Below are 230,686 nucleotides of genomic sequence, written 5' to 3'. Positions count from 1 at the left end.
AACGAATCTTCTGACGATATTTCCCCAAGTGATACAGTACCTGGGTATTTATTAAGTAATGCACGAATATCTTGCATAAACTCAATGTTTTCTGGCTGAGTATTGTTGTAATAATGGTACTGAAACGCATACGGATTATCTTCACTAAAACCACGGCCTTGACGCTTATCTTTTGGTTTAGCTGGATTATCGCGTAGTCGTGCATCGTGATAACAAAAATTAATAGCATCGAGTCTAAAACCATCAACGCCTTTTTTAAGCCAAAACTCTACATTATCAAGCACTGCTTTTCTTACATCTGGATTATGAAAGTTAAGATCCGGTTGTTCGGTTAAAAAATTATGCAAGTAGTATTGCCCGCGACGAGGTTCCCACTGCCAAGCCCCACCACCAAAAATAGAAAGCCAGTTATTTGGCGCTGTACCATCTTCTTTTGCATCGGCCCAAACATACCAGTCGGCTTTATCGTTTATTAAATTATCGCGGCTATCTAAAAACCACTGATGTTGATCAGAGGTGTGACTTAATACCTGATCAATAATTATTTTAATATCACGATCATGGGCTTGGCTTATTAGCTCATCAAAATCGTTTAAATCACCAAAAAGCGGGTCAATGTCGCGGTAGTCACTAATATCGTAGCCAAAGTCTTTCATTGGCGATTTGAAAAAAGGTGAAATCCAAATAGCATCAACGCCTAAGCTTTTAATGTAATCAATACGATTAATAATTCCTTTTAAATCACCAATACCATCGTTGTTGCTATCTTGAAAGCTACGCGGATAAACCTGATAAATAACCGCACCTTTATACCACTGCTTTTGGGTCATGCTTTTCTCCGTCATTCCACACAGTATTTAGACTATTCTTATTTGTGATTAAGATTAATCACGTTATTTGAAAAAGCATACGTGAAGCCTTGAACACTGTAAAAATCCTGCATACGTATGCACTAAAATTAATACAATTAAATTATTAAAAATAAGTACTTAGGCATCATTAAAAATGTTCGATTTGTGTGTTTTTTTGTTTACCAATTATATAATTTAGCTATTTTCTTACTCGAACTAAACCTAATAGCTTGTCCTATAAGGGAAATATATTTTATGTTTCACCTTTAATGGTCTGACCAATTCAACACTTGGTTGATGCTTAATAGTTCTTATTTTCCATAGCGGTACTAATTAGTTTCACTTTGTTTACATCAAGGTCAGTGAGCTATTAACTGTTAATAGAGTAAATTTAACGAGCAATGTTTTACAATTGAATTTATTTGTTTTTATATGTAATTAAATCAATTGGTTAGTCTTTGTTTTTTCAAGTTTATGTTAATGTTAAATCCTTCTGTAACGGTTGAATACGTATGCATAAAGTTGTTAATAAAATAAAGCTGGCGTTAATATTCATCCTGACAACAAAATTAGCTCGCCTGTTTGACTATCACTCAAACAATGAATGCGGGTATCACAATATGGGTAACGGGAAACATTATGTCTATGTTCAAACCAAGTATATTAACTTTGGCATTAACAGCTGCAGGCTTATCAAGCTTTGCAACACTAGCTGCTCAAGAAAATACAATAAAAAAAGATGACGTAGAGGTTATTGAGGTTAAAGGCTTTCGTGGCAGCTTAATTGAATCTATAAACACTAAACGCTTTTCTACACAGGTTGTAGAATCTATTTCTGCAGAAGATATAGGTAAGCTACCTGATTCGTCTATTGCTGAGTCTATTGCACGTTTACCAGGTTTAACTGCACAACGTTTAGATGGCCGAGCAAGTCGTGTGAGTGTTCGTGGTTTCAGTGAAGATGAAAGTGCGACCACTTTTAATGGCCGTGAGCAAGTGTCTATTGGTGACAACCGAGGCGTAGAGTTTGATCTTTACCCATCTGAAATAATGAGCGGTGTTACTGTTTATAAAACACCTAATGCCAGTATTGAAGCCGAAGGTATTGCTGGTGTCATTGACATGCAAACGGTTAAGCCTTTAAGTAAAGGTGAACGTGTTGTTATGTTTAATGGTCAGCTTGAAAAAACAAGCTTTGACAAGTTAAACCCAGATGGCGATAACCAAGGTTTCCGTGGCACTTTTTCGTATATTGACCAATTTGCAGATGACACTATTGGTGTGGCATTCGCGTATAACAAAATGAGTTCTCCAAACCAAGAAAAGCGTTGGAATTCATGGGGTTACCCTGACTACAGCGTTTCTGAAAATAAACTTAAAGACGATACAACGGTTGGTCCATATAGCTCAATACTAGGTGGCGCTAAACCTTATGTGCGTTCATCTACATTAGATCGTGACTCAGCAATGCTGGTTATAGAAGCATCTCCGAATGATCGCTTGAATATGACATTCGATGCATTATATGTTGATTTTTCTGACGAAAGAATTTTACGCGGTATTGAAATTCCATTTGCATGGGGTCAAAGCAAAATAGAACCAAACAGTGTTACTGTAGACGAAGAATCTGGTTTTATTACTAGCGCTAAGCTGCAACAAGGACAACGTGTTGTTGTTCGAAATGATTATGAAGAACGTAATGCTGAACTAAAGCAATTCGGTTTTAATACAAAATACGATATTAATGATGCATGGTCTGTAGAGTTTGATGCAAGTGTATCTGAAGTAGAACGTCAGCTTTGGAGTATAGAAAGCTACTCAGGAACTGGTCGCGGAGACAGTAATGGTGTTGCTGATAACTTAGGTTATACCTTTAATGGTGGCAACACGGGCGCGCAATTTACCCATGAACTTGATTACAGTGACTATAACTTAATTCAACTAGGTGGACCGTTATCTTGGGGCGCAAGCTCTGCGTTAAATGATAAATACGGCCTAAATGATACGCCTTACCAAAATACAGCACAAGATGGCTTCATCAACGCACCAGAAATTAATGATGAGCTTCAAACATTAAAGTTAGCTGCTAGCAAAGTGCTTGAAAATGACTACATAAGCGCTATTAAATTCGGTATTTCGTACCGTGACCGTGAAAAAACTAAAAAGTCAGAAGGTTATTTTATGACTTTGAAAGATTTTTCACTTGATAACCCAGGAATGGTCTCAGTACCTGAAAAATACCGTTTGGGCACTGCAAGTTTAGACTTTATTGGTATGGGTAATATGATTGCTTATGACACTAATGGTCTGGTTAATGACGGTTACTACAATCTCCTACAAGAGAGCTTAACAGATCAAAAACATAAAACGCAGTCTTGGACAGTACAAGAACAAGTTACAGCTTTATTTTTGCAAGCAGATATTAATACTGAACTAGGTTCAATTCCTGTTTCAGGTAACGTTGGTGTGCGTTATGTTAAAACGGAACAATCATCACAAGGTTCTGCTGCGACGACCGAAAACGGTTTAGTTGTTGTATCTCCAACAGACATTAGCCATGATTACTCGCATGTATTACCTAGCTTAAACTTATCATTTGCAATAGATGAAAAACAAACTGTTCGTTTTGGTGCCGCTAAAACTATTTCTCGTGCTCGTTTAGATGAAATGAATGCCTCTGTTAATGCAACATATAGCCCAACTCAAGACTCTAACGGTAATAACTGGAGTGTATCTGGTGGTAATCCGCAGCTTGAGCCTAAAGAAGCCACTGGTTTTGATTTAAGCTATGAAAACTATTTTCATGAAGAAGGTTATTTTGCAGCAGCGTATTTCTATAAAGATATTTCTACTTGGATTTTTGACGGTAAGTACGCAATAGATATGACTGGTGTCGCTAATCCATCAACAGGTGAAATACCAGAAAATAGCCAAGGTTCTGGCTCAGGCAAAGTAAATGGTGGCGGAGGTGACCTTTGGGGTTACGAGCTATCTCTTTCTTTACCATTGAGTATATTTAGTTCATCACTGGAAGGCTTTGGCTTAATTGCCAGCCATACTGGTGTAGAGCAAGATATTGAAGATCAAAATGGGAATGAATATGAACTGCCAGGTTTATCAGAGAAGATCGATAGCTTAACTTTTTATTACGAAAGAAATGGCTTTCAAGCGCGTACAAGTATGCGTAAACGCTCTGACTTTAAAGGTAATGTTAACGGCTTAGGACTTGCGGCTACGCAAGTAGATATTAAAGGCGAAACAATTTGGGATATTCAAACTGGATATGATTTTGCTGAATCTGGCTTACAAGGTCTGGAAGGGTTATCTGTTACATTCCAAATTCAAAACTTAACCGAAGAACCATTTACTTCGCTTTCGGGTGATAACAATTTACAAGTACGTGACTACCAAGATTACGGTCGCACTTACTTGTTAGGCTTTAGCTACAAGCTATAATAAAAATTGTGTGTAGAAGCCCTTGTGATTTATTTTACAAGGGCTTTTTTATAGCTACTTTACCTAACTTTTTAATCATACTTTGATTTAATAAAACGTGGATAATAAGATGAAATCAATAAAACACGTCGTGATCGCAGGCGGTGGTACTGCAGGTTGGATAACTGCAGCACTGCTTAATAAAGTGTTAGGTAAAGTAATTAATATCACATTAATAGAGTCATCATCTATTGGCACCGTGGGAGTTGGAGAAGCAACCATACCACCTATTATCCAACTTAATAACGCATTAGGCATTAACGAAAAAGAGTTTATAAACGAAACCAACGCAACAATTAAACTCGGTATTGAATTCGAAAACTGGAAAAAACCAACGCACAGTTATATGCATGCGTTTGGCCCGATTGGAAAAGACTTCCCGTTTTGCGACTTTTATAACTTTTGGTTAAAAGGTCGAATCACGGGTTACGAAGACGATTTATGGGATTTTTCGTTAAATTACCAAGCCGCTAAACAGCATAAATTTGCTCCCTTAAACACAATACCCAATACCCAATTACCTGGGCTAAGTTACGCTTATCATTTTGACGCCACACTTTACGCTGAATATTTAAAAAAGCTGGCAATATCGCGTGGTGTAAAACACATTGATGCCAAAATTAGTGAGGTTACACAATGTTTAGCAACGGGTAATGTAGAAACACTCATACTCGATGATAATAAGCAAATCAACGGTGATTTATTTATAGATTGCACAGGGTTGCGTGCGTTGCTTATTGAGAAAACACTCAATACCGGATTTGTAGATTGGTCTCATTATTTACCATGCGATAGTGCCATCGCAGTACAAACAAAATCAAACGATGAATTAAAACCTTATACGCAATCAATTGCGCACAGTGCCGGTTGGCAGTGGCAAATTCCGTTACAAAGCCGAATAGGCAATGGCTTGGTTTATTGTAGTCGTTATTTATCGGATGAAGACGCAAAGGCGTTGTTGCTTAATAACTTACCGGCAGATCCAATAACAGAACCTAGATTTATTAAATTCAAAACAGGTAGACGTGTAAAACAATGGCATAAAAATGTAGTCGCGGTTGGTTTATCAAGTGGCTTTTTAGAGCCATTGGAATCTACAAGCATTCACTTAATTCAAAGCGCAGTTACACGGCTGATTAAATTATTTCCACACCATGGTATCAGCGATGCGTTAGCAAGCGAGTTTAATAAACAAAGCGTGACAGAAATAGAGCACATGCGCGATTTTATTATTTTGCATTACAAACTTACAGAGCGGGGCGACTCTGCATTTTGGCGTCAGTGTAAGCAAATGGAAATTCCCGACTCATTGGCTCATAAACTCAGTTTATTTAAACACACAGGCAAGGTAGTCCGTGAAAACGACGAGTTATTTGCTGAAGTTGCTTGGCAGCAAGTGATGATTGGACAAGGCTTAATACCTGATGACTATTGCACTATTGCTAATTCGTTTACGGACGAGCAGTTAAGTGATTTGTTTATTAGTTTAAAAACATTAGTAAATTCGACAGTTGAAAAACTTCCTACCCACAAAGAATTTTTAGCCAGTATTAAAAGGGCGTCATAATGCGATTTATACAGCAAATACTCTTACTCTGTTTATATACTATACCAAGCATGTCTTATGCTCTTAGCGTTGAACCAGCTAATTGGTGGGTGGGCATGAAAAAAAATACAATTACGCTAATGTTGCATGAACAAAACATTGCAAACACCCAATTTAAGCTTTTACCTTATCAAGGAGTTGAGCTGGCCAATATTACGCGCACCGAAAACCCTAATTACGTATTTTTACATATAGCCATTAGCGATACAGCTCAAGCAGGCACATTAAAATTTAATAGCAATGGTAAGAATAATTTCATTTTCTCTTTACTTGAGAGAACAAAAAATAGTGCTGTGCGAGAAGGTTTTAGCAGTAAAGATACTGTGTATTTAATTAACCCTGACCGTTTTGTAAATGGCGATAAACAAAATGACACCGTGAGCGGTATGTTGGAGGAAGTAAATCCAACATTTAAAGGAGGGCGACACGGTGGTGATATACAAGGTGTTATTAATGCATTGCCATATTTAAAAGATTTAGGTGTAACGCAGTTATGGTTAACGCCGGTACTTGAAAACAACATGCCCGATTACTCTTATCACGGTTATGCTATTACTGATTTTTATAACGTAGACCCACGCATGGGTTCTAATTCACTTTATAAATCGCTCTCAGTAAAGGCCAAAGAGCAGGGTATAGGCTTGGTAATGGATATGGTGCTTAATCACTTTGGTGCTGAGCATACATGGATGAAGGATAAACCGAGCAAAGATTGGATCAACTTTAATGGCGAATTTGAAAATGGTAAAAATGCGACAAGCCATGCCCGCCAAACAATTCAAGACCCACACGCAAGCGATTACGATAAACGCCAGTTTAACGATGGCTGGTTTGTAGCCAGCATGCCGGACTTAAACCAGCGCCAACCACTCTTGAGCGAATATTTAACTCAAAATGCGATTTGGTGGATTGAATACGCAGATTTAAGTGGTATTCGCGTTGATACTTACTCTTACTCAGATAAAGCATTTTTGAGCGATTGGACAAAAGCAATTATGCAAGAGTATCCGGATTTTAATATTGTAGGAGAAGAGTGGACCTCTAACCCTGCTATTGCCTCTTACTGGCAACGTGGTAAGCATAACCAAGATGGCTATACGTCAAGCCTACCAAGCGTTATGGACTTTTCGTTGCAAGAGGTGGTAATTCAAGCGCTAAACGAAGATGAAAGTTGGAACACCGGTTGGGTTAAAGTATATGAATCGTTAGCTAATGATTTTTTATACCCTGATACCAATAACATTATGGTATTTGCAGATAATCACGATATGAGCCGCGTTTACACTGAACTTGGCCAAGACGAAGCCAAAACTAAAATGGCAATGACCTTGTTTTTAACCACACGAGGTATAGCCCAAATGTACTACGGTACGGAAGTGCTATTAGATAACACCCCAAGTAAAGACCATGGTGATATTAGAATAGACTTCCCAGGTGGATTTAAAGGCCAAACTCGTAACGCCTTTACGGGCGAGGGGCTAACAAAACAGCAAAAAGAGATGCATAAAACAATTAGCACCTTGCTTAACTTTAGAAAAAGTAGCCCAGCACTTGATAAAGGAAAGCTTGTACACTTTACGCCTCAACAAGGTGTGTATAGTTACGCGCGTATTAGCGACGAGCAAACTGTGTTGGTATTTATGAATAAAAACACAAAAGAGCTAACTAAGAATATTGAGTATATGCAGGAAGTAATACCAAAAAATACCAAAGCACTTAACTTATTCACCCACAAAACACAGGTGTTGGGTAATACAGTTGCTTTACCGGCAATGAGTGCAACGGTATTAATTATAAATACCTCTCAATAGTTTACCTGAATACGTATGCAGCAACTGTATGGTTGCTGCAGTAATCTTTAGTATAAAGTTAATAACAATACTGACAAAAAAGACACACAATGAAAAAATCAGTTTATGTACCCGCAGTACTTTGTAGTGCACTTATTGCTACAGGGTGTTCAGAAAACAACAAACCTGAACAACAACAAACACCCGCACACATGCAAAATGAGCTTACCAAGCCGGTTGTATATCAAGTATTTACCCGTTTGTTTGGTAATACTGAAACTGCCAATGTGCCATGGGGCACTAAAGAGCAAAATGGTGTAGGTAAATTTGCCGACTTTAACGATGCAGCCCTAAAAGGCATTAAAGAGCTAGGTACAACACACGTTTGGTATACCGGTGTGTTACACCACGCCTTAGTAGGCGATTACACCGACTATGGGATCTCACAAGATGACCCCGATGTAGTAAAGGGCCGTGCAGGTTCACCGTATGCAATTAAGGATTACTACGATGTTAACCCCGACTTAGCCGTTAATGTGACGAACCGTATGGGAGAGTTTAGCCAGCTCATTGAGCGTACACACAGCCATGGCATGAAAGTAGTTATTGATATAGTGCCTAACCATGTTGCCCGTAATTATCAATCGCTAGGCAAGCCTAAAGGCGTTAAAGACTTTGGCGAGCAAGATGACACGACTAAAGCGTACGATAAAAACAATAATTTTTACTACGTACCAGAGCAGTCTTTTCAGGTGCCAACATCGCCAGAGTATAAAGTGCTAGGCGGGAATGCTCATCCTCTTGTTGATGGTTTTTTTGATGAAACACCCGCCAAATGGACAGGTAATGGTGCTCGATCTCCAAAACCAGATATGAACGATTGGTACGAAACAGTAAAAGTGAATTACGGTGTAAAGCCTGATGGCAGCTACGACTTTGTAGAGTTACCAAATGAATACAAAAATAAAGATTACCGTGCTCACTACGCGTTTTGGCAAGATAAAGAGCTCCCTAACAGCTGGTACAAATTTAGAGACATTGCGCTTTTTTGGTTAGATAAAGGTGTTGATGGCTTTAGGTACGACATGGCCGAAATGGTGCCGGTTGAATTTTGGAGCTTTTTAAACTCATCAATAAAAATGCAAAAACCTGATGCATTTTTACTTGCCGAAGTTTACAACCCAAAAATGTACCGTGCTTATATCCATCAAGGTAAAATGGACTATTTATACGATAAGGTCGGTTTTTACGATACCTTAAAAGCAATTATGCAAAGCAAGCAAGCTGCTAATACTATTTTTGCAGCCCAAAGCCAAGTTACTGATATTGAAGCGCACATGCTGCATTTTTTAGAAAATCACGATGAACAGCGTATCGCAAGCCCAGACTTTGCAGGCAAAGCCGTGTGGGGTAAACCAGCCATGGTGGTTTCAAACCTGATTAGCCGTGCACCCACTTTATTATATTTTGGCCAAGATGTAGGGGAGGATGGATCTGAATATGCAGGCTTTGGCTTACCAACCCGCACCAGTATTTTTGATTACATTGGCGTACCAGCGCATCAAGCATGGATGAATAGCGGTAAGTTTGACGGCGCTAATTTAACAAAAGAGCAAGTAGCACTTCGTGATTACTATAAAGCCATTCTGTCACTTAATAGTTTACCTGCAGTGGTGGGCGGTGAAATGAGTGAGCTTAGCGTTACAGGAAGTGAGCGAGTTGTAGGCTTTACCCGCAAACTTGGCCAACAAATACTTTACGTATTAAGTAACTTTAGCGAACAATCTCAAACAATTACGGTTAATTTATCAAAAGTGCAATTAGCGGGACTCAGCGAATACACTCAATTGCATGACTTACTTGAGCAGCATAGCACCGAAATTACATCAGGGTCTCAAGGCGCAACCTTCACACTTACACTTGATGCATTTAGCAGCGCAGTATTAACAAATAAGGCTAATAATGAATAATCAAAATAATAGCGACAAGCCAACTCTAAGCTTTTGGCAAATATGGAACATGTGTTTTGGCTTTTTAGGCATACAGTTTGGTTTTGCCCTGCAAAACGGTAACGTGAGCCGAATATTTCAAACCCTTGGCGCACAAGTGGATGATATTCCTATTTTATGGGTAGCAGCACCGCTAACCGGTTTAATTGTGCAACCTATTATTGGTTATTGGAGTGATAAAACGTGGTGTCGTTTTGGTCGTCGTCGTCCATTTTTCTTTTTGGGTGCAATATTAACAACCATTGCATTGTTTATTATGCCGCATTCGCCAACATTGTGGATTGCTGCTGGTATGTTGTGGATTATGGATGCGTCAATTAACGTAACCATGGAACCATTTAGAGCGCTTGTAGGCGATAACTTGCCAGAAAAACAACGCGCTACCGGTTACGGGTTACAAAGTTTTTTTATTGGAATAGGTGCAGTTTTGGCATCAGCACTGCCATGGATGATGACAAATTGGTTTGATGTGAGTAACACGGCAGCTATTGGTGAAATACCAGACTCAGTTAAGTACTCATTTTACTGGGGTGGCGTTGTTTTACTAGCTGCTGTGTTGTGGACTGTTGCAAAAACAAAAGAATACACACCTGAGCAATTAGCTAAATTTGAGGCACAAAAAGGGCCAGTTGTAACGGCTGAAATTGCTGATATTAACTACAATAAAGGCGGCATTATATTTGTTGTATTAGGCCTTGCAACACTTGCCCTAGTGATGGGCTTAGCGCTTGAAAAAGAACTTTATTTATTAGCGGGTGGCTTACTTGCCTTTGGCATTGTGCAGTGGATAGCTGGTTTATTAAAAGCTAAAAATCACACTCAAGGGGGCTTTTATCAAGTAGTGCAAGATGTATTTACAATGCCAACTGCGATGAAGCAATTAGCTTGGGTGCAATTTTTTAGTTGGTTTACCTTATTTGCGATGTGGATTTATACCACGTCGGCAGTAACAAGCTTTCATTATGGGAGTAGCGATACAACATCAAAAGCGTTTAACGATGGCGCTGATTGGGTCGGTATTTTATTTGCGGCTTACAATGGATTCGCTGCTATTGCCGCAATGTGCATTCCATTCTTAGTTAAAAAAATGGGCTTAAAAGGCGCGCATTGTTTTAACTTATTACTAGGCGCATTAGGCCTTGCCAGCTTTATGTTTATAACAGACCCCAAAATGCTGCTTATTCCTATGATTGGTGTTGGTTTTGCGTGGGCTTCAATATTGTCACTGCCTTATGCAATGCTAAGTAACTCATTACCGAGTAATAAAATGGGTGTTTATATGGGAATATTTAACTTCTTTATTGTTATTCCACAGCTACTTGCAGCCAGTATTTTAGGGCTTATTTTGAGTCATGTGTTTTCTAATCAGCCCATTTACGCTTTGTTAATTGGTGCTGCGTCATTTGTATTAGCAGCCATTGCTGTTATGCGCGTTAAAAATTCTAATTAAGAGTAAAAAAATGAAAAACTATAACCTAATTACTATTTCATTATTAGCACTTGGATTAACTGCATGCGGTGCTCAAAATACGAATCAGTCACAAACAGCACAAACATCTAAAACAACTGCGCCTGGTGCTCCGGGCAACGACCCGTTTTGGTCATACGCAGGTAAAACAGGGATTGGCACATCGTACGAGCAATACCAAAATGGTCATTACACAAGTGATGCACCAACAGGGGTAGTATCAAAAGTCTGGTTTTCAATAGCTAAAGGCATGATCACCGAAACTATGTTTGGCCTTATTCATCAAGCACAAATAAAAGATATGCAATTTGTGGTAACAGGAAAAGACTTTACTGTTAGCGAAGCAGACGATCTTGATGTCACTATTGATTATCTATACAAAGACGAGCAAGGCCGTCCGTTATCACTTGCTTATAAAATAGTAAGTAAAGATAAACAAGGCAGATTCACTCTTGAAAAACACGTTTTTACCGATCCTGATGGGCAAAGTTTATTTGTTCGTAGCGTGTTTAATACCGACCTTAAAGACGTTAAAGCCTATGTTGTGGTAAATCCATATATTGATAATAACGGCCTTGATGATTTTGCAAAAACTACCGAGCAAGGTTTAGTTGCTTGGCAAGGTGACAACTACTTAACATTGCAAGCAAATACTGAATTTGGCGCAAAAACGGTTGGCTTTACGGGTGTAAGCGATGGTTTGGATGAGCTTAAAAAGTCACAAGCATTAAATACCAGCTATAGCAATACTGGTGAGCAGTCAGGTAATGTCAGTTTACTTGCTGAGCTTGGCAATATTGAAAGTAATACCACGTTTGATTTAGTACTGAGCTTTGCACATAACGAGCAACAAAGTGCAGAGCAGGGCGCCCAAACATTAGCAAAAGGTTATCAAAGTGTACTTGATAACTACAATGGTAAAGGTGCGGCATTTGGTTGGCAAGATTACCTACAAAGCCTTACACCTATTAATAAAATGACGGGGCAAACGGCCGATAACGGTAAGTTACTTTATACCAGCGCAATGGTATTAAAAGCACAAGAAGACAAAACGCACGCAGGTGCGCTTATTGCGTCGTTGTCTAATCCGTGGGGCGAAACCGTATCGGCTAAAACAGGCTCAACTGGTTATAAAGCCGTGTGGGTACGAGATTTCTACCAAGTAGCTATGGCATTTATGGCACTGGGTGATACAGCTACAGCAAAAATAGCATTCGAATACCTTGAAAAAGTTCAAGTTAATAGCAAAACGCCAGGTAACAATGGCGATACAGGCTGGTTTTTACAAAAAACACATGTCGATGGCGAACTAGAATGGGTGGGTGTACAGCTTGATCAAACTGCGATGCCAATTATGCTTGCGTGGAAATTACACCAAGCAAATGTACTTAGTGATGCCGAGCTTAAAGACTGGTACGCACGTATGTTAAAACCAGCGGCGGATTTTTTAGTCGAGGGCGGCCTTGCTAAAATTTTGTGGAACGACACGCAAATTACACCACCGGCAACACAACAAGAGCGCTGGGAAGAGCAAAGCGGTTATTCGCCTTCAACTACAGCCGCAATAGTAGCAGGCCTTGTTACAGCCAGTGATATAGCAGCGCTTAGTGGCGATGATAAAAACGCACAGCGCTACCTAGCTACGGCTAAAAAGTATAACAACGATATTGAATCGCAAATGTTTACCACCGAGGGTAACTTAAAAAGCGAGAATAGCGATGGCGAATACTTTATCCGTATAGGCCAAGATACCGATGCAAACTCAAACACTAAGATTAACGCAAACAACGGGCGAGAAGGCTTTAATAAAAAACAGATTTTAGATGGCGGCTTCTTAGAACTAGTACGCTATGGCGTACGTGGTGCTAACGACGAAAGCATTGTTAAAACATTGCCTGAGTACGATGACGAAACGCTTGAAGATAACCTACAAGTTAAATACAGCTTTAGCTTTGACGACGGCAGCGGCACATTTGCAGGCTACCGTCGCTACGGTAATGATGGCTACGGCGAAGATGAAGTAACCGGTACTAATTACGCAGAGGGTGGCAGTAATACACCAGGCCAACGTGGTCGTGTATGGCCGTTTTTCACCGGTGAGCGTGGTCACTATGAAATAGCTGCAGCTAATGCGAACAACGCTCTGGATGATGCTAAACAAGCGCAAATTAAAAACAGCTATGTTAAAGGCTTAGAGCAATTTGCCAATGAAGGCATGATGTTACCAGAGCAAGTATGGGACGGCGTTGGTGTAAACAAAGCAGGTTATACACTGGGCGAAGGGACTAATTCAGCAACACCTCTAGCTTGGACACACGCAGAATACATTAAGCTGGTACGCTCACTCAGTGATAAACAAGTATGGGATCACTACCCAGTTGTTAAAAAAGCACTAAAATAGTAATTTTTCATATTTTTAAATTTAAAAGCCATGGTTTATAACCATGGCTTTTTAGTATCTGTGACCTAAGAGTTGTTAAGCTGACCTCCTTGCTTTTAGTTCATCAAATCTGATTATCCATAAAGCGTATGTTCACCTCAATCAGAACACTTTTATTGTGGCTGGTTGATCTTTCAGGATTTAAATGTGTTTTATCTAAATGCGGCTTAACCGAATGGAGCTGGTAACGGCTCCTGCGCTAATATAATGACTTACATCGCCTATGGTGAATAACCTCGACCCATAAGCGCCAATTTGCCTAAAACCAGACATACTGCTGTAAATTTAACCTCGAAAGGTAAATAGGCTCTAGTTAATTTATATCTATTTAACCTGAATTCTGGTTAAGAGATTTATGAACATATTGAACCACAATGATAGTTAAACTTATTTATCTCAAGCAGTTATTATCCAAAGTTCAGGTTATTTAATAATGATAAATATGACAACTTAATTTTTATTTACGTGTAATTTACTCGGGTTGTATTGCCAGTGCTTCGCTTTACCGTATTAGGGTAGTCAATGGGTGTAACTAATTTGTAACCTGTTAACAGGTAGTAAATAAAGCTGTTTTACATGCCTCTGACAACCCATACAAATTGAAAGGTGATACCCGTGCAAAAAATAAACACAATAACTTTGGCAATCGCACTTGCTTGTTCGTTGCCTAGTATTGCTCAAGAGTCTTTAGCAGATCAAAGCAATAGTAACGAGGTTAAAAAAAATGACACTGCATTAGAAGTTATATCGGTAACGGCGACTAAGCGTAAAACAAGGTTAATGGAAACACCCGTCGCAATTACAGCGTTAACATCGGCACAATTAAAACAAAGTGGTGTTAATAATATAAGGGATATAGCAAATCTTGTACCTGGGCTTGATATATCAACGGCAACAGATCAATCAGCACCAGTTATATCTATGCGAGGCGTGCGCTCTACCAATATTACTGAACTTGGCGACCCTGCTGTTGGCGTGCATTTAGATGGAATTTATTCACCAAGAATGCAAGGTGCTTTAGCATTAATGTACGATGTTGAGCGTATTGAAGCACTACGTGGACCACAAGGTACGCTGTTTGGCAGAAATTCGACCGTTGGTAGCATTAATGTTATTTCTGCAAAACCTGATTTTACTGATGATTATGGTAGTGTAACGTTAGAAGCGGGCAAATATAATACACGCAGTGCGGAAGGTTTTTATAACTTTTCAGTTAGCGACGATTTTGCGGTCCGTATTGCAGCTAAAGGGTTAAAACGTGATTCTTATTTGGAAGGTTATTACGATCCTAACCAATACGATACTCGCAGATTAAGTGATGCAGTACTAAATACAGACGTTATTTCACAAGATTCATATCAAAACATTGGCAGTACACTTACTCAACGAGAGAATTGGTGGATAGATGCAGCTGGTACCAACCCAGAGTCGCAGCAAGTTCGCGCGTTAACAGAAGCTGACAAATCAGATTTTTATAATAGTGCTAATGAGTATTCATTTAGAGTAAGTACGTTATGGTCGCCTTTAGATGGTAATTTCACCAACCATACCGTATTTCAAAAATATGTTAACGACAGTGGTAATAATGTTGATTTGGTAAACTGCGATAAATTACGAGGTCGCCCAACAGAGTACGGTGGCGATTGTTCAAACTTTTTACCTTCAGATAATACATATCAAGCGGTTGTGAATGTACCCGGTGAACTTAAATTAGATATAACGTATTTACGTAACACTCTTAATTATGCATTAACAGACGATCTTGATTTAGTGTGGTTAGTGGGCTTTGAAGACATGGAGCGCTCCTCAAAGCAAGATAGCGAAGCGGGTTTAGATGTTTGGGATGGTGCAACTTATTTTTTAGACGGTACTGGCGCTAAATCTTATTCTACAGAGCTGCAACTACAATCATCAGATATGACTGACCTTACTTGGATTGTGGGCGTTAACTATTTTCACGAAAAAACCACAACGCTCGGGTATTACGATAATCCAATGGACGATAAAGTATTTTGGGATCAACCTGATAGATCAACCGATGCATTCGCATTTTTTGCACAAGCTACGTATAAAATAACCCCCAAACTGCACGCCACACTGGGATATCGCTTTAGTGATGAAACAAAAGAAGATAAAGGCGGGCGCTCTTATCGTTGCTCAAATGCAGATGGCTGCGCGCCGGGTTGGTTTAATCGTACTGATTTAAATAACTTGCCAGCAGATTACTTTGAAGATCCTACTATTTACGCATCATTTTTTGAAAATGACAACAAAGGCAGTTGGACGCACCATGACTTTAGAGTGGGTTTAGATTACGACTTGAGCCCCGATACAATGCTTTATACTTATTTAGCAAGCGGCTTTAAAGCCGGTGGTATTGGCGATGTGTTTGAAGTAGTAAACGATAGAACCTCTGAAGTAAATCGATTCGAAACGCAATTTGATCCAGAAGAAGTATTAACATGGGAAATAGGCGCTAAATCGAGTTTTTTTGATAACTCGTTAAATCTACAAGCTGCATTTTTCTACACAGATTACACAGACATGCAGTATGCATCTGTTGGTTCTATTGGTAACGTTGAGCGTCTTTCTGCTGTCGAGGATGATGATGGCAGGCCTATTTTGGATGGCTCAGGAAACCCTGTATTAGATTACATAAATCAGCCTGTTATAGCGTATTACACACAAAATGTACCTGGTTCTACTATTAAAGGAATTGAGCTCGAATTTGATTGGAAGCCATATCCAAATGGTCGAATTACGGGATATGTAACCTGGACAGAGGCTCAAGTAACAGACGACTGGTTTACAAAGTGGGATTACGATGCTGAGTATTTATTTGATATTTCTTATGAGGACTCACTCAATCCTGAAAATCCTTTGTTACAAACTAATTTAAAAGGCAATGACTTGGCGATGACGCCTAAATTTACCGCTAATTTAAGTTACACGCATAGTTTTGATTTTGGTGAATACGGGTTTATACACAGCTGGTTTAATGTAAGTTGGAAAGATAAATCATATTCAACAGTTTGGAACGTTGATAAACACCTCGATGATATGGAGTTTGCCATCTCTGATGAAGCCACGCGTTATATAGATGACTCCCGTGATAGCTTTGCAATGTTTAATGCCTCTTTAAAATATGAACCGCAAAGCCAAAAATGGTTTGCAGAAGCGTTCATTAGTAACGCCAGTGACGAAACTGTTCAGCATTGGAACAGTACCTCTAAAGGCTTTGCTAAAGGCAGTTTTGGTATGCCTAGGTACTATGGTGCAAAAGTAGGGTTTAACTTTTAACCTATAGTGTCAAATATAGTATTAAAACGTACGTCCTGTGCTTTAAGCTGTTGTGTAATTGCAGTATTTGACGTGCATTTAAATCTTAATAGAGATCATTAAATATGTATAAAAAAATAGTCGTATTCATTTTACTAAGTGCGTTGTTAGTACCTGATGTACTAGCTAATAGTTTTAAAGATAATTTTACATGGGGTTTTGATTCATCAATATGGACACCCAGATCAGGCGATAATGGCAGCCCATTTGGCTGTACATTTGAACCAGGTCTAATCTCACCAAGCTCACATGGCATAACACTGGTAGTTGATAACAACAAATGTGCTGAGCTACAAAGTACAAATACGATAACCTATGGCAAAGTACAAGGAGCATTAAAAACAGGGAATACCCCAGGGACTGTATCATCTATTTTTACCTATACCTCATGGTTTGATGAGCCAGGACGGGCTTGGCAAGAAATTGATATTGAATTTTTACCTTCACTTGGCAATGTCGTTCATACCAATATTATTTATCAGCCAAATGGCGGGGTATATCAAAGTTGGGAAGAAGATATTGATTTAGCACAGTTTGGAGTAAACATTCAAAATGAGTTAGTAGAAATAGGATTTGAGTGGAGTGTAAATCAAATACGCTGGTTTATTTATAATAGCCAAGGTACAGAGCAAACAATTCGCGTTATGTATAAAGACAATGGTGATGGCAATTTAACAAATAACGAAATTCCTGCTTATGCATGGCCGGTTGATAACACCAAGTTGATGATTAATCACTGGCATGGTGATAACTCAGAGCAAGCTTATTATTTTCCAGGTCAGTATTATCAAAGCTCTGCTTGGGCATACTATGACTTCATTCAGTACACGGCTAACTAATTAAGCTCACTTTGTCGTTCTACAGTACTTTGTTTAATAGATCACTACATTAAACGTTGTGTGGTTCGTTATTTTATTACGGCTAATTAACCTGAACTCTGGATAATAAACCTATCTCGAGCAGCTATTTTCAGTGCTAACTGCGTTAAATTTACTTGCAATAGGCCAGCTATTGACGTGTAAATTCGCCTTGTTTTAACTGAAAATCGCTGGTTAGAGAAAATAAATTTAAATATCACCCTAATTCAATATGTTAGTAAATCTCTTAACTAGGGTTCAGGTTAATTACATAAAATCGCAAGGAAGCGTTTTTCGTAATAATGTTAGCACGAATGGCTAACAGCATTAAAAATCAAGTTATAAAAACTCTAAGGATCCCTAAATGCTTACTATTAATCGTCGTTTTTGGCGAAATACTTTTCCTGCTTTGTTAAGCGTATGTACTTTAAGCGTTAGCGTAATGGCTACAGAATCAGTAGATTGGCCAATGGTTAATACGCAATTAAAGCCTAATCTATCGGTTGAGCACCAAATTGATGAGCTTATGGCGACAATGAGTATTGAGCAAAAAGTAGCACAATTAATTCAACCAGAAATAAGCTATCTCAGCGTTAAAAAAATGCGAAAGTATGGCTTTGGCTCATATTTAAATGGCGGTAATTCAGCACCATACGGCAATAAAACCGCAGATTCAAAAACGTGGTTACGCTTTGCTGATGAAATGTATTTAGCCTCAATTGATAGCTCGCAAGACCAAAGCACAATACCCACTATTTGGGGCACAGATGCTATGCATGGCCATAGTAATGTATATGGTGCAACGTTGTTTCCTCACAATATTGGTTTAGGTGCAGCTAACGATGCAGAATTAATAAAAAAAATTGGCAAAGCAACAGCAAAAGAAGTTTCAGTAACCGGTATTGAATGGAGTTTTGCACCCACAGTTGCTGTAGTAAGAGATGATAGGTGGGGACGTACTTACGAAAGTTATTCAGAAGACCCTGATATAGTTAAACGTTACGCAAGTGCTATGGTGTCAGGTTTACAAGGTGATATAAACGACGATTTTTTAAATGGTTATCATCGTATTGCTACGGCAAAACACTTTGTGGGTGATGGCGGCACCGAAAACGGTATAGATAGAGGAAATACTGTGATTGATGAAAAAACACTGAGAGATATTCACGCGGCGGGTTATTTTTCGGCGATTGAATCAGGTGTGCAATCAGTCATGGCCTCGTTTAATAGTTGGAATTCAAGACGAGTTCACGGCAGTAAATATTTATTAACGACTGTACTGAAGAAAAAAATGGGGTTTGATGGATTTGTTGTAAGTGATTGGAATGCGCATAAATTTGTAAAAGGATGCGATCTTGAACAATGTGCCGGTGCATTTAATGCAGGTGTCGATGTAATGATGGTGCCAGAACACTATGAGGCATTTTATCACAATACAGTTAAGCAAGTTAAGCAAGGCGATATAAAGCTTGAGCGAATAAATGACGCGGTTAGGCGTTTTCTTCGCGCAAAAGTGCGTTGGGGATTATTTATCAAGGATAAGCCATCGAGTCGTGCAGAATCTAAAAATACAGACTGGTTAAATGCCCCAGAGCATAAAGCTTTGGCACGTGAGGCGGTTAGAAAGTCTTTAGTATTATTGAAAAATAATACACTAAAAAATAATCAAAATGTGTTACCAATATCTCCGCGTAGCAAAATATTAGTGACAGGTAATGGCGCACATAATATTGCCAAACAAGCGGGTGGTTGGAGCGTATCATGGCAAGGAACGGATAATACCAATGCAGATTTTCCAAATGCAGTGTCTATTTTTGATGGTTTAAAAGAACAAGTACTTGCCGCTGGTGGTGAAATTGAATTATCGCAAAATGCACAATTTAAGCAAAAACCCGATATAGCAATAGTCGTGTTTGGCGAAGAGCCTTACGCCGAGTGGTTTGGCGACATACAAGGGCTTGAATATCAGCAAGATAATAAAAAAGATCTCGTTTTATTAAAATCGCTGCAAGCACAAAACATTCCGGTAGTGAGTGTATTTATAAGCGGTCGTCCGCTTTGGGTAAATAAAGAGATAAATGCGTCGGATGCGTTTGTAGCCGCATGGTTACCGGGCTCACAAGGGCAAGGTGTTGCTGACGTTTTACTTTTAGATAAAAACGATGCTGTTAAATACGACTTTACAGGTAAATTAAGTTTTTCGTGGCCAAAATTTGACGACCAATTTATTCTCAATAAAGGCGATAAAAACTACGATCCTTTATTTGCTTATGGTTATGGACTTAGTTATAAAGAACCTAAAAGTGTAAAAAAACTATCAGAAAAAACCAGTCCAAAAGCTAATGAAAGTGACAGCCAAGGCACCTCATTTTTTGTTAGAAACTTAGCACCTAACGTTCGCTGGGCGTTATCAGACCAAACTCAAACCAACATGATGACTAAAAGCTCATCAGCCATGAGCGCCGACGGCAAAAGTATTTCTATGCAATCGGTTAACTTAGCTTATCAAGAAGATGGCAGACAGTTTGTTTGGAATAATACACAAGAGATTGCCATAGTGAGTTTACGTTTTGAACAAGCAACGACAGAGTTTAAAGACGTTGATAAACAGTTCATACAATTTGATATACGCGTTGATGATGTGCAATCGGATGTTGTTGAGCTTCGCGCAATGTGTGGGGAACAAGTATGTTTGACTAAAATAAGTCTAATGACTCAACTTACCCAGTTAAAAAATAAAGGCTGGCAAACTGTCGCTATAAAGTTGGGATGTAGTGCAGCGCAAACAAAGATGAACGAAGTCACTGAAATACTTAGTATTAATGCTCAGCATCCACTCAATTTAGCAATTGCGAATGTTGCGTTAGTGAAAGCGACACAGAGTAATAGCCTTATTATAGGCTGTAATGATTTATAAACTTTAATCGGGTTTAATACCTGTTTTCATTTTATTAGGATAGATGTGAAATTAGAATCTCGGCGTTATTTATTTTGGGCTTTTCAGTTGAGTGGTTGGGGGATTTATGCGCTTTTAACTGAAATAATGATAAAGCTACCTAGTAACGAGCCTTGGCAAATTCATATTCCGCATTTGTTACTCGACACCTTATGCGGGCTTTTCATAACGCTTGGTTTAAGGAAGTGTTATTTGTTCGCAAGAACAAAATCGGCAAACATAAGTATTCCACTGCATGTTTCAGCGCTGTTGATTGCAAGTATAGTGTGGACCGCTTTTAAATGGGCTGCTTTGCAGTGGTTTTATGGCCATTGGTGGTCAGCGATGAGTTGGTTTGACTTTGGCACCTGGAGTACGGCGTCACTTACTATGTTAGCAACATGGACGGGGCTTATTTTGGTATTACATCTTACCTTGATAACCAAGCGCAAAAACAAAAAGCTGCTGTTGCTCTTAACTTAGCAAACGAAGCACAGCTTAAAATGCTGCGTTATCAGTTAAATCCTCATTTTATGTTTAATAGCATTAACGCAATTTGTACGTTAATACTAAAAAAAGATAATATGCATGCAGTTGATATGCTTGAAAAACTATGCGATTTATTACGGTATAGTTTGTACACCGATCCGCTTGCTAAAATAACAGTGCACGAAGAAGTACAAATATTAAATACCTATCTTGATATAGAGCAATGCCGTTTTGGTAATAAGCTGAATGTAAACATTATTACCGAATCTCACTGCGATGACTTTTTAATTCCTTCTATGCTTATTCAGCCTTTAGTTGAAAACGCTTTAAAGCATGGAATGGATCAAGCTCAAAACATAACAATAACGCTAAGAATAGAGCAAAAGAATAATACGTTGTCTATTTCTGTTTTAGATACAGGCAAAGGTTTTAACACAAATACTAATTCTCAAAGAGGAATAGGCTTAAAAAATTGTGAACAACGATTAAGCTTAATTTATCCTCAAAATAATAAATTTAAAACAGGTAACAACGAACTGGGCGGAGCGTGGGTTAATATGGCAATTCCACTTGAGCGTACACAGGAGAATATGCATGCAGCTAAAAACACTGATAGTTGATGATGAGTACAGTGCTATAGAAGGGTTGATGATAAGGCTTGAAAGCTTTCCTCAAATAGATGTTATTGGTCATGCTAATAGTGTAGATGACGCCGTAAGTATTATAAATAAAACCCAACCAAACCTTATTTTTTTAGATATAGAAATGCCTGAAAAATCAGGCTTTGAGTTAGTTAAATACTTTATTGGGAATTATTGCCCTGCTGTTATTTTTGTTACAGCTTTTCATCAGCATGCAGTGCAAGCTTTTGAAGTTAAGGCGGTAGATTATTTGCTCAAGCCGGTTAAATTGCAGCGCTTAGGTGAAGCTATTGAGCGCGCAAGTGAACGTTTAAGCAGTGTGGTTAACAAGCAGCAATTACTTGAAATGCGCGAAAGTTATTTGAACGCGCAGCAACCAAAACTCACCAACTCAACAAAAATTGAAACGTTAGTTGAGGCTAATAACTTAATTATACAAGATGGTCGAAACCCTATACAACTTGTACCTTACAACGATATTTTATGTATAGATGCAGCAGGTGATTATATGTGTGTACATACTCAACAAGAAACATTTGTGATGCGAGCTCGAATGAAAAGTCTCGAAAAAGATACACTCCCAGCTGATTTTGTACGCATACATAAATCAGCTATCGTAAATCTGAAGCATGTAAAGCGTTTAGAACCTCTGCGAAATAGTGAGTACAATGCTATTTTAAAAAATGATAAATCTATGAAAGTAAGCCGTACTTACAGCAAAGAACTAAAAAGTCGATTACTTAATAACTCTGGTTACTTATTATCACAGAGTTTGAATTAGAAATAATGGTTTCAGTGGCAATTATATTGCTCAATTATTTTATCTTCTTCATTCTCTGGTTCAAGAATGAAGCTAAACCAGTAGCAGATAGACGAAGTGATGAAAAAGCAGAACTGCACGTCCTGGTTATAAAAATAAAAGGGTTTAATGAATAAAGCCTCGCTACAAAGGTTTTATTGGATAGGTAAATAATTTAAAACTTGAATTCAAGAGTTCTAATGATTGGGAGTTAGTAATGAATATTGATGAAAATAAAATAGATGAAGCTGCATTAGCGTTGATGTATCTCACATTACATGAGCACAATCGAGCTTGGAAGCAAGTTGATTGGGAAGTAACCAACCGGTTGTTTGAAAAAGGTTTAATCTGTAACCCTATTGGTAAAGCTAAATCTATCGTATTAACGGATGATGGGCTTAAACAATGTGAAATGTTATTTAATAAGTTATTTGTAAAAAATGAGCCCTAAAGTTTACAATTAAATTAACTTGAGCCTCTGGCAATTAATAGCGGCGGTAATAAAGTGCTTTGCACTTCTTCCCCGCGTATGAGTTTTAATAAATTTTCAACTAGCATTTGTCCTGCAACCGTCGTATTTTGCTCTATGGTCGTAAGTGGTGGGTTTACATAGCTCGCAATAGCAATGTTATCAAAGCCGACAACAGCTACGTCTTTAGGTACCTTGATATTTGCTTCTTTAAGCGCTCGTATTGCGCCAATGGCGATTAAATCGCTTGCAGCGAATAAGGCGTTAAACTTTATATTATTAGCAATAAGGGAGCGGGTGGCGTGATATCCAGATTCTTCTGTAGATATAGCGTTGGCCATCTTTCTTTCGTTTATTGTTACTTTATTAGCAAGTAGCTCATCTTTGAAGCCTTGAAAGCGTGCAAAAAATTCTGGACTATGATCTGAAGCATCACCTATAAACGCACAATCGCTACGATTATGTGCAATAAAATGGGCTGCAGCTTGCTTACCTCCACCATAGTTATCACAGCATACGGTTAGATCAGGGCGGTTATCAACCGTTGCTCCCCAACATACAAATTTAGTATTTTGTTCAAGTAGGCTTTTAAACTTTGGTTGAAAGTCGATGTAATCACCATAACCTAATAAAATGATGCCATCAGCTCTGTGGCTATCTTCGTAGTCAGCTTGCCAATCAGCACTAGCAGATTGAAATGAAACTAATAAGTCATAGCCTTCTTTAGCGCACGCGCGAGTTATGCTACCTAGCATAGCCAAAAAAAATGGATTAATTTGTGAGTCATCTGAGGTTGGGTCTTCAAATAATAACAACGCGAGTGTACTACTTTGTTGCGTGCGAAGATTACTGGCATTTTTATCTACTTTGTAGTTAAGTTGTTTGGCTACATCGTGAACACGTTTGCGTGTTTCTTCATTAACCAGAGGGCTATTACGTAAAGCACGAGAAACGGTTGATTGAGACACTCCAGCATAGTGGGCAATGTCGAATGAAGTAGCTTTACCTTTCATTGTTACAACTTAATTAAAGTAATAAATAATTGTGCCATTCTCGTTTATTAATGGATTTTTTCAAGCTTTTTATGGTTAAAGGCATTTATTTATTGATTTGACCATGACACCGGTGTCATAATGTGGGCGTTTTATCATTTTGTTGTCAAAACGTATTGGCTGTCTATATTCTTATAGGCAGCATTTTTACTGTGATAGCTGCTTTAGGGTGATAGCCTAAAGTAAATAAATACCAATGGTTTACCGTTGTAGAATAATAAGCATTAATCGCTTAAACAAAAGAGATAACACCATGAGCTTACACGCTTCTACCAAATTTGATCCTATCCTAGTTGCTGATGTCGGCGGCACCAATGCTCGTTTTGCTCTAATTACAGCTTTTGACGAGGCAAAAAACCAATTTATTATAGAGCATAACAACACATTTCCCAGTGCTGATTTTGGTTCGCTTGAAAATGCATTAGAGCGTTACTTATCAACCATCTCTCATATTAAACCTAAACGCGCATGTTTAGCAGTTGCAGGCCCTATAAAAGCAGGGCAAGTGCATTTAACTAATTTAGGCTGGCATTTTAGTGTTAACGAATTTAAACAACATTTTAATTTAGAAAAATTAGATGTTATTAACGATTTTGCTGCTTTTGCGTATGCGTCGCCTTATTTAGATCCTCTGCAAAATGTGACTGTGAAATCAGGACAAGCTGATGAAAATGCAAATATTGGTGTAATGGGCCCCGGTACTGGCTTTGGTGCTGCGTGTTTGGTAAGAACAGCTCACTCTACGTCAGTATTAAGTTCTGAAGGTGGTCATATATCGCTTGCGGCGGTTAACGAATTAGATACCGCACTAATTACAGAACTCAGAAAAGAGCATCAGCATGTATCTGTAGAAACCGTATTTTCTGGTCCAGGCATTACACATTTATACAAAGCAATGGCTGCAGTTAAAGGTGTTACTGCAAAAAACCTTGATGCGGCGCAAATTAGTAGCTTAGCTAATAGTGGTGAGTGTGAAGTGTGCGATGCAACTCTCAATCAATTTTGTGATTGGATAGGCAGCGTGGCAGGTGATTTAGCATTGGCTTATGGCGCATTAGGTGGTTTGTTTATTGGTGGTGGTATTTTGCCTCGCATGCAATCTCGTTTACTTGAAAGTCGTTTTGTTGAACGTTTTTCGCAAAAGGGTATTATGTCGCAATATACAGGGCAAATTCCCGTAACGCTTGTAACGCAAGATAACATCCCGTTAATTGGTGCCGCAGCATGTTTGCACAACAGTAAATAAGGTCGTTTCCTTGTTTGCATTTGGAAAATAGAGTGATGAAAAAAGTAACAATCAACAGCGTAGCAAGCCATGCTGGTGTTTCTAAAAAAACGGTATCACGCGTTTTAAATAACGAACCTAATGTTAGTGTGGCTACGCGTGAAAAGGTGCTTGCAGTATTCAAAGAGCTTGATTATACCCCAAATCCAATAGCACGTGGGCTTGCTCAAAATCGCAGTTTTATCATCGGTTGCCTCTACGATAACCCAAGTAAAAGTTACATTACGCGAGTGCAAACAGGTGCGCTAGCTGCTTGCCAAGAGAATAATTACAACCTTTTAATTCACCCTTGTGAATTTAGAGGTGAAGCTCTTATCAACAATATTGAGCAATTATTACAAACATCACGGTTAGATGGAATTGTTCTGACGCCACCATTTGGTGATTTTGCTGAGTTGGTTAATTTTTTAAAATCAAAAAAAATTCCTTATGCCAGAGTGGCATCAGCAATATTAGAAGATGATTCAATCTCTGTGCGCAGTAATGATGAGCAAGGTGCATTTGAAGTAACAGAACATTTGATAAGCCTTGGTCATAAGTCAATTGCTTTTATCAAGGGGCATCCAGATCATAGTGCTACGCAACAACGATTTAAAGGTTACAGACGTTCGCTTGCCAGCCATGGTATAGAATTTAACGAACGCCTAGTAGAGGAGGGTAACTTTAGTTATCACTCTGGTGTGGATAGCGCGCGTAGCATTTTAGATTTGTCACCAAGGCCAACAGCTGTATTTGCTTCAAACGATTACATGGCTGCAGCAGTACTTAAATTAGCAACTCAGCGTCAATTAAGAGTGCCTGATGATATTTCAATAGCAGGGTTTGATAATGCACCGATTGCACGCCATATTTGGCCAGGATTAACAACAATTGCACAACCTGTTGAGGAAATGACTAAGCAGGCTGTTACTCAACTTATTTCTCATATAGCACAGCCTCAAGATGAGCCATTTCAGGTAATTCTTGAATCTCGTTTGATCACACGTGAATCAACAGCTCAAGTTAAAAAATAGTCTAAATTTTTTTCACAGTAGCCCGAATATGAGTGACGCATATTTGGGCTTTTTTATTTTTATAAACTTGCTAAAAAGCCGCTTATACCTAAAAATTATAATGTTCATTAATCGGTCATGTTAAAAAGTTAGTCTATTTTTATTACTCAGGGTTGACACCGGTGTCATGGTCATGCGTTAATACAGTGACACCGGTGTCAGGGTTGTTGTGAGAGGCTCCCTGGTAGCGTACCTTTGAACGGGTAAATCAAAGATGCTCAGTACAGTTATTTACGTGGAGTCTGTAATTGCTACTGAGCCTTTATCCTCTAACTAATAGAGATGAGTTAAATTATGTTGCACCCTCGTATTCAAGAAGTTACCCAGCGCGTTATCGAACGCAGTAAAAATACCCGTCAAGCCTATTTAGATCGTATTTCGCACGCAAAAAAACAAACAAGAGTTCGTGCTGGATTAGGTTGCGGTAATATTGCGCATGTTATGGCTGCATGTAGCAGTGATGACAAAGCCCGCTTAAAGGCTGACGAGCAGCCAAATCTTGCTATTATTAACTCATATAATGATATGTTATCGGCTCATGTGCCATACAAAGACTACCCAGATTTAATTAAAGACATAGCAACAAAATACGATGCTACAGCTCAAGTTGCTGGTGGCGTTCCTGCAATGTGTGATGGTGTTACGCAAGGGCGTGACGGCATGGAGCTTTCGTTATTTTCTCGTGACGTAATCGCTATGTCTACAGCAATATCGCTTTCGCACGATGTGTTTGATGGCGTTTTTTGTTTAGGCGTTTGTGACAAAATTGTTCCTGGTTTATTAATTGGTGCATTGTCGTTTGGTCATTTACCTGTGTTCTTTTTACCAGCAGGTCCAATGCAATCAGGTATTCCTAACAAAGAAAAAGCACGTATTCGTCAAAAATTTGCACAAGGTTTAGTGAGTCGCGAAGACTTACTCGAAGCTGAAAGTGCGTCTTATCACAGCGCAGGTACGTGTACGTTCTACGGTACTGCAAACTCAAACCAAATGTTAATGGAAATAATGGGCTTGCACCTTCCGGGTAGTTCGTTTATTAATCCTTACACTGAGCTTCGCGATGGTCTTACAGGTAATGCTGTAGAAACCATGCTTAAGCAGCTTACCGATGATAAAGAAAGTCCGTGTTTAGCCGATGTGATCAGTGAAAAAACGATTATAAACGGTTTAGTGGGCCTGCTTTCTACAGGAGGTTCTACTAACCATGCAATCCATATTGTTGCGATAGCAAAAGCTGCCGGCATTCAGGTTACGTGGAAAGATATGTCTGATTTATCAGAAGTTGTACCACTGCTTACACGTATTTATCCTAACGGCTCAGCTGATGTAAACCACTTCCAAGCAGCTGGCGGTATGGGTTTCTTAATGCGAGAGCTAGCAAGCGCTGGTTACTTACACACAGACGTTAAAACAATGCTAGGCGATGGTTTAGCACCTTACATGACAGAGCCTCGTTTAGATAAAGACGATAGCTTGATCATGAGTAACTCAACCGGCCCAACTAAAGTTAAATGGGTAGATTGTCCAGCAAACTCACACGATGAAGAAGTACTTCGCCCAGTGAGCAACCCATTTAGTAAGCAAGGTGGTCTGCAACTTCTAACGGGTAACTTAGGTAAAGCTGTTATCAAAGTGTCAGCGGTTGCTGAAGAACATCAGATTGTTACTGCTCCTGCGAAAGTATTTAGCTCACAAAGTGCTCTGCAAGATGCATACACGCGTGGCGAATTAAACCAAGACTTTATTGCTGTGCTAAAAGAGCAAGGCCCTAAAGCGAAAGGCATGCCAGAGCTACATAAGCTAACGCCAGTAATGGCAACGCTTCAAGATGAAGGCTTTAAAGTCGCCATTGTTACTGACGGCCGTATGTCGGGTGCATCAGGTAAAGTACCTGCAGCTATTCACTTAGCGCCAGAGGCTGTTGAGGGCGGTATTATAGCTAAAATTCGAGAAGGTGACTTAGTGACGCTTGATGCGCCAAACGGAATTTTGAAAGTACATGTTAGCGATGAAGAACTTGCAAAACGTGAACTAGAACTTAGCCAACCAAATGCAACATTTGGTACGGGTCGTGAATTATTTACAGGGTTTAGAAATATCGTAAGCAGTGCCGATTTAGGGGCGAGTGCTTTTGGACTTGAATAAAAATTAGCCATACTGGGTAATGAGGAACAAGTAATGAGTATTGAAAAAATCTTAGCATCGGCACCAGTGGTGCCAGTGGTTGTAATCGAAAAATTAGAAGATGCTGCACCACTTGCAAGAGCGTTATATAACGGCGGTTTAAAAGCCTTAGAAATTACACTACGTACACCAATTGCCGCAGAAGCTGTAAAGCTAATGAAAGCGGAAGTACCAGAAGCTTATGTCGGCACTGGAACAGTTGTAGATAAAGCAAGCTTTGATCTTTCAGTAGCTGCGGGTGCTGATTTTATGGTGAGCCCAGGTGTTAGCGATGAGCTGATTGCTTTAGCAAAAGAGTCAGATATACCATTTTTACCAGGCGCTGCAACGGCGAGTGAAGTTATGCAGCTTGCGTCGCATGGTTTTAAGTTTTTAAAATTCTTCCCTGCAGAAGCCGCGGGCGGAACAGCAATGCTTAAATCAATCGGTGGCCCATTACCACATATTACTTTTTGCCCAACTGGCGGCATTAGCCTAGCAACTGCACCTAATTATTTAGCGCTTAACAACGTTATTTGTGTTGGTGGTACTTGGATGCTAGATAAACAACTAATTGAAAATAAAGACTGGCAAGCAATTGAAGCGCTTGCTCGCCAAGCAAGTGAACTTAAATAGGAGTCTAAAATGATTAATGTAGCAATTAACGGTTATGGCCGTATCGGTCGCAATGTATTACGTGCACTTTACGAGTCAGCTCAAAACAACGAAATTAAAATTGTCGCAATTAACGATTTAGCACCAGCTAACGTAAATGCACATTTAACGCAGTATGACTCAGTTCATGGTATTTTTTCTAAAAAAGTAACACTTGAAAACAACACTATGCTAATTGGTGATGACGTAATTACGTTAACGCAAGAGCGTGATCCTGCAAACTTACCGTGGAAAGAGCTAAACGTAGATATCGTTTTAGAATGTACTGGTTTTTTCACTAAACGTGATGACGCTGCTAAGCACATTACTGCAGGCGCTAAAAAAGTAATCGTATCTGCTCCAGGTACTGGTTTAGATGCAACAGTAGTACATGGTGTAAACAGCGACGTAATTAATGCTGATAGCAATATCATTTCTAACGCTTCTTGTACTACTAACTGTTTAGCGCCAATTGCAAAGGCAATTAACGACACTGTAGGTATTGAACAAGGTAGCATGACAACTATTCACGCTTACACCAACGATCAAAACTTATCTGATGTTTACCACCCAGATTTATACCGTGCGCGTAGTGCAACTCAATCTATGATCCCAACTAAAACAGGTGCTGCGGCAGCTGTTGGTTTAGTATTACCAGAACTTGCTGGTAAATTAGATGGTATGTCGGTACGTGTACCTACAATCAATGTTTCTTTAGTTGATTTTACGTTTATCACTAAGCGTGATACGACTACAGAAGAAATCAATGCAATCATGAAAGAAGCATCAACGGGTTCAATGAAGAGTATTTTAGAATATAACGAGCTTCCGCTTGTTTCTATCGACTTTAACCATAACCCAGCGTCGTCTATCTTTGATGCAACGCAAACTAAAGCCAATGGCAAACTAGTTAAAGTAATGGCTTGGTACGACAACGAGTGGGGTTTCTCAAACCGCATGTTAGACCAAGTTAAAGCATTAGGTCAGTACTTATAATTGACCTTGTAAAAGTTTAGCTTTATCCAACCAAGCCACGCATTGCGTGGCTTTTTTGCGTTTGGTTTATCTGTATATTTGCAATTCAAAATTAGCAGGGAACTATTTGTATTTTTTATACCCTAAATTTTGTTAATATGTGGGTGTGTAAATCAATGGAATTTCGTTGTATTTAATCAACTCAACGACGCAAGGAATAATAAAAATGATCAGAGCTTTATCGCGAAAAGTATTTCGCACAAATCATCTTCAGATAGGTGAGGGCAACATAAGTGGCTACATAGCCTGCTTTTTAGCAATACTGAGTTGCTTAGGCGTATTAGCGTTTCACTTTCCTGAATATTTAACCACACCAGAGCTGAGAAAAAGCTACAGCGTCGACTTTTTACGTCAGCTTATGTTTGCATCATTATTAGTCTCGGGCAGTTTAGGATTACTTAACTTTGTACGTAATACCAATAAGCGTTTAGGGGCTACAGCGTGGTTTTTTATTTTACTCGCTATTATGTTTGGCGGACCAAACGTTGAAGTAAATGAATTTGCTTCTGATACACCTTATATAGGGCTTGATTGGTTTATTTTAGATTTACTCGGTTCAACACTTATATTTATTGTGATTGAAAAGTTATTACCTCATCGTAAAGATCAAAAAATATTACGTAGCGAATGGCGAGGCGATTTAAACCACTTTTTTGTAAATCATTTAATTATTGGTTTTGTATTACTCGTTACTAACCACTTTGTGCATTATGGCTTTGGCTGGGCTGTATCATCTACAGTACAAGGTTATATAGAGCAAACACCCTTTATAGTGCAGTTGTTTTTAATAATACTCGTGGCTGATTTAATGCAGTATTGGGTGCATCGTGCTTATCACGAAGTCCCTTTATTATGGCGCTTTCATGGCGTACATCACAGTGCTAAAGAAATGGATTGGTTAGCGGGCTCTCGCCAGCATATTCTTGAAATACTCGTAACACGCAGCTTAGTGCTCACGCCTATATTTGTGCTTGGTTTTTCACAGCAAATAATTAGTTTGTACGTAATAATTGTGGGTTTGCAGGCTGTGTTTAACCATGCAAATGTACGTGTGAAATTTGGTTGGCTAAAGTATTTTATGGTTACACCGCAGTTTCACCATTGGCATCATGCGTCAGATAAAGCCGCGATTGACCGAAATTACGCTGCACATTTTTCGTTTTTAGATTATGTGTTTGGTACTGCTGTTAAAGGCCAAAAAGAGTGGCCACAAGCCTATGGTGTAGTCGGGGATTACATGCCAGTAGGTATGCTTAAACAACAGATTTACCCGTTTAAGCGCACTAAATAAGTTCGGAAAATCCGAATAAACATAAAATAAAAGCGAGCAAGGTGTTACATTTTGCTCGCTTATATTATTAATATTAAATTTATTTTAGCTCTGCTAATAACTCAATAAATGTAGGTCTTTGATTTAATGTAGGTTGCATGGCACACTTTGCCATATCGGACATTTTAACAAAGAGCTCACTTTGTCTATCATCGCCAGTTACTGTGCCTAATAAGTCTTCAATTAAGCACCCTAATGTACGTACTTCAATTAACTCGATTTGCTTTTGTTGATAATCACTTAACATGGCTAAGTTTGTGGCTGCACCAAAATCACCAAATAATACATCAGCATCTTTGTTTATCATGGTGTTATGCGCATACACGTCGCCATGGCTTACTTTACGAACATGCAAGTGATGTAAGGTACTTACCATTTGCTGTGCAATTTTTAAAATAGCGTGAGTTGAGTAATGACAATCATCATTAAAGGTATCACGCGTACAGGTTTCAAGGCTTGGAGGCCGGCCTAAATTAGCAAAGCTTTTATCTATTAGCTCCATTACTAAACCTAGCTGATCACTTTGCTCAATGTAGGCAAGTACTTCAATTAAATTAGCGTGATCGCCTGCTTGTAAGCAGCAATTTACTTCATCAAGCGGGTAGCCGTCGCTGGTAATTGCGCCTTTAAATAATTTAATAGCTACAGCGCTATCAGCTGCTTGCGCTAAATGAATAACGCCCGATGCACCTTGGCCAATAACATGACTAAGTGTGTAATCGTTAAGAGGCTTATTTTCTAAGCAGCTTTTTGTAAGGCACTGAGCTTTATTAAAATCGTTACCGGCAAACGCAATCCAAGCAAGTTTAGGTAATTCAAACAGCCAGTCGTCTACGTGTGTTAAGTTATTAGCAGAGAGCCTAACAAGCTCAAGGTTTTTACACTGCGCCATGCTACTTGGCAGTTGCTTAAGTTGATTGCCTGCAAGCGCAAGCTTTTTAAGCTGGGTATAATTACCAAAATCTTCAGGCAATTCGTTTAACGTATTATCGGTGAGTATTAGCCACTCAATATTTTTTGGCAGGTTGTTTAAAGCAAATTCAGAAATTTGGTTACCTTTAAACGCGACCATAATTAAAGCAGGGCATTTAGCCAGCACAGCAGGAATATGCTTAAACTGATTAAACGATAAAAACACACGCTTCAGGTGTGTTAAACAGGCAAATTCATCAGGTAGTGTTGATAAGTTATTATTTGATAAATCGAGAACTTCAAGCGTGTCAGCTAAACTAAAGATTTCTTCAGGAAATGTCGTTAGCTCTTCTACCAATTGCAGGCGAGTAGCACCAACAAGTTTGCCACTTTTAAGCTCTTTAAGGGAGTTCATATTAATACCATGTTCTAAAAATGAAAAAGCCAACATAGCTGTTGGCTTAAAGTCGTTCTAACTTACTAAATTGCTCTTTAGAATTGCGCGTTATGGTAAACGTTTTGTACGTCGTCGCAATCTTCTAACATTGCTAAAAAGCGTTCCATAACTTCAACGTCTTCGCCTTCAATCGGCGTTTCAATTTGTGGCACAAAGCTAATTAGGTCTTCGTCAAATTCAGTCACGCCCATTTCTTCAAGCGCTGTACGTGTATTGTTGTATTCTGTGTGAGGAGCAAAAACAGTAACTTTACCGTCATCTACTTCTACGTCAGTTACATCAACATCAGCCATCATAAGAGCTTCAAGTACTGCTTCGTCGTCATCACCGTCAAATACAAAAATAGCAAGGTGATCAAATAAATGTGAAACAGAGTTTTGAGCGCCAATTTTAGCATTTGCTTTGGTAAAACAAACACGTACATCAGCAAAGGTACGCTTGTTGTTGTCTGTTAAACAGTCAACAATAATCATACAGTTACCAGGGCCGTAACCTTCGTAACGTGTTGCTGCGTAGTCTTCACCGCCGCCGCCTTTTGCTTTGTCTATTGCGCGGTCAATAACGTGTGCTGGTACTTGGTCTTTTTTAGCGCGTTCAATTAAACGGCGTAATGATAAGTTACCATCTGGATCTACACCGCCGTTTTTTGCACAAATATAAATTTCTTTGCCGTACTTAGAATAAACTTTAGTTTTAGCACCCGCAGTCTTAGCCATTGAATCTTTTTTGTTTTGGTAAGCTCTTCCCATCTGCGTTTCGCCTTAATATATGTAAATAATAGAATAAAATTATAATGCGTATTCTAAAGGTAAATGCATTCAAGGGCTAGTAAGTATTAAAACAGATTAAAACGGTAACGTTTAAAAGCCATGTAAACTGTATTTTATTAATGGGATCATCGAGGGTTCTAGACGTTGGAATTATATCTATTATGTGTAAATTTAATTCAATAAAAAAGCAACCTGTATAACAGGTTGCCTTACTAAGTAATAAAAAGTAAGTGTTACTTACCAAATACGTACACGCTCATCTTCAGGAAGGTATAACACATCGCTTGGTTTCACATTAAACGCTTTATACCATGCATCGTGGTTACGTGGCGCCTGTGCTCTAAAGCGACCTGGAGCATGTGTGCCACCACGAAGTTGGTTAAGCATACTTTGCTCAGTACGTTTTTCTTTCCATACTTGTGCCCACGCAAGGAAGAAGCGCTGATCGCCAGTAACGCCGTCAATAACAGGGGCTTCTTTACCATTTAAACTTAGTTTGTACGCGTGATAAGCCATTGATAAACCACCCACATCACCAATGTTTTCGCCAAGGCTATTTCGACCATTAACAAAATTACCTTCGATTGGCTCGTATTTACTGTACTGCGCAGCCAGTTGATCGGCTTTTTTGTCAAATGCAGCGCGGTCAGCATCAGTCCACCAGTTACGTTGCACACCGTTTTCGTCAGATTTTGAACCTTGATCGTCAAACCCATGACCCATTTCATGACCAATTACAGCGCCAATACCGCCATAGTTTACAGCCGGATCGGCATTTGGATCGAAAAACGGCGGTTGTAATATCGCAGCCGGAAATACAATTTCATTAAACGAGCTATTGTAGTAAGCGTTTACGCGTTGTGGCGTCATGCCCCAGCGGTTACGGTCTGTTTTTTGTAGCTCTTTTTCAACACTTTCTGCATGGAAAAATTCACGCATGTTTTTCACATTACCGATTAAATCGTTTTTAGTAATGCTTAAACCATCATAAGACTGCCAAACATCGGGATAACCAATTTTTGGTACAAATGCAGCAAGTTTAGCGCGCGCATTTACTTTAGTTTCATCGCCCATCCACTCTAGGTTATCAATACGTTCACCAAGGGCTGTTCGAAGGTTTTCAACCAGCTCTGACATTTGTTGTTTTGATGACTCAGGGAAGTAACGCGCTACGTATATTTTACCAATAGCAAAACCAAGCGAACTTGTGCCTGACATTTCACTGATTGCACGTTTCCAACGAGGGCGAGGCTCTTGCTGTCCGTTTAGTTCTTTACCAAAAAAAGCAAAGTTAGTATTAAATACGTCCTCTGATAGTAAACCTGCGTTACCGCTAATAGCGTGATACGTTAGGTAGTCTTTCCATACTGCAATATCTTCTTGATTGATTAGCTCAATCATCGCTTTTATTGGCTCAGGCTGAGATACATTTAACTGAGGTACTTTATAACCTGTTTGCGCAAAATATAAATCCCAGTTAAAGCCAGGATAAGCAGTGCTTAAATCGGCACGTTCAACTTGGTTTAGGGTTAAGTCGCGATTACGGCGCTTTTCACGAGGCCAATGACCTTGTGCAATTTTGGTTTCAAGATCAACAATTGCTTGAGCGCGCTCAGCGGTATTTTCTACTCCTGCAAACTCAAGCATATCAGCAATGTGAGCAACATAAGCTGTACGGGTTTTTACAAAGCGCTCAGCGTCTTCAAGGTAGTAAGAACGATCGGGTAGGCCTAACCCACCCGCACCTAGTGACATTTCATATTTATTAGGGTCTAGGCGATTAAACCACATGCCGCCGCCAAAAGGGACTTTATTACCGGTTAACCAAGACTTACCAAACATCTCAGCTAAATCGTCAGTTGACGATATATCATTAATTTCACTTAATAATGGCTTGATTGGCGCCACACCTCGTTTATTAAGTGTTTCGGTATCCATATAGGCATTGTAAAAATCAGCAACGAGTTTTTCTTCTGCGTTTAAATCTTTACGTGCTGCTATTTCTTCAATAATAGCTTTAACATCGTCTTCGCTTCGCTCAGCTAATCCTGAAAATGCACCATAGCGGGTTTTATCTGCAGGCATTTCGTAGTTGTCATACCACGTGCCGCTGGCATACATAAAAAAGTCATCGCCTGGTTTAACGGCTTCGTTACGGGCTGTTAAATCAACACCAAAACTACCCAACTCTGCTTTTTCTGTTACTGCTGTAGTGGCTACTTTAGGTTGTTGTTCGTTTGCTTTTGTTGTTTGCGGCTCTGAACAACCGGTAATAAATGTGGCAGTTAATGCTGCGGCAATTAAACTCTTTTTCATTACTTACTCCTGAGTATCACTGATTGAATTAAAGCAGCAGTGAATCATTTTTATTGTTACGAATATTTAACTTATCGATTGTTATTGATATTAATCATACAAACAAACCTTTTGAGGTGAATCACCACAGTGCTCGATAAAACTAATATAAGAGAAAACAGAAAGGCTAATAGGTTCTATAAACGCTTTATTTAGCTCGAATACTTAAAAGTATCCGAGCTAAGAGGGGTTACACTCTATTTATTTTTTATGCTGAAGCTCCCACATACGGGCATATTCTCCGGCGAGAGTAAGTAACTCATCGTGCTTACCTTGCTCAATAATTTGTCCGGCTTTGAGCACAATAATGGTGTCTGCATCGGTAATAGTAGAAAGGCGATGAGCAATAACAATACTCGTATGGTTACTGGCAACTTCACGCATTGCAGCAAGTATTGCTTGCTCAGAATGAGAGTCGAGTGCTGAAGTTGCTTCATCAAAAATTAAAATAGGGGATTTTTTCAAAATAGCGCGTGCAATGGCAATACGCTGTTTTTCGCCGCCGGATACTTTTAAACCACGCTCGCCAACCAGTGTTTTATCACCCTTATTAAGTGTCGCTATAAAGTCTTTTAAATGCGCCATTGCAATGGCTTCGTCAATTTCAGCATCGCTTGCTGATGGTCTACCGTAAGCGATATTTTCACGAATCGTGGTGTTAAACAACACGGTGTCTTGCGGCACGATAGCAATGGCTTTTCGTAAACTATTAAGTGTAACTGAGTTTATAGCTTGATTATCAATACTAATTTCACCGGCGCTTACATCATAAAAACGATAAAGCAGTCGGGCTAATGAGCTTTTACCAGCACCACTGGCACCAACAATGGCTACTTTGCTGCCTGCTTTAACATTAAAGCTAAGATTATTAAGAATAGGGCGATGCGCATCGTAACTAAAACTTACATTGTTAAATGTTATTTCACCTTGGCTAATATTGAGCTCTTTAGCATTAAGTGCATCGGTTATTTGTGGCTTTTTGTTAAGTAGCCCAAGCATATTTTCAAGGTCGGTTAGCGCGCGTCTTATTTCGCGGTACACAAAACCTAAAAAGTTAAGCGGTAAAAACAATTGAATCATATACGCGTTAATCATCACAAGTTCACCAATAGAGAGCGTGCCTGCAACTACCTCGGTTGAGCCCAACCACATTAACGCGGTAATAGCACAGGCAATAATAAGTGCTTGGCCTGAGTTGAGGGCGAGCAATGACATTCTATTTTTTAAACGGGCTTTTTCCCAGTTTGCTAAAAAGGTGTCGTACGTTTTTGCTTCAAACTGCTCGTTATTAAAATACTTTACAGTTTCATAATTAAGTAGGCTGTCTATAGCGCGGGTATTACTTTGGTTGTCGGCAGCGTTTGCTTCTCTAATAAAGCGGTTTCGCCACTGAGTAACCACCACAGTAAAGGTAATATAAATAGCAACTGCCAATAATGTAATAAGCGCAAACCAAACAGAAAACAACGTGCCAAAAATAATTGCAACGGTCAGTATTTCAAATAAAGTAGGTACAATATTAAACATTAAAAAACGCATTAAAAAGCTTAACCCGCTCGTACCGCGTTCTATATCGCGGCTAATGCCGCCGGTTTGCCTATCTAAATGAAAAGCCAGCTCAAGTGAGTGCAAATGCTTAAATACCTTTAAACCAATATCACGCATTGCGTGCTCGGTTACGCGAGAAAATACAGCATCTCTTATTTCACCTAAAAATACGCTAGCAAAACGCAGTGCACCGTACATCAATAACAATAAAGCGGGGATAACTAACAGTGGGTTAATCGACTTATCTACAGAGTCTATAATTTCTTTAAGCGCCCACGGCATCAACAAAGTGGCACCTTTTGCGCCTATAAGCGCCAAAAGTGCGATAAAAACACGGCCTTTAAATTTTGTAAGGTAGGGCCACAGTGTTTTTACACTTTGGCGTAAATTCATGGCGTCGGGGCGTTTTTCTGTGCTTTGTCTGGGGCGCATTAGTGATCTCTGTTAAAACTAAATACTTAATTAATAAGCATTGTATTTTAAATGCTTGCCCTTATATACTACGCATCCCTTATTTTAGTTTTAAAACGTGAATGTTTAAATTTAGAGTGTTTTTAACTGCCTTTTTGCTACTTGCTGCACTTTTTAGTGTGCAGAGCAATGCTATGGGCGCCTCACAAAATTTAAATATTACTGTTAGTACGCAGGTTTCGCTTACTGATATTGCCGATTTAACTAAAATACAGTCTATTAGTAAGTCTGTAGATACTTCGCAGCATAAAAAAACGCATCAAACCGATTTTGACGCGCACCAACCAAGGTTAACAGCCAATAATTCATCATTGTTTTTGCACACTGTTCAAAGTGAGCCAGAATACGATGTGGTTTTTGAATTTTTTGCTCAAAATCTTGTTAGGCATATATTCTTACCACCAAGAGCGATTAATCCTATACAGCCTTGGTATACGCTTGTAACTAATAGTAAAAAGTCGCGTTTGAGTGGCTGGAAAGACGTTAATTTACTCTACAAAGCTGTAACTACCTACCACGCTTAATTTTCCTTATTTAATTTTATTAGGTTTTAACTTTTAAAGTTTTAGCCTGCAGATTAATTGTGCTTTTAAAAAGTACGTTGCTAGCTTTGCTGGCAATAAGGATTCAACATGTTAAGTTTTAAAAAAGATAAAAAGCCGTCTACGGCTAAGTTCAAATTAAGCTATATAGCCATGCTAATTGTATTGGTTTTATTAGCTATCAGCGCATTACCAAACCTATATCCAAATAAATCGTGGTTGCACGTAAGTAGTACGCCGCACAGCGAAACGCAATCTTTACCGAGCACTAAAACGCTAGTTACTTTTTTAAATAAACAAGGGCTAGAGGTTGAGCAGGGTTTAGATAAGCAATCCACTATTAATATACTTTTAAACGAGCCAACTAAAAGCGCTCAGGCGCAAGCGGCTATAAAAGCGCAATATCCAAACACGCAAGTTAAAATTGTTGAGCATGCAACCAGCCCAACATGGTTACAAGATTTTGGTTTATCACCAATAAAGCTGGGCCTTGATTTAAATGGCGGTGTGCTATTTGTACTAGACGTAGATTTAGATAAAGCCGTTGATGAGCAATTAGTCAGTGCGTATCAACAAGCTAAATCAATCATTATTAAACAAAAAGCACATGGCGTAAAAGCGCAGCAAACTCAGCACGGGTTTGAAATAAACGCATTGCCTAATGCAACCGACAAGTTAACCCCTGTTATTGAAGAGCTAAAAAGCCGATTTGCTAATTTAGCCGTTGTAACAAGTAATAACGGCAGCGTTAAAACTGCCAAATTTAGTTATTCAGAGCAAGGGCGCAGCAGCTTTGATAAAGAGGTTATGGGGCAAACACTTACAACCCTTCGTTCACGTATTGAAGAGTTAGGTATTACTGAAGCGGTAACACAGCAACAAGGCAAACATCGCATTCGTATAGAGCTACCAGGCGTGCAAGATCCAACCGAAGCAAAACGTATTATTGGTGCAACCGCATCGCTTGGATTTTATCAATTAAAAGAAATTGGCGGGCAAACATTTAATATGCAATCGGGCGGAACGATAAAGCTCGATCCTGTGCCAATTTTTACAGGGGACCATATTAATAATGCAAACATAGGCCGCGACGATTGGGGTAAACCATTGGTACAACTAAGCCTAGACGGCCAAGGTGGTGATGCAATGTCGGCGTTTTCAAAAGCCAATATTGGTAAGCCAATGGCGACGGTTTACTCTGAGTACTCTCAAAATGCTAAAGGTGAAGTAGTTAAAAAAAGCGAAGTTATTAACGTTGCCAATATTGCTCAGCATTTAAGTTCGCGTTTTAGTATTACCAATATGAAAAGCCAACAAGCGGCAGCCGATCTGGCATTGTTATTACGTGCAGGCTCGCTTACAGCGCCCGTTACAATTGTGCACGAACAAACAATAGGGCCAAGCCTCGGCAGCGAAAATATTAGTAATGGCTTAGCCGCGCTTATGTTAGGTATGGGTATTACCCTTGCATTTATGGCGCTTTGGTACCGCCGTTTAGGCCTTATTGCAAACGTAGCACTTATATTAAATTTAACGTCGCTGGTGGGCTTAATGTCATTATTACCAGGGGTTGTGTTAACGCTGCCGGGTATTGCAGGCTTGGTGCTAACCATAGGTATGGCGGTAGACACTAACGTAATAATATTTGAACGCATTAAAGAAGAACGTCGCCAAGGCCGTGCACCATATCAAGCTATTCAAGAGGGGTATAAACAAGCCGCAAATACAATATTTGATGCCAATATAACCACCATGATCACCGCACTTATTTTATACGGCATAGGCTACGGGCCCGTTAAAGGTTTTGCCATTACATTAGCACTGGGACTTTTAACGTCTGTATTTACAGGTGTGTACGTATCAAAAATATTAAGCCAAACGTTGTATTTAAAAATGGGTAAAAAAGCAGGAGTAAAAGCACATGCTTAACACTTTTTTGAAAGGTGAAAAGGGTACACGTTTACGTTTTATAGGCATGCTTTTAAGCGCCATATTAGTGCTGCTATCCGTATTTACGCTTACGCAAAAAGGTCTAAATTTTGGCCTAGATTTTACCGGCGGTTATTTAACTGAGTTTACAACCAGCCAAAGTGTTGAACTAAAAGAGCTTCAATCGTTTATTGCTAAAAATCACAACTGTGAGTTTGAGCTAACCGCGCAAGGTAATAGTCATTTTCAATTAAGAGAAGCACCAAGTGCATCAACAACAGCTAATAGCCTTGATTGGCAAAGCGCTGTTACACAAAACGATGATATAAACGCACAGGTATTATCGTCAGCTTATATTGGCTCACAAGTAGGCGATGAGTTATTTGATCAAGGCTGTTTAGCCATGTTTGCTGCAATGATTGCGGTAATGATTTACCTTGCAGTGCGTTTTGAATGGCGATTAGCGGTAGGCTCTGTGGTAGCGCTAATACACGATTTAATACTCGTTCTTGGGTTATTTTCACTATTACAAATTGAGTTTAACCTAACCGTGCTGGCCAGCTTACTGGCTATTATTGGTTACTCACTTAACGACTCAATAATAGTAGGGGATAGAGTGCGCGAGCTTTTACGTGTTCAATCGAACAATGTACTTAGCCCAGCGACTATTATTAATAATGCGATTAAAAGTACGCTAACACGTACCTTAATAACGTCGGGTACCACACTTGCAACGGTTGCCAGCGTTTGGTTACTTGCAGGCGCACCACTGCAAGGCTTTGCTATTGCATTATTTACCGGCATTGTAGTGGGTACGTTCTCGTCTATTTGTATAGCGGCAACCTTGCCAGAGCTATTGGGCTTAAGCGCTAAAAACTACGAAGTTAAAGTAGATGCCCACACGCAAACATTATTAGATATGCCATAAGGTTTTAATAAAGGATAAGCAAAGAGCTGCACCAATCAATCAATGGCTCTTTGCTAGTTTAATGCTAATTTAAGCCCCGCTAGTATTCCCAGCAAACTTGCGGGGTTTAAAATAATGGTTTTAAGCCTCGCAAAAATGTTAAACTAACTGCCTTATTTTTACTGCCTGTATTGTATTAATCCCCATGAATAAAACCCACGTTATCGAACATCTTCGTTTTGCGCTAGAAGCACAGCTTACAACAGCAAAAGTAGCGGCAAAAACCGCGCACGACACCGCCACACATGAAGAAAACATAGCCGAAAATAAATACGATACCCTCGGGCTCGAAGCCGCTTATTTAGCACAAGGCCAAGCCCAGCGCGTAAACGATTGCTATAAAAGCATAGAATTGTTTGAGCCTGCCTTTAACGAAAAGCCAACCGACAAAATAGCTATCGGTTCGTTGGTATGTTTAGAAGATGATAACGCAGCGCAAAAGTGGTTTTATTTAGGCCCAGCCGCTGGTGGTTTAACAGTAAATGTTAAACAACATGCAATTGCTGTTGTAACACCCAGCGCACCAATGGGTAAGCAGTTATTAAATAAACAGATTGATGATGAAATTACGTTAACAATTGCAGGTAAAGCCAACGAATATGTGGTGGTAGAGATTTTATAAAGCTTTTTTAAGTGAAGCGCCATCCGACCTACGTCAATGCTTTAATACCTGACGTGGTGTGTATTTCAATTTGTACAAAGGCATATAATGAAAAGTACCTAATAGTTTAAAAATGAGCAGGGTTGACGTTAGGTGCTCCCTTTTTAATTGATTTTAGTGGTTTTACAGCCTCGTTAGTTGAATTTCCCAAGTTGGCTACTCGGTGCTACTATAGTGATACATCTGTTTGGGGATTATTATGAGAGTAGAACTAGTAACAACATTGAAGCGTCAAGCAACGAAGATATTATCTGAACTTCATTCCTCTAAAGAACCTGTGTTGATAACTGAACATGGGCAACCATCTGCATACTTAGTAGATGTTGATGATTATGAATTTATGCAAAAGCGTATGCAAATTCTTGAGTCTCTTGCAAAAGGAGAGCAGGCGATAAGTCGTGGTGAAACCATCTCGAATGTTGAAGCTAAAGATAAAATGAATAAATGGCTGAAATAATTTGGACTAATCCAGCTTTGGATGATCTTAACGATATTGCTGAATATATCGCATTAAGCAATTTGCAGTCAGCGAAAAAATTGGTTTCCAAAATATTTGAAAAAGTTGAACGTCTCGAACTCTTTCCTGAATCAGGTAAAAAACCAATTGAGTTAGCTAACCTAAATTATCTTGAACTGGTCGTGAATCCTTGTCGTATATTTTACAAAAAAGATAACGATAAAGTATATATTTTGCACGTAATGAGACAAGAACGAGACTTACGAAAATTTTTGTTGCTAACGTAATATACAGCTAACAACACGCCCTGAGGTGGACAGCAAGCGCTAAAGCTCACTTTCCACCGCAAATTTTAACAGCGGTGAACCCTTACTTTTCAATGCAGTTAAGTAAGTTGATTCATCGTAGGGCGTATGTGTTTTCCAGCGCCTAAATAGGATTTGTATCCACTTAAATGCCATTGATCTGATGATATATTATGGAGCTTTTCTTTTCCTTCTTGCGGCCAATTATAGTGGCCAAGTAACGAAACGTTGCCCAAATGAATAACGTACAAATAATCCTGCCCGATCAACAAATGCCTGCCTAAAAATTTTGAGGTAAGCCATTTTAGCCTAAATAAAAGCCACTTAAATACCTTCTAAAATGCCAATTATAACAACAGTAAACACTTTTCATATCCTGCGTAAAAGTACAGTAATAGATTGAACAAAAATAGGAACTCAGATATGGATTGTTGATTAAAAAATAAGAAAACGAGTTAATTTACAGGCTTGTTATGCATAAAGGAGTATTCATGTCTGATTTTCTACCATTAGCTGGTGTATGTGTTGGAGCGTTGTTGGCTGGTTTATTTACCCTTATTTCTAATCGCCACAACTTTGACCGAGAGTTTCAAAAAGAAAATCTAAGGCTAAAACAAGCGCACCTGGAAGAAGGAATAAAGTATTTTAGTGCAGGTGGTTTGTTAATTAGTGCAATTGATGGTGTCAGCAAAGATATAGAAGCTAATGGCCATGCATATAGTGATGCGAAAGTGTTTTTGACTAATCACGATGGTAAATTTACTGACAGCCAAGAGAGCTTGGAATATTGTACTACCCTTAAAGTACTTTGGGATTATCATAATTATTTATCTGTTATCCGCACTGAAGTTTTTCGTTCTGGTGAGCATAATATTCCTCTTCAGTCTGATATGAAGAATTATCTTGAGTACCTAGGTCACAAAAGAACTGAGTTTTTTAGTGCATTGCTTTATAACTAATATTATTTATACAGGACCTTGAATCTGGCGAATGATTTTGTTTGTTCAATTAAAGTGTCTGTCTAGTTTCTGTCTCGATCACGACGCGGCACGGTGGGGTATTTACTCCCATCCTAATTATTACGAAAAAATCAACAAAAACAGTCTGGAGAGTGCATTTTATAAATAATGAATCACGCAAAAAGCTGATCTACACCTACAAAATGGCAAACGACTTGACTGTATAGGGCCTGCTTTCCTTTAGATAAAGTACGAAACTAATTAGGATAACACCTATAAATATCACCTCAAATAAGTACTTTAACACCACCTAAAACCCATATTAAAACAACACCCAATCCTCTTTTAATATTTCACGGCGTATCTGATTGAACCAAAAGAGGAACTCGTCTATGGTTGAGACATTAATAAAAATAAATTTAAGTGAGTTAATCAACTGGCTCGTTTGCATACAGTTAAGTGATATGACTGTTAGAATTTACACTGTGGAAGTTGGGTCAATACCGTGATAGATACTTCAAAGAACAAAAACGCAAAAATCATTAGCCAAGTCGGACAGTATATTTATGATCATAGCGATCAGGCTATTAGCTTGGATAGTTTGGCAAATTATACAGGCTTCTCTAAGTATCACTTTAATCGCATATTTTTTGCGGCGACAGGTTACCAGTTGGGTGAGTTTATTCAGCGGCATAAACTCGAAAAAGCCTTATATTTAATTAAACAGGGAAACCACAATATTATCGATGTTGCTCTTAGCGTCGGCTATGATTCTCCTTCATCTTTTTCAAGGGTGTTTAAAAAGAACTTCTCTGTTACGCCAAGCGATATAATTCAAGGGAATTTACCGAACAATGGCCGTGCTGGTAGCCTAAAGCCTAGGAAACTAAAAACTGATCAAAAATTATTACCCGTCTGGAAAACATTACCTGAGCGAAAAGTATTCGGTTTTTATGGTAAAGGTTTTAATGAGCAATCTTTCTCAACAGTGGCTGGAGAACTATTTGGGCGCTTAGGTACTATGGCTGAGCTTTTAAGTTATACAGAGTTACAGCCTATTGGTGTTTCTGTTGATAATCCGTGGGCAGGCGAGCAGACAGAAAGCCGTTTTTTTGCTGGCTTTGTTGAGGGACTCTCTACCCACCATGCGAAATTAGAAACTTTTAAGTGGCAGGCAGGCCGATGGGTCTGTTTTACACATACAGGGCCACACGATTGCATGTGGCAAACTATTTCGCAGATTTATGCCCAATGGGTACTACCTAATAGCATCAAGCTTAAAGATCAACAAATTGTGCAGCTATATCTGAATAACCCAATGGAAACTAAGTCTGAAGAACTTAAAACGGAGCTGTATTTTGCAGTAGAAAACTCTGCTGAAAAAAAGAAAAGTTAACATTAGGCTAAAAATGGCGTTTCTTAAAAAAACCGCACTTTCTGCACAGCTCAGTCTTAATAATGCACGTATATTTTAGGTATAGAATGTACAATTAAAAATAAATAGAGAGAACTATGAACCTAAATATAACTAGACTTTGTTGTGCCGGCATTATGTTATTTATTCTTTTTTTCAGTACTCAAGCCCTTTCTGGCAGTGCTACGGAGCTTAAGGCAACAGAAGTGGATTTTTTTAACCACAAAGTTAATCGACCCGTTAAAATCAAGTTTTGGTATCAAGGTGGTGCAGAGCTTTGCGAAGCAAAGGTCTGCTTATCACCCAAGCAAAAAAATCAGCGGGTTGCGATTATTTCTCACGGAGCATTTGGTTCTCCCCGTGAAATGAACTGGCTGGGCTATGCATTGGCATCACAAGGCTGGGTTGTTGCTGGAGTTGCACATTTTGGTGAGTCATGGGTTTATGGAGCTCAAAACATTGATCCGGGTTCGGCTATGCGCTTCTGGCAGCGATCTGAAGATGTAAGTTTTGCAATTGATAGTTTATCTGAAAGCGGGCTATTTAATACCTCGCTTAAAACGGACAATGTAATAATGTTTGGTCATTCTTCGGGCGGCTTTACCTCTTTAGCAATGGCGGGAGCTATTTTAGAGGAAGGTAAGTCGCAAGCTTATTGCTCGTTAGAGAAGGCAAAAGATGATAGAGGCTGTGACTATGGACAGCAAAATAAGCGTAAGCCAATGAATAAAGATATGTTAAAAAAGATTGGTTTGCTACAAGAAAAAATGCAAGACGAGCGAGTTGCAGCTGTTATTGCCTTAGATCCGGCCTTAGGGCATGCCGTTAGCGAACAGAGCCTAGCTAACATAAATGTTCCTACCCTAATTTTAGGCTCCATAGAGAATGACTTTCTACCGTACAGCACACATTCCAAATATTATGCGGAGCATATTCAAGGTGCGAATTTAGTCGGTATTGAACAAAACGCAGGTCATTTTGTATACATTGATAAATGTGACTCAGAGCGTAAAGTAAAAGGCGTATATTTGTGCAAGGATCGAGACGGTGTCGATCGCATAAAAATACACAAAGAAATACTCGGGCATATATTTAGCTTTATTTATAGAAATGGTTTAGCTAAAACAGATACCTAGTATTCAAGTTGTGTGAAGGTGATACGAAAAATTCACCTTCTTGTTTAGCGAAGTAAATATCTTCTAAAAGTGTCTTAATATGTGAAGTTACGGCAAAATGAAAAATAACTTTTAGAATATATGTATAACAGCACGCTCTAAGTTTACAGTAATAACTAAAGCTCACTTTAACCTGATGATTAGTCAGATCCGCTAAGAATATCCCCTCATTACGGTGAGGGGATTGAATGCTAAAACATACTTAAGCGATGGTTCACTTTATTAATTGTGTGAGGGGCTTTTAGATATTCACCAACTAATAGCCGTTACACAAAATCGATTACAGGCTCTAATTGCAAACTTTAATAACAGACTTCAAGCCTTGGGTAAATTTTTTATTATTATTTTTCATCTAACACCTGTGTTTTAACTATCCTAACCTGAACTCTGGTTAAGAGATTTACTAACGTATTGAATAATGGTGATATTTAAATTTATTTTCTCCAAGCAGAGATTTTCAGTGAAAACAAAGCGAATTTACGCGTCAATAGCTAGCTTATTGCAAGTAAATTCAACGTAGTTAGCGCTGAAAATAGCTGCTTGAGATAGATTTATTATCCAGAGTTCAGGTTATCCTATTTTAGTTCGCCTTTTTCACAAACTTAGCAGTTACCATCATTTCGCCAATGCCTTCTACTTTACAATCAAGTTCGTGATCTTTTTTATCAAGTACTCTTCTAACTACCGCTTTGGTGCCAATTTTAATTACTTGCGAGCTTCCTTTAATTTTTAAATCTTTGGCTACTGTCACTTTGTCGCCATCATTAAGTAATGCGCCGTTGGCATCTTTAACTAAAATAGCGTCTTCATCGTTTGTATTATTTGGGTTCCACTCATAGGCGCACTCGGGGCAAATAAGCAGTTGTTGGTCTTCGTAAACATATTCACATTGGCATTTTGGGCAAGCAGGTAGCGACATTTTTAAACTCTTATAACGTACTGTTTTGCGTATTTTAATCTGCATTAGGTGGAAAATATAGTTAATCAATATTTTTCATCTTCACGCTAAAAATATCTCGTTTGTGCGTTTTAAAAAAAGGGCATATAAAGCACATGTCGCTTAAGCAATTTAAGCGCTAACTCGTACAGTAGGTACCTGTTAAAGCACCCATCGTATTAAGTGATTCGCGCAATGCCCACTTAGTACGATGGGTGTTTCTATTTATAATGCTTAGTAATGTTACTTAAGCATGCTTTTTATATTTTGACTTAACTAGGAAAAGTCGTGTTTAAAACCTTAATTGTGGTTGATAACAACGAGCAAACGCTTGCTCAATCGTTCGAAAATGTAATTACGTTTAATACTTATTTACGTGATTACCCAAAACAAAATGAGCCAAAAACACGCATTATTAATCTGTGCGACTCAAGCCAATACTTGAGCAAAGGTTACTATTGTTCATTACTTGCAGAGGCGCGCAAGCACCAAGTTTTACCCAGTGTAAAAACCATTAATGCACTTCGTAGTGGCCAAGCTCCTATGTTAAATGTGAGCCAAATAGATGGCACACTTTACTTTGGTAATGCCCAAAACGATTTACAATCAAAAGCGGCAAAGTCGGTATTTAACCAATACCCGGCGCCTATTTTATTTGTTGATGAGCAAGGCTTATTGCAACAAGGGTCTTTGTCGTCTTTAAGCGAGCAACAGTACAGCGAATTTGTAGCCAAGCTAGATAACTTTACTAAAACGCAGTGGCGAATTGGTGCGGTGCAACGTCGTTTTAGATGGGACATGGCAATACTTGTTGATCATAACGAAAAAGTACCACCGAGTGATAAAGACGCCATTGCACGCTTTATTAAAGCAGCGGCTAAACACGGTATTAATGCACAAGCATTAAGCTTTGACGAAATTGATAACATTGCCCAGTTTGATGCGTTATTTATTCGCCAAACTACAGCGATTGACCATCCAACGTATCGCCTTGCAAGCAAAGCGCAAAGCCTTGGTTTAGTGGTTATTGACGATGCTGAGTCTATTTTACGTTGTTGTAATAAAGTGTATTTACACGATGCGTTTAATTATCAAAAAGTGCCAAGTTTAAAAACGCTTGTAGTAGCTGATCAAGCAAATGAAACGCTTGAGCAATTAGAAGAAGCGTTTACGTATCCGCTTGTTTTAAAAATGCCTGAAGGGTCGTTCTCAAAAGGTGTGTTTAAAGTTTCAAACCGTGATGAGCTTGCCGCTAAGCTTACAGAGCTGTTTGAGTTTAGCGCATTAGTGCTTGCACAAGAGTACATGTATACCGAATACGATTGGCGAGTGGGTGTGTTAAATGGCCGTGCAATTTATGCATGCCGCTATTTAATGGCGCGTAACCATTGGCAAATTTATAACCACGACGCGAAACGTTTTTTCTCTGGTGGCTTTGAAACATTAGCAACCTTTGAGTTACCAAAAGCGGTATTAGATGCAGCATTAAAAGCCAGTAAAACAGTAGGTAGGGGTTTATATGGCGTAGATGTTAAAGAGCATCAAGGCAAAGCATATGTACTTGAAGTAAACGACAACCCAAGTATTGATCACAAGGTAGAAGACGGCTATTTAGGCGACGAGCTATACATGATCATTATGGATGAGTTTAAACAACGCTTAGAAGCACGAGGCCGTGGGTAATAACATGAGCAACCTTGTTATTCGAAAGGCGCTTAGCAGTGATTTAAATGCACTGATTGACGTTGAAAATGCTTGCTTTAATAACGATAAATTAAGTCCGCGTAGTCTAAAACGCTGGCTTAGTGCAAAACACGGTATTTTACTCGTTGCCCAAAATGGCGAGCAAGTATGTGGATATGGATTAGTGTGGTGCCATAAAGGGACGCGTTTAGCGCGTTTATATTCGCTTGCTGTAAAACCCACAATGCAAGGTAAGGGCGTTGCAAAGGCACTGCTTACTAGCCTTGAAAAAGAAACGTGTGAGCGTGGGCGTATTTACCTTCGTTTAGAGGTGGCTGTAAATAACGAAGGTGCGATAGGGCTTTATAAAAGCTTGGGTTACAGAGTGTTTGGTCAATATAGCGATTATTACGATGACCACAGTGACGCACTACGAATGCAAAAAAACATTCGACAAACAAGTGAGTTAAAAGTGGCGCGTTTAACGCCGTGGTATCAGCAAACTACCGAGTTTACGTGCGGACCTGCTGCGCTATTAATGGCAATGGGGGCACTTGAGCCAACAACTGAGCTTAGCCAATCACATGAACTTGCGCTTTGGCGTGAAGGTACCACCATTTTTATGACATCGGGTCATGGTGGTTGCCATCCGTTTGGTTTGGCACTTGGGGCTAATAAGCGGGGCTTTAAAAGCGAGGTAATGGTTAATACCACCGAGCCTTTATTTTTAGATGGCGTACGCAACGAAAATAAAAAAGTGGTACTTGCCACAGTGCATCAGCAATTTGTAGATGGTATTGCACAGGCAAATATACCCCTTACGCATAAAGATGTAGAGCTTGAGCATATTGAGCAGTGGTTAAGTAAAGGCTTTAGTGTGCTGTTATTAATTAGTACATACAGTTTTGATGGAAAAAAATCGCCACATTGGGTGTGTGTTACGCACCTTGATGAGCACTGCGTGTATGTTCACGATCCGTTTTGTGAGCCCGGTAACGATAAACAGCTCGCAATAGATTGCCAATATGTACCTATTGCACGAAGTGATTTTAGTAAAATGTCAGCGTTTGGTAGCCAACGTTTAAGAACGGCGGTGGCTATAGCTAATAAAATATAAGGTTAACAGTGACTTTTTTAGATTTAATTGATGTAGCCCCGTATTCGTGGGCAGCTATTGGTACTGCGGCTTTTTGCGGTGCTATTATTGGTATAGAGCGCCAATTGCGTGGTAAACCTGTAGGTATTCGTACCTCTGCGTTAATAACTTTGGGTACGTATTTGTTTTTATCCACTGCGTTTAATTTACAAGGGGATGTAATAGATCATTCTCGTGTAGTTGGGCAAATAATTACAGGTATTGGCTTTTTAGGGGCTGGCGTTATGCTCGCAAAAGATGGTGCGGTAGTTGGCGTTACATCAGCTGCAACCATCTGGGTGCTTGCATCAATAGGCGTTATGATAGCGACCGAAAATCTTGGTGCTGCAATAAAACTCTCGGTGCTAGTGGTCGGTATTTTATACGGTGTAGACGTACTCGAAGCTAAATTTAAAAGCTTAAGTAAAGGCGTACACACTAAAGTAAAAAACTATCAAAAACGTTACTATCGAAAAGAGTTTAACGAATCAGAACGCCACTAAAAGTGGCGTTTTTTAGTGCTATTGAAATAGTTACTAGCCAAACAACTTTCTCCTAACTACTTTTCTGTAGCCGCTGGGTGTTTGGCTTAATACTTTTTTAAACACGCGTGTTAAATGCCCTTGGTCATTATATCCAACTTCTAAAGCCACTTCTTGAATTGATAAATTTGATGATGCTAATAACTCTTTTGCGCCTTCTACACGTAGTTGTTGCCAATACTCAATTGGGCTTTGGTTAGTAGCGGCTCTAAAACGGCGGGTAAAAGTACGATAGCTTAAGCTAAATTGGGCAGCAACTTCTTGCAAGTTTAGCTCGGTGGCTAAATTAGTTTTTAGCCAAAATTGAATTTGCGCAATTAGCTCATCGGGGTGGCGGTCAACTGCACCTTCTAAGTAGCGTTGATCTTCATAGGGTTTGCGTATTTCGTGCGAAAAATTACGCTCTACATGCTGCGCGGCGGCTTTTGTGTAGTATTGGCTAATAATATGCACGATCACATCTGCAAGCGCATTAAGGCTGGCCACCGTATACATTCGCTCTGACTGGGTTATAAAAAAGTCGGGCTTTAGGTGCACCTGCGGGTAGTCATGGCTAAATTGTTTGGCGTAATGCCAATGGGTGGTAGCAGGGTGGCCATCAAGTAATCCTGCCTCAGCTAGTAAGCAGTTGCCAGTACCTACACCAATTATATGACTGCCTTTACTAAAGCTTTCGCTTAGCCAATCAACTACCTCTTGATTTGTACGTACCACAGGGCGCGGATTTCGCCAAATACCCGGCACTATAATCAAATCGCTGTAGGGCGCGTTAGTTGTTATGCAATCAGGATTTATAGCAAGGCCTGCGCGGGTGGGTATAAATTCTGCATTTTTAGCCACTAAATTTATAGCAAGTGGCCTAAAGCTTTGCTTATCAAGATGCCCTTTAGCAAAGGCCTCGCCGGCTCTTAGCATTTCTATAGGCAGCGTTAAACTAGTCACTAATAAATGCGGATATACTGCTATAGCAATGTTTAGTGGTGGATTAGTGTGTTTATCAGTCATATAAATGCTCCGACCAGTACCTTTTGGCCTTTTATGCTGGATATTTGGCTATTAAAGCACAATGCGTGGTACATAATCCATTTAAACTGCCTCTTCTCCTTATAACACGTTTCTAAAAGGTAAATTATGACAGCATTACCCGTTATAGTAGGCATGGGTGGCATTAACGCCGCTGGCCGTACTTCTTTTCATCAAGGTTATCGCCGTATCGTGTTAGATAGTTTAAATGCTCAAGATCGCAGTGAAACATTTTTAGGCCTCGCCACACTGATGAATCTAGTAAGCGTTGTAAACGGCCAATTACAAGATACACAAGGTAATAATGTTGAGCAAAGCGACATAGAAGCACGCTTTGGTGAGCAAATTATTGCTGGTACACTTATTCGTAAAATTGAAAAAGAACACTTTGATGTCGATGCCACACCGTGGCAGCAAAAAATGACACTAACCGCATCAAGCGATAACGCAATTGTGTTTGAAACGCGTGCTCGCGACTTACCTGCACCTGTTCCAGCTAGCTGGCAAGTTAAAGAGCTTGAAGGCAAAAAAGTTAAAGTAACTATTGCAGCCGACTTAGACGTAAAGCACGACTCAACACGCGATAACCCAATTAAATCTGCTGGGCAATTTCCTACAGGGTTTGATCCGTCTGTTATGTATAACAGTCGCTATCAGCCACGTGGCCTACAAGCGACAATTTTTGCAGCTACCGATGCGATTAAATCAACAGGGCTTGATTGGCAGCATATTATGAATAGCGTAGAGCCAGATAAAATTGGTACCTATTCAGCATCGGTAATTGGCCAAATGGACGACAAAGGCCTAGGTGGTTTAGTAAAGGCGCGCCAACAAGGCGACCGTGTTAGCACTAAGCAGTTAGCACTGGGCTTAAATACAATGTCGACCGACTTTATTAATGCGTATGTTACAGGCAATGTAGGGACTACATTTTCGACCTCGGGCGCTTGTGCAACGTTTTTATATAATTTACGTGCAGCGGTTAATGACATACAAGCAGGGCGTACACGCGTTGCGGTTGTCGCAAGTGTTGAGTGCGCTATTACACCAGAAGTTGTAGAAGGCTTTGGTAACATGAGCGCACTTGCAAACGTTGAAGGTTTGCGCCGTTTAGATAACTTATCAAATGATGAAGAACCAGATTACCGTAATAGCAGCCGCCCATTTGGCGATAACTGTGGCTTTACATTAGGTGAAGGCGCGCAAGTTGCTATTTTAATGGATGATGCTTTAGCCCTTGAGTTGGGCGCTGATATTATGGGCAGCGTACCGGATGTGTTTGTAAATGCAGATGGCGTTAAAAAGTCGATTACATCACCTGGCCCTGGTAACTATATTACAATGGCAAAATCAGCCGCACTTGCTAGCAGCTTATTAGGTAAAGAAGCACTGCAAGAACGTAGCTTTATTTTAGCCCATGGTTCTAGTACACCGCAAAACCGTGTAACAGAGTCTTTGATTTATCACAAAGTAGCACAAACGTTTGCTATTGATAACTGGAAAGTAACAGCGCCAAAAGCGTATGTTGGCCATACTATTGCACCTGCAAGTGGTGACCAGTTAGCGATTGCGTTAGGCATATTTAGTCACAATATTATGCCGGGTATTACCACAATTGATAAAGTTGCTGATGATGTTTATAGCGACCATCTTGATATTCGTAATAGCCATCACGAGTGCGCTGATATGGATATTGCTTTTATAAATTCAAAAGGCTTTGGCGGAAACAATGCAACAGCGACTGTACTTTCACCAAAAGTAACAATGCAAATGCTTGCTAAGCGCCATGGCGATGATGTCATGACTAGTTACACACAGAAAAATAGTGTGGTTAGCGCTTCGCAGAAAACGTATCAAACGCAAGCAGATTTAGGCCAGTACGAGCTTATTTATCGCTTTGGCGACGGACTTATTGACGACAACGACATTGTAATAGACGAGCAAAGTATTCAGTTACCAGGCTTTGAAAAAGCAATTACGTTTAGCACAACAAACTCCTATCAAGATATGTTTTAAGCACACATACTTGTTAGCAAGGCGCTTTTTAAGCGCCTTTTTTAATGCCATAAATATATTTAGCTATTAAGTTTTGTCTGAGTGAAGCTCATTAAATGAACTGATTTTTGTATTTACACTTGCTTTTACGTCGATCGTTTGTTTCTATTATATAAACACTATCTAGGATGGATAAAATCGATGAAAAAACTCATATTAGCGCTTTCTTTAACTTCTGCTTTTACTCAACTCCCTGCGTTTGCTGACGACTTTGTCCCTGCAGAGGTGATTAATAAAAATTACGATCAACTTACTAATACCTCACCGCGTGCGTCTCGATTAGAAGGAATTAATTTAAGTAGTTATCTTGTTGATGAAAACGGCCAAGTGAGCGATATCGAAATTGTAGCTACAGCTGGTCAAAAAAAGTATCAAAGAGAAGCAATGGACTACGTGTCTAAGCTCAACTACAAAAGTGCAAAATTAAATGGCGAGACTATACCTGTAGCAAAAACTATTACTGTAAGTTCGCAAAATTTACATGTTGGATTTTCAAATGATAAAGCGTCTCGCGGCTTTTTTAATGATTATGAACAAGTTAGTAAATTAATTGATGAAAAGAAATACGATGAAGCTAAAAGCCGTATTGATGAATTAGAAAACGAACATACGAAAAATACGGTTGAGATTGTTTTGCTTGCATGGCTTAAAAGCCAGCACAGTTATTTTGTACAAGATTGGAAGAGCTTTGAACAGCACATCAACGAAGCGTTTTTATTTAGAGGTAACCTACCAGATCAAATTCAAAAGCGTGTGATAAAAAATGCATTACAATGGTTTATATCAAAACAAGATTATGTACGTGCCTATGACGCAATAGATGCGTTAGGCAATATTGAATCCATCACTTTTACACAGCAAAATAAGGAACAGTTATTAGCTCAAGTTAATAAAATTTATAAAAGTTCTGGTGATATAAAACAACAAATAGAGCTATCGCCTAAGCAGGCTGTATTACCTTTATTGTCAAAAAGTGAAGTAGCACTTGAAGCGCAAATGCCGCTAACTAAAGTTCAGTTACGATGCGAGAACAAAGTAGTAAATTACGATACAAGCACAATTGATAAAATTGTAATTTCACAAAACGATGTGCGTTGTGGGTTATTAATTAAAAGCGCTCAAGCACAAACAATTACACTTAAGCAAAGCGGTGAAAGCTTTTTATAAGTTTTACGTATTGGTTAATGATATAAAACCCCGCAAATATTATGCGGGGTTTGTGTTTTTACTTATATATATTTAGCAATTAAGCTATGTTTGTGGCTTCGCTTCCAAACAATGTATCGCTTAGCGAGTAGAGTTGTTAGGCCAATAACAACGGCTATAAATAAAAGTGTTGCTGTGTAACTCATGCCATAACCTTCAGGCAAACCAACGAGAGTATCTGCGTAGGTCATATCGCTAAAATTAAAGCCAAGGATAGGTATAAGTAACCAAGCAATAGCATGTAATAAATACAAATGCACAAGGTATGAAAACATACTTGTTTTACCCAGTACTTGTAAAAAGTTATGCGAAAAATCGGCTTTTAAACCACTTAATGCTTTTAAAGAAATAAGTCCAAGGCCAACTGTAAGTAATATAAACTGCAGCGAAAGCGGATACTTTGTTGGGTTTAGAAATGACATAACAGTGAGCAATGAGCTTGTATGTATAGCAAATTGTGATGTATCACCGTATATGTTAAATCCACGTAAAACGCCATAAAGCGCAAGGCAAGTAACCCCTAATAACAATGCGTGATTCATCACTTTTTTACTGTATTGTTGCGCTTTGTAATAAACACCAGCGCAATATGCCAATGCCATTAAGCCAACAATTGGGGCAACAGGGTAGGTTGTTCTAATTTGAAAATCAAAAGGGAGATCAAGTACATTTTTTTGATGTGCAATAGACCAAGCAGTATGTGCAAATGTATTAGGCTCAAAGCTTGTGCCATCAAATAAATTATGCCCAAACACGAGTAATAAGCCTGCTACAAAAATGGCATAAATGCCAAGGAAACGCAGCAGTCCTAAAATCACAAAGCCCCAGCCGATAGCCCAAATAACTTGTGCGTATAGCATTGGATATAATGGGTTAAAGCTCCAAGACCACGAAACAATAGTAAATTCAAACAAAATTAGGACTAAACCACGAATAATCAAGCTCTGTGAAAATGCTTTAGTGGATACATATTTATGCTCTGTTATAGCCGCAGATAGACCTGCTAAGAATACGAAGAGTGGTGCGCAAAAGTGAGAAACAAAACGCGTAAAAAAGGTGAGAGCATCAGTACCTGGAATCGTCATCGGATCGGTTACTGAGTAGTTTAGGCAATAGTACATGCCATGGTCTATAACCATAAATAAAATTATAATGCCTCGTAATATATCAATATGATGTAAGCGGTTATCGGTTGAAGGTAGCGACATAAGAGAGCTATATAGAGTGATTTAAAACTGTATTTATTATATGTTATATAGTATCAAATTAAAACCGTGTATTTATATTTTGCCAGTGATTATACACACGCAATGCGACCAATATTTGCTCGCATTACTTGTAATAATACAGCTAATTATCACTTAAACTTTTTTACATACCTTAGCGTTATAAAATTAATAATGGCAAGTAAAATGGCTATTTCGTAACGGCTGTAGGCTACGGCTATACCAATTAAGCCCATATTCCAAATACTTGCAGCGGTTGCTGTGCCGGAGGTTGATTTGTTATTTTTCAAAATAGCCCCACCGCCTATAAAACCAATTCCGGTAATAATACCCTGTAACATTTTAGATTGAGCTTCTGCGCCATCTAAAACCGACATAGCGATTAATGCATACCCACACGATGCAACAGCAACAAGAGGAAAGGTACGAAGGCCTGCACCATCATGGCTACGCTCTCTGTCGTAAGCCATAGGTAGCGCAAGTAGGTATGCAATACCTAAGTGTATTAAGTTATCGATGATTTCATTCCACTGTAAATCAATTTCCATTATTGAGCCTATGCGGGTTAATTTTGTTAATAATAAGCAAACAGCGGACCATTTCATAAATAACTAATAATCAATGACTTATTTTAGGAAGCTGAGTTTAATAAAAATTATTGAGGAAACTTTTACATGCCTTTATTACTATTTTACGCAATAGTTAATTTGATCTGAGTTTTAAAGCCCCGTATTCTTTTATCCAGACTAAAAGACACCTATGTGAATCTCTTGCCTTTAGATAAAACATTAAGCACACCCACTAACCTTGAAAAAACAGCCTTACTATTTTGCGTTGGGTTATCTGTTTTTGCTTTTTTATTTCCTGAATTACTCACAGAACACTTACAACCTACCATTAATAAAATTTTAGGTAGTAATACTTACATTTTTTTACAGAGTTACAATAAAAAACGTATACAATTTAGGTAATATTTTGTTTAGGATGAATGATGAAAACACTTATTGTACTTTTGTTTTTTTATTGCCTTTCTGGCTGTACAGTTGCGGGCGCTATTATTGATGGGCAAGCACAATCTCAGGCGCGTAATGATAAAAATAGTATTAGCCCGGCGCAGTCAACACCTTATAAAAACCCACTAGAGCCAGTACCTACAGATAAAAACGGATTTAACTTTACTGATATGGGATTAAAGATAGATTCGGCTCTTGTTAGCCTAGTTAAAGGGGAAAGCACTACTACGCAAGTATGTAGGCAGGTCACTAAAAGTCTAAAAGAGTGTGTAGAGGTAGAAAAGTCATCTCTACACACTAATGAGTCTAAGCAGTTAAAAACTGATGATGAAATAATAAGTGTTGGTCAATAAAGCTGCTTATAAAAAAGTAGCTATGATCGTAGCCTGCTTGCATTTCAAGTGTAAGCGGGTAGCCTTTTTTATCAGCAATAGCGACTAAGTTTTCTGGCTTAAGTTGCTCTTGTAAAAAGCCATCAGCATCACCTTGACTCACTAACATGGGTAAGTAATGAGCTTGCTCTGCGTTTTTCATCAACTCGCAGCTATCATATTGTGCCCAAAGCGCCTTATCATTTCCTAAATAGCCAGTAAATGCTTTTACACCCCAAGGGCATTCAATCGGATTTACAATAGGGCTAAAAGCCGAGGCACTTACAAACGCAGTCGGGTTTTTAAGTGCAACCATTAATGCACCGTGCCCGCCCATAGAGTGACCACTAATTGCTTTTGTGCTTGTTATCGGAAAATGTTGTTCAATAAGTGCTGGTAACTCACTAACAATATAATCGTACATATTAAAATGAGTGTTGTAAGGGGCTTGCGTGGCATTTACGTAAAAGCCTGCGCCTTGTGCAAAGTCGTAGCTGTCTTCATTAGGTACGTTTTCGCCGCGCGGGCTGGTGTCTGGCGCTACAATAGCAATACCTAGCTCGGCGGCTTTTTTAAATGCGCCTGCTTTTTGCATAAAGTTTTCGTCGGTACAGGTTAATCCCGATAACCAATAAAGTACCGGTACTTTATTTGCTTCACTTGCGCCAGGTGGTAAAAATACGGCAAAGCGCATAGTGCAATGTGTACTTTGCGAGCTGTGAGTATATTGCTTATGCCAACCGCCAGACACTTTTACACTTGAGATATTTTCTAACATACTTAATCCTTAAAAGCCGTAAACTTAAAAGTGTTACGGCTTATTATTAAACGTGCTTAGCTGCTATCAGTAATGAATGACTGTACGAATACTTTTGCCTTCGTGCATTAAGTCAAACGCTTCATTAATATCTTCAAGGCCCATTGTATGAGTAATAAAGTCGCTAAGAGCAAATTCACCCGCCATGTAACGCTCAACAATTTCAGGAAGTTGTGAACGGCCTTTAACGCCACCAAATGCGCTACCACGCCATACACGCCCAGTTACCAGTTGAAACGGACGGGTTGATATTTCTTGGCCTGCACCTGCCACACCAATAATTACCGACTCACCCCAGCCTTTGTGGCAACACTCAAGTGCTGATCGCATTACGTCAACATTACCAATACATTCAAACGAGTAGTCAACGCCGCCATCTGTCATTTCAACAATAACTTCTTGAATTGGCTTGTCGAAATCTTTTGGGTTAATTAAATCAGTAGCACCTAGTTTTGTAGCTAAATCGAATTTAGTGGTGTTTATATCAACACCAATAATACGACCAGCACCGGCCATTTTTGCGCCAATAATCGCAGACAAACCAATACCGCCTAAACCGAATATAGCAACAGTGTCGCCAGGTTTTACTTTAGCGGTGTTGGTAACTGCGCCCATACCTGTTGTTACACCACAGCCTAGTAAGCAAATCTCTTCTAGTGATGCTTCTTTATTTACTTTAGCGAGTGAAATTTCTGGCAATACAGTGTACTCAGAGAACGTTGATGTCCCCATATAGTGATAAATTGGTTGGCCATCTTTAAAAAAGCGTGTAGTGCCGTCTGGCATTAGGCCTTTACCTTGAGTTTCGCGAACGGCTGAGCACAGGTTAGTTTTACCTGAGGTACACATTTTACATACGCCACATTCTGCAGTGTATAAAGGAATAACATGGTCCCCAACTTCAACACTGGTTACGCCTTCGCCAACAGCATAAACAACACCAGCGCCTTCGTGACCTAAAATAGCAGGAAATATGCCTTCAGGATCTTGGCCCGATAATGTAAATGCATCGGTATGACACACACCTGTAGCGGTAATTTTTACCATTACTTCGCCTTTCTTAGGCATCATCACATCAACTTCTTCAACACTAAGTGGTTGATTAGGACCCCAAGCAATGGCAGCTTTTGATTTAATAAATTCAGACATGTGTTTTATTTCCTTTAACTGGCTATTAAAAAATAATTGTAGACCCAATTTGCTTGGGTGATGTGCTTATTGTATTTGTTTCTCAAATAATGATAATCTCAATTTTATTAAAACACTTTTACAGTATGGTAATAATGGCGCGTTGGAATGGAATAGATGAGTTTATAGCTGTTGGTGAAGAGGGCAGTTTTACTGCGGCTGCAAAAATGCTTGGGCTTTCGGTTGCGCATATTAGCCGCCATGTAACAGCGCTTGAGCAACGTTTAAATACACAACTATTAACCCGTACAACCCGTAAAGTGGTTTTAACCAAAGAAGGCGAAGTGTACTTACATCAAATAAAGCACTTACAACACGCTATGGACGAGGCAACTCAAGGCCTCGCTCAGCAACAAAGTACACCTAAAGGTAAAATAAAGCTCACAGCACCCGTTATGTACGGAGAGAGCTTTATTATGCCCATAGTGCATAATTTTATGAAGGATCATCCCGAGGTAGAAGTTGTTGCCACACTAAGTAACGAGCAAGAAAACTTATTAGAGCGCGGATTTGATTTAGCCATAAGGTTAGGGCATTTAAAAGATTCGAGCTTAAAAGCGCGTAGGTTAAGTGCGCGGCGCTTTATAATGTGCGCGGCACCACAGTATTTAACGCGATTTGGTGAGCCGCATACTTTAGGCGAGCTAAACAGCCATGAATGTTTAATTGGGAATAGTAGCTACTGGCGCGTAAATGAAAATGGGCGCGATAAACACATTAAAATAGCAGGGCGGCTACAGTGTAATAGTGGTTGGGCGCTGGTGGATGGCGCAAAAAAGGGGCTTGGTATTGTACAGCTCCCAGACTACTACATTGAAAACGAAATTAACTCAGGGCAATTGGTGCCTATTTTAACACCCTATCAACCACAGCAAGAAGGGGTATGGGGCGTATATCCACCAAGGCAGTTTGTGGCCACTAATGTACGGGTATTGCTCGATTATTTAGTTAAAGGGCTGAAAGCTTAACCGCGAATTAATGGTTAAGCATGTATTGCTGTAAATATAGCCAAGTATCAGATTTTTAAATTATTTCTTACATTTTACGCCATACCCAAAGGCACTTTTTTCGTGCTACTATTGCTCAATACTTTTACGATAAGTGTTAAAAATAATATGTTTCAACCGGTTAGCTTATTTATAGGGCTTAGATATAGTCGCTCATCTAAAGGAAATGCGTTTATATCGTTTATTTCGTTTTTTTCTATTGCCGGTATCGCTATTGGTTTAATGGCATTATTTACGGTAAGTAGTGTAATGAACGGGTTTGAAAATAGCCTAAAAACCAATATGCTTGGACTTATTCCGCATGTTGAAGTTAGCGCAGGTAAACACACTGCCACCCAAATGGGCACCCTTAAAACCGACCTCGAACAATCTCCTTATGTTGATCATGTAAGCTTATATCGCCACGGCGAAGCTATTTTGCAAACGAATAAAGACTTGCACGGCGTTTTACTACAAGGCCTTTATAACGACAGCGGTTCTTTGTATAAAATTACCGATAAAATAGTGCAAGGCGATTGGAAAACTGTATTAAACAAAAATTACAACATTGCTATAAGCCGTTATTTGAGTCGTAAATTAGGAGTTAGCGTGGGTGATAAGCTTCGCGTTATTATGCCTAATGCTTCAACCTATACACCTCTTGGGCGAGTACCCAGCCAGCGTTTATTTAAAGTTGCCGCAATATACGAAACCGGATCTGAGATAGATATGGCACTTGCGTTTACAAGTGGCGCTTCACTACAACGGGTATTAAAGCTGGATAAAAACACTGCCCCAAATTTAAGTGTTTCATTGCACGAACCTTTCGAACTAGATGAGTTTATTGAAGCAAGCCAACGTATTTTACAAGATCACAATTACAGTGATTGGCGCAGTACCCAAGGTATTCTATTTGCAGCCGTTGCTATGGAAAAGCGCATTATGTCTATGTTGCTTGCCCTCATTGTATTGGTGGCTGTATTTAATATTGTATCGGCATTAACTATGATGGTAAGCGAAAAACAAGGTGAAGTAGCCATACTACAAACGTTAGGTTTAACACCTTCGCAAGTGCAAAAAGTGTTTATGGTGCAAGGCTTATATAACGGCGTAATTGGTACCGCAATAGGCGCATTTTTAGGTGTAATATTTAGTTTATATATAAATGAGCTACTTGCATTAGTGGGCTTAAACTTATTGGCGGGTATAGAGCTTCCGGTAAAATTTGATATTTTGAGTTTAGTAATAATAGCGTTTGCCAGTATTGCTATGAGCTTTTTAGCTACCTTATATCCTGCGCGTAAAGCCGCAAAAGTAAAACCAGCAGAGGTATTACGTTATGAATGATTTAGTAATTAGTTGTGAAAATTTAAGTAAGGTTTATCAAGATGGCAGCAACCAAGTTGAAGTATTAAAAGGTGTTGATTTAGCGCTGCAGCAAGGTGAAATGCTCGCTATTGTAGGGAGTTCTGGCTCTGGTAAAAGTACGCTTTTACACATACTTGGCACATTAGATACCGCAAGCTCAGGTAGCGCTAAAATTAAAAACCAAGAAGTTGCAAAACTTTCGCGAACAGAGCAAGCCGCATTTAGAAACCAAAATTTGGGCTTTATCTATCAATTTCATCACTTATTAATGGAGTTTAGCGCAGTTGAAAACGTGGCTATGCCATTATTAATTAAAGGCTTGAGTGCAAAAGAAGCCAAAGCTCAAGCGCTCGATATGCTCGAAAAAGTAGGCCTTGCACATCGCAGCTCGCATAAACCGTCTGCGCTTTCTGGTGGAGAGCGCCAACGCGTGGCTATTGCCCGCGCACTGGTTACTAAACCTGCGCTTGTGCTTGCTGATGAACCAACCGGTAATTTAGATAAACAAAATGCGATTAAAATTTACGATTTAATAAATGAGCTTAACCAAAGCTTAAACACCAGTTTTGTGGTAGTTACACACGATTTAGAACTTGCCGATAAGCTAGGCAAAATAGCTTATTTAGACGATGGAAAACTAGCTATTAAAGAGTCGCAGCATGTTGCTTAGTGCATTTTTAAGTAAACGTTTTAGAGCCTATTCAGGCCACAAAGATGAAAAAAACGGCTTTGTTAGTTTTATCGCTAAAGCGTCGACTATTGGTATTTTATTAGGTGTCGCGGTTTTAATTGTGGCGCTGTCGGTAATTAATGGTTTTGAGCAACAACTAGTACATAGATTGCTAAGCGTTGTGCCGCAGGTGGAATATGTAGCACCAAGTAGACCCATTGCAAATTGGCCGCAAAAAGTTGAGGATTTACAAACACAACCGCATGTAACAGGGGCTGCGCCATTTATTGCAGTGAATGGGATGGCGCAATATAAAAGCCAGCTAAAAGCGATAGAAATTCGAGGTGTTGAGCCATCGCTCGAGAGTAATGTATCGGCGGTAAACCAGTTTACCAGTGGTAAATTGGTCAGCCAGTTAGGCTTTGACGATGTAATTTTAGGTAAGCAAATAGTAAAACAGTTAGATGCAAAAGTAGGCGACAACATTACGTTACTTATTCCGCAAATAGGCCAAAAAGGTCAGTCATTATTAGCGCCTAAACGCGTAACACTTAACCTTGCAGGTGTTATAGAAATGGGAGGCCCCATTGATAGTACCGCTGCGTTTATACATCTTAATAAAGCGCAGCAAACATTGGGTTACGATGAAACTCAAGTAACAGGGCTGCGGTTAAGTGTTGATGATGTGTTTTCGGCGCACCAAATAGCGCTAAAGGTGGGCCAAACTATTGACGACTACGTGTATGTTTCCAGTTGGTTTAGAACCCAAGGCAGCCTTTATCAAGATATTCAAATGGTACGTACTATTGTTTATATTGTGGTGTTTTTAATTATAGCGGTAGCCAGTTTTAATATTGTATCGTCCTTAGTGATGGAAGTACGCGAAAAACAAGGCAATATCGCGATTTTAAAAACCATGGGCGCGAAAGACAGTACTATTTTAGCCACCTTTGTAATGCAAGGCTTAATGCAAGCATTTGTAGGCGTGGCACTAGGAACACTAATTGGTGTGGTATTAGCGCTTAATATAAGTGAGCTTTTTACGTGGATAAGCCAACTATTTGGAGCCAATCCACTTGAGGGCGTTTATTTTATAGAGTTTTTACCAAGTAAATTAGTACTCGAAGACATTGGTATTACAGTGATTGTTACGTTTGTGCTTGCGATACTTGCCACTATTTATCCTGCATGGCAAGCAACGCGCGTAGATCCTGCCAAGGTGCTTGGTAACTAGGTATAAGAAGCTCAGATAAAAATTAATAGGGTGGTATTAGTAAACCTGTTAAACTAGGCGCTTATTTAAAATTAAGCAATAACTGCTTGGTTGCTATACCTCACTTTGGGATTTACTTTGACTAATAACGATATTTTACGCCGCATTCGCTACACTTTTAACTTAACTGATACTGCTATGGTCAATGTTTTTGCATCAGCAGAGCATACGGTCACCAAAGAGCAAGTAATTGCATGGTTAACTAAAGAAGGTGAAGAGGCTTTTACCCCAATAAGTGATACTGAGTTTGCTAGCTTTTTAAATGGGTTTATTAATACCCAACGTGGCAAACGCGAAGGTGAGCAACCAGAGCCTGAGAAAAAGCTAAACAACAATATTATCTTTATGAAGCTACGTATTGCTTTAAATATGAAAGCAGAAGATGTCATAGCAACACTTGCACTTGTTGATTTTGACTTAAGTAAACATGAGTTAAGTGCATTTTCTCGAAAAGTAGATAACAAACATTACCGTGTTTGTAACGATCAAATATTACGCTTGTTTTTAACCGGTGTACAAAAGCAGCATCGTCCAGAAGAGTCTGCTGAGTAATTGATTTTAGCTAATTAGTTTTTAACTAATTAGCTTTTAGTTAATGGGCTTGTGTATGCGCAATGCTACATAAAGCCTATTATCAATGGTAAACCCCAACACTTAATAATTAAATACATTTATAACAACACCAAGTTACTTATTGGTTTACTTGCGTGTAAAAATTATAATGCCCCCGTATAAATAGTTCATAGATTTACGCTAATTTTGGCAAAATGAAGATAATAATTGCATTCGTAAGCTATAACGCTGTAAAGCTCGGCCATAACAGCGTAGGATCAGCTTACTTTCGAATGAAAATTAGGTTTGCACTTTAGGTGCATTAACATATAAAAAATTATGCAACTAACTGCAAAACCATCACTTCCTAATGCGTTACTTATTTCTATTAGCACACCACAATTTAAAGGTGACGAAGCAACAGAGTCGCTTGCAGAGCTTGCGCGTTTGGTGACTACGTTAGGATTTAAAGTAGTAGGTACGCAATCGCAAAAGCAAAGCTCAACTCAAAAAGTTAATGTACTGGGCTCAGGTAAACTAGCTGAAATAGCTCACCTTACCGGCAATAAAGGGATGGTTGAAGACGAGCAAGAAGATAATTTACTTGATGAAGACCCTTTAACCGAAATATCCTCAGAAATCCCATCAAACGATTTAGATTTTGCATGTGCCGATGTAGTGGTATTTGACTGCGATTTAACGCCCTCTCAACTGCGTAATGTTGAGAACCAATTAGGTGTAGAAGTATTTGATCGCACTGGTATTATCATTGAAATATTTAGCCGTCATGCGCGTACTAAAACAGCAAAATTACAAGTTGAAATTGCTCGCCTTAATTATGTCGCGCCACGACTGCGTGAAACATCAACAGGCGATAAAGAACGCCAAATGGGTAAAGGTGCGGGTGAAACCACACTTGAGCTTAATCGCCGTAAGGTGCGCGATCAGTTAGCAGAATTAAAGCGCGAACTTGTTAGTGTTCAAGATGTAATGATGGACAGACGTACGCAGCGCTCTGAGCTATTCTCAGTTGCCTTAATTGGTTACACCAATGCGGGTAAATCGTCAATGATGCGCGCAATTACAGGTAGCGATGTAGAAGGCGAAAACAAACTTTTTGCAACGCTAGATACCACTGTTCGCGCGCTGTATCCGATTACCCAGCCTCGTATATTGGTTTCAGATACAGTTGGTTTTATTAAAAAATTACCTCATGATTTGGTTGCTTCATTTCATTCAACGCTCGCTGAGGCACATGATGCATCGTTACTGTTATATGTTGTAGATGCTTCAGATCCTTCTTTTCGTTCACAACTTGAAGTAGTACATAAAGTACTGGCAGAAGTTGGGGTAGAAGGTAGCAAAAAATTATTAGTACTGAATAAGTCAGACCAATTAAGTACTGAACAGCAGCAGTCTCTAATGGATGAGTTTCCTGATGCGATGATGACCTCTACGCGTAATCCAGATGATATTAGTAAATTGCACAAATACATTATTGGCATTGCTCAAGAGGACATGATTGAAGAAGAGATTGTTATACCGTACACAGCCAAAGGTATCGTGGGCGAAATTCGATCGAGTATGAGTGTTGTTAAAGAAGAATATGAATACAGCCATATTAAATTAACAGTGCGCTCGAGTGCGATTGATTTAGAACGTTTAAAAAAGAGAATGTTGAATTTATAATAAATTCAGTACAATTCAGTTCATAAAAAGCAAAGCCAATTGGCTGTGCTTTTTAGTATTAGTCCTAACATACGTAAATTTAACGCTGCTAGCTCTGAACATAGCTCTGAGATAAATTCCCTAGCCAGAGCCTCAGTTACTTAAAGACGAAACTAGGAAAAAGGATTTTCGCTTAGCTCTTCTTGCATTTGCTCACGCATTTTAAATTTTTGCAGTTTACCTGTTACTGTCATTGGGTAGTTTTCTACAAAACGGATATGTCGTGGCATTTTAAAGTAGGCTAGTTTGTCTTTTAAAAAGTCACGAATTGCTTGCTCATCAAGTACAGCATCTTCTTTTGGTTGGATCCAAGCGCACACTTCCTCGCCATACTTTTCATCGGTTATACCAAATATGGCAGCATCTTGAATGCCCGGGTAGGTGTAAAGTACTTCCTCTATTTCTCGAGGGTAAATGTTTTCGCCTCCGCGAATAATCATATCTTTTATACGCCCAACAATCGTGACAAACCCTTCTGTATCCATGACACCTAAATCGCCAGAGTGCAGCCAACCTTCGTCATCTATTGTGGCTTTTGTTTTAGCTTCGTCATTCCAATAGCAGCGCATTATGCCTGCACCTTTACTACACACTTCGCCAGGTTGACCAATTTTTTGAATGTTACCCAGCTCGTCAATTATTTTAACCTCGGTATGGGCAAGGGCGCGGCCAACTGTCGTTACTTGCCGCTCTATAGAAGAGTCTGTTTCGGTAATGTTGTTTATGGGGCTGCACTCCGTTTGCCCGTAAGCAATCAGTACTTGATGCATATTCATTTGTGTTTGTACTTTGCGCATTACTTGCTCTGGGCATGTAGAGCCTGCCATTACACCCGTGCGTAAAGTACTTAAGTCATAATCGTTAAAATTACTTAGCTCAAGCTCACTAATAAACATAGTAGGTACACCGTGCAGCGCTGTACATCCTTCTTGTTGAACTACATCTAGTGTGGTTTTTGCATCGAATGAATCGCCTGGGTAAATGGCTGCTGCACCTTTACTAACACACAATAAGCTACCCAATACCATTGCAAAGCAATGATATAACGGGATAGGGATACATAACTTGTCATCGCTCGTAAAGTGCATAGATTCGGCGACGAATAGCGCATTATTTAAAATATTTTTATGGGTGAGCGTTGCGCCTTTTGGGTTGCCTGTTGTGCCTGATGTAAATTGTATATTGATGTCTTGCTCAGCATTTAAGTTTTCACCTATTGCTTTTAATTCCAGCTCATGAGCAGCTGTTGGCAAGTTAACAACATCTTTAAAAGAGTGCATACCAGGTGATGCTTCATCGCCAATGCGGATTATATTCTTAAGAGTGGGTAGTGCTTTTAAATTAAGTGTGTACTTATCGCAAGTTGCAAGTTCTGGCGCTAAACCATTAAGCATTTCTAAGTAATCACTGCCTTTAAAATTTGATGCTGTGATCAGAGTAGAGCATTCAACACTATTTAAAGCATATTGTAATTCGTTAGGACGATATGCCGGGTTGATGCACACCATTATTGCGCCAATTTTTGCCGTTGCAAATTGGGTTAAGCACCACTCAATATTATTAGGAGACCAAATACCAACGCGCTCACCTGGTTTTACGCCAAGTGCCAGTAACCCCATAGCAAGCTGATTAACTTCTTTTTGAAATTCTTTATACGTTAATCTAATACCTTGATGATGAACTACAACAGCTAACGCCTCTGGGTTTTTGTCGACAATAAAGTCAAAGTACTCGCCTATAGTTGAATTTGTTAAAGGTGTGCTTTGTATACCTTTAAAGTAGCTTTGAGATAACGGCAAGTGATTTATTTGTTCTACTTCTTTTACCACAATAGTGTGTGTGTGCATTGCTCTCTCCATGAAAATGTGTGTGAGTTATTAAACTACAAAGTTAAAATAAACACATATTGTCGACAAAGAGAAGTGCGGTTAGACTAATGTATTATTCGATTAATAAAAGCTAATACTACTTTTTAGACATAAAAAAACGCGTCTTACACTGTAAGTACGCGTTTTTAAAAGAGTAATGAGTTTACATTTCGTCGCTGCGGTATGTTTTTTTCATGATGTAAACGTAAGCGTTTACAAAAGCATTTTCTTGGTACTTTTTAAGGCCTGTTTCTTCAAAGTCAATAGGGATGGGGTTGCGTTTTAACTGCTCTTTAACTTCAGTTGTAGTAAATAAACGTACATCTAAGTTGTCGATTAATTGAATTGCAGTTTCCATTTTAAAGCCTTTTGCACTGCCAGCAAACTTACCTTTAGGCTGACGCTCACGAATTGCAACAGAATCAATTTGGTAATCTTGCATTAGTTTTGCAAAATCGAATTGAAATTTACGCATTACTTCAGTGTCGTTACCGTTACCTAAGGTAAAGCGTGTTTGGCGCACATCGCGAATATCAAATACGTCATTATCTTTACTTAAAATACAAAGTAGTACATCACTACCGGTAATTTCTACACCACATGTTCTCATGTCTATTCTCTAAAATAACTTAATTACGCAGTATTATACGCAACGCACATTAAAATGCGAGTGTGGGTATAGTTGTAGGCGCGTAATTAATGCATTGATGCTTTTATATTTTAATAAAATGATTTTTTTGCTTTAAAAGCTACATTTTGTGGATAAAACGGGTGGATTTCACCCCTTTAAACTTGTAATTAAATGCGCGGCACGCGACAATATATCTTTGTAGTTGAATAGACTCCTCATCTACATATATTAGTCAATGCTTATTCGTAAAAGCGTTGTCGAGTCATTCTCATTTAATTTATTAAAAATACACGTGATACATTGTAGGTGTCACCACTGTAGCAAGGATTTATAATGCCAGTTATTACTCTTCCAGACGGAAGTCAACGTAGTTTTGAAAACCCTGTAAGCACGCTTGATGTTGCAAACGACATTGGTCCTGGTTTAGCTAAAGCGACCATTGCGGGCCGTGTAAATGGCGACCGTGTTGATGCATGTGATAAAATTTTTGAAGACTCTCGTCTTGAGATCATTACCGCTAAAGACGATGACGGCCTTGAAATCATTCGTCACTCTTGTGCTCACTTAATTGGTCATGCAGTTAAGCAACTTTTCCCAGACGCAAAAATGGCAATTGGTCCTACCATTGATAACGGTTTTTACTACGATATCGATATGGAACATTCATTATCACAAGATGATCTTGAAGCAATTGAAAAGCGTATGCTGCAACTTGCAAAAACCAACTACGACGTAGTGAAAAAAACAGTAAGCTGGCAAGAAGCACGCGATACATTTGAAGCGCGTGGCGAAACATACAAAATAGAAATTTTGGACGAAAACATCGCTAAAGATGACCGTCCAGGGTTATATCATCACGAAGAATATGTAGACATGTGTCGTGGACCTCACGTTCCTAACATGAAATTTTGCCAAAACTTCAAAATAATGAAAGTGGCGGGTGCATATTGGCGTGGTGATTCAGAAAATAAAATGCTACAACGCATTTACGGCACAGCGTGGGGCGATAAAAAGCAACTTAAAGCGTATTTAAAACGCCTTGAAGAAGCTGAAAAACGCGATCACCGTCGTATTGGTAAAGCGCTTGATTTATGGCATTGGCAAGAAGAAGCGCCAGGCATGGTATTTTGGCACAACGATGGTTGGAGCATTTACCGCGAGCTTGAAGAGTTTGTACGTGAAAAATTACGCGAATATGAGTACGAAGAAGTAAAAGGTCCAATGATGATGGACCGTTCACTTTGGGAAAAATCAGGTCACTGGGAAAAATATTCAGAAGCAATGTTTACCACTGAGTCTGAAAAACGTGAATACGCAATTAAACCAATGAACTGTCCTGGTCACGTGCAAATCTTTAACCAAGGTTTAAAATCGTACCGTGATTTACCACTTCGTATGGCTGAATTTGGTTGTTGTCATCGTAATGAACCATCAGGTGCACTACACGGTTTAATGCGTGTACGTGGCTTTACACAAGATGATGCTCACATTTTCTGTACTGAAGAGCAGATAATGGACGAAGTATCAGCGTGTATTAAGATGGTTTATGATACATATGAAACATTCGGATTTGAGAAGATTGTCGTTAAGCTATCTACTCGCCCAGAACAACGCATTGGTGAAGACCATATGTGGGATAAAGCAGAGCTTGCTTTAGCTGATGCACTTAAGCTAAACGATATTGAATTTGATTATCTTCCGGGCGAAGGCGCGTTTTACGGTCCGAAGATTGAATTTACTTTGTACGATTGTTTAGACAGAGCGTGGCAGTGTGGTACAGTGCAATTAGATTTTGCTTTACCGGGTCGTTTAGGTGCTACTTATGTAGCAGAAAATAACGAACGTCGTACCCCTGTAATGATACATCGTGCTATTTTAGGTTCTATTGAACGCTTTATTGGCATTTTAACTGAAGAGTACGCTGGATTATTCCCTACGTGGCTTGCACCAAAGCAAGTGGTAATTATGAATATTACCGATAAACAGGCTCCTTATGTTAAAGAAGTTGTACAAAAATTAAATAAACTTGGAATTAGAGCCGCTGCTGACTTGAGAAATGAGAAGATTGGCTTTAAAATCCGTGAGCATACACTGAAGCGTATTCCATATTTACTTGTTGTTGGCGATAAAGAAGTTGAACAGCAAGAAGTAGCAGTGCGTACTCGCACAGGTGAAGACCTTGGCAAATTTAATGTTGATGATTTTGTAGCTAAAATTAGCGAAGAAATTAAAAATCGACAGTAAAAACCGAGCGTGTAGGGCATTAACAAACAGCCAATTACACGCTTATATTATTGATATTCTTGGAGGAACGTACTATTAGAGGCGGCAAGAAAGGGCAACAAACAGCTCAAAAAAATCGTATTAACGAAGAAATTACAGCGCAAGAAGTTCGTTTAATTGACATTGAAGGCGAACAAGCTGGAATTCAGTCATTACAAGACGCGCAAACTATGGCCGATGCAGCGGGTGTTGATCTTGTTGAGATCAGTCCAAACGCTGAGCCGCCTGTTTGTAGAATCATGGATTACGGTAAGTTCATCTTTGAAAAAAGCAAAGAACTAAAAGAGCAGAAGAAGAAGCAAAAGCAAATCCAGATAAAAGAAATCAAATTCCGTCCAGGTACGGATGAAGGTGATTATCAGGTTAAGCTTCGCAACTTACGTAAGTTCTTAGAAGCTGGCGATAAAGCTAAGATTACTATCCGCTTCCGTGGTCGTGAAATGGCTCACCAAGAAATTGGTATAGAATTATTAAACCGTATCAAAACCGATTTAGAAGAGCTTGCTGTAGTTGAGTCTTTCCCAAATCGTGTTGAAGGCCGCCAAATGGTTATGATGATGGCGCCTGTTGCTAAAAAATAATTTTTAAGCGATAATACGCACCGAAATTAGCTCAGGTCTGCAAGCAATATGCGAATATTCACCTGAGTTAACCGGTTTTAAAGTAAGATTGCGGCATTTATGTTGGGTCTTCACCGGAACATGGCAGTAAGTCAGGCCTAAAAGTGGAGCTATAGCAATATATCTCACGCCTGCTTACTAATTTAAAAGCAATACAATTGGAGTTATTGCAATGGCTTATAAGCTAAAAAGTCACAGTGGCGCTGCTAAGCGTTTCAAAAAGACTGCTTCTGGCGGTTTCAAGCGTAAACAAGCGCATCTTCGTCATATTCTGACTAAGAAAACTTCTAAGCGTAAGTTACACCTACGTCCTAAGATGATGGTTCATAAAAATGACCATGGTCTAGTTTCACGTATGTTACCGTTCGCTTAATAGGGGTTTTTAGAAATGGCAAGAGTTAAACGCGGCGTTGTCGCACGTGCACGTCACAAAAAAGTTTTAAAACAAGCAAAAGGTTACTACGGAGCACGTTCACGTGTTTACCGCGTAGCTTTCCAGGCTGTTACTAAAGCGGGTCAATACGCTTACCGTGACCGTCGTGCGAAGAAACGTACTTTCCGTCAATTATGGATTGCACGTATCAATGCTGCTTCACGTCAAAATGGTCTGTCTTACAGCCGTTTTATCAATGGTCTTAAAAAGACTTCTGTAGAAATCGATCGTAAGATCCTTGCAGATATCGCTGTTTACGACCAAGTTGCATTCGCAGCGCTTGTAGAAAAAGCAAAAGAAGGCCTAGCCGCTTAAGCTTTTTTGTATAAGTATTAAAGAGGAGCCTATGGCTCCTTTTTTTGTGCCTGCTATTTAGTAGTTTTATTTCAATTACAAATACCTATCCGTAATAATATTTGCTCAAGTTGGGAGATTAAACCAACCTGCATAAATCTTTGAGTAATTTAACTAATTATACCAATCCGCAATAATACCTAATCAGTTTAAGGGATTAAATTTGACGTTAACTGCGTTAAAATATTTCTTATATAGAACAACTGTATAACGAAATTTTTGCCTAGCTCTAGCGTAATTTTCTTAATGTTATATAGACCCATATATGAGCAGATTGTTATTAAACCTAGCGTTAACGGCGCTAAAAATTCTGATTCAGTTCAACAATGAAGAGGAGTTTGAACCAGTTGTTTTTTTTAAAACTTTATATCGATTATTCGTTAGCGTAATAAAGCCTTAAATTTCAAACATAAGTGAGTCATATGCTATTGGCTGCTTTTTTTTGTTGAATCACCGCAGTTTTCTCATTATAAAAAATTAAGTTGATATAATTTATATAATTAAGGCGTTTGTTAGAGAATTTTATGTTTGCAAGTTTACTCGTTTTATCTGCAAGTGTGGCGTATGACGCACATTTACCTCCACTCATTGAGTGGCAGGGAAAAAGTGTAGAGCTTTTACAAAAACAGGGCCCATTAACAACCGATTTTGAGTTGTCTAACGGTGAGATATCGCCTAATTATGCAGATACTATGGCATTTGTTGATAGGCTCGTTGCAGCAAACCCTACTCAGTTTCAATCTCAAACTATTGGCTACAGTAACAGCAAACGTGCAATTAAGATGTTGATAGCGAGCGAGCAAGGTTTTTTTGAATCAGGACAAATGGCTAATAGCACTAAGCCGACTATTTTTATTCAAGCGGGAATACATTCTGGAGAGATAGACGGTAAAGATGCCATGTTTATGCTGCTCAGAGACATAGCCACGGGTAAGCGTCGTGACATTTTAAAAAAGGTAAACATATTATTTATTCCTATTTTAAATGTAGATGGACACGAACGTAGCAGTGCATTCAATCGTATCAATCAGCGAGGCCCTACAAAAATGGGCTTTAGAACAAATGCTAATAACCTTAATTTAAATCGTGATTTTACTAAATTAGATACCCCAGAAGTTAGAATCGTTTTAAAGGTTATTAACGACTACAACCCAAATTTATACATTGATGTACACGTAACCGATGGCGCAGATTACCAGTACGATGTGACTTATGGTTACAATCCAGTATTTTCGAGCGAATCGCCTGCGGTATCTGATGCTTTAAATCAATTTTTTAAACCCCTAATAGATGAGACGCTAGTTAAACAAGGACATACGCCAGGGCCACTTGTTTTTGTTATGGATAAGCGAGATTTTAAAAAAGGGTTAGCGGGGTGGGTTGCTACGCCGCGTTTTTCAAATGGTTGGGGTGATTTAAAGTCATTACCGACTATTTTAGTAGAAAATCATTCATTAAAGCCATACAAACAACGTGTTTTAGGAACTTATGTATTTTTAGATGGTGCTATTAATGCACTATCTAAACATGGTCATGAGTTAGCTAATGCAGTTAAAAAAGAACAAGAATTTGTTCCTAAACAGTTAATAGTCAAGCGTGGCTATGCCAAGCAGGCTGATACGATTGCACAATTTAAAGGTATTGAATATTCATCAAGCATGAATGCGCTCTCGGGCCAAAATGAAGTTAAGTATTTAGGTAAAGCACATACATATACTGACTTACCTATTTATTGGCAGAAAGATGTACAGCATACAGTTGAAGTACCCAAAGCGTTCTTTATTCCGCCTGTATACATTGATATTATAGAAAAGTTGAAACTACACGGTGTCTCTATTAATAAGCTGGAAGGTGAAAATACACAGCCTTTAAAAGTAGCAAAGGTGGCAGAGTATACGTTTGACAAAGCGCCATTTGAAGGTCGTTTTAGAGTATCAGCGAGTTTTGATTATATCCCTGCAATTAATGTTGATTTAGATGGTTGGTACCAAGTAACAACTCAACAAAAAGCAGGTGAGCTTGCAGTGCATTTATTACATCCTGAAGCGCCAGACTCATTTTTTGCTTGGGGGGAATTTAATACAATTTTTCAGCGAACAGAATACATGGAAAATTATGCGCTCATCCCATATGCTCGTCAAATGCTAAAAGATAATCCGAAACTTGCACTCGCGTTTGATAAAAAAATCAATGACGATAAGACGTTTGCTCAAGATGCGGACGCGCGTTTGAATTGGCTATATGAGCAAAGTCCGTTTTACGACCAAGCTTATTTAAAATATCCGATACTCATGTCGTTTGAAGAGAAGGTTGCTATACCGGATCAAAAGAATAAAGAAATATAATACGCCCTAGGGCGTGCAATACACAAATACTTGTAGGGCATAATAGGTGTGTTATGAAAATACTAGCTCATTTATAATTGGCTAGTATGGTTGACTTTTTACTTTGATGATTGAAATAACATATAAGTATAAAAGATAAAAATAAGCAGACTGTTTTTTAAAATAGCTGTATAATTTAACCAGTTTATTTGATAAATAAGAAATAAAATGTCTCTAAATCACGTAGATCGCCAAATTTTGGCACTTTTACAACAAGATGCCAGTTTATCAACAGCTGAAATTGCTGATAAAGTCGGCTTGTCACAATCACCTTGCTGGCGACGCATCGCTAAACTTGAGCAAGATGGATACATAAAAAGCAAAGTAGCTCTTTTAGATGAGAAAAAACTAGGCTTTGATATGCTTGTATATGCACATGTGCGGTTATCAAATCATGGTAAGAAAAACCTTGCTGAGTTTGAAAAGCTGATTATGAGCTACGACCAAGTGACTGAGTGTTACACTATGGCTGGAACAATGGACTTCATGCTACGTATTATTTCACAAGGCATTGAAGGCTATGAGCACTTTGTCCGTGATAATTTATTAAGCTTAGAATACGTACAAGAAGTACATTCTAATGTAACAATGACATGTGTAAAACGTAGTACTTCTCTTCCTTTATAAAAGCACTTTCTTTTTAAAGCTAAACTGCTTTAGTTTAGCTTAACCACACAATGACAATTGTTAACTGAGCGCTGATTTGATAGAATTTAGCGCTTTTTTTATACCCATTATACCATTTGAGGAACTCAATGTTTAACTTACTCAGTAGGGCGCCAAGCTCTGCTAAAAACGATATACTGTCTGGATTGACTGTGGCGTTAGCCTTAGTTCCAGAAGCTGTTGCGTTTGCCTTTGTAGCAAATGTAGAACCTTTAGTTGGTCTATATGCCGCGTTTATCGTTGGTTTAATTACGGCAATATTTGGTGGCCGTCCTGGTATGATTTCAGGTGCAACCGGTGCCTTAGCTGTTGTTATGGTAAGTTTAGTACTTGATCATGGTGTAGAGTACCTATTTGCTACCGTGCTCTTAATGGGGATATTGCAAATACTAGCGGGGATATTTAAGCTCGGAAAGTTTATCCGTATGGTGCCTCATCCGGTAATGCTGGGTTTTGTAAATGGTTTAGCAATTGTTATATTTTTAGCCCAGCTAGGGCAATTTAAAGTGCCTGACGGTATGGGCGGGCAAGAGTGGATGACAGGCAGTCCATTGTTTATCATGCTGGGATTAGTGGCATTAACAATGGCAATAATTCACTTTTTACCAAAACTGACTACAGCGGTTCCTTCGTCATTAGTTGCCATAGTAACAGTGACAGGATTAGTGATTGGTTTTGATTTAGAAGCGCATACCGTGCTTGATTTCTTAAAAGGAATGACGGGCGACGAAGCGGCAACAATAGCCGGCGGTTTACCAGAATTTCATATTCCTATGGTGCCTTTTAACTTTGAAACACTGCAAATTATTTTTCCGTATGCACTTATTTTAGCAGCTATTGGTTTAATTGAATCGTTATTAACGCTTAGTTTAATTGACGAAATAACAGAAACACGCGGCCACAGCAACAAAGAATGTATAGGTCAAGGCGCTGCAAATATTACCTGTGGTATGTTTGGTGCAATGGGGGGCTGTGCAATGATTGGCCAGTCTATGATAAATATAAATTCAGGTGGGCGCTCTCGTTTATCAGGGATAAGTGCTGCGCTTATGTTACTTGGTTTTATTATTTTTGCCTCAAGCCTAATTGAAATGATCCCATTAGCTGCACTTGTTGGTGTAATGTTTATGGTTGTACTGGGTACATTTGAATGGGCAAGCTTTAAAATGATGAAGCGTGTACCATTATCGGATGCGTTTGTAATTGTGCTTGTATCAGGTGTCACGGTTATTACCGATTTAGCAATTGCGGTGTGTGTAGGTGTTATCGTCTCAGCACTTGTATTTGCTTGGCAACATGCTAAACAAATATATACAACTAACTACATTGATGAAGAAGGCGCTAAAGTCTACGAGCTACATGGTCCGTTATTCTTTGGTTCGGTTAAAAACTTTTCTGAGTTGTTTGACGTAAAAAATGATCCTAAAAATGTGATTGTTGAATTTAAACATAGCCGAGTATCGGATCACAGTGCAATAGAAGCAATTGATACGCTTGCTGAAAAATATACAAAAGCCGGTAAACAACTTCACTTGCGTCACTTAAGTAAAGACTGTACTCAGTTATTACATAAAGCTCGCGATTTGGTTGAAGTGAATGTGATTGAAGATCCAACTTATAAAGTTGCTTCAGACAAGCTTGCATAATTACTTATTCAATAAATAGCATTAAAAAAGCGAAAGGTTACGGCCTTTCGCTTTTTTATTATCAGCGGTGCTGAACTTTGCGTTAAGGCTCTTAAAAACTAAGACAGTTGGCAGTGCTAAACATTCTTATAAATCGATATAATGTGTAAATATAATTATTATTAAAAGTTAATTTTACGCTGTTTTTTATTATCAAAATAAGAAAATATCAGGCCAAGCGAAAAGTTGATTTTATATAATTAGGCTTTAACACTGTGGAGTAAAAGTAAATTTTGAACTGGCAATCGTTAGTTGATAACCGACAACGCTTTTTTTGGCTTTTGCAAATTGCAGGCTGGATTGGTTATGCACTGGTAAATTACATCGGCTCTAAAGTATTTGAAATGCGTGATATTTACGTGTTTGTTATTTTACTCAATGCTTATGCCGGCTGTTTAATGACAGTGCCACTTCGTTATATCTATCGCACAATATGGAACGCCTCCCCTTGGGTGCTTATGTTGGTGGTATTTGGTGCCTCTTACATAACCGGTACTTTGTGGGCGGTGGTTCAAAAGTTCAATCTATGGGAAATTTACCGACACGGATATAGGCCTGAAGAGTGGTTTTATTACTTACAACAGGGTTTAGATTCAGTTTATATTATACTGTGTTGGAGTGGTTTATACTTTGGCGTTAAGTATTATCAATTGCTACAAGGTGAACGGCAAAAGGCGTTAAAAGCGACTACCATGGCACATGAAGCGCAATTGAAAATGCTAAGATATCAACTAAATCCTCATTTTTTGTTTAACACGCTTAACGCAATTTCTACATTGATTTTGGTGAAAGAAAATAAAGATGCTAATTTAATGGTCTCTAAACTTAGTGACTTTTTGCGTTATACATTGAATACTGATCCCATTAAAAAAGTTCCGCTAGAGCAAGAACTTCATGCGCTTATGTTATACCTTGAAATTGAACGTGTGCGATTTGACGAACGATTAAAAGTAAACGTTGAAGTAAGCGAAGAAGCTAAGCAAGCATTATTACCGAGCTTAATTTTGCAACCTATTATAGAAAATTCAATTAAGTACGCTATTGCACACTTAACAGAAGGCGGTGTGATTGATATTAAAGCGCAAGTGTTTGCTAATGAGTTACTGTTAGAGGTTGGCGATAATGGTCCTGGAACAGAAATAAAAGATGGCCAACTCGTCAATGCCCAAGGGGTTGGTGTCGCAAACACAAAAGATAGATTAAAAACGCTCTACGAAAATAATTATTCGTTTGTATTATCACATAATACGCCAAGTGGATTAAAAGTTAATCTGCGAGTACCGTTTGAGAAGGCTGTGAAGAAATGATAAAAATAAAAACACTTATTGTTGATGACGAACCATTAGCACGTAAAGGTTTAGATGTAAGGCTTGCAGAATTTACAGATATTGAAGTAATTAAATTATGTAGCTCTGGTGCTGATGCAATTGAAACATGTAAAAACGAAAAAATAGATTTGGTATTTTTAGATATTCAAATGCCAGGCATGAATGGGTTTGAAGTCGCACGAGCACTTAGCGAAAGTACGAAAGTATTACCTGCGATTGTGTTTGTAACTGCATTTGACCAATTTGCAGTGAAAGCGTTTGAGATTCATGCATTAGATTACATTTTAAAACCCGTTGACGATAACAGACTAAAACAGGCGGTAGAAAAAGTGCATACCTATTTAAAAACGCAGCAAGACAACGCCCATAAGAAAAAACTAGCGAGTTTTGTAGCCGGTATTACAGGTAATAATTGCGAAGAAATACTTAAGAAGTTAGCCACTGGCGATACATTGACAGACAGACGCTACCCAGAGTCGTTAGCCGTAAAAGAGCAGGGGGAAATTATTCGCGTTCCGGCAGCAACAATCCAATGGGTAGATGCAGCTGGCGATTATATGTGCCTACATTGCCAAGATGGACAAACACATATTTTACGTAAAACAATGAAAGAGCTAGAGCAAGAGCTAGATCCTCATTTGTTTGTCCGCGTTCACCGAAGTGCCATTGTTAACACAAAACAAATTAGTAAATTGGTTACACAAGTTAGTGGTGAGTACTTGTTGGTGCTTGAAAATGGACAAGAACTAAAAGTAAGCCGAAGCTACCGAGATAAAGTAAAAGCGGCATTAGCAAGTTAAAGCCAACGCTTTTATTACAGGCACAAAAAATGCGAGCTAAGCTCGCATTTTTTATATTTAGTAATTATACAACAGTTACGATTTTCATTGTGTTAGTTGCGCCCACGGTTTCCATTGAGTCACCGTGAGTAATGATCACTGTATCGCCAGATTCTAAAGAGCCTTGAGCAACTAAAGTATCAAGTGCTGCTTTTACCATACCGTCTTTTTCAGTTTTTGTAGAATCAAAAAATACTGGGTAAACACCACGATAAAGTGCCGTTTGACCTAACGTACTTGCATGACGTGAAAGCGAGTAGATTGGTAAACCAGAGCTAATACGCGACATCAGTTTAGCCGTACTGCCAGATTCAGTTAGTGTGATGATTGCTTTAACAGAATCTAAATGGTTTGCTGCATACATAGCAGAAAGGGCAATTGATTCAGCATTATTAGAAAAGCGACTATCTAAACGATGTTTAGAAACGTGTGTTTCTTTTTGAGATTCAGCACCTAAACAAACACGTGCCATTGTAGCAACTGTTTCTTCAGGGTAATCACCAGCCGCTGTTTCAGCAGAAAGCATTACAGCATCTGTTCCATCAAGAACAGCATTTGCAACATCCATAACTTCTGCACGAGTGGGCATCGGGTTATCGATCATCGATTCCATCATTTGCGTTGCTGTTACTACAGTACGGTTTAATGAACGAGCACGACGAATAATTAGTTTTTGCTTGCCCATTAGTGCAGCATCACCAATTTCAACACCTAAATCACCACGAGCAACCATTACAGCGTCAGACGCTAAAATAATGTCATCAACAGCTTCTTGTGTTTCAACGGCTTCAGCACGTTCAATTTTTGCAAGTAGTTGTGCTTTTGAACCAGCCGCTTCAGCTAGAGAGCGAACGTAGCGCATATCATCGCCACTACGAGGGAATGAAACTGCTATATAATCTACGTCAATTTCAGCTGCCGTGATTAAATCTTCTTTATCTTTTTCAGTAAATGCTGGAGCAGTTAAGCCACCACCTAAACGGTTAATACCTTTATTGTTAGATAAAACACCGCCAACAGTTACAGTACAATGTACTAAGTGCCCAGCTACTTCATCAACACTTAGTTGGATAAGGCCGTCATTTAGGAGGAGTAAGTCGTTAGGGCTAACATCGTTAGGTAATTCTTTATAATCAATACCTACAGAGTTAACATCGCCTTCGCCTTTTTCCATTTTTGCATCAAGAGTGAACTTTGCACCCACAGCAAGCGTTACTTTACCTTCTTTAAAAGTAGAAACGCGGATTTTAGGGCCTTGAAGGTCAGCAAGGATGGCAATATGCTTGCCTAATTTTTTTGCAATATCGCGTACAGCTTGCGCACGGTCTTTATGATCTTGTGCAATACCATGTGAGAAGTTTAAACGTACAACGTTGGCGCCGGCGCGAATAATTTTTTCTAAATTGTTATCTCTATCGGTAGCAGGCCCAAGGGTAGCGACTATTTTTGTGCGTCTTAGCATCAAATTCTCCTGTGTGCTTAAGATGTAAGCGGGTTAACGGTTGTTTTGTTATTTAAAATACAAATACAAAAAGGTAAAAATATTTTTAGTTATGGACAATGTTTGTATTATTGCCACTATTTTATACAAAACTATTGTGTCATCATTATGACACCGGTGTCAGAATGCGTCAATGTTCTTAAATTTTAAATAGCATTGCTTTTTGTCACCCTGAGAGCACTGATGTTTGATATAATCGCGTAGCTTATTTATCTATATTAAAAAAGCATGTTGTATTAGTTATGTGATTAGTCTTTTATGACTGTATCAGTATAATGCACACGGTATTATTTACATTCACTAACCAAATAGTTGTTACCGAGGAGGACACTAAATGCAAGTTGCATTAGTCGGGTTAGGCGTTATGGGGAAAAATCTTGCTTTAAACTTGATTGAAAAAGGGATTACGCTAGTCGCTTATGACAAAAATCCGCATGCGGGTGAAGAGTTATTAAGTTGTGCTAAATCGCAAGGTATGGCCGATAGACTGCATATTGTTTCTGATTTAAGAGACATGGTAAAGCGTTTAGAAGTACCTCGTTCAATCTTACTGCTTGTTCCTGCTGGTGAGCTAGTTGATACAGTTTGTAATGAACTGGTGGATGCGGGCGTTGATTGCAATGACATGATTGTTGATTGTGGTAACAGTAATTATAAAGACGGTATAACGCGTAAACTTAAGTACCAAAATAAATTTGAATTTGCCACTATGGGTATTTCTGGTGGTGCAGAAGGCGCTCGTCATGGCCCTGCAATGATGGCAAGTGGTTCTGAGGGTGGTTGGGAACGTATTGAACCTTGGTTTGAAAAAGTAGCTGCAAGCTATAATGGCGACTCATGCTTTGCGCGCGTAGGCCAGTCTGCGAGTGGTCATTTTGTAAAAATGGTTCACAACGGTATTGAATATGCACTGATGCAATTAATCGCTGAAGTGTACCAATTGCTTCGTTTAGGCACAGGCCGTTCACCCAAAGAAGTGGCTGCTATTTTTGATGATTGGTCAAAAGGTCAATTAAATAGTTACCTGCTTTCGATTTCTAGCCATATCTTATCCCTTGAAAATCAAAAAAATGTTCCGCTTGCGGACTTAATTGATAATAAAGTTGGCGCCAAAGGGACCGGTCTCTGGACTGCGCAAAATGCACTCGAACTTGGTATTGCTGTCCCTTCACTTGTTGCTGCTGTGCAAGCTCGTCATTTAACCAATGCATGCGATACAACTGCCGCACAAGAGATGACCTATGCAACTAAATCAACCAACAACGTTGATATTGATTTAGAAGAGCTAAAAGATGCATTTACGCTTGCAAGCTTATTGGCTTATCGCCAAGGTTTAGCGCTTATAAAGGGTGCATCGCGTACACATCAATGGAAAGTTGATTTATCTAAAACATTACAAACTTGGCGCGCAGGTTGTATTATTCGCGCCGATTATTTAGATAGCGTAGCGCAAGGCGTTGAATTTATTGATTCTCTTGATAAAGAAGCTGCGGCACTTCGTAAGGTAACAGGCCAAGCAATTATGTCTGGCTTAGCGTTTCCAGTGCTTAGCTCATCGCAAACTTATTTAGCGACGTTAACTACACCAAGTAATGGGCATTTAGTACAAGCCCAGCGTGATTACTTTGGTGAACACGGTATTAAAACCCACAGTGGTGAAATGTGCCATTTAACAGATTTAGTAGAGATAGACGCTAAAGTTAGATAATAAGCAATTGTTTAAAAGTTTAAAGGCACGCTTATTAGCGTGCCTTTTTGTTTTTAGTTGTGCGTTATTATCTGCTTAATTCACCACGTAAATTGTCTTGCATTAAATGGCGAATAGTCTCAATTTCAAGCTTTTGACTAAATAAGTAATGTAACTTAGTTAAACAGGCTTCTAACGTCATATCATATCCACTAATAACACCAATATTTAATAATGCGTTACCTGTTGCATACCCCCCCATGTTTACATGACCTTTTAAACATTGGGTTAAATTAACGATGACCATTCCGCGCTTACTTGCTTCACTTAGCACCGATAAAAATTCTGGATCTTGAGGTGCATTACCCACTCCAAAACTAAGTAAGACCAAGGCTTTAATATTGTCGTTTACTAAGCTTTTAACTACGTCTCGGCTAATACCTGGGTATAAATATAGCACCCCGATAGGTTGGGGCGTTATAGGCGTTACTTGCAGCTCGTTTTCAACGTAAGGGCTAAGCTGACCTTTAATAAGTTGAATACTAATACCAGATAGCGCTAAAGGTTCAAGGTTAGGCGATGCAAATGCATTAAAACCGTCAGCATGGGCTTTTGTTGCTCTATTTCCTCTAAATAGCTGGTTATTGAAAAACAAGCTTACTTCAGCAATCGGATAGTTTGCGGCTAAATACATTGCGTTAAGCAAGTTGACTTGTCCGTCTGAGCGCAATTGTGAAAGCGGAATTTGCGAGCCGGTTACAATCACAGGCTTAGTCAGATTTTCAAACATGAACGAAAGTGCAGAGGCGGTGTACGCCATTGTGTCAGTGCCGTGCAGAACAACAAAACCATCGTATTGTTGATACTTACTTTTAATATCATCAGCAATAAGTTGCCAATGAGCAGGCGACATATCAGACGAATCAATAAGAGGACAGTATTCGTGAATATCAAATAAAGGCATTTCATCACGATTAAATTCAGCGTTGTTGACCACTGTCTCAGTTAAAAAGCCTTCGGCCGGAATGTAACCACGGCTCGATTTTTTCATCCCTATAGTACCGCCAGTGTAAGCGATATAAATGCGTTTGCGTTTCATAAAAAAAGCCCAGTAAAAAAACTGGGCTTAGTATAACGTTAAGCAGCTTCAAATACAGCTGATTAGACGAAGCGATGCACTTTTATTGTGCAACGTCACACACTAGACAGCGTGCATATACACCTTGTGGATCGTTGTAATCTTTAAGGTTTTCAACTTCAGTACTTAATTGGTTAATAACGCTTTGCAAGTTAGCTTGCGTAGCGAGCACTGATGTTTTTTGTGATTGTAGGCCTAACATTGATTTAATCGACGCATTTCCAAAGATATCTTGCATCATTTTTTCTTGCGGGCTTAAATCATGCGTCATTGTTTTAACTTCGTAGTGATTTAGTTTTGCAAGAGCAGCTGCAGCATCAACTGCATCTTGTTTATTACCAAGCTTATCTACCAAGCCTAACTCTAGAGCTTGCGAAGCAATCCATACGCGCCCTTGTGCTATTTTATCAACTTGCTCTGGGGTCATATTACGTGCTTCGGCCACAACATTTAAAAAGCGACCGTATGCTTCTTCAACACTCATTTGAATTATTTGACCCATTTTTTCGTTTAGTGGGCGAGTGATAGAAAAACCTGCCATTTCAGTTGTTGCAACACCATCTGAATAAACACCAATTTTAGACAAGGTTTTTTCAAATGTCATAAACGTACCAAACACACCAATAGAACCTGTTATTGTACTCGGCGCTGCCCAAATTTCGTTTGCTGCAGAGGCAATCCAATAACCGCCCGATGCTGCTACAGAACTCATTGAAGCAATAACCGGTTTACCCGCTGCCTTTAGTGCGAGCACTTCAGCACGAATAACTTCAGAGGCGAACATGCTACCACCACCAGAGTCGATACGAAGTACAACTGCTTTAACTTTATCATCAAGGCGTGCTTTACGAAGAAGGGCTGCAGTAGAGTCGCCACCAATTTCGCCAGCTTTACGTTCACCGTCAACAATTGTGCCCTTTGCAACAACAACGGCTACTTTTTCAGTTAGTGGATTATCAAATGCAATAGGTGGTTTAACTAAGCTTAAGTATTCACGAAATGATACTTGCTTAAATGTTTTACCATCTTCTTGTGTGCCAACTAAGTCGATAAGTTGTTGGCGGATCTGTTGACTTGTTTTTAACGAATCAACCCATTGATGATCTAGTGCATATTTACCAGCGTCACCATTTGCGGCTTGCATTTTTGCTAAATACACATCCATTGTTTCGTCAAAGTTTGATTCATCAAAAGGGCGTACTGCAGCAACATCTTGTTTGTATTCGCTCCAAAGAGCGCCTAACCAAACACGGTTAGCTTCTTTCGCTGCATCAGACATGTCATTACGGATAAAAGGTTCTACTGCCGACTTGAAAGTACCAACACGGAAAATATGCTGCGTTACTTCAAGTTTTTCAAGTGCATCTTTGAAGTAAAGTGGGTACATGCCATACCCCTCAATTGCAACGCTACCGTAAGGGTGCATAGCAATTTCATCAGCATGCGATGCTATATAGTATTGCGCTTGCGTGTAGTAATAGCCTGATGCTATAACTTTTTTACCTGTTTCTTTAAAGCGGTCAATGGCACTTGAAATTTGCTTAAGCTTATTCAAATGTGCTTTAGGCATTTCTTGTAAATCAAGAAGTAACACAGTAATGCGTTCATCTTTAGCCGCTTCATTAATTACTTCAACGATATCATCTAGTAAAATTTCACTTGGTACTTCTGAACCTGATGTCACATCGCTGATAGCTGCTTCAATTGGATCAATGTATGTTTTTTCTTCTACGATAGGACCATTAAGATTTAATCTTAGGACAGAACCATCTTCAATAATTATCTTATCGTCATCGCTTGATATACCCGCAATAAAAACAATTACAAGTAATAAAAACAAAATGTTAAGTACTAATCGACGAGAAAAGTTAATCCCAGCCCAAATACCTTTAAATATTTTTGCTATCAAAATAGCTCCTTAATTTGGTACAGCTAATACGTTTATTCCATCTTATCCTAGAATAAAAAAAAATTTAACTGCTAAATCGTAACGAAGTGTTTATGAATGTGTTTAAGTGCCCATAAATACAGTATTTTTGAAGTATTTAATAATTTTTTTGCATCAAATTAATGCGCATTAAAAATTAGTTAATTATGTTAAGAGGTTCACAATTAAATGCAGTCAAATATTGCTTATTACTTGCCATTGAAGCAGAATTAGCTAATGTGTACAGGTTAGACCAGTTAACGGGGCAGAGGATGTTAGAACAACAACTACAATTAAAACACACACAATTACGTAACCGCTTAGTGATGGGCTCAATGCATACGGGCTTAGAAGAAGGCTGGCATAACCGAAAACGCCTACGTGCTTTTTATGAAGCACGTGCCAAGGGCGGTACCGCAATGTTAATTACGGGCGGGTACAGCCCTAATTTACGCGGTAAATTGACACCTATTTCTTCCTCATTTAATAGTTATTATGACGTATTTAAGCATCGCGCATATACAGATGCTGTGCATAAACATGGCGGGAAAATTTGCCTGCAACTATTACATGCTGGACGCTATGCATATCATCCATTCAATCAAGCGCCAAGTGCCATACAAGCACCTATTAATCCTTATAAACCTAAAGCTATGTCATTAGGGTCTATTAAAAAAACAATTAAAGACTTTGCGCACTCTGCCTATATGGCTGAAAAAGCAGGGTACGATGGCGTAGAAGTGATGGGTTCTGAGGGTTATTTAATTAATGAATTTATGGCGCCTCATACTAATAAACGCGAAGATGAGTTTGGTGGTAACCTAGAAAACAGAATGCGACTTGCGCTTGAAATAGTTAAAGCAGTGAGAGCAAAAGTATCTGAAAAGTTTTTAATCATTTTTAGATTATCAGTAATAGATTTAATCCCAAATGGCTCAACACCCGATGAAGTGACAATTCAAGCTATTGAACTTGAAAAAGCGGGCGTTGATATTTTTAATACAGGCATTGGCTGGCACGAAGCGCGTGTACCGACTATTGCGAGTATGGTGCCACCTGGTGCATTTAAAGAAGCTTCAAAACGCTTAAAAGATGTAGTTAGTGTCCCAGTAATTGCTGTTAACCGAATTAATACACCTGAAATTGCTAATGATATTTTAACTGCCGGGGAAGCAGACTTAATTTCAATGGCTCGTCCGTTATTGGCTGACCCTGAGTTTTTTAATAAGTATGTAAATAAGCAATCTAAGCAAATCAATATCTGTATTGGGTGTAATCAAGGTTGTTTAGATCACGTGTTTAAGAATAAACGTGCTACCTGTTTAGTTAATCCACAAGCTGCATTTGAGCTAGATTACCCATTAGAGCAAGCGACTAAAGCTAAAAATGTATTGGTAGTGGGGGCCGGTCCTGCTGGTTTATCGGCAAGTTGCTATTTAGCGCAAAAAGGCCATCACGTCACGTTAATTGATCAAAAAGAGCAGATGGGTGGCCAATTTAATTTAGCTATGCAAATACCCGGTAAAGAAGACTTTAACCACACTTTAAATTATTACACTAATGAGTTAGCACGTTTAAATGTGAGTGTTAAATTGGGTAAAGCTTATAATGACAGTATGCTTGAAAGCTATGATGATATTATTTTTGCTACAGGTGTAAGACCACGTGAAGCAACGATTAAGTGTAATGATGGTAAACGTGTTTTTGCCTACGACGAAGTTATTCGTGGCGAAGTAGAGCTGGGTAAATCAATTGCAATTTTAGGCGCAGGTGGCATAGGTTTTGATATGGTCGCATTTTTAAGTGAGCACAAATCACAAACTATTAGCGATTTTAAAACGCAATGGGGCATTGAATGTGAGCCACAACCACATAAAGATGAACGCCAATTATACATGTTAAAGCGAAGTGCAGGGCGCTTTGGTAGTGAGTTAGGCAAAACAACAGGCTGGATACATCGCCAAGTCGCAAAACAACATGGTGTTAAGCAAATTGCTGATTGCCAATATAACAGTTTTGATAAAAATGGTTTATCCATAACTGTTGCAGGTGAGACACAAACCTTACCAGTTGATACTGTTATTGCCTGTATCGGGCAGGTATCAAATAATGAAGTGCTCAAAAATCAACTTGATAATGCTAAAGTACATGTCATAGGCGGTGCTAAACTCGCTTCAGCAATTGACGCTAAGCGCGCGATATTTGAAGCATTGCAAATTGCCCGCAGTATTTGACGAACATAATGCTATATTTGTGCAGTGAAATACTTTTTGTTTTAGTGCGGTCTTGGTTGTTTATAGTCTATAACTAAATAAACAATGAACGAACAGGACATACATGAAAAATAAAATAATTGGTATTTACGATACAATTTTGGGTAAATTATCATTTTTAGATGGTTTCCCCGCTTTACTATTTCGTTTGATTTTAGCGCCAGTAATGATTATTGCAGGTTACAATAAACTTGCGATAAGCGGTGAAACCGAAAGTTTTTTTGATAACTTTTTAGCCTCTCCCGACGTTGTTCAATGGTTTGGCAATAGTGAATGGGGATTAGGATTACCTTTTCCCGATTTACTTGCTTTTTTAGCGGGGTGGAGTGAGTTCTTAGGCGGCTGGTTTTTACTGCTTGGTTTGCTCACTCGCTTAGTTAGCATTCCGCTGATGTTCACGATGGTTGTAGCGGCAACATCAGTGCATTGGCATAATGGTTGGTTTGCAATAGCACCTACAAACCCTGATACCAGTGCAGCACAAGTACTTGATTGGCTATCTGTTCCAGGTGCCAAAGAAAGCCTCGATAACTCTTTAGAAGTACAAAACCGAATCGGGATAATTCGTGGATTAGTCGAAGAACATGGTTCTTCCGATTACTTATACGAAAAAGGTAAACCATCGATTTTAAACAATGGCATTGAGTTTTCAGCAATCTACTTTGCTATGCTATTTAGCTTATTTTTTATGGGCGGCGGACGTTTTGTCAGTATTGATTATTGGCTAAAGCGAGTTGCTCTAAAAGAATAACGACTTAACATGTATTACTAACGGCTACTTAAATTATTATTTATGTAGCCGTTTTGCGTTTTAGACTTTCAATATTTATTTTTTCAGCATTAAAATGCTACCCTAACGTTTTTAATTTTAAGGAAATAGCTGTGAACGCAATCGAGCTTCTACTTACCCGTCAATCTGATCCAAAATTAACTGATCCCGCGCCAAATGAGGAGCAACTTGCAATTATTCAGCAAGCAGCATTACGTGTTCCTGATCATGGTTGTATAGCCCCTTGGCAGTTTATTATTGCCCAGGGTGATGCGCGCCATAAATTAGGCGAAATTTATCATCAAAGTGCAGTGACAGAGCTACAAGAAGAAAAAGTAATTAATCGTGCTAAAGAGCTTCCATTTCGTGCACCTATGATTATTATTGCGATTGCAAAATACCAAGAACACCCAAAAGTCCCTCGAATAGAGCAAATACAAAGTGCAGGATGCAGTGTATTGGCAATGCAACAAGCCGCATTTGCACAAGGTTTAGGTGGCGTTTGGCGTACGGGGTATTTTGCACAAAGTCAGGCTGTTAAAAAGGCACTTAATTTGCAAGAACACGATGAAATAGTGGGCTATTTATATATAGGTACGCCGACTGTAGATTGCAAAAAATCGGCTCGCCATAAACCTGAAAATTATTTTAGTTATTTGTAAAATAGTATGAACTTTTCCTAATTCTAATAGTCTTAAATCATTAATGTTGTATATTGCTTAGAGAAAAAATTAATGGTTCGGCTGTGAGAAGTGCTTGGAAGCATAAAGTATAATAATTCTTCTTCAGTTTGTTTTTTAATCGGTTGTTTTTTGATAATGTATGGAAAGTCTTAATAAAAATAACGATAAAGAAGACGAAAACGATGGGTAATTTATTTTTACGTGAAAAAGAAAACTGGTTAGCATGGTCAATCTGGGGTGTTTTGGGAGCTCTTGTCACACTCTATGTTGCTATGAGTACTAATATAGCGCATTTTGCGGCAGGTTCGGCTATTGGTGTATTAGTAATATTAACTTGGTGGATGCAACAATCTAAACGATTTGATTTTGGTCGGGCATTTAAAATATGTTGCTATGTATTAATGTTAAGTCTACTACCCACCCTTATCCTTGTTGTGATACCCAGTGGTGATTTAAATCAATTTGATATGATTTTTCAAAGCATAACGCTATTTGCACTGAGTTTGTTAGCATGTTTGATTTGTTCGTTTATTGCACGAAGACCAAAGCAGTATTACTAACAAGTAGATTATTAATAAATATATTTAATTTTTTACTCACTAGAGTGTATTAGTTCTTTACAAGCAATGCATTTCACTCTATTATCCGCGCCGTACGGAGAGATGGCAGAGTGGTCGAATGCACCGGTCTTGAAAACCGGCATGGGTTTATAGCCCATCTAGGGTTCAAATCCCTATCTCTCCACCATTATTTAAAAAACCGCCTTATTGGCGGTTTTTTGCTATGTGGAACTAAAAATGACAAAACAAATTCAATCAATCCCACAATTACTAATTAAACATACTTTACTATGGACGGTATTTGGTTACTGCTATCAAAGTGCTATTAGCTTATTAGTAAAAATGGCTATAGACGCTCAACCAGAATACCCATTAATTACCGCTTTAATTTATGGTGTTGGTTTTAATGTTTTAGCTGCCCATCTTATTACTAAATACGATAAGCATTGGCCAGTTATTGGCTCTGTTTTTATCGGTTGTATAGGGCTGCTTGTCGTGCCATTTTTACTGCTTGGCGAATCAGGATTACTAACAATGCCTCTACTTGTTGGAATTTTATTCAGTTTGCCGCTTTGCAGTTATATTGTTGGCCTAATTAAGCTAAAACTCAGCAAAAACTAGCCCCAAACGCGGTTTATTTTGTGATAGCATAGTCGCGTCTTTTAACTAACAAAACGTGAAAAACACATTATGTCAGATAATTTTACTACAGATGCTGAAAAAGCAAGTTACGGTATTGGCTTACAAATGGGTGAGCAACTTAAGTCTAATCCTTTTGAAGGCTTAAACCTAAATTCAGTATTTGAAGGCATGAAAGATGCGTACGCTGGTAGCGCATTTCAAGTTGAGATCCCTGAGATCCAAGCTGCATTTGAAAAAATCAACGAAGAGATTCAAGCTCGTCGTGAAGAAGAGTCTAAAGTACTTTCTGCAGAAGGTATTTCATTCTTAGAAGAAAACGCAAAACGTCCTGAAATCACAGTAACTGAGTCTGGTCTTCAATACGAAGTACTAGCAACTGGCGAAGGCGAAAAGCCAACAGCTGAGTCTACAGTACGTGTTGATTACCACGGTACACTTATTAACGGTACTGTGTTTGATAGCTCATACGAGCGCGGTGAACCAGCTGAATTTCCAGTTGGTGGCGTGATCAAAGGCTGGACTGAAGCATTACAAATGATGCCTGTAGGTACTAAATGGCGTATCTACGTTCCTCATGAGCTTGCTTATGGTGAACGTGGCGCAGGTGCTGCAATCGCACCTTTCTCAACGCTTGTATTTGACGTTGAACTACACGAAATCATTTCTTAATTTAAATAAATTTTAAAATTAAGAGTTTAAAAAGCCGTATTCGATCTGAATACGGCTTTTTTGTATCTGTAATCTAAGCTTTTATACCAATTCGATTAATTAAGTGGTCTATTTTGCGCTAAGAAAATTGTGTCCATAACAAGGCAAAAATTTCTTTAATTAATTGTTATCACTAATTGCTCCTGCATTGCTCTACCTCCTACATCCATGCAGTCGTATATCAGAATTTTTAACACAGTTAGAGTAAGATTTAATCCCTTAAATTGATTAACTATTATTACGGATATGTATTCTAACAATAAAAAAACCGCATTAATAAAATGCGGTTTATAAATATATAAGCTAAAACGATTTTTGATTATTAAAAATAACCACGAACACCAAAGCGAAAGTTTCTGCCTGGAAGTGGGGCGGTATCTTTAATAAAAGAGGTATGCACAAAGCCTAACTCGTCAGTAATATTATCTACATTTAGATAAAGTTGTGCATCTATTGCGCCGAATCCTAATTGGTAGTTAGCCTGTGCATCGAATAATGTATAACCATCTGTTTTAGTTTCAAAGGCCGTTATATCACTTTGATCAAAGTAATGCGTGCCAGTAAGTGTCAACTGTAAATCACCTAAAGTGTATTGCAGTTCAGAACCTAACTTATTAGCTGGAATACGCGGTAAATTACCTTCATCGTCTTTTAATTTAGCGCGAGTCGAGTCGCCAAATACTTTTACCATAGCGCTTGGTGTTATTTGGTAATGTGCATCAAACTCAATTCCATAAAGCTCAGCGTCTTTACTTGTGAACTGATAAACGGCAACGGCATCGTCATGGGCACCAATAGCTGATTCTAAACCATCCTCTTCGTCAAATACTAATCCTGTATTTTCTTGAAAGTAAAAGTTTTTAATATCGTTATAGAAAAAGTTAACGGTATAACCAAAATCGCCACTAAAACGTCTAAAACTTAAATCTAAGTTTGTTGAGGTTTCTTGTTTAATATTTTCTGGTTCGAAATGTGCTTCATTACCTTCAATGTTATACCCAAGACCTAGCTCATACGTACCAGTGGCAATGTGTAAGCCATTGGATAATAATTCAGCAGAGAGTGGTGCACGTTCTGAATGAGAAATACTCGTCGCAATACTATGGCCTGGTTTATATTGCCAAATAGCGCCAGCAGATACACTTACATTAGTAAAACTTTTGCTGTAACCGATTGTTTCTTCATCGTCATGGTCATCTTCAACTTCGTCGTGATCATGGCCGTGTTCAACTTCTGAAATTTGGCTTTTTATTTTATAATCTTCAACACGTGCGCCCAGCTCTACTGTCACATCACCAAATTCACGTTCTTCTAATAAATACACAGCGTTAGTTGTTGTTACGCTCGCTGGTGTAAATGCTTCTTCACCAATAGCATCGTAATCAGAATCACTGTAATGATAACCAACCATACCGTGCCAATCAGCAAATTTATGCTCTACATTTAAACGTGCTTCTGTCGTTTTATTTGTAAAGGTTGTACCAATTGCACCGTCTTCAATTTCGCTATGCGAATAATCAGTGTAGCCAACACGTAATTTGATTGTTTCAATCCAGTTATTATGCAGTGCGTAACTTACAAGTCCTTGCCAGCGGTCTTGCTCTAAATGAGCATAAACTGGGTCTTCAGCCGTTTCATCTTCATGCTCAGCATGCTCTTCTTCAGTTTCGTCTTCGTGATCATGTTCGTGATGATGTTCATGCCCCGGAATACCGTAATCAGTTTCTATATTGCCATATGAAAAACCAACCGTTAAGTGCTCCCCAACATAGCTAGTACCAAAGTTAACTGTTTCACTATCGATAAAGGTATTTTCTACTGAGTTTTCAATTTCTACATCGCCATCTTCATCAGAGATAGTAAAAGTAGGTGTTTGATAATCATCACCTGTACGTTTTGTACCATCAAAATGAAAATTAAAATTGTTATAACCGCTTTCTAATTTTGCAGCATATGTATTAGCGTTTGATACAGTGTCGTGACTGTATTCTGCCGCGCCCGTTAGTTCATCAATGTTACTAGTAGGAATGCGGTTATCTACTACATTTACTACACCACCAATCGCACCCGAGCCATAAAGTAGGGTACTTGGGCCGCGTAATACTTCTATCTGCTCTGCGGCTAAACTATCGCTTGATGTTGCGTGGTCTGGACCAATACGCGACGCATCACTGCTATCTAAACCATTTTGCATGATTTTAACGCGAGGGCCACCTAAGCCACGAATAATAGGGCTTGAAGAAACAGGGCCAAAGTAGCTGGCGTTAACACCTGGCAAACCCTTTAGCGTTTCACCAAGTGTAGGTTTAGATTTATTTCTAAGCTCATCACCAGATAAAACACTCACTGGAGAAATCATTTCTAGACTATTTTTATGAAGCGCTGAGGCATACACAACAACAGTTTCTACCGAGGTTGGTTTAAGAGAAACGGTTACATTGTTAGATAAACCTGTAACATCTATTCGAGAATCAATGTAATTATTTTTACTTATATGCAGTTGGCTTGCTGTATCAACTTCAATAGAGAATTCGCCAAGCTCATTACTTTTTACGCCTTGTGTCTTACCATGTATATGAATAGTCGCATTTTGAATTGGTTGATTTTTATTATCTGTTACTTTGCCATTAATTGTGGCAGCAAGTACTGAATGAGAACATAAAACAGAAAAAATAGCGGAGGAGATTAATGTTAGCTTTGTCATGGATATATTGGTTCGCGGTTATTATGTTGTGATATAATATAACACCGAGAAATGAACGAATCAACAATGTTATACCATAACTTTTATTTTTGCGTTAAATAGGCTAAAAACACCGATAAACAGTTTTATGAACAATCAAGTATCTATAAATGTAGTCAGTACATTTTATTAATTCGCCTAAAATTATTTATATTTAAATCATATAAACTAATTCATTTCAACAATAAAAAATAAATAAGATATTGTTTATTAAGCACTTACAAAGTGATTTTCGAACTTTTTATAATCAGAGTGTATCTTTAGATTTGCTGTTATTGTTAACAGTTAATTGTTTTGGTTTCAGTGTTGTGTAATTATCCTACCTAGTTTTAAATGCTTTTAGCTTTGCTACTTTAAAGCTCGCTATTAAACCAACACAATAATAGGCTCAACATGAATCACATACCTAAAGACGTAAGATTGACACTAATGCTTTGCTGTTTAGTAGGACTTGCAGGGTGTAATAATGGAAAAATATCAGAAAAAAAACCGAACAATACAGTCGTTGATTTTAAGAAACAGCTTGTTATTTTTGATTTCGAAAAAAACAATTACAGCGATAATATAAATACCATTAATGCTTCTACTAAACTTGTTGAGCAAAGTGGCAATCATAAATTACAAGTAAATCTATACTCTAAATCACACACCGAAAGCGATTTTGAGTTCGTTAATCCACAAGGTTGGGATTGGCAAGCTATTGGTAACTTTGCCCTTGCGATTGATATTCAAAATCCTAATAGCGCATCCACCCATATTTATGTGAAAACTACCGATAAGTCAGGCAAGTCACAAACACGCAGTGTCGTTGTACCCGGGCACTCAGAAAACACTTATTACATCGAGCTTAAAGGCGCTAACCTTAATATAAACTCAGGCATTCGCTCAAATCCACCCAGTTGGCATAGCGGTTATACACCTATTATTTATAGGGGTGGGCAAAAAAATATAGATGTAAGCAGCATTGTAAAGGTGTCGCTTGGTGTAAAGGGCTTACTTGAAGATAAACGTTTTTTAATTGATAACTTACGCTTGATAAAACCAACTAATTTTGATGTAAATTACCTCAAAGGGTTGGTGGATGAATTTGGACAGAATGCAAAGTTAAACTTTATTAACAAGGTTACGTCAACTGAGCAGCTATTAGTTATCTCACAAAAGGAACAAGCTCAGCTGCAAGCACAACCACTGCAAGGGCGCTCTAAGTTTAGCGGCTGGAAAAATGGCCCGCAATTAAAGGCTACAGGGTATTTTAGAACCGAAAAATACAAAGGTAAATGGAGTTTAGTCGACCCAGAAGGTTATCTGTATTTTTCGACCGGTATCGATAACGTCCGCATGGCAAACACCTCAACGATTACTGGCTACGATTTTGATCGAAGTTATATTAAACAACGCGAAGCTGGCGACTTAACACCCGAAGACTCACTTGGATTAAACCCAGCGCCTGTAGCTGCTTGGCCAACACGTTATCAAAACTCAAAGCTCAGAGCTGAGATGTTTAACTGGCTACCAAAACAGGACGATCCCCTTGCCGATAATTATGGCTACAGACGCGAAGTACACAGTGGAGCAGTTAAAAAAGGCGAAACGTTTAGCTTTTATCGCGCGAACTTAGAGCGAAAGTATCAGACACATAACAACAATGAATTAATGAAACAATGGCAAAAAACAACCGTTAATCGTATGTTGTCGTGGGGTTTTACATCGTTTGGTAACTGGATAGAAGAGCAGTATTACCATACTAAAAAATTACCTTATTTTGCAAATGCATGGATCATTGGTAACTTTAAAACAGTAAGCAGCGGTAACGATTATTGGAGCCCACTACCAGATCCATTCGATCCTTTATTTGTTGAGCGCGCCGATGTAACACTTGCAAAAGTAGCTCAGCAAGTCAAAAACAGTCCATGGTGTGTTGGAGTGTTTATTGATAACGAAAAAAGCTGGGGCATGATGAATTCAGATACCACACGTTACGGCATTGCCATTAATACACTTAAAAATAATGCCAAAAATAGTCCAACTAAAGCTGAATTTGTACTTTTAATGAAAAATAAATACAGCAAAATAAGTAAATTAAATAAAGCATGGAATACAACACTCTCATCGTGGGATGAGTTTGCAGAGGGAGTGACTTTAACCCAGTTTAACGATCACGTTAATACCGATTTATCAGCGATGTTGTTCCATTATGCTAATCAGTATTTTGCAGTGGTGGATGAAGCAATTACCAAACACTTACCAAATCAGTTAAATATGGGAGCGCGTTTTGCCGATTGGGGAATGACTCCTGAAATTAGAGCCGCCAGTGCAGCTCACGTTGATGTAATGAGTTACAATTATTATCGAGAAGGCTTAAACCAAGAGTTTTGGGAGTTTTTGTCGGATATAGATATGCCAAGTATTATTGGCGAGTTTCATAATGGAGCTCTTGATTCGGGTCTGCTAAACCCTGGACTAATACATACTCAATCGCAGCAAGAGCGCGGATCAAAATACCAAAATTATATGAATAGCGTAATTGATAACCCTTATTTTGTCGGCGCGCATTGGTTTCAATATATAGACTCACCTTTAACAGGGCGTGCATACGATGGCGAAAACTACAATGTGGGTTTCGTAAATGTGGCTGATATTCCTTACGAACCACTCGTTAATGCAGCTAAAAATGTGAATAAATCTTTATATGAGCGCAGGTACCGCAATGATAAAAATTAAACACATTATTAACGTTCTAACTGCTTTGTATTTAAGTGCTTTTGGTTTAACGGGGATAGCATTAGCCGAACCAACCGAAAAACCATTGTATGAGCAGGGGCCGTATCAAATATTTAATGAACAAGCGCTTGAGGTACTCAACTTAAAGATGCCATTGCAAATACTTGCCTCTGGGTATGAATGGCTAGAGGGACCCGTGTGGGTAAATCAAGGGGGGTATTTGTTATATTCTGATATACCTAATCATCAAGTATATAAATACACGCCAGGTAAAGGTGTTAGCCTATATCTAGCGCAAAGCGGCTACTCAAATGGCTTATTGGTCAATGCACAAAACGAGCTTGTTCTTTTGCAATCTCGCTCTCGTGTTGTATCTAAAATGAAAGCGCCTTTAAGCGCCCCAAAATCTGATTACTTACCTATAGTAAGTCACTTTAATGGTCAAAAGTTTAATAGTCCAAATGATGGTGCATTTAATAACAAAGGCACACTTTATTTTAGTGATCCACCTTATGGACTTCCTAAGCAGCTAAATGACGAAAATAAAGAGTTAAGTTTTCAAGGTGTGTATTCGGTTAAAGATACAGGAGAAATAACGTTATTAGACGACGAATTAATTTATCCTAATGGTGTTGCGTTGTCGAATGATAACAAAATTTTGTATGTAGCTGCATCGAATGAAAATAAACCCGCTTGGTACCAGTATTATTTAAATAGCAATGGAGGTGTTACTAGCAAATCACTGTTTTATCAGCTGCCACCAATTGCAAAGCACGGCAAAGGATTACCTGATGGTTTAAAAGTACATAAAAGCGGGATTATCTTTGCTACAGGACCCAATGGTTTATGGCTATTTAATAAAAAGGCTGAACTATTAGCTAAAATTACCACGCCAAATATGAGTGCTAATTTGGCATTTAATACTCAACAGAACCGTGTTTATATAACCGCGCATACACAGTTATTAGCGCTTGATTTAAAGTGAAAATAAATCATAAACCTTTGAATTGTAGTGTTAATTGTTAGTGTTTATTGGGTTTTTTATATGGGGCAACAAGGCGATACTTTTATATCTGTTAAACAGATCTGGCTCAAGTAAATATACCTTCAGTAAACTGCAAATTTATTTTTGACATTTTGCAGTTTAAAACAATTACCTTTAAAAAGTCTCACAAGTTAATTTCATTTTATTAATGACATGACCTTTACAATAATTCAATCGTGTTGTAAATTGTTAACAATGAACAGTGTTATGTGAACTAATTCGGTGGTTTAATGAAAGTATCATCACAAACAATAAAAAGTGTAAAAGTAGAGTATTACCAAATTCCGCTAGCTGAAGTATTAAGTGATGCTAAACATGGCGATCACACTCACTTTGAAATTATTGCATTACATATAATGACCCATGACGGCTTTGAAGGTATGGGTTACACCTATACTGGTGGAAAAGGTGGACGTGCAATTTATTCACTCCTTAATGACGAAATTAAACCGGGGTTAATTAACCAAGATTCAACGTCAATTATGGCAATCTGGGATAAGTTACAGTGGGATCTACATTATGTAGGCCGTGGTGGTTTACTTAGTTTTGCTATTTCAGCAGTTGATATAGCGCTGTGGGACATTAAATGTAAACGTTTAAATGCACCCTTATGGCAAGTTGCTGGGGGCAGTAGTGATAACACAAAATGTTATGCAGGTGGTATAGATTTAAACTTTAGTGAGCAAAAACTACTTGATAATATTGGTGGTTATTTAAATCGTGGTTTTAACGCCGTAAAAATTAAAGTGGGTAAACCAGATTTTAAAGAAGACATAGAACGTGTAGCTGCAGTACGCAATTTAATTGGTAATGACAAAATACTCATGGTCGATGCTAATTACTCGATGAGTGTGGAGCAAGCAATTCGCTTTGCAAAATCGATTGAAAAATATGATATTACATGGTTTGAAGAGCCCACCATACCAGATGATTACAAAGGTTTTGCTCGCATAGCACAAGCAACCTCAATACCGCTTGCCATGGGCGAAAATTTACACACACTGCATGAGTTTGGCTATGCAATTGACCAAGCTAAATTGGGGTTTTTACAACCAGATGCATCAAATATTGGTGGTATAACAGGGTGGTTACATGTAGCCAGTATGGCATATACCCATAACTTACCTATTTGCAGTCATGGTATGCATGAACTGCATGTATCACTACTGGCATCTCAGCCACATGCTGGTTTTTTAGAGGTTCATTCTTTTCCTATTGATGAATACACAACGCGTCCTTTAAAACTTGAAAACGGCAAAGCGTGCGCGCCAGATATAATAGGTACAGGTGTCGAGTTTGACCCACAACTCGTTAAACCACATTTAGTTAAGCACTCCTAGTAAAAAATAAACGAGTCGTTGTGCGGCCACAAGAGCAGTGAAGTGATTATTTAACAAGGAGTGATGAATAATCCACCATAAATTAAATCTTATGTGTATTGCTCTTGTGGGCGCCTTTATAAAAATAGTTACATTACTTACAGTGCAAGCTGTTGATATTAAATCCACTATAATAGGAGTATTTAACGTTAAAAAATTGTTTTCTAAAGAGGCAATATTTTATATTTAATTATTCAGAGATTTATCTGAATTGGCATTTACCACAACCCAAATTGCAAAGTAAGTGGTAAAGCTTTAGATTGCTATAAAGGAATGCACTCTTTGCTGAATAAGCAATACAAATTAAATTAGTTAGTAACTCTCACATCCCCACTAAAAGCCAACATAAACTGTTGGCTTTTTTATGCTTTTAAATTGTATTAAAAAGCATGAAACTACCATTTTTAAGCAAAATGCGTGTATTTCCATCATAAAGTTGCCCTTAATATGTTGTATCTAAATTCATTTATTACAGTGTTAGGTTTTATTATGACGTCAAAAATAATAGGTGTGAGCGATTTCCCTGATACATTTTTAACAAAACGCACAGCAAGTGGCATGGGACAAATGGACGATCAAAACGATCCCGTCAATATGATATTAGGTCTAAAAGATGTACGTAAAGCGGCGCATAATTGTGCTGTTTTTCAATCAGGAGCTAAACCAGGGCGTATTGTAATTCCATCAGAAGTCGCAATACGTAAAACACGTCAAATCCCATTTGAAGTAGACCCACCTGAGCACGGCGGTTTTCGTGAACTATTAAATCCATGGTTTAAGCGTCCATTAGATGAGGGTTACCAAGCGCGCTTACAAGCTATTATTGATGAAACAATAGACAATGCCTTCAAAGCCGAGTCGTTAGATGTGGTGTCACAATTTGCACTCCCGCTGCAATCTAAAGCGTTAACGCTGTTACTTAATACCTCAATGGATAAAGCACAAACATGGATAGATTGGGGTACGCACGTATTTAGAAGTGAAGATAGTGACCTTGATAGCGATAAAGCCAATATTCTATACGATTACATTGATGAGCAAATAGAAAACGCCATTGCAATCCCGGGTGATGATTTATATTCAGTGCTTTTAAATTCAGAGGCGAACGGTAAAAAGCTGAGTAAAGAAGAAGTAAAAGGTGTGATGATCCTGACCTTTGCAGGGGGGCGCGACACCGTTATAAACGCGATCACAAACTCTATTGCCTACTTTAGCGAAAACATCAGTGATTTAAAGCGTATTGATGATGAGCCTGAAATATTAAACAGGGCCGTAGAAGAACTCATTCGCTATTTTTCGCCGCTTACGCAAATGGGCCGCGTCGCTACGCAAGACACAAGCGTATGTGAGCACGCTATAAAAGCCGACACACGAGTTTCGTTATGTTGGGCGTCGGCTAATCGTGATGAAAAGGTATTCAAAGATCCCAACAATGTCGACTTCGACCGAAAGGTTAACCCGCATATTAGTTTTGGTTTTAGCCATCACAATTGTTTGGGCGCAACGCATGCTCGCCAAATTCTGCGTCAACTAGTGTTATCACTTGCTAATAAAGTTGCTCAAATAGAGACAATAAAAGCAGATGAAAATATTGAAAAACTAGGTGAATTTTCAAGAAAGGTAGGCTTTAACAGTCTGCACGTTAGCTTTAAATCAAAATAAAAACACCGTACAAAATAGTTAAATAAATACAGTAACAAGTAAAAGTAGAGGATTAATACGATGGCGAAAGTAATATTTATAACCAAAACAAACGATGCAGTTGAAGTTGAGGGCGACAGTGGCTCGCTAATGGAACTAGCATCAGCAAATGGTGTTACTGGTATTGATGGTGATTGTGGCGGTGTATGTTCGTGTGCAACGTGTCATATTTACTTAACACCGGATGACTTTAAAAAAGTAGGTACACCCGATGAGATAGAAAGCGACATGCTAGAGCTGGACGATAACGTAACGCAATACAGCCGTTTATGTTGCCAAATTGAGGTGTCTGACAATATTGATGGCATGACCTTCAGAGTAGCCAATTAAAAGCGGGTACAGCATTATGCAAAACACACATACAGAACCAAATCTACTTGAGCAAAGCGTGGTGGTTATTGGCGCAAGCCATGGCGGGGTTAACTTTGCTTTTACCCTTCGCCAGCAAGGTTGGCTGGGTAAAATTACGTTACTCGACAGCGATCCAGAGCTGCCATATCATCGGCCACCTTTGTCTAAAAAAACGTTGCAATCGGATGATGTAAAATCGACTCCATTAAAAGTAGAAAAAGCTTATACCGATAGCAATATAGATTTATGCTTGGGCCAGCGTGTTACTGCAATTAATAAACAAAGTAAAACAATTACGCTGAAATGTGGAAAGCAAATAGCCTTTCATAAATTAGTGATAGCGACGGGATGTTCGCCCTTTATTCCGCCTATTAAAGGGCTTATTGATACCGTTGACGATAAAGGAAATGCACAATATTTTGCGATGCGAACACACGCAGATGCAGTGGCAATAAAAACAGCACTCAATAAAAGTAATGATAAACAGGTTGTCATTATTGGTGGCGGCTACATTGGCCTTGAGTCGGCGTCATCGTTTATAGCGTTAGGTGCAAAAGTAACGGTAATTGAAAAACAACAAAGCATACTCTCGCGTGTTACATCAGCTGTTATGTCTGACTTTTTAACTCAATTGCACATAAGCAAAGGGGTAGATTTGCAAACAGCAAAAGATGTTGTACAAATAAAGCACACAGCTAATAAACATTATGTTGTATGCAGTGATGGCACTCAATATCCCGCCGATTTTATTTTAGTGGGCGTTGGGGTAAGGCTTAATACCGAGCTTGCAGTGACTGCAGAGTTAGCGCTCGAACAAGGTATTAAAGTAAATGAAGTGTGCCAAACTTCACACCCTGATATTTTTTCTATCGGTGACTGTACCTCACATTTTAATAAAATTTATCAGAGATGGATAAGACTTGAATCGGTTCAAAATGCAGTAGAACAAGCCAAAACAGCTGCACAGTTTTTAGCAAAAAATAGTGAACCGGTTCCTGCTTTACCTTGGTTTTGGTCAGATCAATACGAGTACAAACTACAGATAGTGGGTTTATCACAAGGGTATAACGAAATTGTCGTACGCGAAGAGTCACCGGAACAATTTTCGCTTTGGTATTTTAATAACGACACATTGTTGTGTGTAGAAGCGGTTAATCATGCTAAAGCCTACGTACTTGGTACACAGGCTATAAAGCAAAATATAAAGGTTAATAAGCGGATATTAAGTGATTTAGCAACACCGCTTGCAAAGCAACACCTACTTGAGACGTAGCTGCTGGCGATACTGGTGAGGGGTAACTTTAAAATGGTGCTTAAACTGCTTAATAAAATACGACGGGCTGGAGAAACTCAAGTCGTAAGAAATATCAGTTACCGAGGCATCACTTTGCCCAAGTAGTCGTGCGGCATTATATAGCTTGTGCTGAATAAGGTAGTCGGAGTACGGCACTCTAAAATGCTTTTTAAATACTCGTGAAAAATACGAAGGTGATAAATAACAAAGTGCTGCGGCTTGCTCTAGCGAAAGATTGAGGCCATTTTTTGTTTTTAGCTCATTAACAACGGGTGTTAACTTTTTAAAGCTAGCTGAACCACTCAACGGTTTTTGCTGGTTAGATAAACTACTTTTACCGTATTCGCACACCATGGTTATTAAACTATTAAACAGTTGTTTGCAGGTTTTACTTTTTGGGTTTTCGTTAAACTCGCTCAACATCCATGCGAGTAGTTTATGGATTCTTTTTTGTAGTTCAACGCTAAATGTTAGATGTAAACCGGTTTTCAATAGATCTAAAAACTCTTGTAGGGCTGGGTCGTTAAGGCGCTCAGGCATAAACTGCACAATATACCAAGATTTAGGACGTGGGTTTAAAGCAAAATCATGCGTTTCCATTGCAGGCGTAAAAACGGCCTCAAAATCAGACAAAGTTGATTCACCCTGATGGTAAAAATACGTGCCATCAATTTGTTCAAAAAATATAAATTCGTGCACCTGATGAAAGTGCATAAAACATGAATAGCTATCGTGCTGAAGATAACTTACATGATGAATTTCGAAATCGTAACCGTCTTTTATACAAAACGGTTCACAGTAAATTGTCGGTTGCTTCATAACATAATACTTATATTTAGAGACTTAGGAGTCTACATGTACAAGGCAAAAGCTGCAATTGCAGATGGAAAAGGCGGTTTTTTCTTCGATACCGTTAATGTCGGAAAACCAAGTACTGGCGAAGTAAAAATTAAAATAAAAGCCTCAGGTATTTGTCATACCGATTGGGATTCCATTAAAACGTGGAATAAAAAATTTATCATTGGTCATGAAGGCGCAGGAACCGTTGTTGAGTTGGGCGAAGGTGTAACGGAATTTACTATTGGCGATAAAGTAATACTAAATTGGGCAATTCCGTGTGGTGAGTGTTTCCAGTGCCAAGAGGGTAATTTACACATTTGTGAAGTAAATAGCCCCGTAACTGGCAATGGTTTATGCGGACACGCAGGTAAACAAGCGTGTGAGCATAATGGCAATAGCTTAGAGCGCTCATTTCATTTAGGTACGATGAGCGAATACACCGTTGTTAAGGCTGCTGCAGTTATAAAAATACACAGTGACATTCCTTTTCCAAGTGCAAGTATTGTTGGTTGCGGTGTAATGACCGGTTACGGATCAGTGGTTAATGCCGCTAAAGTAAAAGCAGGTTCGTCAGTTGCCGTATTAGGCTGTGGAGGCGTAGGACTAAATGCAATACAAGGGGCTGCAATTTCAGGCGCCGCTAAAATAATAGCAATTGATTTGTCACCGGAGCGATTAACACAAGCTAAAGCATTTGGTGCTACACATACTGTACTTGCTAAAAAGTATGACCCTGATTTAGTTCATATGATAAACGAAGTTAAAGCGCTAACAAATAGTCGCGGAGCCGATTATGCCTTTGAGTGTACAGCAGTGCCGGCACTTGGCTCCGCGCCATTAGCATTAATACGCAGCGCGGGCGTTGCGGTGCAAGTGAGTGGCATTGAGCAAAAAATAGATTTTGATTGCGAATTATTTGAGTGGGATAAAATTTATATAAATCCGCTCTACGGGCAATGTAATCCTAAGCGCGACTTTGCTCAAATACTAGACCTTTATGACGCAAAAAAGCTCAAGCTCGATGAGCTAGTCACAAAAACTTACTCGTTAGATGAGTTACAAACAGGCTTTGACGACATGCTAGCAGGGCGTATCGCTAAAGGTGTCGTCGTGTTTGATGATTAAAGGAGCATAAAATGGCAATTCATCGTTTAGAGGTATCAAATAACTGTTACACCGCTGATAACTTTGTAACGCTAACCGCGTATAGCAGTCACTTAAAAGGGCGAGGTGATATAAGCATTTACCAAGAAGCAACCAGTAATAAAAATGTACCTATAATTGTATTACTGCATGGTGTGTATGGTAGCCACTGGATGTGGAGCCAGCTAGGGGGCGTACATAAAGTGTATCAGCAGCTTCGTAGCAGTGGCCTTAACGAGTTTGTATTAGTGATGCCATCAGATGGAGCACACGCTGAGGGCAGCGGGTATTTGCCACTTAAAAATGCAGATTATGAAGCATGGATAGTTGATGATGTGATTAGCGCTGTTATTCAAACTCAACCAATGTGCTCGAGCTCATCAAATATTTATATTACGGGCCTTTCAATGGGAGGGTATGGAGCATTATGTTTAGGTGCAAAGCATCCAACTATTTTTAGCGGTATATCAGCGCATTCATCAATTACTGAGCTTGACGACTTTAATCACTTTGTTGATGAACATACTCTAAAGCCACTAAAAAAAACCACTGATAAGTACAAAGGCGACGTGTTTAAAACATTGATCGCGAATAAAAAGACATTACCGCCACTGCGATTTGATTGCGGAAAAGACGATGTACTTTTTAGTGCTAATACTGCGCTTGCAAAAAAGCTAGTTGATGAAAATGTTCCTCATACGTTCGATATTTTTGCAGGCACCCATTGCTGGGAGTATTGGCACGAACATGTAGCTAAAACTATGATCTTTTTTGCTCAATTAGAAAGCAAAACTCACACACAATTAAAATAAGGAGATAACACATGAAAGTCATTAGCTCACTTTTAATTGCATTTGCATGTACTGCATCATGCAATTTAGTCGCGCAGCCAGAAGTATCCGTAAATTTAAACGTAAAGCGAAGTATTGACGGCCTATCAACCTTTGATAGAAGCAAATACATTGTTATGCATTCGATGCTAACAACAACCGATTGGAAGGGGGAAGAAGATAAGCTTGACTACTTACTTAACGACCTTGATGTGTACTTTGGTCGCGATAATGGTTCTATGCCGTATTACGCGACTCAAGTTGAGCAAACCTCAAATAACCTAGGGTACGCAAGCCCTGAGAGTATCGCTGCTTATGGCAAAACTGCTCGCGAAGATTATTATGGTAAAACGTTGTCGAAGCTTCATAAATACGATAATAAAGCCCACGTAATGATAGGCGGGCAAATTAATCAGTTTTGGATTGGTAATCATAAAGGCAAAGGCGAATGGAGCTTTGCTAATACCGATGCTGTGGGTCAATATATGGGAAATTTTGTAAATGAATTTTATCGAAATGACAACCAAGGACCGAACAAAGGCCCAGCACGGCCACAATACCTTGAAATACTTAATGAGCCACTTTACGAACTTGTTGATGTACATCACGGTAAGCCTATCGATACATTTATTTTTCATAACGAAGTAGCCCAGGGCATACGAAAAGTTAATACAAGTATTAAGATTGGTGGGTACACCACTGCCTTTCCATGGTTTGACGATAACAACTTTAATCGTTGGGATGAGCGAATGAAGCTATTTTTAGATACCAGCGGTGAATACATGGATTATTTTTCGATTCATCTTTACGACTTTGGCTATTTAAACCGCGATAAAGGCGTTGCTAACTTTAAAGGAGCCCGTATAGAAGCCACTATGGACATGATGGAGCAATACGAAAAGCTTAAGCTAGGTAAGGTAAAACCTTTCATGATTTCGGAATACGGCGGGCGTGACCATAAAACAGAAGCAACGCCATGGACTGCAATAAATGACTGGCAAACTATGAAATCGTTTAGCCCTATGATGATGCAATTTATGGCTAAACCTAATCTCATAATTAAAGCCATTCCATTTAGTTTAGCAAAAGCAGAGTGGAGTGGTAATGAGGGGCGTGATTATGCTTGGCGTTTGCTACGCCACAATGACGAAAAAACAGGTGAAACAGGCGATGAATATGTATTCACCGACATTATTAAATTTTATCAATTGTGGTCAGATGTAAATGGCACACGTGTTAATACTGACTCAAATGAAGCCGACTTATTAGTAGATAGTTACGTAAACAAGAACAAGGCATATGTAATTATCAGTAATTTAGAAACAAGTGCTAATAGCGCCTTGCTAAATTTAACAGAGCTACCAAGCAATCCGATTAATAACATTAAAATTAAGCACTTGCACTTTGCTAATGGTGAGTCAACACTTACAACAACATCACAAAATATTGGTGTAAAAAATGAGTTACCAAAAAGCATTAACATAGGCGCAGAAGCCACAGTAATTATTGAATATACGTTCAGCAACAATATAAAAATTACTGCTGAGTCTGACGAGCATAAATACTATGCAACAACCTACAAACAGCCAATTAAAGCCAATACAGCGCTTAAATTTAACATTAACGATGTAAAAACAAGTGAATATGGTAAAGGTATATTGCGTTTAAGTTTTGGTAGAGAGCATGATTTAGCTCAACAACCTATCGTTAAAGTAAATGGCACTTTAGTTACTGTACCAACCGATTATGCCGGTGATGAGCAAGTATTTCGCCCACAAGTATTTAGCATGCTAGAAATCGAAGTTCCAAACGAGCTGTTAAAAACCAATAATACGATATTAGTTACATACCCAGATGATGGCGGATTTGTTAGTAGCGTGACGCTTCAAGCGTTTGAGTACAGTGATGATATTTAATTTAAAAAACTAACTATTTGTTATGTTATAAAAAGCAAGGTCACTAATTATTAGTGGCCTTAGTTATCACAGAAGTCTTATTAAATTTTAAAAATAGATGGCATAATTCGTATGCATTAGTGATTGATCTTAATGTGTATTATATTTGCTTGTGCTATTGGCGGAAAAGAATACAGATGCCTTGTTATCGACATGATTATCCTAACGTATTGAGGTTCTCATTTACTGTGTTAAAAGCTCTTCAAAATCTATTGCATAGATACACAGTAATTTAAGGCTTAATGGCACAGAACAACACCTGATTAAAAGGGATTATTTATCAAATTTATTGCTGTTATATTGATAGGCCCTTTAGCCTTATTTCCTGCTTGTACCTTACTTGCTATTGTATTTGCTCTGTTTGGATCTCAGCCCTCAAAAAGCTATTTAGATGCAATAGTATTTTCGGCTGCAATGGTCGGCGGAAGCTTATTTTATGTCTATCCCGCACTACTTGTTTATGGGGTACCAATATCAATTTTATTAAAAAAATTTAATGTTTTTAATTTACCTATGGTTCTTTTAGCGAGTGCAACTCCATTTATTATAATTATTTCAATAGGTTGGGTTGAGCCTATAGGGCCCTTTTTTTTAATTTGCTTTGGCTCTATTGTAGTTGCTATAGGTTGTTGGTATACAGATTTACTCTTTTTTAAAAATAAAAACTAACCAATAACCTGTTGCAGTTTAAAAGAGAATTATCGACTATCAATCATAAGTATATCGAGTTTATGTTGAGCTCTGGTTTGATTCTTTATGTCGATAGCTTCAATCATCTCGCATTCGTCTCTGATCATTTCAGGAATGAGGCTAGGGTAGTGGCGACAGTCCTCTGGGCGGTCGAGATAAATACTGCAGGTGTACATGTTTTTAGCCAAGGGATCTTTTTTAGGCGCAATTTCTAAAAAAGGGCAAGCATCTAGTCTCAATCCTGTTTTTGGGTCAAACCAAATTTCGTCGTTTTTCACGTATTCATAGATTTCGGGGTTAAAAAGCTCCCATAAATCAATTTCTTCTTTTGATGCGCTTAAATCGCCACCACCGTATTTAATACAGCACTTACCGCATTGATTACATTGTTTCATAATTTGCTAATTGAATTGGTTGTCAACGAGTTTAAGTTAGCTGTGAGTGTAGCACTGAATTTATTATTCGCTGTTTGCTTAATTAAAAAACCATCCCTTTAATTTGTGTGTACACAGTAGTTACGGCATTAATCTAGATGAAAAATCCCTTGTTACATTTTATATAGTGCAGACATTATTAAATGGTTTACTCTAAAGGTAGTTAAAAATGTTATGAAATCAGTTTGAGTAACTTGTGGTTGTTACAATTACTGTACAAAAATATTTGATCAGGAATTATCATGAAAGAAGCTGTTTCAAAGTTAAAAACAGAATTTAATGCAAAGTTATTGTATTGGAACAATCTTAAAAGTAACAAAGCTAAAGCGCTAATTCTCTTATTGTTTATAGCTGTTATTGCGCTTAAGGTATTTACAACCATCTTTACCTTCGATTGGCTTGCGAGTTTATTTCGCATTTAAGGTTACAAGCAATAATTTCGGTAAAATTTTAATCACAAAGTGTTTAACGCCTACCCGATGTTTATTATTAATGTATTATTACGCTATAGACCAAATTAAATAAATCAGTTGTTAAAACATGTTTTGTAATGGCTGAATGCTATATTTTGGCTAAATTGAGTGAGTAATTGAGTTTAGCTGCATTAAAAGGTAACACGTAATGATGAACACAAAAGTATACAAAGCGGTACACGACTTAGCAGAAGAACTAATGACGGCTGCTAATAAAAATGATCGTGAAAAGTTTGAGTCTTTATTTGCTCAATTAAAAGCTATTTGTATGGAAAACGAAAATACGTCTAAAGATCACCCAGTGCAATGGGAAACCCTAGCTGATTTTACCGAAGAGCTAGAAGAAGCGATCACCACTTATGAAAAAGCGTTAGAGAAGTCAATTGCAATTAATAACAAAGATCATATGTCATCGGTTGCTTTTTCAATGGCTACGTTACAGTTAGAAATAGGTCAAAAAGACGAAGCGATTAAAAACTTACAAAACGCTAAAGTCAGTGCTAATAAAATTGAAGACAAAGAGCTTAAAGCTGAAATACATGACTTACTAGAGTCACTTATTGAAGAGGAAGGTTAAGTATTTAAAAGTATAATTAGCCCCCATTGAATGTGATTTTTGTGGACTTAACTTGATATTAATAACGCGCTGGTGGTTTATACCCTCAGCGCTTTTTTATGTTTACTATAAATGACAAAAAGAAATGCTTTATTTTTGAGCCAGTTTACTCATAAAGTTTATATTTGTTAATCAGATCTGTTACTTATTAAATTCTATTCAGCAATTCTATAGATTACTTTTTATGAGTGAGTCCCACTAAAATAAGTTAGCCAATGTGATCATTAGTCATCTTCCTTTTGAATGAATAACAACAAATTGTTAACACTGAAAAACGTCTGAAATAATTAGAATGTAATTAAAAGTCACACATAAAATATTTTTTATCAAATGCTTGGGTTCTGGTTTTGCTAAAAACCAAGCATGCTGCAGCAAATTCAACCTCAAAAAGTTAACACTCTCTAAATACCTAGTTGTAAATAGGGTGTTCAGCTTGTTCATTTACGGCGTTAACTTAGTCCCGTTAATTACCACTAAAGTGTGAAATTTGAACAAAACTTTAACTAATCGTTGCATTTTGTTAATTGTTAACATTATATTGATTGTGAGTTCCATGCCTTTACACAAAGGATTAATTTTTACACCAAGATAGGTAACAGTTATGAAAAAAAGATCATTGTATTGTGCGGTTTCGAGTGCGCTATTACTTTCAAGTACCTTTAATGTGCACGCTGTTAAAGTGCAGTTTAATATTGATACAAAACATGCTGTAGGACAGTTTGATAGCTTCGATCGTCGTAAATTTATTACGTTACATTCATCAAATACCGAAAGTGACTGGTTTGGAAATAACGCTCAAAGCTTAAATGCGCCTAATGCTGATCCTGATTTAATGACCCATTTTTTAGAAGATTACGATGTGTACTTTGGTCGTGATACAGGGGGCATGAAATATCAACTAACACAATTACCAGAAGATTCAGCAAAACCAGGTTATGCAAGCGCGGCAACCGCAACAACAAATGGCGGCGGAGTAAAATGGAATTACACCAATATTACAACAGCTCAAGCTAAAACAATGCGAAAGCATGAAGGGCGTAACAGCGATTTAATTGTCGCTGCACAGCAACATCCTTATTATCCTGATGGCACTAAAATTGGTAATCAAAATTGGTCTTTCTCACAAAGAGATACTGCGGCTGAACCACTAGGTACAGCCATGGGCGACTACATGGCGCAGTTTTTACAAAAATACTTTAAATCAGGCCCATCAGATAGCCTTGGTCAAAAGCGCCCAACGTATGTTGAGGTAATGAACGAGCCACTGTTTGAACTGCACGACTTTCCGCATACCGGTTATGATAAAGAAAGCCTCTATGACATTTTTAGATTGCATAACTCAGTTGCTGATGTGATTAATGCTAACCCTGCACTGAATGATGTGAAAGTAGGGGGCTTTACGGTGGCGTTTCCTGATTATGAAAAAGGGTCACAATTTTTCGATAACTGGAAGCAACGCGACAAGGCATTTTTAGATATTGCAGGAAATAAAATGGACTTTATTTCGATGCACTTATATGACTTTCCAAATTTCCCAGGTGGCCCTGGTGGTCAGCATCAAATACAGTACCGAAAAGGCAGCAATATGGAAGCGACCCTTGATATGGTTGAGCAATATATGGCTTATAAATGGGGAAGTATTAAGCCGTTAGTTATTTCCGAATATGGCTCTCAATTACAAGGCTCATTTGGTACTAAATGGACACCGCAACGTGACTGGTTATGTCTAAAGGCAATGAGCTCTATGCTGATGAGCTTTATGGAAAGGCCAAACCGTATTGATAAAGCCATTCCGTTTATTCCATTAAAAGCAGAATGGGGCCGTATAAGCGACACTATTCCCTATTACTGGCGTTTACTGCGTCAAGCTAAAGAAGGTCAAGGTGAAACCGGCGAGCAATGGGTTTACACCGAAATGGTTAAGTTTTACCAGTTATGGTCTGATATAAAAGGGACGCGAATAGATAGCTGGGCAAGCGATATGGATATTCAAGCTGACGCGTATGTTGATGGCAAAGATGTTTATTTGGTATTAAACAGCCTTGAATTTTCGCCGACCAATATTGATTTAAGTGTTTTAGGCAAGGGTTCTAACAACGTAACGGGTGTAAATATTAAGCATTTATATCCTAATGCCCAAGGCAAACCAGTATTGGATAACAGCAACAGAACAACACTACCAAGCTCTGTTGTATTAGGCTCTGAGTCAACCATGATAATTAAAGTGAGTCACCAAAAAAATGTTGTTATTAACAATATTAATCAAGAGACTAAGCATTACGCAAGTGCAGTAGTTAAAAATATTGCAGCCAACGCGACCCAGTTCTTTACTATTAACAATGTAGATAAAGGGGCTAATGGCGAGGCTACATTGCGCTTAGGTGTTGGCCGCCCTCATGGTAAGTCGTTAACGCCAGTTGTAACTGTTAATGGGAATAGAGTCGCTATTCCTACTGATTTTAGAGGATATGATCAAAAAAATGGTGGCCTTGGACGTGAGCGTTTCTTTGGTGTTATTGAAATTCCAGTGCCATATAATAACATTAAAAAAACTAACAATATTGAAGTTACATTCCCTGACAGTGGTGGTGCAGTTAGTTCACTAACATTACAAAACTTTAAAATGAGTAAACGTATTACTCGCTAAAAACGTGTAATAAAGGTTTAGTAATAAACAAACTGCGGGTTTATCTATATGATAGCTTCGCAGTTTTTTTATTTGTATCGCTACTACTGCCTAACACAATACAAATAAACTAATACTAAATATGCTGGGAATGGCTTTAGGTGTATTTTTGCTGTTAAGCCTGTGAGTTTTATGCTTTACAATGAGTACAAGGTACTCATTATTAAAAATAAACACTATTCTCAGAGCGTTAAACTTAGCATGACTGTTTTATTAATTTAATTGGGTATGTTTTAGAGGAGTTCCACTGACCTACATATAAGTTGTCGTCTTGATCTACGCAAATACAATGCACGTGATTAAAAATGTCCCCGTTACTTTGCATCGGCTGTAGTTCTCCATTTATATACTGCGGTTGCGGTGCCCCTAAATTAGCTATTAGCGTGTTACTTTTATCAAATATACTAATAAAACCAGAATCGTCAGCATTTTTATTGTCAATATGCGACCAGCAAACTGGTGCATAAAATAGTTCACCTTTGAACACGGGACCGCCAATATATGCCCCATTAGCGCTAATTCTATCAAGGTACTTACCATCAAACGAAAATACTTTTAAACATTGCTCAAAACGAGAGCTTACTATTAATGTAGGATTTAAGGGATCACGTAAGTCTACTTCAACCCCATGGGTGTTGTGTAAATTGTAATTTTTGTCTTCATTATGGTGACCGCCCCAATGGTTTATATAGCGACCTTGTTTATCATAATGCAGCAAAAAGTCGCTGCCATAACCATCGGTGACATATAAATCCCCATTGGGGGCAATGGCAATGTCAGTAGGGCGAAAAGGTTGCTCGGGTTTATAAGCACCGCACGTTTGTGGATGGCCGATACTGTATATTAGTTTGCCATCTAAGGTCATTTTGGCAATAAAGCCAGCCTGTGGAATGACATTGTTAGTAGGGCTATCCCATTGCTCTGTGCTGTGACCATCCCAGTGGCGATTAACAATCCAGCCACTATCTACAACGTATAGAAATTCTTGCTCGCCTTCTTTTACAATTTTTATAGCGTGTCCACCAGGAAAAGAGCTTCCAAAAGCGTCAAGTAATTCACCGTTTTGGCTATACACTAAAATATTATTAGTCGTGTTATCGGTGATCATAAATATTCTCCCTTGTGAGTCCATCACCATCGCATGACAATTTTCTATAGGGTATTTATTGGGGTTTAACTTTCCCCAGTGGGCGTCTATTTTGTATTTAAATTTACCTTGGCCAATTATTTTCCCGTGTGGGTCTTCGTCATTTTTAGGAGTAGCGTGAGGTATAAGGTGTTTTTGCTCTGAGGTTAACATACAGAATTTTCCATATAAAAAAACCAGCTTATGCATTGGGCTATAATGCATAAGCTGGTTTAGGCTAGAAGGTTACTTTAAGTGCGTTCTTTTGCTTTAAAATTTAAAATAGCATCATCGTTAACGCGATTTAATGGATAATAAACAGCTTCGTTTTCTTTAAATGGCTGGTTGCTAATCGCATTGTAAGCACTGATCATTGACCAACGAGGTTCGGCAGCGCGGTTTTGATTTGATTTATGCAGTAAATTACAGTGGAAAAACAGTACATCACCTGGTTCAAGTTCTACATTTATAAGTTCATGGTACTTCATTGCTTCTTCTACAAACTCTAAACAGGCGCCTTTTTGGTCACCGGTTTTACTGTGATCCAATCGTCCCAAATGATGTGAGCCTTTAAGTACTTGCAAGCAACCATTTTCTTGCGTCGCTTTATTAATGGCGACCATACAGCTAATTGATTTTGGATAAAGCATGTAATTATCACGATGCCAGTAGCCAAAATCTTGGTGCCATTCCCAGGCGCCACCTACAAATGGTTCTTTCATCATAATTTTAGTGCTGGTGTGGTACACCTCTTCGCCAATAAGTGTTTCGCATACTTCAATTAAGCGACGACCGCGAGAAAACATACTGTATAAATCGTCGCCTGTTTTTTGCCATAAACAGACTTTACTTACAGCGCCATCGGCGTCTTTTTTGTCCCATGCTCGTTCATAGAGTGTATCGTCATTAAAAGCAGTTTGTTGTAGTAGCTCAATTTCATCAGCGCTGTAGTAATTTTTGACAATAATATAACCATCACGGTGAAAATCAGCTATTTGTTGTGGTGTTAAATAAGTGTGTGACATAAATGTAGTTCCATTTTTCTATTTATTTGTTTATTGTTGACAATACTTGATCGGTTATGCATTTAGGTCAAGTTTAATTTATATAAAAATACTGCATTTATATATGAATTGATTTTTATTTGCTAGGTGTTTGATTATAAACAAGTAAATTGTTTTTTGTAGTCAAAAAAATTTTTAAATTTATATATAAAGATACAAGTTATTTTAGGTTGAAATTTAAACAAAGGACATCTATGAACGATAAGTCAAAAGCAAAATATGCAGTGCCCGCTTTAGATAAAGGTTTGGATATATTAGAGTTTTTAGCTCTAAATAACGCACCTTGTACGCAAAGTGAAATAGCATCTGGTATTTCTAGAACACCTAATGAGGTATACAGAGTGCTCGTGGGCCTTGAAAAGCGTGGCTATTTAGTTCGCTCACTGGAGTCGGGCAGATATTGTCTGTCGTTAAAGCTTTATAATTTATCACGAAGTATCTCCCCTATGGATAATGTACTGCAATCGGCATTACCGCATATGGAAGATTTGGCTGTAAATAGTGGGCAGTCTTGCCATTTAAGTATGTTGTATCAAAGCCAAGCAATGGTTGTTGTGCAAGCGCGTAGCAAAAGTCCAATGCATCTAAGTATTGCTGAAGGGGCTTTATTTACGCTGAGTAGTTCCAGTGCAGGTAAAGTACTTTTATCAAACAGTAATGACGAAGTGCGCCAGATGCTAATTGAACACGATGAAACGTATAGTGCTTATGAAAATGAATGTCATCAGTTATTGAACGAGCTCGATTTAATTAAAGAGCAAGGATACCTTGTACAAAATAACCCACTGATCGCTGGTGTACACGACTTTAGCGTATTAATAGGTAAGCCTAATGCAAAGTTAATAGCCGCGCTTACCATTTCGTCTTTTGATTCAGCACTTAATACTTCTTCAAATAAGCAATGTGTTATTGATGAACTTAAAAGCACAGCACAAAAAATCACATCATTATTGGCGCGCTAAACCTAGTTTTAACGCTTAAGTATTAACTCGCGCCTTGGAGGAACCAAGGATAGCGGTTGTTTGGCATTTATGCTGCGTTGCGACACAGCACAGGCTCTGCATTGCCTAAAAGTCAAACATACTGCTGCAAATTCAGCCTCGAAAGATAAATTTAAATATCCTTATGGCTCAATATGTCGATAAACCTCTTAACCAGCGCCGCGAAAAATTAACTTTTATACCGCCTTTTTAGCTCACTAAATATTTATTCCCACTCATTCTTGAGCGAAAACTAAACGTTATTTGTAAAATAAATGGTCAATTTGTTTGACTTGGTTAGTTAAATTCCATTACTGTAAAGTTAATTGTTAACAATGTTATTTTAACAATGTTATTTTAACAATGTTATTTTAACAATGATAATGCCCATAGATAACCTGCTAATGGTTAAAAGTTATAAACACAATATTTAGGTGCAATAATGACTAACACACAATTCAAATTAAATGCGATTTGCGCGGCAATGCTGATAACTTCTCCAGTAAGTTACGCCGCACAGGAAAACGAGACAACTGTACAAAGTGATGTTGAAGTTATCCAAGTAACAGGTATCAGAAGCGCATTAAGTAAATCTGCGTCAATAAAGCAAGATTCATCAGGCGTCGTAGATGCTATATCAGCAGAAGACATTGGTAAGTTACCTGATACTAACTTAGCTGAATCGCTGCAACGTATTAGTGGTGTATCAATCGACCGTGCAAACAATGAGGGCAACCAAGTTAGTGTTCGGGGTTTTGGTCCTGGCTTTAATTTAGTAACCTTAAATGGTCGTCAAATGCCAAACTCTTCGGTTTTACAAGAAGCGGGAGTTTCTCGCAGCTTTAACTTTAGAGAAATCGCGGCTGAAAGTGTGTCGGGCGTATCAGTTTATAAAACGGGTAAAGCGAATGTAGCCTCAGGTGGTATTGGCGCAACCATTAATATAAATACAGCAAAACCATTTGATTTTGACGGTTTTAAAGCATTTGCAAATGCAAAGGCAATTAAAGACACCAGCTCAGAGAAATCAAACGTAACACCAGAAATTTCGGGAATGGTTAGCCAAACATTCGCTGATGATACGTTTGGTGTTTTACTTGCGCTGTCGCATTCAGAGCGAGAAAGTGGCCGAGAGCGCGTAGGTACATCGCAAGGTTGGGTACGTAACCGAGCAAATGCTGCCGGTGTTGATAGCAGTGCAATTGATACAACAGTTAATCCAACGGGTACTTATTGGGTACCTTGGACGCCAGAAATGGAGCGCTTTGAAACTAAGCGAGAACGCCAAAATGCGCAGTTGGTTTTACAGTATGCGCCTAATGATAATATTACAGCCACGCTTGATTACACGCTATCGCGCTTTGAAGAAACGAGTAATACCAATAAAATGGCGTTTTGGTTTGATAACCCAACAGGTACAACCGATGCCAACGGTACGTTAGTTGATATTAAAAATACTAACGATGAGCTAAATTTTTGGGCGTGGGAGCTCTACGAAGAAAAAGAAAACGATTCATTAGGCTTAAATTTAACGTGGCAAGCAAGCGATTCATTGAAACTTACGTTTGACGCTCATAACTCTACATCACACTCAAACCCAGATGGTGATACAGCTGAAACAATTGCAAATTTAAAGAATGTCCCAGGTTCGGTTAAATCCATCAGTGCTAACTTCTCTGGTGATATTCCGAGTATTGGGGTTGATGATTCAACATTGGCGGGTGGGGCTTACAACCCAGCTAATATTGTGTCAGATTTATATCAGCGCCGTGGTTATGAAATGAAAAATACCATTAAGCAGTATCATGCAAGTGGACAATGGGAGAATTTGAAGAGTGGGGCACTCAGCGCTATAAATTTTGGTGTAATGTATACCGATTACCAAATTGATACTTATCTTTCTGAGCAGTTCTCATTTGTGGATATTCCTCTAGACAACCTAGGGCTAACCTTTGATGAACAAGGTGACTTTGCTGATGAGTTTTCAGGTTCGGATCAGCTATTTCCATTTATTCCACGTTACAGTGCCAACGATTTTGTAGATATTGTCAGAGATGAAGGATTATTTATTGAGCCAAATATTTCTACAAATGGGGTTGAGGAGCAAACGCTCGCGATATATGTATCATTTGATCTTAAAACCGAATTTAACGATATTCCAATTGATATGAATGTCGGTGTGCGCTACGAAGACACCGATGTAACAGGTTATTCAGTCAAGCCTGGGGTTGTTGCTTTTAACTATCGTCATGCTGAAGAGCTTCGCCCTGTATTTGCTGCAACAGCAACACCGCAGGAGCTTGAAGGCGGTTATACACGTATATTACCAAACTTTGATATAAGCGCCGACTTAGATGACGGCTTTAAAACTCGTTTTTCATATAGTCGTACATTAGCTCGTGCAGGTATTGGTGGTATGTTCCCATCAACTACCATTAACGCCCGTCCTGAAGGACCGTTTAATGCATCGCAAGGTAACCCTAACTTATTGCCAATTACGTCAGATAACTTTGATTTCTCAGTTGAGTGGTATGGAGACGACGGAAGCTATGCATCAGTTGGTTACTTTAAAAAGTTTGTTGAAAACTTCATTGGTGCAGGCGTAGTGCAAGGCACGCTAAATGATGTAAATGGCGAGCCGTTACGCGATCCAAGTGTTAACCCCCGCCCTGGTTGTCCCGATAGTTCAGATACACCTAACCCAGCATGTTTAAGCCAAGCGACAGACCCGATTGTTACATTTGATATTGCAACGCCAGATAATCTTCAAAATCGTGAAGTAGATGGTTGGGAATTAAATGCGCAGTACATGGTGCCTGATACAGGCTTTGGCGTGGTTGCTAATTATACGATAGTGAATAGCGATGAATCGTTTAAACCGTATGATTTTGACCAAACAATTGCACTAGCAGGACTAAGCGATTCAGGTAATTTGGTCGGCTTTTACGAAAACGATGATTACCAAGTACGTTTAGCCTATAACTGGCGCGATGATTTCTTACTGTCTTTGGGAACTGAGCCTACATTTACAGAGGCGTATGGTCAGCTAGATTTTAGTTTTAATTACACCATTAACGACACCTTGGGTGTTAGCTTTGATGCACTTAATTTAACGAATGAAACAACACGCCGCCATGGTCGTTTTGCAGAGCAATTAGTATCTGCTGAGCAATATGGTCCGCGCTTTAGCATTGGCTTAAGTGCTAAATGGTAAGTTAGTTTTTGACAAATAATACAAAACGACAGCTCAGCACTGTCGTTTTTGCCTTTTAACTAAGGAGGTTGCTATGAACGATGATATTAAATCAATAGTAATAGTTGGCGGTGGAACTGCAGGATGGCTAAGTGCAGGAATAATTGCGGCGTATTTGCAAAAACATCACAGCAAAAAAATAAATATAACGCTGTTAGAGTCCTCAGATATTCCTACAGTTGGCGTTGGCGAAGGAACGTGGCCGACTATGCGCAGAACCCTTAAAGACATGGGTATTCGTGAAACTGAATTTATTAAAAAATGTAATGTGTCGTTTAAGCAAGGTGCTAAATTTGCTAAGTGGGTAACCGGAGAAAATGATGATTACTATTATCACCCGCTTGAGCTACCTACGGGGATGTTTGAAAATAATTTAGCCACCAGTTGGCTTAATATTAATAACGCACAACCTCCTTTTGCCCAGTATGTAAGTGCGCAGCAATCAATATGCGAAAGCGGATTAGCTCCCAAACAAATCACCACACCCGAATTTAGTGCAATAGCAAATTATGCTTATCACTTGGATGCAGGCTTATTCGCTACATTTTTAAAAAACCACTGCATTGATAATCTTAATGTTAAACACATTGTAGGCACTGTCGTCGGTGTAAACAATTGCACAAATGGCGATATTAAAAGCGTTAGCCTAAATAATAAAATAGAGATAGCAGGAGATCTATTTATCGATTGCAGTGGCTTTAAATCGTTATTACTAGGTGAGAACTTAGGGGTGGGGTTTAAATCTTGTAAAGATGTATTATTTGCTGATAGTGCGCTTGCCATACACATGCCATACAAAGATGACGAACCAATATGCTCGCATACTTTATCTACAGCACAAACATCGGGCTGGATTTGGGATATAGGATTACAAACACGCCGTGGCGTAGGGCATGTGTATGCAAGTAATTACATAAGTGACGATGAGGCAAAACAACAATTATTTGACTACTTAAATATTAATCAAGCGCAGCAAAGTAAGTATAAGGTTAAAAAGTTAACTTTTGAGCCGGGTCATCGAGAAAAGTTCTGGCATAAAAACTGTGTAGCCATAGGACTTTCTGCAGGCTTTTTAGAGCCATTAGAGGCATCAGCCTTATTACTGGTGGAGATATCCGCTAAATTTGTTGCAGAGCAATTTCCATACAATGAATGTCTCATGGCAATAACAGCAGAGCGTTTTAATCGTACTTTTAGCTACAGGTGGGCGCGAATAATCGATTTTTTAAAGTTGCACTATATATTGAGCAAACGTACCGATAGTCCTTTTTGGCAGGCGCATTGTTGCACGCAAACTATACCGCAAAGTTTAAAAGATAACCTAGCTATTTGGACGTTTCATACGCCAAGTGATAACCATTTTGATCATTCACAAGAAGTATTTCCTGCAGCAAGCTATCAATATGTGCTTTATGGTATGGGATTTTTAAGCTCAACAGAGCTACATAACAATCCAGACTGTTACTTTAAAAAGGCGCAAGCGCTGGTAAATAATAATTTGAGGCACACTGAACAATTACTTAAAAAACTGCCCACTAATAACGCATTATTGGAACAAATAAAGCAGTTCGGTATGCAGCAAATATAATAAAATTTTAAGAGCACGTATTATGGAAAATTCAGTATTACTTGATAAAAATACGCACAAAAACATTTATATAAAAACCGGCCATGGTGCTCAATATGGCGAAGCTATAAACTGCATTCCCGTTATTGCAGATGAGTTAGCTCAACTTGCATTAGACTACCCAGTCTATTTTATAAAAAATAATCAAACTGGCCAGTTTGAAATGTATGCTTTAACTGGCTTTGATGAGGGGCAAAACTTATTTTTACAAAATGATATATGGCATGCCACATACGTACCTTTACACTTACAGCGACAACCATTTAAGTTAGGAATAGGAAATAAACTTACTAACAAGACCGAGCAAAGAGATCTCGCTGTTACAATTAACGAACAACACCCAAGAGTAAATAATAGTGAGGGAACACGGTTATTTAACGAAACAGGGGAGCCAACCACATATCTAAATAATGTGAGTGAGCAATTGATAAAGCTTATGCATGGCGGCGAACGTACAACCGCTTTTATCAATACTTTACTAAAACACGATTTAATTGAAGCTGTGCAGCTAAACATCACTAAACCAAATGGCAAAACACAAGGCTACAATGGCTTGTATTCTATTGCCGCAGAGACACTACAGCAACTACCTGCAGAAACACTAAATATTTTGCACTCAATGGGTTATATACAAGCTTGCCATCTAATCTTATGTTCAAGCGGGCATGTTAAAAAATTAGTAAAATGGTTACACGATTTAAAATAGATTTTTTATTAATTAGCGTTACTTACCCCCACTGGTTTTACGTGTGCATTAGTTAATGCTGATACCGATGAAATAATAAATGAACTAGAACTGGACACGATTATAAGTTCACTTCTTAGGCTTTGGAGTTCGATTATTCGCCTTGGTTTTGGTATCATTTAACTTATCGGCTTGTATCGCAATGGGAAAGGTCAAGCCAATAAACATTGATGATTAAGAGAATGGACATGCTTGAGCAAATAGAACAATGGATTGATGCAACAAATATTAAATACAAAAATCAAAGAATTAGCTGTGAAAAATTTGCCAGTGAGTTTAATGGGTTTTATCCTACCGAATTTTTAAAAAATGCCTTTTACGTTATTGTCGATGAAATACCAAAACCTAATTTTCCTTTTTTGCGTGAAATGGGATTAGGCGATTTTATTGACATGAACGCTGCAGGCACCACATACAAAAACACTTATTACATGCTTCCTTACGTAGCTGATAATTTAGCAGTGCATTTTCATGAACTTGTTCACGTAGCCCAATGGAGTGAACTTGGCGCCGAGGCTTTTATGTTACGTTACATAACCGAAATTCAGCAGGTTGGTTATGATGCTGCGCCACTTGAAGTCATGGCGTATGGTCTTGATAAGCACTTTACAAATAATGGCAAGAAAATAAACGTGCCTGTATATGTGGCTCAATCGCTGTAGCTAACAAACACCTTTCAAAGGATTGCATATGACACGCTTTACTGTTTTTTTACTGAGCTTACTTAGTGTAAATGCCTATGCGGCATCGTTTGATGACGATATTGTGGCTGCGTTACTTGAAAGAACAACACATAACGTTACCTACGATGGGTCTTATCGCTCTATTGCTTATCCGGGTGGCGATGTGCCCGCTAATGTTGGGGTGTGTACCGACGTAGTTATTCGATCATATCGAATTTTAGGTATTGATTTGCAAAAGCTTGTGCATGAGGACATGCTAAAAAGCTTTGAGCTATATCCCTCTAAGCGTATTTGGGGTTTAACCAAACCTGATAAAAATATAGATCACCGACGAGTCCCTAACCTGCAAGTATATTTTAAACGGCATGGACAAGAGCTTACTAAATCTAATAACGCGAGTGACTACAAGGCAGGCGATATCGTCACGTGGATGTTGTCTGGTAATTTACCGCACATTGGTATGGTTATTAAAGAGCAAGATACACGTTCTGGTAGTCCGTTGATTGTACATAACATTGGGCGAGGGCCTGAAAAAAGCGATATCCTTTTTGCCTATAAAATTACAGGACATTATAGGTTTGTGCCTAAAAAGTACACAAATTCATTTAATTAAGTAATCTATTTTTTAGGCGATAAAATGGCGTTGTTGGTAATGTGTAAATTTTGTATCTTAGTTGTTAGGTGTTAAGTTGACGTGGTTTAATGGATTCGACTACCCCAGTTAAGAGATAATCAACTTAACTGGAGATCGATAATGACAAAACGTAAAAAGTATTCCAAAGAATTTAAACTTGATGCTATCGCATTAGTTGTTGAGCAAAACTACTCACAAGCAGAAGCCTCTAGAAATTTAGGGGTAAATCCCAACATGCTTGGTCGCTGGATAAAAGAAGCTGAAAATGATGATGGGCATGCTTTTAGAGGGAACGGTAATTTAACCCCTGAGCAAGAAGAGATCAGAGAGCTAAAAGCGCAAGTGAAACGCCTAGAAATGGAGCGTGAAATATTAAAAAAAGCGACGGTCTTCTTTGCCAAAGAAACGAAGTGAAATATTCGTTCATAACCCAATACAAGAAGACCTGGCCTGTGGCGACAATGTGCCGAATACTGGGTGTAAAAAGTAACAATTACTATAGTTATCAAAAGCGATTCTCAACTAAATCAGAGGATCCAACACATCAAGAAATGATTGATTGTGTCAAGGACATAGCGCACTTCAGTGATAATACTTACGGTGAAAGGCGTATTCAGAAAGTCTTAAATGCACTCGGTTTTCCGGTGAGTCGTTACAAAACAGCACAGCTAATGAAAGAGGCAAATGTCTGGGTGCGTTATAAAAAGAGATACAAAGTGACAACGAATAGTGAGCATAATAAGCCTATTTATCCCAATGTACTTGAGCAAAACTTCAACGTTGAAGCAGCTGATCAAGCCTGGGTACAAGATATCACTTATGTTTGGACTGCAGAAGGTTGGTTGTATCTGGCGGTAGTGATTGATTTATATTCGCGCAAAGTCGTTGGTTGGAGCATGGGCTCACGAATGAAAGCGCAGCTTGTCTGTGACGCACTGACTATGGCGATGTGGCAACGCCAGCCCAAAACAGGGTTAATTATCCATTCAGATCAAGGGGTTCAATATGCAAGCCACCAATATCGTAAATTGCTCAAGTCAAATGACTTCATTGGTAGCATGAGTAAGAAAGGCTGTTGCTGGGATAATGCTGTTGCAGAAAGCTTCTTCGGTAGTTTGAAGCAAGAGCGCGTGCATTGGAAAAACTACCCAACGCGTTATGAGGCTCAACAGGATGTAATGAATTACATCTGTATGTGGTACAACAGTCGTCGCTTACATTCGTACTTAAATTATCAAAGCCCAAATGACTTTGAAGAACGAATCGAAACATTAGATATGGTTTCTTAACTAGGGTGACTGAATTTAGTTGACCACGTCAAGTGTTAAGTGTTAAGTGTTAAGTGTTAAGTGTTAAGTGTGAATTTTGCTTATGTAATTCTGTATTTGAGTAATAGATAATTACTATATTACATAAGTTTCTCTTTTACAGAGGGAAACTTACTTTAACTGCTTAAAAAATTGATAACCTTCTGCATTTTGCAGCTTTTGAGTAAAGCTCATACCTAAGTTTTTTAGCTGGACTGCATTATTATAAGTACTAATTTTAAGTTTTAACTCACTCACGGCCTGCGCTGTTGCGCCAATGCTATCAAGTGCTAAAAAGTACAAGTAAGCGTATTGCACGTTGTTACTTTCAAGTCCCATTGCGTGTTTGAACGAATTAACAGCTGCGGATTTGTTACCACTTCTAATTAATGCCATACCGTTTGCATAATGCAGCGGCGCAGAGGTAGCTACTGCCTTTAAACCATTATTAAGCACGCTTTGCATTTTTTCTGTTTGGCCAAGTCGGTAATAAATGTCGGCTAAATTCACATAGCTTGCATCAAAGTAAGGGTCAACGCTAATGCCTTTTTGTAACGACTTTATAGCGCCGTTTATATCTTGTTTATTAAGCGCGAGCATACTTTGATTTATACTCCCTTCACCACGCCATGTATTTACGTTATTAGCATGTGCCAGCTCTATAATGGATTCATTAAGCCCTGTGAGTTGGCTCTGCATTTGACTTAGGTTTTGCGCTGCAGCAACACGCACCGACTTTAATTCGTCGGTTAATAGTTGCTTATAGCTTTTTAAGCGCTCTGCTTCGGGCAGCAAAAAGCCTACTTTAGCAATCGCCAAGCGAATAAGCGGAAGCGGTGAATCAACCCAACTTTTTACTGTGGCATCGTTTAGCTCAGCCCCTGAATTGCCTAAATAAGCAATCGCACTGGCGCGATCTATTTCGTTTAACGAAAAGTCATTAATTAAGCTCATATGTGCATTTTGCGATATGGCTTTTAATGAGCGCAACTCAAGCATACTGTGCTCGCTTGCACTTAATGCCGGTGTTTTACCATGCCATTTTTCAAGCGTGCTTGCTGCCCATTCGTTTGTTTGACCGTCGTGGCATTGCACACACGCATTGGGTGTATCGTATTTTATTGATATATCAGGGCGAGGAATTTTAAAGCTATGGTCGCGCCTGTCATCAACGCCCATGTATCTGTTGGTTGGCATATGACAGCTAACACATTGTGCACCGGTTGATTGTTCTTTATGACGATGATGCTCGGGTTTGTTGTATTCACTGGCACTGTGACACTGCAAGCATAGCCCATTCGTTTTTGTTTTAACTTTCATAGTGTGTTTATCGTGGCAGTCAACGCAGTTAACACCGGCTTTGTACATTTTACTTTGTGCAAAAGAGCCAAACACATACACTTCTTCTTTAATTTGGCCATCGGCGTGATACAAATTAGGTTCTAAAAATGAAGGACTAAATTGGTCCAAAAACGCTTGGTTGTTATCAAAACCATCAGTAAGCGGGCTTCTAAGCGAGTGGCACGCATAACAGCCTTGCATAAAGCTGTTATCGCGGGGCTCACCTTGCCAAGTAGCAATTTTATTATCGCCGATAATTTTCCACTGCGACATATTGGTTGGGCTTGTTTGAGCTGCCTTTATGATTTTTTTAGTTTTATGTTCGTCCGTTATATTATTGTGGCAAGATTTACAGCCCACATTTATATTTGAAAAGTGCGTATCAAAGTTTTCTTTTTCAGAGCTGTAATTGCGTTTTAAATTATCTGAGTGGCAATCGGCGCACATGCCGTTCCAGTTTTGTAAAGGTTGCAACCAATGGAGGCGGTCGTTGGGTTTTACATCCTCGTTAGCATAGTTTGCATACCAACGCTGCCCGCCAAGTGCTTTGGCGCGACTATCCCATGCAAAAGGAAATACTTGGTACTTACCTTTTTCAACTTCAATTAAATACTGTTGCAGCGGGTCAAAGCCAAATACATAACTTACGGTGTACGTTTTTTTAGTGCCTTGCTCAGTCAAATCAATTAAAAAGGCATCTTTTTCTTTATAAAACACGGCTTTTTGGGAAAAGTGGGTAGTAGTTACATTATTAAAATCCCCAAGCACGGTATCTTTATTGGCTAAAGCCATTGAACTTGCATGGTCTGATTGTTTCCAATCGAGGGTTTGTTGTTGATGGCAAGACTGGCACTCATCGTTTGCACTAGCTGAAAAACAGCTGCATAAAAAAAGAATAGCAAAGAGGCTCTTTATTGTACTTATCATTTTGGACTCGATCCATAGTCTTTATTTATATTAGCAAGTATTAAATTTTCGCTTGAGATTTATTCATGTATTTCATTGCAATCAACAGAGCTTGTTTTGGTAATAGCTGAAAAGTGACACTCGCCGTTATCAAGCCGTGTATAACTAAAACAGTTATTTTTAAGTTAAACTTTATAATATTAGTGGTTTTATTTGGATATTTATTGATGTTTTAAATCCTGACCACACTTGCAACCCTTATCCAATACTCAATTCCTAGTGATTTGAAATAGTATGACCCTAAATCTTAATTAGTTAAAATTGGAGTTTTATTTAACCATTGATAAAAGTGTCGTGTTAATTGTCAACAATACCAAAAGAGCATCAAATAATAAACTACATTAGCATTAATATTTACGAGTAATTAGATATTACATAACGTGGCGATGCAGCTTTATAAGTTACTTTTTATTATTTATGCGCTCAACCTCGAATAAAACAAGATTCTGTCGTTATTTAATGGGTAAAACACTATGAGAAACAAAACTAGATAATGAACCCAGACTTCAATTAAAGTAATTCAAGAATAACGATAAGCACTCTCTTACTATGAAATGCAATCAGAAAATTCTTCAAATGGAAGTTGCCTAAATAATGAGAAAGTAAGAGGAAAAGTTTTACCCAGTTCAATGTCGACTGTTACACCGGCTATATACATAAACAACGCAAGGAGCTTGAGCCCTGCGAGATGGTATGAATTTTACACTAAAATATGTTGTTTATTGTTAACAATTTGTGTTAGCTTAATTTCACGTGATTGTAAAAATACTTTTTTAAGGTAAAACTATGGCTATCCATTTATATGATCGAAATAAAATTTTTAAGTTAATTGTATTTGTATGTGGGGTTTGTACTTTATTGCTCAGTGGGTTAGTGCAGTCCAAACAGCCTAATATATTATGGATTATTACTGACGACCAGCGACCAGATTCTGTATCGGCCTATAATCAGGCGGTCTATGGGCAAAACAACAGCCCGTTAGGGTATGTTGAATCCCCGAATATCGACAAATTAGCTGCTGAAGGCGTGTTATTTACCCATGCTTTTACCAACTCACCGGTTTGTGGCCCGTCGCGAGGTTCAATGCATTCAGGACGATACCCGTTTCGAAATGGCCATTATGCTTTTGAGTTAACGCATCAAAACCCTGATTTTGTGAAACCGACTGTTTCTGAGGTGATGAGAAGCAATGGTTATACTACTTCTACTTTTGGTAAAGAAGACCATTATATTTATAAATGGGGTCCCGGGCAGGGCTTTCACAATGCTCAGTTATTTGATGTAAAAGTACACTTTAAAAATGATTTACAGAAAAATGGCCTAGGCGATTTATTTACTAAAGCGCAATATGATGAAAATTATAATGTAATTGGTACTACTGAAAACGTACTTTATCCCGATGGTACACAACGTAAATACTATTTAAAACGAAATAATGCAGAATTGACCACTGAAGATATTGCGCAAAAAAAGCTTACGGACAAAGAGTTTGATATTTTACGTGCTTATACTCGCGGTAATACGGATCTAATCCTTGGGGGAGAAAACCCCAAACCAGCTGGTGAAACAATAGATGCCTACATAGTTAAAGAGTTCCAACATTATTTGCAAAATGCAAATACAGAGTATTCCTCTTTATGGGGTAAAAAAATGCAAGGAGCTAATAGCGCTGTGCCGCAGTTTTTACATTTAGGTTTTCATTTACCTCATACGCCAGTACTCCCGCCCAAGTCATTTCGTGACAGGTTTAAAAACAAACAATATAAAGTACCAAGCTTTAATGAGTCAGAGTTAAAAAAACTACCTAAACAATTATTAGGTATTTACGAAACTTCAAAAATGAAAGGAATGACAGACGCAGAAATTCAGCAAGCGATTCAAGATTATTATGCATTTTGTGCCTACGGAGATTTTTTAATTGGTGAAGCTGTAGAGACCTTTAAGCAATACAGTAAAAAGAATAATCAAGAATATGTGATAATTTTTACAGTTGGAGATCATAGCTGGCACCTTGGTGAACAAGGTATGGAAGCAAAATTTGGCCCTTGGCAACAATCTGTGGGTAATGCGGCTATTGTAGTTGCTTCTGATAAGTCACTACTTCCTGCTAATAAAATTAATTCGGATTTAGTTGAGTTTGTCGACTTTGCACCAACAATTATGGCTGCGGGTGGGGTAGATGCAAGTGAGCCACAATATTCATACTTAGACGGTGTCAGTTTGTTTGATGTTTATAATGAATCTATACCAAAGCGTGAATATGTACTGGGTGAGATTAACGTTATTGTAGGCCCAAGAGCGTATTTACACAGCAAACGATTTCGTTTTTCTATGCGAACTCGGCCATTTAGTAATATTAACTTAAAGCCAAGCCAGCTCGGTAAAGATTTAAAGTGGGCGCTAACGGCACCAGCTGAAGACGTTGAGATGGCCTTATATGATTTAGACAAAGACCCAAAAGAACAGAATAATGTAGCCTACGACAAGCACTATGCTGGGCTTGCTAACTGGTTTAGGAATAAATTAGGTAATATTGTGTTAGGGGATAATCGCATTGAAGTTGATTGGAGTAAGGCTAATAGTTACCATTTGAGTGATTTCGCAGTCGGAGCGGATGATAAAAAATTAAATATTCCTAGACAGCTTATTCCTCGCTAAATAAGTAACTTTCTGTGCTAGAGAAAATGGTGTGAGGCGTTTAAAAGCCTCACATTCGCGCAGCGTCTCTTAACCTCTTTTGTGAATAATTCAGTAAACTTTTTGTATAAAGAGCAGGGAGTGAGAAGTAAATGAAGGAAGCTTAGTGCTTAGTATTGGCATGCTAAAATAATCGATAGTCTAAAACGAATATTATTAAGTGATGGAATCAAAATAGCAACTCAGTGATGGTTGAAGCATCAATAACAAGAATTTGGCTAAATTAACTAAATTTTAGTTATTATGCTATTTATTAGTTTGAGTAGCGCTCTATAGGCCTTGTTTTAAAAGGAGTGGATAAGTGATTCAATTTTTGCTCATTAAAATCACTCTATTCATTTAACAGGATAAAAAATGAATAAATCACTTACGGCTATACTTTTAATTGCTTTCTCACTCTTGCTCTATTCACAATTTAAAGAGTTAGCATATAAATTTGGATTTGCGGAACTGAAGCTGGTTGCTGTGTTAGAAAACTCAGACAAAATGAAGTTAAGTGTGATGCCTACTCACTTGGTTTTTTTGATGAAATAAAACTTCAAAATAAATATCAAAAATGTATTGATGTGTATCAAGCCCAAGGTTATGAACTCATCAGTAGAAGTTATAAGGAATAGGTATTAACACTGGACTATCAGTAAAAAGGTGGCCCTTTTATTATCTTCTTAAACTTAACACACCTACCTTTATATGAGGGCAAAATGGGGTCGCACTTTGTCTTTTGCCATTTTCTCATTTGTATTGCAGGCCGTGTAATAAGATAAGCGGAGATGCATTGAAAGTAGACCCGTCAGTCTGACACAGCTTTACTATTTATTTTTAAAACGCCTGCTCTTAAGCGTAGCGCCTCATAATCTCTTTGTGAATAATAACTCAAAGGGGCTTCCGTTGGCTTTAAAACTGCAAAAGCCGCTTTGCAGCGGCTATGATTCAGCATAAAATTTATTTCATTACTTAATATTATGTTTTACAGCCTTAACTGCTGCTGTGCTATCTTGTGCTTTTAGTGCTTCTAAAATAGCACGGTGCTCGTTTACACATTCAGAACTTGAAGTAATTCGCTTATAGTTTAAGCGCATACGCATTACGTACGGGTACCAAATATTAACAAGTTCTTCGCCACCAGCTTGGTATATTAAATACTGATGAAACGAAATATCAATTTTAGTTACTTCGGTATAATCTTCTCTATCTAGAGCGTCTTCTAAAGACGCTAAAATACTCTCAAGTTCAGCAATGTTTTGATCAGTTAAATTACCGTTTAACTCAGTTATTGCATACTCTTCTATGCTGCGACGAAGTTTAATCATTAAACGTTGTAGCTTAGGCTCTAGTACGCTGTTGACTGATGCGCCGCAATTATTTCGCGAAATCAACAGACCTTCTTTTGTTAATTGCAAAATCACATCTCGAATTGGACCTCTAGAGAGACCAAAGCGCTCTGCCAGCTCTTTTTCATTTAACTTAGTTTGTGGTGGCATTTCACCAGAGATTATATCTGAACGTAATTGTTCAGCGATTTGATCTTTTACAGACAAAATTTTTGTTGCTCTGTTACCAGCCATATTTATTCCTAGATTTAATTTACTTTATGTGACCTTAGCTACGGTTAAAAAATAGTCGTTATTCGAGTTAAGATCATGTACTTACCTCAGTGTATATAAAAAAAAAGGAATGGTCTATTGTTAACACATTACAACAGACCAATAAATGTACAATTAAATGATGAATGTGCAATTATTTTTTAAATCGTCGCTCATACATAGACTCATTCATCGCTTTAGCGGCTTCAATCATTTCAATGTAGGGTCTATCAGTGACACTTATAAAGCCTACGTTATAATTTTCGCCATCGTAAGCTCTGCCTGTAATCGGAGAATCTATATACTGAAACCAATGAGCACCTATAAAGTAGGGGTTTTCGATCACTGAGTTCATATAATCGGTATACATATTTGCTCTGTCTTGTTGATTAGCAGCATGTATTAACCCAGGATGAAATAATCCTGAATCAGATGAACCAACATGAAACTCACCAATTATAGCGGGTTTGTCAAATTGTGATAAAAACGCCCACTTGTCATCCCTTAGACCTTCTTTGTATGCGTTAAAACTTATTACATCAACATATTTAGCCGAGGCTTTAACAACTTCTATAGGCATGCCCCAATCAGGAAAACGCGCACCTAAATACATATGATTTGGTAGGTATTTATCCATAGCGGCATTTACCACACTAAAGTACTTATCAGCATAGGCGGTGAGTAATATAGAAAAATCGACAAGCTGCTCTTCATTTTTTATATCAACCGTTACACCTTTGTCAAACTCAACCCATGAGGCTAAGTTTAAGTGCCATACCTTATTAAGTTTAGCGACATCAGTATATTTTTCTTTCATTAAGCGAGAAAATTCAGCTTTAGTAGGCACTGTTTTAGCATCACGGCCTAATGTGTTTATTACAATACCATAATGGCTTTTAACAGAATCAGGGCGGCCAAAGCTTTTTTCGTTATCAATGAATACACCTACTGCCCAAGGCGAATTTTTAACTTCTTTTGCAACAACACTAACGGTTTCGTTAGCACGCACTGTAAATTCAGGGTCGAATACATCCGGCATGGCTCCCCAAAAATCGTTGCCGCTTGATACGGTTTTAAAATCACCTATAATCCAACCATTGGCAAAATAGGGCACTTTTTGATTATCGTAGTAGCTCGGATCTGTCCAGTTGCCTAATGAACTAAAGCCCCATGTAATCATTCTATCGAGGGTAACTTCTCGCCATTTTTGCATGTAATCTGCATTATTTTGACCATATTTGCGTTCTAAATTAGCAGCGTAGAAGCTATATGTTTCACCGTGTTCTAACGGACCCGAATGCGCACTTTTACGATAGCCAAAATGTTTACCGAGTGGATCGCTATAATCAGGTAGCCATTCAAATAAATTTTTACGCACTTGTGACGCTACAAAGCGGCTTTTAAGCGCTTCTTTATTTACTTGGTTTAAACCTTTTGAATCCTCAGGTGTTACACCTGCATCAGCTGGTTTAGCTAACAACGCTTGATCAAAATCGTAACCCGTCAGTGTTGTTGAGTTTGCAAGACGAATAATATCAATGCCAGTTGCAAGATATAAATAGCCATCAGGGTCGACTAATGACCATTTATCATTGTATTTAGCCGTTCTAAAATAACCAGTCGCTTCTAATTTTGGACCTTCTGCCCAGCCACCAAAGCGTGAGCGATTAGTAGGGCGTTTAGAAAGTAACTGTGTTGCTTCTTGTTTTTTGTCGCTCAATAGCTCGGCTTCTGAATGTACTTTCCCTGCAAATTCTTGTTTTGCATTTTGGCCAAATTCATCAACAATTTTGGTTAAAAAAGCGGTATTAAATTGAGGGTTTTTACGAAGTGAAATAGATTTTATTGCCAGCTCTTTGTCATGTAATGTACTTTGCACGCTAATTGCTATTTTAGCGATGCCTTTTAAGTTGAGATTTTTTTTACCCCACATAGAAATAAACTGTACCTCATCAGACTCCCACGTATCTGGGTTAGAGCGAAGACCAGAAGTAAAGTTAAGTTCTACATTTTCTTTGCCATCGGGCGTTGCAAGGTCGTGGCCGTCAAGTTTTGCGTAATACGTGTTGTATCCACCTACCGGCACATTAACGCTACGCGTATAGTTAGCACCGTCAATATCGGAGATATCTAAATAAATTTGTACAGAGTGTGTTCCCGGGTTTGCCAATTCAAAGGCAAGATTGAAATCATTAAATTCACTCCAATCCCAAGGTTTTTCCGGTGAAAAAACAATACTAGCGTACGAGTTTTTCTTAGATTGAAACTGTACATTTAAAACCGAGTTTTCATTTTTTACTATAGCGGAATTACTTTGGTAATCAACAGACGTCGCTGTATGGTGAGTGTCATCTGCAAATAAATACATTAATGTATTAGTAGATTTAATCTGTACGGCATCTGTTGTGGGGCGATCAACTTTAACGTCTTCTTGATTACAGGCACTTAACGCAAGCAAGAGCGATGTGAGGAGTATGTTCTTTTTATATGTCATTGCTGTTTAACCTTTAATTACAATTTAACATACCATACATTAAAAAAACAAATTTGAAAATTGTTAACAATGTGCAATTTTGACTTTTTAGAATATACACCAGTAAGGTAATGATTTTATTTAATTATTTTTTTATATTTATTACAAAACAAATGAACATAAAGTAACGTTCTTTAAAATATAGGTTGCAAGTATATTAATTTTAAAATACTCTCGAAATCACCCCTATGGTTAATTGTTAACAATATATGGTTTGGCACAACCCCTTACTTTATTCTCTACATAAAGTAACACACAATAACAACAAAGTTGGATTGAAGTATGAATGGTAGTAAACGTAATGTGTTTTTCTTTGCATTTATTGTCGCCTTTGGTGGCTTTATATTTGGATTAGACGCTGCTCTTATTTCAGGTACGGTTCGTTTTGTATCGGCAGAATTCAATTTATCAGACATTCAAATTGGCACAGTCGTGAGTGCACCTGGTTTTGGTGTGCTATTTGCTTTAGTCATTACCGGTTACATATGCAATATGTTTGGCCGAAAAAATACTTTAATAGGCATTGCGTTTATATACATACTGTCGGCAATTGCATCGGTTTTCGCGCCAAGCTACGAGCTATTAGTTGCTGCTCGTTTTATAGGTGGATTAGCATTCACGTCTTTATCGGTCGCTGCTATGTATATAGGTGAAGTTGCACCGTCTAAGTACCGTGGTAAATTAGTGTCTATGATTCAAATAAATATTGTTGTTGGATTATCCGCAGCGTATTTTGCTAACTACTTACTTGTTGATTTAGCTCACAGTAATTTTGAATGGGTAACACAGTGGAATGTGCAAGATAATTTATGGCGCTGGATGCTAGGCGTTGAGATTGTTCCTGCTATTTTATGGTTTTTATTATTATTTACTATTCCTCAAAGCCCGCGTTGGTTAGTTATGAAAGGCAACGAAACACGCGCTATAACTATCTTGCATCGTTTAAATAAAAATACTGAATTGGCCCAAGAGCAACTTAAGAGTATTAAAGAGAGCTTGGTTGATTACAGTGAAACAGGTGGGTATTTTTCTTCATTTAAACAACTACTCGAAAGTCGTGTTCGCGCCGCTGTCATTATTGCTTTTACTATTGCTATTGTGCAGCAAGTGACGGGGATTAACGCCATAATGTTTTATGCTCCAACGGTGTTTGAACAACTGGGAGTCGGCACTGATGCGGCTTTTTTTAACGCTGTTTTAATTGGTTTAGTCAGTATTGTATTTACTGTGGTAGCTATTGCTTTGATAGATAAGTTAGGCCGCAGACCCCTTGTTATTTGGGGATTAGCAGCTGCAACAATTAGTTTGTTTATGTGTTATTTAGGCTTTAGCCAGGCAGAATATAGTTTGTCGGCTGAGGATATAGCCTCGTTTTCAGCGTTAAATTCTATTACAGGACTGGAGCATATAATTGGTACTGTGTATCACAGTGATATTGAATTTAAGCAAGCACTAGCGAGCGTACTTACTGCTTCACAACAGCAATTATTTGAAAGCGATTTAATTTCACGCGCAGCAACTATAAACGCGCCACTTATATCATTTGGTATAGCGGGCTTTATTGCAGCCTTTCACTTTTCGATTGGGCCAATTATGTGGGTGATATTTTCTGAAATATTCCCGACTCGTATTCGAGGTGTGGCCATTCCTACCTTCGCATTTATTGCCAGTGTAATTAGCTATTTTGTTCAGCAGTTTTTCCCATGGCAGCTAAGTAATTTAGGCGCTGCAAACATCTTTTTACTTTATACCGTATCGGGTGTTGCCGGCTTTGCATTGCTATTTAAGTTTATGCCAGAGACTAAAAATAAATCGATAGAAGAAATTGAAGTCTACCTAGAAGGTCTACACGCTAAAAAAGTACAGGAGGGTGTGTGAGTACTTTAGTCGCTATTGGTGAATGTATGGTCGAGCTAGTACCAACAGGTATTAGCGAATGTAAGCAGTCTTTTGCGGGCGATACTTACAATGCTCTTGTGTATGCAAAGCGTTTTGCAAACACACTAAATTGCGCGCTATTTACAGCTGTAGGTAGCGACGTACTGAGTGCCAATATGCTCAAATGTTGGCAACAAGAAGGTATTAGCACGCAAAACGTGATTACAACAGCAGACTATAACGTGGGTATTTACGCTATTTCAACGGATGCTGATGGTGAGCGAAGCTTTGATTATTGGCGTAATCAATCAGCAGCGAAGCATATGATGAGTTTATATACTCAAAAGCCATTTAATTTAGGTTTGAAAGAATCAGACTGGGTGTTTTTCAGTGGCATTAGTTTAGGTATTTTAGATGATGAATCTAAACAAGGTTTACTCACATTATTAGCTGATTTTAAAAAACAAGGCTGCACAATTGCGTTCGACCCTAATTATCGCGCGCGTATGTGGCAATCAAAAAGCCACGCTATTGAATGGCTAGAGCGTGCTTATGCGCTTAGTAATGTAGTTTTACCAGGTCTTGATGATCACCGTGTGTTATTCGGTCATTCAAGCAGTGCAGAGATTGTTAAGTACTGTACACAATTTGATATCGACGAAATTGTTATTAAAGCTGGTAGTGCCGGGATGCAGGTTTATTGCAAAGATGATCTTAAAGCGTCATGTCCGTTTACACCCGCTGCAAAGCAAGTTGACAGTACAGCGGCTGGCGACTCATTTGCGGGAACCTACTTAGCCGCCAGAATGTGCGCACAAACCCCTCAAAATGCATTAGAAATGGCTGACAGTGTTGCCTCACAAGTTGTGCAGCATCAAGGCGCGATTTTACCTCTTGACGTATACCAGTCGCTAAATATAAGCCTAGGTAAGTAAGGAATTAACATGTCGGATAAAAAATTAAGTTTAGCAAGTAAGCGTGCAATAGAGCGTGGCTACGATAAATATGGCCCGCAGTGGCTGACAGAATTTGATGTAGAACCTTTGCTGGGTGATTTTGCCTATGAAGAAGGAGTTATACGTCGCGATCCTTCATCTGTTTTATACATTGATGGTGTTTATCATTGTTGGTACACCAAAGGTGAGGGGGAAACAGTTGGTTTTAATGCACAAGACTCAAGTGCAAAAGTGTTTCCTTGGGATTTAACGCAAGTTTGGCATGCAACGTCAAAAGACAGCATAACGTGGCAAGAACAAGGGGTCGCTGTGAGTCGAGGCGACGCTGGTAACTATGACGATCGCGCTATTTTTACCCCTGAAGTATTTGCGCATCAAGGTAAGTATTACTTGGTGTATCAAACGGTACAAACACCGTACACCAATCGCCAATATGAGCATATTGCTATAGCGCATTGCGATACCCCTTTTGGTCCTTGGATAAAATCACCTGAACCTATTGTTAGCCCAAGTAAAGATGGTCAATGGCACGGTGATGAAGATAATCGCTTTGCAGTAATAGCTAAAGGTAGTTTTGATAGCCATAAAGTACACGATCCGTGTTTGGTGTTTTTTAATAACAAATTTTACTTGTATTACAAAGGTGAGACCCAAGGTGAGGGAATGAACTTTGGTGGTCGTGAAATCAAACACGGTGTTGCTATTGCTGATGATGTATTAGGGCCTTATGTTAAATCGCCTTACAACCCTATTTCTAATAGCGGTCATGAGGTCGTTGTTTGGAATTACAAAGGTGGTATTGCTAGTTTGCTAACAACCGATGGCCCTGAAAAAAATACTATTCAATTTGCTCAGGACGGTATTAATTTTGAAATTATGGCGCATATAAAAGGCGGTCCAGAAGCAATTGGCTTATATAGACCTGCACAAGGGTTTGATCAAAACCCAGCGCCAGGCATTAGTTGGGGCTTGTGCCATAAATACGATGCCAGTTGGAACTGGAACTATATTTGTCGTTTTACTCCTCGTAAGCAAGTGCTCGACGCCGGTACCTTTCAAAACAGTAACTAGGGAAAGTAAACAATGAGTGAGCAACAAAATCAATTTGACCCGACAGAGCATCCACATCGGCGTTTAAACCCATTATTAAATGAATATGTGTTGGTGTCGCCACACAGGGCTAAACGCCCATGGCAAGGTCAAGAAGAAAGTGTAGATATTGAGGTTAAACCAGAATACGACGAAAGCTGCTTTTTATGTAAAGGCAATACGCGTATCAACGGCGAAGTAAATCCAGATTACAAAAACACCTTTGTGTTTACTAATGACTTTGCCGCCTTGCGTGAAGGTGTGCCTGATGTGGAGCAAACCGATCCCCTATTTAGCATGCATACAGAGCGTGGCACTGCGCGTGTTATTTGTTTTTCGCCTAATCATGCAAAAACACTACCAGAGCTCAGTGTTTCGCAAATTACAAATGTAGTAAGCACATGGCAAGAGCAATGCCAAGAGTTATCAAAAACTTACAACTGGGTTCAGGTGTTTGAAAATAAAGGCGCTGTAATGGGATGCTCTAACCCGCATCCACATGGTCAAATTTGGGCACAAAATAAATTACCGAGTTTGGTTGCACGTAAACATACAAACCTTAGTAACTATTATAAACAGTATGGCAGTAGTTTATTGCTCGATTACGCAAAACGTGAGATGGAATTAAATGAACGCGTAGTATGTGTAAACGATGATTGGCTTGTGGTTGTCCCTTATTGGGCTGCATGGCCATTTGAAACACTGCTATTACCTCGGTTTGCGGTTACTCAAATGATAGAGCTGACAGACACTCAACAAAGTACTCTAGCTGAAATTATTAAAAATATAACGACTCGTTACGATAACTTATTTCAGTGCTCGTTCCCTTACTCTATGGGCTGGCATGGCGCGCCTTATGATGGTCAAAGCCACTTATTTTGGCAATTACATGCGCAGTTTTTACCGCCATTACTACGATCAGCCAGTGTGAAAAAATTTATGGTTGGTTACGAAATGATGGCCGAAGCACAGCGTGATATAACACCCGAGCAAGCTGCCACTATTTTGAAGAAACAATCACTAACGCATTATAAAGAGAACACTAAATGAATGTTGAACAAAGCGCACGGTTAGCTTTTTTAAACCACTTTGGACGCGATGCCGACTTTGTTGTCAAAGCCCCTGGGCGTGTTAATTTAATTGGTGAGCACACCGATTACAATGACGGTTTTGTACTGCCTTGTGCCATTGAATACGCTACTTACATTGCAGTGTCACCTCGAACTGACGATGTAGTAAATGTACTTGCACTTGATTGCGATAACCAAACCGACAACTTTTTAGTAAATAAACCGCTTAATAGCCACAGTACGCAAACGTGGAGTAATTATGTTCGCGGCGTAGTTGATGAACTGCAAAAACGAAATCATCAACTCAGTGGCTGCGACATATGCATCACAGGTAATGTCCCGCAAGGAGCTGGTCTTAGCTCATCGGCTGCACTTGAGGTAGGTATTGCTTATGCGTTTAATCATTTATGTGAATTGTTTATTGAACGTAAAGAGATTGCAAAAATAGCACAAGCAGCAGAGAACAACTTTGTAGGGTGTAACTGTGGAATTATGGATCAGCTTATATCGGCGTGTGGTACACAAGGTAAAGCACTAGGGATAGATTGCCGCTCACTTGATTTAGTGGAAGTGAGCATTGACCCTGCTATGACCATTTTAATGATTAATTCCAACGTTAAACGCGGCTTACTCGATAGCGAGTATAACCTTCGACGCGAGCAATGCTATAGCGGCGCTAAAGCTTTTTCAAAGTCAAGTTTACGTGAGGTGAGTATTGAGGAGTATGAATCGCAAAAACATATGCTAAATAAAGACGTTGCTAAACGTGTAGAGCACATTGTTTATGAAAATCTCCGCACCCTTGAAGCTATGCAGGCTTTTACTCATAACGACATAACGAAACTTAGTACATTAATGGCTCAAAGCCATGGCTCTATGCGTGATTTATTTGAAATAACTACACCGCAGATAGACACATTGGTGGATATTATTAGCCAAGTAATACAAAACAATGGTGGTGTAAGAATGACTGGTGGAGGCTTTGGCGGGTGTGTCGTCGCATTTGTACCCAAATATACTGGTAAAAGATGTTATTGCTGCTGTTGAGTCGCAATACGAGCGTTTAACAGGCTTGAAAGAGTCTATTTATACCAGCTTACCGTCTGCTGGTGTATCACTCATAAGAACGTGAGGAAAATTCAATGAAAAAAGTACTGGTTACGGGAGGCGCAGGCTATATAGGTAGCCACACTGTTTTAAGCTTATTAAAAGATGGCTATAACGTTGTTGTGATTGACGATTTAAGTAACTCGAGTCGTGAATCGTTAACTCGTGTTGAAGCTTTAGCGCAACGTAAAGTTGAATTTATTCATGCCAGTTTACTTGATTACGATAAGTTATGCGCCGCATTTACAACGCATCAGTTTGATTCGGTCATTCATTTTGCAGGTTTAAAGGCGGTGGGGGAGTCAATAGAAAAACCGTTGGAATATTACTACACCAATCTGGTCTCTACGTTAAACCTATGTCAGTGCATGCTCAAATTTAGCGTGAATAAATTAGTATTCAGCTCATCAGCCACCGTTTATGGGCAAGGCGCATCAGTACCTTACACCGAAGATTTACCGCTTGGTCGCGCGGCTAGCCCTTATGGGCAAACAAAAGTAATGATTGAGCAAATACTACAAGAAATAGTGGCTTCTAAGACGGGACTACAAGTTGCAAGCTTACGCTACTTTAACCCAATTGGTGCAGATATTAGTGGTCAAATTGGCGAAGACCCATTAGGTATTCCAAATAATTTAATGCCCTTTATTGCTCAAGTTGCTGTAGGGAAGCGTGAAAAATTAGCTATTTTTGGTGGTGATTATCCAACTAAAGATGGTACGTGCGAGCGCGACTACATTCATGTAAGCGATTTAGCGCATGGTCATATAAAAGCGCTTAAATGGTTAAAGGATCAAAGCCATTCATTATATGAAGCATTTAACTTAGGCACAGGGACACCGTATTCGGTATTACAAATAGTTAATGCATTTGTACGCCACACAGGCATTAATATCGACTTTGATATTGTTAAGCGACGCGAAGGTGATTTAGCTGCATTTTGGGCAGATTCATCCAAGGCTGAAAAGATACTAGATTGGCAGTGCACGTTTACCTTAGAAGATATGATGATCGACACATGGCGTTGGCAAAGTAATAACCCCACTGGTTATATTGATTCATAGTACTCAATGTATTTTTACTGAAAAATGTTTATAACAAAAGGTCAACACGCCCTAATGTTCATACGTTAAATATTTTTTATAATTAAACAATTATTGTTAACAAAATACAGTTGACAATTGTTTGGTTATTATATTATTGTTTACAAAAGATTAACCTGCCAACATAATAAAACCTTAGAAAGGGAACACACACATGACAATCATCAACAAAGCGTTCAAATTGAGCGCGATTACGGCCGCAGTACTTGCAACACAATTGGTGTATGCCAAGCAAGACGAAAGCACACAAGAAAAAACGAAAGTAGAAGCCGATATTGAAATAATTGAAGTAAGCGGTTTAGCGGCGAGTCTTAAAAAATCCATTAATGATAAGCGTTTTGCTGAAAACGTTGTTGACTCCATAAACGCTGAAGACATTGGTAAGTCCACTGATCAAAACATCGCTGATGCGCTTTCACGCGTAACAGGGGTATCTGTACAAACTGTTGATGGTGAAGGCGCACGGGTAACTGTTCGTGGCGCTAATTCACAACAAAACAATATTAGTATGAATGGGGTGCAATTGGGCTCAACTGGCTATAGCCAAGGTGTCGATTTATCACAGTATTCTTCAGATATCTTATCTAAGATAGAGGTTGTAAAAACCCCAAGTGCAGATCATGAAGAAGGTGCGTTGGGCGCAAATATTAACCTTAGTACAACCAAGCCACTTGATTTAAATTATGAAATAAATACGGTAACACTTGAAGGCCGTTATAACGATCTGTCTGAAGAAGATAACTACAAAGTATCAGGTACTTTTTCAAGAAAGTTTTTTGATGATACGTTTGGTGTGGTGGTTACCGCAGTTAAAGAAACAAATACTTATCGTAAAGACCAATTTTCAGCAACGGAGTGGTATGCATTAGAGTCGCCTCTAGCTACAGATACAAACGGTAATATTGTTGAAAACGTTGTCGGTATAGCCCCTCGTAATGTTCAGTATCAATATCATGAAAGTGAAAATGATAGAACTAATTTTAATATTGGTTTGCAATGGATAGCATCAGAGAATACTGAATTTAATTTTAATGCTATTTTGGGTAAGCAAGATATAAATAACTCAATGCATGGTATTAACACGCGCTCGTCTCAATATGGAAATTTAATTGAAGGTGTTGACCCTGGCTTGGGCGGTACAGGCCCTGCATTATTTACAGATCCCGAAGCAAGTTGGCGAACTATTGATCTTGAAACGAATACGTTTACAAAATTTGTAAACCGTTTTAGTAATGGTGGACTTGTGCAATCTGAAGGCGATTTTGAAAATAAAAATCAGATCCTGTCATTAGATATGAATCATAGTTTTACCGATTCATTTGCGATGAAAGCAGGTGTTGGCTATTCAAAAACACAGCAAATACCTAATAACTCAGTTTACGTTGCATTACAAAACTTTGGAAATATTAATGCGTGGATAATCAATAATGTACCGCCAGAAGATATAGAGCCTGTTGGTTATGATTGTACTAGCAGCTCCGTGTGTACGCTAGTTGCGGGTCAGGGTTTAATTGATTATGGCCCTAATGACAATTTTGGTGATCCGCTGAATGTGTGGGATAACTACAGTACAACAGGTTTTAATCCTGATGAACTAAGGGCTCAACATCTTTCATATATGAGCCGTTCATTAAATGAAGTTGAAGATACCCAAAAATCATTATTTGTAGATTTTGATTACGCTCTTAATTTCGATAATTTTAGATCGATTGAGTTTGGTGCTAAATGGTCAAACCGTACAAAATACGTTGATGCGCAAATTGGTACATTCAGCTCAGTAGGTGAGGGCGTTGTGGTAACAAACCCTTACACTGGTAACCCGGCTGTATTGGGCAGTGGATTGCGCGATATTTCTGGCGATTTGATAACTGATGGCGAAGAGTTTCCAGTTGATGACTTTATGGCTGGTCTTGGTTATGCTCGTGATAGCATTACAGATGGTTGGAACCGTTTTTCAGCATTTAAAGCATTTGAAGTTGCCCAAGGTAGTACCGAAGTTGCTTTTAATACGGATGATTCGAATACACGCAATACTGAACTAGACAACTTAGCATTTTACACTAAGTTAAACTTTGAATTGATGGATGGTAAGATTTCAGGTGATTTTGGCGTTCGTTATGTTAAAACCACAGTAGAGGTTCAAGGTGCATCAGGAGTACAGTTTGCATTTGACCCATCTAACGCAGCTCGTTTAATGGACCCATTTAAACTGGCAGAGCTACGCGATACTAGTTTACCTGAATGTGCGCCAATTTTATTCTATGGTACTGATTATAATGCAGAAACACGTTGGTCTCGTGTAGACGGTTTGGGCTACGACACAAATGCTACAAAAGACTTAAGAGATGATACTGCGTTAGCTGACCAAGGTGCATGTCACGATTCTAATGCTGTACGTGGGAATCCAAATGAATCTGAGTGGTGGTTATGGCGCCATTCTGATGTATCAACAGAAAAAAATTATGTTTATGGCGAACGCAAGTTTGATGATAATGGCAACTTATTACCAACTGAGGATCGAAGCCTTCGTTCATTCAGTGTGACAGATGAGCATGACTATGATTTATTCTTGCCAAGTTTAAATATTAATTATTTGTATGATGAAGATACCATAATCCGTTTTGCGGCCTCAAAAACAATGGCTCGCCCTCAAATAGACTCGTTGCGCCCAGGCTTCAAGGTAAGAGAAACACAGTGGGGTGGTGAAAATCGTAATAATACTATCACGCTCACTAACCCTAAACTTGATCCATTAGAATCAATTAATTTAGATATTTCTTATGAGTGGTACTTTAATGAGTCTGGTCTGTTAGCTGCAACTTTGTTTTACAAAGATATGACTAACTTTGAAGAGTCAGAAACTATTGTGACTTATATGGATGATTTACGTGGTATAGGTTTAACTGAAGGTGAAACTTACGACCCGAATGATCTTGTACTTATTTCAGGACAAGACAGCCTTGAAGGATGTATGCCTAGACGTTTTCAAGGCAGTACAGACTACCAAGAAGAATGGCTATATTCTGATGATTTAGAACAGTTGTGTGCCAAGTTCAATACTACGCGTATTAAAAACGGTAAAGGCGCGTCGATCAAAGGTCTAGAGCTACAATACATGCAAACTTACGACAATTTGCCTGGTATTTGGTCTGGTTTGGGACTACAAGCTAACTACACATATCAAGATAGTGAGTATGACCAAGAAGTATCATCAATTGATAGCAATGTTAAGCTACCATCGCTTGCTGTTGCTTATACACCAGAGCATAGCTACAACCTGACAGGTTTTTGGGAAAAGGACGGTCATCAACTTCGTCTATCATACCAAGGTACAACTGATCAGTTAGTACAACGCTCTTGGGAAAATGGTTCTTTGTGGGAAGAGGGACGCCAGACGCTTGATTTTTCAGCAAGCTATAAAGTAAATGATAAAATGACGGTTTCACTGCAAGTAGCAAACTTAACGGATGAGGGCGTACGCCAGTACTTTACTAGTCGCTTCTTATCCGCTGGTGGTCAGACTTTCTCTGAAGGGAGTCCACTTGAAGGCGAAGCAACCAAGTCGCGTACGGTTTATCAATACCATACTGGCCGAACACTTAGACTTAATGCCCGTATTAATTTCTAAAACGATAAGATAATGAAAAAGCCCGCAGTATTACTGCGGGCTTTTTTATTTTTTAATAAAAATAGTGTCATTTTGATTTCTCAAGACAATACCTAGCATGAAATAAAACTTATAACTCGTTAGATAAAACAACAAGAAAGGGTAAAACATGTTTAAAGTATTTTCTAAATGTACGCTGGCAACAATAGTTGTCACATCGTTTTTTGCTGGTGCTGATCAACCACGCGAACTTGACTCCTCAACATGGCAATTACAGTGGAATGATGAGTTTAATTATGCAAATGCTGAATTAGATAAAAACTGGGTTTCTCAAAATGGGCCGACAGAAAACCCATGGGTATTAAGTAGTCGCTGGCGCGATAATGCACAAGTTAAAGACGGAATACTGCACTTATTAGCAAAGAAAGAACCTCGAGGTGGCCAAGACTGGACGACAGGTAATATTTGGTCAAAACGCTCATTTCATTATGGCTATTTTGAAGCTCGCTTTAAATATGCTGGTGCCTATGGCACGAATAACTCATTTTGGTTTTGGCCAAAACAAGGGGTTAAAGATGGCTTAAAGGCATGCGAGATTGATATTAATGAAGGGCATTTCCCTAATATAATTAATACCAACGTACATAACTGGACTGATACTTATACACTACCAAATGGCCGTGTTACTCACAGTGATAACCAGTTACACCACACTTTAATCGGCAAGCCTGATCACACTGTTGAGTTTAACAAGTCAGTTAAAACTAAAAAAATACGATTAACATCGACTAATCCTACGTCTCTTCATATTTCTGAATTTAGAGTCTTTGCGCCTAGCGCTCAATACCCTGATGCATTTGACGAAGAAAAAATAAAGAATATAAGCAATTTAGCGCAAGCTGACGATGTTTCTATAAAAACGAATGGGTTATTTAATAAGTTAATATCAGAAGAGTCTTTTGCTATTGATGGTAATCCGCAAACACGCTGGGTGTCAGAAAAGCATGGTGAAAAGTTTTTAGAACTCAGTTGGGATAAGTCGCATGAAATTGGCGCTATTCAATTTATAAATGGTTGGTTGCAAGAGCATGGTGTTGATAAAGGTGCTTATCGAAACCTAATTTCCGATTACAACATCGAGTATCACGATGGAGAAAATTGGCAAAAAATCACCTCATATAATGCCGCTAACGTTGCTGATTTTTCAAAAGAGTTTCATACCTATGGGCTTGAATGGGATAAAGATTACTTTAATTTTTATTTTGACGGTGAACTCTATTACACCATGAGAAATGATGTCTGTTTTAGTGAAACAACGATGTTATTTAGTTTAGCTATTTTAAAAGCGGCGATTGCAGGTCCTGTAAGTGATGATATTGATGGTACCAGCATGGCGATAGATTGGGTTAGGTACTATACCCGAAAAGAAAATAGCGAGGACTAAGGCTATGCATATTATTGATATAAGTGTAGTCGTTATATTTTCTTTATTGATCATTGGGTGTGGTTTAAGTTTTTCTGCTGCTGGAAAGAATATGAAAAGCTTTTTCTCTGCGGGAGGCGCGCTACCTTGGTGGATGAGCGGGTTGTCACTGTTTATGAGTTTCTTCTCGGCAGGTACATTTGTTGTATGGGGAGCTATTGCATATAAGCATGGCTGGGTGGCGATTACTATTCAATGGACTATGTGTTTAGCAGGGGTGTTGATTGCTTTATTTATTGCGCCTAAATGGCAGAAAACCGGTGTATTAACCGCAGCCGAATTTATTAAGCAGCGCCTTGGCTTAAATGTACAAAGAACTTATACCTATATTTTTCTCTTAATTGCGAGCTTTTCGACTGGTGCTTTTTTATATCCAGTGGCAAAAATAGTTGAAGTCGCTACGGGTTTATCTCTTGAATATACCGTCATCATTTTAGGACTATTGATCTTAGCCTATACCGCTGTTGGCGGTTTATGGGCGGTGATAATTACCGACATTTTGCAATTTGTGGTGCTCACTGCAGCGGTATTAATTGTGGTACCGCTATCATTTGAGGCGATTGGCGGCATTGAGAACTTTATCGACAAAGCACCTGATGATTTTTTTAACTTAGTAAATGATGAGTATTCATGGGAGTTTATCTTTGCCTTTGGGCTCTATAACTTATTTTTTATTGCTGGTAACTGGTCTTATATTCAACGCTTCACCAGTGTGAAAACACCAAAGGATGCAAAAAAGGTTGGGGGACTATTTGCGATTCTTTATCTTATTTGCCCAGTAGTTTGGATGTTAGCCCCGATGATTTACCGAACGATGAACCCCAGTCTAGTTGGGTTTGAAAGTGAAGGAGCTTATTTGCAAATGTGCAAAGAAGTATTGCCAGTAGGGATGCTTGGATTAATGCTAGCAGGAATGGTATTTGCGACATCAAGCTCAATTAACACGTCTTTAAACATCGTCGCAGGTGTTATCAGTAATGACATATATAAAACTATAAAACCAGATGCTTCCCAAGCTACGCTAGTTAAGGTCGGTCGAATTGCAACTGGCGTACTCGGGCTAATTACGATTATTGTTGCGTTACTAATTCCCTTACTTGGTGGTGTAGTTGAAGTGGTAATGACCATGGCTGCACTCACTGGTGGACCGTTGTTTTTACCACCCATTTGGTTGCTTTTTTCTCGTTATCAAACTGGAAAAACGATTTTAATAACCACTATTTTTAGTTTACTGGTGAATGCTTTTTTTAAGTTTGTGAGTCCTTGGTTATTTGATTTTAGCTTAGATAGAGCGCAGGAGATGATGATGGGGGTGTTATTTCCTGTATTGATGCTAACTGTATTTGAGTTGTACTTAAGAGCACAAAGAAAAACACCTGCGTGTTATGAAAACTATTTAGTCGAATTAAGCCAAATTAAACCGACGGCCGAATTAATAACTCCAGAAAAAAGTGCGGATAACAATCATGGTATTCGAGTTTTAGGGTTTGGTATTCTCTCTACTGGCGCGATTATGCTTTCGTTGGCCGCAATTGCAACTACCGGAAAAATCGAAATAACAGTAATAAGCAGTGGCATTTTTATATTAGGGGGTGTTTTAGTTTTTAAGTTTAGAAGTAAGGCAGTAAAGGTACGTATCAATGAGCAATAGCAATAACAAATTAAAGCAGCAAAGTTACCCATGGGATATTCCAGCTAAAAAACCAGCACGAGAATTGAGTGCTGCAATGTCGAGGTTATATGACAACTATTTAACCCCTCGTCCGGAAGACAATCCTTTATTTACTAGTTTTAAGTACACTGAGCTCACTGGGTTTAGCTATCATAATAATGATGGGACTATTTCAAGACGCGACCCATCTAAAATTATAAAAGTTGATGGTCTTTATTATGTTTGGTACACAAAACGGTGCACTCAATTCCCACCAAAAGGGGCGCAGCACTGTAACGAGTTGACTCCCTCCACTGATTGGGATTTATCCGAAATTGGCTATGCCATTAGTATTAATGGATTTGACTGGGTTGAACAAGGTATCGCCGTCACCAGGCCCAAGCACCCGCAGTTAGGTTGGCGCTCGGTTAGTACACCAGATATCTTGATTTATGAAAATAAATATTATCTTTATTATCAAGCCTTTAATGAAGCTAGCGGTAAGAAAGGTGATCATTGTCCGGTAACACTATCAGTTGCCGATACGCCAGATGGACCGTGGTTGCCACATGGTGAGGTTATTATTGAAAATGGTGAGCCGGGAAGTTGGGATCAATTCTCGATTCATGACCCTTATTTATTAATTTATAACGGAAAAATACATTTATACTATAAAGCCGCCTACGGAGATAGACCTGATTACTTAGTGGGTAATGGCTTGGCAACCGCGAATAATCCTTTTGGGCCTTTTGAAAAACACCCTCTGAACCCTATTTTAAACTCAGGCCACGAAACTACTTATTTTCCGTTTAAATCAGGAATAGCTGCTTTTACTATCAGAAATGGCAATGAAAGTAACACCATTCAATATTCACCTGATGGGGTGAACTTTTCGATTGCCGCAGTGACCTCCCTGATGCCAATTGCAGCAGGTCCTTATGTTGCCAATGCATTTGACTGTGCAAGCAAAGCAAACGGGATTGAGTGGGGCTTGTGCCACTTTTCAGACAAACAAGCGCGCAATAAACACAGTTTTTTAGCCAGATTTGATTGTAGTTTAATGGTAAATGAGCTTGAAAAAGAATTAAAAGTCACGGATGTACCTCACCAGCCTAGTGTTTATTTTGCGCAGTCATTAAGCCCAGAATTAAAAAATAAACGCTCATATCAAAAACAAGAAAAAGAGATCAAGAGTTATGATTAAGCAAAACTTTAATGAAGCTGCACGCGAAAATAAGAAACAACAATTAAATACTCAGTTTGTGGTTGCCGGTGGTGGCTTAGCAGGTACATGTGCAGCAATCAGTGCGGCGCGAGCGGGTAGCAAGGTTGTGTTAATTCAAGATCGTCCCGTACTCGGTGGTAATGCGTCAAGCGAAGTAAGATTATGGGCGTTGGGGGCAACATCGCATATGGGCAACAATAATCGCTGGTCACGCGAGGGTGGGGTTATTGATGAGATCATGCTGGATAATCTTAAGTTAAACAGACACGGTAACCCATTAATTTTTGATACCATTTTGCTCGACAAAGTAATTGCCGAAAAAAATATTACCTTGTTGTTAAATACCTCTGTGGTTGATGTAAATAAACAACACAGCACTAAGATTGCCTGTGTAGAGGCATTTTGCAGTCAAAATTCTACTCATTACATTATTAGTGCGCCGTTATTTTGTGATGCGACCGGTGATGGCCTTGTTGCGTTTAATGCTGGAGCGGGGTTCAGAATTGGTGCTGAATCAAAAGCAGAGTTTGGTGAGCTGTTAGCATCTGATGAAGAGAACATGGAGTTACTTGGCCATACATTATTTTTCTACAGTAAAAAAATGGATCAGCCTATTAGTTACAAAGCCCCTGATTTTGCTTACTCGTATGAAAAAATAGAGGCGATACCTCGCTGTAAAGATATTGCCGGAAGTGACTCTGGCTGTAAGTTTTGGTGGATAGAATTTGGCGGAATACGCGATACTATTTATGAAACGGAGGATATTAAATGGGAGCTTTGGAAACTCGTTTACGGAATTTGGGACTACATAAAAAATAGCGGCAGGTTTGATGATGTCGAAAATCTAACTTTAGAATGGGTAGGCACAATTCCTGGCAAACGCGAAAGCAGGCGCTTTGAAGGGGAATATATGATAAAACAGCAAGATATTATTGAGCAAACCCAGTTCAATGATGCTGTATCTTTTGGTGGATGGGCGATTGATATTCACCCCGCTGAAGGCATATACAGCGAACGACCTCCTTGCTCTCAATATCATTCAAAAGGGGTTTACCAAATACCGTACCGCTGCTTTGTTAGCCGTGATATAGATAATTTATATTATGCAGGACGAATAATCAGCGCAACACATATGGCGTTTGGCTCAACACGAGTTATGATCACCTGCGCACACGGCGGACAAGCGGTGGGGGCAGCTGCTGCTATGTGTAATAAACTCAATATCACACCCAAAGAGCTATTACAGCCAGAACACATGGCACAGTTACAGCAAAACCTGAACCTAAATGGCCAAAGTATCCCTGGGATTCGTTTAGATAAGCACAATAATTTAGCAGCCCAAGCCTCTATTACTGCATCGAGTGAATTAGTGTTCAATGGTTTTCAACCTAGCGGCCGTAGAATGCAATTAGATTCATCGTGTGCACAGTTGGTTGCTTTTGCAAAAGGCCAAGGACCAACAATTAGCATAACGGTTTTTGCTCATAAAGAGACAGAGTTAACGTGCCAATTACGCACTAGTATCAAGCATGAAAACTATACGCCAGATGTTATAAATAAAACTATCAGTTTGTCTGTCACGGCGGGCGAAAGTACGCTCGAGTTTGATTTTAGCGATTGCAGCTTAGAGATGCAGTACGGGTTCATTTGTTTTTTACAAAACAGTGATATAGAGCTTGCTACCACAGAGCAGCTCATTACGGGCACTATGGTTGTGTTCAATAAAGTTCACAAAGCGGTATCAAATAAAGGCAAACAAACAGTGCCTGAAAATAGTGGTCTTGAAGAGTTTGAATTTTGGACACCAGCGCGGCGGCCAAACGGTCAAAATTTGGCAATCGGTATATCTCCCGCCATTCATAATCACCAAGCGACGCAGGTAATTAACGGCTTTGTGAGGCCTTGGCTACAAACGAATGCATGGGTTGCTGACTTAGCAGAACCATCGCCAACCCTAAAGTTAGTATGGCCAGAAAAAGTAACGATGAGGCAAATAGTTCTTTATTTTGATAGTGACTTTGACCATGCGTTAGAAACCGTATTAATGGAGCATAACGAAGACCAGGTACCTTATTGTGTGCAAACCTATACAATTAAAACAGATTCTGGTGAGGTAATTGCACACGTTACGGGTAATTATCAAAGTATTAATAAAATCGATTTAGTTGAGCCTATAACAACGCAACACTTGATTCTAGAATTCGCTCATCCATCTAAAAATGTGCCTGCAGCACTGTTTGAAATTCAAATTAAGTAAAGGGAATTGAATAAATGAGTTTATGGCTAACAGGATTACATATACGACTTGAAAAGTGCGCTCAGCTGTTTGTTTTTATATCTTTTATTTTTTGCCTTGGTGGTTGTCAAAGTATCAGTGATGAACAATCTCGACTTAATTATTTTTTAGTCGGCAGCTACACAAATGAGCCTGATCAGGGCGTTTATTTAGTTTCTTATAACGAAAGTGATGATCTATTAATTAACGAACGCGTCGTTGTATTGGCAACCGACAATAAATAAATTGTATAGCATTGGCAGAGGACTTGATAAAAAATCTGTTATTAACGTGTATGACTGGAAAAGTAACGCGTTTACAAAGCTTAAAACGTACCCGATTGAAGGAAAAGGGCTATGTCATATTAATATTTCGGATGATCGCCAGCAGTTAGCTGTTGTAAATTACACGACAGGTAATAGTGAACTGTTTAATATTAATAAGGCAGGATTATTAGTATCACGGGGTCAATTTACTAATACAGGAAGTAGTATTACGCCCAGACAACGAAGTGCTCATTTACATTTTTCGGGGTGGGATAAGCAAAGTCGCTATCTGTATTTGACGGATTTAGGTACAGACGAGATTATTGTTTTTGATAGCTTAAAAAGTGATTTTACGCCAGTACACCGCATTGAATTAACGCCGGGGGATGGGCCTCGTCATCTTGCTTTTCATCCGGCTAAAAAATTAGTGTTTAGCTTAAATGAATTGAGTAACAGTATTAGTATCTTCAAAATATTACAAAATGGTGCGTTATTACACGTTTCAAAAACAAATATAATGCCCGCAAAAGTTGGCGAGCAACAAAACCTTGCATCGGCAATTCGTATTTCTGAGGATGGTCGTCATGTTTATGTTGCTGTGCGCGGTGAGAATGCAATTTATGGTTATCAATTAATGGCAGAAACCCGACTACAATTAATTAATAAAGTCTCAAGTAGCGGTTTACATCCTCGTGATTTTAATTTTTCAAAATCACAAAAGCAGCTATTAGTGGCTAATCAATATAGTAATAATGTTGTGATTATTAAGCGTGATTTAGCATCTGGGAAGTTATTTACGACTCAAAGTCAATTGCAAATTGACGCACCATCTTACGTCAGTTATTTCAATTAGGACTCTGATTTGAAAGAAAATATAATATCGTTAGATGGTAAAAGTGATGGTTCTATAATTGACGATATATTACAAGGCAATGTTGCTGCATATTCTCTGTTAGTTGAGCGTTATCAGTCTGCTGTGAGGGCCTTTTTAGTTATTCGACTAAATACCCCTCACGAAGCAGAAGATTTAGCACAAGAGACCTTTATTATTGCTTTTAAAAAAATCGCTGAGTTTAACAGTGAAAGTTCCTTTTTAGCTTGGTTGAGGGGGATTGCTGCTTATTTATTAAAAAACCATCAACGTAAACACCGAGCCGTGACATTAGGCAGCGCTGATGAGTTAGAGCACTTAATAAATCAACACATTGATGAAAATATCCATGAAGGGGCCGAGCTTGATATGTTTGATAATTTAACTATTTGCCTTGAAAAATTAACCGAGAAAATGCGCAATTTATTAACTGAACATTACACATTAGGTGTTTCATTGGCTGAGCTATGTCGAAAATATGAAGATAAACATTCTACTATGACTATGCGCTTATTTAGAATTCGTCAATCATTGAAAACATGTATTGATAAAAGAATACAGCAGCAGCAACGATGAGCATGACTGAACAAATGACGAAGCACCAACAACAGCTATTAGCCGCGTATTTGGCTGGCGAAGATGTTGCCGACGAATTGCTTGAAGCCTGTCAGCATGATGTTAATTTACTTGCACAAGTGAGTAAATATGTGACGAGTGAACGTTTATTAAAAGCACATCATCAATCGGATACGCGACCAGACAATTTTACCCGCAGTGTAATGGCAAAACTAAGCGAGCAACAAAAAACGATTCGGCCGAAAAGTACAATGAGCTGGTTTTCAAGCCCGTATGCGCTTGCTGCAAGTATTATGCTTTTTGTCAGCGTTATATTTTTGGCAGAGCACTTGGACTACACAAATAAGTTTGCTGAAGTCACAAAAATGACTGCTTCGCATAACGCTAATTTTTCTGTTGGCAGTCAATTAGGTCAAGGAGATATTATTCTTGAGCATGGTTACAGTGAAATTTTACTCGAAAATGGCGTGGTACTCGTTTTAGAAGCGCCGGTTAAAGTGAATTTGCAATCCAGAGATAAAGTAACGCTTCATCATGGTAAGTTAGTGGCCCGAGTACCACAAAATGCAATTGGCTTTAGAGTTGATACCCCAAGTTCAGAGATAATAGATTTAGGCACAGAATTTGGCGTCGAAGTGTCTAATAGCGGTGAATCTCAAGTACATGTGCTCGATGGTGAAATAAAAGCGCGTGGCAATAAAACGCAGTCTTATCAACATGTGAAAAAAGATCAGGCATTAGCGTTTGATTTAAATCATCAAATTACCAGCTTTGTTAGCGTACCTTCTGATTTTATGCGTGTATTACCTGGAGACTCAATAGAAGAGCCTCACTTATTACATTGGTCATTTGATGATAAGCAGCAACATAATTATCTCTCCATCGGCCGTGGTATTGATGGGCAGCAGTATGTAGCCAAAGATAAATCACCTATTGATGAACCGTTAACAGAGGTAGCGGGTGTATATGATAAGGCAATTAGCTTTAATGGTGAAAATAATTGGTTAGAAACACAGTACCCTGGTGTTGGCAGTGATAACCCCAGAACGGTCGCCTTTTGGCTCAAAGTACCTAGTGATTTTTTACCTGAAAATGCATACGGCATTGTGAGCTGGGGATTACAGCAAGATTATTCAGCGTGGCAAATTTCCCCTAATCCAGAGTTAATTGACGGGCCTTTAGGTAGGATCAGAATAGGGACCTATAATGCTCAAATTGTGGGTAATACCGACTTGCGAGATGATGAGTGGCACCATATTGCAGTGGTTTTATACGGTGGACTAAAGAGTAACTTAGCGACACATGTTTTGCTATATGTTGATGGTAAGCTTGAAAAAACGCAGAAAAAATCAATCGCTAAAGTCGCAACAAATTTACAGCACCCAGCCTCTCGGCCACTGACTATAGGCAAAAATATTGGTTACATAGAAGGCGCAACACATGAGAAGCAAATGTTCTTTAAAGGCGGACTCGATGAGCTTTATGTAGTAGAAGCGGCATTGAATCAACAGCAAATAATTCAACTAATGACTCATAACCAGTTAAATGAATAAAAATATGTGTCAGAGTGCATTTTCATAACATTACCTATTACTCGTTAAAGTATAAGGTAATAAAATGAATAAAATAATTAGATGCTTATCTATCTTTGTATACTCAACGTTAGTTTTAAGCGGTGAAGGTGTTGCAAGGGAATTTGACTTGCAACACGATAACAAGACTATTTTAATTGACGATTTTGAGCACGCTAGTAACAGTTATAAACTAACAAATAAAAATATAAAAACGACACAAGTAATTAAAAATAAAAATAAAGCATTAGAGCTTTCGTTTTCCACTAAGCATAAATTCTCTGGGATCACACTCAAACCGAATAAGTTATGGGATCTGAGTGTTTTGGGCAATAGCGCTTTATTTTTCGATGTTTCAAACGTAAGAGACTTTCCAGTGATGCTCAGTGTGAATATCACAGGTAAAGATAAACAAGTCCAAAGACGCACAATTGGGCTAACAACTAACGAGCACGCTACATTATATTTTGAGCTCAACTCCCAGACTTTAAATGTTGATACAGGACTCAGAGACACTCCTGGTAGCTTTAAAACAGCCGCACGAAAAATGATCTTGAGAGGCGCTAAACTCAATGTAGATTTTAGCCAAGTTGAAAGTATCGCTATCTATACAGAAACTCAAATAAATCCAACGGCTGTAACCGTCGATAATTTACGATTCGAAACGATACCCGATGCAAAACCAGATTTTTTAACAAACATCGTCGATAAATTTGGTCAATCTACACAGGTCAACTACCCGTTAAAGGTCAGCTCTGAACAACAATTAAGAGCAATCGCAAATAAAGAGTTAAATGATTTGTCGAAAGTAACCCCGCGGGCGGATAGAAGTAAGTTTGGCGGTTGGAAGCAAGGGCCTAAGTTAAAGGCAACAGGTTTTTTTCGTACGGAAAAAGTAAATGGCAAATGGGCGTTAGTTGACCCCGAAGGTTATTTGTTTTTTTCCTCAGGTATTGCCAACGCGCGAATGGCTAACACAACAACATTTACAGGTGTAGATTATCGCGATGATGCGGTCAGAGCGCGAGACCCTGATGATGTAACGCCAGAAGATTCAAAGGGCTTAAATAGTAATTTAGCTAAATATCAAAAATCAGCCTACATCGCTTATCCAGACCGAAGAGCCATGTTTAATTGGCTACCACAGTATAATGATAAGTTGGCAAATCACTATAGTTACAAGCGCTTATCTCATCTTGGACCAATCCAACATGGGGAAGTTTTTAGCTTTTACCAAGCAAATTTAGAACGTCGTTATGCTCAGCAATACCCAGATTCTTATATTGATAAATGGCGCGAAGTTACCTTAAAAAGAATGCAAGATTGGGGCTTTACTTCATTTGGGAATTGGACCGATGCTAGTTTTTATAATAATCAACAAGTTCCCTATTTTGCGAATGGGTGGATCATCGGCGACTTTAAAAGGTTGAGTTCTGGTTTTGATTATTGGGGAGCCATGCCTGACCCTTTCGATCCTGAATTTGTTAAAAGAGCTAACATAACCACTCAAGTTATTGCCCAAGAAGTACAAAATAACCCTTGGTGTATTGGGGTGTTTATTGATAACGAAATGAGCTGGGGAGGAGAGGGCTCAACAACCTTACGTTATGGCATTGTACTTGATGCACTATCTAAAACGACTGGGAATAGCCCGACCAAATCAGTGTTCAGTGATATGTTAAAACAAAAGTATAAAACCATTAGCCAGCTAAATCAGGCATGGAATAGAAATATTAAGTCATGGAAGGTATTTGATAATACTGGCGTTAACTATAAAAAAGACAGTAATTTTAATAACGCTATGATTGCCGATTTGTCGTGGTTGTTAATACGTTTCTCCGATGAATATTTTAAGGTTGTAAATCATTCTTTAAAATCAGTATTGCCTGACCATTTATATATGGGCGCGAGGTTTACTTCTTGGGGGACATCGCCAGAAGCTCGCTGGTCTGCTAAGAGGTATGCCGATGTGATCAGTTATAATTATTATCGTGAAGGACTAGACCCAATGACATGGGATATGTTGAAAGAACTAGATATGCCTACGATTATTGGGGAATTTCACATTGGTTCAGGTGATACTGGTCAACCGAATCCAGGCATTATCCATGCTGCTAATCAACGCGATCGTGCTGATATGTACAAAACCTATATGAAAACGGTTATTGATAATCCGTATTTAATTGGTGCTCACTGGTTCCAATATATTGATTCGCCAATTACCGGTCGGGCGTATGATGGCGAAAATTATAATGTTGGATTTGTAACAACAACAGACATTCCCTATCCAGAGTTAGTTGAAGCGGCTAAACAAGTTCATAAATCGTTGTATCAGCAGCGTTATGGTGATGTGAAAATTAAATAAACTCATTTAGCAGCCCTCATCGATGATTTTAATTGGCATTGTTGTTGGTATTCTTTTGGTGATAACTCGGTGTGTTTTTTAAATACTGTTGAAAAGTACGCTGAGTTATTAAATCCTACCGCATAGGCTGTTTCGGTGACTGTTTTAGTTAACAAGAGTAATTTAGCTTGGTTTATCCTCACATCAGCTAGATATTGATTAATCGTTGTTGCCGTTAATTGTTTAAAAATTTTCATTGTGTGAGAACGGCTCGCACCCACAGCACTGACAATATCTGCAATGGATATATCATGGTGGTATTGCTCAATAATATACGCTTTTACTTTATCAACCAGCTGCATGTCAGGGGTGTTACTATTTAACTGATTAATTGCGTGGTGTAATACTGTGATCACTTGATGCAGGGCACTATCAATATTGATGATAGTGTTAGCATCATCAAGGTGATTACCGATATTCTCCAGTTCACCAAGTAATGCTTTACTATTTCCGCAATGAAAAATGACCCTATCAAATATCATAAATGCGATTTCTTTTGCCCTGATCTGATAACAGCTTAACGAATTGTCACAGTAAATTTTTAGCTTAACTAATAGTTCGTCTAACTTGGTCGCTGTTAAATGTGGATTAGCAGTGCAGATAATCTCAAGTAGATCAGCACGCTCTTTCAGTGGATATGCTTTATTCAATTTGTCTAGGTAATATTGGCTAAAGTCGCGATTATTAGCTGCTGTAAATTGCGCTATGGCGAGTGCATTTTGGTGTTCTGTGTGTTGTTTAATTTTATCATTAGTAAATTGAATATCGTTATAAACCGCCCAGCTCCAAATTAGTGCACTTAAGCTTGCACCAACATAGTAAATCACCCACAGCTCAAATGCGTTGCCAATGCACATAAAAACACTCAGTGTAAGCGCGCCATAAACATGGGTTGCAACATACGCTTTGAGATTTGTTTGTAATAGTAAAATACAAGGGAGTAATAATTGCACGCTGATTAAAAGCAATTGGGATGAGTAAATATGCTGTGCGTTTATGTTTTCTAACTTAACTAACCAAGGTAGCTCATTGGGACTGTAAAAATATAAGGGGGCTGCACAAAGGAAAAAGCACGACCATGCAATCCCTAGTATAACGGGTGCTATTAATAAGGGTTTTGGTAATTGCAACTTAGCTTGTGTTAATAGTGCATAAAGTAAGCAGGGGATGCCAATACTAAAAAGCAAAATGTTTCTAAAAAAATCATACCATCTTTTCCCTTCATTAAGTGGCATTACATTAATAATTGGGCCGCATAAAAAAAGAATAAAACAGATTATAAAAGCGCAATAAAAAGGGTAGGCATCACCAATGCGTTCGCGCACAAGCGTAAAATAAATGAGTACCATAATGAAAATGTTGGCAGCCGCAAATGGGATCACGGTACGTAAAAATATATCCCAGTTTAATTCGGTGTAATACATAGCTATTTTTTATTTTTATAAGGCAAGAACCAAAACAATAGTGGTGATGGGGGTTACAAGTCAAGCTTTGTTAACAATTTACTTTTTTAGTATGGTAAATTTAAATTACCCCTCTTTTAGTCTGTTGATTAATAATGAAAAGATTATTTTATAACTCGTTATGGAGGATATTGAATGCAGCAAAACCAACACTTAATTTAAAGTAACGCATTATTTAAATATCAATTTAGATGTTTGTTATAAAGGGACTATATGCGTATTAATTTAAAATCTGTCTATTGGTTATTGCTGCTTAGTGTATTGAGTAATGTATGTTACGGCGAGGAAAAACCTAATATATTGCTGGTTATTGCGGATGATGCGGGTTATCACGACTTTGGTTTTCAGGGCAGTGAAGTAATGCAAACGCCAACAATCGATAAGTTGGCAAGTCAGAGTGTTGTATTTGAGCAAGCCTATGTTACAGCGGCTGTGTGTGGGCCTTCACGCGCGGGTTTGTATACGGGGAAATATCAGCAAAGATTCGGTTTTGAAGAAAATAATGTGCCAGGTTATATGAGTAAATCAGGCTTCACTGGCGACAAAATGGGCTTACCTTTTACTCAAGTTACTATGGCCGAGCACCTCAAAGAACTGGGTTACCACACGGGATTATTTGGTAAATGGCATCAAGGTAATCACGATGATTATCATCCAACTAAGCGTGGCTTTGATAACTTTTATGGCTTTCGTGAAGGTGCGCGTGGTTATTTTGCATACAGTAATGAGGAACAACAAGCTTACCCTTCCCAAAAGATGGAGCGAGACTTTAAACACTATATTGAACACGAAGGGTACTTAACAGATGCACTGGCGACTCAAACCAGTCATTTTATTGGTCAATCCGTCGTCAATAAACAACCTTTCTTTGCAGTACTATCGTTTTCAGCGGTGCATGCGCCGATGCAAGCAACGAATGCTGATTTAGCTCAATTTCCACATTTAACAGGTAAGAGAAAAATATTAGCTGCGATGAATTTTGCTATGGATCGCGCTATTGCTGTCGTATTAGATAAGCTTAACGCACTTAAAATTAGTGATAACACTCTAGTGGTGTTTATTAATGATAATGGCGGACCGACTGATCAAAATTATGCCAATAATTATCCATTAAGTGGTACTAAAGCCAATCATCTTGAAGGCGGGATCCGAGTACCTATGTTATTAAAGTGGCCAAAAAGGCTTTCAAGTAATAATACGCGCTATACGTATCCGGTGAGTTCACTCGATTTATTACCGACTTTTATTCATGCTGCTAATGGCAAAGTGACTGAGCAGATGCAGCTCGATGGCGTTGATTTGATGCCATTTTTATTATCAAAGAGCACACAACGACCTCATCAAACCTTGTACTGGAAAAAGGAATCTCGAGCCGCTATTCGAGACAAAGACTTAAAGCTACTGCGTTTTCCTGACCGGCCAGCTGAATTGTACGATCTTTCTGTCGATGTATCAGAGAACCATAATTTGGCATCGTCGCAGCCAAACCAAGTAGCGAACTTAATGAAAAAACTATTCCAGTGGGAACTAACACTAGAAAGACCTTTATGGCAATTAAAGCGTGAATACGAAGGTCATGCAATGACACGTATGGATAGCTATCGCATACATCAAAAAAATAATTAAAAAGAGGATTAAATAATGAGACGACACGTGTTATTGATACTGATAACTATGTTTATGAGTATAAACAGTTTTAATGTCAATGCCAGCGAGCAAAAACCAAATATAGTGGTGATCCTCGCCGATGATTTAGGGTATGGTGACTTAGGGTTTACTGGTTCAAAAGAGATTAAAACACCTAATATTGATGCATTAGCGAGTAATGGCACCCGCTTTAAAAATGCGTATGTGACACACCCTTACTGTGGTCCTTCACGTGTAGGCTTACTGACTGGGCGTTATCAAGCGCGTTTAGGTATGGAAAACAATGTAAGTTATATGCCACAAGATAAATATATGGGACTACCACTATCTGAAAATACCTTTGCCAATCGTTTACAAGACGTTGGCTATCATACATCGGTATTTGGTAAGTGGCACTTGGGTGGCGCACCGCATTTTCAGCCTAATAAGCGTGGCTTTGACTATTTCTATGGTTTTTTAGATGGCGGGCATAATTATATGCCTGATCAAGTGACGGTAGGCGGAGATGGTTATTCACTGCCGCTGATGCGTAACACTCAAGTGACCGAATTTGATGAATATTTAACGACAGCGCTTAGTCGTGATGCCGTGAAGTATATTCACCGACAGCAAGAATCGCCATTTTTTATGTATTTATCTTACAACGCACCTCACACGCCACTACAAGCACCCGCTGAATATATTGAAAAATATAAGCATATTGAAGATGAAGACCGACGTGTTTATGCAGCCATGATTGATGTTATGGATGAAGGAATAGGTATGGTAGTCGATGCACTTAAAGACATAAATCAGTTAGATAATACACTTATTATCTTTTTATCGGATAATGGCGGGGTATTTCCTGAAAGCTGGCAACCGACTAGCGATTGGGCTGACAATTCACCTTTTAGAAGAGGTAAAGCGGCTTTACTAGAAGGCGGGATCCACGTTCCTTTTATCGCTCATTGGCCAGGGGTAATTCCTAAAGGCGAAGAGTTTACTGGTTTAGTATCGTCACTTGATATTGCTGCAACCTCAGTTGCACTAGCGGGTGCTGATAATAAGAAATTAGATGGTGTTAATTTACTGCCATTTTTACAAGGCACTAAACAAGGCAGCCCACATCAGGCGTTATTTTGGCGCTTAGAAGAGGCACCGAATATTTATGCTGTACGTACCGCTGATTATAAATATATGAACCAACCACTACCGAATGTAGGCCGTAGTTTTTTTGATATGAAAGCGGATCCGTATGAGCAACATAACTTGGTTGATACATTACCCGCTGAACAAGCGAAATTAGCCAAGCTGTGGAATGAGTGGAATAAGCACAATACAAATAATGTATTGCAGCAATCATGGGAATACAAAGCACAAATAGATAAGTTTTTTGAGCAGTTAAATAAGCAGAATATTGAACAGGCAAAACAAACCCCAAATTACATTATCAAGTAAATATAATAAGCCCCCTGTCGTTATTCGCTTAATTAAGGGGGCATGAGAGTTGCGGCTATGGATTAGTTATTTAAGTTACCAACACTTATCAATTGATCTGTAGGTTGTTTATTTAAATGCTCAGAGCTGCCATCTCGCCATGTAACAATAACTGATGAGATTGAATCTGCCTGTGCTAATCCAAAATGTACAATATTAAGTAAGCTTTGCGAGTGGGTAGCACTTTGTGAACCAATAACTTGATATTGGCTCGCAGTTGCTGTTTTAATTTGTACTTTTGCACCATATGGATCAACCCCACTTTTTGAGTACCCAACTCGAATAAGGGTGAAGTGGGCGTGACTTAACTCTGTGGTATTTTTATATAAATGCCATTGGCCGTTATCTTCATCTCCGCTTAGTAGGTCGAGTTTTCCGTCTAGGTTGAAGTCAAATGCGGCTCCCATATCGCCGTGTGAGTCTAAGCCACGTTCGGTATCGGCGTTATGAGTGATTGTTGCTTTAAAGTTGTAATCACCTTGGTTAATGAGTAAAACATCGGCAACTCGCTCTTTTAGTTCACCAAAGCGATAGACCATAAAGTCTATTTTTGTGTCGTTATTAAAATCGCCAGGTACAACTCCCCAGTTATTACTGTTTGTTAATGCTGGTAATTTAGATGAAATATCAACTAGCTTACCATTATCGTTACGTAGTAATACATCAGGAAGGGCGAGATTTTGTGGTTGCCAATCGCTTTGATAGCCTTTTACATTTTTGAATGATGCGCGTACATCCCATGCAAGGTTATCGGTAAGTACCCATTCTACTCGCCATCTATTATTCCCTAAATACCCAATGTACCAGCCAGTTTTATCAAGCTTAGTTGGAAACCCGCGCGCTCTTTTCTGGCTAATGGTTGTGTTTTTATTGGGTGTATTTATTAATTCTTTTTTCTCGCCTATGTATACATCCATATGGCTTAATAGCTTGGCACGCGGGAAGTGATAAAAGTCACTTAGTATAAGGCTTCCTGAGTTTGTGTTGTCGGTAATGAGTGTTATGCCATCGTGACTTTTATTACCTTCATCACGCAGGTCTAGTCGTTTGCTGCCTTTATTAAACGATAGACTGTTATTAGCGATAGTGTAGCTTAGCTTTCCGCGAGCAAGGTAGTAGTCCATATCGCCGTCGTTATCTATATCAGCTTGCGCAACTGCGAGCGTGCCTTTGTAGGCTTCACTATTTGCACCTAATAGATCTTGAGTCGTATTGGCGAAGGTAAAGTCGTTATTACCTTGATAAATAGCTAAATTGTTGTATCCATCAAAAGCAAAAATATCGAGTATGTCATCGTTATTGTAATCGGTTAATAATACACGCTCGGCTTTTATATTTTCAAAAGTAGCTGATGGGTGATAAGTAAATTTTCCATTGCCGATATTTTCAAAAATGATATTACGAGGGGAGTTTTCGTGAATTAATTTTTCGGCGTTTACTTGGATAAAATCAAGATCACCATCGCTATCTATATCAACCCAGCGCACAGAACGCCCGCGAGCCCCCATTTTAGATAAGCCAGCTTCGACGGTTTTATCTTCAAATTTACCATTATTGTTTTTAAGTAGTCGCTGGGGTTGAGGTGTAGTGCCATTTCCACCACCTAGTGCAATAAGTACATCGAGATCACCATCGTTGTCGTAATCACCGGCCGACATACCGTGTAGATCTGCTCGTGGAAAAATATCGTTTTGTAGTGTGTATGTGCCATCTCCATTTGCCATAAATAAACGAATAGGAGTGGTGTCGTGATTTGTTAGCAGCAGGTCATAATGACCATCACTGTTTATATCGGCAATGGTAGGGCCGCCATATTTCCAGTTTTTTTGTGTTATTAAGCCAGCTTGTTCAGACACATCAGAAAATACAACGTTGTTACTTGTTTGGCTACTGGGCGTTTGTGTGGTTTGGCTGCATCCCGCTAAGTTCATAGCGCTAATTATCACTAAGCTAAAAATTGATTTTTTGTTTTTAATCACTATTGTGCCTCCTTACATTGTGTTAATTGTTGACAATATAGATTGAAAGTAAAACATACAAGTAAATTTTATTACCCAAGCCTTAATGTTTTTAACTGACTCGCTTTACTGCTCTGAAGTTATATTAAATATTAAGAGTGGCTTTACAAATTACATACCTAGGTGTAAATTGTTAACAATAAACCATATCAAAGATATGATAGTTCACTTTGATATTCCTCGTATCGGCATTGTTTTAATGATGCATTACTTGGTCACTATTTAATTAAACATTCTTGAAGGTATAAAAATATGCAAGCTGCACAATATATAGGTAACAAGTCATTTAACATTGTTGAAGGCACATCTATTAAACCTAAAGCGGGTGAGATTAGATTGAGTGTTGGATACGTTGGGATTTGTGGTACTGATATGCACATATACCATGGTGTGATGGATCAACGAGTGTCTATTCCGCAAACAATTGGCCATGAAATATCAGGTGTTGTTGCAGAAATAGGTGAAGGCGTTGAAGGCTTTGCTGTCGGCGAAAACGTGGTAGTACGTCCACTAGATTGGTGTGGCGATTGTCCTACGTGTAATGCAGGGCATACGCATATTTGTCAAAACTTAAAGTTTATGGGAATAGATACGCCAGGTGCTTTTCAGTCAAGCTGGACAGTTAAAGCGCGTACTTTGCATAAATTACCAGCAGGCGTTGATTTAAAACAAGGCGCATTAATAGAGCCGTTATCGGTTGCGTGCCATGATGTACGACGCTCGCGCTTACAAGCGGGTGAGAAAGTTGTTGTGCTTGGTGGCGGGCCAATTGGGCAATTAGTTGCTGCGGTTGCTAAAAGTGTTGGCGCAGAAGTACTCGTGTCTGAGCCTAACGAAAGCCGCCGTGCTTTTGCCGATGAGCTAGGTGTTAAATCGGTTAATCCCATTGAAGAAGATTTAGCTACCTATGTAGATAGCTGGACGCAAACAAAAGGTGCTGATGTTGTATTTGAAGTATCAGGCGTAAAACCCGCAATAGAGGCTATGACTGAAATAGCAGGGCGCCGGGGTCGTATAGTCATGGTGGCTATTCACAGTGTTAAACCTGAAATCGATTTATTTCAATTTTTTTGGAAAGAGTTGGAGTTATTAGGTGCACGTGTATACGAAGCGGCCGACTTTGATTGGGCTATCGAATTAATTTCATCGGGCCAAATAGATCTTAAACCTTTTATTAGTTCGGTTAGTTCGTTAACTGATATTGGTAGTGCATTTGCGAGTATGGATGGAAATCCAGAAGGCATGAAAGCGCTTGTTGAATGTAACCCACAATAATAAAAATTATAAAGGTATGAAAATGAATAATATGTTAGAAAAATTTAGTTTAGAGGGCAAAGTAGCCCTTGTTACAGGTTGTAAGCGCGGTATTGGTAAAGGTATTGCTCTAGGTTTAGCACAGGCTGGCGCTGATATTATTGGTGTATCTGCAAGCTTAGAGCTTGAAGGCTCTGAAGTAGAAAAAGAAGTTAAAGCACTTGGCCGAAATTTTAAAGCCTACCAATGTGATTTTGGTGATCGTGATGCGCTTTATTCTTTTATTAATGATGTAAAAAGTGATTTTCCAAAAATTGATATTTTAGTCAATAATGCAGGTACAATCCTTCGTGCTCCTGCGGCTGAGCATGGCGATGATTTATGGGATAAAGTGATTGAAGTTAACTTAAATGCTCAATTTATTTTAAGCCGCGAAATAGGCAAACAAATGATAGAGCATGGCGAGGGTAAAGTTATTTTCACGGCTTCTTTGCTCACTTTTCAAGGTGGTATTACAGTACCAGGTTACGCAGCTAGTAAAGGTGCTATTGGGCAATTGGTTATGGCGCTTTCTAATGAATGGGCTGGCAAAGGCATTAATGTAAATGCCATTGCGCCAGGTTACATTGATACCGATAACACTGAGGCATTACGCAATGACAAAGAGCGTAATGCAGCCATCTTAGCGCGTATTCCACAAGGTCGATGGGGAAATCCTGAAGACTTTAAAGGGCCTGCTGTGTTCTTGGCTTCTGAGGCTGCTAGTTACGTAAATGGCGCTATTTTATTGGTTGATGGCGGATGGATGGGGAGATAGTTCAATGAACTTTCATAATAATGTGAATTTTATAAATGGCGAATATGTTGCTTCTAAAGCAAGTGGCACGATTGAAATATTAAGCCCATCTACAGGTAAAAAAATTGGTGAAATACCAAAAGGCTGTATAGAAGATGCGCAGTATGCACTTGAATCAGCGAATGTAGGACAGAAAAAGTGGGCTAAATTGACAGCTCGCACACGTCAAAATATATTGCGTGTGTTTGCTAATAAAATTCGTGAAAATAAAGATATTCTTGCGCCAATGCTTGTTGCAGAGCAAGGTAAATTACTATCAGTTGCACAAATGGAAGTTGACGTAACAGCGACTTTTATTGACTATGCATGCGACCATGCACTTACTATTGAAGGCGATATTTTACCTTCAGATAACGATGATGAAAAAATATACATTCATAAAGTGCCACGAGGCGTAGTTGTGGGTATTACTGCGTGGAATTTTCCGCTGGCATTGGCTGGTCGTAAAATTGGACCTGCGTTGATCACAGGTAACTCTATTGTATTAAAACCTACTCAAGAAACACCTTTAGCAACCACCGAGCTAGGTCGTTTAGCAAATGAAGCGGGTATTCCTGCTGGCGTGCTAAACGTTATTAATGGATCAGGTTCTGTTGTTGGCCAAGCATTGTGTGAAAGCCCAATTACTAAAATGATCACCATGACAGGCTCTACTGCTGCAGGTAAGCAAATCTACAAAACTAGCGCAGAATACATGACGCCTGTAATGCTTGAACTTGGCGGTAAAGCGCCAATGGTTGTTATGGCCGATGCCGACCTTGATGAGGCTGTTGAAGGTGCGCTTTGGGGTCGTTTTGCTAACTGCGGGCAAGTATGCACCTGTGTTGAGCGTTTATATGTTCAAGAGTCTGTGTACGATGCGTTTATGGCTAAATTTATACCAGCTGTAAAAGCACTTCGTGTTGGGGATCCTATGAACCCAGATACGCAAATGGGTCCTAAGTGTAATCAACGCGAAATAGACAACATTGATCACATAGTTCAACAAAGTATTCAACAAGGCGCTTCTGTCGCCACTGGTGGTAAAGTTGCTTCTGTTGAGGGTTTTGAAGGCGGTTGTTGGTACGAACCCACGTTACTTGTAGACGTCAAGCAAGATAACATTGCAGTGCACGAAGAAACTTTTGGCCCAGTACTCCCTATTGTTAAAGTTAAAGATATGGAGCAAGCGATTGAATACTGTAACGACAGTATTTATGGCTTAAGCGCTTATATATTTACGCAAAACTTTTTCGATATTAATAAAGCCATTAACGAATTAGAAGTGGGTGAAGTTTATATTAACCGTGGTATGGGTGAGCAGCACCAAGGTTTTCATAATGGCTGGAAACAGAGCGGCTTTGGCGGCGAAGATGGTAAATTTGGTCTAGAGCAATATCTAGAGAAGAAAACCGTTTATTTGAAAGAAAAATAATATTCCAAAATTTAGCCGTAATGCAGCTTAAGCAAAAAGCCAATAATGTTTTCATTATTGGCTTTTTATTTGTCAGCAGATTACTTTAAATTAATACTTATATCGCCATTGGGTTTACAGCAGCACAACAATATTTCGCCTTCTCGCACAAACGCAAGTGGCTCTTCGTTATACTCAACACTGCCAGACACTAAAGTAGCTCTGCAAGCTCCACAGTAGCCTTCACGGCATTGGAATGCGACGTCTATTTTCATGGATTCTAAGCAGTGTAAAAGAGAAGGGCAGCCAGTATTAAATTCTATACACTGGCTGTTTTCTGCAAGCGTTATGCTTGCAGTAGACTTGTCACTCATTATAAATCAAAATCACCAAATTCTGATGCATCAACTTGAGAGTCTATTTGACCAACAAGGTATGAGCTTATTTCTGCTTCTTGTGGTGCTACTTGTACATTATCAGACACGAGCCATGAGTTGATCCATGGAATAGGGTTACTGTTGTTTTCAAACTGTGCAGGTAAGCCAATCGCAGTCATACGGGCGTTGGTGATGTATTCAACGTACTGACATAAAATATGTTTATTTAAACCAATCATTGAGCCATCTTTAAACAGGTATTCTGCCCATTCTTTTTCTTGCTCTGCGGCTTCAACAAACATTTTAATTGCTTCGTCTCGGCACTGAGCGGCAACAATCGCCATTTCTGGGTCGTCTTTACCGTCTTGCATAATATTTAAAATATGCTGAGTACCCGAAAGATGCAGTGCTTCATCGCGCGCAATAAGCTTGATGATTTTAGCGTTACCTTCCATCAGTTCACGCTCAGCAAACGCAAACGAACATGCAAAGCTTACGTAAAAACGAATCGCCTCTAAAATATTTACCGACATCATTGCAAGGTAAAGTTTCTTTTTAAGCTCAAATAAATTCACGATAACGGTTTTACCGTTAATTTCGTGTTTTCCTTCACCGTATAAATTGTAAAGTGATACAGAGTTAATTAGGTCATCGTAATATTTTGTTACCGCATCAGCACGTTCGCTAATTTTATCGTTGCTAACAATGTCATCAAAAATAAGCTCAGGTGCTTGTGTTACGTTACGGATAATATGTGTGTATGAGCGGCTGTGAATTGTTTCACTAAACGCCCATGTTTCTATCCATGTTTCAAGTTCTGGTAGCGATACGATAGGCAGTAGGGCTACGTTTGGTGAACGCCCTTGCACACTATCAAGTAATGTTTGGTATTTTAAGTTACTTAAAAATATGTGCTTTTCGTGATCTGGTAATGCCTGAAAGTCTAAACGGTCTTTACTTACGTCCACTTCCTCAGGACGCCAAAAGAAAGACAATTGTTTTTCGATTAGCTTTTCAAAGATAGGGTACTTTTGTTGGTCGTAACGAGATACGTTAACTGTTTGGCCAAAAAACATTGGCTCTTGCATTTGGTTATTATGGTTTCGGCTAAAAGTAGTATAAGACATGTTTATCACTCAAAAAAACTATCAGAAAAAGCGGGCTAAATGCCCGCTTAAAATAAAAATTAGTAACTATATTTTACACGCGCCGCCTTCACAATCATCATCTTCCACTTCTGGAGTGTCTTCTTGTGAATCTGATGCGCCATCACGGGTGTTGTGATAGTACAACGTTTTAACGCCCAGTTTGTATGCACTAAGTAAGTCTTTTAATAAGACTTGCATAGGTACTTTACCGCCTTCGAACTTGTTTGGATCATAATTTGTGTTTGCTGAGATTGTTTGGTCAACAAATTTTTGCATTATGCCTACAAGCTGTAAGTAACCATCGTTTGATGGGATATCCCATAATAACTCATAGTTATTTTTTAAGCGTTCATACTCAGGAACTACTTGTTTTAAAATACCATCTTTGCTTGCTTTAACACTAATATGACCACGTGGAGGCTCAATACCGTTTGTAGCGTTAGAGATTTGCGACGATGTTTCTGATGGCATTAACGCACTTAATGTTGAGTTACGCATGCCGTGCTCTTTAATGTTTGCACGTAATGTATCCCAATCAAGATGAAGTGGTTCATCACAAATCTTATCTAAATCACGTTTGTACGTATCAGTTGGCATAATGCCTTGAGAGTACGTTGTTTCGTTAAACTTAGGACATGCACCACGCTCTTTAGCAAGCTCGTTAGATGCTTTCATCAAGTAGTATTGAATCGCTTCAAATGTTTTGTGAGTCAGGGCGTTCGCGCTGCCATCTGAATAACGTTTACCGTTTTTAGCTAGGTAGTATGCGTAGTTAATTACACCTATTCCTAACGTACGGCGTCCCATAGTTGCATTTTTAGCAGCCGGTACAGGGTAGTCTTGGAAATCAAGTAAGTTATCAAGTGCACGTACAGCAAGCTCAGCTAATTCTTCAAGCTCATCAAGTGATTCTATTGCACCTAAGTTAAACGCAGAAAGTGTACAAAGGGCAATTTCGCCTTCTTCGTCATTTACGTTATTAAGTGGCTTAGTTGGCAATGCAATTTCTAAACATAAGTTAGATTGGCGAATAGGCGCAACTTTAGCAATGAACGGGCTGTGTGTATTACAGTGATCCACATTTTGTAAGTAAATACGACCAGTACTTGCACGTTCTTGGGCAAACATAGAGAAAAGCTCAATGGCTTTGATACGCTTTTTACGGATAGACTCGTCTTGTTCGTATTTGACGTAAAGCGCATCAAATTCTGCTTGGTCTTCAAAAAATGCATCATAAAGGCCAGGCACATCTGATGGGCTAAATAACGTAATGTAATCGTCTTTAATTAAACGAGAATACATTAATTTATTAAATTGTACGCCGTAATCTAGGTGACGAACACGGTTGTCCTCTACACCACGATTATTTTTAAGTACCAGTAGATTTTCTACTTCTAGGTGCCAAAGCGGGTAGAACAATGTCGCAGCGCCGCCACGTACACCACCTTGCGAACAACTTTTAACCGCTGTTTGAAAGTGCTTATAAAAAGGAATACAACCAGTGTGATACGCTTCGCCATTACGAATATGGCTACCTAGCGCACGAATTCGACCTGCGTTAATACCAATACCCGCACGTTGTGAAACGTACTTAACAATAGCTGATGATGTTGCATTGATTGAATCGAGGCTGTCGCCACATTCAATTAATACACATGAGCTAAATTGACGAGTAGGGGTACGAACACCAGCCATTATTGGTGTAGGCAATGAAATCTTAAATAACGATACCGCATCATAAAAACGTTTAATGTAATTAGTACGCGTTTCACGTGGGTAGTCAGCAAATAAACTTGCCGCTACTAAAATATATAAAAACTGTGCGCTTTCGTAAATTTTACCTGTTACACGGTTTTGAACGAGGTACTTACCTTCAAGCTGTTTTACAGCAGCATAGCTGAAGTTAAGATCGCGAGAATGATCAAGGTACGCATCAAGCTCATCTAACTCTTGCTCTGTATAATCTACTAATAAGTGAGCATCATAGCGTTTGTCTTCAACCATTTTAGTTACATGATCAAATAAACGTGGTGGCTCAAATTGGCCATAGGCTTTTTTACGTAGGTGGAATACAGCTAAACGCGCTGATAAATACTGGTAATCTGGCGATTCTTTTGAAATCTGATCTGCAGCTGCTTTAATAATGGTTTCGTGAATATCTTTGGTACGAATACCATCGTAAAATTGAATGTGTGATTTTAATTCAACTTGCGAAACCGAAACGTTATTTAAACCTTCGGCGGCCCATTCAATAACGCGATGGATCTTATCAAGATCAAGCGGCTCTTTACGCCCGTCACGTTTGCTTACAGATAACTGTTGGTTCATAGCTTTGCCTGTATTCCTTGGGGATTATGTATTTTGACCAATGTTTACACCTCAAATTAGCAAGGTGTAGTGCTCATTTATTATAGGTTTCACCAAATTAGTGAATTTAATTGAATAACATTTGGCCACAATATCTGGTGTTGTTCAATTTAGAGATCACAAGATAGTGTGGTCTGCATTGTTTTGCAAGGGACATAATTGCCCCTGTTTGTGGATAACTTTGGGATAACGCATTTGTGTTAGTAGACACTCACCTTCGAACAATCATTTAAGTTGAAATATGCAAAAATCAACTAATGATCTGCTAAATTTACGCATTTTAAAAATAAATTTCGACTGCTTTTTTTATCAGCAAGCTTTGCCTGAAAACTAACACAATCACAATATATAGTGTTTATTAATTAACATAGCACTATATATGGTTAAAACCATCAATTGGACTTAGCCAGTTTAAATTGGCTTTCCAGCTTAATGCCTCATCTTCACTGGGAATGTAACCCCAAAGTGCAGTCGCGGTATGCATACCTGCTGCTTTGCCTGCTTGTATGTCACGCTGTGCATCACCAATGTATAAACAACGCTTTGGCTGTACTTGCATAAGCTTTGCACAATGTAGCAGTGGTAAAGGTGATGGCTTAGCCTCTGCTAAAGTGTCACCACTTATTACTACACTGGCATTTTTTAAAGCAGGAATAGCTGCAACTAAAGGATCGGTTAAAAACCCAGGTTTGTTAGTCATGATCCCCCATTTGATCTTTTTCTGATCTAGGGCGATAAGTAACGATTCAACTCCGCTGAAGCAGCGTGTGTGATTTGCTATGTTTGCAGCGTACTCGTCAACTAATTGCTTTATAAGCTCGCTTTGGGGTTGTTTGTCCCATAACGCTTTAAAACCAGCCTCTAATAATGCGCCAGCGCCGTTAGATGCCGCAGGACGGTATATATCACTACTAACAGGCTCTATTTTATTGCTAATAAGCACCGCGTTTAAAGCGGCACCTAAATCATCAGCAGTGTCGAGTAGGGTGCCGTCTAAATCAAATAAAAATGCATCGTACTCAATAAGGGGGTGGGGGGCTTGAGAGTTAGCCATTAAGCTAACTTCTCAAAATAAAGTATGTAATTTACGCTAACGTCGTTATTAAGCGTATATTGCTTTGATAGTGGGTTATAAGAAAGGCCTGTACTTGCACGAACTTTTAAACCCGCTTGCTCTGCCCATGCAATGAGCTGTGCAGGTTTTATAAACTTTTTATGGTCGTGTGTACCTTCAGGCACCATTTTTAAAAGCTTTTCAGCACCAACAATAGCGTATAAGTATGCTTTAGGTGTTTTGTTCAGGGTTGAAAAAAACACGTCTGCGCCTGGTTTGGCTAGTGCGGCTACGGCATGAATGATAGATGCCGGGTCGGGAACGTGCTCAAGCATTTCCATACAGGTTATTACATCAAAGCGCTCTGGATTTTGTGAAGCAAACTCTTCAGCAGGCACTTTTATATAATCTACATTTACGCCAGTTTCTAAACTGTGCAACTTAGCAACAGTTAAAGGCTCTTGCCCCATGTCGATGCCAGTTACTTTTGCGCCCATGCGCGCCATGCTTTGGCTTAAAATACCGCCACCACAGCCAACGTCGAGTGTTTCTTTATCGAATAAGCCTTGCGTTTTGTTTGCTATAAAGTCTAAACGTAACGGGTTAATTTCGTGAAGAGGTTTGAATTCTCCGTCTAGGTCCCACCAACGCTCGGCGATGGCTTCAAATTTTGCTATTTCTGCGTGATCTACATTTTGATGTTCGGTCATAAAATACTTCCTCGTCAATCTGAGGCCATTATATAGGGCTAAATTGATAAATCGCAAAGTTTTGCGCCTGTAAATTAAAATTAATTGTGGTAGCATGGCTGTTAGAAATAATAACAATACTCTTAATACCCAATACCGGGTCGTTGAGAGCTGATACTGAAGGAATGTGATATCAAATGACTGATCTCGCCAATGAAATTCTGCCAGTCAATATTGAAGACGAGTTAAAAAACTCCTACTTAGATTACGCGATGAGCGTAATTGTAGGACGTGCATTACCAGACGTACGTGACGGCTTAAAACCTGTTCATCGCCGCGTTTTGTTTGCAATGAACGAGCTTAGTAATGACTGGAACAAGCCTTACAAAAAATCGGCCCGCGTGGTCGGTGACGTAATCGGTAAATACCACCCACACGGCGACAGTGCAGTTTATGACACGATAGTTCGTATGGCTCAGCCATTCTCACTACGTTATATGCTTGTAGATGGCCAAGGTAACTTCGGTTCGGTTGATGGCGATTCAGCTGCGGCAATGCGTTATACAGAAGTACGTATGGCAAAAATGTCGCATGAGCTATTAGCTGATCTTGAAAAAGAAACGGTTGATTTCGTTCCTAACTACGACGGCACAGAACAAATCCCTGACGTTTTACCAACAAAGGTCCCTAACTTATTAGTTAACGGATCATCAGGTATTGCGGTAGGTATGGCTACAAATATCCCACCACATAACTTAACAGAAGTTATTAATGGTTGTTTAGCGCTTATAATCAATCCTGAATTAACTATAACTGAGTTAATGGATTATATTCCGGGCCCCGATTTTCCAACCGCTGCAATTATCAACGGTAAGAAAGGTATTGAACAAGCATACCAAACTGGCCGTGGTAAAGTGTACATGCGTGCACGTGCTGAGATTGAAACGGATGAAAAAACAGGCCGTGAAACAATTATCGTTCACGAAATTCCTTATCAAGTTAACAAAGCACGCTTAATTGAAAAAATTGCTGAGCTTGTTAAAGATAAAAAAATTGAAGGCATTAGTGCACTACGTGATGAATCAGACAAAGACGGTATGCGTATCGTTATTGAGATCAAACGTGGTGACGTAGGCGAGGTTATTTTAAACAACTTGTATGCGCAGACTCAGTTACAAACTGTGTTTGGTATGAATATGGTTGCGTTAATTAACAACCAGCCTAAGTGTTTCAACTTAAAAGAAATGCTAGAAGAGTTTATTATTCACCGTCGTGAAGTAGTAACTCGTCGTACAGTATTTGATTTACGCAAAGCCCGCGATCGTGCACATATGCTAGAAGGTTTAGCTATTGCGCTTGCAAACATTGACCCTATTATCGAACTTATTCGTAAATCCCCTACACCTGCTGAAGCTAAAGTTGCTTTAACGGCACGTTCGTGGGAATTAGGTAATGTAAAATCAATGCTTGAAAAAGCAGGCGAAGATAATGTTGCACGTCCAGATTGGCTCGCTGCTGATTTAGGTATTCGCGACGGTCAGTATTTTATTTCAGAGCAACAAGCCCAAGCAATCCTAGATTTACGCTTACACAAGCTAACAGGTCTTGAGCATGAAAAAATCCTGAGTGAATATCAAACACTATTAGATTTAATTGCTGAGCTTTTACATATTTTGGCAACGCCAGAGCGTTTAATGGAAGTTATTCGTGATGAGTTAGTTGAAATTAAAGCACAATACGGCGATGAACGTCGTACTGAAATTAATGCAGCGGCTCACGATATTAGCTTAGAAGATTTAATTACCGAAGAAGACGTTGTAGTAACGCTTTCTCACGAAGGTTATGTGAAATATCAGGCATTGTCTGATTACGAAGCACAACGCCGTGGTGGTAAAGGTAAATCAGCAACGAAGATGAAAGATGAAGATTTCATTGAGCGTCTACTCGTTGCAAATACGCACGATACTATTTTATGTTTCTCTACGGCCGGGCGTTTATATTGGCTTAAAGTATATCAGTTACCACTGGCAAGTCGTGCAGCGCGCGGTAAGCCAATTGTTAACTTGTTACCACTTGAAGCTGATGAACGAATTACCGCTATATTGCCAGTACGCGAGTACGCAGAAGATAAATACATCTTTATGGCAACAGCATTTGGTACAGTTAAGAAAACACCATTAACGGCTTACAGTCGTCAACGTGCAAGCGGTATTATTGCTGTTAATTTAAATGAAGGCGATAGCCTGATTGGGGTTGATATTACCGATGGTAGCAACGAAATTATGTTGTTCACTGATGCAGGTAAAGTTGTACGTTTTAAAGAAGCTGAAGAAACAACGGTTGTTGATGAAAACGGTAATCCAGTATTAGACGAAGAAGGTAACCCTGAGATTCGCTTCAAAGGTGTTCGCCCTATGGGCCGTACTGCTACAGGTGTTCGTGGTATTAAAATGCCAGATGAGCAACGCGTAGTATCGTTAATTGTACCAAAAACTGACGGTGCTATTCTGACGGTAACTGAAAACGGTTACGGTAAGCGTACGCAACTTGAAGATTACCCATCGAAGAGTCGTGCAACACAGGGTGTTGTATCAATTAAGGTGAGTGAACGTAACGGTGCTGTTGTTGGTGCTGTGCAAGTTGACGACAACGATGAAATAATGATTATTTCAAATCGTGGTACCTTAGTACGAACTCGTGTTAATGAAGTTTCTACGGTTGGACGTAACACTCAAGGTGTTATTTTGATCAGAACTATTGACGAAGAGCAAGTAGTTGGTTTACAACGTATAGAAGAGATTGAAGTTACTCAAAGTGACTTGATTGATATTGAAGACGTTGAAACTGTAGATACGGTTATTGATGAAGTAGCGGATGATAATCCTCCTTCAGAATAATTGATATTGAAAAAGCGGCCTTGGCCGCTTTTTTTAATGTTGTTGAAAAAAATTAATAGAGTGTGAAATTATATTCATTCATTAAAATCGTAAGGTTGAGTGGATGGGGATTATACGTTCATGCTTAGTAGTTAAATTACTGGAATGAGGCAAAGGTAATGAGTAAATATAATTTTTGTGCGGGACCGGCTATGCTTCCGCAAGCGGTTATGAAAAAAGCGCAAAAAGAGTTTCTAGATTGGCAAGACTTGGGTGTTTCTGTAATGGAAATGAGCCATCGCAGCAAAGAGTTTTTAGCATTAACTGCAAAGTGTGAAGCGAGTCTTCGCCGCTTAATGAATATCAGTGATGAATTTGAAGTGTTGTTTATGCACGGTGGAGGTCGTGGCCAATTTAGTGCTGTTCCTTTAAATTTGCACCAAGAAGGCAAAACAGCGTTTTATTGCGAGAATGGCGTATGGTCGAAAAGCGCCAGAGATGAAGCGAATAAGTTCACTCAAACGTCTTTTACGGATGTACGTAATGATGCTGATGGTGAATTTTCAATTAAAGACGTTGCTGACTGGGAATTACCAGAAGATGCGGCGTACATTCATTATTGCCCTAACGAAACGGTAGATGGACTCGAGATTTTTGATGTACCGAGTCACCCAACTGCGCCGATTGTTGCTGATATGTCATCGACTATTTTGTCTCGCGAAATAGACGTGAACAAATTTGATTTAATTTACGCTGGTGCGCAAAAAAATATCGGTCCATCGGGTATTTCAATCGTTATTGTTCGTAAAACACTACTTGAGCGTGAAGGGCTAGCAAAGCCTGGTATTTTAGATTACGCCCTTGAAGCAAAACAGGGCAGCATGTTTAACACGCCACCTACTTTTGCATGGTATTTAGCTGCCGAAGTCTTCGAATGGTTAGAGAGAAATGGCGGCGTAAAAGCCATGGAAACACAAAATATTGCAAAAGCTGAGCTACTGTATAATTTTATTGATAATTCTGACTTTTACTCAAATATAGTCGCTAAGCATTGTCGTTCACGTATGAATGTTCCTTTTTGGCTAAACGATGAAAGCTTAAATGAGCAGTTTGTAACTCAATCCAATGATGCGGGTTTACTTGCACTTGAAGGGCACCGAATTGTAGGCGGTATGCGTGCGAGTATTTATAACGCCATGCCACTTGAAGGTGTTCAAGCCCTAGTAGACTTTATGGCTGCCTTTGCTAAGGAGCACAGTTAATGGAACAGCTACGTTTAGAACCAATTACAAAAGTAAATGGCACGGTAACCCTACCAGGCTCAAAGAGCTTATCGAATAGGATTTTGCTCTTAGCAGCACTGGCAAGCGGTACTACCGTTGTTGAAAATTTGCTTGATAGCGATGATATACGCCATATGTTAGGTGCTTTAAAATTATTAGGTGTGCATGTAACTTTAAATGATGAGCGAACAGTCGCGACAGTAAACGGCGTTGGTGGCGTATTTAAAACGCCTAGCGAGCCATTGTTTTTAGGGAATGCCGGCACTGCTTACAGACCTTTAACGGCTGTACTTGCTGCTGTTACTGGTGAATATGAGTTAGTAGGCGAGCCGCGCATGGAAGAGCGTCCAATAGGGCATTTAGTTGATGCTCTTCAAGCATTGGGTGGTGATGTTACTTATACTAAACATAAAGACTATCCACCACTTAAGATTATGGGTGGGCAAATTAAGGGCGGCTCAGTTGAAATTGACGGTAGTATTTCAAGTCAATTTTTAACTGCATTACTAATGGCTGCACCTTTGTTTAGTGGTGATACAAATATAACCATTAAAGGTACCTTGGTTTCTAAACCATATATTGATATTACGCTTGATGTAATGGCACGTTTTGGTGTTAATGTTGAACACAGTAATTATGCAACTTTTAAAGTTAAAGGTGGTCAACAGTATCAATCACTCGATCGAATTATGGTTGAAGGGGATGCGTCTTCTGCTTCTTACTTTGTTGCTGCAGCTGCGATAGCGGGTGGTGAAATTGAGATTAAAGGTGTAGGTGCTAAATCGGTTCAAGGTGATATAGGCTTTGCCAAAGTAATGGAGCAAGTAGGCGCGAAAATCGATTGGTATGATGAGCGTTTAGTTGTTCGCAAAGGCGAATTAAAAGGCGTAGATATTGACGCTAATGCAATTCCTGATGCAGCTATGACACTCGCAACAGTTGCTCTTTTTGCTAAAGGTCCAACTGCCATTCGTAACATTTATAACTGGCGAGTAAAAGAAACAGACCGTTTATATGCAATGGCAACTGAGCTTAGAAAAGTAGGTGCAGACGTTGTAGAAGGGCATGATTTTATAGAAATTACACCACCTGAACATTTCAATGATGTAGCAATAGATACCTACGACGATCACCGTATAGCCATGTGCTTTGCCATGGTTGCTGTTGGCGGGAAACCTATAACGATTAATGATCCAAAGTGTACTTATAAGACATTTCCTACATTTTTCAATGTTTTAGCGTCAGTCAGTGAATAGGGCTTTTATAACTAATTATAAAAAGTTACACACTAATAGCAGATATATTTTTATAACTGGCGTATAATATGGCGGTTTATTTAGGTGTGCATTGCAGGAGGTTTAAATGCAGGCGTTATTAATGCCCGTGATCACCGTTGATGGCCCAAGTGGTTCAGGTAAAGGAACTGTTTGTCGCTTGTTAGCCGACAAGTTAGGGTGGGATGTATTAGATAGCGGTGCGATTTATCGCGTTTTATCTTTAGCTGCACTTCATCACCAAATTGCATTAGACAATGAAGAAGGGCTTGTCCCTCTTGCTGCAAATTTAGATGTGCAGTTTTTGGTAGATAGCCAAACTAATGCAGGAAAAGTTATTTTAGAAGGCGAAGATGTAACGACTACTATTCGTAATGAAGAAGTAGGCGCTGCGGCATCAAAGGTTGCAGCATTACCTCGCGTTCGTGAAGCATTATTACGTCGCCAGCGAGCGTTTCGTACTGAAAGTGGCTTAATTGCCGATGGTCGCGATATGGGGACTGTGGTTTTTCAAGATGCGCCGTTAAAAATTTATTTAACAGCAAGTGCAGAAGAGCGTGCTCGTAGGCGTTTTGTTGAGTTGAATACGCGCGGCCTTGATGTTACACTGAGTGGTCTATTACAGGACATTCAAGCTCGTGACGAGCGCGATATGAATCGTGCCGTTGCTCCGCTTGTGCCGGCAGACGATGCTATTGAACTCGATACTAGCGAACTCAATGCTCAGCAAGTGTTTGATAAAGTTATGACTTTATTAGATGTTGCGATATCTGAAGGTAAGCTTCCTAAACGAAGCTAAACACATTTTATGCACCAGCAGGATGCCAGTGCTATTTTAACAACCCCATGCAGCATGGTTGCTTATTGGTATTAATATATGAGACGTATATTCGTATGTCAGAAAATTTTGCGCAGTTATTTGAAGAAAGCTTAAAGGGTTTTGAAGCAGAGCAAGGCTCTATTGTTAAAGGTACAGTAATCTCTATCGAGAATAACATTGTACTTGTAGATGCTGGTCTTAAATCAGAAAGTGCTATCCCTGCAGAGCAGTTCAAAAATGCTGCTGGTGAACTTGAAGTTGCTGTTGGCGACGAAGTAGATGTTGCACTAGATGCAATTGAAGACGGTTTCGGTGAAACTATCCTTTCTCGTGAGAAAGCGAAGCGTCACGAAGCGTGGATCCGTCTTGAGAAAGCATGTGAAGAGCAAGAAACTGTTACCGGTGTTATCAACGGTAAAGTTAAAGGCGGTTTCACAGTTGAAGTTGATTCAATCCGTGCTTTCCTACCTGGTTCACTTGTTGATGTTCGTCCAGTACGTGACACAACTCACCTTGAAGGCAAAGAGCTTGAATTTAAAGTAATCAAGCTTGATCAAAAACGTAACAACGTTGTTGTTTCACGTCGTGCAGTTATCGAATCTGAAAACTCACAAGAACGTGAAGAGCTTCTTGCTAACCTTGTTGAAGGTCAAGAAGTTAAAGGTATCGTTAAGAACCTTACTGACTACGGTGCATTCGTTGACCTTGGTGGTGTTGATGGTCTACTACACATTACTGATATGGCTTGGAAGCGTGTTAAACACCCTTCAGAAATCGTTAATGTTGGCGACGAAATCGCAGTTAAAGTTCTAAAATTCGACAAAGATAAAACTCGTGTATCTCTAGGCCTTAAACAGCTTGGTGAAGATCCATGGGCAGCTATCGCTGGTCGTTACCCAGAAGGTTCTAAACTTTCTGGTCGTGTTACTAACCTTACAGATTACGGCTGTTTCGTGGAAATCGAAGAAGGCGTTGAAGGTTTAGTACACGTTTCTGAAATGGATTGGACTAACAAGAACATCCATCCTTCAAAAGTTGTAAGCCTTGGCGACACTGTTGAAGTTATGGTTTTAGAAATTGACGAAGAACGTCGTCGTATTTCTCTTGGTCTTAAGCAATGTATTGCTAATCCTTGGCAGGAATTTGCTCGTCTACAGAACAAAGGCGATCAAGTTACTGGTAAGATCAAATCAATCACTGACTTCGGTATCTTTATCGGTCTTGACGGTGGTATTGACGGTCTTGTACACCTTTCAGATATTTCTTGGAATACACCTGGCGAAGAAGCTGTACGTGAATTCAAGAAAGGCGACGAAATCACTGCTATCGTATTGCAAGTTGACCCAGAGCGTGAACGTATCTCTCTAGGTGTTAAGCAAATCGAAGCTGACCCATTCAATAACTACCTTGATGCAAACAAAAAAGGTGCTATTGTTAAAGGTAAAGTGACTGAAGTTGATGCGAAAGGCGCAACTGTTGAACTTATCGAAGGCGTTGAAGGTTACATCCGTGTAGCTGATATCGCTCAAGAACGCGTTGAAGATGCAACTACTGTTGTTTCTGTAGGCGACGAAATTGAAGTTAAATACGTTGGTGTTGATCGTAAGAACCGCACTTTAAGCTTATCTGTAAAAGCTCTTTTCGAAGCAGAAGAGAAAGAAGTACTAGAGAAGCTTAAGAAAGAAGAGCCAGTGTTTGAAAACGCAATGGCAGCTGCTTTCGCAAATGCACAAAAAGACTAATATATAATTAGTTTTAGTTGGAAGGGCATCTTTTGCCCTTCCTATATTTCTTTTTAAGGAAACGATATGACTAAGTCAGAATTGATAGAAACACTTGCGGAACAACACGCACACGTTCCAGTGAAAGATGTTGAGAATGCTGTAAAAGAAATTCTTGAACAAATGGCCGGCTCATTATCTACTTCAGATCGTATTGAGATCAGAGGTTTTGGTAGTTTCTCTTTGCATTTCCGTGCTCCTCGCACAGGTCGTAACCCTAAGACTGGCGATACAGTTGAGCTTGACGGAAAGCATGTACCTCATTTTAAACCGGGTAAAGAATTACGCGACCGCGTGAATGAAAGTATTGCCTAGTTAACTTAGTGGAGTAGTTACTTGTTTAAGGTCTTAAAAATTATTCTGGTTGCGCTATGCCTAATTAGCGCATTTGTATTGGGTTCTCAAAATCCACAATTAGTACAAATTAATTATATTATTGCCAGTAATACATTACCTTTAGCTGTAATAATAAGTATTTGCTTTTTACTGGGTGTTTTGATCGGTTTTTTTATTAGCTTTAAATTATTTTCACAATTGAAGTGGCAAAACTATCGGTTGAAAAAGTTATTAGTACCTGAAGAAGATAAAAAAAAGCTTGCTGCTAATAAAGACATTTAATTATGATTGAGCTTTTGTTTTTATTACTCCCTGTTGCAGCCGGTTACGGTTGGATTATGGGGAAAAACAGTGCTAAAAACCAAGCTCACTTACTTAATCGTCAGATTACCTCTGAATACAGTAAAGGCTTAAAGTTTTTACTCGATAGAGAAGAAGACCAGGGCTTAGAGCATTTAATTAACTTGCTTGAAGTTTCGGCTGATTCAGTCGAGCACTATTCTACACTTGCCACTATGTTTCGCCGTCGAGGTGAACTAGACCGCGCAATAAAAATCCATGAACTACTTTTAAAACACCCAAGCTTAAATGAACAACAAGCTGCAACAAGCCGTTTAGAACTTGCTGAAGACTATATTATGGCTGGTTTACTTGATGGTGCTGAAGAACATTTAGTCTGGCTAGTTAAAGCAGGACATGTTGAAGCGCTCGAACCTATTATAACTTTGTATTCGCAAACTCGCGAATGGGAAAAAGGTATTAATATGTTTGAAGCCCATAGCGAACTATTTTCTAAAGAACAGCAATTCAAAGCTATTGCTAATTTTTATTGCGAATCTGCTCTGAGTGATGATAATCCACAATTAATGAGAAAAGCAATTAGCTTAAATTATAAAGCAGTGCGTCCTCTTTACGAATTAGGTTTATTGGCTTATATAAAAGAAGACTACGTTAAAGCAATTTATTACTGGCGTGAACTTGTTACTCAATTTACTTTGTTTGCTCCGCTATTTATTGATCAGCTCGCACATAGTTATAAACAATTAAATTTAACGCATCAATTTCATGAGCTAGTAGGTGACTTGTTAGAAAAGGGCGGTGTATTAATAAAAATAAAACACTGCCAAGCTTTGCTAGAACAAGGGCATACAAAACAAGCTTTTGATTTTTTAACTGATAGTTTAAAACGTCAACCTACTATTCGTGGTTTTAGTTTTTTACTGCAATTGATGGGTGATCAAAACAAAAACACAAAAGAAGTACTGAATCAAATTGATAAATTGGTTACTTCTTACATAGCGACTAAACCTGACTTTCAATGTCAGCACTGTGGCTTTACTAGCTACACGATTTATTGGAATTGCCCTTCTTGTAAACATTGGGAAACTATTGTTCCAAGCAGAGGATTAGACGGATTTTAATAACCCCTTTAATAATACTGGATTTAAAGATGATCATTTTAGCAAATTAAACTGAGTGTTTACTTAGTTGAAATTTTTGTAAAACACAGTCTATATAAATTTCATTTATCAACACTTAAAATCACCTGCTGAAGATATCGCATTAGATCTATTTATAGTTACTTTATAGCCATACATTAGGATAGTTATGTCTTTTGAACACTCAAAAAAAATTCTTATAGCATTAGATTACGACGATCAACAAATAGCTCTAGACTTTGTTAAGCAACTTTCACCAGAGACATGTCGCCTTAAAGTTGGCAAAGAGATGTTTACTTATTTTGGTCCTACTTTTGTTAAAGAACTAATTGATTTAGGCTTTGATGTTTTCCTAGACTTAAAGTTTCATGACATTCCTAATACAGTTGCAAAGGCTGTGACTGCAGCTGCAAAAATGGGAGTATGGATGGTAAACGTTCATGCATCTGGTGGCTTTGAAATGATGAATAAAGCTAAAACGGCCCTAGAAAAATTTGGTGATAAAGCACCTTTGCTAATTGCTGTGACTGTTTTAACAAGCATGGATGAAAAAGAGCTTGAGCGTTTAGGTATTGATAAGCCGGCGAAAGAGCAAGTTATCTATTTAGCTAAACTTGCTCAAGAGGCTGGACTTGACGGTGTTGTATGTTCAGCACAAGAAGCTGAGGTACTTAAATCCGAGCTGGGGGAAAGCTTTAAACTTATCACTCCAGGTATTCGTCCAGAAGGGAGTGCAGCAGGCGATCAAAAGCGTATCATGACACCTAAGCAAGCCATTGATGCTGGTAGTGATTATTTAGTGATTGGACGGCCTATAACGCAATCTGAAAATCCTTTGAGAGTATTAACTGATATTAACAAGTCCATTGCCTAATTCAATAAAAAGTAGTTGTTAAGTGCTATGCCCTTACTTAATTGGTATATTATGCTACATTAATAGTATCAAAATTCAGTAGGGGATCTATTTTGAAGTCGTTTTTTGGTTTGGTTTTCATTATTATTGCGGGTTTTTTAGTTAACAAGTATGTTCTTTCAAGTAAAGCTTATGATGGCGTGACAAAGGTTACAGATATTATTTCTAGCTACCCTATTAACGTATATGATTTTAAAAAGACGATGGCTGATTACGCTTATCATTTATGTTATAAAAATGAAGGCGTCTTAAGTAACCATAATATTAGTATAAGTGAATGTGTTGATAATCACGATCAGCGAAAACAAGACTGTGACAAAAAGGTATTTCGTTTAGCACCACTTAATCTAGAAACTAAAGAAGATGCGCTTGATTATTCCAGGCAATATACGCAATGCACTTTACCTTATAAGTATATTTTAGGTTGATACACTTTCATTAATATTTTAGGTTTAATAAACGATAAAAACCTTATTTTCAAATCAACTAATCTAAAAAATTAAAGCGTTTAGTAAGTATACTAAACGCATTTTTGTTACTTCAAACGGATTGATTTTGCTTCAATATCTATTAACTCTTGTTTAAATAAGCCACCAATTGCTTTTTTATAATTAGCCTTACTGGTAGAAAACATCTTTTTTATTGCTTCAGGATCAGACTTATCACCAAGTGGAATAACACCGCCTTCGTTTTTAAGTTTTTGCATAATAGTTTCACCAAGGTCACTTACTTTTCCCATACCTGGCTTTTCTAGTACAACATCAATTTTTCCGTCGTCACGTACTTTTTGAATATAGCCTTTAAGCTTTTGGCCCACAAATAAGCTTTTAAATACCATATTGTAAAAAACAACACCGAAGTGCGACTCTTCAATTAATACTTTGTAGCCAATATCTGTTTTTCCAGCAACAATTAAATCCACTTCTTGTAAGTGAGTATATTGCGGCTCATCTTTTGACAGGAAACGATTAAAGTTGTTTGAGGCACAAATACGTTGGCTTGCATTATCAAGGTACAGACGTACTAAATAAGAATGGCCTTCTTGCATGCGTGGTTTTTGTTCATTAAAAGGTGCAAGCACATCCTTCTCAAGCCCCCAATCTAAAAACGCCCCAATACTATTTATTTCTTTAACGCGCAGTAGGGCATACTCGCCAACTTGAGCATGTGGTTTCTTTATTGTTGCTGTGGCCAAATTAGCATTGTCTAAAAAGATAAATACACTAATACTATCGCCCGCTTCAAGCTCATGTTTTATTTCTTGTTTTGGTAAAAATACTTCACCTAAATCATGGCCGTCTAAGTAAGCACCTTCGTTACTCACTTCTTTTACAAATAATGTTTGTGTGGTTCCTAGGTAACTCATAATTATTCCTGCTCAGGCTTTTTTTTACGGCGCATTGGTGTATCGCCATCAATGTTCATCGGTGCTTTAATTGGTGCTGTAGGCTTTTTAGGTTTGGCTTTGCGCTTAAATGCAGGCTTTTTAACAGCGGCGGCTTTTTCTTTAGATTTGTCCCACGCTGCCTCAGGTTTTTTCTCTTTTAAACCTTTAAACTTAGCTTTTAAGCTCTCTACGCTCGCAAATTTTAATTCGTCATTTAAAAATGCTTTAATAGCTAAATAACTTGCCCAATCTTTTGGGCCAACTAATGAAATTGCATTTCCTTTAAAGCCAGCACGTCCTGTACGACCTATGCGGTGTACATACTCTTCAGCGTGTTTTGGTAAATCAAAGTTAATAACGTGCGTTACGCTTAATAAATCTAAACCACGAGATGCAACGTCGGTGGTAATCAATATTTTAAAGTTTTCGCGACTAAACGAATCCATGATATCTAAACGTTTGTTTTGCGTTAAATCACCAGCAAGCGCCACAGATTTGAAGCCTTTAGCATTAAGCGCTTCACTCAAACGGCTCGTGTCAGAACGCGTTGCTGTGAAGATAATACATTGACCAACATCATCTTGGTTTAAAAAATGCTCTAATAGCGCTTCTTTATGATCAAGGTGATCGGCAAGGTATAACGTTTGTTTAATATCGCTATGTTGCTCATTTGCTGCACTTAGCGTAATTTGCTTTGGTTTTTTTAATAGGTTACGTGATAGAGCATCTACTTGTGCATGGTCAAGTGTTGCAGAAAACAATAACGTTTGACGTAAACGGTGATTAGCTTGCTCGTTAATCATTTTTAACTGCTCAGTAAAACCTAAATCTAAAATACGGTCGGCTTCATCAAAAATAAGCAGTTCTAGTCCGCTCAATTGTAATGAACGTTTTGTAATGTGATCAGCTAAACGCCCTGGTGTAGCAACTACGAATTGTGGGTCGTTTCTAAGTGCTTTTATTTGGTCATTAAAGTTTTCGCCACCAAGTATTTTTACGGCCTTAATGGCTGTGCCTGCAATTAATAAACGTAGCTGAGTAAATACTTGCGTAGCAAGCTCACGCGTAGGAGCAACAATAAGTACACGAGGATCGCGTTTACTGAGTGCTTTTTGTTTCATAACCCTTTGTACAGCAGGTAATAAAAACGCCAAGGTTTTGCCCGACCCAGTTTTAGACTGAGCGAAAATGTCATGCCCTGCAAGTGCGGTAGGCACTGCATGCGCTTGAATATCGGTGGGCTGGGTGATCCCTTGATGTGCTAGTTGTGTTTCAAGGCGTGTATCAATCCCAAGATCAGTAAACTGCAATGTGTGTTTCTCCAAAATGAGCAAATTAACTCTATAAATTTATCAGCGCATTATAGCTTACACAGCTAGGTCGCTAACAGTAAAAACCAATCTATAGCGCTATTTTTTGCAATTAAACTAAAAAAGCGTAAAATACGCGCCCCATATGCGCCGGATTTACGATTCGGTAAACGCCAATATTGGCTAACAAGGCAAAATAGGAAATATAATGACTGTTGTTCATAAAGATAATGTAACGGGCGATCACTTTGTAGTATGTGCGCTGTATAAGTTTGTAGGTTTACCTGAATTTGAAGCTATCCGTAAGCCATTACTAGAAGTGATGGAAGCAAATGAAGTACGCGGTACTTTATTGCTCGCTGCCGAAGGTATAAACGGCACTGTTTCTGCAAAACGTGAAGGGATAGACAACTTATTAGCATGGTTAGATGAGCAACCAAATTTAAAAAACATCGTTACAAAAGAATCTTACGACGATGAATGTCCGTTTTACCGCACTAAAGTAAAACTAAAAAAAGAAATTGTAACGATGGGCGTTGAAGGCGTAGATCCGCTTAAAGTTGTGGGTAGCTATGTAAAGCCAAATGAGTGGAACGCACTTATATCTGACCCTGAAGTAATTTTAATTGATACACGTAATGATTACGAAATTGAAATTGGTACATTTCAAAATGCGGTTGATCCAAATACTAAAACCTTTCGCGAATTTCCACAGTGGGCTAAAGAAAACTTAGACCCTGAAAAACACAAAAAAGTGGCGATGTTTTGTACCGGCGGTATCCGCTGCGAAAAATCGACAGCCTACATGAAAGAGCAAGGTTTTGATGAAGTTTATCACCTTGAAGGCGGTATTTTAAAATACCTAGAAGAAGTGCCAAAAGAAGAAACCATGTGGGAAGGCGAGTGTTTTGTATTTGATAATCGTGTTGCGGTTGATCACGACCTACAAAAAGGCTCTTATGATCAATGCCACGCGTGTCGTATGCCAATTACAGAAGACGAAAAGTTAAAGCCTGAATACATGGAAGGCGTTTCTTGTCATCACTGTATTGAAGAAGTAACGGACGAACAACGCGCACGTTTTGCAGAGCGCCAAAAGCAAATAGAACTAGCGCAAGCGCGCGGTGAGGGCCATATCGGTAATGAAGCACAAGCTGTTTTACAGCAACGTAAAGAAGCTAAAAAAGCCCAAAAAGACGCTCAGCGCGGTAAATAAATTTATACAATAAGTGTTACATTTAAAGAGTCTATTTAGGCTCTTTTTTTGTGCCCAAAATTGTGCAGTAATTGTTTTCACACCCCGATGATAGTGTTAGTCTGAAAAATAGATTTAGTCATTTTAATGCGCATACAGGAAGGGATTTATGCAAGCCGAACAAGTTGAAATCGCACAATTTTTAGCACAACATCCTCCTTTTGATGACTTACCTCAAAAAGCGCTTAATGAGCTAGCTCAACAAGTAGAAGTGGCTTATTTCAGAGCTCAAACAGATATTTTGAGTTTTGGACAAGACATTTCTGATTTGTATGTAATTAGAAGTGGCTCTGTAGAAATGTATCGCCGAAATGGCGAGCTGTACAATCGTTTGGCTACCGCAGGTATATTTGGTCAAATGGGTTTATTGATGAACCGTAAGGTGCGTTTTCCTGCAACTGCTCTGGAAGATACGTTAGTGTATTGCATAAATGTTGAGCTATTTAATCGTTACTGTGATGAGTTTGATGCGTTTGCTGATTACTTCGAAACAGACGGTAACGTGCGTTTGCATCAAGCTATTGTCGAGCAAGCCGATGGTAATGACCTGACAACCGCGAAGGTAAAATCATTAATTCACAGAGATGTAGTCACCGTAGATGCAACTTCTACGATACAAGATATCGCTAAATTAATGACCGAAGAGGCGGTATCGTCAGTGTTGGTAACAGATGTAAATAAACCCATAAACGACGATCCTGAGGAAGATGATGGACAAGTAGTTGGTATAATAACTGATAGGGATATACGCACTAAAGTAGTGGCTAAAGGGCTTGGCTTTAACACGCAAGCAAAAGATATTATGTCCACTAACTTAGTGCTTTTAGATGCTAATGACTATATTTTCGAAGCTGTATTGGCCATGCTTAGAGATAACTTACATCATTTGCCAGTCGTACAGAAAAGACGCCCAATTGGAGTTATCTCCCTCTCTGATATTTTACGTTATGAATCCCAAAGCAGCTTACTGTTAGTGCGTGGCATACTGGCTCAACAAACAATAGAGGATTTGGCGCATTATGCGCGCCAATTGCCCAATGTGTTTGTTCGTATGGTGAATGAAGATGCAAACTCACACATGGTTGGTACAGCCATGGCTGTTATAGGGCGTACATTTAAACAAAGACTACTTGTATTAGCAGAAGAAAAGTTTGGTCCACCTCCCGTTCCTTATTGTTTTATTGCTCTGGGCTCAATGGCTCGAGACGAGCAACTTATTGTAACCGATCAAGACAACGCGCTTATTTTAGATGACAGTTACGACGACGAGAAACATAACGCGTATTTTCAAAATATTGCCGATTTTGTGTGTGATGGCTTAGCGCAGTGTGGTTACACCTACTGTGATGGAGAAATTATGGCCTCATTTAAAAAATGGCGTAAAACTCGCTCACAGTGGTTCGATCAATTTGCAGACTGGATAGCGCAGCCAAAACCACAAGCGCTGCTTAATAGCGCTATATTTTTTGATTTAGACGGTGTGTGGGGTAAAACTAAGTGGGCCGACGAGCTTAAAATATTTATAGCAAAACAAAGTAAAGTAAATCGCGTGTTTTTAGCTAATATGGCAGCAAATGCACGCAACAGAACACCTCCACTTGGCTTCTTTAAAGGCTTTGTTATGGAGCATAATGGCCAACATAAGCGCTCGATGAACCTAAAACGAAGAGGGACTGCACCTCTTTCTGATGTTATTCGGGTGCACGCATTAGCCATTGGTTCGCGTAAACAAAACTCGTTTGAGCGATTAGAAGATATTATTGACGCAAAACTTTTACCACAGGGCAAAGCGCAAGATTTACGTGATGCACTTGAGTACATTGCCATGATGCGAATTCGCCATCAAGCGTGGCAAATAGAGAAGGGCGAAGAGCCCGATAACGACTTAGACCCACATTTACTTTCTCCGTTCGAGCAACGAAACTTAAAAGAGGCGTTCGCTATTTTAGAAAAAGCACAAAGCTATTTAAAATTTAGCTACACAGCAAACTCTGGTATGAAGTAGCCTATGAATCCGCGTAATCATAAAGCAATTAATTGGCAAGCTAGGTATAACGAGCTTGCAAATAGCACCAAAAATAAACTCTTAAAACACTTTTATGCGGGTGCTTATAATCAAGACAAAGCTGCAATAAAAGACGTACCTTTTGTAGCAATGGATTTTGAAACAACAGGCTTAAATAGCCAAAACGACGATATAGTGAGTGTTGGTTTAGTGCCGTTCAATTTAGAGCGCATTTATTGTAAGCACAGTCGGCATTGGGTTGTGCAGCCTAGGCGTAATCTTCATGAAGAGTCTATTTTAATACATGGAATAACGCACTCTGAGGTAAATGAGGCCCCTGACTTTAATCAAATTATAGAGCCTTTACTTGAAGCGCTCAGTGGTAAAGTTGTCGTGGTGCATTACGCTGCAATAGAGCGCCACTTTTTAAACAATGCTTTATTACTAAGACTTAAAGAAGGGATTGAGTTTGCACTGGTAGATACAATGGAAATAGAAAAAAGAGCACTAAAAGCAAGGCAAGGGTTATTAGGGCGGCTGTTTAACACAAAATTAGGTTCTCTTAGACTAACAGATTGCCGTGCGCGTTATTCTCTACCTGCATATCAAAATCACAATGCGCTAACGGATGCACTTGCTACAGCTGAGCTTTTACAAGCGCAACTGAGTCACCATTATCGTGTAGACACGCCCATTTCAGAGTTATGGCTATAAGCGCATACAATTTAAAGTTATTAAACAAAAAAAACGCCGCAAAATTGCGGCGCTTTCGTTACTAGCTAAAAGTGTTACTTACTAAAAGTATTACTTAACTGGGCGAGGCTCAGTTCGTAAACCTAAAACTAAGCTTAAACACATAAACAACAATACAATAGTAAATGGCAACCCTGTAGAGACAGCGCCTGCTTGTAGTGCTTCAATTGCTTGTGTGCCACCAATCCAAAGTAAAGCAGCTGCAATTGCGCCCTCAACCGATGCCCAAAATATACGTTGTGGTACCGGTGCATCAATTTTACCGCCAGCTGTAATTGAATCAATTACTAATGAACCAGAGTCAGATGACGTAATGAAAAATACCAACACTAATAAAATTGCAATAAACGATAAAATATTTGATAGAGGTAATTCATCAAGCATTTGGAACATAGCTAAAGGTACTTCAGTTAAACCATTAGTGCCTAACGCACCAACACCATTAACTACTTGATCAATCGCAATACCGCCGTAAATAGACATCCATAAAACAGTAACTAGAGTAGGGATTAGTAAAACCGCAATTAAGAATTCACGAATTGTACGACCGCGAGATACACGCGCGATAAACATACCTACAAACGGAGACCAGGAAATCCACCAAGCCCAGTAAAACACAGTCCAACCATGCATCCACGTTTCGTCTTCACGGCCGTGAGGATTACTCAATGGAATAATATTTTCTACATAGCCCATTACGGTAGTTGGTACATTACCCATTGCTACAGCAAAGCCTACTAAACAAACAAACAATAATAATGAAAACGCAATTAGCATATTTACATTACTTAGCAGTTTCACACCACCGTCAATACCACGAACCACAGAGACAATGGCTAAAAGTGTTACACCCGCAATAACTAGAATTTGAGAGCCAATGCCACCTTCTGTACCAAATACGTGGTTAATGCCTGCAGAAGCTTGCTGCGCACCTAAACCTAAAGATGTTGCAAGGCCAAATAACGTAGCAAGTACAGCTAAGATATCAATGATATGACCAGGCCAACCCCACGCTCTATCACCTAATATAGGGTAAAAAATAGAACGAATTGAAAGCGGTAAACCTTTGTTATAGGTAAAAAACGCAAGAGATAAACCAACAACAGCGTAAATAGCCCAAGGGTGAAGACCCCAATGAAACATAGTTGCGCCCATTGCTAATTTTGCAGCTTCTGGTGTGTTAGCGGCTACATTAAGCGGTGTTTCGTACCAACCAGTAAAGTAAGCAACTGGTTCAGCAACGCCCCAAAACATAAGGCCGATACCCATACCCGCAGCAAATAACATAGCAAGCCATGAAACGCGAGAGTGAGAAGGTTTAGCGTCATCACCACCAAGGCGAATATTACCGTAAGGAGAAACAATAAGTGCTAAACAAAAGAGTACAAAGAAGTTAGCAGCCCACATAAATAGGGCATCAAAATTATTAATAATATCGGTCTTGATACTATCAAGCGCTGTTTTTGCAGTTTGTGGGTCGGTAACAAGTATGGCGATTAAAAAGATGACAATCAGGCCCGCACTAGTTCCAAAAACAGGGTTGTGTATATCAAAACCCCACTTTTGTACGTTGTCCTGACCTACGGTGTAGTCCGTATTGTCAATACTATATTTGTCATGATTTTCCTTCATGCAATACCTCTTTAGTTGTCCTAACAAGCCAAAATAAATTCGGCGTCATATCGAATTACATTAGTCTTTAAATATTAAATAAAAAGTAATACCGTAATTATTTGAAGACTAACTAATTTGAATAGTGATCATACAGCTAGTAGTGTATGAGTTAAATATTAAATGTAAATGAATTTGTATTTAAAACGCTGTTTATATGGCCAAATTCATGATTCTTTCATTTAAAAGCCCTAAATTTAAAAATTCAGTGAACGTTAAAATTTAGTTTGCTATTAAAAGTATTAATTTACTTGGTTAAGTAAAAAAAGATCATTTTTAAGTATCTTAATTAATGCTTAAATATTAGGGCTTGTTAGTCTTTTAGGATTGAAATTTGTTTAATTTAGGCGCAATTTAATCGCTCCTAGATTTATAGCTTAGCGGTTCGGTAACAGCTTATGCGTTATTTCTCATGCTTGCATGCACGTAAAAATAATCAAAAGCCGGCTAGCAAGGAGCAAATTTTTCTTCAAGGCTATTATAAATTTATAAGCTGATAAGCATCTTTAATCAAGTTGTAATATGAATATGATTTAACACAACATTAGGGTATGTTGAATTTTGGCGATTGAATTTGCAGTAGTGTGTTTGGTTTTTAGGCAAGGCAGAGGCTATGTAGTGTGGTCATTCCCCATAAATAGGCGATAACGCTGCATAAATACCAAACATACACTGCCCTTTGGGTTCTTTCTAGGGACGATTAACTCTTTGTTACTCGGTTTTTACTTAGCCCACTAGGTTACAAACCTCGTACCGCGATTTAATCGCCCCTAGATTGAACAAATTTCAATCCAAAAAGCTCAGCATGCCCTAAGCTATATTTTATAAATAGATAGGCAAAGGATTATTACTATTATGCGTGAAAGCGTTACAAACGATACCAATCAAAACGAACTTGTTAAACGCTTTTGCAGCGTTAGAGACGAAAGCCTAGCTATTATCGAACCACTCACTGTAGAAGATTGTCAATTACAAGCTATGGCAGATGCTAGTCCTACTAAATGGCATTTAGCGCATACCACGTGGTTTTTTGAAACGTTTTTACTTAGTGTTCATTGTAAACAGTACGCAGTGTTTAACCCTCACTATAAAATGCTTTTTAATTCTTACTACAATGGGATTGGAGAGCAATTTAAACGGGCAAACAGAGGAAGCTTATCTAGGCCAGGTTTAGAGGAGGTGCTAGCTTACAGAGAACATGTAGATAGCCGCGTGATTGAATTACTTAAGACTGACGTTAACCCGCACATTAAAGATATTATTGAACTTGGGTTACACCACGAGCAACAGCATCAAGAGCTAATGCTTATGGATATTAAATATAACTTTTCAGTAAATCCATTATTTCCTCAATATAAAACATCGCTTTTAAATAGCCAAAAAAAATCAGCTGATATTAAACCCCTTAATTTTATCAATTTTGAACAAGCCATTATTAATATTGGCACAAATGCCGACGATGAATTTGCATATGATAACGAGTGCCCCAAACACCAAGTACTAATTCATCCATTCAGTTTTGCTAATAGATTGGTCACTAATGGTGAATATTTAGACTTAATAAATGCCGGTGGATATAGCAATCCACAATATTGGTTAAGCGACGGTTGGGCGCATATTCAAAACACTCGTTTAACGCATCCATTATATTGGCATTGCATAAATAACGAATGGTTTGAGTTTACACACTACGGATTGCAGCCTTTAAATTTAAGTGCACCCATCAGCCATGTTAGTTATTTTGAGGCCAGCGCCTATGCTAATTTTGTAAAGGCTCGCTTGCCTACAGAGTTCGAATGGGAATATGCAGCTAAAAATACATCTTTAACAGACACTAATAATAACTACTTAACACCACAACAAGCAAAAGATGATACCGAAATAAACCAGTTAACGGATTCATGTTGGCAATGGACAAACAGTGCATATTTACCATACCCCGGTTTTAAACCTATTGAAGGAGTAGCAGGGGAATACAATGGTAAATTTATGAATAACCAAATGGTGTTACGTGGTGGGTGTGTGTTTACCCCTCAAAACCATTTACGACAAACATACCGAAATTTTTATTACCCACATCAAGCGTGGATGTGCAGCGGGATAAGACTAGCTAAGGATATAGTATGAGCCAAGTAACAGCGATTAAAAAAAGTAACATAACCGACACTGAATTTTTAAACGACGTGATAAGCGGATTAACTCAACAACAAAAAACGCTGCCGTGTAAGTATTTTTACGATGATAAAGGTGCTGCATTATTCGAGCAAATAACATCCTTACAAGAGTATTATGTTACACGTATTGAGCTGTCTATTTTAGAGCAATACTCGCAGTCCATTGCTCAAATGCTACCTGAAAACCTCTCTATTATTGAGCCTGGGTGTGGTTCGGGTAAAAAGGTCGCGTATTTATTAGCGCATATGGCAAACGTAAAAACCTTCGTACCGTTTGAAATTTCTGAGGAGATGCTCAGTTATTCACTTGCACATTTGTCGCCATTATTTCCAGATTTGGCAATTTCGCCATTACTAGGAGACTTTACACATAATCAAATGGTTAAACAGCTAACCAAAGACACCGCTTTAGATAGTCAAACCAATTTGGTGTACTTTCCGGGCTCGACTCTTGGCAATTTTTCTCCAGTTAAAGCCATCGAGATTATGAATAATTTCCATCGCTTATGCGGTGTAAACGGTTATGTATTAATTGGGGTTGATTTAGTTAAAGAGCGCCAAGTGTTACTTGATGCATATAACGATAAACCGGGAGTTACCGCCGCATTTAATAAAAATTTACTACAACGTATTAATAACGAGCTAAACGGCACATTTAATATAGATAACTTTAGCCACGAGTCACGCTTTAACGAGCAACATAGCCGTATTGAAATGCATTTAGTAAGTAATTGCACTCAAAGCGTGATTATAAATGATCAGCAAATAGACTTTATAGAAGGTGAAAGTATCCATACAGAAAACTCTCACAAGTACACGCTCGAGTCGTTTAAGCAGCTAGCAGCGCAAGCTAATTTAAAGTTAGAGCAAACATGGCAAGACGATAGTAACTATTTTGCATTGTGCTTGTTAAGACCGCTATAAACGTTTACTTAATATGCTTAGGGCGTGTTGATCTTTGATAGTTGAATTTGCAGCAATATGTTTGGTTTTTTGGCAAGGCAGAGCCTATGAAGTGTGGTTATTCCACATAAATAGGCGATAACGCAGCATAAATGCCAAACATGTGCTGCCCTTCGGGTTCTGCCTAGGGGCGATAAACTCTTTGTTGCTCGATTTTTACTTAGCCCACTAGGTTACAAACCTCGCGCCGCGATTCAATCGCCCCTAGATTGAACAAATTTCAATTCGCAAAGGTCAACACGCCCTAGTAAATGACAACTTTAGCATTGTTAAACTCATAATTTAGCAATGCGCCATTATTTGATTGCTGTATAAGCTTAACTTTATTTAAACCATGTAGTCTAAATAGCAGAGGGGCAATAACAGTTATTGCTGAGCCCGTTGCACTGTCCTCATTTACTCCAAACTGGGGTGCAAAGTATCTAAAATGCGCTATGGCATTTTTCTTGTCTTTATTTTTTATACTAAGGGCAATTACTGCATTTTTGTGGAGTTTACTCAAAGCTTTAAAATCAACGTGTAAGCTTTTTAAATCGTCTTTACTAAATTCTTCATTAAATAATACAACCGTATAACCGTTTTTATCGCCGGTACTGTAGGCTGCTTTTATTGCTGATGAAAACACACTTTTTAACTCACCTGCAGCTAATTCGCTTTTTTTAGGCTCTATGCTTTTTAGTAATAACTGGGCGCGTTGTTTTTTTACTTTTATAGTAAAACGCTCATGACTCATTGATGTAAGTACTTCTGGGCAATAACCAAAATGCTTTATTAAAAAATTAGCGGCCGCTAAAGTGCCATGTCCACAGCGTTTAATTTCACTTGTTTGGTTAAACCAACGAATATTACAATGGCGTTTAGTTATCTCATTTTGATTTAAAAATACGGTAGCAGGGTGGTTTGATTGTGATGCAATATATTGCATTGTTTTTGATGTTAACCCATTTTTATAAATAACAATTAAAGCACTAGAGCCTTTTAAGTTATTTGCAGGGCTATAAAAAACAGATTCGGTGGAAGTGAGTTTTATAAAGCGAAGCGCAAGCCATTTGGGCTTACGCTTCGTTAAACAAAGAGTGTTAACCTTTGCTTGCATACGCGTCGTTATGAACGCCCGCAGCACGACCTGATGGATCTGCATTGTTTTGGAACGATGCGTCCCATGCAAGTGCTTCAGGAGTCGAACACGCTACCGATTTACCATGTGGCACACATTTAGCTGATGCATCACCCGGAAAGTGCGATTCAAAAATAGTACGGTAGTAGTAAGCTTCTTTTGAATCTGGCGTATTAATAGGGTATTTAAATTTAGCATTTGCAAGCTCTTGATCGCTCACTTGCTCGTTTACAAACTCTTTTAACGTATCAATCCAGCTGTAACCAACACCGTCTGAAAATTGCTCTTTTTGGCGCCATAAAACTTCATCAGGCAAGTAGCCATCAAAGCCTTCACGTAAAATGTGTTTTTCAATTTTGCCATCTTTACACATTTTAGCTTCAGGGTTGATACGCATAGCAACATCAACAAATTCTTTATCAAGGAACGGTACACGTGCTTCTACGCCCCATGCTGCCATTGATTTATTAGCACGTAAACAGTCAAACATATGCAGTTTTGATACTTTACGGTTTAGCTCTTCATGAAACTCTTGTGCATTAGGGGCTTTATGGAAGTATAAGTAACCACCAAATAGCTCATCAGCACCTTCGCCAGATAACACCATTTTAATGCCCATCGCTTTAATTTGGCGAGCCATTAGGTACATAGGTGTAGAGGCACGAATCGTTGTTACGTCGTAGGTTTCTATGTGGTAAATCACTTCACGTAATGCATCAATACCTTCTTGGATGGTAAAAATGATAGGGTGGTGAATAGTACCAATCATGTCAGCTACTTTTTGGGCCGCGGCTAAATCAGGTGAACCCTCAAGGCCTACTGAAAAAGAATGCAACTTAGGCCACCATGCATCGCTTTCGTCGTTATCTTCAATACGTTTTGCAGCAAAACGCTGGGTAATAGCAGAGATAACCGATGAGTCTAAACCACCAGAAAGTAATACACCGTAAGGCACGTCACACATTAGCTGGCGTTTAACGGCCGCTTCTAATGCATCTTTAACGTCTAGGGCTTGTGCGCTGTTATCTTTAACTGCATCAAATGTTTCCCAATCACGCTTGTAATAAGGTGTCATTTTGCCATCTTTGCTGTACAGGTAATGCCCAGGAGGAAATTCTTCAATATGCTTACAAATTGGAGAAAGTGCTTTTAGCTCAGAAGCAACGTAAAAGTTACCGTGCTCGTCGTGACCAGTGTAAAGCGGGATAATACCAATATGGTCACGGCCAATTAAGTAGGCGTCATTTTCTTCGTCGTATAAACAAAATGCAAAAATGCCATTTAGGTCATCTAAAAAGTCAGGCCCTTTTTGTTTGTACAGCGCTAAAATAACTTCACAGTCTGATTGAGTTTGAAAAGTAAAATCAACATCTAGCTCTGCTGCAAGTTCTTTATGATTATAAATCTCGCCGTTAACCGCTAAAATATTTGTTTTTTCAGGATTGTATAAAGGCTGTGCACCGCTTGATACACCAACAATAGCTAAACGCTCATGCACTAAAATAGCTTTTTCAGATGCGTATACACCAGACCAATCTGGACCTCGGTGTCTAAGCAGCTTTGACATTTCAATTGCTTGGGTACGCAATTGAGTGGGATCAGATTTTATATCTAATACCCCAAAAATTGAACACATAGTAACTCCTCATTCCTATTATGTGTGCAGCAAAGCCAATTTGCTGTGCTGCGAAACCTTGTTTTATCAGAAAAAATTACTCAAGTCACATAGCTTTTACAATTAATTAAGAATAATTTATGCACCAAGTTATATTTAACTGCACCAAAGTGGTTAATGTGTGGTGCCTGCTGCTATTTTTACGTCACTATTATTGTTCAAAGCTTGCGCAACCATCACTTTTAGCGCGTTAATAACGGTTTCCTCACTCATGCTTGGTGCGCCATTGTGGTGCACAGCTTGTCTTGGTAAATAAGGAATATGCACAAAGCCACCTTTCATTACAGCGCAGTGATCATTTATGTAATGCATAAGACCATACATAACGTGATTACACACATACGTGCCTGCCGTATTCGAAATGGCAGCTGGTATATTACTGTTGTGCAATGCTTGTAACATGCGCTTTATTGGTAAGTTTGTGAAATAGGCATCAGGGCCATTTTTTTCTATTGGTGTATCGACAGGTTGATTACCTGCATTGTCTTTAATACGTGCATCGTCAACGTTTATTGCTATTCGCTCTATTGATATTTCACTGCGCCCACCGGCTTGGCCTATACACAAAACAACCGCCGGATTGTGCGACTCAATGGCGTTTATAAGCTGACTGATAGACGTATTAAATTCACAGGCAAGTTCTAGTGTGCATATTTTGTGTTTCATGATGATAGTTTCATCAAGCTTTTGCACTGCTTGCCAAGAAGGATTTATAGCTTCGCCACCAAAAGGCGCAAAGCCGGTTATTAGTACACACGCCATTGAAGAAGTTGATTTAGTCATTAAACACCAAGCTATACATTAAAATAATATTAACGGCGAGTAAGGTAACTGCCGTCGGAATTTGAACCTTTATTACATGGTACTTATCTTTTAAGTCTAAAAGAGCGGCAGGAATAATATTAAAATTGGCTGCCATCGGCGTCATTAACGTACCGCAATAGCCGCTATACATACCTAGCGCTACTAAAGGTGCAGGGCTTGCGCCATGACCTTCAATTAAAAATGGCATCGCTATACCAGCAGTCATCACCGGAAATGCAGCAAACGCGTTACCCATAATCATGGTAAAAAATGCCATACCTATACAATACAAAACAACCAGCATAAAACGGTTATCAGGGGCTATAAATAAAGTAACTAGTTCTTTAATAGAGTCGCCTGTTTGCGCCACAATAAATACCCCACCAAGCATGGCTAGCATTTGCGGTAAAATGGCTGCCCAACCAATAGAATCTACTAAACGGCGTGATTCGCTCACGGCTTGAACAGGGCTACCACCGGTTATTTTCCAGCCAACAAGTAATGCAAAAATACATGCAATGGTTAAGGAGGCGAGCGTTAAATGGCGTTGATCAAGTAAGTAAACATTGTTTATAGCAACATTATCAAATAGTACAGTAAAGACTACGGTAACAATTGGGATCATTAAAGCGGGAATAAATAACTTATTGCCTAGAGTTTTAGCGCTTTGATTTTGAACCTGCTCGCTGGGAATAGAGTAACTTCCCATGGAAACTAAATTTAAGCCGGCTAATAAAGCAATGAGTAATACGCTAATACCCACCATTAAATACGTTGTTTGTGCACCAAGAGTTGCAATAGCAAAATCACCAAGTAAAAAGCTACTGCCAAATAGAAACCAAAATAGGGCGGTTGTAAGCCTTTTTGGATGATTTTTGTCTTGCAGGGTGCGTACTACTAAAAACATCACCATGATGCCAATAAGCAGGTATATGTTTTCAATGGTCACGAGTGCAGTGCTTGAGTGCGATACATCGGCATCAATTACTTTACTCATAGTATTGGCTCCGGTGCATTGTACTTTTGAACCGCTTTTGCAATTTTACTTTCGAGTCGAGCTAGTCTAAATAAGTGGATAACCAAGGCGCATAGCGCGGTAGGGATTGCCCATAAACCAATATGCAGCGGTTCAATACCGGTTATGCCGTTTTCTTTTAAAAATGCATCCATAAGTAAAACAGCACCAAAGGCTATAAATATGTCTTCCCCAAAAAATACCGCAATATTATCAACTGCCGCCGCATGGGCGCTGATCATATCTTTTACGGGTTTAGGCAATTCGCCATATTTATTTGTAGCAGCTCCTAATGCCATAGGAGCAAGCAAAGGGCGAACAGTTTGTGCTTGCCCACCGAGTGAGAGTAAACCAAGTGCAGCCGAGCATTCTCTAACAATAAAATAAAGAGCGAGTATACGCGCGCTGGTGGCTGTTTTAATTTGTGAAATCCAATCGCGGGCACGTTGTTGTAATCCATAACGTTCAAGCAGTGCAATAACAGGTAAAATTAAAATGAAGCTCGCTAATTGGCGCGAGTTCATAAACTTTTCGCCAAACGTTTGCAGCAAGCTGATAAAATCAAGATTGACAGCCCAGCCGGTCGCAAGTCCTGCAAAGGTAACCACTAGTAAAGGATTAAAGCGCAGTGCAAAACCGATTACTACAACAGGAATGCCAATAAGCGGCCAATAATTTAAATCGAACATAGTTTTCCTATTTATTTTTAGAATGTTTTTATAGGTTATTTTTAAGTGCAAGGCTCAATTGATGTAGGTGTCCGTCAAGTTTCTGCTTCGCCTTTGTTGCTTCTTCAAACGTTACATATTTAAACTCAACAGTATCTAAAGGTCTAAATTGTGCAAATTGATGTAAGTCTGCTTCAATAACAGTGCCTAAAAGCGGATAGCCCCCTGTGGTTTGGCCATCATTTAGTAACACAATAGGCTCTCCATTTGGTGGTAGTTGAATACTCCCAGGACTCACCCCTAATGATGGCAAAGAGTGCGAATGCCCCAAATTATTTTTATGCTCAAGCCTTACGCCCATTCGGTTGCTGTTACTACTAACTTTAAATGCGGTAGATACAAAGTTTCTAAGTAAAGGCTCGCCTAATAAATTAGCATGAGGGCTTTGGTGCAGCCGTATAAGCTTGCGCTGGGCGGGAGCCATTGCGCCTACTTTTATAAACTCTCCATAATAAGGAGTAATAGGTATTTCATCACCAGTGGTGAGAGCTCTACCTTCAATACCAGCAAAACATGCGTTTAAATCTGTAGATTTAGAGCCCATAACCTCAGTATTTTGTATACCGCCTTTCACTGCTAAATAAGCTCTTAAGCCGGCTCTACCAGTAGCAAAGTTCAGTACTTGTTTGTTTTTTACTGCATATGTCCAGCCAGAATAAATTGCATGTCCATCAAGGGTTGCTTGCAAATCGGCACCATGCAGTGCAATTACTGTGTCGCAAGTAAATTCCAGTTCGCACAAACCCACAGTTATTTCTAAAACGGCATCATTGTCGTTATTGTTAAGTAATCTATTAGCAATGATTTGTGCAATGGGGTCCAAGCTACCCGCTTTGCTTACACCTAAATGGCGGTAGCCCTCACGGCCAGAATCTTGAATTGTAAGTAATACACCACTTTTAAGTACTTTAATCATGATTTGCCCCTTTATTAACGAGCGGAACAAATTCAAGCGTATCGCCTGGTTGAATTAAACAAGGTTGCTCAGAGGTCGAATCAAACAAAGCAGTATCTGTATGACCTATTATATGCCAACCACCTGGGGTATCTGCGGGGTAAATTCCGGTTTGTGCAGCACCTATCGCAACAGAACCTTTAGGAACTTTAATGCGAGGCTCGTCACGCCTTGGTGTATGTAATTGCTCATTTAAGCCATGTAGGTAAGCAAAACCGGGCTGAAAGCCTAAAAATAAAACGTGGTACTTGGTGTTACTATGAATATTAATAACCTCATCGGCACTTAAATTATGATAGCGAGCCACGTAATTAATGTCCTCACCCTTGTAGGTTGTTTCGATTAAGTGATGCTGCCCCTTAAATGTACTCGTTTTAATATCATTCCACAGCGAAGGTAGCACTTGTAACCACTGTTTTAAGTGTTTATCTGATTTTAAATAAAGAGTTAGCGAGTTCATGGCGGGCACCAAATCGCTAAATTCATCAGTGCTTTTACAGTGGCTAGTTAAAGCCCAAATTTTCTTTTGAATAGAGAGTCTATCTGTAGCGTCTAAATGCGATGCATCAAACAGTAAGCTACTGTTTGTTAATGCATAAATATGAGGAGCTGGCTTCATTAAATAAACCTATTTGTACAACATAATTTAAACGTAACACAGTTTTATTAATTTATTTACACCATTGCGACTAAGTGGTTATTTTTATTTGCTCAGCTTAGTTTAAGAATATTTTTATATTCAATTAATCGTATTTAATTTATTGAGGACTAAAACTTAATACGCTTCGTACTAAATAAGTAATTAGCTTGAAATGAAAATTAAGATAAGGAGGTCTTAATTAGCACGCACTTGTTTATGAGGTACTTTATGAAACACCAGCATTTATTATATTTATCAGGCGCTGCTATTATATTTAGCGCAGGCAGTTTTGCTTTATCTATGGAAAAGGTTGAGCACAGTAATGTCGAAGCAACCATGCATGTAGAAACTATTGTACTTGGATCCGGTTGTTTTTGGGGAGCCGAAAAACGCTACGAAGCGCTTAATGGCGTTATAGATGCTGAGTCGGGTTACGCTGACGGCAAAGGCTTTAAAGCAACGTACAGAAACATTACTGATCAGTCTCGTCGTTTTGACGAGAACAATTATGCTGAAGTTGTACAAGTTATGTATAACAGCAATATAATTTCAGCAGAAGATCTATTAAAAAACTATTTTGAAAGTCACGATCCTACGCAAAAAAATCGCCAAGGGAACGACATCGGTACGCAATATCGTTCAATCGTATTAACGACTACCGATGCGCAGGCTAAAGTTGCAGAGCAAGTTAAGTCGAAATATCAGCAACTTTTAACAGATGCGAGCTACGGCAAAATTGAAACAGTTATTAAACCGCTTCAAGGCTTTGTATCGGCAGAAGAGTATCATCAAAATTATTTAGAAAAGAACCCTAATGGCTATTGCCCAGATCATTCTACCGGTGTTGTTTTTAATAAAACACCCGTAGAAAAAGTAGATAACACTGCTTTATTAGCAGGAAAGCAAATCGTAGTCTTAGATTCACGTGAATACTGCCCATACTGTGAAAAATTCAAAAAAGCAGTCGCAAATGACTACAAAGGGACAATACCAATGTCGTTTCGCCATGCTGACCAACTTGATGATTTAACTATTAAGTCAGCCACGTGGGCAACACCGACCATTTTGTTTTTAGAAAATGGCGTTGAGGTATATGGCCGTCAAGGTTACGCAACGCCTGAAGAGTTTTATAAAGCATTAGGCGCTTTTAAATTAGGTAACAGCGATGCTTACAAAGTTGCATTTGATGCGCGAACAGATAGACCTTACTGTAAAGAGTACAAAGAGTTTAAAAATACACCTGACGGTACTTTTGTAGATAAATTAAGTGGTGAGCCACTATTTGATACAAGCGATAGGTTTAACTCAGGTACTGGTTGGTTGTCGTTTACTCATCCAGTAAAGAACAATGTAACACAGCATGACGACAGTAGTTGGGGTATGACTCGCATTGAGCTTCGCTCAAAAAGTACTGGTATACACTTAGGGCACTTGTTCCCAGGTGAAGGTCCAAGAGGGCGCGATCGCTATTGTATTAACGCAACCGTACTTGATTTTGTACCGCGAGATAAAAGTTAAATTAAAATTATTCCAGACATAATTTAATTTTCAAAAAAATATTAGGGCGTGTTGATCTTTGTGGATTGAAATTTGTTCAATCTAGGGGCGATTAAATCGCGGGGTGAGGTTTGTAACCTAGCGGGCTAAGTAAAAACCGAGCAAAGCTTCCGCGTCCTGCTCACGCCCCTTACCTACATCCATGTAGACAACAAAGAGTTAATCGCCCCTAGAAAGAACCCAAAGGGCAGCGCATGTTTGGTATTTATGCTGCGTTATCGCCTATTTATGGGGAATAACCACACTAAATAGGCTCTGCCTTGCCTAAAAAGCCTGCTGCAAATTCAACCACGAAAGGTCAACACGCCCTAGTAAGCTTTAACTTACTAGGGTTTTAATAGGAGCTGTTGAGCTTTTAGGATTAAATTCGTTCTATCTAGTGGGGGGAATCGCGGCGCAAGGTTTGGTATTTATACTTTGTGAACGGCTATGTATGGCTAATATCAACACATTATAAGTTTTGTTTTGCCTAAAAAAAACATGCCGTTGGAAATTAAACCTTTAGAGATAACAGTTCCTAAAGTATTTAACTTATATTCTATATATATTATGTAGTTGCAAGTAAATAAAAATAGCTCAAGCTAAGTCACCACCTAACTTGAACTATTTTTCACACTGACAATATCTTCACACACAATATAAAGATTCTGCTTGCTAAAATTTCGTAGTCTTGTATTACAAATCATGTGGTATGAACCAAGAATAAAAACAGTTCAAGCTAAGTCACCACCTAACTTGAACTGCTTTTCACACTGACAACATCTTACACACACAATATAAGATTCTTTTCACTGCAACATTTGAGAAACTAAAACCCAAAAAATTGCATTTATTACTTTTTATGAAACAGTTAAATTAAATTGTTTCGAGCTGATAATGTAACTTTAGTATTTAACCTTATTCTCGACAAACGATAAAAACGAAACCAATGAGTGAAAAAAATTAAACTATAGACTTTAGTCTAATGTGCGTTGCTAAGCTTATGTATTTAAATAAAAATTCAAAATTGCAGGGAGTTATACCAATCTGCTTATATATGGGGTCTATTTAACGTTAAGAAAATTACGCTAGAACTAGGCAAAAATTTTTGTATCTAGTTGTTCTCGGCAATTGCTCCCTGCATTGCTCTACCTCCTGCATCCATGCAGTCGTAAATAAAAAATTTTTAACGACGTAATAGTGCAATTTAATTCGTTAAATTGATCAAAGATTTATGCAGGTTGGTATTAGACGAGTTCAGTAATACAACACACAGTAGGTTGTATTACTGAACTCGTCTAATCGGGGGTTATTCTTGGATTTTTCTAAACGTATTTACAACCCACTTCGCAAATAAATCAAGTGGGTGATTAGGTATGTTGGATTCGTGTTGTACTAAGTAGTATTTATCTTTAGTTGTTAAAGGCTGTTCAAATAATTTATAGAGCCACTTCTCATCTAACCAACTTTGACTAATTGGCAGTGGAATAAGCGCAATGCCCATGCCTTGCTGCGCAGCACGTGCTACACCAAACATACTGTCTATTTGGATAATTTGCGAAGGAGAAAAGTCATCAATGCCTGCTTTTTCAGCCCATTGATGCCACGCCCAAGGACGCGCTTTATGTAGAATTAGCGGAACTTGGTTTAGTGCTTTACGATGATCATTTTTCCACTGATTGAGCAGTTTTTCATTACACGCAGGGATATATTCAAGATTAAATAATTCAGTTACTAAGCCTTCAGTAGGTTTACTAGAGGACAATACAATAGACAAATCGCTATGCCGTGTTATTTCTTTGCGTGTTTTAAGCGTATCCATTTGTAAATTAATATTAGGATGCTCTGTCGTCCACTCGCTTAATTTAGGCATAAGTAGTTCGCTTGCAAAAAACTCAGGCAAGGTAATTGTTAAATTAGTGTTTTGTTGCATCTGACTAAACTCGTTAATGGTACCTTCTAACATGGTAATGATAGGAGATACGGCATCAAAAAAGTTTTTACCAGCTGTTGTTAAACTTATTGAACGTGTTTTACGCTGAAAAAGTTCAATACCAAGCTGTTCTTCAAGTTGTTTTATTTGATGGCTTACTGCCGAAGGTGTTAAGTACAGCTCATTAGCTGCATGCTTAAAACTTAGGCTTCTTGCTGCAAAGCAAAAAGATCGAAGGCCACGAATAGGAGTTTGCATGTTTTCCAGTATTAAGTTGTTTATATAGCCTAGTATAGGCAAAAATCGAACCAGTTAGTAATGTTAGTAATTTCAACAAGTTAAAATTACTCATAGAGCAAGTTCACAAAAGTGGTGCATGATAACAACAAAGTAGTGCAAATGCTCTAGCTAACTAATCATCTATTTATGCAACTATTATAGATAAAAATTTACTACAGATGTATGAATTAGCCTAAAAAGAATGCAAAAGGACAAAAAAAATCCCTCTTGCGAGGGATTTTGGGTAACTCAGCGCCATTGGCACTGGGAATGAGGTCGGTACAGGGTAAAGCGTTATTTTTAAGCTAAAGCCTAAAAAACCATTTCTGGAACTTCACCGTCAACAAGTAATTTACCTGCTGTTTTACTAATGATTTCATCAACAGATACGCCCGGAGCACGTTCTAATAGATGAAATGCGCCGTCTTTAACTTCTAATACGGCTAAATCTGTTACTATTTTTTTTACGCAATTAACGCCAGTAAGCGGTAAAGAGCAGGCCTCTAATAGTTTAGAGTCACCATGCTTACTTGCATGGGTCATAGTAACAATAATATTTTTCGCGCCAGCGACTAAATCCATCGCGCCACCCATGCCTTTAATCAGCTTTTTAGGGATCATCCACGATGCGATGTTGCCGTTCTGGTCAACTTCAAATGCACCCAGAACGGTTAAGTCTACATGACCACCCCGTATCATGGCAAAACTATCTGCACTATTAAATATGGCTGCACCTTTGGCTGCTGTCACGGTTTCTTTACCCGCGTTAATCATATCGGCGTCTAGCTCTGCTTTTGTGGGGTACGGGCCCATGCCTAAAAGGCCATTTTCGGACTGTAACATAACTTCAATATCATCTGGTACATAGTTTGCGACGAGTGTCGGAATTCCTATGCCCAAATTTACGTAGTAACCATCTTGAAGTTCTTGTGCAACGCGCATTGCAACTTGTTCACGTGATAATGCCATAATTATGCTCCTGCTTAATCTCGTGTTGTTACACGTTCAATGCGTTTTTCAAAGCTGCCTTTAATAACGCGATTTACAAAAATACCTGGGGTATGAATTTGGCTTGGCTCAAGCTCACCCGGTTCTACAATTTCTTCTACTTCGGCAACGGTAATTTTGCCTGCTGTTGCAGCCATTGGATTAAAGTTCATGGCAGTGTGTCTAAACACTAAATTACCAAAGCGGTCGGCTTTCCACGCTTTAACAATAGCAAATTCACCCGTTATAGATTCTTCTAAAATATACGGGCGACCATTAAACTCTTTTACATCTTTACCCTCAGCCACAGGAGTACCGTAACCGGTGGCGGTGTAAAACGCAGGTATACCCGCGCCACCAGCTCGCATTTTTTCAGCAAGTGTGCCTTGAGGCGTAAGCTCTACATCAATTTCGCCACTTAATAACTGCTGCTCGAATAGGGCGTTTTCGCCAACGTACGAGGCAACTACTTTTTTAATTTGTTTGTCTTGTAATAAAATACCTAATCCAAAGTCATCAACACCACAGTTATTAGATACTACAGTTAAGTTTTTTGTTTGCATCTGCTTAATTTGTTTAATTAAGCCCTCAGGAATACCACATAAACCAAAACCACCGGCAATAATGGTATCGCCGTCTTTTAATCCTTCCATTGCAGCTTCGTAACTAGAAACTACCTTATCAAAACCGGCCATGAGTCTCTCCTCATTGTGTGCTATTTGTTGTTAATTATCTTTAATCATCATTTTATAAGATAGCCATTTAACCTGAACTCTGGTTAAGAGATTTACTAACATATTGAATTAGGGTGATATTTAAATTTATTTTCTTTAGCCAGAGATTTTCAGTGAAAACAAGGCGAATTTACGCGTCAATAGCTGGCCTATTGCAAGTAAATTCAACGCAGTTAGTGCTGAAAATAGCTGCTCGAGATAGATTTATTATCCAGAGCTCAGGTTATTTAGTGTGTAGTGCCACAGATACTTTGCTCACAGGTTGCTTACCAAGTGCTTTGGTTATTTCCCAGCCAGCGTCACTTAACCTTTGTAAATCAATTCCATGCTCAATGCCAAGCCCTTGTAGTAAGTAAACTACATCTTCGGTGGCAACATTTCCTGACGCACCCTTAGCATAAGGACAGCCACCAAGGCCCGCAACTGCCGCGTCAACCGTTGCAATACCTAGGCTTAAAGCTGCGTAAATATTTGTGAGCGCTTGGCCGTATGTATCATGAAAATGCACGGCCAACTTGGTTTTATCAATGTGCGTTAAAAGTAACTCTATTAACTGCGTTACTTTTTTAGCGGTGCCAACACCTATGGTATCGCCAAGGCTTACTTCGTAACATCCTAAATCTAACAGCTTTTGCGATACATTCAGTACTGCTTGCGGGTTAATTTCACCCTCATAAGGGCAACCCAGCACACAGCTTACATAACCACGTACACGAATATTATTAGCTTTAGCAAACGCCATTACTTCGCTAAAACGTTCAATACTTTGCTCAATTGAGCAGTTTATGTTTTTTTGACAAAACGACTCACTCGCAGCGGTAAATATAGCAAACTCTTTAATGCCAACAGCATGCGCTGCTTGTGCACCTTTTAAGTTAGGTGTAAGGGCGCTTAAATTTACATCGGGTAAATTAAGGGCTGATATTACATCCGCTGAGTCTGCCATTTGTGGCACCCATTTTGGGGATACAAACGCGCCAGCTTCAATATCTTTCAAACCTGCAGCACTTAGGGCGTTAATAAGCGCTACTTTATCGGCTGTGCTTACTGTTTTTTCGTTTTGTAGGCCGTCTCGCGCACCTACTTCAACAATACGTACTTTATTTGCAAAGGCACTCATTATGCACCTTCCTCTGTTGTATCTTCGACAATAGCAAGTAAGGCTCCGTGCGTTACTAATTCGCCTTCACCAAAACAGTAGCTTTTTAAAATGCCGTCGTGTGGTGCGTTAAGCGTGTATTCCATTTTCATGGCTTCAATAATTACAACCGCATCGCCTTTGGTAATTGTGCTACCAATGTCAATTAAGTGCTTAACTACCGTGCCATTGAGTGGGGCGGCAAGTGGCAGTGCTTCGCTTTCATGCGAACTAATATAATGTTTATCAACTAGTTCAAGCTTAGTTTGCAGTGCTTTATTCATAACAGTGACAATATTGCCAACAGTATTATTACCTACAGTAGTTACGTGCGCGCTATGTTTTTCACCGTTAATAAATACACTGCAAAGATTATTATTTAATGTGCCTTGTAAACTAAATACATCCTCGTTATGCGTAATATTATAGCCCGCTGTGGTTTTTATAGCGCTTAGCTGTAAATCGGCAAAAGGGACTTTAATTACTTGTGGTGCATTGAGTGTAAAACCATTCAGCTGTTGCCACGGGCTTGCACTGCTTTGCGCATTTTTGGTATTAGTTAACGATTCTAAATACGCAAAAGCACCAATAAGCTGACTTGCTTGTAATAACGATTTGTCAACCGCAACTAACGAATCACCTTGCTCAGCAATAAAGTGTGTACTTGGCGCACCTTGTTTAAACTTAGGGTGGCTTGCTAAATTATGTAAAAAGCCAATGTTAGTGCTAAAACCCGCTAAATGAAATTGCTCAAGAGCGTGTTGTAAACGGCTCAGTGCTTGTTCGCGATTGTCATCGTGCACAATAAGTTTTGCAATCATCGGATCGTAAAACGGGCTGATTTCGTCGCCTTGTGCAATGCCTGTATCAATGCGTACAAATTCGCTGTTAAGCGGTGTGTGTAGTGCTTCAATAGTGCCCGAGCACGGGATAAAGTCGTTAGCTGGATCTTCTGCGTATATACGCGCTTCAAAGCTATGACCCTGCAATTGAATATCGCTTTGTGTCAGTGGCAATGTTTGCCCACCCGCAATATTAATTTGCCAATTGACTAAATCTACGCCCGTTACCATTTCGGTCACAGGGTGTTCTACTTGTAGGCGCGTATTCATTTCCATAAAGAAAAATTCATCGCCACACAGTAAAAATTCAACCGTACCTGCGCCTCTATAATTTATAGCTAGTGCACAACGTACAGCTGCTTCGCCCATTTCTTTGCGTAGTTCGTCAGATAAACCCGGAGCAGGGGCTTCTTCAATTACTTTTTGGTGACGACGTTGCAAAGAACAATCACGATCACCTAAATAAACACAGTTGCCATGGTTATCTGCAAATACTTGCACTTCAACATGGCGAGGCTGGTTAACGTAGCGCTCAAGTAATACTAAATCGTTACCAAAACCGGCAATGGCTTCACGTTGCGCACCTTGTAATGCGCTCATAAAGTCTTGTGCTTTTTCAACCACACGCATGCCTTTACCGCCGCCGCCAAAGGCCGCTTTGATGAGTACAGGGTAGCCAATTTTTTCAGCTTCACTTTGTAAAAAAGCAGGGTCTTGTTTATCACCATAATAACCTGGTACTAATGGCACATTAGCAGCTGCCATTATTTCTTTAGCGCGGGTTTTAGACCCCATTGCTTCAATGCTACTTGCTGGTGGTCCTACAAAAGCAATGTTATTAGCTTCGCAGGCTTTAGCAAATTCGCTGTTCTCAGATAAAAAACCATAGCCTGGGTGAATACAATCAGCGCCGCAGTCTTTGGCAACTTGTAAAATTTTGTCTGCTACTAAATACGAATCTTTACTTGGCGCAGCACCAATATGGTAAGCCTCGTCAGCCATTTTTACATGCTGGGCATGTTTGTCTACATCAGAATAAACCGCGACCGTGGTTAAGCCCATTTGTTTTGCAGTGCGCATTACTCGGCACGCAATTTCTCCACGATTGGCAATCAGTATTTTTTGTAATCGTTGTGTGTTCATAATCAATCCTACAGTTGCCAAGCGGGTGGGCGTTTATCAAAAAAAGCACTTAGCCCTTCTTGACCTTCTTCAGATACGCGAATTTTTGCAATACGCTCTGCGGTAAGCTCAATGAGTTCATCGGTTATTGGTTTATTTGCTACATCGTTAATTAATGCTTTTGCGGCTTTTACTGCAACAGGTCCGTTATCAATCAGTGTTTGCAGTATATTATCGACCGCACAGTCTAAATTACCGGTTACTTGATGAATTAAGCCAAGTTGCTTAGCAGTATGTGCATCAAACACTTCAGCCGTTAAAAAGTACCTGCGAGCAGCGCGCTCACCAATCGCTTTAATTACATACGGGCTAATAACAGCCGGAATAAGACCCAGCTTTACTTCGCTTAAACAAAATTGTGCATCGTCTTTACTAAGGGCTATGTCGCAACAGGCTATTAAACCCAGAGCACCACCAAAAGCAGCGCCTTGCACAGCGCAAATTGTAGGATGAAGGGATCTTGCTAATACCTGCATTAATTTAGCTAATTGCATTGAATCAGCTAGGTTATCGGCGTAGTTGTTATCAGCCATTGATTTCATCCAAGCTAAATCGGCACCAGCTGAAAAATGCTTACCTTCTGTTTTTAAGACCAAAGCACGAATATCAAGCGTATTTGCATGTTCAATACACTGAATAAGTTCGTGTATTACTTCACTGTTAAATGCGTTTCTTTTTTCTGGGCGGCTTAACACAAGTACAGCCACATTAGATTTTGTTATTTGTAGTGTTACTGACATTTTGCGCTCCGGTTACATTCTAAATACGCCAAATTTCGAATCACGTTTTGGTGCGTTGTTCGCAGCCGATAACGCCAGCCCTAATACATTACGCGTATCGGCAGGGTCTATAATGCCGTCATCCCACAAGCGTGCGCTTGCGTAATACGGATGACCTTGCTCTTCGTACTGATCAATAATTGGCTTTTTAAAATCACTGATTTCTTGCTCGCTCATGCTTTGGCCTTTACGTGCTAAACCATCTTGTTTAACTTGCGCCATTACACCCGCTGCTTGCTCGCCGCCCATTACAGAAATACGGGCATTAGGCCACATCCACATCATGGTTGGTTCAAATGCACGGCCACACATTCCGTAGTTACCTGCGCCATAAGAGCCGCCAATAAGTACTGTAAATTTAGGCACATCAGCACACGAAACCGCCATCACCATTTTAGCGCCGTGCTTAGCAATACCTTCGGCTTCGTATTTTTTACCCACCATAAAGCCGGTAATATTTTGTAAAAACACTAAAGGAATATTGCGCTGAGCACACAGCTGAATAAAGTGCGCGCCTTTTTGCGCCGACTCACTAAATAAAATACCGTTATTAGCCACTATGCCAACGGGGTTGCCATAAATGCTGGCAAAACCGGTGACGAGCGTTTCACCAAAGTAGCGTTTAAATTCATCAAATGAGGAGTCGTCTACTGTGCGCGCTATTACTTCGCGTACATCAAACGGCTTTTTAAGGTCGGTGCCTACAATGCCGTAAAGCTCGTTTATATCGTATCGCGGTGGCTTTACATCCTCTAGAAGAGGGGCGGTCGGACGTGTGTAGTTAATGCGCTCAATACATTGGCGCGCAATAGACAGCGCATGGGCGTCGTTTTCAGCGTAGTGATCGGCAACACCCGACACTTTACAGTGCACATCGGCACCGCCAAGCTCTTCGGCGGTTACTTCTTCGCCCGTTGCTGCTTTTACAAGCGGCGGACCGGCTAAAAATATAGTGCCTTGATCTTTTACAATAATGCTTTCGTCTGCCATAGCAGGTACGTACGCACCACCTGCGGTACATAATCCCATTACCACGGCAATTTGTGGAATGCCTTTACCCGACATACGGGCTTGATTGTAAAAAATACGACCAAAATGCAACTTATCTGGAAATACATCATCTTGCTCAGGCAGGTTAGCACCGCCGGAATCCACCAAATAAATACACGGTAAGTGGCAACGCTCTGCGATGTCTTGTGCGCGTAAATGCTTTTTAACGGTAAGCGGAAAATATGTACCGCCTTTAACCGTGGCATCGTTTGCAATAATCATGCATTCAACGCCTTTAACACGGCCAATACCGGCTACAACGCCTGCACAAGGTATTGCTTGTTCGTACACACCAAAGGCAGCAAATTGTGAAATTTCTAAAAACGGTGAGCCTTCATCAATTAATGTACTTATACGGTCGCGAACAAATAATTTACCACGGCCTTCGTGGCGCTCTTTTAATGCAGCGCCTCCGCCTTGGCTAATTGTTGCTACTTTACTGCGTAAATCATCCACCAGCGCTGACATATTTTTATGGTTTTGCACAAACGTTGGATCGTGAGGATTAACGCTCGATTTTAAAATAGTCATGGTTTAATCCTTAACGGCTTTCTGTGAAAAGTTCGCGGCCAATAAGCATGCGGCGTATTTCTGATGTACCTGCACCAATTTCGTATAGCTTAGCGTCACGAAGAAGACGGCCCGTTGCGTATTCGTTTATGTAGCCATTGCCACCTAAAATTTGAATCGCATCAAGTGCCATTTTAGTTGCAAGCTCAGCTGCGTATAAAATTGCACCAGCGGCATCTTTACGGGTCGTTTCACCACGGTCACACGCTTTAGCAACCGTATATACGTATGAGCGGGCAGCATTCATTTGTGTATACATGTCGGCTACTTTGCCCTGAATTAACTGAAATTGACCAATCGGAGTATCAAACTGTTTACGCTCATGAATGTACGGTACAACTATGTCCATACACGCTTGCATTATGCCAAGCGGGCCCGCTGCAAGTACTACGCGCTCGTAATCAAGGCCACTCATAAGTACTTTAACGCCTTCGTTTAAGTTACCTAAAATATTCTCTTCTGGCACTTCGCAGTTTTCAAATACTAGCTCACAGGTGTTTGAGCCGCGCATGCCCAGTTTGTCGAGCTTTTGCGCTGTTGAAAAACCAGGAAAGTTGCTCTCAACAATAAACGCGGTAATGCCTTTAGCGCCGGCGTTTAAATCTGTTTTAGCGTAAATAACTAATGTGTGTGCATCTGGGCCATTGGTGATCCACATTTTATTGCCGTTTAAAATGTACTTATCGCCTTTTTTTTCGGCTTTGAGTTTCATCGATACAACGTCAGAGCCCGCATTAGGCTCGCTCATTGCAAGAGCACCAATGTGCTCGCCACTAATAAGCTTTGGTAAGTATTTTTCTTTTTGAGCTTGTGACCCGTTACGGTTAATTTGATTAACGCACAGGTTTGAATGTGCTCCATAGCTTAACCCTATAGAGGCACTGGCACGGCTAATTTCTTCCATAGCAATAACATGTTCTAAGTAACCTAAACCGGCGCCGCCAAGTTCTTCAGATACGGTCATACCTAGTACGCCCATTTCGCCCATTTGAGTCCAAAGTTGATTTGGAAAAGCGTTATCTAAGTCCGTTTTTTCAGCAAGCGGGGCAATCTCCTGACTCGCAAAACTGTTTACGTGGTCGCGGATCATATCGGCGGTTTCGCCAAGGCCAAAGTTCATTTCTTTATATAGTGAAATAGTGCTCATGATTCATTCCTGTGTGACGTGTGTGTTGTCAGTGTGTTTTTATTTTAAAAATAAACTTACTCGTCTATTTTATTAAGCGTGTCTCTGCAGCGGCGCTCGGCCGTCACCAACTCCATAAGAACAACTTTAATGTCGTCCATTTGTTGAGATAGGTCTGCTTTTTTTTCTGAAATAAGGTCAAGCATAGTAACCAACTGCTTAGCGCTTGATTTATCTGCGTCGTACAGTTCAAACAAACGACCGGTTTCGGCCAATGTAAAGCCAAGGCGCTTACCACGTAATATTAGTTTTAAACGCACTTTATCGCGTTTTGAATAAATACGGGTTTGACCATTACGTTCTGGAGTTATTAACCCTTGGTCTTCGTAAAAGCGAATAGAGCGGGTTGTAATGTCAAATTCTTTAGCGAGTTCGCTAATGCTAAATGTTTGTTCATTACTGGTCGGTATTTTGGCTGAGCTTGCAAAGTTTGTTTGATTATCTGGTTTCATAATTGTATTTACCTCATTCGAATAACTCCAATATAAGTGAAGTTTACGTAAAGGTAAAGCTTGGTGTGATTTGAAACTATTTATAAAGGGATGTTTAAGCGAGGTAATGATTTATATTGCTAATATTCAATGGGTTATTTTTATTTTATGAGTGTAGTCTAACCGATGGAAAATAATCCTTACACTTATAAAACTAAAAATTAAGCTGTTTTTAGTTGACGTTGGCGTAAACGTTAGTATTGTGTAAGGGTATTAAATAATAAATGAATACTAAATTAATAGAGCAAATATACTAACAACTATTTGCATATAAATAAAATGGAGTTAGTTATGACTTTAGAATCAGTGGTAATTGTAGCAGCAAAACGCACCCCAATGGGTGGTTTTATGGGAGCGTTAAGTGATGCACAGTCTACCGAGCTTGGCGCTACCGCCATTGCCAGCGCACTTGCACAAACTGGTTTAGCTAATAACGCTATAGATGAAGTAATTATGGGCTGCGTATTACCAGCAGGCCTTGGACAAGCACCTGCACGCCAAGCAATGTTAAAAGCAGGCCTTGCACTTAGCACTGGCGCTACAACAATTAACAAAGTATGTGGCTCTGGTTTAAAAGCGGCCATGCTTGCAAACGATTTAATTAAAGCCGGCTCTATTCAATCTGCTATTGCTGGTGGCATGGAGAGCATGACAAACGCACCGTACTTTATACCAAAAGCGCGTGGCGGAATGCGCATGGGGCATGGCGAAATAAAAGATCACATGATGAGCGACGGCCTTGAAGATGCTTACGATAACAAAGCAATGGGTTGTTTTGCACAAGACACCGCCGATGAATACGGCATTGGCCGCGAGCAAATGGATGCGTTTGCATTAGGCTCATTAAGTAAAGCTAAAGCCGCGATACAAAATGGTAGCTTTGATAACGAAGTTGCACCCCATACAATGCAAACACGCAAAGGCGATGTAACAGTATCGATTGATGAGCAACCAGGTAACGCTCGCCCAGAAAAAATTCCTACCTTACGTGCAGCCTTTAAAAAAGACGGCACCATTACAGCCGCTAATTCATCGTCAATTTCAGACGGTGGCGCAGCGCTTATATTAATGAGCGAATCAAAAGCAAAAGAGCAGGGCTTAACACCGCTTTGTAAAATTGTGGCGCACAGCACGCATTCTCAAAAACCAAGTGAATTTACAGTAGCGCCAGTAGGGGCTATGAACAGCGTGCTTGAAAAAGCAGGTTGGGCTGTAAACGATGTTGACCTTTGGGAAATTAACGAAGCATTTGCCATGGTAACCATGCTGGCTATAAACGAGTTAAAACTTGATGAAAGCAAAGTAAACGTTAACGGCGGTGCATGTGCACTTGGCCACCCAATTGGTGCAAGCGGCGCGCGTATTTTAGTAACGCTAATTCATGCCCTTAAAAACCGAGGCCTTAAAAAAGGCATTGCGTCTTTATGTATTGGTGGCGGTGAAGCGGTTGCTATGGCCGTAGAAGCTTACTAATTACAGTTACATCAATAGCTAGACGAATACTTACACGAATAACTATAAAAGCGCTGCACTAATAATACTAACAAAGCAGCGCTACCAATTTTAAAAGAGAACACACAACTCACACACTAGGATTTAATCATGCACCAAGTACCACTACTTATTAATGGCGAATTTATTCAATCAGCATCAAAAGAGCTTATCGATGTTATAAACCCAGCAACTCAAGAAGTACTTGCACAAGTGCCATGTACCACAGAATCAGAAATGGACGCGGCAATTGCCTCAGCTTCTGAGACGTTTAAAACATGGAAAGACGTACCTATTACTGAACGTGCTCGCATTATGATGAAGTACGCTGCGCTATTAAAAGAACACCACGATGAGCTTGCTACCATTATTTGCCACGAATTGGGTAAAACATTTGAAGATGCAAAAGGCGATGTTTGGCGCGGTATTGAAGTAGTAGAACAAGCCGCTAACGCACCATCATTAATGATGGGTGAAACAATGGAGAACGTAGCGCGTAAAATCGATACGTATTCTTACATGCAGCCACTTGGCGTGTGTGCGGGCGTTACTCCGTTTAACTTCCCTGCAATGATCCCACTTTGGATGTTCCCGCTGGCTATTGTGTGTGGTAACACCTTTATTTTAAAACCGTCTGAGCAAGATCCACTTACACCAATGCGCTTAGCTGAGCTATTTATTGAAGCCGGTGCACCAAAAGGCGTATTACAAGTTGTTCACGGTACAAAACCACAAGTAGACCGCCTATTAGAAGATAAGGCAGTGCGCGCTATTTCGTTTGTTGGCTCGTGTGGTGTAGGTGCTTATATTTATTCTAAAGGCACACAAAATCTTAAACGTGTGCAAGCGTGTGTTGGTGCTAAAAACCACATGGTTATTATGCCTGATGCAAGTAAATCGCACGTTGTAAACAACCTAGTAGGCGCATCGGTCGGTGCTGCTGGCCAGCGTTGTATGGGCATTTCGGTTGCTGTATTTGTAGGTCAAGCAAGTCAGTGGGTAGATGAAATTAAAGCAGGCTTTGAAAATGTACGCCCAGGCGTGTGGGATGATGCAAACGCGGCATACGGTCCACAAACATCAAAAGCAGCAAAAGCACGTATTTTATCACTCATTGCTGGTGGTAAAGAGCAAGGCGCTACCTGTTTAATTGATGGTTCTGACTTTACGGTTGAAGGGTATGAGCAAGGTAACTGGGTTGGCCCAACGTTATTTACCGATGTAACCAAAGAGATGGATTTATACAAAGAAGAAATATTTGGTCCAGTACTGGCGTGTATGTTTGTAGACACGCTTGATGAGGCAATCGCACTTATTAACGACAGCCCTTACGGTAACGGCACCTCGTTATTTACCTCAAGCGGCGCAGTGGCTCGTAAATTCCAACACGAAATTGAAGTAGGCCAAGTAGGTATTAATGTGCCAATTCCGGTGCCACTTCCGTTCTTTTCGTTCACTGGTTGGAAAGGCTCATTTTATGGCGATACTCACACGTACGGTAAACAAGGTATTCGTTTTTATACAGAAACTAAAACGATTACATCACGTTGGTTTGAAGACGACATTGCGTCGGGTCCAAACATGAGTATTAACTTAAAATAATCGTAATTAAAAAATTAGTAAATAAAAGAATAATTAATAAAAAAGATGGGCGCGAAGGCTACTTCACACACAACACACACATAAGCCTTCGCCGCTCGTCACAAACTATCCCTGTGACGGGAAACACTAACAACACAACTAACACAATTAAAGAGGTCTACCATGGACTTTAACTTATCAGAAGATCAACAAGCCTTTGCTCAAACAGCACGCCAATTTGCCGAGTCAGAACTTGCGCCCCATGCCGCAAAATGGGATCGCGAACATATTTTTCCTAAAGACACGATTAAAGCTGCGGGCGAGCTTGGTTTTTGTGGTTTATACACGCCAGAGGAAGCAGGCGGCCTTGGTTTATCTCGTTTAGATTCGAGCATTATTTTTGAACAACTTGCTATGGGCTGTACCGCAACAACGGCTATGTTAACCATTCATAATATGGCTACCTGGATGGTAGCAAGTTTTGGTACCGATGCCGTTAAAGACAAATACGTAGAGCAATTAGTAATGGGCGAGTTACTTGCCTCTTACTGTTTAACAGAGCCAGGCTCGGGCTCAGACGCCGCATCACTTAAAACCAAAGCCGTGCTTGAAGGTGATGAGTACGTTATTAATGGCTCAAAAATGTTTATATCGGGCGCGGGCGAAACCGAAGTATTAGTGGTAATGGCACGTACAGGCGGCGAAGGCGCTGCGGGTATTTCGGCATTTGTAGTGCCTGCCGACGCAAAAGGCGTGCAATACGGCAAAGCTGAGGAAAAAATGGGTTGGAACGCACAACCTACACGCCTAATTAGCTTTGAAGATGTACGCATTCCTGCACATAACTTGTTAGGCGCAGAGGGCGAAGGCTTTAAATTTGCGATGCAAGGCCTTGATGGCGGTCGAATTAACATTGCCACATGTTCAATTGGTACAGCTCAAGCGGCGCTTAATACAGCCCGTGAATATTTAAAAGAGCGTACACAATTTGGTAAGCCATTGGCTTCGTTTCAAGCATTGCAATTTAAAATTGCCGATATGAACACCGAGCTTGTAGCTGCGCGCCAAATGGTTAGGCTTGCTGCATTTAAACTTGATAATAACGACGTTGAAAAAACCACTTACTGCGCCATGGCTAAACGTTTTGCTACCGATGTTGGCTTTACTGTGTGTAACGACGCACTGCAAATTCATGGTGGTTACGGTTACATAAAAGAATACCCGCTTGAGCGCCATGTACGTGATGTACGCGTTCATCAAATTTTAGAGGGCACTAACGAAATTATGCGTGTGATTATAGCGCGCCGTATTTTGGCTGAGTCTGCAAGCGACGTTTTATAAGGAGCAATGTATGTCAGAATCTAAATCTAATCCGAGTATTGAACTTACAACCGAAGGTCATGTTGCTATTTTAACTATGTCTAACCCGCCAGCAAACACCTGGACAAAAGACACCCTAGTTGATTTAAAAAATACCGTTAACGCGCTTAATAATAATAAAAATATTTATGCATTAGTACTGACTGGTGAAGGCGAGAAGTTTTTTAGCGCGGGTGCCGACCTAAACGTATTTGCTGGTGGCGATAAAGGCGTAGCCGCCGATATGTCGCGTGTATTTGGTGAAGCATTTGAAGCGCTTGCTAATTTTAGAGGCGTGTCGGTCGCGGCCATTAACGGTTACGCAATGGGCGGCGGGCTAGAGGTGGCGCTTGCGTGCGATATACGTATTGCGGAAGAGCAAGCACAAATGGCGCTCCCTGAAGCTAAAGTTGGCTTATTACCCTGTGCGGGTGGTACACAAAATTTAGCATGGCTAGTAGGCGAAGGCTGGGCAAAGCGCATGATTTTATGCGGCGAGCGCTTAAAAGCTGATAAAGCCTTGCAAATCGGCTTAGTAGAAGAAGTAGTACCACAAGGTGAAAGCTTTGCGGCAGCACTAAAACTGGCCAACCAAGTGGCCGATCAAAGCCCCACCTCAGTGGCTGCATGTAAAACATTGATTCAAAAAGGGCGCCAACAACCAATGGCAAGTGTATTACCTCTTGAGCGCGAGTTATTTGTTGGTTTATTTGATACCGAAGATCAACAAGAAGGTGTAAATGCCTTTTTAGAAAAACGCCGCGCTAACTGGGTAAACGGCTAATGAGTGCTTTAACATTATTAAATAGCGCCGATGAGCCCGTGGTATTTGAAACCGCAACCGCAGAAAACGGCAGTTTAATAGGGATTATTACACTCAATGCGCCAAAAGCGTTAAATGCACTTAATTTTGAGATGATCAAATTACTTGAACCACAATTGCGAGCTTGGCAAGATGATGATGCTATTGCAATGCTCTTGTTAAAAGGCGCAGGCGATAAAGCATTTTGTGCAGGCGGCGATGTTGTAAGCCTTCATCATGCAATGGCGCAAGGTAAACCAACAAGCTTAGTTGAAGAGTTTTTTACACTAGAATACAAGCTTGATTATCTTATTCATACCTTTGATAAACCTATCCTCGTTTGGGGTAACGGCATAGTGATGGGCGGCGGTTTAGGGCTAATGGCCGGTGCTAGCCACCGTGTTGTTACAGAAACATCACGCATTGCCATGCCAGAGCAAACCATAGGTTTATACCCTGATGTAGGCGGTAGTTACTTTTTACATAAAATGCCACACAGTGTTGGGTTATTTTTAGGGCTAACGTCGGCATCAATTAACTGTGACGACGCGCGTTTTGTATCGCTTGCCGATCACTTTATCGACAGCACTAAATATGATTCCATGCTTGCGCAAATTTTAGCAGCTAAATGGGGCAAAACCGCAAGCTTAAATCATGAGCGTTTAACTAAGTTATTAACCGATTTAGACAACCAATCTGCGCGTATGCCTAAAGGCAATATAAAAGCTAATTTAAAAACGATTCAAAAGCTGGGTGAATTTACAACCTTGCAGGAGCAAGTTGATTATATTTTAGGGCTAGCTACTGACAATAAATGGCTACAGCGCGCTCAAAAGTCACTTAAACACGGATGCCCACTAAGCTGCGCACTTGTAAGTGAGCAATTAAAAACAAGTAAAGGCAAAAGCTTATTAGCGTGTTTTAAAATGGAGCTGGGTATGTCGGTTCGCGCTGGCGAAGTAGGTGAGTTTCAAGAAGGTGTAAGGGCGTTATTAATAGATAAAGACGGCGCGCCTAATTGGCAGTACAAAACACTTAGTGATGTCCCACAAACAATAGTAGACAGCTTTTTTGCTAATCGCTTTTGCGAAAACCACCCACTCAATGGCTTAGACACGCCAACACACAAATAAAGGAAAGACGATGACTAAACTCAATATTGGTTTTATCGGCTTAGGTAATATGGGCGGCCCAATGGCGGCTAACTTAATTAAAGCTGGACATACTGTGAGTGTGTTCGATTTAAACCAGTCGGTCGTAAATGAACTTGCAAGCAAAGGCGCAAAAGCAGCAGTTGATGCAAAGCAGTGCGCAACCAATGCTGACGTACTTATTAGTATGTTACCTGCGGGCAAACATGTTAAATCGCTGTATTTAGGTAATAACGACGACAGCGGTTTAATTAACGTGCTGAGCAACAATACATTAGTAATTGATTGCTCAACAATAGATGCAGAATCAGCACGCACTGTAGGCAGTGCACTTGGCAAGCAAGGCATAAGCTTTGTAGATGCACCGGTATCGGGCGGCGTTGCAGGCGCAACTGCTGGCACTCTTACTTTTATTGTAGGCGGCGAAAAAGCCGCGTTTGATAAAGCACATATAGTGCTGAGTGATATGGGTAAAAACATATTTCATGCAGGCGATATTGGCGCAGGGCAAGTGGCAAAAATATGTAATAACATGCTACTCAGTATTTTAATGGCAGGCACCAGCGAAGCACTGCAAATGGGTATAAATAACGGTCTCGATCCTAAAGTACTTAGCGACATAATGACCGCAAGTTCTGGCCGTAACTGGACGCTTGAACTTTACAACCCTTGCCCAGGTGTAATGGATACAGCCCCTGCAAGTAACGATTACAAACCTGGCTTTATGGTTGATTTAATGGCTAAAGATTTAGGACTTGCCATGGAAGCCGCGCAGCAAAGTAATTCTTCAACCCCTATGGGTTCAATGGCTAAAAATTTATACACTATGCTACAGCACCAAGGTGCGGGTAGTGATGACTTTAGTGCCATTTTTAAACTGTTTTCTAAGTAGGAGCAACGCGTGAAAATTAAAAATAACACGGTAGTAATAACCGGTGGCGCACAAGGTTTAGGCTTTGCAATGGCGCAAAAGTTTGCACTTATGGGTGCAAACATTGCATTAATAGATATGGCACAAGACTTATTAAACACCGCATGCGAGCAATTAACTCAGCTTGAAGGTGTAGCTAGTACTATTAAAGGTTATGCCGCAAACGTAACAAATGAAAGCGAAGTAGAAAACGTATTTAATACCATTAACAGCGATTTTGGCCACATTGGTGTGCTTATAAACAACGCCGGTATTTTACGCGACGGCATGTTTATAAAGGCTAAAGACGGCAAAGTCATTAAAAAAATGTCTCTTGAGCAATTTCAATCCGTGATTGATGTAAACCTGACGGGTGTGTTTTTAGCAGGGCGGGAAGCTGCAAGCCACATGATTGAATCAGGCAAAGGCGGCGTTATAGTTAATATGTCGAGCGTAGCGCGCGCAGGTAACATAGGCCAAACAAACTACGCAGCATCAAAAGCAGGCGTGGTGGCACTTACCACCACATGGGCTAAAGAACTTGGTCGATTTGGTATACGTGTAGGCGCTATTGCACCAGGTGTTATAAGCACCGCCATGACCGACGCCATGAAGCCCGAAGCCAAACAACGTATGCTCGCGGTAACGCCAGTAGGGCGCTTAGGCGAAAGCGATGAAATTGCGCATACTGCACAATACATAATCGAAAACGACTTTTTTACCGGCCGTGTTGTTGAAATAGACGGCGGCATTCGTTTGTAAACCGAACTGGATTAAGCTTGATTTTAAAAGCATGGCGCTTGTGGGCTGTGCTTTTTTGTTTTAAATCGGGGAGATTTATAATCTTGAAAAAGGGCTGATAACCCCGTTAGCACCTTGTTGTAGTATATGGGTAGGATACCAGCTGAATTAAAACGTTGAATATTCTAGCGTTCTAAGTAACTCATTAACTGCGTTAAAAACTTCTCATATAGACAAACAATATAACTAAATTTTTGCCTTGTTACTGAGATATTTATAATCTTGAAAAAGGGCTAATAACACCGTTGGCACCTTGTTGTAGTACGCACGTCACTGTGCCCAAATTGTGTTTGTACTGTGCGTATATCAGCGCCGCTTTGCAGTAAGTGCGTAGCGAAAGAGTGGCGCAAAGTATGTGGTGTAACGTGTTTGTTAATATTTGCATCAAAAGCGGCTTTTTTAACAGCGCGTTGTAATTGCTTTTCATCAATATGATGGCGCCTTAACTGTTTACTCTCGGGATCAAGATTTAGGGCCTGTTTATCTTTCGAGGTTAAATTTGCAGCAGTGTGTTTGGTATTTAGGCAAGGCAGAGCCTATGTAGTGTGTTATTCCCCATAAATAGGCGATAACGTGGAATAAATGCCAAACATGCGCTGCCCGAAGGGTTCTGTCTAGGGGCAATTTACTCTTTGTTACTCGGTTTTTACTTAGCACACTAGGTTACAAACCTCACGCCGCGATTAAATAGCCCCTAGATTGAACAAATTTTAATCCTGAAAGGTCAACAGGCCCTGATTTATGTGATGAAAATAAATATTGCCAGCCTAGCTGTCTATTGTGGTTTGGATATTTTTTACGTAACAAATGCGGCATATACGCACCGCAATACAAAGGGTTTTTAAGATCTAACTGTAGATAACTATCAACTAATTGTATTTGGGAACGTAATTGCGGTGTGAGCTCTACGGCAAGGGTTACAACACGATTTTTACCTCCTTTGCCATCCCAAATTCGAATGCAGTTATAGTCAAAGTCAATATCGTGTACTCGTAAACGCAGTACCTCCATTAATCGCATACCACTGCCATAAAGTAATCCACAGGGTAAATAATGCTTTGCTACAAAGTGTTTAAATAGCGCTGAAACTTCTGTTTGAGTAAGCACAACGGGTAGTTTTCTTGGGCGTTCACTTTTTACAAAGTCTAATGATAATGAAAGGGGGCTCTTAATTATTTCTTTATATAGGAAACTTAGCGCATTTAGTGCCTGCGCTTGGGTGCCTTGCGCTACGTTTTGCGAGTTTACTAAATGGTTCAAATACGATTCCACTTGAGTGTCTCCCATAGAGCTTGGGTGCTGCATATTATTAAAGCGGATATAGCTAGCTATCCAAAAAAGATAAGCTTCAATAGTGCTCTTTGCATACCGTTTGCTATACATATGGTCTTTAATCATGGTTAGAAAGAGAGATTTCATAAATGATATTCAACTTTTAAAAACATACTGTATATATAGACAGTTGTTCGTATTTTGTCCAATAACATTATTAAAAGTCGTTTTGGTGTATTTTAACAACAATAACTTTACAAAATACGTAATTACTTGTTTACATGGGAGTTGTTTAGTGGAATTATTAAGCAATGTAATATACGCCGTTTTGGGGTGTTATAAACTCCCAAAGTGGTGTTCAATAAGCTGTTACATGGCTCAATTGAGCTTGGCACTCTAAGGATAGATAATGCATAAAATTGATTGGATAAGAATTAGAAACTTTCGTTCATGCGATGATGTTCTCCTAAAATTTGAATCCTATGCACCTCTTGTTGGCTATAACAACGCAGGTAAATCAAATATCTTAAAAGCCGTAAAGTGGTTTTTAAGACCTACAGGGTTACAAGATAAAGACTTTACTAATACCGAAGAAAAAGTATTGGTAACAGCTAAAGTTTCAGGTATCAGTCAAGAGCTATTAGATTCCATAGATGAAAACCACAGAGAGAGCATAAGCCCATTTATAAATGATGAATCTCTTTATATTAAGATGGAACAAAGATCACCTGGCGGAGCCAAAGGGTTAAGAAAACTATTTGTTTCTGTCGGTGGGGAAACTGACGAAGATGACTGGGAGTGGCGAGTTAATCCGAATGGTCTTCAAGAAGCAATGCACGATTTATTTCCTGAGCCAATTTTTGTTCAATCGATGGATAATGCTACTGATGATGTTTCAAAATTTAAGACAACATCAACTATTGGTAAGTTACTACAGCAATTGAGTTCTAGAATTGAAACCGAGCAACATGAGCTAGTAGATGCACTCGATACTATAAGCCGAAAACTGAACTTTGACGGAAATGAACGGTTAGAGTCATTAAATCAATTTGATCAGATTGCTAGCGAAAAAGTGCAAGATTTCTTCCCCGGAATATCACTAAAAGTGCACGTACCAACTCCTTCCTTATCAAAGCTATTTACAGATGGGACAGTAAAGGTTCAGGAGCAAGGTCGTGATATTGCAGATGTTGATTCCTTGGGACACGGTGCACAACGGTCAATACAAATGGCATTGATTCGGTTGTTAGCAGAAGTACAAACCCAATCCGCAGTAGGTCAAACGACTCTTTTACTCATTGATGAACCAGAGCTGTATCTTCATCCGCAAGCAATAGAGCTTGTTAGAGATGCTCTTAAGTCACTTTCAATGACTAACTATCAAGTGGTGTTTTCAACCCACTCTTCATTAATGGTTGAGCAGGAAGATGTTCCATATACAAATATCGTCAGAAAAAATGTTGGCGGAAATACTTTAGTAACTGAGCGTATAGCTGAAGCAATACAAGAAGAAATCGAAGGTAACTTAAATCAAGCTCGCATTCTTTTTGAAATATATAACATGAACCAAATCCTTTTTGCGGACAGAATCTTAATTGCAGAAGGGGCAACAGAACAATCTGTTTTACCTGATTTATTCAAAGCTTGTAGTCGAAGTTTTAGTACCCATAAAACTGCGTTAGTGATAGCTGATGGTTGTCGTGGAATTCATAAAATGGGTAAAATACTAACTAGAATTGGAATACCTTTTAAAGCTTTAGTCGATATAGACTATGCATTTACAACTGCTGTTAATGCTAACCTAATTGCCGCTGATGATGCCGATATTTTAAATGCTAAACAAGCTCTAGCAGAATCTGCATTTAGAAATAATTTTGAACTTGATGGAAATCATTTACCTAAAAAAACAGGATCAAGAAAAGCATACATTGCCTATGAATTATTTGCTGAAGAAGATGCATCAATAGATCTAATTTCAAATCTACATGAGAAATTAAAGCAAAACGGTTATTGGTTATGGAAAAAAGGAGCAATAGAACAGCACCTATCACTAGAAGCAAAAACAACAAATGATTGGATAACTTTTAAAGTGAATATAAAAGAGCATGGTTTTGATGAAACTGTCGACGATCATCAAAATATAAGGGATATGGCTGTTTGGGCTACATCGTAAAAGCCATGTAACAAGGCACTCAAGTGTACTAGCTCAGACTTGATCTGACAGTTACCCATTTTTCTAATGGTGACTGTTAGTTTAGATTTGAGCTAAATTCTTTTCTGCCCAAACCTTTTTTCCATCCAGTAATGTTTCAAGTGGTGTTCGACCGCAACATACTTTTCCTTGATGAGTCCGATCATTGTTGTAGTAATCCATCCATTCGTCCAGATCTTTTTGTAGTTCTTCCATTGAATCGTACAACTTTTTGCGGAATGTGATTTGATAGAACTCGTTCAAAATCGTCTTATGGAAACGCTCACAGATACCATTTGTTTGCGGGGACATTGCTTTCGTTTTTGTATGATCGATGTCGTTAATTGCCAAATATAGCTGATAATCATGATGCTCAACTCGCCCACAATACTCAGTTCCTCGGTCAGTTAATATTCGAAGCATAGGCAATTTGTGACCTTCGAAATAAGGCAATACTTTATCATTGAGCATGTCAGCCGCTGTAATTGGCGTTTTCGTTGTGTAGAGCTTCGCAAAGGCGACTTTACTGTAGGTATCCACAAAGGTTTGTTGATAGATACGACCAACACCTTTAAGGTTACCAACATAAAATGTGTCTTGTGAGCCAAGATAACCGGGATGCGCTGTTTCAATTTCACCACAGGCTTCATCGTCATGTTTTTTCTTTTCTAGCGCAGCAACTTGAGCGTCAGATAAAATAATGCCTTCATTAGCGACTTTGTTTTCCAATGCTTTCAATCGTTTTTTGAAGTTTTCTAAATCGTGACGCAACCAGATTGAACGAACACCACTACCTGAGACAAACACGCCTAACTTACGAAGCTCATTGCTGGTTCTATGTTGACCGTGAGCAGGGATAGTCAACTGCATAGTTAATGACGGCTTGCTCTGTTTCTTCGTCAACGCGATTCTTTATATTTGGTGTACGGCGGTTCTTTTCGATTAATGCATCGATACCACCTTTATTAACGAGTTCTTGATAACGATAAAATGTATCTCGTGATACGCCCATGACTTTACAGGCTCTTGATACATTGCCTAGTTCTTCGGCAAGGTTAAGTAAACCAGCTTTGTGTTTTATGATTGGATTGTTAGTATGCAACATGAGAGTTACCTTTTTGTTTGTTTTGATTTAAAGATTCGACACCTTTATCAAAACGGGTAACTCTCACTTTTTCAAGTTGAATTGTCAGATCTTGTCTGAACTAATACAACTCAAGAGGGAAAATTTAAAGTTGGCTGTTTTCACTCCGTTCAACATTTTAGCCAACAATAAATTTCCCCTTAGCGGGGCGTTGGTATGACTCCCACTGTCAAGTTAAACGCACTGATCCCTGCCTAACTTTTTTAAGCCATAATTACTTTAGCTCGAATTAGAGCGAGTTAATACATAGGATGAAGCAAGTAATGTCGTCGGTTATCTTGCTGATATTCGTTGGTTATTACTATTTCTAGTAACAGAGCAGACCTTACTTATTTCGTCGTGGCACCTGTCTTCAGTCTATGTTCGTGGTTCAATGAAGCGTTAGCTACATTGCCATCCTAACGCCGTCGGTGGTTGTGCCACTCCCGATGCTTGATCCTATGCATTAACTCTAATTCGTTTATCATGCAGGTACTCTTGCCAATCTAAGTTTTGTATTTACTGGCGTTAGCACCACTTCTTTTGCAATTGCCCATATGTATGCAATCATTTCTCGAGCAATGGCGGTGACAACCAGGTTGTAATGTTTCCCTTTGGCTATCATTTTTTTATAGCGCTTGCAGAGCCTAAGTTGTGCTTTCCACGCAATATCAATAATGTCCTTTGGTAAACCTTCTTGTCGTTTTTGCATATCTGTCGATATATTTGCCGCATACCGATAAGTGTGTGCGCCTTCAACGAGAAGGCGCCTCGCTCGGCCGTTTCCGCATTTTGTGATGGCGCCAATATGGCGTTTGCCACCACTCGAGTGCTCACTAGGTACAAGACCAAGATAACTCATTAATTTGCGGGGGTGGTCGAAGCGCGATAAATCGCCAAGCTCAGCAACAACGCCGGTGGCGACCAACAAACGAACGCCACGCATAGCTTGTATTGCTTTTACTACAGGATAATAACGCCACTGGTGAACATGGTGTGTTAGTTCATTGTCTAGCCGTTCAAGTCGGCTTATTCGTTCATTAATTGTGTGTAAAAACTCTTGTAAGACGATGTGCTGCGCGGGATGTGGCAACACAAGCTCAGTGAGCCAACGTAAATGTTTTTGTGACCAATTTGCAGTGCCTCTGTAATTAATATTATTGCGAAGCAGCAGTGCCTTTAATTGATATTTAGCATCTTTTAAATCCTTCATTGCCACTTCGCGTGCGCGAGATAAATCACGTACGGCTTCATCTTCAGGCTCGGGAACATAAATAGGTGTTAAATCTTCAGATTTAAGTAATTTAGCGAGCTTAAGGGCATCACGTTTATCGGTTTTAATCTTCTCACCTGGCTTTTTGGGAATAAGAGAGGGTGCAACCACATAACAGCAATGGCCGAGACTGGTAATTAATCTGTAAATCCAATAACCACATGGTCCAGCTTCATAAACAAAATGAAGTGTTGCGCCAGGGTATTTGGATTCAAACTGACGAACAAGCTTTTGAACAGCCACTTTGGAAGACGAAACTCGGCCAAGATGAACGGGTTTCGCACCTCTATGTTCTTCAATATAGGCGACTTCATTGAATTCTTTATGTGTATCAAGACCGATAAAAAGTATGCTATGTTTATTCATGTTAGCCTCTGCTGTTTAGTTAATTGACAAACTAATTATGGCTCTGGCTTTGAATTAAGCTAACCCACGAAAAGCGGAGGCTAACACCGTGTGGGAGTCATTATGTCTATATTTATAAATCAAGCTTCAGTAAAGCTAAAATCAACCTAAAGGAGTCAATCTTGAAAAAAAAACTGATCGCATCATTAATTATGATATCTAGTAGCGTAATGGCGGGTACTGGTGATGTAGGGAAAATAAGTGAGCTATTTGTAGAAGATTCGGGAGCTATGGCTATTAAGCTTAGTAATGGTTTCCCAAAATCAATCGCTAGTAGCGAATGTCCAACCAATAACGGCTGGGCGGGGGTGACTATTGACTCTCCTGAATTAAAATCTGCATTGTTAGCAGCTAAAGCTACACAATCTGAAGTTTCTGTCAGTATTTATGGATGTACGCGTAGTAATGCGTGGTTTAAAGTCAGGAGTGTCTACGTAAAATAAATATAACAACACGCCCTGAGGTGGACAGCAAGCGCTAAAGCTCACTTTCCACCGCAAATTTTAACAGCGGTGATCCCTTACTTTTCAATGCCGTTAAGTAAGTTGATTCATCGTAGGGCGTATGTGTCTTCCAGCACCTAAATAGGATTCGTATCCACTTAAATGCCAATGATCTGATGATGGTATTATGAGGTTTTCCTTTGGCTTCTTGCTGCCGATAATATGCTTTAGCCCAAAATGAATAACGCACAGATAATCCAGCCCATTCCACAAATGTTTGCCTTAAAAATTTAGTGCATGAGTATCGCCAGTGTATCCATTCCTTTTTGCCACTGCGTTCGGTTACTGGAGCAATGCCTGCGTATTTTTGTATGTCAGCGGCGCACTTATAGCGGTCACGATTTGACCCCATAGCGGCTAATAATCGAGGTGCTAATTGTGGCCCCGCCCCAGGTAAACTATCAAAAATAGCGCGATCTGTATGTTGCTTATAAAGTGTTTTAATTTCGTCATCAAATCGTGTTATTGCCAACATCAGTTGTTGGCAAATTAGGATAACACCCATCCTAATTGTTTCAAAAAAATTAACAGAAACAGTGTGATGAGTGTATTGTTATAAATAATGAATCACGTAAAAACTGATCTATGTAGACAAAGTGAAAGTAAAAATAGACAGCCCAATCGGGCTACGATAGTGGTTTATTAAAGAATAGCAAACGACTCGGCTGTATCGAACCGGCTTTCCTTTAAATAAAAAGCGGAACATTACAGTGAATAAAGGCATGAATAAATTGACCTTACGGAGCCAAGTGAAAGTGAACGCCCAATGGCAACTGTATTGCCTTGTTCATAATATAGAAAAGCTGCAAAACACGATGCATTAAGAAGGGGAAGCCCTTTTAACCTAATTATAAGCCACTGAAACACCAGTAAATCCTTCCAAAACGCCAATTAAAACAATATCAAACACTTCAATATTCTGCGTAAAAATACAGTAATCAATTGAACCAAAATAGGAACTCAGCTATGGTTGATTCATCAATAAAAATAAATAAAAAACGAGTTAATCTAAAGGCTCGTTAGCTGTATAAATATAAGTATGTATAAATGAAAATTTTAGAAGCAAAAATTGAAGATGCACCTATTATTCTTAAAATTCAAAAGGAAGCGTATATTTCAGAAGCTGAATTACATAATGATTTTAATATACCCCCGCTAACCCAGAGCTTAGCTGAACTTGAGTCTGAATTTAATAATAAATGTATTTTAAAAATTGTTTTGAACGATCAGATTATTGCAAGTGGACAAGTTAAATTAAATGGTTCAACTTCCTGTATAGGACGTATGGCTGTAAAAAGTGACTTTAAAGGTAAGGGTATTGGCTCCAAGCTACTTAGTGCATTAGAGCAGTTTTATCCTGAAGCACACCAGGTAGAATTGTTTACTGGTATTAATAGTAAAGCCAACCTTGGCATGTATGAGCGCCGTGGGTATAGGCGTATTAAAGAAGAGGTTTTGGGCAAAACCACAGTAGTATTCTTAGGTAAGTCGTTAAATACAGCTAACAAGGCCTTAAAGTCGGATTCGTAACAGTTTGCTCGGTTCCACTTCGTTTCAGATTTAAGCAAACTGTTACTCACCGCATAAGGCGGGGTTATATGCCATGGAGGTTGCAATGTTCATAGTAGTAATCGGATTTTCTATCGTACTTTCTTTTCTTTGTATGTTGCTAGCAGCCGCACCTTTTACTCCAGCGATAGGTGTGTCATTTATTATGTTATTGTTTGCGGGCTTTATTGGTTACAAGGGCTTCCTCCAATCAAGTATAGTGTTGCTGTTAATCAATACTCTCGCTGTTATTGGAAGTCCAGGTATGGATATCTCTAATACCGATACATTAATTTTCGTACTAATACTCTTTCCAATTTCATATGGCGGTGTTTTAATTGGTGTAAGAAAATTAGTTGTGAGAACCAGCACCTAATCGGGTAGCCGGAGGTCTCTAACCTCCAGCCCCCACACCACCCATCATGCGGGTTCGCAATGGGCGGTTCATCTCCCGTAATGAATACCGATCCAAATATCTCTCAATGACACTAAACCTTGTGACGCTAAATAGTCATTGCCTAGCGCAATGTTAATTCCTTTTGTTTTTGAGCTTCGACAAGGCCCTTTACTGTTGATACCACAGGCTATGGCGAGTCGTTCGCTAACACCCAGTTTTATTAAACTGCGTACTTTCGTGCGTGGTTTACG

The 230,686-nt window shown here is 39.1% G+C and carries 179 protein-coding genes, 1 tRNA gene and 6 pseudogenes (2 of these 186 only partly in view); 128 read left to right on the top strand and 58 right to left on the bottom strand.

All coding sequences use genetic code 11. The features are described from left to right. On the bottom strand, positions 1-830 hold the 5' portion of the coding sequence (locus D172_RS09860; protein ID WP_007375377.1) for an alpha-glucosidase family protein. The gene continues 793 nt to the left of window position 1, outside the view; only the first 830 of its 1,623 coding nucleotides appear in the window; its start codon is at positions 828-830; the stop codon falls past the left edge of the window. 660 nt (positions 831-1,490) lie between these two features. Here D172_RS09860 and D172_RS09855 point away from each other — a divergent pair. The 13 genes from D172_RS09855 (at position 1,491) to D172_RS09800 (ending at position 23,170) form a co-directional block, all read left to right on the top strand. Continuing rightward, a complete protein-coding gene (locus tag D172_RS09855; RefSeq protein ID WP_007375376.1) occupies positions 1,491-4,307 on the top strand; it encodes a TonB-dependent receptor in 2,817 nt (938 codons plus the stop codon). Positions 4,308-4,416: 109 nt separating this feature from the next. Continuing rightward, complete coding sequence (locus tag D172_RS09850; protein ID WP_007375375.1) at positions 4,417-5,913, top strand: tryptophan halogenase family protein; 1,497 nt, start codon at positions 4,417-4,419, stop codon at positions 5,911-5,913. 50 nt (positions 5,914-5,963) lie between these two features. Beyond that, a complete protein-coding gene (locus tag D172_RS09845; RefSeq protein WP_420713809.1) occupies positions 5,964-7,763 on the top strand; it encodes a glycoside hydrolase family 13 protein in 1,800 nt (599 codons plus the stop codon). An 89-nt stretch (positions 7,764-7,852) separates the two neighbouring features. Further along, entirely contained in the window at positions 7,853-9,712 is a 1,860-nt protein-coding gene (locus D172_RS09840; protein ID WP_007375373.1) for an alpha-amylase family protein, read from the top strand. Beyond that, positions 9,705-11,201: an MFS transporter gene (locus D172_RS09835; protein WP_007375372.1), complete on the top strand. Its 1,497-nt coding sequence runs from the start codon at positions 9,705-9,707 to the stop codon at positions 11,199-11,201. Before D172_RS09840 ends, D172_RS09835 begins: the two co-directional genes overlap by 8 nt. Before the next feature lie 10 nt (positions 11,202-11,211). Further along, positions 11,212-13,620, top strand: coding sequence for a glycoside hydrolase family 15 protein (locus D172_RS09830; RefSeq protein ID WP_007375371.1), 2,409 nt, complete (start codon positions 11,212-11,214; stop codon positions 13,618-13,620). 654 nt (positions 13,621-14,274) lie between these two features. Further along, positions 14,275-16,959 carry a TonB-dependent receptor gene (locus D172_RS09825; protein WP_007375370.1) on the top strand — a complete coding sequence of 895 codons (2,685 nt, stop codon included), beginning with the start codon at positions 14,275-14,277 and terminating at the stop codon, positions 16,957-16,959. A gap of 104 nt (positions 16,960-17,063) precedes the next feature. Continuing rightward, positions 17,064-17,837: a family 16 glycosylhydrolase gene (locus D172_RS09820; protein ID WP_007375369.1), complete on the top strand. Its 774-nt coding sequence runs from the start codon at positions 17,064-17,066 to the stop codon at positions 17,835-17,837. Positions 17,838-18,219: 382 nt separating this feature from the next. Continuing rightward, on the top strand, positions 18,220-20,772 hold the full coding sequence (locus D172_RS09815; protein ID WP_007375368.1) for a glycoside hydrolase family 3 protein: 2,553 nt from the start codon (positions 18,220-18,222) through the stop codon (positions 20,770-20,772). 45 nt (positions 20,773-20,817) lie between these two features. Then, on the top strand, positions 20,818-21,273 hold the full coding sequence (locus tag D172_RS21715) for a hypothetical protein (RefSeq protein ID WP_237113671.1): 456 nt from the start codon (positions 20,818-20,820) through the stop codon (positions 21,271-21,273). After that, positions 21,192-21,899 (top strand): sensor histidine kinase, encoded by a 708-nt coding sequence (locus tag D172_RS09810; RefSeq protein WP_237113670.1) that lies wholly within the window; start codon positions 21,192-21,194, stop codon positions 21,897-21,899. The genes D172_RS21715 and D172_RS09810 overlap by 82 nt, the downstream gene beginning before the upstream one ends. After that, positions 21,874-22,701 (top strand): LytR/AlgR family response regulator transcription factor, encoded by an 828-nt coding sequence (locus tag D172_RS09805; RefSeq protein WP_007375366.1) that lies wholly within the window; start codon positions 21,874-21,876, stop codon positions 22,699-22,701. The genes D172_RS09810 and D172_RS09805 overlap by 26 nt, the downstream gene beginning before the upstream one ends. A 235-nt stretch (positions 22,702-22,936) precedes the next feature. Then, positions 22,937-23,170, top strand: coding sequence for a DUF6429 family protein (locus D172_RS09800; protein ID WP_007375365.1), 234 nt, complete (start codon positions 22,937-22,939; stop codon positions 23,168-23,170). Between the two features lie 14 nt (positions 23,171-23,184). Here D172_RS09800 and D172_RS09795 read toward each other — a convergent pair whose 3' ends face one another. Next, the gene (locus D172_RS09795) at positions 23,185-24,201 is read right to left on the bottom strand and encodes a LacI family DNA-binding transcriptional regulator (protein ID WP_007375364.1); all 1,017 of its coding nucleotides are present in this window, start codon (positions 24,199-24,201) and stop codon (positions 23,185-23,187) included. A 292-nt stretch (positions 24,202-24,493) separates the two neighbouring features. Here D172_RS09795 and glk point away from each other — a divergent pair, with 292 nt between their 5' ends. The 6 genes from glk (at position 24,494) to D172_RS09765 (ending at position 31,720) form a co-directional block, all read left to right on the top strand. Beyond that, the gene (gene glk / locus D172_RS09790; RefSeq protein ID WP_007375363.1) at positions 24,494-25,486 is read left to right on the top strand and encodes a glucokinase; all 993 of its coding nucleotides are present in this window, start codon (positions 24,494-24,496) and stop codon (positions 25,484-25,486) included. Between the two features lie 35 nt (positions 25,487-25,521). After that, complete coding sequence (locus tag D172_RS09785; protein WP_007375362.1) at positions 25,522-26,538, top strand: LacI family DNA-binding transcriptional regulator; 1,017 nt, start codon at positions 25,522-25,524, stop codon at positions 26,536-26,538. A 333-nt stretch (positions 26,539-26,871) separates the two neighbouring features. Further along, positions 26,872-28,722: a phosphogluconate dehydratase gene (gene edd, locus D172_RS09780; RefSeq protein ID WP_007375361.1), complete on the top strand. Its 1,851-nt coding sequence runs from the start codon at positions 26,872-26,874 to the stop codon at positions 28,720-28,722. Positions 28,723-28,755: 33 nt separating this feature from the next. After that, positions 28,756-29,376, top strand: coding sequence for a bifunctional 4-hydroxy-2-oxoglutarate aldolase/2-dehydro-3-deoxy-phosphogluconate aldolase (eda, locus tag D172_RS09775; protein WP_007375360.1), 621 nt, complete (start codon positions 28,756-28,758; stop codon positions 29,374-29,376). A 9-nt stretch (positions 29,377-29,385) separates the two neighbouring features. After that, the gene (gene gap, locus D172_RS09770; protein ID WP_007375359.1) at positions 29,386-30,390 is read left to right on the top strand and encodes a type I glyceraldehyde-3-phosphate dehydrogenase; all 1,005 of its coding nucleotides are present in this window, start codon (positions 29,386-29,388) and stop codon (positions 30,388-30,390) included. Between the two features lie 205 nt (positions 30,391-30,595). Then, positions 30,596-31,720 carry a sterol desaturase family protein gene (locus D172_RS09765; protein WP_007375358.1) on the top strand — a complete coding sequence of 375 codons (1,125 nt, stop codon included), beginning with the start codon at positions 30,596-30,598 and terminating at the stop codon, positions 31,718-31,720. Positions 31,721-31,799: 79 nt separating this feature from the next. Here D172_RS09765 and D172_RS09760 read toward each other — a convergent pair whose 3' ends face one another. From D172_RS09760 to D172_RS09745, 4 genes are all read right to left on the bottom strand, one after another. Next, a complete protein-coding gene (locus tag D172_RS09760; protein WP_007375357.1) occupies positions 31,800-33,122 on the bottom strand; it encodes a protein kinase in 1,323 nt (440 codons plus the stop codon). A gap of 41 nt (positions 33,123-33,163) precedes the next feature. After that, positions 33,164-33,877: a YebC/PmpR family DNA-binding transcriptional regulator gene (locus D172_RS09755; RefSeq protein WP_002959761.1), complete on the bottom strand. Its 714-nt coding sequence runs from the start codon at positions 33,875-33,877 to the stop codon at positions 33,164-33,166. A gap of 258 nt (positions 33,878-34,135) precedes the next feature. Further along, positions 34,136-36,214: a M13 family metallopeptidase gene (locus D172_RS09750; RefSeq protein WP_007375356.1), complete on the bottom strand. Its 2,079-nt coding sequence runs from the start codon at positions 36,212-36,214 to the stop codon at positions 34,136-34,138. Positions 36,215-36,454: 240 nt separating this feature from the next. Beyond that, on the bottom strand, positions 36,455-38,233 hold the full coding sequence (locus D172_RS09745; protein WP_007375355.1) for an ABCB family ABC transporter ATP-binding protein/permease: 1,779 nt from the start codon (positions 38,231-38,233) through the stop codon (positions 36,455-36,457). A gap of 101 nt (positions 38,234-38,334) precedes the next feature. On the opposite strand from D172_RS09745, the gene D172_RS09740 reads away from it, so the two are divergent. From D172_RS09740 to D172_RS09715, 6 genes are all read left to right on the top strand, one after another. After that, complete coding sequence (locus D172_RS09740; RefSeq protein ID WP_007375354.1) at positions 38,335-38,796, top strand: hypothetical protein; 462 nt, start codon at positions 38,335-38,337, stop codon at positions 38,794-38,796. Positions 38,797-38,904: 108 nt separating this feature from the next. Beyond that, positions 38,905-40,743 (top strand): protein translocase subunit SecD, encoded by a 1,839-nt coding sequence (gene secD, locus D172_RS09735; protein ID WP_007375353.1) that lies wholly within the window; start codon positions 38,905-38,907, stop codon positions 40,741-40,743. Continuing rightward, on the top strand, positions 40,736-41,671 hold the full coding sequence (gene secF / locus D172_RS09730) for a protein translocase subunit SecF (RefSeq protein ID WP_007375352.1): 936 nt from the start codon (positions 40,736-40,738) through the stop codon (positions 41,669-41,671). The genes secD and secF overlap by 8 nt, the downstream gene beginning before the upstream one ends. A gap of 184 nt (positions 41,672-41,855) precedes the next feature. After that, on the top strand, positions 41,856-42,332 hold the full coding sequence (locus D172_RS09725) for a GreA/GreB family elongation factor (protein WP_007375351.1): 477 nt from the start codon (positions 41,856-41,858) through the stop codon (positions 42,330-42,332). A gap of 238 nt (positions 42,333-42,570) precedes the next feature. Continuing rightward, positions 42,571-42,828 carry a type II toxin-antitoxin system Phd/YefM family antitoxin gene (locus D172_RS09720; protein WP_033015021.1) on the top strand — a complete coding sequence of 86 codons (258 nt, stop codon included), beginning with the start codon at positions 42,571-42,573 and terminating at the stop codon, positions 42,826-42,828. After that, positions 42,816-43,115 carry a type II toxin-antitoxin system RelE/ParE family toxin gene (locus tag D172_RS09715; protein ID WP_007375349.1) on the top strand — a complete coding sequence of 100 codons (300 nt, stop codon included), beginning with the start codon at positions 42,816-42,818 and terminating at the stop codon, positions 43,113-43,115. The genes D172_RS09720 and D172_RS09715 overlap by 13 nt, the downstream gene beginning before the upstream one ends. 39 nt (positions 43,116-43,154) lie before the next feature. On the opposite strand, the pseudogene D172_RS21710 reads toward D172_RS09715, so the two are convergent. After that, positions 43,155-43,298, bottom strand: a pseudogene (locus D172_RS21710) (IS110 family transposase); the annotation flags it as partial. A 326-nt stretch (positions 43,299-43,624) separates the two neighbouring features. Between D172_RS21710 and D172_RS09705 the strand changes: the two are divergent. The 3 genes from D172_RS09705 to D172_RS09695 all read left to right on the top strand — a co-directional run bounded on the left by D172_RS09705 (position 43,625) and on the right by D172_RS09695 (position 46,642). Beyond that, positions 43,625-44,092: a hypothetical protein gene (locus D172_RS09705; protein WP_007375347.1), complete on the top strand. Its 468-nt coding sequence runs from the start codon at positions 43,625-43,627 to the stop codon at positions 44,090-44,092. A gap of 505 nt (positions 44,093-44,597) precedes the next feature. Continuing rightward, entirely contained in the window at positions 44,598-45,488 is an 891-nt protein-coding gene (locus D172_RS09700) for a GyrI-like domain-containing protein (RefSeq protein ID WP_007375346.1), read from the top strand. A gap of 224 nt (positions 45,489-45,712) precedes the next feature. Then, positions 45,713-46,642, top strand: coding sequence for an alpha/beta hydrolase family protein (locus D172_RS09695; protein ID WP_007375345.1), 930 nt, complete (start codon positions 45,713-45,715; stop codon positions 46,640-46,642). Positions 46,643-47,261: 619 nt separating this feature from the next. Here D172_RS09695 and D172_RS09690 read toward each other — a convergent pair. Then, positions 47,262-47,600 carry a zinc ribbon domain-containing protein YjdM gene (locus D172_RS09690; RefSeq protein WP_007375343.1) on the bottom strand — a complete coding sequence of 113 codons (339 nt, stop codon included), beginning with the start codon at positions 47,598-47,600 and terminating at the stop codon, positions 47,262-47,264. Between the two features lie 306 nt (positions 47,601-47,906). On the opposite strand from D172_RS09690, the gene D172_RS09685 reads away from it, so the two are divergent. Genes D172_RS09685 through D172_RS09675 form a run of 3 tightly spaced genes read left to right on the top strand, consistent with a single transcriptional unit; the run spans position 47,907 to position 50,939 of the window. Next, positions 47,907-49,301 carry a RimK family protein gene (locus tag D172_RS09685; protein ID WP_007375342.1) on the top strand — a complete coding sequence of 465 codons (1,395 nt, stop codon included), beginning with the start codon at positions 47,907-47,909 and terminating at the stop codon, positions 49,299-49,301. A gap of 4 nt (positions 49,302-49,305) precedes the next feature. After that, complete coding sequence (locus D172_RS09680) at positions 49,306-50,418, top strand: GNAT family N-acetyltransferase/peptidase C39 family protein (protein ID WP_007375341.1); 1,113 nt, start codon at positions 49,306-49,308, stop codon at positions 50,416-50,418. A gap of 8 nt (positions 50,419-50,426) precedes the next feature. After that, positions 50,427-50,939 carry an MgtC/SapB family protein gene (locus D172_RS09675; protein WP_002960746.1) on the top strand — a complete coding sequence of 171 codons (513 nt, stop codon included), beginning with the start codon at positions 50,427-50,429 and terminating at the stop codon, positions 50,937-50,939. A gap of 33 nt (positions 50,940-50,972) precedes the next feature. Here the strand turns inward: D172_RS09675 and D172_RS09670 are convergent, their stop codons facing one another. Beyond that, positions 50,973-51,983, bottom strand: coding sequence for a GlxA family transcriptional regulator (locus tag D172_RS09670; protein WP_007375340.1), 1,011 nt, complete (start codon positions 51,981-51,983; stop codon positions 50,973-50,975). Between the two features lie 126 nt (positions 51,984-52,109). Between D172_RS09670 and D172_RS09665 the strand changes: the two genes are divergently transcribed. Both D172_RS09665 and D172_RS09660 read left to right on the top strand, forming a co-directional pair. Then, positions 52,110-54,017: a beta-ketoacyl synthase gene (locus D172_RS09665; RefSeq protein ID WP_007375339.1), complete on the top strand. Its 1,908-nt coding sequence runs from the start codon at positions 52,110-52,112 to the stop codon at positions 54,015-54,017. Positions 54,018-54,197: 180 nt separating this feature from the next. Continuing rightward, positions 54,198-55,223, top strand: a complete 1,026-nt coding sequence (locus D172_RS09660) for an energy transducer TonB (RefSeq protein WP_007375338.1) — start codon at positions 54,198-54,200, stop codon at positions 55,221-55,223. Between the two features lie 62 nt (positions 55,224-55,285). Here the strand turns inward: D172_RS09660 and D172_RS09655 are convergent, their stop codons facing one another. Continuing rightward, a complete protein-coding gene (locus D172_RS09655; protein ID WP_007375337.1) occupies positions 55,286-56,470 on the bottom strand; it encodes a DUF1624 domain-containing protein in 1,185 nt (394 codons plus the stop codon). A gap of 149 nt (positions 56,471-56,619) precedes the next feature. After that, positions 56,620-57,036 carry an MgtC/SapB family protein gene (locus D172_RS09650; protein ID WP_002960738.1) on the bottom strand — a complete coding sequence of 139 codons (417 nt, stop codon included), beginning with the start codon at positions 57,034-57,036 and terminating at the stop codon, positions 56,620-56,622. A gap of 443 nt (positions 57,037-57,479) precedes the next feature. Between D172_RS09650 and D172_RS09640 the strand changes: the two genes are divergently transcribed. Further along, a complete protein-coding gene (locus D172_RS09640) occupies positions 57,480-57,854 on the top strand; it encodes a hypothetical protein (protein ID WP_007375335.1) in 375 nt (124 codons plus the stop codon). Here D172_RS09640 and fghA read toward each other — a convergent pair. Together fghA and D172_RS09630 are read right to left on the bottom strand one after the other, a co-directional pair. Next, the gene (gene fghA / locus D172_RS09635) at positions 57,808-58,650 is read right to left on the bottom strand and encodes an S-formylglutathione hydrolase (protein ID WP_007375334.1); all 843 of its coding nucleotides are present in this window, start codon (positions 58,648-58,650) and stop codon (positions 57,808-57,810) included. The genes D172_RS09640 and fghA overlap by 47 nt on opposite strands. Positions 58,651-58,716: 66 nt before the next feature. After that, the gene (locus tag D172_RS09630; RefSeq protein ID WP_007375333.1) at positions 58,717-59,838 is read right to left on the bottom strand and encodes an S-(hydroxymethyl)glutathione dehydrogenase/class III alcohol dehydrogenase; all 1,122 of its coding nucleotides are present in this window, start codon (positions 59,836-59,838) and stop codon (positions 58,717-58,719) included. A gap of 134 nt (positions 59,839-59,972) precedes the next feature. Between D172_RS09630 and D172_RS09625 the strand changes: the two genes are divergently transcribed. The 6 genes from D172_RS09625 to hflX all read left to right on the top strand — a co-directional run bounded on the left by D172_RS09625 (position 59,973) and on the right by hflX (position 66,415). Then, positions 59,973-60,845, top strand: coding sequence for a LysR family transcriptional regulator (locus D172_RS09625; protein ID WP_007375332.1), 873 nt, complete (start codon positions 59,973-59,975; stop codon positions 60,843-60,845). 147 nt (positions 60,846-60,992) lie between these two features. Further along, positions 60,993-62,210 carry a lipoprotein-releasing ABC transporter permease subunit gene (locus D172_RS09620; RefSeq protein WP_007375331.1) on the top strand — a complete coding sequence of 406 codons (1,218 nt, stop codon included), beginning with the start codon at positions 60,993-60,995 and terminating at the stop codon, positions 62,208-62,210. After that, positions 62,203-62,901, top strand: coding sequence for a lipoprotein-releasing ABC transporter ATP-binding protein LolD (lolD, locus tag D172_RS09615; protein ID WP_007375330.1), 699 nt, complete (start codon positions 62,203-62,205; stop codon positions 62,899-62,901). Before D172_RS09620 ends, lolD begins: the two co-directional genes overlap by 8 nt. Then, on the top strand, positions 62,891-64,135 hold the full coding sequence (locus tag D172_RS09610) for a lipoprotein-releasing ABC transporter permease subunit (RefSeq protein WP_007375329.1): 1,245 nt from the start codon (positions 62,891-62,893) through the stop codon (positions 64,133-64,135). The genes lolD and D172_RS09610 overlap by 11 nt, the downstream gene beginning before the upstream one ends. A gap of 117 nt (positions 64,136-64,252) precedes the next feature. Next, positions 64,253-64,726, top strand: coding sequence for a DUF1456 family protein (locus D172_RS09605; protein ID WP_002960721.1), 474 nt, complete (start codon positions 64,253-64,255; stop codon positions 64,724-64,726). Between the two features lie 339 nt (positions 64,727-65,065). Then, entirely contained in the window at positions 65,066-66,415 is a 1,350-nt protein-coding gene (gene hflX, locus D172_RS09600) for a GTPase HflX (protein WP_007375328.1), read from the top strand. A 152-nt stretch (positions 66,416-66,567) separates the two neighbouring features. Here hflX and D172_RS09595 read toward each other — a convergent pair whose 3' ends face one another. Together D172_RS09595 and D172_RS09590 are read right to left on the bottom strand one after the other, a co-directional pair. After that, positions 66,568-68,301 carry an AMP-binding protein gene (locus tag D172_RS09595; protein WP_007375327.1) on the bottom strand — a complete coding sequence of 578 codons (1,734 nt, stop codon included), beginning with the start codon at positions 68,299-68,301 and terminating at the stop codon, positions 66,568-66,570. A 184-nt stretch (positions 68,302-68,485) separates the two neighbouring features. After that, the gene (locus D172_RS09590) at positions 68,486-68,932 is read right to left on the bottom strand and encodes a DUF3010 family protein (RefSeq protein WP_002960715.1); all 447 of its coding nucleotides are present in this window, start codon (positions 68,930-68,932) and stop codon (positions 68,486-68,488) included. A gap of 354 nt (positions 68,933-69,286) precedes the next feature. Here D172_RS09590 and thrS point away from each other — a divergent pair, with 354 nt between their 5' ends. From thrS to D172_RS09545, 9 genes are all read left to right on the top strand, one after another. Further along, positions 69,287-71,197, top strand: a complete 1,911-nt coding sequence (thrS, locus tag D172_RS09585) for a threonine--tRNA ligase (protein ID WP_007375326.1) — start codon at positions 69,287-69,289, stop codon at positions 71,195-71,197. Between the two features lie 59 nt (positions 71,198-71,256). Further along, positions 71,257-71,817, top strand: a complete 561-nt coding sequence (gene infC, locus D172_RS09580; protein ID WP_007375325.1) for a translation initiation factor IF-3 — start codon at positions 71,257-71,259, stop codon at positions 71,815-71,817. A gap of 211 nt (positions 71,818-72,028) precedes the next feature. Further along, entirely contained in the window at positions 72,029-72,229 is a 201-nt protein-coding gene (gene rpmI / locus D172_RS09575) for a 50S ribosomal protein L35 (protein ID WP_002960713.1), read from the top strand. A 15-nt stretch (positions 72,230-72,244) separates the two neighbouring features. Next, on the top strand, positions 72,245-72,604 hold the full coding sequence (gene rplT / locus D172_RS09570; RefSeq protein WP_002960711.1) for a 50S ribosomal protein L20: 360 nt from the start codon (positions 72,245-72,247) through the stop codon (positions 72,602-72,604). Positions 72,605-73,167: 563 nt separating this feature from the next. After that, positions 73,168-74,988, top strand: coding sequence for a M14 family metallopeptidase (locus tag D172_RS09565; protein ID WP_007375324.1), 1,821 nt, complete (start codon positions 73,168-73,170; stop codon positions 74,986-74,988). A gap of 207 nt (positions 74,989-75,195) precedes the next feature. After that, the gene (locus D172_RS09560; RefSeq protein ID WP_007375323.1) at positions 75,196-75,654 is read left to right on the top strand and encodes an Lrp/AsnC family transcriptional regulator; all 459 of its coding nucleotides are present in this window, start codon (positions 75,196-75,198) and stop codon (positions 75,652-75,654) included. 128 nt (positions 75,655-75,782) lie between these two features. Continuing rightward, entirely contained in the window at positions 75,783-77,339 is a 1,557-nt protein-coding gene (locus D172_RS09555) for a SulP family inorganic anion transporter (protein ID WP_008133998.1), read from the top strand. Positions 77,340-77,611: 272 nt separating this feature from the next. Next, the gene (locus D172_RS09550; RefSeq protein WP_007379106.1) at positions 77,612-78,685 is read left to right on the top strand and encodes a sensor histidine kinase; all 1,074 of its coding nucleotides are present in this window, start codon (positions 77,612-77,614) and stop codon (positions 78,683-78,685) included. Further along, positions 78,682-79,506 (top strand): LytR/AlgR family response regulator transcription factor, encoded by an 825-nt coding sequence (locus D172_RS09545; RefSeq protein WP_007379105.1) that lies wholly within the window; start codon positions 78,682-78,684, stop codon positions 79,504-79,506. Before D172_RS09550 ends, D172_RS09545 begins: the two co-directional genes overlap by 4 nt. A gap of 64 nt (positions 79,507-79,570) precedes the next feature. Here D172_RS09545 and pyk read toward each other — a convergent pair whose 3' ends face one another. After that, positions 79,571-81,007: a pyruvate kinase gene (pyk, locus tag D172_RS09540; RefSeq protein WP_007378051.1), complete on the bottom strand. Its 1,437-nt coding sequence runs from the start codon at positions 81,005-81,007 to the stop codon at positions 79,571-79,573. A 373-nt stretch (positions 81,008-81,380) separates the two neighbouring features. On the opposite strand from pyk, the gene gndA reads away from it, so the two are divergent. Further along, complete coding sequence (gene gndA, locus D172_RS09535; RefSeq protein WP_007378052.1) at positions 81,381-82,754, top strand: NADP-dependent phosphogluconate dehydrogenase; 1,374 nt, start codon at positions 81,381-81,383, stop codon at positions 82,752-82,754. A gap of 67 nt (positions 82,755-82,821) precedes the next feature. On the opposite strand, the gene ansA is transcribed toward gndA, so the two are convergent. Together ansA and sppA are read right to left on the bottom strand one after the other, a co-directional pair. After that, a complete protein-coding gene (gene ansA, locus D172_RS09530; RefSeq protein ID WP_007378053.1) occupies positions 82,822-83,832 on the bottom strand; it encodes an asparaginase in 1,011 nt (336 codons plus the stop codon). A gap of 82 nt (positions 83,833-83,914) precedes the next feature. Further along, positions 83,915-85,780, bottom strand: a complete 1,866-nt coding sequence (gene sppA / locus D172_RS09525; RefSeq protein ID WP_007378054.1) for a signal peptide peptidase SppA — start codon at positions 85,778-85,780, stop codon at positions 83,915-83,917. 290 nt (positions 85,781-86,070) lie between these two features. Between sppA and D172_RS09520 the strand changes: the two genes are divergently transcribed. From D172_RS09520 to D172_RS09490, 7 genes are all read left to right on the top strand, one after another. Beyond that, a complete protein-coding gene (locus D172_RS09520; protein WP_007378055.1) occupies positions 86,071-88,032 on the top strand; it encodes an FAD-dependent oxidoreductase in 1,962 nt (653 codons plus the stop codon). Between the two features lie 103 nt (positions 88,033-88,135). Next, the gene (locus tag D172_RS09515; protein ID WP_007378056.1) at positions 88,136-88,822 is read left to right on the top strand and encodes a DoxX family protein; all 687 of its coding nucleotides are present in this window, start codon (positions 88,136-88,138) and stop codon (positions 88,820-88,822) included. A 131-nt stretch (positions 88,823-88,953) separates the two neighbouring features. After that, the gene (locus tag D172_RS09510; protein ID WP_007378057.1) at positions 88,954-89,502 is read left to right on the top strand and encodes an NAD(P)H nitroreductase; all 549 of its coding nucleotides are present in this window, start codon (positions 88,954-88,956) and stop codon (positions 89,500-89,502) included. 203 nt (positions 89,503-89,705) lie between these two features. After that, positions 89,706-90,083, top strand: a complete 378-nt coding sequence (locus D172_RS09505) for a hypothetical protein (protein ID WP_007378058.1) — start codon at positions 89,706-89,708, stop codon at positions 90,081-90,083. Between the two features lie 96 nt (positions 90,084-90,179). Beyond that, positions 90,180-90,270, top strand: a tRNA-Ser gene (locus D172_RS09500). 50 nt (positions 90,271-90,320) lie between these two features. After that, positions 90,321-90,704 carry a hypothetical protein gene (locus D172_RS09495; protein ID WP_007378059.1) on the top strand — a complete coding sequence of 128 codons (384 nt, stop codon included), beginning with the start codon at positions 90,321-90,323 and terminating at the stop codon, positions 90,702-90,704. A 69-nt stretch (positions 90,705-90,773) separates the two neighbouring features. Then, positions 90,774-91,394 carry an FKBP-type peptidyl-prolyl cis-trans isomerase gene (locus D172_RS09490; protein ID WP_007378060.1) on the top strand — a complete coding sequence of 207 codons (621 nt, stop codon included), beginning with the start codon at positions 90,774-90,776 and terminating at the stop codon, positions 91,392-91,394. Between the two features lie 361 nt (positions 91,395-91,755). Here D172_RS09490 and D172_RS09485 read toward each other — a convergent pair whose 3' ends face one another. Further along, positions 91,756-94,137: a TonB-dependent receptor gene (locus tag D172_RS09485; protein ID WP_007378061.1), complete on the bottom strand. Its 2,382-nt coding sequence runs from the start codon at positions 94,135-94,137 to the stop codon at positions 91,756-91,758. Positions 94,138-94,605: 468 nt separating this feature from the next. Here D172_RS09485 and D172_RS09480 point away from each other — a divergent pair, with 468 nt between their 5' ends. The 6 genes from D172_RS09480 to D172_RS09455 all read left to right on the top strand — a co-directional run bounded on the left by D172_RS09480 (position 94,606) and on the right by D172_RS09455 (position 102,646). Beyond that, on the top strand, positions 94,606-96,897 hold the full coding sequence (locus D172_RS09480) for a beta-galactosidase (RefSeq protein ID WP_007378062.1): 2,292 nt from the start codon (positions 94,606-94,608) through the stop codon (positions 96,895-96,897). Next, positions 96,884-97,882: an SMP-30/gluconolactonase/LRE family protein gene (locus D172_RS09475; protein ID WP_007378063.1), complete on the top strand. Its 999-nt coding sequence runs from the start codon at positions 96,884-96,886 to the stop codon at positions 97,880-97,882. The genes D172_RS09480 and D172_RS09475 overlap by 14 nt, the downstream gene beginning before the upstream one ends. A 290-nt stretch (positions 97,883-98,172) precedes the next feature. Continuing rightward, the gene (locus tag D172_RS09470; RefSeq protein ID WP_007378064.1) at positions 98,173-99,282 is read left to right on the top strand and encodes a mandelate racemase/muconate lactonizing enzyme family protein; all 1,110 of its coding nucleotides are present in this window, start codon (positions 98,173-98,175) and stop codon (positions 99,280-99,282) included. A 528-nt stretch (positions 99,283-99,810) separates the two neighbouring features. Further along, positions 99,811-100,983 carry a cytochrome P450 gene (locus tag D172_RS09465; RefSeq protein ID WP_007378066.1) on the top strand — a complete coding sequence of 391 codons (1,173 nt, stop codon included), beginning with the start codon at positions 99,811-99,813 and terminating at the stop codon, positions 100,981-100,983. Between the two features lie 60 nt (positions 100,984-101,043). Next, positions 101,044-101,352: a 2Fe-2S iron-sulfur cluster-binding protein gene (locus D172_RS09460; RefSeq protein WP_007378067.1), complete on the top strand. Its 309-nt coding sequence runs from the start codon at positions 101,044-101,046 to the stop codon at positions 101,350-101,352. A gap of 16 nt (positions 101,353-101,368) precedes the next feature. Next, complete coding sequence (locus tag D172_RS09455) at positions 101,369-102,646, top strand: NAD(P)/FAD-dependent oxidoreductase (protein WP_007378068.1); 1,278 nt, start codon at positions 101,369-101,371, stop codon at positions 102,644-102,646. Here the strand turns inward: D172_RS09455 and D172_RS09450 are convergent. Then, on the bottom strand, positions 102,632-103,381 hold the full coding sequence (locus D172_RS09450; protein ID WP_007378069.1) for a helix-turn-helix domain-containing protein: 750 nt from the start codon (positions 103,379-103,381) through the stop codon (positions 102,632-102,634). The genes D172_RS09455 and D172_RS09450 overlap by 15 nt on opposite strands. Positions 103,382-103,522: 141 nt before the next feature. Here D172_RS09450 and D172_RS09445 point away from each other — a divergent pair, with 141 nt between their 5' ends. The 4 genes from D172_RS09445 to D172_RS09430 all read left to right on the top strand — a co-directional run bounded on the left by D172_RS09445 (position 103,523) and on the right by D172_RS09430 (position 108,104). Next, positions 103,523-104,632: a Zn-dependent alcohol dehydrogenase gene (locus tag D172_RS09445; protein ID WP_007378070.1), complete on the top strand. Its 1,110-nt coding sequence runs from the start codon at positions 103,523-103,525 to the stop codon at positions 104,630-104,632. An 11-nt stretch (positions 104,633-104,643) separates the two neighbouring features. After that, positions 104,644-105,462: an alpha/beta hydrolase gene (locus D172_RS09440; RefSeq protein WP_007378071.1), complete on the top strand. Its 819-nt coding sequence runs from the start codon at positions 104,644-104,646 to the stop codon at positions 105,460-105,462. Between the two features lie 11 nt (positions 105,463-105,473). Beyond that, the gene (locus tag D172_RS09435; protein WP_007378072.1) at positions 105,474-107,396 is read left to right on the top strand and encodes a hypothetical protein; all 1,923 of its coding nucleotides are present in this window, start codon (positions 105,474-105,476) and stop codon (positions 107,394-107,396) included. Between the two features lie 339 nt (positions 107,397-107,735). Further along, positions 107,736-108,104, top strand: coding sequence for a hypothetical protein (locus tag D172_RS09430; protein WP_033023785.1), 369 nt, complete (start codon positions 107,736-107,738; stop codon positions 108,102-108,104). A 29-nt stretch (positions 108,105-108,133) separates the two neighbouring features. Here D172_RS09430 and D172_RS09425 read toward each other — a convergent pair whose 3' ends face one another. Then, a complete protein-coding gene (locus D172_RS09425) occupies positions 108,134-108,520 on the bottom strand; it encodes a YkgJ family cysteine cluster protein (protein WP_007378074.1) in 387 nt (128 codons plus the stop codon). Positions 108,521-108,801: 281 nt separating this feature from the next. Here D172_RS09425 and D172_RS09420 point away from each other — a divergent pair, with 281 nt between their 5' ends. The 3 genes from D172_RS09420 (at position 108,802) to D172_RS09410 (ending at position 112,295) form a co-directional block, all read left to right on the top strand. Then, positions 108,802-108,981: a hypothetical protein gene (locus tag D172_RS09420; RefSeq protein ID WP_007378075.1), complete on the top strand. Its 180-nt coding sequence runs from the start codon at positions 108,802-108,804 to the stop codon at positions 108,979-108,981. Between the two features lie 199 nt (positions 108,982-109,180). Then, positions 109,181-109,609, top strand: a complete 429-nt coding sequence (locus D172_RS09415) for a hypothetical protein (protein ID WP_007378076.1) — start codon at positions 109,181-109,183, stop codon at positions 109,607-109,609. A 640-nt stretch (positions 109,610-110,249) separates the two neighbouring features. Further along, positions 110,250-112,295 (top strand): hypothetical protein, encoded by a 2,046-nt coding sequence (locus D172_RS09410; protein WP_007378077.1) that lies wholly within the window; start codon positions 110,250-110,252, stop codon positions 112,293-112,295. Between the two features lie 235 nt (positions 112,296-112,530). On the opposite strand, the gene D172_RS09405 is transcribed toward D172_RS09410, so the two are convergent. Further along, entirely contained in the window at positions 112,531-113,634 is a 1,104-nt protein-coding gene (locus tag D172_RS09405) for a hypothetical protein (protein ID WP_007378078.1), read from the bottom strand. Between the two features lie 77 nt (positions 113,635-113,711). Beyond that, on the bottom strand, positions 113,712-114,485 hold the full coding sequence (locus D172_RS09400; RefSeq protein ID WP_007378079.1) for a phytanoyl-CoA dioxygenase family protein: 774 nt from the start codon (positions 114,483-114,485) through the stop codon (positions 113,712-113,714). Between the two features lie 233 nt (positions 114,486-114,718). On the opposite strand from D172_RS09400, the gene D172_RS09395 reads away from it, so the two are divergent. The 7 genes from D172_RS09395 (at position 114,719) to D172_RS09360 (ending at position 123,735) form a co-directional block, all read left to right on the top strand. Next, entirely contained in the window at positions 114,719-115,486 is a 768-nt protein-coding gene (locus D172_RS09395; protein WP_007378080.1) for an IclR family transcriptional regulator, read from the top strand. A gap of 460 nt (positions 115,487-115,946) precedes the next feature. Then, positions 115,947-118,718: a TonB-dependent receptor gene (locus D172_RS09390; RefSeq protein ID WP_007378081.1), complete on the top strand. Its 2,772-nt coding sequence runs from the start codon at positions 115,947-115,949 to the stop codon at positions 118,716-118,718. A 73-nt stretch (positions 118,719-118,791) separates the two neighbouring features. Beyond that, positions 118,792-120,345, top strand: a complete 1,554-nt coding sequence (locus tag D172_RS09385) for a tryptophan halogenase family protein (RefSeq protein ID WP_007378082.1) — start codon at positions 118,792-118,794, stop codon at positions 120,343-120,345. Positions 120,346-120,367: 22 nt separating this feature from the next. Then, positions 120,368-121,090, top strand: coding sequence for a SapC family protein (locus D172_RS09380; protein WP_007378083.1), 723 nt, complete (start codon positions 120,368-120,370; stop codon positions 121,088-121,090). A gap of 221 nt (positions 121,091-121,311) precedes the next feature. Then, a complete protein-coding gene (locus D172_RS09375; RefSeq protein ID WP_083503342.1) occupies positions 121,312-121,791 on the top strand; it encodes a hypothetical protein in 480 nt (159 codons plus the stop codon). Positions 121,792-121,819: 28 nt separating this feature from the next. Continuing rightward, positions 121,820-122,425 carry a DUF1287 domain-containing protein gene (locus D172_RS09370; RefSeq protein WP_007378085.1) on the top strand — a complete coding sequence of 202 codons (606 nt, stop codon included), beginning with the start codon at positions 121,820-121,822 and terminating at the stop codon, positions 122,423-122,425. A 141-nt stretch (positions 122,426-122,566) separates the two neighbouring features. Then, positions 122,567-123,735, top strand: a protein-coding gene (locus tag D172_RS09360) for an IS3 family transposase (protein ID WP_420713787.1) whose coding sequence is annotated in 2 segments (ribosomal slippage) — positions 122,567-122,813 and positions 122,813-123,735 — 1,170 coding nt in all. Because the reading frame shifts where the segments join, the coding sequence is not laid out codon by codon here. A gap of 150 nt (positions 123,736-123,885) precedes the next feature. Here D172_RS09360 and D172_RS09355 read toward each other — a convergent pair. Beyond that, the gene (locus D172_RS09355) at positions 123,886-126,021 is read right to left on the bottom strand and encodes a multiheme c-type cytochrome (RefSeq protein WP_007376637.1); all 2,136 of its coding nucleotides are present in this window, start codon (positions 126,019-126,021) and stop codon (positions 123,886-123,888) included. An 825-nt stretch (positions 126,022-126,846) separates the two neighbouring features. Between D172_RS09355 and D172_RS09350 the strand changes: the two genes are divergently transcribed. Together D172_RS09350 and D172_RS09345 are read left to right on the top strand one after the other, a co-directional pair. Beyond that, on the top strand, positions 126,847-128,718 hold the full coding sequence (locus tag D172_RS09350) for a sulfatase-like hydrolase/transferase (protein ID WP_007376636.1): 1,872 nt from the start codon (positions 126,847-126,849) through the stop codon (positions 128,716-128,718). A 393-nt stretch (positions 128,719-129,111) separates the two neighbouring features. Then, complete coding sequence (locus D172_RS09345; RefSeq protein ID WP_007376635.1) at positions 129,112-129,291, top strand: hypothetical protein; 180 nt, start codon at positions 129,112-129,114, stop codon at positions 129,289-129,291. Positions 129,292-129,707: 416 nt separating this feature from the next. On the opposite strand, the gene D172_RS09340 is transcribed toward D172_RS09345, so the two are convergent. Both D172_RS09340 and D172_RS09335 read right to left on the bottom strand, forming a co-directional pair. Then, on the bottom strand, positions 129,708-130,322 hold the full coding sequence (locus tag D172_RS09340) for a GntR family transcriptional regulator (protein WP_007376633.1): 615 nt from the start codon (positions 130,320-130,322) through the stop codon (positions 129,708-129,710). 172 nt (positions 130,323-130,494) lie between these two features. Next, the gene (locus D172_RS09335) at positions 130,495-132,834 is read right to left on the bottom strand and encodes a hypothetical protein (protein WP_007376632.1); all 2,340 of its coding nucleotides are present in this window, start codon (positions 132,832-132,834) and stop codon (positions 130,495-130,497) included. Between the two features lie 321 nt (positions 132,835-133,155). Between D172_RS09335 and D172_RS09330 the strand changes: the two genes are divergently transcribed. The 16 genes from D172_RS09330 to D172_RS09255 all read left to right on the top strand — a co-directional run bounded on the left by D172_RS09330 (position 133,156) and on the right by D172_RS09255 (position 155,966). Continuing rightward, positions 133,156-134,751, top strand: a complete 1,596-nt coding sequence (locus tag D172_RS09330) for an MFS transporter (protein ID WP_007376631.1) — start codon at positions 133,156-133,158, stop codon at positions 134,749-134,751. Further along, entirely contained in the window at positions 134,748-135,686 is a 939-nt protein-coding gene (locus tag D172_RS09325) for a sugar kinase (protein ID WP_007376630.1), read from the top strand. The genes D172_RS09330 and D172_RS09325 overlap by 4 nt, the downstream gene beginning before the upstream one ends. Positions 135,687-135,695: 9 nt before the next feature. Next, the gene (locus D172_RS09320) at positions 135,696-136,778 is read left to right on the top strand and encodes a glycoside hydrolase family 117 protein (protein WP_007376629.1); all 1,083 of its coding nucleotides are present in this window, start codon (positions 135,696-135,698) and stop codon (positions 136,776-136,778) included. Between the two features lie 12 nt (positions 136,779-136,790). Then, positions 136,791-137,846, top strand: a complete 1,056-nt coding sequence (locus D172_RS09315) for a UDP-glucose--hexose-1-phosphate uridylyltransferase (RefSeq protein ID WP_007376628.1) — start codon at positions 136,791-136,793, stop codon at positions 137,844-137,846. Next, positions 137,843-138,913 carry a galactokinase gene (gene galK, locus D172_RS09310; protein ID WP_007376627.1) on the top strand — a complete coding sequence of 357 codons (1,071 nt, stop codon included), beginning with the start codon at positions 137,843-137,845 and terminating at the stop codon, positions 138,911-138,913. The genes D172_RS09315 and galK overlap by 4 nt, the downstream gene beginning before the upstream one ends. Before the next feature lie 95 nt (positions 138,914-139,008). Further along, a complete protein-coding gene (gene galE / locus D172_RS09305) occupies positions 139,009-140,037 on the top strand; it encodes a UDP-glucose 4-epimerase GalE (RefSeq protein ID WP_007376625.1) in 1,029 nt (342 codons plus the stop codon). A gap of 193 nt (positions 140,038-140,230) precedes the next feature. Next, positions 140,231-143,704, top strand: a complete 3,474-nt coding sequence (locus tag D172_RS09300) for a TonB-dependent receptor (RefSeq protein WP_007376624.1) — start codon at positions 140,231-140,233, stop codon at positions 143,702-143,704. A 148-nt stretch (positions 143,705-143,852) separates the two neighbouring features. Continuing rightward, the gene (locus D172_RS09295; protein WP_007376623.1) at positions 143,853-145,127 is read left to right on the top strand and encodes a family 16 glycosylhydrolase; all 1,275 of its coding nucleotides are present in this window, start codon (positions 143,853-143,855) and stop codon (positions 145,125-145,127) included. Positions 145,128-145,131: 4 nt separating this feature from the next. Then, the gene (locus tag D172_RS09290) at positions 145,132-146,817 is read left to right on the top strand and encodes a sodium:solute symporter family protein (RefSeq protein ID WP_007376622.1); all 1,686 of its coding nucleotides are present in this window, start codon (positions 145,132-145,134) and stop codon (positions 146,815-146,817) included. Beyond that, positions 146,807-148,021, top strand: coding sequence for a glycoside hydrolase family 117 protein (locus D172_RS09285; RefSeq protein WP_007376621.1), 1,215 nt, complete (start codon positions 146,807-146,809; stop codon positions 148,019-148,021). The genes D172_RS09290 and D172_RS09285 overlap by 11 nt, the downstream gene beginning before the upstream one ends. Then, the gene (locus tag D172_RS09280; protein ID WP_007376620.1) at positions 148,014-150,299 is read left to right on the top strand and encodes an FAD-dependent oxidoreductase; all 2,286 of its coding nucleotides are present in this window, start codon (positions 148,014-148,016) and stop codon (positions 150,297-150,299) included. Before D172_RS09285 ends, D172_RS09280 begins: the two co-directional genes overlap by 8 nt. 14 nt (positions 150,300-150,313) lie before the next feature. Further along, on the top strand, positions 150,314-150,562 hold the full coding sequence (locus D172_RS09275; protein ID WP_007376619.1) for a hypothetical protein: 249 nt from the start codon (positions 150,314-150,316) through the stop codon (positions 150,560-150,562). Position 150,563: 1 nt separating this feature from the next. Beyond that, positions 150,564-151,436, top strand: a complete 873-nt coding sequence (locus tag D172_RS21270; RefSeq protein WP_237113667.1) for a lactonase family protein — start codon at positions 150,564-150,566, stop codon at positions 151,434-151,436. A 9-nt stretch (positions 151,437-151,445) separates the two neighbouring features. After that, positions 151,446-152,030 carry an RNA polymerase sigma factor gene (locus D172_RS09265; protein ID WP_007376617.1) on the top strand — a complete coding sequence of 195 codons (585 nt, stop codon included), beginning with the start codon at positions 151,446-151,448 and terminating at the stop codon, positions 152,028-152,030. Between the two features lie 2 nt (positions 152,031-152,032). After that, positions 152,033-153,583: a LamG-like jellyroll fold domain-containing protein gene (locus D172_RS09260; RefSeq protein WP_232525524.1), complete on the top strand. Its 1,551-nt coding sequence runs from the start codon at positions 152,033-152,035 to the stop codon at positions 153,581-153,583. 64 nt (positions 153,584-153,647) lie between these two features. Beyond that, entirely contained in the window at positions 153,648-155,966 is a 2,319-nt protein-coding gene (locus D172_RS09255; protein WP_150115559.1) for a beta-galactosidase, read from the top strand. 2 nt (positions 155,967-155,968) lie between these two features. On the opposite strand, the gene D172_RS09250 is transcribed toward D172_RS09255, so the two are convergent. After that, the gene (locus D172_RS09250; protein WP_007376613.1) at positions 155,969-157,429 is read right to left on the bottom strand and encodes a helix-turn-helix transcriptional regulator; all 1,461 of its coding nucleotides are present in this window, start codon (positions 157,427-157,429) and stop codon (positions 155,969-155,971) included. A gap of 252 nt (positions 157,430-157,681) precedes the next feature. On the opposite strand from D172_RS09250, the gene D172_RS09245 reads away from it, so the two are divergent. Together D172_RS09245 and D172_RS09240 are read left to right on the top strand one after the other, a co-directional pair. Beyond that, positions 157,682-159,094: a sulfatase-like hydrolase/transferase gene (locus D172_RS09245; protein WP_007376612.1), complete on the top strand. Its 1,413-nt coding sequence runs from the start codon at positions 157,682-157,684 to the stop codon at positions 159,092-159,094. Between the two features lie 15 nt (positions 159,095-159,109). After that, complete coding sequence (locus tag D172_RS09240; protein ID WP_033023411.1) at positions 159,110-160,552, top strand: sulfatase; 1,443 nt, start codon at positions 159,110-159,112, stop codon at positions 160,550-160,552. A 62-nt stretch (positions 160,553-160,614) separates the two neighbouring features. Here D172_RS09240 and D172_RS09235 read toward each other — a convergent pair whose 3' ends face one another. After that, entirely contained in the window at positions 160,615-162,570 is a 1,956-nt protein-coding gene (locus tag D172_RS09235; RefSeq protein WP_007376610.1) for a CRTAC1 family protein, read from the bottom strand. 291 nt (positions 162,571-162,861) lie between these two features. Here D172_RS09235 and D172_RS09230 point away from each other — a divergent pair, with 291 nt between their 5' ends. The 3 genes from D172_RS09230 to aldA are packed head-to-tail and all read left to right on the top strand — an operon-like array spanning position 162,862 to position 166,133. Continuing rightward, positions 162,862-163,884: a zinc-dependent alcohol dehydrogenase gene (locus tag D172_RS09230; protein ID WP_007376609.1), complete on the top strand. Its 1,023-nt coding sequence runs from the start codon at positions 162,862-162,864 to the stop codon at positions 163,882-163,884. A gap of 31 nt (positions 163,885-163,915) precedes the next feature. Beyond that, positions 163,916-164,680, top strand: a complete 765-nt coding sequence (locus D172_RS09225; protein WP_033016439.1) for a 2,5-didehydro-3-deoxy-L-galactonate 5-reductase — start codon at positions 163,916-163,918, stop codon at positions 164,678-164,680. Between the two features lie 4 nt (positions 164,681-164,684). Then, positions 164,685-166,133: an aldehyde dehydrogenase gene (aldA, locus tag D172_RS09220; protein ID WP_007376607.1), complete on the top strand. Its 1,449-nt coding sequence runs from the start codon at positions 164,685-164,687 to the stop codon at positions 166,131-166,133. A gap of 80 nt (positions 166,134-166,213) precedes the next feature. Here aldA and yfaE read toward each other — a convergent pair whose 3' ends face one another. From yfaE to ubiG, 5 genes are all read right to left on the bottom strand, one after another. After that, entirely contained in the window at positions 166,214-166,486 is a 273-nt protein-coding gene (gene yfaE, locus D172_RS21265) for a class I ribonucleotide reductase maintenance protein YfaE (protein ID WP_008139206.1), read from the bottom strand. After that, positions 166,486-167,616: a class Ia ribonucleoside-diphosphate reductase subunit beta gene (gene nrdB, locus D172_RS09215; RefSeq protein WP_007376605.1), complete on the bottom strand. Its 1,131-nt coding sequence runs from the start codon at positions 167,614-167,616 to the stop codon at positions 166,486-166,488. Before nrdB ends, yfaE begins: the two co-directional genes overlap by 1 nt. A gap of 66 nt (positions 167,617-167,682) precedes the next feature. Next, a complete protein-coding gene (gene nrdA / locus D172_RS09210) occupies positions 167,683-169,965 on the bottom strand; it encodes a class 1a ribonucleoside-diphosphate reductase subunit alpha (RefSeq protein ID WP_007376604.1) in 2,283 nt (760 codons plus the stop codon). A gap of 412 nt (positions 169,966-170,377) precedes the next feature. Continuing rightward, positions 170,378-171,058 (bottom strand): HAD family hydrolase, encoded by a 681-nt coding sequence (locus D172_RS09205; RefSeq protein ID WP_007376603.1) that lies wholly within the window; start codon positions 171,056-171,058, stop codon positions 170,378-170,380. Further along, positions 171,058-171,768 (bottom strand): bifunctional 2-polyprenyl-6-hydroxyphenol methylase/3-demethylubiquinol 3-O-methyltransferase UbiG, encoded by a 711-nt coding sequence (ubiG, locus tag D172_RS09200; RefSeq protein WP_007376602.1) that lies wholly within the window; start codon positions 171,766-171,768, stop codon positions 171,058-171,060. The genes D172_RS09205 and ubiG overlap by 1 nt, the downstream gene beginning before the upstream one ends. Positions 171,769-171,944: 176 nt before the next feature. On the opposite strand from ubiG, the gene gyrA reads away from it, so the two are divergent. From gyrA to D172_RS09150, 10 genes are all read left to right on the top strand, one after another. Further along, on the top strand, positions 171,945-174,644 hold the full coding sequence (gyrA, locus tag D172_RS09195; RefSeq protein ID WP_007376601.1) for a DNA gyrase subunit A: 2,700 nt from the start codon (positions 171,945-171,947) through the stop codon (positions 174,642-174,644). Between the two features lie 158 nt (positions 174,645-174,802). Next, positions 174,803-175,885 carry a 3-phosphoserine/phosphohydroxythreonine transaminase gene (gene serC, locus D172_RS09190; protein WP_033016435.1) on the top strand — a complete coding sequence of 361 codons (1,083 nt, stop codon included), beginning with the start codon at positions 174,803-174,805 and terminating at the stop codon, positions 175,883-175,885. Next, a complete protein-coding gene (gene aroA / locus D172_RS09185; RefSeq protein ID WP_007376599.1) occupies positions 175,885-177,162 on the top strand; it encodes a 3-phosphoshikimate 1-carboxyvinyltransferase in 1,278 nt (425 codons plus the stop codon). The genes serC and aroA overlap by 1 nt, the downstream gene beginning before the upstream one ends. A 106-nt stretch (positions 177,163-177,268) precedes the next feature. Continuing rightward, a complete protein-coding gene (cmk, locus tag D172_RS09180; RefSeq protein ID WP_007376598.1) occupies positions 177,269-177,979 on the top strand; it encodes a (d)CMP kinase in 711 nt (236 codons plus the stop codon). A gap of 95 nt (positions 177,980-178,074) precedes the next feature. Then, positions 178,075-179,742 carry a 30S ribosomal protein S1 gene (gene rpsA / locus D172_RS09175; RefSeq protein WP_002961176.1) on the top strand — a complete coding sequence of 556 codons (1,668 nt, stop codon included), beginning with the start codon at positions 178,075-178,077 and terminating at the stop codon, positions 179,740-179,742. Between the two features lie 66 nt (positions 179,743-179,808). Next, on the top strand, positions 179,809-180,096 hold the full coding sequence (ihfB, locus tag D172_RS09170; RefSeq protein WP_007376597.1) for an integration host factor subunit beta: 288 nt from the start codon (positions 179,809-179,811) through the stop codon (positions 180,094-180,096). Positions 180,097-180,117: 21 nt separating this feature from the next. Then, positions 180,118-180,399 carry a lipopolysaccharide assembly protein LapA domain-containing protein gene (locus tag D172_RS09165; RefSeq protein WP_007376596.1) on the top strand — a complete coding sequence of 94 codons (282 nt, stop codon included), beginning with the start codon at positions 180,118-180,120 and terminating at the stop codon, positions 180,397-180,399. Positions 180,400-180,401: 2 nt separating this feature from the next. Then, positions 180,402-181,538 (top strand): lipopolysaccharide assembly protein LapB, encoded by a 1,137-nt coding sequence (gene lapB / locus D172_RS09160; RefSeq protein ID WP_007376595.1) that lies wholly within the window; start codon positions 180,402-180,404, stop codon positions 181,536-181,538. A gap of 187 nt (positions 181,539-181,725) precedes the next feature. Continuing rightward, a complete protein-coding gene (gene pyrF, locus D172_RS09155) occupies positions 181,726-182,430 on the top strand; it encodes an orotidine-5'-phosphate decarboxylase (RefSeq protein ID WP_007376594.1) in 705 nt (234 codons plus the stop codon). A 92-nt stretch (positions 182,431-182,522) separates the two neighbouring features. Next, on the top strand, positions 182,523-182,897 hold the full coding sequence (locus D172_RS09150) for a hypothetical protein (RefSeq protein ID WP_007376593.1): 375 nt from the start codon (positions 182,523-182,525) through the stop codon (positions 182,895-182,897). Between the two features lie 107 nt (positions 182,898-183,004). On the opposite strand, the gene D172_RS09145 is transcribed toward D172_RS09150, so the two are convergent. Next, a complete protein-coding gene (locus tag D172_RS09145; protein WP_007376592.1) occupies positions 183,005-183,835 on the bottom strand; it encodes a CvfB family protein in 831 nt (276 codons plus the stop codon). A 2-nt stretch (positions 183,836-183,837) separates the two neighbouring features. Then, on the bottom strand, positions 183,838-185,166 hold the full coding sequence (locus D172_RS09140) for a DEAD/DEAH box helicase (RefSeq protein WP_002961190.1): 1,329 nt from the start codon (positions 185,164-185,166) through the stop codon (positions 183,838-183,840). 208 nt (positions 185,167-185,374) lie between these two features. On the opposite strand from D172_RS09140, the gene D172_RS09135 reads away from it, so the two are divergent. From D172_RS09135 to D172_RS09125, 3 genes are all read left to right on the top strand, one after another. After that, a complete protein-coding gene (locus tag D172_RS09135) occupies positions 185,375-186,382 on the top strand; it encodes a rhodanese-related sulfurtransferase (RefSeq protein ID WP_002961191.1) in 1,008 nt (335 codons plus the stop codon). A 148-nt stretch (positions 186,383-186,530) separates the two neighbouring features. Then, positions 186,531-188,426, top strand: coding sequence for a DUF294 nucleotidyltransferase-like domain-containing protein (locus tag D172_RS09130; protein WP_007376591.1), 1,896 nt, complete (start codon positions 186,531-186,533; stop codon positions 188,424-188,426). Between the two features lie 3 nt (positions 188,427-188,429). Continuing rightward, entirely contained in the window at positions 188,430-189,140 is a 711-nt protein-coding gene (locus tag D172_RS09125; RefSeq protein WP_007376590.1) for a 3'-5' exonuclease, read from the top strand. Between the two features lie 90 nt (positions 189,141-189,230). Here D172_RS09125 and D172_RS09120 read toward each other — a convergent pair whose 3' ends face one another. Continuing rightward, entirely contained in the window at positions 189,231-190,811 is a 1,581-nt protein-coding gene (locus D172_RS09120; protein ID WP_007376589.1) for a BCCT family transporter, read from the bottom strand. 894 nt (positions 190,812-191,705) lie between these two features. Here D172_RS09120 and egtB point away from each other — a divergent pair. Then, entirely contained in the window at positions 191,706-192,977 is a 1,272-nt protein-coding gene (egtB, locus tag D172_RS09115) for an ergothioneine biosynthesis protein EgtB (protein WP_007376588.1), read from the top strand. Next, positions 192,974-193,948: an L-histidine N(alpha)-methyltransferase gene (gene egtD / locus D172_RS09110; protein ID WP_007376587.1), complete on the top strand. Its 975-nt coding sequence runs from the start codon at positions 192,974-192,976 to the stop codon at positions 193,946-193,948. Before egtB ends, egtD begins: the two co-directional genes overlap by 4 nt. A gap of 283 nt (positions 193,949-194,231) precedes the next feature. On the opposite strand, the gene D172_RS09105 is transcribed toward egtD, so the two are convergent. The 7 genes from D172_RS09105 to pxpB form a co-directional block, all read right to left on the bottom strand. Beyond that, positions 194,232-195,083, bottom strand: a complete 852-nt coding sequence (locus tag D172_RS09105) for a PhzF family phenazine biosynthesis protein (protein WP_007376586.1) — start codon at positions 195,081-195,083, stop codon at positions 194,232-194,234. Next, complete coding sequence (gene asnB / locus D172_RS09100; RefSeq protein WP_007376585.1) at positions 195,067-196,740, bottom strand: asparagine synthase B; 1,674 nt, start codon at positions 196,738-196,740, stop codon at positions 195,067-195,069. The genes D172_RS09105 and asnB overlap by 17 nt, the downstream gene beginning before the upstream one ends. A 153-nt stretch (positions 196,741-196,893) precedes the next feature. After that, positions 196,894-197,562, bottom strand: coding sequence for a pyroglutamyl-peptidase I (pcp, locus tag D172_RS09095; protein WP_007376584.1), 669 nt, complete (start codon positions 197,560-197,562; stop codon positions 196,894-196,896). Further along, positions 197,555-198,580: a DUF979 domain-containing protein gene (locus tag D172_RS09090; RefSeq protein WP_007376583.1), complete on the bottom strand. Its 1,026-nt coding sequence runs from the start codon at positions 198,578-198,580 to the stop codon at positions 197,555-197,557. Before D172_RS09090 ends, pcp begins: the two co-directional genes overlap by 8 nt. Beyond that, the gene (locus D172_RS09085) at positions 198,577-199,287 is read right to left on the bottom strand and encodes a DUF969 domain-containing protein (RefSeq protein ID WP_007376582.1); all 711 of its coding nucleotides are present in this window, start codon (positions 199,285-199,287) and stop codon (positions 198,577-198,579) included. Before D172_RS09085 ends, D172_RS09090 begins: the two co-directional genes overlap by 4 nt. Positions 199,288-199,315: 28 nt before the next feature. Further along, positions 199,316-200,242: a biotin-dependent carboxyltransferase family protein gene (locus D172_RS09080; RefSeq protein WP_007376581.1), complete on the bottom strand. Its 927-nt coding sequence runs from the start codon at positions 200,240-200,242 to the stop codon at positions 199,316-199,318. Further along, the gene (pxpB, locus tag D172_RS09075) at positions 200,235-200,900 is read right to left on the bottom strand and encodes a 5-oxoprolinase subunit PxpB (protein ID WP_007376580.1); all 666 of its coding nucleotides are present in this window, start codon (positions 200,898-200,900) and stop codon (positions 200,235-200,237) included. Before pxpB ends, D172_RS09080 begins: the two co-directional genes overlap by 8 nt. A gap of 249 nt (positions 200,901-201,149) precedes the next feature. Between pxpB and msrA the strand changes: the two genes are divergently transcribed. Next, positions 201,150-202,439: a peptide-methionine (S)-S-oxide reductase MsrA gene (gene msrA, locus D172_RS09070; protein ID WP_007376579.1), complete on the top strand. Its 1,290-nt coding sequence runs from the start codon at positions 201,150-201,152 to the stop codon at positions 202,437-202,439. 1,327 nt (positions 202,440-203,766) lie between these two features. Here the strand turns inward: msrA and D172_RS09065 are convergent. From D172_RS09065 to D172_RS09025, 9 genes are all read right to left on the bottom strand, one after another. After that, positions 203,767-204,648, bottom strand: a complete 882-nt coding sequence (locus D172_RS09065; protein ID WP_007376578.1) for a LysR family transcriptional regulator — start codon at positions 204,646-204,648, stop codon at positions 203,767-203,769. Between the two features lie 333 nt (positions 204,649-204,981). Then, complete coding sequence (locus tag D172_RS09060) at positions 204,982-205,638, bottom strand: CoA transferase subunit B (protein WP_007376577.1); 657 nt, start codon at positions 205,636-205,638, stop codon at positions 204,982-204,984. 14 nt (positions 205,639-205,652) lie between these two features. Next, a complete protein-coding gene (locus D172_RS09055) occupies positions 205,653-206,351 on the bottom strand; it encodes a CoA transferase subunit A (protein WP_007376576.1) in 699 nt (232 codons plus the stop codon). A 262-nt stretch (positions 206,352-206,613) separates the two neighbouring features. Beyond that, the gene (locus D172_RS09050; protein WP_007376575.1) at positions 206,614-207,510 is read right to left on the bottom strand and encodes a hydroxymethylglutaryl-CoA lyase; all 897 of its coding nucleotides are present in this window, start codon (positions 207,508-207,510) and stop codon (positions 206,614-206,616) included. Beyond that, positions 207,510-209,513 carry an acetyl/propionyl/methylcrotonyl-CoA carboxylase subunit alpha gene (locus D172_RS09045; RefSeq protein WP_007376574.1) on the bottom strand — a complete coding sequence of 668 codons (2,004 nt, stop codon included), beginning with the start codon at positions 209,511-209,513 and terminating at the stop codon, positions 207,510-207,512. Before D172_RS09045 ends, D172_RS09050 begins: the two co-directional genes overlap by 1 nt. A gap of 8 nt (positions 209,514-209,521) precedes the next feature. After that, a complete protein-coding gene (locus tag D172_RS09040) occupies positions 209,522-210,292 on the bottom strand; it encodes an enoyl-CoA hydratase/isomerase family protein (protein WP_007376573.1) in 771 nt (256 codons plus the stop codon). 12 nt (positions 210,293-210,304) lie between these two features. Further along, positions 210,305-211,912 carry a carboxyl transferase domain-containing protein gene (locus D172_RS09035; RefSeq protein WP_007376572.1) on the bottom strand — a complete coding sequence of 536 codons (1,608 nt, stop codon included), beginning with the start codon at positions 211,910-211,912 and terminating at the stop codon, positions 210,305-210,307. 10 nt (positions 211,913-211,922) lie between these two features. Then, positions 211,923-213,098, bottom strand: coding sequence for an isovaleryl-CoA dehydrogenase (locus D172_RS09030; protein WP_007376571.1), 1,176 nt, complete (start codon positions 213,096-213,098; stop codon positions 211,923-211,925). A gap of 56 nt (positions 213,099-213,154) precedes the next feature. Then, a complete protein-coding gene (locus D172_RS09025) occupies positions 213,155-213,589 on the bottom strand; it encodes a MerR family transcriptional regulator (RefSeq protein WP_007376570.1) in 435 nt (144 codons plus the stop codon). A 330-nt stretch (positions 213,590-213,919) separates the two neighbouring features. On the opposite strand from D172_RS09025, the gene D172_RS09020 reads away from it, so the two are divergent. The 7 genes from D172_RS09020 (at position 213,920) to D172_RS08990 (ending at position 221,684) form a co-directional block, all read left to right on the top strand. After that, positions 213,920-215,101 carry a thiolase family protein gene (locus tag D172_RS09020; protein ID WP_007376569.1) on the top strand — a complete coding sequence of 394 codons (1,182 nt, stop codon included), beginning with the start codon at positions 213,920-213,922 and terminating at the stop codon, positions 215,099-215,101. Between the two features lie 129 nt (positions 215,102-215,230). Continuing rightward, positions 215,231-216,721 (top strand): CoA-acylating methylmalonate-semialdehyde dehydrogenase, encoded by a 1,491-nt coding sequence (locus tag D172_RS09015; protein ID WP_007376568.1) that lies wholly within the window; start codon positions 215,231-215,233, stop codon positions 216,719-216,721. A 162-nt stretch (positions 216,722-216,883) separates the two neighbouring features. Then, on the top strand, positions 216,884-218,041 hold the full coding sequence (locus D172_RS09010; RefSeq protein WP_007376567.1) for an acyl-CoA dehydrogenase family protein: 1,158 nt from the start codon (positions 216,884-216,886) through the stop codon (positions 218,039-218,041). A 10-nt stretch (positions 218,042-218,051) separates the two neighbouring features. Beyond that, positions 218,052-218,843: an enoyl-CoA hydratase gene (locus tag D172_RS09005; protein ID WP_007376566.1), complete on the top strand. Its 792-nt coding sequence runs from the start codon at positions 218,052-218,054 to the stop codon at positions 218,841-218,843. Then, positions 218,843-219,994, top strand: a complete 1,152-nt coding sequence (locus D172_RS09000; protein ID WP_007376565.1) for an enoyl-CoA hydratase/isomerase family protein — start codon at positions 218,843-218,845, stop codon at positions 219,992-219,994. The genes D172_RS09005 and D172_RS09000 overlap by 1 nt, the downstream gene beginning before the upstream one ends. A 10-nt stretch (positions 219,995-220,004) precedes the next feature. Next, positions 220,005-220,904, top strand: coding sequence for a 3-hydroxyisobutyrate dehydrogenase (mmsB, locus tag D172_RS08995; RefSeq protein WP_007376564.1), 900 nt, complete (start codon positions 220,005-220,007; stop codon positions 220,902-220,904). Positions 220,905-220,913: 9 nt separating this feature from the next. After that, complete coding sequence (locus D172_RS08990; protein WP_007376563.1) at positions 220,914-221,684, top strand: SDR family oxidoreductase; 771 nt, start codon at positions 220,914-220,916, stop codon at positions 221,682-221,684. 253 nt (positions 221,685-221,937) lie between these two features. Here the strand turns inward: D172_RS08990 and D172_RS21260 are convergent. Together D172_RS21260 and D172_RS08980 are read right to left on the bottom strand one after the other, a co-directional pair. Continuing rightward, positions 221,938-222,196, bottom strand: a pseudogene (locus D172_RS21260) (tyrosine-type recombinase/integrase); the annotation flags it as partial. 265 nt (positions 222,197-222,461) lie between these two features. After that, positions 222,462-223,142 (bottom strand): annotated as a pseudogene (locus D172_RS08980) (integron integrase); the annotation flags it as partial. Positions 223,143-223,404: 262 nt separating this feature from the next. Here D172_RS08980 and D172_RS08975 point away from each other — a divergent pair. Beyond that, on the top strand, positions 223,405-225,168 hold the full coding sequence (locus tag D172_RS08975; protein ID WP_007376560.1) for an ATP-dependent nuclease: 1,764 nt from the start codon (positions 223,405-223,407) through the stop codon (positions 225,166-225,168). Positions 225,169-225,249: 81 nt separating this feature from the next. Here D172_RS08975 and D172_RS08970 read toward each other — a convergent pair. Together D172_RS08970 and D172_RS08965 are read right to left on the bottom strand one after the other, a co-directional pair. Then, positions 225,250-226,291: pseudogene (locus D172_RS08970) on the bottom strand (IS481 family transposase). A gap of 502 nt (positions 226,292-226,793) precedes the next feature. Then, positions 226,794-227,948, bottom strand: coding sequence for an IS110 family transposase (locus D172_RS08965; protein WP_033040661.1), 1,155 nt, complete (start codon positions 227,946-227,948; stop codon positions 226,794-226,796). A gap of 161 nt (positions 227,949-228,109) precedes the next feature. Here D172_RS08965 and D172_RS08960 point away from each other — a divergent pair, with 161 nt between their 5' ends. After that, the gene (locus D172_RS08960) at positions 228,110-228,430 is read left to right on the top strand and encodes a hypothetical protein (RefSeq protein WP_050554130.1); all 321 of its coding nucleotides are present in this window, start codon (positions 228,110-228,112) and stop codon (positions 228,428-228,430) included. A gap of 34 nt (positions 228,431-228,464) precedes the next feature. Here D172_RS08960 and D172_RS08955 read toward each other — a convergent pair whose 3' ends face one another. Beyond that, the gene (locus tag D172_RS08955; protein WP_420713786.1) at positions 228,465-228,995 is read right to left on the bottom strand and encodes a transposase; all 531 of its coding nucleotides are present in this window, start codon (positions 228,993-228,995) and stop codon (positions 228,465-228,467) included. A gap of 70 nt (positions 228,996-229,065) precedes the next feature. On the opposite strand from D172_RS08955, the pseudogene D172_RS21920 reads away from it, so the two are divergent. The 3 genes and pseudogenes from D172_RS21920 to D172_RS08945 all read left to right on the top strand — a co-directional run. Next, positions 229,066-229,314: pseudogene (locus tag D172_RS21920) on the top strand (transposase); the annotation flags it as partial. A 223-nt stretch (positions 229,315-229,537) separates the two neighbouring features. Beyond that, positions 229,538-230,020 carry a GNAT family N-acetyltransferase gene (locus tag D172_RS08950; protein ID WP_007377127.1) on the top strand — a complete coding sequence of 161 codons (483 nt, stop codon included), beginning with the start codon at positions 229,538-229,540 and terminating at the stop codon, positions 230,018-230,020. A gap of 85 nt (positions 230,021-230,105) precedes the next feature. Next, positions 230,106-230,414, top strand: coding sequence for a DUF6419 family natural product biosynthesis protein (locus D172_RS08945; RefSeq protein ID WP_033023685.1), 309 nt, complete (start codon positions 230,106-230,108; stop codon positions 230,412-230,414). Positions 230,415-230,482: 68 nt separating this feature from the next. On the opposite strand, the pseudogene D172_RS08940 reads toward D172_RS08945, so the two are convergent. Then, positions 230,483-230,686 (bottom strand): annotated as a pseudogene (locus D172_RS08940) (group II intron maturase-specific domain-containing protein); its annotated part runs 192 nt beyond the window's last position; the annotation flags it as partial.

Source organism: Pseudoalteromonas sp. Bsw20308 (assembly GCF_000310105.2).
Taxonomy (GTDB): Bacteria; Pseudomonadota; Gammaproteobacteria; order Enterobacterales; family Alteromonadaceae; genus Pseudoalteromonas; species Pseudoalteromonas fuliginea.
This window is presented reverse-complemented; position numbering and strand designations above follow the sequence as displayed.

Excerpts from the sequence above, each read along its gene's own strand:
- fghA (WP_007375334.1), bottom strand. The coding sequence starts at position 58,650 with ATGTTAGAAAATATCTCAAGTGTAAAAGTGTCTGGCGGTTGGCATAAG.
- D172_RS09015 (WP_007376568.1), top strand. The coding sequence starts at position 215,231 with ATGCACCAAGTACCACTACTTATTAATGGCGAATTTATTCAATCAGCA.
- D172_RS09320 (WP_007376629.1), top strand. The coding sequence starts at position 135,696 with ATGTCGGATAAAAAATTAAGTTTAGCAAGTAAGCGTGCAATAGAGCGT.
- nrdB (WP_007376605.1), bottom strand. The coding sequence starts at position 167,616 with ATGTCTTATACTACTTTTAGCCGAAACCATAATAACCAAATGCAAGAG.
- D172_RS09505 (WP_007378058.1), top strand. The coding sequence starts at position 89,706 with ATGGGTAATTTATTTTTACGTGAAAAAGAAAACTGGTTAGCATGGTCA.
- D172_RS09485 (WP_007378061.1), bottom strand. The coding sequence starts at position 94,137 with ATGACAAAGCTAACATTAATCTCCTCCGCTATTTTTTCTGTTTTATGT.
- D172_RS09040 (WP_007376573.1), bottom strand. The coding sequence starts at position 210,292 with ATGTCAGTAACACTACAAATAACAAAATCTAATGTGGCTGTACTTGTG.
- D172_RS09590 (WP_002960715.1), bottom strand. The coding sequence starts at position 68,932 with ATGAGAACATGTGGTGTAGAAATTACCGGTAGTGATGTACTACTTTGT.
- D172_RS09050 (WP_007376575.1), bottom strand. The coding sequence starts at position 207,510 with ATGAGTGCCTTTGCAAATAAAGTACGTATTGTTGAAGTAGGTGCGCGA.
- D172_RS09640 (WP_007375335.1), top strand. The coding sequence starts at position 57,480 with ATGAAAACACTTATTGTACTTTTGTTTTTTTATTGCCTTTCTGGCTGT.
- thrS (WP_007375326.1), top strand. The coding sequence starts at position 69,287 with ATGCCAGTTATTACTCTTCCAGACGGAAGTCAACGTAGTTTTGAAAAC.
- D172_RS09805 (WP_007375366.1), top strand. The coding sequence starts at position 21,874 with ATGCAGCTAAAAACACTGATAGTTGATGATGAGTACAGTGCTATAGAA.
- D172_RS09285 (WP_007376621.1), top strand. The coding sequence starts at position 146,807 with ATGAGCAATAGCAATAACAAATTAAAGCAGCAAAGTTACCCATGGGAT.
- D172_RS09230 (WP_007376609.1), top strand. The coding sequence starts at position 162,862 with ATGCAAGCTGCACAATATATAGGTAACAAGTCATTTAACATTGTTGAA.
- D172_RS09260 (WP_232525524.1), top strand. The coding sequence starts at position 152,033 with ATGACTGAACAAATGACGAAGCACCAACAACAGCTATTAGCCGCGTAT.
- eda (WP_007375360.1), top strand. The coding sequence starts at position 28,756 with ATGAGTATTGAAAAAATCTTAGCATCGGCACCAGTGGTGCCAGTGGTT.
- D172_RS09340 (WP_007376633.1), bottom strand. The coding sequence starts at position 130,322 with ATGGCTGGTAACAGAGCAACAAAAATTTTGTCTGTAAAAGATCAAATC.
- lolD (WP_007375330.1), top strand. The coding sequence starts at position 62,203 with ATGAATGATTTAGTAATTAGTTGTGAAAATTTAAGTAAGGTTTATCAA.
- rplT (WP_002960711.1), top strand. The coding sequence starts at position 72,245 with ATGGCAAGAGTTAAACGCGGCGTTGTCGCACGTGCACGTCACAAAAAA.
- D172_RS09035 (WP_007376572.1), bottom strand. The coding sequence starts at position 211,912 with ATGACTATTTTAAAATCGAGCGTTAATCCTCACGATCCAACGTTTGTG.
- ubiG (WP_007376602.1), bottom strand. The coding sequence starts at position 171,768 with ATGACCGAACATCAAAATGTAGATCACGCAGAAATAGCAAAATTTGAA.
- D172_RS09205 (WP_007376603.1), bottom strand. The coding sequence starts at position 171,058 with ATGGCTAACTCTCAAGCCCCCCACCCCCTTATTGAGTACGATGCATTT.
- ihfB (WP_007376597.1), top strand. The coding sequence starts at position 179,809 with ATGACTAAGTCAGAATTGATAGAAACACTTGCGGAACAACACGCACAC.
- D172_RS09370 (WP_007378085.1), top strand. The coding sequence starts at position 121,820 with ATGACACGCTTTACTGTTTTTTTACTGAGCTTACTTAGTGTAAATGCC.
- egtD (WP_007376587.1), top strand. The coding sequence starts at position 192,974 with ATGAGCCAAGTAACAGCGATTAAAAAAAGTAACATAACCGACACTGAA.
- D172_RS09125 (WP_007376590.1), top strand. The coding sequence starts at position 188,430 with ATGAATCCGCGTAATCATAAAGCAATTAATTGGCAAGCTAGGTATAAC.
- D172_RS09450 (WP_007378069.1), bottom strand. The coding sequence starts at position 103,381 with ATGCACTTTCATCAGGTGCACGAATTTATATTTTTTGAACAAATTGAT.
- rpmI (WP_002960713.1), top strand. The coding sequence starts at position 72,029 with ATGGCTTATAAGCTAAAAAGTCACAGTGGCGCTGCTAAGCGTTTCAAA.
- D172_RS09030 (WP_007376571.1), bottom strand. The coding sequence starts at position 213,098 with ATGAGCACTATTTCACTATATAAAGAAATGAACTTTGGCCTTGGCGAA.
- D172_RS09670 (WP_007375340.1), bottom strand. The coding sequence starts at position 51,983 with ATGACTGATAAACACACTAATCCACCACTAAACATTGCTATAGCAGTA.
- D172_RS09415 (WP_007378076.1), top strand. The coding sequence starts at position 109,181 with ATGATGAACACAAAAGTATACAAAGCGGTACACGACTTAGCAGAAGAA.
- D172_RS09850 (WP_007375375.1), top strand. The coding sequence starts at position 4,417 with ATGAAATCAATAAAACACGTCGTGATCGCAGGCGGTGGTACTGCAGGT.
- lapB (WP_007376595.1), top strand. The coding sequence starts at position 180,402 with ATGATTGAGCTTTTGTTTTTATTACTCCCTGTTGCAGCCGGTTACGGT.
- D172_RS09330 (WP_007376631.1), top strand. The coding sequence starts at position 133,156 with ATGAATGGTAGTAAACGTAATGTGTTTTTCTTTGCATTTATTGTCGCC.
- D172_RS09250 (WP_007376613.1), bottom strand. The coding sequence starts at position 157,429 with ATGTATTACACCGAATTAAACTGGGATATATTTTTACGTACCGTGATC.
- D172_RS09300 (WP_007376624.1), top strand. The coding sequence starts at position 140,231 with ATGACAATCATCAACAAAGCGTTCAAATTGAGCGCGATTACGGCCGCA.
- D172_RS08955 (WP_420713786.1), bottom strand. The coding sequence starts at position 228,995 with ATGGGTGTTATCCTAATTTGCCAACAACTGATGTTGGCAATAACACGA.
- nrdA (WP_007376604.1), bottom strand. The coding sequence starts at position 169,965 with ATGAACCAACAGTTATCTGTAAGCAAACGTGACGGGCGTAAAGAGCCG.
- D172_RS09595 (WP_007375327.1), bottom strand. The coding sequence starts at position 68,301 with ATGCACACACACACTATTGTGGTAAAAGAAGTAGAACAAATAAATCAC.
- D172_RS09715 (WP_007375349.1), top strand. The coding sequence starts at position 42,816 with ATGGCTGAAATAATTTGGACTAATCCAGCTTTGGATGATCTTAACGAT.
- D172_RS08965 (WP_033040661.1), bottom strand. The coding sequence starts at position 227,948 with ATGAATAAACATAGCATACTTTTTATCGGTCTTGATACACATAAAGAA.
- D172_RS09480 (WP_007378062.1), top strand. The coding sequence starts at position 94,606 with ATGCTTTGCTGTTTAGTAGGACTTGCAGGGTGTAATAATGGAAAAATA.
- aldA (WP_007376607.1), top strand. The coding sequence starts at position 164,685 with ATGAACTTTCATAATAATGTGAATTTTATAAATGGCGAATATGTTGCT.
- D172_RS09560 (WP_007375323.1), top strand. The coding sequence starts at position 75,196 with ATGTCTCTAAATCACGTAGATCGCCAAATTTTGGCACTTTTACAACAA.
- D172_RS08945 (WP_033023685.1), top strand. The coding sequence starts at position 230,106 with ATGTTCATAGTAGTAATCGGATTTTCTATCGTACTTTCTTTTCTTTGT.
- D172_RS09630 (WP_007375333.1), bottom strand. The coding sequence starts at position 59,838 with ATGTCTGAATTTATTAAATCAAAAGCTGCCATTGCTTGGGGTCCTAAT.
- D172_RS09835 (WP_007375372.1), top strand. The coding sequence starts at position 9,705 with ATGAATAATCAAAATAATAGCGACAAGCCAACTCTAAGCTTTTGGCAA.
- D172_RS09425 (WP_007378074.1), bottom strand. The coding sequence starts at position 108,520 with ATGAAACAATGTAATCAATGCGGTAAGTGCTGTATTAAATACGGTGGT.
- D172_RS09750 (WP_007375356.1), bottom strand. The coding sequence starts at position 36,214 with ATGAAAAAGAGTTTAATTGCCGCAGCATTAACTGCCACATTTATTACC.
- D172_RS09350 (WP_007376636.1), top strand. The coding sequence starts at position 126,847 with ATGGCTATCCATTTATATGATCGAAATAAAATTTTTAAGTTAATTGTA.
- D172_RS09745 (WP_007375355.1), bottom strand. The coding sequence starts at position 38,233 with ATGCGCCCCAGACAAAGCACAGAAAAACGCCCCGACGCCATGAATTTA.
- D172_RS09680 (WP_007375341.1), top strand. The coding sequence starts at position 49,306 with ATGAGCAACCTTGTTATTCGAAAGGCGCTTAGCAGTGATTTAAATGCA.
- D172_RS09135 (WP_002961191.1), top strand. The coding sequence starts at position 185,375 with ATGACTGTTGTTCATAAAGATAATGTAACGGGCGATCACTTTGTAGTA.
- D172_RS09445 (WP_007378070.1), top strand. The coding sequence starts at position 103,523 with ATGTACAAGGCAAAAGCTGCAATTGCAGATGGAAAAGGCGGTTTTTTC.
- D172_RS09295 (WP_007376623.1), top strand. The coding sequence starts at position 143,853 with ATGTTTAAAGTATTTTCTAAATGTACGCTGGCAACAATAGTTGTCACA.
- D172_RS09490 (WP_007378060.1), top strand. The coding sequence starts at position 90,774 with ATGTCAGATAATTTTACTACAGATGCTGAAAAAGCAAGTTACGGTATT.
- D172_RS09085 (WP_007376582.1), bottom strand. The coding sequence starts at position 199,287 with ATGTTCGATTTAAATTATTGGCCGCTTATTGGCATTCCTGTTGTAGTA.
- D172_RS09855 (WP_007375376.1), top strand. The coding sequence starts at position 1,491 with ATGTCTATGTTCAAACCAAGTATATTAACTTTGGCATTAACAGCTGCA.
- D172_RS09705 (WP_007375347.1), top strand. The coding sequence starts at position 43,625 with ATGTCTGATTTTCTACCATTAGCTGGTGTATGTGTTGGAGCGTTGTTG.
- D172_RS09465 (WP_007378066.1), top strand. The coding sequence starts at position 99,811 with ATGACGTCAAAAATAATAGGTGTGAGCGATTTCCCTGATACATTTTTA.
- D172_RS09060 (WP_007376577.1), bottom strand. The coding sequence starts at position 205,638 with ATGGCATTATCACGTGAACAAGTTGCAATGCGCGTTGCACAAGAACTT.
- D172_RS09455 (WP_007378068.1), top strand. The coding sequence starts at position 101,369 with ATGCAAAACACACATACAGAACCAAATCTACTTGAGCAAAGCGTGGTG.
- mmsB (WP_007376564.1), top strand. The coding sequence starts at position 220,005 with ATGACTAAACTCAATATTGGTTTTATCGGCTTAGGTAATATGGGCGGC.
- D172_RS09815 (WP_007375368.1), top strand. The coding sequence starts at position 18,220 with ATGCTTACTATTAATCGTCGTTTTTGGCGAAATACTTTTCCTGCTTTG.
- D172_RS09720 (WP_033015021.1), top strand. The coding sequence starts at position 42,571 with ATGAGAGTAGAACTAGTAACAACATTGAAGCGTCAAGCAACGAAGATA.
- D172_RS09130 (WP_007376591.1), top strand. The coding sequence starts at position 186,531 with ATGCAAGCCGAACAAGTTGAAATCGCACAATTTTTAGCACAACATCCT.
- D172_RS09055 (WP_007376576.1), bottom strand. The coding sequence starts at position 206,351 with ATGGCCGGTTTTGATAAGGTAGTTTCTAGTTACGAAGCTGCAATGGAA.
- D172_RS09400 (WP_007378079.1), bottom strand. The coding sequence starts at position 114,485 with ATGTCACACACTTATTTAACACCACAACAAATAGCTGATTTTCACCGT.
- msrA (WP_007376579.1), top strand. The coding sequence starts at position 201,150 with ATGAAACACCAGCATTTATTATATTTATCAGGCGCTGCTATTATATTT.
- D172_RS08975 (WP_007376560.1), top strand. The coding sequence starts at position 223,405 with ATGCATAAAATTGATTGGATAAGAATTAGAAACTTTCGTTCATGCGAT.
- D172_RS09765 (WP_007375358.1), top strand. The coding sequence starts at position 30,596 with ATGATCAGAGCTTTATCGCGAAAAGTATTTCGCACAAATCATCTTCAG.
- D172_RS09240 (WP_033023411.1), top strand. The coding sequence starts at position 159,110 with ATGAGACGACACGTGTTATTGATACTGATAACTATGTTTATGAGTATA.
- D172_RS09005 (WP_007376566.1), top strand. The coding sequence starts at position 218,052 with ATGTCAGAATCTAAATCTAATCCGAGTATTGAACTTACAACCGAAGGT.
- D172_RS09045 (WP_007376574.1), bottom strand. The coding sequence starts at position 209,513 with ATGAACACACAACGATTACAAAAAATACTGATTGCCAATCGTGGAGAA.
- D172_RS09080 (WP_007376581.1), bottom strand. The coding sequence starts at position 200,242 with ATGATTAAAGTACTTAAAAGTGGTGTATTACTTACAATTCAAGATTCT.
- gndA (WP_007378052.1), top strand. The coding sequence starts at position 81,381 with ATGCAAGTTGCATTAGTCGGGTTAGGCGTTATGGGGAAAAATCTTGCT.
- serC (WP_033016435.1), top strand. The coding sequence starts at position 174,803 with ATGAGTAAATATAATTTTTGTGCGGGACCGGCTATGCTTCCGCAAGCG.
- D172_RS09380 (WP_007378083.1), top strand. The coding sequence starts at position 120,368 with ATGGAAAATTCAGTATTACTTGATAAAAATACGCACAAAAACATTTAT.
- secD (WP_007375353.1), top strand. The coding sequence starts at position 38,905 with ATGTTAAGTTTTAAAAAAGATAAAAAGCCGTCTACGGCTAAGTTCAAA.
- edd (WP_007375361.1), top strand. The coding sequence starts at position 26,872 with ATGTTGCACCCTCGTATTCAAGAAGTTACCCAGCGCGTTATCGAACGC.
- D172_RS09665 (WP_007375339.1), top strand. The coding sequence starts at position 52,110 with ATGACAGCATTACCCGTTATAGTAGGCATGGGTGGCATTAACGCCGCT.
- D172_RS09655 (WP_007375337.1), bottom strand. The coding sequence starts at position 56,470 with ATGTCGCTACCTTCAACCGATAACCGCTTACATCATATTGATATATTA.
- ansA (WP_007378053.1), bottom strand. The coding sequence starts at position 83,832 with ATGAAACGCAAACGCATTTATATCGCTTACACTGGCGGTACTATAGGG.
- D172_RS09385 (WP_007378082.1), top strand. The coding sequence starts at position 118,792 with ATGAACGATGATATTAAATCAATAGTAATAGTTGGCGGTGGAACTGCA.
- D172_RS09105 (WP_007376586.1), bottom strand. The coding sequence starts at position 195,083 with ATGCAAGCAAAGGTTAACACTCTTTGTTTAACGAAGCGTAAGCCCAAA.
- D172_RS09315 (WP_007376628.1), top strand. The coding sequence starts at position 136,791 with ATGAGTGAGCAACAAAATCAATTTGACCCGACAGAGCATCCACATCGG.
- D172_RS09025 (WP_007376570.1), bottom strand. The coding sequence starts at position 213,589 with ATGAAACCAGATAATCAAACAAACTTTGCAAGCTCAGCCAAAATACCG.
- D172_RS09420 (WP_007378075.1), top strand. The coding sequence starts at position 108,802 with ATGAAAGAAGCTGTTTCAAAGTTAAAAACAGAATTTAATGCAAAGTTA.
- D172_RS09495 (WP_007378059.1), top strand. The coding sequence starts at position 90,321 with ATGACAAAACAAATTCAATCAATCCCACAATTACTAATTAAACATACT.
- D172_RS09065 (WP_007376578.1), bottom strand. The coding sequence starts at position 204,648 with ATGCAAACTCCTATTCGTGGCCTTCGATCTTTTTGCTTTGCAGCAAGA.
- D172_RS09375 (WP_083503342.1), top strand. The coding sequence starts at position 121,312 with ATGGACATGCTTGAGCAAATAGAACAATGGATTGATGCAACAAATATT.
- glk (WP_007375363.1), top strand. The coding sequence starts at position 24,494 with ATGAGCTTACACGCTTCTACCAAATTTGATCCTATCCTAGTTGCTGAT.
- galK (WP_007376627.1), top strand. The coding sequence starts at position 137,843 with ATGAATGTTGAACAAAGCGCACGGTTAGCTTTTTTAAACCACTTTGGA.
- yfaE (WP_008139206.1), bottom strand. The coding sequence starts at position 166,486 with ATGAGTGACAAGTCTACTGCAAGCATAACGCTTGCAGAAAACAGCCAG.
- D172_RS09245 (WP_007376612.1), top strand. The coding sequence starts at position 157,682 with ATGCGTATTAATTTAAAATCTGTCTATTGGTTATTGCTGCTTAGTGTA.
- egtB (WP_007376588.1), top strand. The coding sequence starts at position 191,706 with ATGCGTGAAAGCGTTACAAACGATACCAATCAAAACGAACTTGTTAAA.
- D172_RS09610 (WP_007375329.1), top strand. The coding sequence starts at position 62,891 with ATGTTGCTTAGTGCATTTTTAAGTAAACGTTTTAGAGCCTATTCAGGC.
- D172_RS09650 (WP_002960738.1), bottom strand. The coding sequence starts at position 57,036 with ATGGAAATTGATTTACAGTGGAATGAAATCATCGATAACTTAATACAC.
- D172_RS09405 (WP_007378078.1), bottom strand. The coding sequence starts at position 113,634 with ATGTTAACCTCAGAGCAAAAACACCTTATACCTCACGCTACTCCTAAA.
- D172_RS09690 (WP_007375343.1), bottom strand. The coding sequence starts at position 47,600 with ATGTCGCTACCTGCTTGCCCAAAATGCCAATGTGAATATGTTTACGAA.
- D172_RS09470 (WP_007378064.1), top strand. The coding sequence starts at position 98,173 with ATGAAAGTATCATCACAAACAATAAAAAGTGTAAAAGTAGAGTATTAC.
- hflX (WP_007375328.1), top strand. The coding sequence starts at position 65,066 with ATGCAACTAACTGCAAAACCATCACTTCCTAATGCGTTACTTATTTCT.
- D172_RS09395 (WP_007378080.1), top strand. The coding sequence starts at position 114,719 with ATGAACGATAAGTCAAAAGCAAAATATGCAGTGCCCGCTTTAGATAAA.
- asnB (WP_007376585.1), bottom strand. The coding sequence starts at position 196,740 with ATGTGTTCAATTTTTGGGGTATTAGATATAAAATCTGATCCCACTCAA.
- D172_RS09725 (WP_007375351.1), top strand. The coding sequence starts at position 41,856 with ATGAATAAAACCCACGTTATCGAACATCTTCGTTTTGCGCTAGAAGCA.
- D172_RS09000 (WP_007376565.1), top strand. The coding sequence starts at position 218,843 with ATGAGTGCTTTAACATTATTAAATAGCGCCGATGAGCCCGTGGTATTT.
- D172_RS09255 (WP_150115559.1), top strand. The coding sequence starts at position 153,648 with ATGAATAAAATAATTAGATGCTTATCTATCTTTGTATACTCAACGTTA.
- D172_RS09010 (WP_007376567.1), top strand. The coding sequence starts at position 216,884 with ATGGACTTTAACTTATCAGAAGATCAACAAGCCTTTGCTCAAACAGCA.
- D172_RS09345 (WP_007376635.1), top strand. The coding sequence starts at position 129,112 with ATGAATAAATCACTTACGGCTATACTTTTAATTGCTTTCTCACTCTTG.
- D172_RS09660 (WP_007375338.1), top strand. The coding sequence starts at position 54,198 with ATGAAAAAACTCATATTAGCGCTTTCTTTAACTTCTGCTTTTACTCAA.
- D172_RS09760 (WP_007375357.1), bottom strand. The coding sequence starts at position 33,122 with ATGTTGGCTTTTTCATTTTTAGAACATGGTATTAATATGAACTCCCTT.
- D172_RS09755 (WP_002959761.1), bottom strand. The coding sequence starts at position 33,877 with ATGGGAAGAGCTTACCAAAACAAAAAAGATTCAATGGCTAAGACTGCG.
- pyrF (WP_007376594.1), top strand. The coding sequence starts at position 181,726 with ATGTCTTTTGAACACTCAAAAAAAATTCTTATAGCATTAGATTACGAC.
- cmk (WP_007376598.1), top strand. The coding sequence starts at position 177,269 with ATGCAGGCGTTATTAATGCCCGTGATCACCGTTGATGGCCCAAGTGGT.
- D172_RS09625 (WP_007375332.1), top strand. The coding sequence starts at position 59,973 with ATGGCGCGTTGGAATGGAATAGATGAGTTTATAGCTGTTGGTGAAGAG.
- D172_RS09435 (WP_007378072.1), top strand. The coding sequence starts at position 105,474 with ATGAAAGTCATTAGCTCACTTTTAATTGCATTTGCATGTACTGCATCA.
- gap (WP_007375359.1), top strand. The coding sequence starts at position 29,386 with ATGATTAATGTAGCAATTAACGGTTATGGCCGTATCGGTCGCAATGTA.
- pxpB (WP_007376580.1), bottom strand. The coding sequence starts at position 200,900 with ATGAAGCCAGCTCCTCATATTTATGCATTAACAAACAGTAGCTTACTG.
- rpsA (WP_002961176.1), top strand. The coding sequence starts at position 178,075 with ATGTCAGAAAATTTTGCGCAGTTATTTGAAGAAAGCTTAAAGGGTTTT.
- D172_RS09460 (WP_007378067.1), top strand. The coding sequence starts at position 101,044 with ATGGCGAAAGTAATATTTATAACCAAAACAAACGATGCAGTTGAAGTT.
- galE (WP_007376625.1), top strand. The coding sequence starts at position 139,009 with ATGAAAAAAGTACTGGTTACGGGAGGCGCAGGCTATATAGGTAGCCAC.
- D172_RS09545 (WP_007379105.1), top strand. The coding sequence starts at position 78,682 with ATGATAAAAATAAAAACACTTATTGTTGATGACGAACCATTAGCACGT.
- D172_RS09810 (WP_237113670.1), top strand. The coding sequence starts at position 21,192 with ATGGACGGGGCTTATTTTGGTATTACATCTTACCTTGATAACCAAGCG.
- D172_RS09840 (WP_007375373.1), top strand. The coding sequence starts at position 7,853 with ATGAAAAAATCAGTTTATGTACCCGCAGTACTTTGTAGTGCACTTATT.
- pyk (WP_007378051.1), bottom strand. The coding sequence starts at position 81,007 with ATGCTAAGACGCACAAAAATAGTCGCTACCCTTGGGCCTGCTACCGAT.
- D172_RS09565 (WP_007375324.1), top strand. The coding sequence starts at position 73,168 with ATGTTTGCAAGTTTACTCGTTTTATCTGCAAGTGTGGCGTATGACGCA.
- D172_RS09740 (WP_007375354.1), top strand. The coding sequence starts at position 38,335 with ATGTTTAAATTTAGAGTGTTTTTAACTGCCTTTTTGCTACTTGCTGCA.
- D172_RS09785 (WP_007375362.1), top strand. The coding sequence starts at position 25,522 with ATGAAAAAAGTAACAATCAACAGCGTAGCAAGCCATGCTGGTGTTTCT.
- D172_RS09020 (WP_007376569.1), top strand. The coding sequence starts at position 213,920 with ATGACTTTAGAATCAGTGGTAATTGTAGCAGCAAAACGCACCCCAATG.
- D172_RS09355 (WP_007376637.1), bottom strand. The coding sequence starts at position 126,021 with ATGATAAGTACAATAAAGAGCCTCTTTGCTATTCTTTTTTTATGCAGC.
- pcp (WP_007376584.1), bottom strand. The coding sequence starts at position 197,562 with ATGACTAAATCAACTTCTTCAATGGCGTGTGTACTAATAACCGGCTTT.
- D172_RS09410 (WP_007378077.1), top strand. The coding sequence starts at position 110,250 with ATGAAAAAAAGATCATTGTATTGTGCGGTTTCGAGTGCGCTATTACTT.
- D172_RS09390 (WP_007378081.1), top strand. The coding sequence starts at position 115,947 with ATGACTAACACACAATTCAAATTAAATGCGATTTGCGCGGCAATGCTG.
- D172_RS09275 (WP_007376619.1), top strand. The coding sequence starts at position 150,314 with ATGAGTTTATGGCTAACAGGATTACATATACGACTTGAAAAGTGCGCT.
- D172_RS09830 (WP_007375371.1), top strand. The coding sequence starts at position 11,212 with ATGAAAAACTATAACCTAATTACTATTTCATTATTAGCACTTGGATTA.
- D172_RS09120 (WP_007376589.1), bottom strand. The coding sequence starts at position 190,811 with ATGAAGGAAAATCATGACAAATATAGTATTGACAATACGGACTACACC.
- D172_RS09555 (WP_008133998.1), top strand. The coding sequence starts at position 75,783 with ATGTTTAACTTACTCAGTAGGGCGCCAAGCTCTGCTAAAAACGATATA.
- gyrA (WP_007376601.1), top strand. The coding sequence starts at position 171,945 with ATGACTGATCTCGCCAATGAAATTCTGCCAGTCAATATTGAAGACGAG.
- aroA (WP_007376599.1), top strand. The coding sequence starts at position 175,885 with ATGGAACAGCTACGTTTAGAACCAATTACAAAAGTAAATGGCACGGTA.
- D172_RS09795 (WP_007375364.1), bottom strand. The coding sequence starts at position 24,201 with ATGAAAGGTAAAGCTACTTCATTCGACATTGCCCACTATGCTGGAGTG.
- D172_RS09515 (WP_007378056.1), top strand. The coding sequence starts at position 88,136 with ATGAAAAATAAAATAATTGGTATTTACGATACAATTTTGGGTAAATTA.
- D172_RS09335 (WP_007376632.1), bottom strand. The coding sequence starts at position 132,834 with ATGACATATAAAAAGAACATACTCCTCACATCGCTCTTGCTTGCGTTA.
- D172_RS09520 (WP_007378055.1), top strand. The coding sequence starts at position 86,071 with ATGTTAGAACAACAACTACAATTAAAACACACACAATTACGTAACCGC.
- D172_RS09280 (WP_007376620.1), top strand. The coding sequence starts at position 148,014 with ATGATTAAGCAAAACTTTAATGAAGCTGCACGCGAAAATAAGAAACAA.
- D172_RS09145 (WP_007376592.1), bottom strand. The coding sequence starts at position 183,835 with ATGAGTTACCTAGGAACCACACAAACATTATTTGTAAAAGAAGTGAGT.
- D172_RS08950 (WP_007377127.1), top strand. The coding sequence starts at position 229,538 with ATGAAAATTTTAGAAGCAAAAATTGAAGATGCACCTATTATTCTTAAA.
- D172_RS09440 (WP_007378071.1), top strand. The coding sequence starts at position 104,644 with ATGGCAATTCATCGTTTAGAGGTATCAAATAACTGTTACACCGCTGAT.
- D172_RS09225 (WP_033016439.1), top strand. The coding sequence starts at position 163,916 with ATGTTAGAAAAATTTAGTTTAGAGGGCAAAGTAGCCCTTGTTACAGGT.
- D172_RS09820 (WP_007375369.1), top strand. The coding sequence starts at position 17,064 with ATGTATAAAAAAATAGTCGTATTCATTTTACTAAGTGCGTTGTTAGTA.
- D172_RS09845 (WP_420713809.1), top strand. The coding sequence starts at position 5,964 with ATGTCTTATGCTCTTAGCGTTGAACCAGCTAATTGGTGGGTGGGCATG.
- D172_RS09475 (WP_007378063.1), top strand. The coding sequence starts at position 96,884 with ATGATAAAAATTAAACACATTATTAACGTTCTAACTGCTTTGTATTTA.
- D172_RS09290 (WP_007376622.1), top strand. The coding sequence starts at position 145,132 with ATGCATATTATTGATATAAGTGTAGTCGTTATATTTTCTTTATTGATC.
- D172_RS09800 (WP_007375365.1), top strand. The coding sequence starts at position 22,937 with ATGAATATTGATGAAAATAAAATAGATGAAGCTGCATTAGCGTTGATG.
- secF (WP_007375352.1), top strand. The coding sequence starts at position 40,736 with ATGCTTAACACTTTTTTGAAAGGTGAAAAGGGTACACGTTTACGTTTT.
- D172_RS09620 (WP_007375331.1), top strand. The coding sequence starts at position 60,993 with ATGTTTCAACCGGTTAGCTTATTTATAGGGCTTAGATATAGTCGCTCA.
- D172_RS09090 (WP_007376583.1), bottom strand. The coding sequence starts at position 198,580 with ATGAGTAAAGTAATTGATGCCGATGTATCGCACTCAAGCACTGCACTC.